Below are 230,686 nucleotides of genomic sequence, written 5' to 3'. Positions count from 1 at the left end.
CCAGCTGAATCACCTGAGCGGGTGCAGATGCCCCCTTGCGGGATTCACCGCCCGCAGCGGCAATCCATTTGGCAACACGCGCATCAAAATCAGCCTGCTGGCCAATGCGGTAAAACAATTTGTCTTTGTTCTGCAATTTTTCAAGGATTTCTTCATCAAGCAAATCAATGGCATACGCTTCATCGGCCTCATAGTCATCGACGGCGCCGTCCACACCTGCACGGTAGCCATGCCAAATTTCCATTTCACGGTCGCGTTCGCGGCAGAATAGGCTGTAGGTATAGCCATCTTCTTCGCTGTCAAAGGTTTCAATCACTGCAACCGCTTCAGGCTCTGCAAAGCCAGTCAGATAAAAGAAACTGCTGTCCGCTCGGAATTTGTAGTCGGCATCGCGGTTGCGCATTGCTTCTTTGCTCGTGGCAATAATCGCGATGCTGCGCAGCCCCATTTCACCTGCAAGAATATCGCGGCGTTCCTGAAAGTCAGCTTGAGTCAATTTCTTCATCTGAATACTTCTTATCACTCTTAAATAAATAGTTAAAGTTAATGCTGAAAGCGGGATGAAACGCCCAAAATCAGCTTGGACGGTGCGGTGTAAACATTTCTACAACATTATTTGCATCAGCCGATTTTTTGGCAGAAAACAGCTGCAAAAGCGGACTTTCAGCCACTTCAATTTTCTTGCGGCCCATCGACAGGCTGACTGGAATCAGGCGTACAAACTCGTACAGTTCCTGATAGCTTTCTTCGCCTTCGTCATCATCATCTGATTCATCAAATTCAACTGAAGCGACATCCTGCAGATGCTCAATCAATTCCTGCTCTTCTGCGCGCAAATGCCCTGAAGCCAAGCCAAAGCCTAACACCACGCCTGCGCACCAGTCCGCAAGGGCTTGAACCCGCTCAGACAAACTGTGTTCATCATCCGGCAGCAGCGGCAAATAGTCCAGCTCATCTTCAGATAGCGCATGCGCAATGTCTTCGGTTTCGTCGGCTAAAGCCGCAATCGCTTCATCGCTGATTTCAGTCACTTCAAGCGTCGCTAAAATCTGCTGCCACTCTTCGCGCGTCGGCACCTGCGTCACACAGACAATGCCTGTCAGCAAGCCGTGCAGTTCGCTGGGGCTGGAAATCTCTTCGATTTCACTAAAATTGCGGTTCCATTCTGACCAACCTGAAATATCGTCTTGCATTCGTTTATCCAATCTCTATACTTCTTATATATTACCTTTGTTTGCAATACTGTGCGACCACGATATGTTAGAAGAATTACAGCGTCTGCAAGCGCATCTGAACGTTTTAAAAACGAAACTTGCGCATTATGAAAGTGAAAACGCCTCGCTTGCAGAAGATAAAGATTCTGCAAATGAACAGCATCATGCGCAAATTGTGCATAAAAACGGCATCATTACGCACAAACAAGAAGAAATTGATACGCTGACAGAGCAGTTAACCGAATCCCGCTCTCAATTTCAGCACCTGAATAATGATGCAGCCTCTTTGGCTGACCGTTACAGCCGTTTGGAAAAAAGCTGCACCGATTTAAAAAACCGGTTTCAGGAAATTTTGGCAGAACGCAATGAATTGCGTGTAGTCAAAGAAAAAATGCAAAACGAACAGCGCCATGCCATGCAGGAAATTCAGTCCCTGCAGCAGGAACGTCAGCGCCTGCTACAGAAAAATGAACATGCCAAAGCCAAAGTGGAAGCCATCATTCAGCGCTTAGCGGTTTTAGGCACGGCCCAAGATCAGCATGCGCAGGAAATCCAGCAATTGGCCCACCCAACTGACGCAAACGAGGAAGCTTAAGCATGACTGAACAAATTGCTGTCGATTTAAAAGTCCTTGGCCATAACTTCCGCTTAGCGACCACAGCCAGTCAGCAGGCTGATTTAGAACGTGCAGCCCAGCTGCTCAACGATAAATATGATGAATTCCGTCGCAAAGCGCCGCGCATGGAACCCAGCAAGCTGATTATTATGGTGGCGCTGGAGCTGATGCAGGAAGTGCTGAGCATGAATAAAAGCCTGCAGGAATACGAACACTGTGAACGGCTGCTGCAGACTATTTTGGAAGAAGCTGAAGATCTCGCTGAATAAGCGGGATCTTTTGCATAAAGCGCAGCCAAATACAAAAGAAGTTTACGCATCTTATGCTGAAGATGATTTGCCTCTAGCGCTTTATTGGTTATACTTGCTCTAACTCTGGGGTGTTCGCCAGCGGGTCTATTCCCCTGCCGATACTAACACTTATGGATCGTGTTCTGTATATTTAGAGCGTATGCCCATCTCCGTATGGGAAACCCAGCAAGTATACGTCGCGTCCACCTTGAACTCATCGGGTTCAGGGTAACGACACATGCAGCGGCACCTCCGGAGCTATTTCAATTTCAAACCATTCAAATTTATCGAACGCCTTCCAGCAAATTTTCCTCTTTTAATTGCCTCGCCATCCTTCACTCAACACATATGACGCTTTTCCGTCCGGCCTGTTCATCTGAATGTACGCCTATAGTTTGAATGATATATCCGAACCGGCACTCTGTTCTATCGCTATAAGCTGCGTATCCCGCCACTTTAGCGCTTTGCTGCATAAAACCCCGTTGATCGGTAAAATTCCATAAATCAGATGTGCAATATTCAGGCCTATTGCCGGTTTATAAAATCACCCCCAATTAGTGATTCCTCTGCGCATTGCAATCCCTGCCAAACCTGCGAGCCCCTGTAAACGGAATGTAAAATCATGATTCATCCGCCTGCAACAGGCTCACTGCTATTTTCATATACCTAAATTCAATAAAATCAACGCGGCTAAAGCAGGCAGCGCTTGAATATAAAGAATCTTTCGGCTTGCCGTGACACTGCCATAAATTCCTGCGATTAAGACGCAGATCAGAAAGAAGTTTGCCAGCATGAATGAAAATGGCAGCGATACCAGCAGTGACCAAATCAGGCCTGCGGCTAGAAAACCATTATAAAGCCCCTGATTCTGCGCCAATACTTTCGTTAATGCCGCCTTTTCTGGCGTATTTCCGAATGCTTTTAAACCCGCTGGCTTCTGCCACAAAAACATCTCCAGAACCAGAAAATAGATGTGCAAAAGAGCAATAATCACAATCAATATCTGAGAAATCATATTTCTTTTCCTTCTGTTCCGTGCAGTTTATTTATTTCGTTCTGTTCATTTTAAAATAACCGATTCAGCAATTTAAAACGATTTAATTTTTTGACCATGACTGCAAGCCATCTTCTAATGAAATACGGACTTTTTCATCCTATAAACATGACTTAGCCAGTCACTGTGCTGAGCTGTGTTTTCTTCAGCCTGCGTAAAACAGCTTGATCCCAATGAAAGGCCGTCCAAAGCGCGTTCAAGCGGTTCCTCCTTAAATTGATCAAGCAAGCGGCTGAAGACTCTGTTTTTACAATTTTTCCAGCTGCCGAATATAGCGGTTTATTTGCTGATCCATTTCCGGCATGACTTTGCTTAGAAATTCACAATAATTGATGGCGTCTTGCGCTGAAAGCCCTCCCGATTTCACCAGCTGCATTTGCTGCTGCAGCAGCTCATCCACTTTTCGCGCATCTGGCTGCTGGCCTTGGCTGAGGCTGATGCTGATGCCTTCAAATTCTTTATATAACCTGTCGCGCTGCTGCAATGCCGATTGATCCGGCAGATAGGATTCCTGCTTTTTTACTTGCATTGGCTGCAGGGAATTTAGCGCTTCTGCTGCTGATATATTTTTTTCAATCGCCGCAGGCTGAGTGCGCTGTGAATTTTCCAACAATGCCGCTGGATCCGGCTTTAAAAACACAAGCCAAGCCGCCATCACCATAAACCCGACGGAAGCGGCCACAGCCAGTTGCACTCGAGAAAGCATACTTCACCTTTTTTATTTTTATTCATTTGCTGTATTCAATGCGCTCCGCGGAGCTGCGCATCTTAGAGAACAGGCTGGCCCAGCCTGTTCTCAGCTCACCCGCTCTTTTTATTGCGCAGGCCAGCCTGCAGGCGCATAACCGATGCGCACGCGCTGCGGATGATTGCCTACAGGGACGCTCAACACCTTATCGCCTGTGTCAAAATCAATCACCGTCACGGTGTCATTGGCGCTTTCAGAGATAATGCAGCTTTTGCCGTCCGGGCTGCGGGTCGCCCAGTAGGGCTTGCCGGCAGAGATCAGTTTGCCTGCTTTTAAAGTTTTCCGGTCCACAATTGTGGCGTAGTCATCCATGGTTCCCGCGACACATAATTTCTCTCCGTCACTGCTGATGGATAAGCCGTGATGCCGTGAATCATTGACCCATTTGCTGCGGTCAGAAGGAATTGTTGAACTGCCTGGCAGCTGCCCAATGCGGGTCACCTTGTCCTGATTTAAATCATACTCCACCAAGCCATTGAAAAATGAAACCTGCGCATAAATCTTGCTTTCATCTTTGCTGAATACAATTGGCCGCACCGCATTGGATAAGTCTTTGCGCCCAACGGCATCCAATGCCGGGCGGAAATCAATTTTTTTCAGCACATTAAAATTACCTGCATCGGCAATGGTGAGATAGCGCTTGCCCTTGGTAAAGTCCTGCCATGAGGCATCCATTGAGGTTTCCACATTGCCGATCGCCGAGTTCAAAATCTTGCTGCCGCCATCGAAATAAATGTTTTCATGCGGTTTGTCCCCTGTGGCAAAACGGCCCAATTCCTTGCCGCTATTGATGTCCAATACCTGCACAACATTGCCTGAAGAGGCCGAAACCGCCACTTGCTGTCCATTCGGAGACACCGCCATATGGTCAGCGCGGAAGCCTTCTACCGGCGTGCGCCAGTTAATCTTTCCAGTTGCAATATTAATCGAAACCACATCTGCAAAACTTGGGCGGGAAGCCACGACCGATTTACCGTCTGGCGTGGAATACATGTCATCCACCAGCTGATCGTGCCCTTCACCTGCAGTCGATTGAATATAGGTGTAGGCAATCAATTTCACTGGATTTAAGTGGATTTCCAGCAGCCGCTCTTTACGGTCCGGAATCATATTGATGACGCCAATCTTTCCAAAATCGCCGGAAGAGCGGATCACGGTCACCGTCCCGTCCCAGTTATTGCCGACAAAAAAGACCTGCTGGCTGTTGCTTGGCGCAGCAGCTATGGCCGCGCCAGAACCGGCTGCCGTCAAAATCAGCAGCTGCGCCACTTGATGCTTCATTTTTGCTTTCCATTTCATTTTTATTCTCCAGCAATCTGCTGATTTTTTTGATTTTTCTTTAATTATCGGCTGTTCAAAATGTTTTGATACCGCCGTCTGCAGCAAGCACTGCTCTTTGCTTCAATGCCTGGCGCACGAATAAATATACAAATGTATAAATATGAATGCACAATAAAATCCGATGAAATATTCACCAAAACCTGCAATTTAGATAAACGGAAGCATGCCGGCATCGAGATGAATATTTCAAATAGATGCCGCTCTGCACTTGCTGTTTAACATTGAAGGATTAAACTGTAAAAAATTCTGAAATATAAAGCCGCATGTTCTACGATTTAAACACGCTTAGAAAAGACCTGCGCCAACAGCGCCGTGCTGTAAGCAAATTTCAGCAAAGACAATCGGAACAGGCGGTATTAAATCGCATCATACGGCTGCCCGAATTTCAGCAGGCCAAAAAGATCGGCATTTATCTCCATGCCTTTGGTGAAATTCATACCCGTAAAATTATGCAGTACTGCTTTGCTCAAGGTAAATCTGTGTATTTGCCTATGATTTGCAATATGAACCAGCGCCTGTCATGGGTGCACATCTCTCAGCATCAGTATTTCAGCCAGCGCTTTTCACACCACCCCTTAGGCATGAAAGAACCCATGTCCTCACGCGGCCTGCATGTGTCCAAACTGGATCTGCTGATCATGCCTTTATTGGCTTGCGACGCACACGGCACGCGCATTGGTATGGGCGGCGGCTATTACGATAAAACCTTAGCTTCAGCGCCGCAGCATCCTTTCAGGCTGAGCCTTGCGCATCATTTTCAGCTGATCAGTGAAACTTTGCCCCGTGAATCTTGGGATCAGCCTTTGGACGCCTTGCTGACCCCGCAAGCCTTATTGCGATTTCCGCGTTAAATTGATCATTTTGACAGGTTAGACTGTTTTAAAATCAGATGTTTACTCATTTTTCATACAATTTATTCCGCCACGCCCTTGTAATTTTTAAAATACCCATCACTATAAAAAACATGGCAACACCGTTGTCACTCATTAGGAGTGCCCATGTCTGAAATTATTATGAATGAAGAAACCTTAGAGCCTCAGGTTCCAAGTGTATTGCCGCTTTTGGCGCTGCGCGATGTGGTGGTTTATCCTCACATGCAGATTGCGCTATTTGTGGGTCGTGAAAAATCGATCAATGCAGTGGACGTGGCTCGTAACAGTGACAATCTCGTATTTGTAGTTGCACAGAAAGATTCGCTTACAGAAGAAATTGATCACGACAATTTATATCAATACGGTACTGTCGCGAAGATTGTGCAAGTTGTGAATCACGAAAATGATGAAAACTGCATTAAAGTACTCATTGAGGGCTTGCACCGTTCAAAGCTGGTCAAAATCATCGACAATGATGAATACCTGTCTGCAGAACATAGCTTAAGCCCAATGACTGTTGCAGCCGATAGCGAGAAGCATGAATCACGCATTGAAGAATTGCGCACCATGTTCGCGCAATATGCGGAAGCGAAACTGCGCAATGCGCGTGAGCTGATTGCTGCGGCCAACAAAATTGATGATTTATTGCAATTGCTGTTTTTCGTTGCAACCCGTGTACCTTTGAATATTGATGTGAAGCAAAAATTCTTAGAACACGATGAATTCGAAGCGCATTTGCAGGAATTGATGACTTACCTGCTGCAGCAGTCTGAAGAGCAGCAGATTGAACAGACTCTGCATGATTCAGTTAAACGCCAAATGGAAAAAAACCAGCGCGAATACTTCCTCAATGAAAAGATGAAGGTCATTCAGCGCGAGCTTTCCGACATGAATGGCGGCGCTGAAGACGACGTTGCAGAAATTGAAAGACGCCTTGCAGAAGCCGATCTGCCTGAGCATGTGCGCAAAAAAGTCGAAGCTGAATTCCGCAAACTCAAAGCTATGCAGCCGGCGTCTAGTGAAGCGGCTGTGGTGCGCAATTATATCGAGGCCATCTTAGATACGCCTTGGAATAAAGCCAGCAAAGTCAGCATTAACTTAGCCAAGGCGCAAGAAATTTTAGATGCAGACCATTACGGCTTAGATGACGTAAAAGACCGTATTGTGGAATATCTTGCAGTGCAGTCACGGGTGAAAAAACTCAAAGGCCCGATCCTGTGCTTAGTCGGTCCTCCGGGTGTAGGTAAAACCTCACTGGGTGAATCGGTTGCGAAAGCGACAGGCCGTGAGTTTGTGCGCATGGCGCTGGGTGGCGTACGTGACGAAGCGGAAATCCGCGGTCACCGCCGCACCTATATTGGCGCGATGCCGGGTAAAATTGTGCAGTCTTTAACGAAAGTCGGCGTGAAAAACCCATTGTTCCTGCTCGACGAAATCGACAAGATGGCGCAAGACTACCGCGGCGATCCTGCTTCTGCCCTGCTGGAAGTCCTTGATCCGTCACAGAACAGCAAGTTTAACGATCACTATTTAGATCTTGATCTGGACTTGTCTGAAGTGATGTTCATCTGTACCGCCAACAGCATGAATATTCCGGAAGCGCTACTTGACCGCATGGAAGTGATTCGTCTGCCGGGTTATACCGAAGATGAAAAAATCAACATTGCAGAACGTTACCTTGTTCCGAAAGCAATCAAGAACAATGGCCTGCGCGCTAAAGAACTGACTGTTCATGAAGAAGCAATCCGTGACATCGTACAGCGTTATACACGTGAAGCCGGTGTGCGCAGCTTAGAGCGCGAAGTCTCTAAAATTGCCCGTAAGGTGGTGAAAGAAGCGGTCAGCAAAAAGGCGAAAAACCTGCAGGTTGATGTGACTTCGGCCAATCTTCCAGACTACCTAGGTCCGCATAAGTTTGACTTCGGCATGGCGGAAGATGAAGCGCAAGTCGGCCGCGTTAATGGCCTTGCTTGGACGTCTGTCGGCGGTGAATTGCTGACGATTGAAGTGGCAGCCGTGAAAGGCAAAGGTAAATTCATCACCACCGGTTCACTCGGTGACGTGATGAAAGAATCAATTACCGCTGCCATGACTGTGGTTCGCACCCGTGCGGATGAATTAGGCATTGAAGCTTCACGCTTTGAAGAAACTGATGTTCACGTGCATTTGCCGGAAGGCGCAACACCGAAAGATGGCCCATCTGCAGGTTTGGCGCTGACGACTGCCTTGGTTTCTGCCTTCACAGGCATTGCAATTCGTCCCGATATTGCGATGACAGGTGAAACCAGCTTAGGCGGCCGTGCAATGCGCATTGGCGGTTTGAAAGAGAAGCTTTTAGCAGCCCACCGCGGCGGCATCAAACTGGTGTTCATTCCTCAGGAAAACGTCCGTGACTTGGCTGAGATTCCAGACAATGTCAAAGAGGGCTTGGAAATTAAGCCGGTGAAAAGCATCGATGAGATTCTGCCATTGGCTTTAGTGGACATGCCGAAACCCTTGCCTAAGGCGCCGATTGTGAAGGCTTCTGGTGAAGTTAAAGCAGCCCGCCATTAAGCACTGATCAATGACACATACAAAAAGAGCGCTTCGGCGCTCTTTTTGCTTTTCAGCGCAGCAGCTTTAGAAGCGACACCATCGATTACAAAATTAAAATTCCACTCTGAAGCATTTCACGCATAATAAAACAGATCAATTAATGATCATATTTGCATTCAAATTTTAAAGGCCAATCAATATGTCAAATCCTGTTTGCTGGTTTGAAATTTATGTCAATGATATGAATAGAGCCAAAAAATTTTATGAAACCTTACTCTCGGTTGAATTAAGCCTGCTGGGAGATCCGAACAATTCCAATATGCTCATGTGGGCCTTCCCTTCCGATATGAGCCAATACGGCACAACCGGCACATTGGTGAAAATGGACGGTGTACCCGCGGGAGGCAACAGCACCGTGGTTTATTTCAGCAGTGAAGATTGCGCCATAGAACAGGCTCGAATTGAATCCGCCGGCGGAAAAATTCATCAAGAGAAAATGTCGATTGGCGAATATGGCCATATTGTCTTAGGGCTCGACACAGAGGGAAATCTGTTCGGCATTCACTCAATGAAATAAAGCCAGCTGATGCAGGATGATTGAGGGTATCGCTCTATCTTATATTCGTCATCGCCTGGCCTATGAAACGCGGCCTATCATGAGTTTTACCCGCTGGAAAAATGCTGTGCAGACTGCCTAATGCGAACCCTTTTATTGATTAAAATTTATACAGATATTCCCAAAAGGGCAATTTAGGCGTACAGTAAATCTTTCAGAGCCGTTTTTAAATTTATTGTTTTTTCTAGTCTTGGTGTGATGGCTATACAGCCCAAAACTTACTTTAAGCCATAGCATACAGCGTTTCAAACCACAATATATAAATTTAAAGCTTTGAAATATCCAGTTCTTTTAAACCCTTCACAATTGGAGAGCTGCTCTTGAAAAAAGGTGATTTACCTCCATATTAATAGTAGAGACATACTGCGCTGTATGTTCCATGTAGGCTCTAAGCTTAAAAATTTATGAGTCCTAAAATGGTCATCTGCATCTCCAGGCAGGTGATCTTTTATCGCAGTCCAAAGGCTTTCAGGACTGCGTTTTTTATGCAAAGGCATTCTAAAGCCAGCAAATATGCAAATAGATTCATTTTGGAGTTTGCCTAAAAATGCGGGCATCGGATATCACTTTAAAATAGTTTGCACTAAGCCGTTTACCACCTGCCCCATTTTCCCGACATCCACATTGTCTATCGTGTCTTTATCGGTATGATAGTTTTTATTGCGGTATATGCCCGTATCTGTAATGACGATTGCCGGCAAATCAAAAGCCCAGTAATTATTGTGGTCAGAGAAGTCCATTGCCTGAACAAAGGATGGCGCAATCAGCCTTTCACATTGCAGCTGATTTAAATTCTTCATTGCGCCGCAAAAACCGGCTGTGATCTCACGGGACTGCAAATTGCCAACGGCCGCAATATAATTGCCATGATCCGGATAAATCCATTTCAGGCCAATCGGATATTCCTGCACCAGATTTGGATCAAAATAGCCAATATTTTCCAAGATATAAATGCTTTTAACCGCTTGATTTTGCTTTTCAATCGATTTTGCATGCACATAGCTGCCCATGTCTTCCGTACCTGAAAACGGCGCTTCATTTAAGGTGTAAAACACAAAATCGACGGTATTTTTTAGGCTGCTTTTTTCCGCTGAGAGAATGCGCGCTGTTTCAATTACTCCAGCCACGCCAGATGCATTATCGTCCGCGCCGGGCTTATCTTCAAAAACATCATAGTGCGCGCCCACAATAATTTTTTCAGCGCTATTGCCTTTGAGTGTACACACCACATTGCGGTAGGCCTCATCGTTCACCTTATAGGTCTGATATTGGCATGGAATGCCGAAAAGCCGCATCTGCTCGCGGATCCATGAAGACACTCGGTTCAGCTCCCTCACATCTTTAAAATTCCGATAATCGCCGTCCCCCAGCAGCTGTTCCATATAAACCGTTAAATTCTGCGGTTCTGCATTTTTAATTGCCGCGGCATGCGCAGATGAAGCGGCCATAACCGCCATGAAACTGAAGAAACTCTGCCCAGCAAGCTGTATGATTTTATATTTCTTCATCGCAAACTTCCTTATTATTATTTCTCAAGTTGTGTGAACAGGTTCACGCTTTCTAGATATTAAAGCAATAATGGCTTCGCCAATTCAATTGCAAATTGTTTCTGATCTCAGCAAAGCGTTATTTCTCGTTATAATGGCGCTTTACATTCATTACAGCCTGCTATGAAAATCCGCATTATCACCATTGGCCAAAAGATGCCTGCATGGGTATTGACTGGCTTTGAAGATTATTTCAAACGCATTCAGCCTTTTGTTCAAACTCAAATTATTGAACTCCCGATGGCAAAACGCGGTAAAAATGATTCAGAAGCAGATATTTTGAAATACCGCCAGATTGAAGGCGACAGTATTTTAAATGCCATGAAGCATAATGAAATTCTGATAGCGCTGGAAGTAGGCGGCCGTGAATTCAGCACAGAAAAACTGGCTGAAACCATGAAAGGCTGGATGCTGGAAGGCAATGATATTGTATTAGCCATTGGCGGGCCCGATGGGCACTCAGAAGCGGTCCGCAAAGCGGCTGCTTGGCATTGGTCGCTATCCAAGTTGACGCTGCCGCATCCGATGGTCCGCGTGATGCTGATTGAACAGCTGTACCGCGCCATGAGCATTAACCACAACCACCCCTACCACCGCGCGGGCTAATGCCTTCCTTTAAACGTTGCATTTATGCAACGTTTTGTTGATTAATCCGATATTTATCGCATCTGAAAAATTTGTCAAAATACTTACAGAACAGTTAATTAGGCGTACAGCAAATGAATCTGCAAACCCTGCCCGGCTTATTTATTTCCCATGGCTCGCCCATGCTGGCAATTAATCCTGAGCAAGTCGGCCCCGCTTTGGAACGCCTGAGCTTAAATCTGCCTAAACCTGAAGCCATCATTGTGATGTCAGCGCATTGGGAAAGCAGCGCGCTGGAAGTCAACACTGGCGTGCGCCCGGAAACATGGCATGATTTCCGCGGTTTCCCGCCTGAATTATACGATATCCGCTATCCTGCGCCTGGCCATCCTGAATTGGCAGAAAATATTCTGCATATGCTCTCAGAAGCGGGTTTTTCCGCCCACGCCAACAGCACGCGCCCGCATGATCATGGCGTATGGATGCCGCTGCTGCATATGTATCCGCAGGCAGATATTCCTGTGGTCGAAATTGCCCTGCCAATCAGCATGTCAGCGCAAGATATTTACAAAATCGGCCAGACGCTTGCGCCTTTGCGCAGCAAACAAATTTTGATTATTGGATCCGGCAGCATTACCCATAACCTGCGTGAACTCTCATGGAACCGCCAGCCGGCTCCAGTCCCTGTGTGGGCGTCAGCATTCCGCAATTATGTGGTCAGCAAGCTGGCCCACAGTGATTATGATGCTGTATTGGACTGGCAGACGATCCCCTATGCCGAACGCAACCATCCGACGCTGGAACACTTTGCACCGCTGTTCTTTGCCATGGGCACAGGCCACCGTTTCAGCATCGTGCACAGCAGCTTCAGCATGGGGTCACTCGGCATGGACATTTACCGCTTCGATTAATATATAAAAACTATTTATAAGTTAACAAATAAATATTAATTGATACATTTTGATACCTAAAAGGGCCGAATGTATCCATTTTTTTTAAACTTGAATGCGATATGCTTGATCTTGTTTTCAAATCAATTACTTAATTCAGATAATACGTTGAGCAGACAATGAAATTGAAATATTTAGCCATCGCACTTTTCCCCCTTGCTTTAGCTGCGTGTCAATCCAGCGATATCCAAAAAGTAGGAGATTTAGCAGTGTCTGTTCTTCAGCAGCAAAATGCAGATCAAACTTTAGCGTCTTATCAATGGAGCACCGATACAGGCGCGCCGAAACCGCTTGTGCTTAATTTCGGTTCTGAAGGCCGCCTCAGCATTTCTACCAGCTGCAATACAATGGGCGGCTCTTGGAAAGTGGCAGGCAATCAAATTGTGACGGGTTCGATGATGTCTACGCAAATGGCTTGCCCTGATGCAGCCATGAAGCAGGAACGCTTGGCAGCCTCTATTTTCCAAAGCAGCAAAGTGCCGTTTGTCTTGAACCTGAATGATGCCGATCAGCCGACACTGACTGTAACGGCTGCAGATGGCAAACAGTATGTGTTTACCGGAAAGATGACGCCTGAAACGAAATATCAGACTCAAGGTGAAACTATTTTCTTAGAAATCAGCCCAGAGACTAAAAAATGCGTTGGCGTCGCGCCGCAAACCTGCCTGCAAGTGCGTGAAATCAAATATGCCGAAAATGGCGTAAAAACACAGGTTGATAAAGACTGGACTTTATTCTACAGCGGCATTGAAGGCTACACGCACAACCCAGCAGAACGCCAAGTTGTCCGCATCAAACGTTATGAAATTAAAAACCCAGCAGCGGATCAATCTAAATATGCTTATGTTCAAGACATGATCATTGAACGTGAAGCAGTCAAAGGTTCTTTGTAAATGCTTGTCAGATCTTAATCTGTGACTGAAAGCATAAAAAAACCGAGGCCATGACCTCGGTTTTTTATTCAGCTCACTGTGTTGATCCTGAATGACATCAACACAGCGCTGTGAATTAAATTAATATACGCCTTGAGCCAGCATGGCATCAGCAACTTTTACAAAGCCCGCAATGTTAGCTCCATTGACGTAGTTCACAGTGCCGTCAGCTTCTGTACCGTATTTCACGCAGTTGCGGTGAATTTCTTTCATGATGGCATGCAGGCGCTCGTCCACTTCTTCAAAAGTCCAGCCTAAACGGATGGCGTTTTGAGACATTTCAAGCCCAGAAGTCGCAACACCGCCCGCATTAGAGGCTTTGCCCGGCGCATAAAGAATCTTCGCTTCAACGAATTTTTCTACTGCATCCAATGTAGACGGCATATTCGCGCCTTCTGCCACGCAGATCGCGCCATTAGCAAGCAGCGCGGCAGCATCGTCTGCATCCAATTCATTTTGAGTTGCGCATGGCAGTGCAATATCACACTTGATAGACCACGGGCGTTTGCCTTCAAGGTATTCAAAACCGTGTTTAGACGCAAACTCAGAAATACGGCCGCGTTTGACGTTTTTCAGTTCCATCACTTCGACCAGAAGCGCATCTGTAAAACCGTCTTTAACGTATACCGTACCGGCAGAATCAGAAAGTGAAACAACTTTCGCGCCTAAGAACATTGCTTTTTCAGCAGCATATTGCGCAACGTTGCCAGAACCTGAAATGGTTACCACTTTATCTTTAAAGCTGTCGCCGCGGGTCTTGAGCATTTCCTCAGCGAAATACACAGTACCGTAGCCAGTCGCTTCAGGACGCGCAAGCGAACCGCCGAAAGTTAAGCCTTTGCCAGTGAATACACATGCCGTGTCATTGCTTAATTTCTTCATCATGCCGGCCATATAGCCAACTTCACGGCCGCCCACACCAATATCGCCCGCAGGGATGTCCGTGTTAGGGCCTAAGTGGCGGTATAGCTCAATCATCAGCGCTTGGCAGAAACGCATGATTTCGCCTTCAGACTTACCTTTAGGATCAAAGTCTGAACCGCCTTTACCGCCGCCCATAGGCAGTGTAGTCAAGGCATTTTTAAAAGTTTGTTCAAAGCCCAAAAATTTAAGAATTGAAAGGTTCACAGACGGGTGGAAACGCATGCCGCCCTTAAATGGGCCAATTGCTGAATTGTATTGAACACGAAAAGCGCGGTTCACTTGAGTTTGACCTTTGTCATCTACCCAAGACACACGGAATTGAATAGCGCGTTCAGGTTCAACAAGGCGTTCTAATAAACCATAGTCAGCATATTGCGGATTCTTTTCAATGAACGGCCAAAGGCTAGTCATAACTTCTTCAACAGCTTGAAGAAATTCGGGTTGATGTGAATCACGTGTTTTTACGTAGTCAAGAAAGTCGTTAAGGCTGTTGTATTTCAACGCTTAATCCTCAGCAGAAATGGATCAAAATCGATCAAAATTTTAATCAGTGATATATTTTGGCGCAAAATATTAAATATCTTTTGCATCATTTCAGCAATAGTTTTCTCAAAAAAACTTAATTTTCTTTATAGAACATAGATTTAATTTAATCTAATAGTCTTTTTTATTATAAATGCAATAACTTTTTAGAATAAATTAATGTAATATTTTGCTCGATAATAATGCATAAAAAGAACCATTTTCGTGCAATGCCTTGTACTGTAACGACTGTGTTTCGCTGTGTTGCCGCCCTCTTCCTGAAGGAGATCCCTCCGCTTAATCAGCCTTCAGCACAGACGCATTCAGCATACAAAACGCTCTTTTTTATCGTAAAATGCCCCAGGGCTTAATACCTTTAGGGCATTGCTTTTATGAAAGCATTTCATAAAGCATGCAAACAGCAGCAATCACACCTCAAAGAGAAACTGCGGCTTTTCTATTTGCACTCAAAGAACAGCCTCAAAAATCATTGTTAAAACATGCTAATATTGCACTCCAGCATTTTGTTTCACGCTGACTGCACAGCATTTCCGGTTATCCATGAATACACAAATCTCCCTCATCCAAAAAATTGATGCCCTGCTCCCGCAAACACAATGCGGACTTTGCGGGCATCGAGATGGCTGTTTGCCTTATGCAAAATCCATTGCTGAAGGTGAGGAAGCCAATAAATGCGTCCCTGGCGGCCAGCCTGTCGCTGATGCGCTTGCCGCGTTGCTGAACCGGGCGGCTTTGCCGGCAGAAGAAAGCATTTGGCCTGTACAGCAGGATGGCCATCCACAGCGCATGAAAGCAGTCATCCGTGAAGATGAATGCATTGGCTGCACCAAATGCATCAGCGCCTGCCCAGTGGATGCCATTATCGGCTCAGGCAAATTGATGCATACAGTACTGACTGACCTCTGCACTGGATGCGAACTGTGCATTCCGCCTTGCCCAGTCGACTGCATTGACTTGATTGAAGATGTGCAGCCGCTGCCGACAGAAAGCCTGCGCGCGCAGGAACAGCAGGATTTGCGCCAGCGCTACTATGCGCATATTCAGCGTGAAGAAAAACGCCGCATTAACCGCAAAGGCCCTGTCGTTCGCGCTGAAATTGATACGGCGCTCTTTGCCCGTTTTTCAACGCAGTCCGATAGCGTTCCCAACATCGAACTGACTGAAAAAACAGATAGAAAAAACTTAGTGCAGGATGCTAAAGCCACCATTGAATTGGCTAAAATCCGCACCCAGATTAAGAAACTGGAAAAACAGCTCAGTGTCCGTGAAGATGCCAGCAAACGGGCGCTTCTGGAAGATTTAAACCAGCAGCTGAATGCACTGCAAGGGGAATAATATGGCCGTCAAAAACATGACCAAGAAGCAGATTCAAACTTTTTTTGAACGGCTTCGCGCACAGCGCCCCAACCCTAAAACAGAACTCAATTATTCAAGCCCTTTTGAACTGCTGGTTGCCGTTACTTTGTCTGCGCAAGCGACAGATGTCAGCGTGAATAAGGCCACCGATAAACTCTTTCCGGTCGCCAACACGCCAGAAGCCATTTACGCGCTGGGTGTTGAAGGCTTGAAGGCATATATCAAAACCATTGGCTTATATAATTCCAAAGCGGAAAACGTCATCAAAGCCTGTAAAATGCTGATCGAAAAGCACAACAGTGTTGTTCCGGACAACCGCGCGGATTTGGAAGCGCTGCCCGGCGTTGGGCGCAAAACAGCCAATGTGGTATTGAATACTGCCTTTGGACAGCCAACTATGGCGGTAGATACGCATATTTTCCGCTTAGGGAATCGGACAGGCTTAGCTGTAGGGAAAAATGTGCTGGAAGTTGAACACCGCTTGGTGAAAGTCATCCCCAAAGAATTTATTGTCGATTCACATCACTGGCTGATTTTACACGGCCGCTACTGCTGCACTGCGCGTAAACCTAAATGCGGCGAATGCATTGTCTCCGATGTCTGCAACTGGCCAGACCGTTTCGAGTTTGGCGCAGCCCGCACAATCGCCGTCAAAAATATTGAGGCATGATTTTTTTAAATCGGCATGGCTAGATTTAATTCAAAATGCCTCAATTGGGCGTCCGCTGGGCTAAGGCAATGAAATGAACAACCGCTTAATGGCAATCCGCCCAGTGCAAGCACTATGCTTTTACTGAATAGACTCTGCCTGCTGCTGTTCTGTGCGCCTGCTATTTTTTCTTTTGCTGCTCTTGTTCTTTTTTCAATTTTGGGTGCAATTGATACTCAACAGGCTGATTGCGGCGCTCCAGTTTTTCCTGTTCCTGTGTCTTTTTGAGCAGCTTAAAGCTGTAATACAGCATGCCCAAAACCACTACTGCAGCTGCCGCCAATACCAAAATAACCGCAATATGCTCCACAGCCCAATCTCCAAAAAACAGCGCAATAAAAAAGAGCCCTAATATGACTTAGGACTCTTTGAAAGTCAAAACCCGTAAAAACGGATTATTTTGACTGGTCTAAAATAGCAAAAAGATCCGTTTGAACTTCATCAATTGGACGCAAACCGTTCAGTTTATCGTAAGTTGGCGCATTCTCGCCTGAAGCCGCTCGGCCTTGATAAAAGCCGACCAGCTGTTCAGTTTCAGTATGGTATGAACCTAAACGCTTACGAATCGTCGCTTCTAAATCATCTGGACGCTGAACAAGGTCTTCACCCGTTTCATCATCTTTACCTTCCACTTTTGGCGGATTGTAGACAACGTGATATACACGGCCAGACGCTGGATGCTGACGGCGGCCAGACAGGCGTTTTACGATTTCTTCATCCGGCACATCAATTTCAATCACGTGATCAATGCTGATACCTTCGTTTTCAAGCGCTTCCGCTTGAGGAATAGTACGCGGGAAGCCATCAAAAATGCAGCCGTTCACACAGTCAGGCTGTGCAATACGTTCTTTCACTAAACCAATGATCAGCTCATCAGATACAAGACCGCCATTGTCCATCACGCTTTTAGCCTGCAGACCAAGTTCAGTTCCTTCACGAATTGCAGCACGGAGCATATCACCGGTTGAAATTTGTGGGACATTGTAGCGCTTACAGATCAACTGAGCCTGTGTACCTTTACCTGCTCCAGGTGGTCCGAGTAATATAATGCGCATAAAAAAACATCCTCATTTAAACAATGTATTTGACGCCGTGATCATGTCAAAAAATTCGACATAGGTTCAGCATCTAATTATAAGAAAGCCACAAACAAATGTATGGTACCCGCAATAAAGCCAGTAACCCCACCCAAAACAATTAAAATCCATTCGTCTTCCTGAAATGCAGGACGTAACAGATTTTGAAATTCCCTCGGTGTCAGCTCGCGGATACGGTCTCTGAACATTTGAAAGATTTTCTGTGCACGGCTCGCATTAAACGCAGGGTCGCATACAGGCACCATCGTAATTTCAATTGAGCGATCAATCAAGTCTGTCTTGAGTTTTGCATACTCTCTTGGCCCTAAAGACAGCTGCAAAGACGTTCTGACCAAGGGAGTTTCCATAATTTCATTAATATGGCGCTTCACGATACGGCGAGTCTTGTCTTTTTTGCTGCCGTACATCATTTCAGTCATGATGGATTTTAAAGTAATCAGGTCTTCCGTCACCACACTGGCAAATACATCCGACACCTCTTCCTGACGCTTCATGAATGCGCCCTGGATATTATAAGCGCCAATCCGCGGAATGACGGGTTTAATCCATGGAAATTTACGATTCTTTGTTAATTCAAAGAATTGCGGATACTTTATGATATGCGGTTCAAGTGGATTAAACACCATCCAAATGGCAATCCAGTTGGTCAAAAAGCCCCACACCGATGCCCAGAACGGGACAGTCCAATGCCAAGGCACCACAAACCAAACGATCATTTGGAACACCCCGAAGAACATCCCGATCAGCGCGCTGATATGCCAAATAAAATTGATTTCTTTTTGCCCAACTTTAAGGAACATGCGCACCATTAAGCGGCGGTCGCCCTCCATCTGGCTCACCACCATTTCACGCATATCCACAAGTGACTCAACGTTCATGGTCAGTTCAGTCACAAGTTCTTTTAAAATACCCGGCATTTGCTTATTCGCCTGCGCATAAATGCGGCGCTTAATGGAATAAGGCAAGTTTTCCCAGAGTACCGCATTGCGGTCAATCATCACTTCATCAATCAGGTGTTCCAGTTCAAAGCCAACCTGTTCGCCAATAATGCGCGCCATATCCTCAGGATCCATGGCATCGAGAAATTCGCGCAGTGAGCCCAGCTTAGATAAAGTATTGTCGGTAATGATGCCGGAAATGCGGCCTGCCTTGCGCGGCACAATGCCCTGCCAGCCGACAGGCAGCGGGCCAAGATGAAATCCCCAAAAATTAATTGGATAGAACACCATTTTCAGCGCCATCCACACATGCGCCCAAGTCACAAAAGCCGTTACAGGAATAATGCTGAGTACAGCCCAAAAATCCGGCCGTTTCAAAAAGGCTAGCCATAACTCATTGACGTACTCAAGCATGCATAACTTCCATATTTAATTTTATTCAGAGGAACACAAATGTAAACAAAGTCGGATATTTTCTCTATAATCCTATACTTAGAGTATAGGAAAATTGTAGCTTCGGTTCAGTTTCCGCAACCGTATAACCGTTATTATCGGTAAGCTTTTCACCCGCGCCAATTCCTACACTGAAGGTGCTGATGCGTTCTTTGCTCAGCATAACATATGCCAAATCTACACCGCCGCCTAAACGGCTTTTAAATTCATCGCCCACATCTTTACTTTCAATATGGCCTGCATAGACGCCCAAATAGTAACCGTTCTTATCTTTCCCAGTGAAATGCACAGGATGGCGGAAACCGATTTGCCCGCCAAAGGTTTTATCCCCATTCAGAAATACACCCGCTTTAGCATAAGCGATGCCGTATGGATTCACCCATTCTGTATTCAGATGAATCAATTTCTGCGTAAATCCGGCCCCGACATTCAGCTTTGCCGCATCAGCGCCTGCTAAATTTGCTTCCGGCAGAAAGCCGCCGTCCTGCGCTGACGCTGCATTTGCAATAAATGCCAATACCAACAAAGAATATGCTTTGTTCATTATTTCACCATTATCCTTAATTTTCAGGCTTTTTAGTTGTAATAAGTCCTATTTTTATGCTTTCCGACTTTAGCAGAATAATATTGACTCTTATATACAGCACTGCATTTTTTTAGTGTCTGCAAAGTCAAAGTTTAAGCAAAACTTACACAGCAGTTCCGAATTGGCTTATCAAATTTTTAGAACTTGCGGTAGAATGGTCAGCCTTAATTTCCCCTTTGTGTATCTCAAGTCGATCGCGTATGAAGCAGCACTTTCCTTTAAAAAATGTACAGCAAGAAAAGCGCATTTTCCGCAATCGAATTTATTTCTCACTGGGCATTGTCATCTTTTTTTTATTACTGCTGGTTTCACGTTATTCTTATCTGCAAATTTTCAATTACGATAAGTTTGCCACCGATTCAGATAAAAACCGTGTCCGCCTGCAGCCGCTGCCGCCGGCGCGGGGCTATATTTACGACCGCAACGGTGTGCTGTTAGCCGACAATTATCCAGTTTTCTCCGCCACAATGAGCCGTGCCGATGTGGAAGACATTGATGATACTGTTCAGCGCCTGACTCCAATTGTCAATCTGACGCAAGAAGATATTGACCGCTTCAAAAGCCGCATTCAGACTTCCAAGAAAACTGAACGGGTCGCACTCAAGCTCAATTTGAATGAAACTGAAATTGCGCGTTTCAGTGAAGTGAAATTCCAGTTTCCCGGGGTCAACATAGAAACCCAAATGACCCGCTATTACCCGCATGGTGAATTGTTTGCCCATGTCATTGGCTATGTGGGGCGCATTAATGACAAAGAATTAAAAAGTATTAATAAAGACTTATATGCCGGCACCAACCTGATTGGAAAAATCGGGGTCGAAAAATATTATGAAGATTTGCTGCATGGCCTGCCGGGCAATGAATCTGTCGAGGCGGACGCGCACGGCAATGTGCTGCGCCACTTAGGCCGCAAAGACCCGATCCGCGGCAATGATCTGTATTTATCTTTAGACTATGGCCTGCAAGTGGTGGCGTCTGAGCAGCTGGCTGACCGCCGCGGCGCGATTGTCGCGATGGACCCGCGTACAGGCGAAATTCTGGCTTTGGTTTCCAGCCCGAGCTTTAACCCCAACCTGTTTGTGACGGGCATCAGCAGTAAAGACTATTCCGCTTTGCGGGATAATTTGGATCAGCCATTATATAACCGCGCTGTGCAAGGAACTTACCCGCCCGGCTCAACCATTAAGCCGATGTTTGGCTTAGGCGGCCTGCATTATAATCTGGTGGACTGGAACACGGCCATTTCCGATCCCGGCTATTTTTCGTTGCCGGGCGACTCACACCGTTTCCGTGACTGGCGGAAATCCGGGCATGGCTCTGTCAACCTGCATAAGGCGCAAGTGGTCTCTTGCGATACCTATTATTATATTTTGGCCTACCGAATGGGCATCGACCGCATGAATACGTGGATGCGCCAATTCGGTTTCGGTGAAAAAACCGGCGTCGACTTGCCAAGTGAAAGCACAGGTTTGTACCCAAGCCAAGAATGGAAGCTGCGGACCCGTAAAACCAAATGGCTGAAAGGTGAAACCATCTCCGTCAGTATTGGTCAAGGCGCATTTACCGCGACCCCGCTGCAATTGGCAATGGCAACAGCCATCACCTCAAATGAAGGCCAGCACGTCGTTCCGCATGTCTTGCGCGAAAGTAAAGGGACTAAACCTTATACCGTGCATAATGCGCCAGACGGCAAAATTATATTTAACGGCAAGCCTGAAGACTGGGTCAAAATGCGTGATGCGATGGTGGATGTGATTGAAACAGGTACCGGCCGACGCATCCGCACGCCCATGTATAAAATTGCCGGTAAAACCGGTACAGCTCAGGTCAAAAGTATTGCGCAAGGCAAACGCTATAACGAAGCGCTGCTGACCGAACGCCAGCTGGATCATGGCTTATTCGTTGGTTTTGCGCCAGCGGATAAACCTGAAATTGCTATCGCAGTCATTTGGGAAAACGGGAAGCACGGCGGCTCTGCTGCTCAGCTGGCCCGTCCAATTTTTGATTATTGGCTGCTGAAACACAATAAATCCCCAATCCGCCCATCTGCGGCTCAAGTCAGCGGCGGATTAATGACAGCCGGCATTAAGCCAAGTGAATTGCCAAGCGGTGAAAATCCGATTCAAAGCAATGCCAGCGGTCAAAATGCTGCCAGCAGTGCCGCACATAGCAATACGCCTGCTGCTGCGCAAAACCGCAATGCCCATTCTGTGACACCAGCCAGCCAGCCCGCTGATGATGACGAGTAAAATCAACAATGAAAAATCAATTGCGTATTATTGGCGGAGAATGGAAACGCCGCCAGCTTCCCTTTGCCAGCATTGAAGGCCTGCGCCCTACGCCAGACCGGGTCAGAGAAACCCTGTTCAATTGGCTGATGTGGGACATTCAGAATACAAACGTTTTAGATGTTTGCGCAGGTTCTGGCGCACTGAGCTTCGAGGCGCTGTCCAGAGGCGCGTCACAAGTGGTAATGATTGAACCTGACCGCACCCAGGCGAAGTTTTTAACCGATAATTTGCAGCTGCTGAAAATTACGTCACAGCACGCCAAATTGAAAATTGCTACTGCGCAGCAAGCGCTGCCAAGCCTTAAGGATCAGTTTGATCTGGTCTTTTTAGATCCGCCTTATAGCTTGGATTTATGGGAACAATTGGCTACCCTCGCTGACCCGCTGATTAAAGATCAAGGCTTGATTTATGTAGAAGCAGACCGGGATCTTTCACAGCTGAAGCTTCCCAGCAGCTGGAATAAAATCAAAGAAACCAAAGCTGGCACTGTCCGTGCAGGCTTATTCCAAAAATCAGCTGCGCTTTAAAACTGACCTTTTATCATTAAATGATCAAAAAAAGGACGCGAAAAACGCGTCCTTTTTAGTGTCAAATGCAGGCACAATTTAAGGTCTTGCAGCATATTTACCGCAATAGGCCTAGACCATTCCCGAAGGAATCTGCATAAACTTTCCGCCAGTGCCGATTTTCATGCTTTCAGTATGGAAAGCGCCCGTCACTTTGACGGTCATCACCCTGCCGGTTCTGATGGCGCCAGTCTGGATAGCCATCCCGGTCCCGGTCACTGTGATGATCACGGTCACCATGCGGCCCTGAGTGCGGTCTTCCATCTCGCGGATAATCATTGTCATATGGCGCAACGACACAGCCGGTCAATGCAACGGCAAGGACAGAAAGCAAAATCATTTTTTTCATCATTTCATCACCTCACGATCCCATCCAATTTCATTCTGGAATGTCTGCCTTAAATCAATTTTGAGATAGACAGTCCTCATTTTCTGGAATTGCTTGCTGATCTTCAGTATTGCGCACAGCCATGAAGATGAATCGCATTTAATGTAAGTTTCTTGTATCAAAAAATTCATCATTTGCAGCAAGCCAGCCCATAGGTTCTATGCCTCTTCAATCTGCATGAAATACTATATTGCTGCTTTATATAGTTAAAAGAATGATTTCACTGCACCGCATACATGCCTTTACACTAGCCCTGCATTTTCAATGAACTACATTATGACTTGGCTTTTATTTATTTTTGGCGCAGTGGCGGCAGGCTTTGTTCAGGGGCTGACAGGCTTTGCCTTTGCCTTGATCGCCATGTCTTTTTGGGTGTGGATTTTACCGCCGCAATTGGCTGCGCCCTTGGTGGTTTTTGCTTCTGTCTGGAGCCACATTATTTCACTGTTGAATGAACAGCAGCTTCACTTTTCTAAACAGCTGGTGCTGCCCTACATTATTGCAGGCCTCCTTGGCGTGCCGCTCGGCACATACTTGCTTGAAATCATTCAGCCTGAAGCCTTTAAATTGGTCCTAGGCCTGTTTTTGGTATTGTGGTGCCCGGTTATGCTGTTTAGCCCGCAAATCAAAAGCATTCAGCACGCTGGAAAAGCATCCGACAGCATCATTGGCTTTATTGGCGGAATATTGGGCGGTTTAGGCGGCTTTTGCGGCGCTTTGCCATCCGCCTGGGTGATGCTGAAAAACCTGCCTAAAGCGGAACAGCGCTATATTTTGCGTCATTTTAATTTTGCCATTCAGATATTTACCTTACTGAGCTATGCTGTGCAAGGCACAATTCACCGCATACATTTGCCCTATATCGGGGTCTTGCTGCTGACGGTCAGCATTCCGGCTATTCTTGGCGCAAAGCTGTTTTACAGGATTTCAGAACGGCAATTTAAGCATACTGTGCTCAGCCTGCTGTTTGCATCCGGCTGCTTTTTGCTGCTGACCAATATCATTTAATAAACGATTGCCCTTACAGCAGAAACATAAGCGCAGCGGGCTAAAAATACTGAAAAGCGCGGCAAACGGCTGATAAAACTGCTGTCATCGCACAAGCTGACCTCTTTCACGTAAACCTTCACACGGTTTAAGCAGCATTCGCTTGAACTTCGAAGAATGCCTGAAAGCGCTGCCATGTTCTGTGCTACCGCGGCTCCGCCATTTTATGAATCCAAAAAACGGTTCCGATCAAAATCCGGCGGCTCTTCGCTAAAACACAGCAGTCCAAAAGAAACGGATAATTTGCCCTCGGTCATAAGGAAAGTTCGAGAGATATTCATAGCCAATGCTGTGCCGAGAATTCAAGTTCAGCTTAACGCCATAGCCGAAGGAAATTCCAAAATCCTGCCAGCCTATATGCTCAGCATTCCCTAATAGCAACTTGTTTTGCGCGGCGCCCGTGTCATAAGCCGTATAATTATAAATTTCAAATACATCATTTTCAAAAAAAGCATGATGAAGCAGGCCATATTGCTGCTGCTCATTCGCCGTATTTAACGCTATTTTCCGCTGTTCCTGTTCAGTCAAGTTTTCTAAGCTTTCATCCATCACAATCATGCCGTCAAGCATCTGGCTGAAGGATACGCTTGCACAAAGGCTGAGTGCAAAACCCATCAGCAGGATACGCAAGATGCCCCAATAATTCACACTGCACAAATCAAGCATGCAAATTCATTCTTTAAAAAACCAAGTCAATTAAATCACTTATATAAAAAAGCCAAAGGCATGTCTATCTTGCAGCAAAGTATTTTGTCCAGAATGAACACAGCCCCTGTGTTCCTGCAAGATGCATTGCACTGATATGCATCTTTTGGCGCAGCCGTCACGCACCCTGACTGAATATAATTTATGCATTTAAAACACTTTGATACTAACAAGCCGCCTAAAAATTCATACAATACTGACCCTCAATGCATCTCTATATTTTAAATTATGAAATCGCTCGCCATATTTGCCACAGCTGTTGTCTTGGCAGGCTGCTCGATTATTGCTTCGCGCGACATAAAAAAAGCAGAAAAGCTGCTGAACAGCTTTCATTGCAGCAATATTGAAAGCAGCCAAATGGCTCACTCCCCGATCACCAGCTACCATGAACAGTTGCTGCACAGCGCAAAGCAAAAAGCGGAAAATTATATAGAAAGCTATAAAAATGGCGAAAAGCTTTTCGATATCCCCTTAAGCGCCGTTGTTGAACAGCAGTATGCTATTTACAAAGATGCATGCCAAAATCTCGGCGGCATCTCGCAAGCGCCCGAACAGGAAAACACGCCATAATGCCAAGGAAAATCCGATGCCTATGGACTGAATGGAAACTTTCAATCCATCAAAAAGCCGGCAACTTTGCCGGCTTTTTACTACTGTTTTAGGTCAGCCGCAATTGGATCACATCTCTATTGCTCAGCAGCTGAATAATAGCGGCCGTCTACGCTGAAGTCCTCAGGGAACTTAGGGCTGATTTGCGCATAAAACTGCATAATTTCAGCCATGTCTTTTTCATAATCCCCTGTAGGATAAACAATTTTACCCACACCGGTCTTTTTCTTTTCATAGTCCATATATGCCAAAGCAATAGGTACGCCCGCATTGCAGGCCACATGATAAAAACCTGTTTTCCACTTTTCCTGCTTTGAACGGGTGCCTTCAGGAGTCACCAGCATGACCAGCTCAGCATGATCCTTAAACAGATTAGTCATCACATCGACCATGCTCAAGCGCTGCTCACCCGCGGCTTTGGGACTGCGGTCAATGCCGATGCCGCCCATTGCGCGGACAAATGGCCCAAGCGGGAACTTCATATAACTGTCTTTAATCGTAATGCGGACATTCACCCCAAGCGCTTTCAATGCCAAGCGTGCATAAAGCGCATCCCAATTGCTGGTATGCGGCGCAGCAATCATGACACATTGCGCCAAATCCAGCGGCCAATGGTTATCAATTTCCCATCCCATCATATTCAGGCTTTTTTCTGCAAATTTTTCAAACACGCGCTGTACCGTATACACTTTGATCAGGCGCAAATTCTAACGGCAATAAATAATTAAACCAGCCCGCATTGATCAATTATCACCCAATTAATATATAAATGTATAAATAATTAAGCTTTCTGATTCCTGACTTGGGCATATAGAACAATACTATTTAAGTAATTTTAAGTTTAATTTAAGTAGCAGTTTACAATAAGCTCATTTTTTTATTCGGCCTATTGTTTAAATTTAGGCCCATGCATAACAAAACAAAGGAAAACTTGTGAAAAAACTCGTCTTTATCTTCGCCTTAAACAGTTTCGCATTGACCGCATGCTCTAAACCCGAAAATAAGCCGGTTCAGGAATCTGCTCAAACAGCGCCGCAAGAATCCGCGGCTCAAACGGCTGAAAGCACTGCGGCATCCCAAACGCTGGCGGCTGGCGACACGGCAGAGACCTCCCTTGATTGGGCGGGAGAATACAAAGGAGTCTTCCCTTGCGCGGACTGTGAAGGCATCAAAATGGAGCTGGAATTAAAGTCAGATAAAACCTATGAATTAACAGAGGAATACCTGGGCAAAGGGGCTGGAAAAGAGTTCAAAAGCAAAGGGACTTTCAGTTTTGATACAAAAAATCCATCCATCATCACTTTAGACAAGGCCGCTGAAAACCGTAAATTCTTCATTGGTGAAAACTTTGCAGAAGCCAGAGATATGGAAACAGGCGAAGCAATCGACAGCCAGCTCAACTATAAACTCACCAAAGAAGCAAACTAAGCGCTCAATATCAGGCCATCAAAGACATGCTGCACGGCGGGTTCATTCATCGCCGTCTGCATGAAAAACCCAAGGCAGACGCAAATATCTGGCCCTGCACCCCAGCTAAAAAATAAATATCTTTTCTCCTCATTTGAGGATATTCAAAGCCGCAAAACGCCCCATAAGATTAGCTTGCACAATAAAACATAAAATCGCTTTATAGCTCAAAACAACTTGGGGAACATCATGAAAAAGACTCTATTGGCAATCAGCTTGTCCTGTTTATTAGCAGCCTGCGGCAGCGATTCTTCAGATGACAGCAGCAATCCGCCTTCTTCCAGCCTAAAAACAGGTGTATTGACCGATGGCCCTGTCAGCAATGTCCGCTACGAAACCAGCAGCGGTGTTAAAGGCAGCACCAATGCGAAAGGTGAATTTCAATACAACTCTGGAGATTCTGTCACATTTTATCTGGGGGATATAAAACTCGGCAGCGCTGCTGCGCAAGCGCATATCACGCCCATTGAACTGTCCGCAAATGAAAGCGTTCGCACCAATCTGCTGATCCTACTGCAGTCTTTAGATTCAGATCATAACCACAGCAACGGCATCACGATCAGCGATGCTGTGATTGCTGTGCTGAAAGACAAAACCATTAACTTAAGCTTGCCGACAGCATCGTTTGTACAGGATGCAAGCCTGCTGCAAGTACTGCAGAATTCTGGATTAACCTTAGTTTCTGAAGACACCGCTAAAAGCAATTTTTTTAACAGCTTTATTCAAGACAGCACTGGCGCATGGCTGTATGAAGATAAAGCCAATAATATTAAAGTGGTGCTGTATATCGAAGGCAAAGCGCCAAATTCCAGCGATTTGAACGCCTTTAATTTCACATTCGGGCAAATTGGCGCTGCTGACGACTCCGGCCAATCAGGCATTGAACAAGGCCAATTAAGCTGGAACGCCGTTAACGGCAATTTAAGCCGAACACAGGACTTTGAAGTTGATACCAATGGCGAATGGGGATTCTCCAATCCTTCAGCAGCCGCCAGCTTACAGTACGGTCCAACAGCAGATACTTTAGTCTTTAAAGAAGGCGATCAAAGCTTTAGTTTTAAACGAGTGAACAATACATCAGGCAGCCTAGCCGGTTCTTGGCAGTCTGACAGTCAGCTTGCCACATTCTTTAGCGACGGCTCTTATATTCATATAGAAACTGCAGGAAACGACTGCAGCTCACCCGGCATTGAATCTGGCACTTATACAGCAGCCAATGGCAGTCTGAAGGCTGCAAGTGTTGCATATGATACGAATGGCTGTGCTGGACTGGTCGATTCCTCCTATAATCCGCCAAGTTTAGATACCTTCAGCTATGTGATTAATGGATCGACTGCCGCAATTCAGTATGAAAATGAAGATCCGCGGATTTTCACACGGTTTTAAGTGTAGTCTATTTTTTGTTTGATTCCAGCTTGCATTTGGGCCTTGGCTTGCCAAGGCCTTTTTTAATAAACATGCTCAAAATGAATGGTCATGCCCATCAATTTATGCAGCAATTCAGTCTGCGAGCAGCAATGCATTTTGGCATAAATATTCTTGACATAGGTTCTGACTGAATTCATGGTTAAACTACAGTTCTCTGCAATTTTTTCTAAATTCAAGCCATTTACAAACAGCTCGCATATTTCGCATTCCCTTGCAGAGAGCGCATAAACCTCCTTTAAAAAAGGCACTGCCAAGGCATAGCGCTGTTCCATATCAGAAATAGACAGCACGACATAATTCAACTCCTGATCGGCTAAATTTGCCAAACTGTTCATGCTGCTGAACGGTGTTGCAGTGACCATAAACTGCTGCCCTTCAGCATTTTCCAGCGCAAGCACGCCGCCAATGTCCCTGTTCTTGCGTTTATGATCAGCTTGAGCTGCCTGCACCAGCTGCTCAAACTTCTTTTGATAAAGCTTAGCCACGCAAATTTTATTGTGCTGATCAAATTCAAAAATCTTATTCTGTTCCATCAGCTGCTGTGCGCGGTTATTTGAATAATAAAACCGGCTGTATTCATCAATTAAAATAATGCCGACTTTAATCGTATCCAGCATCTTGTATAAATTGCGGTTTTCAATTCGGGCAAAACTGAGCTGCTTGTGAATCTGAAGCGCTCTGCGGATATGTACGCCAATCCGCTTTAAAAAATCCAATTCCTCTTGCTGAAAAACCGGCTCATTCGCCGAACGGTGTACGCCAAGAACAGCACTGCGGTATTCCCCTTGATCCAAAAGCACTCCTGCGATATAGCAGATGCCGGTGGCTTTCAGGCACTTTTCATAAAAACTGCCTTCATCCTGATCCGGCAGTTCAGCATAACGGGGGAAATTCTGATGGATGACGTCTCCAATACCCATTTGCTTCCAAAGCGGCATGTACTGCCGCATATCAATCAGCTTTCCGTGTTCATTTTGATAATCATCTATCCCCGCATGAGGAATATTCCAAGTATGCACAAAATTAGAATTGGGATTCAGCTGGTCAAGCGCTGTCAATATAGCTGTCTTGCTGTGGGTATATTCAACAATTTGACCGATGACTCCAGGCCAAAGCGAGGCATCCAATCCTGCATCATAGACTGATCCAATGATTGCATTTTCAACGTCTGAATTCATTAAATATCCCTTAAAATACTTAAGCCTTTCTAAATAATATAGTGATCTGAACCAAAGTCAAAATTGCAATCTTTATCAAATAATAATGATAAAAAAATCCCCGCAAATTGCGGGGATTTTTTCAGATCGGATGATCAGAATGAATTACATCATGCCGCCCATACCGCCCATGCCGCCCATATCAGGCATTGCTGGCTTGTCTTCCGGAATGTCAGTAATCATGCATTCAGTTGTCAACATTAAACCTGCTACAGATGCAGCATGCTCAAGTGCAGAACGCGTTACTTTTGCAGGGTCAAGAATACCCATTTCCAGCATGTCGCCGTACTCAGAAGTTGCAGCGTTATAACCAAAGTTACCTTCGCCATTTTTCACAGCGTTGATCACCACTGAAGGCTCATCACCTGCATTCGCAACGATTTGACGAAGCGGCGCTTCAATCGCGCGGCGAAGGATGTTGATACCTACGTTTTGATCGTCATTCGCACCATTTACGCCATCAAGCGCAGCTGCAGCGCGTACCAGTGCAACACCGCCACCAGCAACCACACCTTCTTCAACCGCAGCACGCGTTGCATGCAACGCATCGTCAACGCGGTCTTTCTTCTCTTTCATTTCAACTTCAGTCGCTGCGCCAATTTTGATCACAGCTACACCGCCGGCCAATTTAGCAACACGTTCTTGAAGTTTTTCTTTGTCGTATTCAGAAGATGATTCTTCAATTTGCGCGCGGATTTGAGTCACACGTTCAGCAATTTGAGCTGCATCACCCGCACCATCTACAATCACAGTGTTTTCTTTAGACACAGTAATTTTGTGTGCAGTACCTAAGTCTTGAAGAGAAGCTTGCTCTAAAGTCATGCCGACTTCTTCAGAAATCACAGTCGCGCCAGTCAAGATTGCGATATCTTGAAGCATTGCTTTACGACGGTCACCAAAACCTGGCGCTTTCACTGCACATACTTTGATAATGCCGCGCATGTTGTTAACAACAAGTGTAGCTAAAGCCTCACCTTCAACATCTTCTGCGATGATTAAAAGCGGCTTGCCTGTTTTAGCTACAGCTTCAAGCACAGTAATCAATTCACGGATGTTGCTGATTTTTTTATCAACTAGAAGAACAAATGGATTTTCAAGTTCTGCAGTTAAAGTATCTTGCTTGTTTGCGAAATATGGAGAGATGTAGCCACGGTCAAACTGCATACCTTCAACAACGTCCAAAGCATCTTCAAAGCCTGAACCTTCTTCAACGGTAATCACTCCTTCTTTACCTACGCGTTCCATTGCCTGAGCAATGAGTTTACCTACAGTTTCGTCAGAGTTTGCAGAGATTGAACCGACTTGTTCAATCGCTTTAGTATCAGAAGCAGGTTTTGCTGTTGCTTTAATTTCAGCAACCAATGCTTTAACAGCCAGGTCAATACCGCGCTTCAAGTCCATTGGGTTCATGCCCGCAGTTACAGACTTGATGCCTTCGTTTAGAATTGCTTGAGCCAATACAGTTGCAGTTGTTGTACCATCACCCGCGATGTCATTGGTTTTAGAAGATACTTCACGGACCAATTGAGCGCCCATGTTCTCAAATTTGTCTTTTAGAGAAATTTCTTTCGCAACCGTTACGCCATCTTTAGTGATGTGCGGCGCGCCGAAAGAACGGTCGATCACCACGTTGCGGCCTTTCGGGCCTAAAGTTACTTTTACAGCATCTGCAAGCACGTTTACGCCTGCAATCATTTTAGAACGAGCTGAATCACCGAATTTTACGTCTTTAGCTGACATGCTAAACTCCAAATATTCTTAAATTTTAATCAATTGTATTGCTTAAACAGCAAAAGAATGTTCTGAATTAACCTTCAAGAACCGCTAAAATATCAGATTCTTTCATTACAAGAAGTTCTTCACCTTCGACTTTCACTTTAGTGCCTGCATATGCACCAAACAGTACATTGTCGCCCACTTTTACGTCTAAAGCACGAACGCCGCTGTCTGTTACTTTGCCGTTGCCAACTGCAATGATTTCACCTTGAGCTGGCTGTTCAGCTGCAGAAGTACTCAAGATTAAACCACCTGCGGTTTTAGTTTCTTTTTCAACACGGCGGATAACAACGTTGTCATGTAAAGGACGAATCTTGCTCATTTCTAACTCCATAGACATTTGCATTAATGTCATTGATTACAATGTGAAGATGACTTCTTATTCCTGGGTCATCGACAAAATTTTGATATGACACTTTTGTGGGGATGGAAAAAAACGCTTCAAGGGCAAAATTAAAAAATATTTTTAAATTCGCTTTCTTTTTATTCAGATTCCATCCGCTTCAAGCTTCTCAGGCCAATCAGCGCCTGATCTGACTGGTTAAAAACAGCTGAGAGGCCTGATCAAAATAGTAGGGCGCAACATCACCCTGCTGATCAATCGCATTAAAGCTATTCGGCAAACCGCCATGCAGCCGGTAAGACGTTGCTGTTCCTGCATGAATATCCAATACTGGGTGCTGCGCGCCTAAATGATAAATTTGATTTAAATCATAGACTGCAAACTGATGCAAATGGCCGTGCAACAAACCATATAAACCGCTTTTACTCCATGTTTCCAAAGCCATGCGCCCCAGCAGCGGACAATCATGAATACCATGCAGATCATCTGGCGCAGTATAAAATGGCTGATGGGCTGCGATAATTTTCAGTTTATGTTCAGGCGCCTGACGCAGCTTAGCGTCAATCAATTGAATTTGTTCTAACGAAATATGCCCACGGGTATGGTAGCGGCGCCGGATACTGTTTACCCCCACAATATAAAAATGTTCCGTTTCCAGGGTCTCTTCCAGATTGCCAAAAAACAGCTGATAACGGGCAAAAGGACTGAATATGCGGTTCCATACATGATACAGCGGAATATCGTGATTGCCCGGCACCGCCAGATAAGGCAAATTCAAGCTGTCCAAAAATTGCTTACAGGCGAAAAACTGCCGATAGCGCGCACGCTGAGTTAAGTCACCGCTGATGACCACGGCTTCCGGCTTGTGCTCGCGGCAAAACTGCTGAAGGGCATCAATACAGCCTTGCCGTTCTGTGCCGAAATGCAAATCAGACAGATGCAGCAGCATGCGGCACCCTGATCTTTAATGCATTTTTTTTGACACTGATGTGAAGCGGCGGCTTCATTTCGACAAGTTCACCATCCAAGGCAACCGTCAGTTTTTTCCGTGCAGCATGAATCACCACATGATCGGCATCAAAACTGTAGACATCAGGCGCTTGCTCTAAACTGCCCTTCATTAACTGCCAGAGCATTTTAAACAGCGTCCATTTATCACTTTTCGCGACAACCACACCCGCTACCCGCCCTTGCGCCGCGCTTTCTGCAATTTTGAGATTTAAATCCGCCAACTGCAGCTGATTATTGCCAAAAAAGATCAGCGGTGTTTTGACTGGATATTTCACGCCATCCACCTCAATTTGCAGCTTTAACTCTTCACGGTCACGAATCAGCACATCCAAGCCGGATGTGTATGCATTAAGAGGAAAACGGCCAAGATAGCGGTTATACAATTCACGTTTTTGAATAAAGAGCGGATACAAGCCAAGACTGGCATTATTCAGATAAATTTGATCATTCATTAATGCCGTATGCACCAAGCGCTCTTCGCCTTCCCCAATCACTCTTGCCGCTTCTAAAAGATCCAGAGGAATGCCTAAAACCCGCGCCACATAATTAAAAGTGCCTAAAGGCAGGATTCCCATAGGCACTGCTGTTTTCATTAAGCAACCCGCGACCGCATTCAACGTTCCATCACCGCCAGCCGCCACTACAATTCCTAAACGTCCGCGCTCTTGATGCCGCTGCAGCACTTGCTGCATCAAAGCTGCAAAACTGGAAAACCGGCTCATTTCAAAGGATTGAATTTCATAGCCATAAGCGGTCAGCAGCCGAATAAGCTCTTCATAAATTTCATCTTTATTGACTGCATGAAAACCTGAGTTCCGATTATAAATAATCGACAGCGGCTGCGTTTGATTTGACATTTTTTATGCATTTTTAAAGCTGTTATTCTAATTTTGTCGAATTTATCAGCGGTTAACTGTTCCTTTATGTAAAATTCGAATTACCGCCATTTATTTAATCAATAATAATTCTCAAATAAAACCAAATATCAAATCATTGTTTTTTAACAAAATTAATATAATGAATAATCCTCATAAATTATATAAATGTATTAAAAATCACACCAAAAAATAAGCAAATTATTGTTTATAAAAGAAATTAAACCTAAATACCATAATATTCCAAAATAAATCCACCCCATCTTTAGTCTTATTTTTTTTATGAAATTATGCTTTAATAGCGCCACTTTTTTTCATATTTCATCTGCGCAATGTACCCCGTTGCCCAGATTAGACTTTGTACAGTTTGTACATATTTGAGATAGGCCTCACCATGACCCAAGTGAACGCACCAGAATTCGTTCGTCACCCTAAGCTTATTGCTTGGGTGGAAGAAATTGCAAAATTAACGAAACCAGCGAAAATTGAATGGTGTGACGGCAGCGAAGAAGAAAATCAACGTTATATCGACTTGATGATCGCTAACGGCACTATGCAAGCGCTTAACCAAGAAAAACATCCTGGTTCTTATCTTGCTAATTCTGATCCTTCTGACGTTGCTCGTGTGGAAGGCCGTACATACATTTGTTCAGAAAAGCAGGAAGATGCAGGCGCAACAAACAACTGGGAAGCTCCAGCTGAAATGCGCGCTCGCCTGAACGGTTTATTTGACGGTTCAATGAAAGGCCGTACTTTGTACGTTATTCCTTTCTCTATGGGTCCTTTAGGTTCTCATATTGCCCACATCGGTATTGAATTAACCGACTCTCCTTACGTTGCTGTAAGCATGCGCAAAATGGCTCGTATGGGCAAAGCTGTTTACGACGTTCTTGGTACTGACGGTGAATACGTTCCTTGCGTACACACTGTAGGCGCTCCGCTTGAAGAAGGTCAAAAAGACGTTGCATGGCCTTGCAACCCTGAAAAATACATCGTTCATTACCCAGAAACTCGTGAAATCTGGTCTTACGGTTCTGGTTACGGCGGTAATGCATTGTTGGGTAAAAAATGCCTAGCTTTACGTATTGCATCTTCTATGGGCCGTCAACAAGGCTGGTTAGCTGAACACATGCTGATCCTTGGCGTAACAAACCCACAAGGCGAAAAACACTACATCGCAGCTGCTTTCCCATCTGCATGCGGTAAAACTAACTTCGCTATGTTGATTCCACCAGCTGGCTACGAAGGCTGGAAAATCGAAACTGTTGGTGATGACATTGCTTGGATCAAACCAGGTGAAGACGGCCGTCTATATGCGATTAACCCAGAAGCTGGTTTCTTTGGTGTTGCACCTGGTACAAACACTAAAACTAACCCGAACTGTATGGCTACATTGACGAAAGATGTCATCTATACCAACGTTGCTGTAACAGACAACGGTGAAGTTTGGTGGGAAGGCCTGACTAAAGAAGCGCCTGCCAACCTGACCAACTGGAAAGGCCAGCCGCATGTTGCTGGTGAGAAAGCTGCGCATCCAAATGCCCGCTTCACTGTTGCTGCAGGCCAATGCCCTTCTATTGACGCTGACTGGGAAAATCCAGCAGGCGTGCCAATTTCTGCATTCATCTTCGGCGGCCGCCGTGCAGACACAGTGCCTCTAATTTCAGAAGCATTTGACTGGGTAGACGGTGTTTATAAAGCTGCAACCATGGGCTCTGAAACTACTGCCGCAGCTGTTGGCCAACAAGGTGTCGTTCGCCGTGACCCATTCGCAATGCTTCCATTTGCGGGTTACAACATGGCGGATTACTTCAGCCACTGGCTAGAGCTTGGTGAAGAAGTTGCTGAAAAAGCGAAAGCTGCAGGCAACAAACTTCCAGGCATCTACAACGTGAACTGGTTCCGCCGTGATGCTGAAGGCAACTTCGTATGGCCTGGTTTTGGTCAAAACATGCGTGTTCTTGAGTGGATCATTGACCGCTGTGAAGGCCGTGCGACTGCAGTTGATACTCCAATTGGCCGCGTTCCAACGTATGAACAATTGAACTGGACTGGTTCTGACTTCACGAAAGAACAATTTGATCTTGTCACTGCACAAGACAAAGACCAGTGGATCAAAGAGCTTGAAAGCCACACTGAGTTATTCAACAAACTTGGTGACCGTTTGCCAAAAGCGCTTAAAGCCCGTCAAGATGAGCTTTTAGAAGCTGTTAAAAAATCTGCTTAATTCTTTTTAGATTAAGTAAAAAAAGACCGCGCAAGCGGTCTTTTTTTAATCTACTTATAATTTTAAAACTTTATAACTCAACAAAAATTTATCAAGGGTAATTCATGCTAAAAAAACTCACACTCACAATTGGCCTGCTGGGCTTATCAAGCCTTGCCATGGCTCAAACAGAAGCCGCAGCAACTCAGCCAGCACTTCACGTTTGCGCAATCAAAGGCACACCCGATTCAACTCAATTTGAAATCAAAAAGCGCATCAAAGTCGCTAAAGGCACTTACGGCAGCGTGGTTGAACTCTATCCGCGTTTTGCAGAACGCGCACATCAAGTCGGCGGCAATGTGGTCATCAACTACAATGCCAGCCAACGTTTTGGTTTTTGGCCTTGGCGCTTTGTCCGCCCTGTGGTTTGGGGAACGGCTGTAAAATGGAAAACGCCTGTCGACTGCAAAGCACTGGGCGGCATAGAGATTTAATCTCCGCCATGCCAAATAAAAGCCGCAAGTTTAATTGCGGCTTTTTTGAAAGGAAATTGATTCCAGCTTATCAAAATCAAAGCATGGGTATGTGCAATTGCTGGGATTAAGCTGCATCTTCCTGTGCACGGCGCTGATGCAATGCCTGCAAATATTGATCAAGCTGCAGAGACTCATCCGCAGAGAATTCCAAATACAGTTTGGTTCGGCGTTTTAAAATATCTTCCGCGCTGACAGCCCACTCACATTCAACCAAATAATCCACTTCCTGTGCGTACAGCCCATGACCAAAATCCTGCCCCAGTTCATGCACAGATGCCGCCTGCTGAATAAATTTCCAGATCCGCGTCCCATATGCATGCACCCAGCGCATAGCAAGATCAACCGACACGCCGCTAACTTTATCTTGAATTTGGGCAGCCAAATCTTTAGCTGAACTGAAATTTTCCGCCCCGGGCAAAGCCGACGATGCTGTCCACATTTTTTTCATTTCAGGAAAAAATGCCTGCACATGCTCCATGGCTGATTCTGCAAGCTTCCGGTAGGTTGTCAATTTACCGCCGAACACAGACAGCAGCGGCGCTCCGTCACTTTCTGGACTCAAAGCAAGTGTATAGTCGCGCGTCACTGCCGAGGGATTATCTGATTCATCATCACACAATGGGCGAACGCCAGAAAAAGTGCTGATGATATCTTTACGGCTCAGCTGCGTTTTAAAGTGATCGTTGGATGCGTCCAGCAAATACGCTATTTCCTCATCGGTAATTTCAACACTGTTTGGATCGCCCAAATATTCTTTGTCTGTGGTGCCGATCAATGTGTACTTATTTAAATACGGAATCGCAAACACAATGCGCTGATCATCATTTTGCAGGATATACGCTTTTTGCCCGTCATACAGCTTCGGGACAATTAAATGGCTGCCTTGTATCAGGCGGATGCCATAAGGCGCATTCAGATGCAAATCCTGCTGAATAAATTCAGCCACCCATGGCCCAGCAGCATTTACCAGCACTTTGGCCTGTATTTGATAAGCGCCCTGTTCTTTTTCCAATTCAATTTGCCAAATATTCTGCTGCACCGCATTCAATTGCACTCTTTTCGCTCCAAGGCACCGCGTGCGGGTGACGGCTTTTGCGCCCAGTTCCCGCGCCTGCATCACATTCAGCACCACCAGCCGCGCATCATCCACAGCACAATCCGAATACTCAAAACCGCGGGTTATTTCAGCTTTCAAAGGGCTGTTGACAGCCTGAAAATCAACTAAATTCGACCCGGCCAAAGTTTCCCGCTTCCCCAAGTGGTCGTAGAAAAACAATCCTGTTCGAATAAGCCAAGCAGGCCTTAAGTGCGGCTGATGCGGCATGATAAAACGCATGGGATGAATAATATGCGGCGCTTTCTTCAGCAGCACCTCCCGCTCCGCCAGCGCTTCACGCACCAGCCGAAATTCTTTGTGCTCTAAATAGCGCAAACCGCCGTGAATCAGTTTGGAACTGGCTGAAGATGTGTGTGAGGCCCAATCATCTTTTTCGCATAAAAACACTGACAGCCCCCGTCCAGCGGCATCCGCCGCAATTCCCGCGCCATTGATGCCTCCGCCAATTACTGCAATATCATAGAGGATGTGATTATCATTCATATGCGCCTCCTTCAGCAGCAGTATTTTTATTCTTTGGCGCTCACGCAGCCATTCTTGTGATCAAGCTCCCAACATAACAAAAACTCACCGCAAACGGTACGAAATCTTTGCCTGCCAGCCTGTTTATTTAGGTGAAAATTATTTCAAATCATAACTGCGGCAGCCAAAACGTAAAGTACACTTTATATACAAATTGTTTATTTTGTTTACATTTCATTCAATTTTGAAGCATAAGATAAAGAAACAGAATAAAAAATGGATTTCATCATGACTGAAGAAATGGCAGTACAGCCTAATTTAGACACCAAAACACGGGTTAAATCCATTCTTGGCGGTTCTGCAGGCAACTTGGTGGAATGGTATGACTGGTATATCTACGCAGCATTCACCCTGTATTTTGCCCACGCTTTTTTCCCCAAAGGCAGTCAAACTGCACAATTGCTGCAAGCCGCAGCCATTTTTGCCGTCGGCTTCCTCATGCGGCCGATTGGCGCATGGATTATGGGGATTTATTCAGACAAAAAGGGACGAAAATCGGGCTTAACACTGTCTGTTACCCTCATGTGCATAGGCTCGCTTTTAATTGCGGTATCGCCCACGCATGACCAAATCGGGGTCTTTGCCCCAATTATCCTTGTGGTCGCACGGCTCATTCAAGGCCTCAGCGTCGGCGGCGAATACGGCGCCAGCGCCACCTATTTAAGTGAAATGGCTGACCGGAACCGGCGCGGATTTTTTTCCAGCTTCCAGTATGTCACCTTAATTGCAGGCCAGCTTACCGCACTGTGTGTCCTGCTGATTCTGCAATGGCTGCTGACCGAGGAACAGCTGCACGACTGGGGCTGGCGCATCCCCTTCTTTATTGGCGCCTGCTTAGCCATTGTGGTCTTCCGCATCCGGCGCGGACTCATGGAAACGCAATCCTTTAAAAATGCCAAAAATGAAAAAAATCTGCCCGAATCTGGCCTCTTCACCTTGTTTAAGCACTACCCGAAAGAAGCCTTTACCGTTCTTTTTTTAACCGCCGGCGGTACATTGGCCTTCTACACCTACACCACCTATCTGCAAAAATATCTGGTGAATACATCTGGGTTCAGCAAACCCGCCGCCACGCAAATTACCACACTGGCCTTATTTATCTTTATGTGCCTGCAGCCTGCCGCCGGCGCACTGTCCGACAAAATTGGCCGCAAGCCGATTATGATCGCTTTCGGCGTCTTAGGCGTCCTCTTTACCTATGTCTTATTTGATGCCCTGGCCAATACGCAAGACTACTGGACAGCCTTCTGGCTATGCTTAGCCGGCTTAATCATAGTCACTGGCTATACATCGATTAATGCCGTAGTAAAAGCGGAAATGTTTCCTGCGCATATCCGCGCACTTGGCGTTGCATTGCCCTATGCACTGGCGAATACCCTATTTGGCGGGACTGCAGAATTCTTCGCGCTGAGCTTTAAAGAAGCCGGACATGAATCATGGTTCTTTATTTACGTCACCATTATGATTTTCATTTCACTGCTGGTATACATCTTCATGAAAGACACCAAGCATCATTCGCAAATTAAAGAGCATTAATTTCAGCCTAATCCAAAAACCTCTCAGTTGAGAGGTTTTTCAGTTTTGCTTAACAGTTCACACAATAAAAACAGAACGACTGTTCAGTTACAACCCTATTATTAGACTAAAGTCTCATGATTTTATACGTGAAAAAGCGTATAAATTGCAAAATATAATTCCATCTCCCATTTTCATAAAATATATGTATTTAAGTTTTACACAGAACTTAAATGGATATGTTTTGCCTTCATTCTATGGAGAATGTTGTGTCAAACACTCCCACTCAAACTGCACCAGAGCAGTTTGACCGAAAAACTCGTGTCAAATCTATCCTTGGCGGCTCTGCCGGCAATCTAGTCGAATGGTATGACTGGTATGTCTATGCGGCATTTACCTTATACTTTGCACCGAAATTTTTCCCAGAAGGCGACAGCACTGTAAAATTGCTGCAAGCCGCTGCTGTATTTGCGCTCGGCTTCCTGATGCGTCCAATTGGCGCATGGATTATGGGAATTTACGCAGACCGGAAAGGCCGTAAAGCGGGCTTAACCGTTTCAGTGTCATTAATGTGCATCGGATCTCTGATGATTGCCTGCGCGCCCACCTACGATTCAGTGGGCATGCTTGCTCCCGCAATCCTGCTGTTTGCCCGCCTGATTCAGGGCTTGAGCGTCGGCGGAGAATATGGCTCCAGTGCAACCTATCTTACTGAAATGGCAGGAAAAAATCATCGCGGCTTCTTCTCCAGCTTCCAGTATGTCACTTTAATTTCAGGCCAATTGCTCGCGCTTTGCGTCTTGATTATTCTGCAGCGCACCTTATCTGAGCAGGCGCTTGGCGACTGGGGCTGGCGTATTCCTTTCTTCATTGGCGCCTTGCTGGCGATTGTCGTGTTCTGGATCCGCCGCGGCTTAGTCGAAACGCAGTCATCAAAAGAAGCGCAGGAACAGGCCAAAAACGGCGGTCCAAAATCTAGCGCTTTGGCTTTATTCACTAAATATCCCAAACAGGCATTTACAGTGATTATGCTGACTGCCGGCGGTACTTTAGCTTTCAACACATTCACAACTTATCTGCAAAAATACTTAGTGAATACGTCGGGCTTTGAAAAAACCACTGCAACAGAAATTACGACGGCAGCCATTTTCATCTTCATGTTAATCCAGCCTGCTGTTGGCGCACTATCCGATAAAGTTGGCCGCAAACCGATTATGATTGCCTTTGGCGTACTGGGCGTGCTGTTCACTGTGCCAATCTTTAATGCATTGGGCGGCACAACCGATGCAATGACTGCATTCTTCCTGTGCATGAGCGCAATGGTGATTGTGACTGGCTATACAGCGATTAATGCCGTAGTGAAAGCCGAACTGTTCCCTCCGCATATCCGCGCTTTGGGTGTTGCCCTGCCTTATGCAATCGCCAATACCGTTTTTGGCGGCACCGCGGAACTTGTTGCATTGAGCTTTAAAAATGCAGGTCATGAAAATTACTTCTTCTACTACATTACCTTCATGATTGGCCTGTCATTAATCACTTATATCTTTATGAAAGACACCAAAAAGCACAGCATGATTACGGATAATTAAGTTGATCCATTAAAAAAGACCCTCGAATTCTGATGATGCGAGGGTCTTTTTTTATGCTGTCAGCAGCTGACCATCAGTTGAAAAATCCAGCAAATTCTACATCGAGAAAACAGCGGGCTTATGGCATACTAAAAAGATAACAACATAGGCAGATGCACATGAAAATCATATATAAGACTTTAGCTTTAGGTTTGACGGCAATCACTTTAACTGCATGCCAGAGCGCTCCACGCGCGTATAACGGGCAGTCGGGCTATCAAATTGAAAGCAAAACTGCAGATTCCGCCACTTTGGCCTACACTTTGGCTGGCCGTCAAAACCAGCAGCTGGATGCAAATAAATTACAGCGCGCCTGCCAAAAAGTACTGGGAATCAATAAAACCTTTAAGCTTAGTATCTTGAGCATTAATGAAATTGCAAACCCAGCCGCAGCCCAAACAGAACAATTTGGCCGTCAAATTGGCAATAGCCGCGCCAGTTTTGGCTTATCCAACACGCCCGACCTGCGCAACTCCGATAATTTAGGCGCTCAGCAAGCTTTGGATGCCCGCCCGGCGACGTTGCGTGTGGTTCGCTACACCTGCTCTTAATCAGTCTGCTGCGCATCAACATGCTTAACATAGAGCAATGTTCGAAATAGGCAATTTTTTATGCAAAAAAATAAGACGCTCGAAGCGTCTTATTTTATTCACGTTCTATAATGTTTTATAAAAACTCACATTACGGAATTCTGGCGACTCATCTAAATCGGGCCAGGTTGTTGCGCTGCGCTCATCCAATTTTTCATATTGAGGATGGCTGAAATTCTTCACTCGGCTGTCTGCAACCCACACTTCCGGGGAAAATTTTAAAAACTCATCTAAGAAAAACCGGTTGCATTGGTCATACAGCACATCAGCAGCCAGCAGAATATCAACTTGCTCAGCTTTATACAGATCATCCAGATATTCCAGCTCCACGCCATTCAGTTCCGCATTGGCGCGGCAGGCATCCAAACTGACTTGGTCAATGTCGCAGCAAATCACCCGTTTGGCTCCTGCCATTTTCGCCGCAATAGCCACCACGCCTGAACCAGCGCCAAAATCCAGCACGACTTTATCTTTGACATGATGCGGCTCTGCCAGCAGCCACTGCGCCATCGCAAGGCCTGACGCCCAGCAGAAGATCCAATACGGCGTATCATTCCAGATGCGGCGAATGACCTCATCATCCAGTTTATCGGTTGGGAATACCGGCGGAATCAGCCACAAGGAAATCGGGGTTTCTGGCAATTGCTGTGCATGCAATTCACAGTGTGGAATCACATCATGCAAGGCTTTGATAAGATGTTCAGGCGCTTTAGGGAATTGAAAAGTACAGCTCATTGGAATTTTATTTTTCGAATATGCAGAATTTTAGTGTCATAAAAGCCTAAATTAAGATTGGAAGTTCCCCTCTCCTTTTTAAAGGAGAGGGTTAGGGAGAGGATTATTTATAAAAAAGCACCCTCATCCTAGCCTTCTCCCTGAGCCATATATGGCGCAAGAGAAGGAACATCCCAATGAAATTAACCCAAAGCTTTCTCAGCAGCTTCAACTGTTTGACGAATCAAAGTCGTAATAGTCATCGGGCCTACGCCGCCTGGAACTGGCGTATAGGCTGAAGCCACGTCTTCAATACCGACCAATTGAATATCGCCGACACCGCCGCCATCACGCGGATGGAAACCGGCATCAACCACTACTGCGCCTTGCTTGATCCAATCTTTTTGAATCAATTCCGCTTTACCGACCGCACCCACAATAATGTCTGCTTGTTTCACAAAGCTTGCTAAATCTTGCGTACGCGAGTGGCAAATGGTCACGGTTGCATTTGCTTCAAGCAGCATAGCCGCCATTGGCTTGCCCAAAATAGCTGAACGGCCAACAACTACCGCATGTTTGCCAGAAATTTCGATGTTGTTTTCTTTCAGAATGGTCATGATGCCTGCTGGAGTTGCAGAACCATAGGCAGCTTCACCCATTGCCATACGGCCAAAGCCAAGGCAAGTAACGCCATCGACATCTTTTGCTAAAGAAATCGCATCAAAACAAGCGCGCTCATCAATTTGAGCAGGGACTGGGTGCTGCAGCAAAATACCGTGTACGTCTGGATTGGCATTCAATTTTTCAATTTCAGCCAGCAATTGTTCAGTGGTGGTGTCTTTACCTAATTCAACTTTTAACGAATCCATACCAACACGGCGGCAAGCGTTGCCTTTCATACGAACATAAGTTGCAGATGCACCGTCATCTCCGACCAAAATAGTCGCAAGAATTGGGGTACGTCCTGATTTTGCTTTTAACGCTTCTACGCGAGTCAACAAATCAGCTTCAATTTGTTTTGCCAATGCACGACCATCTAAAACTAATGCCACGGCACATCTCCAAGTGTTGATATGAATCAATTTTGCACATAATACATGATTATTTTAAATATTTTCCGCTATATGCTGTTTTTATGCGCATACGAATGAATCCACTATTGTTTTTTTTTCAGAGCTTGATAATATACGCATCAACAAGACGTGGCGGGGTGGCAGAGTGGTCATGCAGCGGACTGCAACTCCGTGTACGCCGGTTCGATTCCGACCTCCGCCTCCAATCTTGTTAAAAATGCCCGAGTGGTGAAATCGGTAGACACAGGGGATTTAAAATCCCCCGCCCACAAAGCGTGCCAGTTCGAGTCTGGCCTCGGGCACCATTTTAATACTTCTTAAAATGGTGCAATAAAATTTCCAGCTTAGGCTGGTTTTTTTATGCCTAAAATTCCATGCGCCACAATTAAACCTAAAATAAAAAGAGCGCGCATGGCCCTCTTTATAAAAATAAAATTAATTTAAATCAAACCACTGGCAACAAATACTGCTGTAAATCCTGTTCCAGTTTTTGTTGAAAATGCGCCGGCTGAATGATTTTAATATAAGGAATCCAAAACCGAACCAGCGGTAAAAGCTGCATTTCATGCCGGATTTGGCAACGAATCAGTAAAGTGCCGGCGGTATCTTCTTGTTCAATACTCTGTTCTGGAAATAAATGCCGCTGCTTAAAATACAAGGCTACCTCCGGCCGGACTGACACCAGCACTTCTTGTTTATGCTTTCCAAACCAGATGCCTTCATCTTCCTCAAGCTGCATTAAAATTTCAGGGTCATGTGCAAACTGCATGGCCTCATGCTGTGTAACCTGATCAATTTTACTTAAACGATAAGCGCGAAGCTCCCCATCACATGAGGCAGCCAAATACCAATTTCCCTGATAGTGAATTAAGCGGTATGGCTGCACAAGCCTTAAGCTGGAATTGTAAATAAAACTGATATGCTTACGTTGATGGATGGCCTCTGCAAGCACCTGAAAATGGGCAGCAAATTGCCCTGCATTTTCAAAATAATAGCCCTTGGCAGAAAAAACTTGGCTGGCGCGTTCGTCCAGCAGTCCACGCAAAAAGGACATATCCAAAGATGGATAAAGCTCACTGATTCCAGAGAGCTGGGCAAAGTTTTGAATATCCTGCAGCTTAAAACGCCCCAGATACACGGGATCCAAAAAGTACTTTTTGCTGCTTTCATCTTGAAGCAGCGGCAAATAGGTATTGAGGCGATCAAAGTCCCGCTCTACCGTCCGCGTGCTGACCTGAAATTCATCTGCCAGTTCTGCCACTCCCAATTGATATCCAGTATTTAATTTAGTCAAAATATTCGCTAAACGCTCCGCAAGGCGTTCATGTGTTGAAGCTTTACGCTTCATATTGCCCTCGCTGCACAATCAATGCTGTGCCTTTTATTTATAGTTGAATACCTAAGCATTACATTCAATATAAGCAACTGAAAAATATTAAGTAAAAAAATAACTGTTCAGCTTTCAAGCGATGTCATGTTTTATTAAAAAAGCAGTCACTGTTTTTTTGATTTCTTCTTTAGGGCAGTTTTCTGATGCGCTAAACGTTCAATATAGCGCTCCAAATGAATTAAAGCTTTATACATTTTATGTAAATCATCACGCAAAATGTAATTATAAATAACCGCCTTATGCAAGCGCTTGAGCGCACGGAAGCCATGCGCAGGTGTATATGATGTCGATAAAATTTTCATGACAACCCTCTTTTCTGTTTTATTTTTCATTTAAAACCACGTAAATTTGTCAGGTTTAAATTTAGCTCCAAATGTACACCTCGTTTTTGACAGGTTGTGTCGAACAGTTGTCACTTTTTTAATCTTTGTTAAATTATTTTCATTTTTCAGTACATTATTTTTATTTTTTGGACAAATTTAGACAAAAGAAAAGCCGACATGATGTCGGCTCTGCTTTCTATATAATAGAAATATTACAAGATTGTTACCACAACTTTACCCACATGCTCTCCTGTATCCAGGCTGGCATGCGCATCTTGAATTTGGTCAAATTTGAAGGTTTTATAAATCATTGGCAGACATTCACCTTTTGCCCATAACGGTACAACATGCGCTTGCAAGCCTTGCGCAATTTCTGCTTTTTCTGCAGTACTGCGCGCGCGCATGGTCGAACCCGTGATCGTGAGGCGCTTCATCATAATTTGACCGAGCTTCACCTCTTTGGCTTTTGCGCCGCCTAAGAACGCGATATACACCAAGCGGCCATCACGGCGGAGCAAATTCAGATTCTTTTCTAAATACGGCGCGCCCACCATATCCAGCACCACATCGACACCGCCGTCACCGGTCGCCTCATTAATCACGTGTTCAAAGTCTTGTGTCTTGTAATTAATGGCCGTGGTTAGGTCTGAAATCGCCGCGGCTTTTTCATCCGAACCGACCGTTGCAAATGTTTTAAGACCCAATGATTTGCACAGCATCAGCGCTGTGGTGCCAATGCCGCTGGCGCCGCCATGCACCAAGACCGTCTCACCTGCTTTGGCATGCGCCATTTGGAATACATTCGCCCAGACTGTAAAGAAGGTTTCCGGAATAGCGGCCGCTTGTGCAAAACTGACATTTTCAGGAATGCTGATGGTTTGGCTTTCAGGCACCACACAATATTCTGCATAGCCGCCGCCATTGGTTAAACCGCAGACTTTATCGCCAGCTTTAAATAAAGTGACATCTTCACCGACAGCAACCACTTCACCCGCCACTTCCAAACCTGGCACCGGGGTTACCCCTTTGGGCATTGGATACAAACCCTGACGCTGCAAAATGTCTGGACGGTTAATGCCAAAGGCATGCACTTTGACCAAGACTTCATCTGCTTTTGCGGCAGGTACGGCTACCGTTTCATAAGCGAGTTTATCGACACCGCCCGGCTCTGTAATAATGACTTGCTGCATGGTTTCCTGTGACATCTTATTTCCTTTTCAATTCTTGACTATTCATCTATCCAGAGCCTATTTGAACATATAAACCGAGCAGAATGAATCACTCTGAACTTATGTATAATCCCCATACTATTCATTCAGATGATACAGCGCTAAAAATGACAATCATACAGCCTGCTCAGGCTCAAGATATCCCCGCTATGCTGCAAATTTGGCTGGATTCCTCCTTGCTGGCGCATGATTTTATTCCAGCAGACTATTGGCAAAGTCAGCTCACTCCCATGCAGCAGACCTATCTGCCCTTGGCTGAAAATTTTATTATTGAAGAGCATGCTGCAGTTCTCGGTTTTGCCTCTTTGCTACGGGATGACTCTTACCTCGCCGCGTTGTTCATTGCGCCGCATGCGCAAGGCCGCGGTTTAGGCACTCGGCTGCTGCACGCGCTGCAGCAGCAATGCGATGCCCTTTACTTAGACGTTTATTCGAAGAATCAATCTGCTGTGCACTTCTATCAATCTCACGGGTTTTGTATAACCGCCGAAAGCATGGATGAACACACAAGACATCTTGAATACCGCATGGCATGGTCAAAACACGCAACGACAAAAGATTAAACCCGGCTTTTAGTCGTTCTTCTGAATAAAGACTAGCGGTTTATGCCGCCTCAACTTTACGGCATAAGGAGACAGCAATGTCTGCAGTTACCGCATACAGCGAAGACAATTACAGTGAATTTGAATGGTTTGATGGTGTTGCCGTCATTCGTTTCTATGCGGACTGGTGCGCGCCTTGCGTACAGAATTTTCCTGTATTTGAGCAATGCGCGGCGCAAATATCAGCACAGCGTAAGAATGTTAAATTTGGCAAAGTGAATGTCGATCAATCACCCATTTTGACTTTGCGCTATAACGTCTACGGTTTGCCTTCAACTTTAATTTTTTATCGCGGGCAAGTGATAAAACGTATTGCTGGCGTGAAAACACTGACTGAGCTTCAGGCCATGGTTGAGCATGTGATCCAAGAACACGCAATTCGCTAATTCAAACTATTTTGCAGAGGGCTCTGGCGGTATTTGCACAAACTGCATCAGCAATTTACGCACCAATGGCAAGACAATCAGAATCAATGGAAAGGCCATCATCCACGACATGCTCCACGCATGCAGCCAAAGACCTAAAAAGCCATCGATCAGCCCCTTATTCAAGAGCATATTGAAGCATGAGATCGAGCCGCTCATGATGCCTGACAGAATCAGTGGCATCAGCCAAGTCATATGCTTGGGATGAAATTTTAGGAGATTATTCATGATTTTCATCCTGTTCTGATGCTGCCTGTTGAGCATTTTGTGTTTTAACGGTTTGTTTCAATGCCTTCATAAACTGCGAAAAATGCGGTATGAATTCTTTAAACAAAGGAATGTCTTTATTTTCCAGCAAAGTTTCACCAAACAGTTTCAGGCCAACAGCAAAGGCTTTGGTCTTCTCGTCATCCAATATATTGGCTTTGCTGAGATGCTCTAAGACTTTAAAAATGTCATCATGGTTATAAGCATTGAACTGCAAGACTTCTGTATAAGCAGATGGGTTGCCTTGCGCATCAGCCATGTGTTTTACCGTCACTTCATATTGATGCTGTTTCATTGAGTCACCTCCATACGGCTGATTTCGACTGCCGCCTGATCTATTTTTTCTGCAATGGCAAACACTTGTTCGGGTGTCAGCTCGCAGTGCTGAATTTTGATGCGCAATGCGGCTTTCAGGTTTTCCATCGCGCGTTTGATGTCGACGTATTGTTCGTTGTTATGAATTTGCTTGCGGGTATCAAAACGGCACAGAATTTTCTCTACCGTTGCATGTTCTGCTTCAAGGTGCTGCATGCCAATTTGAGTAATGCTGTACTGTTTGCGCTCATCTGTGTTGAGTTCTGCGTGTATGTATTGCTGTTCTTCTAAATAGTTTAAGGTTGGATAAATCGTACCGGTACTGGGGCTGTAACCGCCGCCAACGACTGCGCCGACATCTTTAATAATGTCGTAGCTGAACTTAGGCGCTTGTGAGATCAGATGCAGCACCAGCAGTTTCATATGCCCGGCTTCAAACAGGCGTTTGCGCGGAGCTGAAACTTGCTCTAAACCCGCAAGAAGTTCTGAATCAATGGCTTTAGACATAGTTAAGACACAACACACTGCAATTAAGACATATCTTAACTATATCTTTATATCATTAAAGATGCAATCCCGATTACAAAAATCACTCTCCTTTTAAAAATATTGAATGCCGAAAGCCGCTCAGCAATAAGCATGCATAGCGGCAAACTGGCATCCTTTATGACCAGGCGCAGATGGATGGGCATAAGAAAAAACGCTTCAAAACTGCGAAAACTGTCAGTTTTGTATATAATTCAGGCATGCATTTAAAGTGTATTGATAACAAAGCCAATAACTCAATAGAAAGAATAAAAACAATGACCGACCATCTTAGAAGCAAATTTGAAAATCTTGAGCTCAACGCAGGTCATGGAAAAGTCAGCGCGTTTATGTCGATGTCCCTAGGGCTCCTCAGCATATTTGCAGCACTCTGCTTTTTATTTCCCAGTGTTTTAACTACTCCAGAACTTCGGCCTTTATACAGCAGGCACTATGAGGTGTTTTATTACTGCCTGTTGGCCGGTATTTTCATTGGTGCGGGTTTTGGCGCCTACAGCGCCATTATTAAGCAAAACAGATATGGTTTTTATGGACTGTGTTTTTCTTTAATTGCGGTCATTTTAGGCTGCGGCTTAATTCAAGCGCCAGCCCTGCCTGCCTTGCCGTTTTATGCAGGTTTTGACTATTTTGTGATTACACTGATTATTTTGGGTGCGGTATTTATACCGCTTGAGGGTTTCTTTGCTAAGAATAAAGATCAAAAGCTGTTGCGTGTGGGCTGGGTGACCGACATGAAATATTTTATGTTCAGCCATGTGGGTATTCAGCTGTTTTCTTTTTTAACCGTGATGCCTATTCAATACTGGATTACGCATTTACCGCATAATCCGATTGTGCCTTATGTGCAGGCTCAGCCGATTTGGCTACAGTTTATAGAACTGCTGATTGTGGTGGATTTCACCACTTATTGGCTGCACCGCGCCATGCATGAAGTGAATTTTCTGTGGCGTTTTCATGCCATTCACCATTCTAGTGAACATATGGACTGGCTGGCATCTTCGCGTTTGCATCTTGTAGAAGTGATTATGACGCGCTTTATAGCTACTCTGCCTATTTTCCTTTTAGGCTTCCATACCTCTGCGGTGTTTGCGTATTTGGTGTTTATTTCCTTTCACGCGATTTTTATTCATTCGAATGTGCGTTTTCGCTTTCCGTATTTGCGCTGGCTGATTGCGACACCTGAGTTTCATCATTGGCATCATTCTTCGGAAAATCCTGCGATTGATAAAAATTATGCTGCTTTTATACCGCTTTACGATGTGGTGTTTAAGTCCGTGTATATGCCGAATCATTTGGCGAGTGTATACGGCACCGTGGGTTATAAAATCCCCAATAGTTTTGTAAAGCAGTTCACTTGGCCTTTTAAACGTTATGTAAATAAGCTGAAAAAGCGCTTTGGAAAAGATTCGGTTTAAGGGTTAAGTGCTACCTTAAACTGGTATTTTTCTGTTTAGGTAGCACTATCGCTAATTTAGAGCAGGTCTGACTTTGACATAATAAAGAATGCAGTCAAAATAGATTTGCTGATGGCTACCTTAAGAAAATAATGTTATTTGATCAATATCCTTATGGCGTTGCCTTCATAGTTGATGTTGAAATTTAAACTTTGGACGATAAACCTTTTATTTATAATATTTTAAAATTACATGAATAAAGATTACCCTCTTCCCTTATATTCTTTCACCATCCGATCACTTACATCCTCAGGATAACAAAGTGGAGCATAACCACCTGCGCGATTGTAGGCACTGCGCTTACCACAACGACTGCCATTACTTGCAGTATTGTAGGGACAAGGACAATTTCCAGGATAGCTCTCTATTGATTGCCGAATAATTTTTTGCTTAATTACTTCAGCACTTTGACTACTCTGCTTTGCATCAACACTAAACGTGAATGCACACAACCCCATTAAAAATAATAACTTTTTCATAAATAACCCTCTATTTAGGCATTTTATAGAGAAAGTATTTACATGAATCATCACGAAAAATTTAAATGTTTCATTTTTAAGCAATTAATTTCTAAACAATAAAAAAACCCGCCTTTCGGCGGGTCTTTTTTAAATCAATTCAATCTATTACAGACGAACCAACTCAACAATTTTCTCAGCGACTTCTTCAGCAGTGTCTACTGCATAAGTCACATCAGTGCCTTCAGCAGCATCGGTAATCACAACCACACCCGTTTCACGAACCAGCGCAACTTGCTCTGCAGAAAGACCAGCTTTCGCAATGGCAACCACACCTTGCTGAATCAGCAGGCTTTCAATCGCTTGCGCATTTTCAATCGCTTTAGCAGTCACAGTAACCGCAGCAGGTTTTTGACCTAAACGCGCAGCTCGCGCTTCAGCAGTCACAGGCTCGTTATGTGCAGTCCATTCCACCGCAGCTTCAACCATACCCGCGCCAACAGTCACGTTGTTCAAACGGTCAATGAAAATGAAAGAACCTGTGTAACGGCTGTCTTGATAACGGTCAAATACCACTGGCGCATCAAATTCGATGGTAACGTCAGCAATCGCATTAAGCTCAAGCTCTTCAACTTGCATTTTTTCCAATGTGTTTACATTGGTACGGTAGTTGATTTTTGCCACTTTGGCAGGAATCGTTTGCGTGCCAAACTTCACATTGTACAGTTTACCCACAACCAATGGCTGATCGGTCATCCATACCACAGATGCGCGAGCAGAACGCGAAATTAACGGCTGTTCGCCCGCTTTTACCAATACGTTGCCGCGTGAAATATCAATTTCATCATTTAGCGTAAGTGTTACTGCTTGACCTGCAACACCATGGTCTAAGTTGCCATCAAAAGTGACAATTTCTTTCACTGTTGAAGACTTGCCAGATGGCAATGCAGTAATGGTATCGCCAACTTTCACTTCACCGAGTGCAATCGTACCGCAGAAGCCGCGGAAGTCGAGGTTAGGACGGTTAACATACTGAACTGGGAAACGGAAACCATGCTTGCTGGTATCATGCGAAATTTCAACAGTTTCCAAAGTCTCCATTAAAGTTTGACCTTGGTACCACGGTGTATTTGGCGACTTGTTCACCACGTTATCACCGTTCAGCGCAGAAATTGGCGTGAAGATAATGTTGGCAGGCTTACGGTCGCCCAGCTGTTCAATGAACTGGTTGTATTCAGCTTGAATTTCATTGAAGCGCGCTTCAGAAAATTCCACCAAGTCCATTTTATTAATCGCAACCACAATGTTGCGGATGCCCAGCAGGCTGGCAATAAATGAGTGGCGGCGGGTTTGCGTCTGCACACCGTAACGCGCATCAATCAAGATGATGGCAAGATCCGCAGTCGACGCGCCTGTCGCCATGTTGCGGGTGTACTGCTCATGTCCCGGGGTGTCGGCAATAATGAACTTGCGTTTTTCCGTTGAGAAATAACGGTAAGCCACATCAATAGTAATGCCCTGCTCACGTTCAGCTTGCAGGCCATCGACCAGTAAAGCCAAGTCAGGCGCATCGCCCGTCGTACCGACTTTTTTAGAGTCGCGGGTTACCGCTTGCAATTGATCTTCATAAATCAATTTTGAATCGTAAAGCAAACGGCCAATTAAAGTCGATTTGCCGTCATCCACGTTACCGCAAGTGAGGAAACGCAATAGGTCTTTATTTTCGTGCTGTTTTAAATAAGCCAAGATGTCTTGGCTAATAAGTTCTGATTGATGAGACATTGCTCAAAGCTCCACATATTCTTTAGAAACCGGTTTCTTAAATCCCCCTGTATCCCCCTTTAAAAAAGGGGGAAATTCTCCTCTCTTTTATAAAGAGAGGCCGGGAGAGATTTCTAGAAGTAACCTTCCTGCTTTTTCTTTTCCATCGAACCTGCTTCGTCATGGTCAATCATGCGGCCTTGGCGTTCAGATGTGGTTGCTAAAAGCATCTCTTGGATAATTTCCGGCAGCGTTGTTGCAGTTGATTCAACTGCACCCGTCAATGGATAACAGCCCAAAGTACGGAAACGCACCGATTTCATTTGCGGCACTTCACCTTCGTTCAAACGCATGCGTTCATCATCTACCATGATGAGTGTACCGTTACGCTCAACCACTGGACGTTCTGCAGCCAAGTACAAAGGAACCAATTTAATATTTTCAAGGTAGATGTATTGCCAGATATCCAGCTCAGTCCAGTTCGACAATGGGAACACCCGAATGCTTTCGCCTTTGTTCACTTTGCCGTTGTACAGATTCCAAAGCTCAGGGCGCTGGTTTTTCGGGTCCCAGCGGTGTTTAGAGTCACGGAAAGAATACACACGCTCTTTGGCGCGTGATTTCTCTTCGTCACGGCGCGCGCCGCCGAAAGCAGCATCAAACTGATATTTATCAAGCGCTTGTTTTAAGCCTTGAGTTTTCATGATGTCAGTATATTTTGAACTGCCGTAATCAAATGGATTGACGCCAGCGTCTTTCCCTTCTTTGTTTTGATGCACAATCAAATCAAAGCCATGTTCTTTAGCCATGTTGTCACGGAAAGTGATCATGTCTTTAAACTTCCAGCCTGTATCGACATGCAGCAGCGGGAATGGAAGTTTGGCAGGATAAAACGCTTTCAATGCAAGATGAAGCATCACTGCAGAATCTTTACCAATAGAATAAAGCATGACTGGGTTTTCAAACTCAGCAGCAACTTCACGGATAATATGAATACTCTCAGCTTCTAGCTGTTTAAGATGAGTAAGTCTTTCCTCATTTAACGACATGGACAACACCAGCTTAGAAAAAACGTGTCCTTATGACACTTTTGAAAATTTATATTCATTATAGTGATTTAGTTATCTCAACTATTGCTTGTTTTATTATATTGATATGCAAATTCATCATATAGAAGTTTTCTGATAAAGCTTATTGAATTTGATTAATCAACAGCAGCTTAAAAATCAGCGCCAGCTATTATGCCCTGATTTACAGGAAAAAGTTCAAAAGCGTGAGCAATAATGTCATAGATAAATCCTCTAAGCCAAATCTTTTCATTCCGCCTTTTCCCGCCTAGAGTACAGGCAGTTCCCCCAGCAAACGACTCGCGATGCCTTATAGCCATTTTGACATTGATACTTTAAAAGCGCGTTTAGAACAAGCCAGGCTTGCAGGCTTTATCTATCTGCATAACCGCAATATGCTGACCCTGCAGGACGCATTGAATGAACACGGCGCTGCATTGAATAATTTTGCACAGCATGAATTGACTGCCGATCAAATTGGCCTGCAATTTGGACTTAGACTTTCGGATGGTCAATGGCAGTTTATGATCGGGCTGACCCACAGCAACCAAGACCGCAATTATGAAATTGGCGCTGGCAATTTAAAAGGCGATCAGCGGGCCTTCAATCTGCTGTATGCCTTTTATAATTACCCTAAAGGCTTTTATAGCGTTAGCATGCCCTTAGCCTCCAACGCGCAGCAGCTGGAAGACGCCATTGAACAGCAGCTGCTCAGCCTGCCTGCGCTCAGCTTTTTAAACAGCGCCGTAAAAACCAATCCGATGGGCCAGCAAGTGCAGTGGATGAAATCTTATCTCATTCAGGAAGCGCTGAATATGAAGGTCCGCATTCAAACCGCGCTGCTTTAAGATGCGCATCAAAAAATTGGCCTTCAATGGCAACATACGTCAGCCCCAGAATATGAATGCTTCGCTGCAGCAGTGCTCATACAAAGACATTTTATAAAGCTTCTTCGCCGCAGAAGTTTGAGTCTAAAAAATACGGCAAACAGCGTTTTTACTGAATATGCTCATCTAAAAATAGAGCCGTGATTTTTATGATTCAGACTGCCATTAAGCCTGTGTTTCCCTGCATCCAGCTTGGATAGAAAATAATAAATTAATAACCGAAGGCAATAGGCTTTAACACTCCTTAAAACCCATAAATAAATACGTGATTGTGTAAATAGACAGTTCGGTATATTTTAGGACTGAAATGTGGCTCTTCTTATTCTTTTTATTATACTTTAGTAAAATTAAATGATATGTTTAGCAAATGAAAATACTTAGCCAGTTACCAGAATTTTCATATAATTTATAAGCAAAATATAGAGATAAATAGAATGTGGGAATTGATTACGCACCCGTCTAATATTGTCTTCAGCATTAGCCTCTGCCTAATGTTTTTCTTTGGCCTGTTCGAAATGGTGCTGGTGCTGATCGGCGGCAGCTCGCATAGCGTGCTGGATCAATTTCTTCCTGGCGACACTGGCCATCAAACCGATTTAGCGATTGATGCTGATCAGTCTGTATTTTTGAAAGTTCTGGACTGGATGTATTGGGGGCGTGTTCCGCTATTTGTTTGGCTGATTATTTTCCTGACCGTTTACAGTCTGACGGGATTCATTATCCAGGGCCTCATGTTGCATTACATCTCCATGACTTTTAGCGCCTGGCTGATTGCCCCGGCCTGCTTATTTTTATGCATGCCGCTGGTGCGTATCAGCACGCAGCTGATTGCCAGAATATTGCCGCAAGATGAAACCACCGCCATTTACAGTGATGAACTTATTGGCCGTACTGCAGTGATTGTATTAGGCCATGCGAAATTGAATTCCCCCGCTCAAGCCAAAGTTTATGATCAGTTCGGCCAATTGCACTATGTCATGGTCGAACCGGAACAGGATGAAACGTTCAAACAGGGCCAGTCTGTTGTGTTAACGCAAAAAACTCAAATTGGTTTTCAGGCAAACCCAACGGCCTAAATTTTTGATAGTACATGCCATCGCGGCAGCCCAATGAATTAAAACATGATTTAAATACAATTTTTACTTTAAAGACAACTATAGAGAAACAACAACATGCTCGATTTTATTCCAAGCGGCATACTGCTTACAGCAGGCATAATCTTTGCCGCCTTTATCTTTATCGGTTTTATTCTTGCCCGGCTTTACCGCCGTTCCAGCAAGGAAATTTCCTTTGTGCGCACGGGTTTTGGCGGAGAAAAGGTGATTTTAGGCGGCGGCGCTATTGTCTTGCCTGTCCTTCACGAAATTATTCCTGTCAACATGAATACCTTGCGTCTGGAAGTGCGCCGCGCGGATGATCAAGCATTAATTACCCGCGACCGCATGCGTGTAGATGTGATGGCTGAATTCTATGTGCGTGTAAAGCCATTAGCCGAATCTATTGCAACAGCAGCGCAAACTCTGGGTCAAAAGACCATGTCGCCCAATGAATTGAAAAATTTAGTGGAAGGCAAATTTGTGGATTCCCTGCGTGCGGTGGCTGCCGAAATGGCGATGGAAGAACTGCATGAGAAACGGGTCGACTTTGTGCAAAAAGTGCAGCAGGTGGTCTCTGAAGACCTGCATAAAAACGGTTTGGAACTGGAAACTGTGTCTTTGACGGGGCTGGATCAGACAGGATTTAAGTACTTTAATCCGCAAAATGCCTTCGATGCGGAAGGCTTGACCAAGCTGACTGAAACCATTGAAGACCGACGCCGCAAGCGCAATGCGATTGAGCAGGATGCAGACCTTGCCATCAAAACGAAAAACTTAGAAGCTGAACAGGCGCGCCTGCAAATCTTACGTGAAGAAGAATATGCCAAATTGCAGCAGGAGCGTGAAATTGCAGTGCGCCGAGCAGAACAGCTGGCTGAGATTGCAACACAGGAAGCGGGTAAAAAGCGTGAAGCTGAAGAAGCCCGCATTGCGGCAGAGCGTGAAGTGGATTTAAAGCGCATTACCGCTGCGCGTGATGTAGAAAATCAAAACATTCAAAAATCACAAATTATTGAACAGGCGCAGGTCGAGCAGAAAAAAACCATTGAATTGGCCGAGCAGATTAGAGCCATTGCCATTGCTGAAAAATCCCGTGAAGAGTCGGAAGCCAAAGCGCAGGCTGACCGCGCCCGCGCAGAAGCGGTAAAAGCTGAAGAGGAAGTCATCACGGTCCGTGAAACACAGCGCGCGGAACGTCAAAAAGCCGTTGAATTAGTCGCAGCAAAACAGGCGGCAGAAAAGGATGCGATTGCCATTACGGTAGCGGCAGAAGCAGGCAAGCAAGCAGCAGCAGATGATGCTGAGGCTATCCGTATTGCCGCGGAAGCGTCTGCGGAACAGGCCCGCTTAAAAGCTAAAGGCGAAGCCGATGCGAAAATGCTTTTGGCGCAAGCCATGGAAAAACAGTACCAAGTTGATGCAGAAGGTACACGCGCTGTAAATGAAGCAAATAATGTGCTGTCATCTGAGCAAATTGAAATGCAGATCCGTTTGGCGATGCTGAAATACTTGCCGGAAATTATCCGTGAAAGCGTCAAGCCGATGGAGAATATTGACGACATTAAGATTCTGCAGGTGAATGGCCTGCATGGCAGCCACGGTTCTTCTTGCCAAGGCGATGCGCAGCATGACGGAAGCAATGTGGCTTTGTCCGATCAAGTCGTCAACAGCGCCCTGCGCTACCGCTCTCAAGCGCCGCTGATTGACAGCTTAATGAGCGAACTGGGCATTCAGGGCGGCGACATTAATGGGCTCACCCAGAGCTTAAAGCAAAAAACGGGCTGATTCAGGCCAGCGCGATTTTCCCTTTAAAACTGCGGCTGAATGGCCGCAGTTTTTTTATGGCGGTTGTGATGCGCCCCTATTCACAAACCTGAAAACAGCACCGGCTCTTGAAAAGCCGGCAAGACCGCATCAGCAACAAAGTGTCAACCAAATCACACTTTCATTCTTTCATTGCATCCCTCTATATTAACAACACCAAATACATCAAAAAAAGATCAAGAAATGCAATTCAAGCGTTCAAAAAAATCGCCAATGCGTGAGTTAAAGCCGCATAGACTGGCGCAAAAAAAACTAAGATTTCACCCTTTTTTATTTATGCAGCCGAAGCTGCTGAGCATATTGGCCTGCATGGGTTTAGCAATTGCAGGATCCTGCAATGCCGAAACTGTACAAATTGCGCAGCATCCCATTCAAGACCTAGTGAAACGCTATGCAGCGTCTGCGCCTGCGCGGCAAAAAACAGCTGGACTGCGGACTGCTCAGCAGAACATGCGCATCATGCATATTGATTTAGACTACGTTTATGATGCCGACCCCGCACAGCAAAAACGCAATCTTCGGGAACTTATCCGCCGCATTCAAACCATTCAGCCCAATACTGTTTTTTTGCAGGCCTTTGCCGATCCTGATGCCAATGGTTCAGCCAATGCCGTTTATTTTCAAAACAGGCACATCCCGCTGCGCGAAGATTTATTTCACCGCGTGCTGCTGGAGATCCGCCAGCATACGCAAGTCCAGGCTGTATATGGCTGGCTCCCATTAATCGCGTGGGAATTCCCTAAAAAGTACCAATTGCAATACGTGCAGAATAGCGGCGGAAAGAAAGGCTACATCCGCATTTCGCCTTTTGATGCAAAAAATCTGCAGTATACCGCTGAAATATTTCTAGACTTCATTCAGCAGAACTCTGTTGACGGCATTCTGTATCATGATGATATTACCCTCAGCGATTTTGAAGATGACAGCGCGCCGGCCCATGCCGCCTATCAAAAATGGGGCTTTAACAGCGCATCCTTAATTGAGCAGCCGGAACATCCGCATCAGTTAAAATTTTCCCGCTATAAAACCGCCTATTTAGACCAATTCGCCGCAGGCATCAGCGAAATATTGAAGCAGCGCCAGCCGAATCTGCGCTTTGCCCGCAATATGTATGCAGAAGCCGTACTGAATCCAGACAGTGAAAAATGGTTCAGCCAATCCAATGCCGGTACCTATCAGCACTATGACTATAATGCCATTATGGCGATGCCCTATATGGAAAAAGCTGAAGATCACCGCCAATTTTATTTAGACTTGATTCAGCGGGCAAAAAAATACGACCCGAATTTGAGCCGTACCATTTTTGAATTGCAGGCCACTGACTGGAATCATCAAAATCAAATATCTGATGAAGAGTTAATCGACACCATACAATTGCTGGCGCAGAATGGCGTTCAGCATATAGGCTATTATCCTGATGACTTTGTGCAAGGGCATCCGGATGCCAAGCAGCTGAAAGATGCATTTGCAAAAGCTGAATAACACAGCAGCCTGACGAATGCGGCATGCTTCCAACAGCGCTGCCGGATCATCAATTCTCTAGCGATTGATTTGATAATTTTCCAGCCGCCCTTCTTCTGAGTAATGCAGGGTCATGTTCTTGGACTGACGCATTTTCGCAATATCGCCCGCTTGGACATTAAAGCTTTGCGCCAGAGCATCATAATTCACATTGTCTGGCGCCTTGCGCCGGTCTTTGCCATGAAAACGCACCCAGTTATAACCGGCCCAGACAAATAGGCAGCCGATCAAAATGCCAATGCAGGCCATCAGCTTCAAGATAGAAATGCCAGTCAAAGGCTGTATCTGCTCAATGACCTGCGTATACGCCACCGCGCCTTCAAACCACCAGAACATGAGGGTTAATATAGGCATAAACAGCCACATCCAAAACATCCAGCCAACAGCCATTAAGCTATAGCCTGCAGTTTTGCGGCGTACATATTCAGGCTGGTCGATATATTCCGGCAGTTCCAGCAAAGCCTCATCTTTGATGATGTGGAATTCAGCTGTATTGGCTGGCTTCTGTACTGGACCATGAACATCGATATATTCCGGCAGTTCCAGCAATGACTCATTTTCGATAATGCGGAATTTAGCAGCATTGGCTGGCTTCTGCGCTAGATCATTAACTTGGCTCATTGTTTTCCTCCCCTCTAAAACCGCGGTCTGGGCTGACCCAGCGGGCGCGTTTCTGCGTTTTAAAAATGGTTTTCGGCAAGGCAAATACCGTTGTCAGCATGGCCAAGATCCAGAAGAACAGCGGATACCAAATCACCCAGAAATAATTGCGCAGCATGCGGTGCCTATCATAGGGCCGGTCAATCCAAAGGCTCACCAAAAATTGGATTAAACAGGTCAAACCCAAGATCACGCCATACCATTGCGGAATCAGCGATTGAATTGCCCATTCGCCTGGCAGCGAGAAAAACAGCCCATAGAAATACAGCAGAAAAATCCCAAACATGGTGTACGCCCACAGCACACTGATGATGGATTCAAAAGCAATTGGCCACATGCGCCTTAAATGCCATTTACAGATTTTCGGCAAATACGCAAACAGCACTTCAATACCGCCTTGCGCCCAGCGCAGGCGCTGCTTCCACAAGCCGTTAAACGTTTCAGGCATGTAGATATAGCACAGCGCTTGCGGCACATAGTGCAAGTCCCAATGATCAAACTGCAAGCGCCACGACACATCGATATCTTCTGTAATCATGTCATCACGCCAGTAGCCGATCCGGTCCAAGGCTGTTTTGCGGAAACCCGCTATAGCGCCTGATACCGTAAAAATACGGCCATACGTCCGCTGCGCGCGCTTTATTAAGCCAATGATTGAAGAAAATTCTCCGACTTGAATTTTGCCTAAAACGCTGGAACGGTTCACAATGCGCGGATTTCCAGTGATCGCGCCCACCCGCGGGAATCTGGTTAAATGGTGCATCATCCACAGCACAGAATGCGGATGCAACAGCGCATCACCATCGATGCAAACCAAATACTCAAATTGGCTGACCATTGCGCCAGCCCGCAGCGCATAAGCTTTGCCCTGATTTTCCGCCAGATGCACCACGCGCAGTTTAGGATACTGTTCCGCCAGCCGGTCTAAAATTTCACCCGTCCGGTCTCGGCTGCCGTCGTTTACCGCAATCACTTCAAAGTTCGGATACTGTGTCTGCATGGCAAAACGGATGGTTTCATGCACCTGTGCTTCTTCATTAAAGCACGGCACAATAATGCTGCAGCCGGCATTACTTGGCACGGGCAATTCCGGCTGTTTCCATTCACGCTTTAAATAAAACCAGATGCCGCCGGCAATCCAAACCCATGCCATAAACAGCGGGTATAAAAAGGCAAAGCCAAAGAACAAGTCATTAAAACTCAAATCTGTTATCCATTGTTCCATTACCTGGTTCCTCCTTGCTGATAAGGATCGCGGTAGGTCAGCGGACTGCCATTCATGCTTAAATTTTTATACAGATTTTGCTGTACTCTAGCTCCATCCTGAAGCAGGTAATTATTGACGCCGATCTTTTGAATGGAGGCGGCACGCAGCATCTGATAATTCTGCTGATAGCGCTCCCAGTCTTTGCTGCTCATTTTCGGGTTAATGTCTAAACTGACAATCAAACGCTGTTTTTGCTCTGCGCCTAAGCTATTCAGCGCTTTGACAAAGGCTTTAAACGTTTCCGGCTGCTGCACCGGATTCAAGCTGATATACAAAAAATCCGATGCTGTTAAGGCCTGCATAACTAAAGGCTTTAAGCCTGCAAAGCGGTTGCCTTTTAAACTCAGCTTTAGGGCAGTCTGATTATCATTGCTGATATTGGAATAGTAATGCGCGCTCGCTTTGCTTTGCTCTTTGATGGCAATGACCTGTTTCACTTGCTGTGTACAAGCTTCGGTCCACTGCGCTTGGCTAATGGCGCAGTCCAGCGCATTGCCTGGATCTAAAATCAGTCCTTCCAATGAACTGTTGTTCTTCATTAAGTCTGCCGTCAGATCAGCTAAATTAATGCCCTGCTGCAATTCCAGACTGACCGGCAGTTCAGCATAGACCCGGTTTGAAATGCGGGTTCTCGCTTGCCATACGGTACGGTTCAGCAAGTCCTGCTGCATCGGCAGCTTTGAATTTGGAAAAAACAGCGCATCAATTTTCCCGTCGCCGTCTTGATCAACTGCAGCCTGCAGCAGCAGTGTATTGCTTTTCAATGCATTGACTTGATCCAGCAGCTGACCAAGCTTTTGATCAAATTCCTCAGGAGTTTTGGACTGCAGTTCCGCCAAATTAAAGCTTAAAAAACTTTTGCGCTGCTTATACGGCGCGCGAGCTTCACTGATAAAATCATCCATATTCTGATGAATTTGTTCAGGACTCGGATTGTCCATAATCAGTATGCGCTGATAAGTCTGAATGGAATCCGCCAAACTGACCACATTGCCTAAGCTGAAAGACATCGGCAAGCCTGCTTGACGCGCCAATCCTTCAATTTCAGGGGTAACAGCGCCATAAGGCCAAAAAATTGCCAAACTGTTAATACCCAGTTGAAGATCAAGCTCTTGTTTGGATTTTTGCAAATCATTCACAATGCGCTTTTCAAACTCGGCTGTGTTTTCATAGCGGTTTGCAGCAGGCAGGTATTCCCGGGTGATTGCCGCCGGCTCCATATTTTTCTGCGGATTTGCCAAGATGCCGCGATGCAAATTATCTGAATGCGAGACAAACTCTGCCAAGCCGGACTGCTGCATTTCGCGCATTTGGTCCCAGTTCATTAAACTGCCTTCACCATACGCCTCATAAGCATCTTTGGTATTGCCGTTAATCCAGCTGGTTGGAATGGCGAATACGGCTGGATAGTTATAGGCTTTCAGCAAAGGAAAGACTTTGCTGTAACTGCTGAGCGCGCCATCATCAAAGGTCAGCATAATGGCTTTTTCAGGCAGTTTTTGCTGCTTCAGCCGCGCCTGCATTACGTCCTGCAGGCGGATTGGCTGCCAGCCCTCACGTTTGATCCAAGCAAAAAACTGTCCTAAGTTCTGCGTGCTGATGGCATACACATCACGGTCGCCGCTTTTAGCCACATCGTCACGTACATCGTGAAAAGTCAGCGTGACAAATTGATTTTGGCGCTGCTGTTCCTCACTTAAAGATAAAGGCGCATTGATCCGTACCGCGGCGGTCTTCGCTGCCTGCAGCGCAGTTGCGCTGAATGGCAGCAGCAACCCCAAGACCAAGCCTTGCTTCAAAAATAGCTGTCTAAACTGTCTTTTCATTAGAAGCGCCCCTCAAATCCAAGCGTGGCATAGGTTCTATTTTCATCATCGCCATCATACGGATGTGAACCCCAGCCTATGCCATAATTCAGTTTCCAGGTCCGGGACAGCTGCCAGTCATGCTGATAATAAATATTGTAAAGCGCTTTGCCGGAGTAGCCGTTTTGCCCAAATGCGCCTACTGTTGCTGCGAAATGCTGATTAAAATGGCGTTCATAATTGCGCCAAGTCATCCAGTCGTGTTCTAAAGTAATCTCTGCGCTGTAACTGTGCTCAGGATTGAAATACGGCACATCAACCTGATCATTTTGGCCGTAAAAGCCGCGGACGGTTGCCGCTGTAATATGATGCGGCGACTGCTGCAGCTGCTGCTTAAAGTAGGCTGAAAGCTCCTGACGGGTATTGCCATCATCGATATCTGTCAATTGGTAAGCCGCGCCGGCTTTGCGCGATTCATTCTGCTGCCAATTCATCCCGAACAGATACGACTGCCCTTCATGGCCTTGCGCCAAAGACTGCAGCGGAATATCCGCCTGGCTGTCATAGCCCAGCGCATAATCCCAATGATCACTCAGCCGCTGCGCCCAGTTCAGCTGCACGCCAAAGCGGTCGCCGTCCGTACTCTGTGACAGCAAAGCAGATGCGGCTTTACGGTCTGAAGACCATTCCAGCCCCGCACCGATGCGCTGATCTTTCAGTTTTCCCGTTTCATACTTTGCCCAGCGGTTGCTGTGATCTGCAAAAAGGCGGAAATTTTCATAGAACCAAGGACTATTAATGCGCGTCCAGTTCTCCTGTTCGCGGGAACCTTTTAAGCGGCCCAGCAGCGCGTCATTGTCTGAATCACTTTTTGAAAAAGCGCTTTGATGCTGGATCGTCGCCCGATTGCGGTCATCCAATTCCTTCTTGCTTTGCTGAACACCGGTATCTTCGCTTAAATTCTTGAACAGATATTGATTCATCGCCCGCCATGCCTGAACCTGATTCAGCGCCTGAAAGTTCTGCATGCGGTTAATTTGCGTCGCCTGACTGACTGGTTCAAGACTGTTCAACTGATCTAAAGTGCGCTGCGACTGCTCAGGCTTTTGGCGCCAGCGCTGAATCTGCGCCAAGTTGTTTTGATAGCCGATATTGCCCGCCGCTTTAGCGGTCAATTCATTAAAATACCGCTCAGCCTCGCCAAGTTCATTTCTGTAGGCATAGTTCAGGCCTTTCAGGGCAATAAATTCTGTCCGGTCATCATGCGGCGCTTTATCCACCCCTTTGGCATTACTGTACACAAAGGTTGGCAGCTGTTTATCCATTTCATCAATCAGCTGATTGGCTTCTTTAAATTTTTCCTGCTCAATCAAACTGTAATACAGCCCTGAATACACGTTATAGTCCGCATAATTTTTTTCTGCAAACAAACTCTTATACAGCTGCTCTGCCCGTTTTGGCTGACGGATTTTTAAATAGCTGTCTGCCAGCGCATGACGGACATAAGCGGGCATTTCCATCATATCCAGCCCAGTTTTGCTTGCTTGCGCAATCGCTTGCTTTGAGGCATTTCTGGCATTTAAGGCAAAAATGTATTCATAATAAAATTTGCGCTTACTGGCTTCATCCGCGGGCAAAGAGGGCTCATAAGCCTGCATATCCGCAATCACACTGTCCAAAGATGCGTAAGCCTCTACCCCTCGCTTCATATCAAATGCATTTTTCGATGCTTGAATGCCTTGCTGAATGCGCTGTGAAAATTCATTCATCTTTAAAAGATGCTGCAATGCTGGACGTGAAGCAATCATGCCGTTGGACTGGATATATTGTTCGGCTTTCACAAAATCACTGTTTTGCATTAATGCCAGCACATACTGTTCTTGAGTATCGGTATCCGTTTTTTTATCCAGCGCCAGCTGAGCGGCATGCAATGAATCGGCGGGCATCTCCAATAAACGGTAAGCATAGGCCAGCTGCGATAAATAATCGGCTTCAAAAAACTGCAAATCCATCTGGGCAAACTTCTCTCGCGCCCGTTGCTTTTGCCCTGACTCAGCCAGCAATACACCCTGCCAAATGGGCCATTGCTCAGATAAATCCGTCTGATAAAACTTTTCTGTCCACTGCAGCGCCTGATCATACTGCTTCAGATCACGCAGCCCTTTAATCACACTGACTTTGCCGTAGTCTGGGAATTCAGCCGGCACAATCTGCGTCAGATATGCGGCATCATTGGCTGAAAATTTTGCATTTGCGTAGCGCAGCGCCATATAGTCTGCGATTAGCTTCTGATTGTCTGGATACTGCTTCAATAATGCTTTTAACTGATTAAAGCCTTGATCGGTATTACCGGCATGGATTTCAGCAACACTTATTTCCCGCTGCTGATCAACAAGATCATCAGCCTGCCCTAATACTGGAAGACTTGTCAAAATCGATAAAAAGCAAAATTGGCCTAAATATGTCTTATTGATCATGATTATTCACATTAAGAAAGTTATATTTATAAGCAGCCACATAATGTGACCTGATTCACAGTATATAGAATAAAATTGGCTAAATTTTCGCCTGAATCATCATTTTTATGTAAGAAAGTGTTTAAAAAGTGATCAATAAAAAGAGCATCGCTATGTATTTGAAGTTTCTTATTTTTATTACAGGTACAAAAAAGCCCCTTTAAAGGGGCTTTTTCTTGCAGCTGATGAACACAGCCGAAGTCTCTTGCTTAAGCGATATTTTTATCTTTCAGCACTTGCAGCATGGTAGAGCCCAATTCTGCTGGGCTGCGCGTATATGCCATTCCCGCTTTTTCAAAAGCCGCAAATTTTTCTTCAGCCGTCCCTTTTCCGCCAGAAATAATGGCGCCCGCATGCCCCATGCGTTTGCCTTTCGGCGCAGTCACACCTGCAATATAGCCCACAACGGGTTTCGTCACATGCGCCTGAATATATTCCGCAGCTTCTTCTTCTGCCGTACCGCCAATTTCGCCAATCATGATAATGGCTTCAGTTTGCGGATCTTCCTGGAATAGCTTTAAGCAGTCAATTTGATTCATCCCCGGAATCGGGTCGCCGCCAATGCCGATACAGGTTGATTGGCCTAAACCGAGCTTCGTGGTTTGCGCCACCGCTTCATAGGTCAATGTGCCTGAACGCGAAATAATGCCGATTTTACCCGGCTGGTGAATATGGCCCGGCATAATGCCAATTTTACACTGTCCTGGCGTAATGATGCCCGGACAGTTTGGCCCGATTAAGCGTGCATTATTGCCATAGGTTTCTAAATAGCGCTTGGCTTTCAGCATATCCAGCGTCGGCACGCCTTCAGTAATCACGACAATCAATTCAATGCCTGAATCAATGGATTCAATAATGGAGTCCAAGACAAAGGGCGCAGGCACATAAATTGAGGTGGCATTTGCGCCGGTTTCTTTCACAGCTTCTTTCATGGTGTTAAATACAGGCAAATTCAGGTGGGTTTGACCGCCCTTGCCCGGCGTGACGCCGCCAACTACTTTTGTGCCGTAGGCAATCGACTGTTCCGAGTGGAATGTGCCGTTTTTACCGGTGAAGCCTTGTACCAATACTTTTGTGTCTTTATTTACTAATACGCTCATAATGGCTACTCCTTAAGCTTTTACTGCAGCAACAATTTTTTCTGCAGCATCAGCAAGGCCATTCGCAGAAATTAAAGTCAAACCTGATTCATCGAGTAATTTTGCGCCCAGTTCGGAGTTATTCCCCTCCAATCGAACCACGACAGGCACAGTTACATTTACTTCCTGAACCGCAGCAATAATTGCCTCAGCAATCATGTCACAGCGTACAATACCGCCAAAAATATTAATCAAAACACCTTTTACAGAGCTATCCGATAAAATAATTTTAAACGCTTCAATCACCCGCTCTTTGGTTGCGCCGCCGCCCACATCAAGGAAGTTGGCAGGCTGGCCGCCATACAGCTTAATGATATCCATGGTTGCCATGGCAAGGCCTGCGCCATTCACCATGCAGCCAATGTTGCCTTCCAATGCCACATAGTTCAGATCAAACTCAGACGCTTTCAATTCACGCTCGTTTTCTTGCGATTTATCACGCATGGCGGCAATTTCAGGCAGACGGTACAGCGCATTTGAATCAATGCCCACTTTGGCGTCTACGCAAAGAATTTCGCCATTTTCACGCACAGACAGCGGATTAATTTCAAACAGCGCAAAATCATTTTCAATAAACGCCTGATATGCCGCTGTCATGATTTTGACAAATTGATTGATCTGTTCATTTTTCAGATTTAAAGCAAAGCCGACTTCGCGCGCTTGGAATGGCAATAGCCCAACGAGTGGATCAACTTCGACTTTAATAATTTTTTCAGGGGTTTCTTCTGCAACTTTTTCAATTTCCACACCGCCTTCAGTTGACGCCATAAAGGTCACGCGGCGGCTGGAACGGTCGACCACTGCGCCCAAGTAAAGCTCCCGCTCTACAGGGTACACATCTTCAGCCACTAAAATGCTGTTCACAGGCTGGCCGTTTGAATCTGTTTGATAGGTCACCAAACGCGTACCAATAATGCTGTTGGCGTAATCTGCCGCTTCCTGAGCCGTTTTAACGACTTTTACACCGCCTGCTTTACCGCGGCCGCCTGCATGCACCTGCGCTTTTAATACTGCAAATTTTCCACCCAGCTGTTCAAATGCTTTTACGGCTTCTTCTGCATTGGTGGCCAAAATGCCTTCCTGTACCGGCATTCCATATTTTTTTAATAGCGCTTTCGCTTGATACTCATGTAGATTCATCGATTAACCTTTTTATTGCTGCTTATTTACTTTTTTGTTGCGCCAAGGATGTTCTCTGTCTCAGCAAACATATTGGATTTTTTTAAACTTTCTTATCTTATTTTTAGATGATTGTTCAAATAAAAACAACCATCAAATGCAAAAAGAGCGGCCTAAGCCGCTCTTTTCTTCATCTTATTTGCGCTTACGCTGAATCGCGTGAATCGCTCGTCCATCCACTGCAAGCGCAGCTTCATGAACCACTTCTGAATAAGTCGGGTGACCGAAAGTCATCAATTGCAAATCTTCAACAGATGATACAAATTCAAGCGCAATCATGCCTTGGTGTACAATATCCGAAGCGCCAGGGCCAATGATGTGCATACCCAATAAACGGTCAGTTTTCGCATCCGCAACAAACTTCACGAAACCAGCAGATTCGTTCGCAGCCAAAGCGCGGCCGTTTACCGCAAATGGGAACTGGCCAGTTTTAACTTCGTGGCCTTTTTCTTTCGCTTGCTCTTCTGTTAAACCAACCCACGCCGCTTCTGGGTGTGTGTAGATCACAGAGATGATTGTGTCGTAGTTTACTTGAGCTGCGTGACCGTGCATACGTTCAACAGCCATTACGCCTTCTTCCATTGCTTTATGTGCAAGCATTGGACCACGTACCAAGTCGCCAATTGCGTATACGCCTTCAACAGAAGTTGCACACCAATCGTTGACTTCAACCAAACCGCGCTCAGTCAATTTAATGCCAGAATCTTCTGCCAATAAACCTTCTGCATAAGCTTTACGGCCTACACAAACAATCAGCTTGTCAAAAACTTGAGTTTTATCTTCGCCAGCTTGGTTATATTGAACAGTCACTTCACGGCCATTCACTTCTGTGCCAGCAACTTTAGCGCCAACGCGAATGTCTAAGCCTTGTTTAGTCAAAAGCTTTTGGTAGTCTTTCGCTAAAGCTTTATCGGCCATTGGCAAGAATGCATCCATTGCTTCAAATACAACAACTTCAGAACCTAGACGGCGCCATACTGAACCCAGTTCAAGACCGATTACACCGGCACCAATCACACCTAAACGCTTAGGCACTTCTTGGAATTCCAATGCGCCGGTTGAATCAACAATTAAGTCTTCATCCACTTTAGCTACTGGAATGTTTACAGGTACAGAGCCTGTCGCAAGAATGACGAATTTAGGTTCTAAAACTTGAACTTCATTGCCTTCTAAAGGCGTGAATTCAACTTTTTTGCCCGCAAGCAATTTACCTGTGCCTTGCAGCCATTCAATGCCATTGCCTTTCAGCAGCTGCGCAACACCGCCAGTCAGGTTGTCGACAACTTTATCTTTACGAGCCAAAAGCTTTTGAAGATCAAGCTGAACATTTTCAACTGAAATGCCGTGAACATCCAAGCCATGAAGCGTATCTTCATAGTGATGCGATGAGTCAAGCAATGCTTTAGATGGAATGCAGCCCACGTTTAAGCAAGTGCCGCCTAAAGATGGCTTGCCTTTATGAACGCGTTTTTCGATGCAGGCTACTTTAAAGCCTAACTGTGCAGCGCGGATTGCAGCTTCATAACCGCCAGGACCGCCACCAATTACTACTAAATCAAACTGTTGAGACATGTGTATCTCCAAAAATGGGCTTAGAGGATCGCCCTAAGCCCATGGATTTATTCTGAAGTATTAAAGATCAAGGATGAGTCGAGCTGGCTCTTCTAACAATTCTTTGATTGTTACAAGGAAGCCTACAGCTTCTTTACCATCGATTAAACGGTGGTCATAAGAAAGCGCTAGATACATCATCGGCAAGATCTCTACTTGACCATTCACCGCCATAGGGCGCTCTTGGATTTTGTGCATGCCCAAAATCGCAGTTTGCGGCGTGTTCAAGATAGGTGTAGAAAGCAAAGAACCGAAAGTACCGCCATTGGTAATGGTGAAGGTACCGCCAGTCATGTCTTCAATGCCCAGCTTGCCGTCACGCGCTTTGCCAGCGTATGCACGGATACCGTTTTCTACTTCTGCATAGTTCATGCGGTCTGTATCGCGAAGAACAGGCACCACTAGACCGCGGTCAGAAGATACAGCAACACCGATGTCATAGAAACCGTGGTAAACGATGTCTTCGCCATCAATAGAAGCGTTTACAGCTGGATAGCGTTTAAGCGCTTCTGTCGCTGCTTTAACAAAGAATGACATGAAGCCAAGACGCGCGCCATGACGCTTTTCAAAAGCATCTTTGTATTGGTTACGCATTTCCATGATTGGTTTCATGTTCACTTCGTTGAACGTTGTCAACATTGCTGTTTCTTGAGTTGCAGCAAGAAGACGTTCAGCAACACGCTTACGAAGACGAGTCATTGGAACGCGTTTTTCAACACGTTCACCAACTGCAACGCTTAGAGGCGCAGCTGCTGGAGCAGCAGGTTTAGCTTGATGATTCGCAACATCTTCTTTCGTGATGCGGCCGCCGCGGCCAGTACCAGATACGTCAGAAGCAGCAATACCAGTTTCTGTCAACGCTTTGCGGACTGCAGGCGCTTGGTCAGAAACAGGCTGAGCACGTTCAACAACAGGCGCGTTGCCTGCTTGAGTCTGCGCAGCAGCTTGTTCTACTTTTGCTTCAGATTGAACTGCTTGAGTTTGAGCAGCGCCGGAAACAGCGCCTTCTTCAAACTGTGCAATCACTTCAGCAGAAAGCACTGTGTCGCCTTCATTTTTAATGATAGATGCAATTGTACCGTCAGCAGGAGCAACAACTTCTAAAACAACTTTATCTGTTTCAATATCGCAGATCACTTCATCACGTGATACCGCTTCACCAGGCTGTTTGTGCCAAGTTGCGATTGTGCCGTCAGCAACTGACTCTGGGAATACCGGTGCTTTAATTTCGGTTGCCATTACTAAGAATCTCCTGTTATTCAGCTACGATCGCTAAAGCGTCATTTACGAGCTGAGCTTGTTGTTTTGCATGCAAATATGGTGAACCGCAAGCCGGCGCTGCTGAAGCTTCACGGCCTGCATAACTGATGCGTACTTGTTTACCCGCTTTCATCACGTCGTCATACAGACGCGGCGCAATGAACAGCCAAGCACCTTGGTTTTTCGGCTCTTCTTGAGCCCAAACCACTTCAGTAACGTTTGGATAAGAAGCAAGCACTTCAGCAATACGCTTTTCTGGGTATGGATACAATTGTTCAATACGAACGATTGCTGTGTTGTTCAGTTCTTTTTCACGGCGTTTTTCAAGCAGATCGTAATAAACTTTACCGCCGCACAGCACAAGACGAGTTACGTCTGATTTGCTGATGCTGTCGATTTCGTCAATCACCGTCTGGAATGTGCCAGTTGCAAGCTCATCTAAAGTAGATGTTGCAAGTTTGTGACGAAGAAGAGACTTCGGCGATGTGATGATCATTGGCTTGCGGATTGGACGCAATGCTTGACGGCGCATCGCATGGAAAATCTGTGCCGGAGTCGTCGGAGTCATCACTTGCATGTTGTCTTCAGCGCAAAGCTGTAAGAAACGTTCTAAACGTGCAGATGAATGCTCTGGACCTTGACCTTCAAAACCGTGAGGAAGAAGCATCGTCAGACCGCATACGCGTTCCCACTTGGTCTCGCCAGACGCGATGAACTGGTCAATTACAACTTGCGCACAGTTTGCGAAGTCACCGAATTGTGCTTCCCAAATAACCAAGCTCTTCGGAAGCGTTGTTGCATAGCCGTATTCGAATGCAAGAACCGCCATTTCCGACAATAGAGAGTCATAAATTGCAGTGCGCGGCTGGTTTTCTTTCAAGTTACATAATGGAATGTAAGTTGAACCGTCTACTTGGTTATGCAGTTTTGCATGACGGTGTGAGAATGTACCACGGCCAACGTCTTCACCTGTTAAACGAACAAGGAAGCCTTCATCCAAAATAGTCGCGTATGCTAAAGTTTCAGCAGCGCCCCAGTTCAATGGCATTTCACCAGTCTGCATTTTCAGACGGTCATCAATCACTTTAGAGACTTGACGCTGCATCACGAAGCCTTCTGGAAGCTCGCGCATTTTAGTGCCAAGCTCTTTTAAGCGCTCGATTGGGAACGTTGTATCCCAGTTGTCTGTGTATTCATGACCCAAGTAAGGCGTCCAGTCCACAAACATTTTTGTGTTTGGTTCTAGCACCAATGCATTTGCAACGTGCTTGCCTGCTTCAAGGTCAGAACGGTACTGTTCAACCATTGCATCAGCAGAAGCGCGGTCTAATACACCTTGTTGAACCAATTGATCTGCATAAAGCGTACGAGTAGTCGCTTTTTTGTTGATCACTTGATACATCATTGGCTGAGTTGCAGCCGGTTCGTCCGCTTCGTTATGACCGCGGCGGCGGTAGCAGAACATATCAATCACAACATCTTTACGGAAGGTGTGACGGAAGTCATGCGCCAATTGCGATACAAACAATACAGATTCTGGATCATCGCCATTGACATGGAAGATTGGCGCCTGAATCATTTTCGCAATGTCAGTACAGTATTCTGTAGAACGCGCGTCACGCGGATCAGAAGTCGTGAAGCCCACTTGGTTGTTTACAACGATGTGAACTGTACCGCCAACTGTATAACCGCGGGTTTGCGACATTTGGAAGGTTTCTTGGTTTACGCCCTGGCCCGCAAATGCTGCATCGCCATGTACAATCACCGGCAATACATCATCGCCGCCAATGTCTTTGCGGCGTACTTGGCGTGCGCGTACAGAACCTTCAACAACCGGCCCTACGATTTCCAAGTGTGATGGGTTAAACGCCAATGCCAAGTGAACTTCGCCGCCTGGAGTCATCACGTTTGAAGAGAAGCCTTGATGGTACTTAACGTCGCCTGAACCTTTTTTATGCAGTGATTTGCCTTCAAATTCACCGAAAAGATCCGCCGGGTTTTTACCCATAATATTGACAAGAAGGTTCAAGCGGCCGCGGTGAGGCATGCCAATCACAACTTCTTTACAGCCTACAGAGCCTGCGCGCTGAATCAGCTCATTCACCATAGGAATGAATGACTCGCCGCCTTCCACGCCAAAGCGTTTTGCGCCAACGAATTTATTGCCGAGGTATTTTTCCAGGCCTTCAGCAGCTGTCAAGCGCTCTAAAACATGCTTTTTCTGTTCTGCATTATAGCCGAACTGACCGCGGGCGCCCTCAAGGCGCTGTTGAATCCAGCGTTTTTCTTTGGTATCTACAATGTGCATGTATTCTGCACCAATCGAAGCACAGTAAGTCGCTTCCATGGCTTGAACCATTTCACCCAGCGTGGCTTCAGTTTTGCCAATCGCCAAGTTGCCTGTATTGAAAGGCGTATCTAGATCAGACTGAGTCAAGCCATGTGCCGCAAGATCTAAATCCGGCACGATTTCACGTTTAGCTAAACCAAGCGGATCAAGTTTTGCTTTTTGGTGACCGCGGTTACGGTAAGCAGCAATGAGTTGTAATACGCCAATTTGACGGCGCTCATGCTCAGAACTTACTGCGCTTTGAACCACAGGCTGAACACGGCTTGAATTACGTCCTAATAATAGGAATTGCTCACGTACATTGCTGTGCGGCTGATCGCCTTTAGGGAATTTATCGAAGTATGCGCGCCAGTCAGCTTCTACTGAGTCTGGAGCTGTCAAATACTGCTCGTAAAGTTCTTCAATATACGCTGCACTGTCAGCGGAAAGTTCAGTGTCAAGACGCAGTGCGTCAGCAACTTCTTGCATTTGTGGACCCATTTCCTATTGCAAAAACATTTCAGGATGCTTTTTAAGCGAACCCATGATCATTAATGTCAAATTGGTAACATGACATTAGTCCCCATTCGGCTTAAGCCATGAGGCGCGTTATCACTACATCAGGAGTTCCCAATGTGATTAATGAACAATAACGCCCCTCAGCGGCATCATTACTCATTGTTATACCCGGCCAAAACCGGGCAATTTTTTGCAAATCGTCTTAGAAAAAATAATCTCTGCGCTTTACTTTTTCTAAATCGACTTCCTTACCTTTATATACTGTCTCGCGGCCGCTAAATGTTGAAAAAATGTACGTTTTTCTGCCCAATTTTCACATATAACAGTGCGATAAATGCTAACACGTTATGCTATTTCAATTGATTTTTTTGACACATACCTCCTATAAATTGGCGAAATACAATAGCGCTATTTTCTACTAAGATATGGTGCGTTATATAAATTGATCTTTCAATTTAGACAAAAGTCTATTTTGCAATTTTTTAACGCAAACCGCTTAATAAAAAAGAGCGTGAATATGCTTTCTACAGCCATTTACGCCCCTTACACGTTATATGATAACATTTTCATCACCCTTTAACAGCGCAAAACAGTTATTCCATCATATTTTAACCAGCCTATTTCACCCAAACCACGGCAATTCACTAAAACCACACCATTCTGGCGCTGATTTTAAAAAACCTGCTCCAGCCATAGCTTAAAACAATCACTTCCATAAGCAGCCCATACACTGCCGCTTAAACTGCTGAATGCCCCGCCACAGCATGCAAAAAAAAGCGCACCCGAAGATGCGCTTTATTGAATCAGCCAGATTAGCCAGCGTGATCAAACATCATATTACGGATGTGACCGATTGCCTTAGTCGGGTTCAAGCCTTTAGGACAAACAGATACACAGTTCATGATGCCTTTGCAGCGGAACAAAGAGAACGGGTCGTCAAGACGAGCCAAACGCTCTTGAGTTGCTGTATCACGAGAATCGATAATAAAGCGGTATGCATTCAGCAATGCAGACGGGCCCAAGAATTTATCAGGATTCCACCAGAATGATGGGCATGAAGTTGAACAGCATGCGCAAAGAATACATTCATACAAGCCATCCAAGTGTTCACGCTCTTCTGGAGACTGTAAACGCTCTTTTGCAGGCGCAGGCTGGTTGTTGATCAGGAATGGATGAATTTTGTCATACTGATCGTAGAACTGATTCATATCCACAACCAAATCTTTTACCACTGGCAGGCCAGGCAAAGGACGGATTGTAATTTCGTTTGGCAAATCGTTCAGGTTCCAAAGGCACGCCAAACCGTTTTTGCCATTGATGTTTACGCCATCCGAACCGCAAATGCCTTCACGGCAAGAACGGCGGAAAGTTAAAGATTCGTCCTGCACTTTCAACGCAAGAAGAGCGTCAAGCAGCATGCGGTGCTTGTCAGTCAACTCAAGTTTAAAAGTCTGCATGTACGGTGCTTTATCCTTATCAGGATCGTAGCGGTAGATATTAAATGTACGAGTACCTCTACTCATCTTACTTCTCCTAATTAGAATGTACGCGGTTTAGGTGGAATTGCATCGACAGACAGCGGCTTGTAGCGCACTGGCTTGTACTCAAGATGGTTATCCGCAGAGAACCATAATGTGTGCTTCATCCACTCGTCGTCACGGCGGCCATACGGATAGTCTGCATGATCAGGCGACAACTCAAAATCCACCACTGTATGCGCACCGCGGCACTCTTTACGAGCAGCTGCAGAAATTAACGTTGCTTTAGCAACTTCATACAAGTTAGCGACTTCTAAAGCTTCAATACGCGCAGTGTTGAATACTTTAGATTTGTCTTTCAAATGAATGTTGCGAACACGCGGTTCAATGGCAAGAATCTGTTTTACACCTTCTTCAAGCAATGCAGATGTACGGAATACACCAGCGTGGTCTTGAACGATGTCACGGATTGCATCAGCAACGTCTTGCGCATTTTCACCTGAAGTTGACTCATCTAAAAGAGCCATACGCTTAAAGGTATCTTCAAACACAGTCGTTGGAAGCGGCGCATACTCATCACCGTGATGCTTAGTCACGTAGTCGATGATGTGTTCACCAGCAGCTTTACCAAATACAACCAAGTCAAGCAGCGAGTTTGTACCTAAACGGTTTGCGCCATGTACAGACACGCAAGAACATTCACCAATTGCATAGAAGCCTTTCACAGGTTTTGTGAAGTTGCGGTCACCAGCATTGTGAGAATAAACACCCGTTTCTTTGTTGTAATTCGCTTCAAGCGCTACAGTTTCACGGCTTTCAGGCAGAACAACCTGACCATGAATATTCGTCGGAATACCGCCCATTTGGTAATGGATTGTCGGTACAACAGGAATCGGCTCTTTAGTGATATCCACGTTCGCGAATTTCTTGCCAATCTCAAATACAGACGGCAAACGCTTCATGATGGTTTCAGCACCCAAGTGCGTCATATCAAGCAAAATGTAGTCTTTCTTCGGACCGCAGCCGCGGCCTTCTTTAATCTCTTGGTCCATTGAACGCGATACGAAATCACGCGGCGCCAAGTCTTTTAAAGTTGGTGCATAGCGTTCCATGAACGGCTCGCCCGAATCGTTGCGAAGGATTGCACCCTCACCGCGGCAGCCTTCAGTCAGCAATACGCCTGCGCCCGCTACACCTGTTGGGTGGAACTGCCAGAATTCCATATCCTGCAATGGAATGCCCGCACGCGCAGCCATGCCAAGACCGTCACCAGTATTGATATAAGCATTGGTAGACGCACGGTAAACACGGCCAGCACCGCCTGTAGCAAACAATGTTGCTTTACCTTGGAATACAGCAACATTGCCTGTTTCCTGGTCAATAGCTGTAACACCCAGCACGTCACCTGCTTCGTTGCGAATTAAATCAAGCGCGATCCATTCTACGAAGAATTGTGTACCCATTTTCACGTTGCTTTGATAAAGCGTATGAAGCAGCGCATGACCTGTACGGTCAGCAGCAGCACAGGCACGCGGAACCGGCTTCTCACCATAGTTCGCTGCGTGGCCGCCGAATGGACGCTGGTAAATGGTGCCGTCTGCGTTACGGTCAAATGGCATACCCAAATGTTCTAGCTCATAAACCACTTGAGGCGCTTCACGAGTCATATACTCGATTGCGTCTTGGTCGCCCAACCAGTCAGAACCTTTAACGGTATCGTAGAAATGGTAGTGCCAGTTATCTTCTTGCATGTTGCCAAGAGATGCACCGATACCGCCCTGCGCCGCAACCGTATGAGAACGTGTTGGGAATACTTTAGTCAGTACCGCAACTTTCAAGCCTGCTTGAGCAAGCTGATATGAAGCACGCATACCTGAACCGCCACCGCCGACGATGACTGCATCGAAAGTTTGGTGTGGAATATTTGTGTAATCTTCTTTAGGGGTAATAGCGCCCATGATTGTTTCCTATCAATTCGCCCAAAAAATCTGGATTGCCCAGATTGCATATGCAAATACAGCAATAATCACTGCCGATGTCAGCACAAGGCGTAAACCTGAAGCTGAAGGACCCATTTGGCGAGTCGTCACATAATCTGTGAACACCTGCCACATGCCAATCCATGCGTGTGCAACAAGAGATAAGACTGCCAATAAAGATAAAATCTTCATTGGTAATGTCATCATAAAGCCGTACCACTGTTCAAAGTTGAATCCGCCGTTACACAGGATCCAGCCAAATACCACAACGGTATAAACAGCCAGCACAACAGCACTCAAACGCTGGATAAACCAATCGCGAGAACCTGAACCCGAAAAACCAGTAGCACTTTTCATTAGAGTACGATCCATACAAATGCTGCAACAATACCGATTGCAGACAAAATTAATGCGATAGTAGATGCTACTCGGCCACTTTGCAGCTCTTCAGCAATGCCTTGGTCAGCAAGTAAATGCTTAACACCTGCAATAAAGTGGAAAATTAAGCCAGCTACAAATACCCATACGACAAAACGCACAATGAAGCCGCCGAAGATTGCTTGAACTTGAGCAAAACCTTCTGGTGAAGACAAAGATTTGTCTAAAAGCCACAAAAGTACCGGTACGAGTAAAAATACGATGACACCAGAAAGACGGTGTAGAATTGATGCAATAGCCACAGGGGATTTTAAGTTTACTTCTAAAACTTGACCCATGGACAAATTGACAGGTCTGTTGCTTTTCACAGCGGGCATCCTGTAAGTAAAAACTCCATCCGGAGTTTGTTGGAATTAATTCGAAGGAAAGCTGGCATTGTTGAGCCAAAACATATAGTAAAGTCATGACCCAAACATTTAACGACACTGAATTATAAAACGTGAACTATTAAAATACAAACAATGACATTTGCTGAATGAACAAAAAAACCTTTAAATAAGAATCATTAACAACTACTTTACCCAATATAAGAAGTAAAAGCGCTTAAAGAAAATGACTATGTTATTGGTTTTAAAAAGTTAAATCTTAAAAATATTAATCGTTTCTGGCTTTAGAATGTTTTTTCAAAATTTAGACTAAAGATGAACACAGATAAGCCTCTGCCCTGCATTTATTTCTTCTTTTTATAATAGCTATAACCAATAAATCATTTATTAAATAAATAATTATTATTTATTTAAGATAATAAAGTTAAAATATCATGAACTGAAAGAAACACTTAGTCTGTGCATAACTCTTCCTTAACTCGCAATCTTTGCATAGATAAACACCAATTTCAGTATAAACAGGCGCACATTTGACGATTAAACACGCACTTCGCCTCAATTAATCAGTCATTTTTTAACCAAACAAACCAGCAAAACATTTACAGTTAGCGCTTTTTAATATGAATAAGAAAACAGCAATCCTAAAATTTAAAACGCTGTAAGTTACGAGATTTATAATATTTTAAGCATCAAAGTTGCTTGAATTTTTGAAAATTCTCAGAGTTTTTAGGAATTAAAAATTGCTTACAATTAAAGCAGCATCGGTATTTTCCTCTGCACCTTCCCTCCAATATGACTTATTATACCGTCCCGATGCTGTGATTTTATTCATGTTCTATCGGAATAATTTTTGACTAATCATCTGTATGAACGTCACTTTTATCCATAAGTATAATTGACAAAATTTCAGTTCTCTCTAATCTTAGAGCAAATTTTTGATCCGTCTGATTCGTGCATTAAAAGATTAGCACTGCGAGTCAGATAAACATTCACCAGGACAGGAGATCTATTGAATGTCTGAAGCAACTGGCAAGAAAGCCGTTTTACAGCTTGATGGCAAAGAAATTGAATTACCAATTTACAGCGGCACATTGGGCCCAGATGTAATCGACGTTAAAGATGTATTGGCCGCAGGTCACTTCACTTTTGATCCTGGTTTTATGGCTACTGCTGCGTGCGAGTCTAAAATCACTTTCATCGATGGCGGCAAGGGTGTTCTTTTACACCGCGGTTACCCAATCGACCAGCTTGCGACTAAAGCAGACTACTTAGAAACTTGTTACCTCCTATTGAACGGCGAACTTCCAAACGCTGAACAAAAAGAAGAGTTCGACGCTAAAGTTCGTAACCACACTATGGTTCACGACCAAGTTAGCCGTTTCTTCAACGGTTTCCGCCGTGATGCTCACCCTATGGCGATCATGGTTGGTGTTGTTGGCGCGCTTTCTGCGTTCTATCACAACAACTTGGACATCGAAAACGTTGACCACCGTGAAATTACAGCGATCCGCTTAATTGCTAAAGTGCCTACTTTGGCTGCATGGAGCTACAAGTACACAATCGGTCAACCGTTTGTTTACCCGCGTAACGACTTGAACTACGCTGAAAACTTCCTTCACATGATGTTCGCGACTCCTGCAGACCGCGATTACAAAGTTGATCCGATTCTTGCTAAAGCAATGGACCGCATCTTCACGCTTCATGCTGACCACGAACAAAACGCGTCTACTTCTACAGTACGTTTAGCTGGTTCTACTGGCGCTAACCCATATGCATGTATCGCTGCGGGTATCTCTGCGCTTTGGGGCCCTGCTCACGGCGGCGCGAACGAAGCTGTTCTTAAGATGCTTGATGAAATCGGCACTGTAGAAAACGTTGCTGGCTTCATGGAAAAAGTGAAGACTAAAGAAGTTAAACTGATGGGCTTCGGCCACCGTGTTTACAAAAACTTCGACCCGCGCGCTAAAGTTATGAAAGAAACTTGCGACGAAGTTCTTGCTGCACTTGGCATCAATGATCCACAGCTTGCGCTTGCGATGGAACTTGAACGTATCGCGCTTTCTGACGAATACTTCATCAAACGCAACCTTTACCCGAACGTAGACTTCTACTCAGGTATCATCCTTAAAGCGATTGGTATCCCAACAGAAATGTTTACGGTAATCTTTGCGCTTGCACGTACTGTTGGCTGGATCAGCCACTGGTTAGAAATGCACAGCGGCCCTTACAAAATCGGCCGCCCTCGTCAGCTTTACACTGGCGAAACTCAGCGCGATATCCAAGGCCGTTAATTCTTTAGAATTAACCGTGGATTTAAAAAACCGCCCTTTGTGGCGGTTTTTTTTATGCGGATTTAAAAGGTCTCAAATTAAAAAACCCAAGACAAATTCTTGGGTTTTTACGGCTGTGATTTTAAAAACGCCGGCGCTTAAAATTCTAAGTCATAATCTTTCAAATTCAGTGATTTTAAGCGCTGTTTTAATTGTGCCAGCGACCATGGCCACGCCGCAAAATTTTTGCCGTTTTGATCCAAATAGTAGCTCCTGCAGCCGCCTGCATTAAAAACAGTAGTCTTCAAATGCTGTTGCACCTGATGATTATGCTGTTCAATAACCTTTGGATTGATGCTGAATTTAGTGAACTGATACTCTTTCATCTGCAGCAAGCCGCTGACGATATATTCGACCTGCGCTTCAGCAATGCCGATAAAGGAGTCATACACCAAAATATTCGGGCCTAAAATTAAAAAGGCATTCGGCACTTGCTCAAGGCTGGCGCCCAGAAAGGCTTCCGGTGAACTGTTTTTCCAAAGTTCAGACAAATATTTCCCCTGTTCATTACGCACCCGCTTGCCAACCGGCGGATGCGACACCTCGAAGCCTGTGCCCCAAATAATCACATCAACCTCATGCCGTTCACCATTGGCGGCCACAACGGTATTGCCGTCGATTTCCACCAAACCGTATGGAATCAGGCTGACGTTTTGCTGCTGCAAAGCAGGATAGTAATTATTGGCAAACAGCAGCCGCTTGCAGCCAATAGAAAAATTTGGGGTGACATTTTGGCGCAGCTGCGGATCTTGCACTTGCAGTTTCAGCAGTTGCCGGCTGATAAAGTTAACCGGCTCCAGCGCTTTAGGATGGCGCAATCCGAAGTTGATGCCATTCAGAATCTGCGCGACACTCTTGCGCCATGCCTGCTGAACAGCCGGAAACCGAGCGATCCATTTTTTCATGCCATCCCCCAGCTGCATATCCGCTTTGGGCAGCACCCAAGGCGCTGTGCGCTGAAAAACGTGCAGCTGTTTGGCCAATGGCTGGATTTGCGGTATAAACTGGATCGCCGAAGCGCCTGTGCCAATCACCGCCACCCGCTTGCCCGTTAAATCATAATCATGATTCCAGCGCGCGGAATGAAACATTTCACCTTGAAAGCTTTCAATCCCTTTGAGTGCTGGCAATGACGGTTCGGTAATTGGGCCTGTGCCAAAAATTACCGTCTTTGCCCAAAACTCGCCTTGTGAGGTCTGCAGTGTCCAGCGCTTTTGATCTTCCTGCCAAACCGCATCCTGCAGTTCATGATTCAGCAGAATTTTATCCTGCAAATCAAACTGTTCTACCACATGTTCCAAGTAACTTAAAATTTCAGGCTGCTTGGCAAACAGATTGCTCCATTGATGGCTAGGCGCAAAAGAAAAGGAATACAGCGCGGATGGCACATCACAACCGCAGCCCGGATAAGTATTTTCACGCCACGTTCCGCCGACACGACCGGCTTTTTCCAGTACGATAAAATCCTCATAGCCGACTTGCATCAGCTTATGCGCAGTGGCAATGCCGGAAATGCCAGCGCCGACAACGATGGTGTCATATAGATGAATATGGGCAGACGGCTGCTGAATTTTGCTATTTTCCGCCTGCGCTAAAGTTTTGGTTTTTAGATTGCGCTTGGCCGCGGCCTTTCTTGGCGCTTTTTGCTGCGCAGTGCCGCCTTCTGATTCCTCTATTAAGTTTTCCGCATCCAATGCGGTTGGCATGTTCATGACGCAGCTCCCGCTTTTTTCATATATCGGTTAAATAAGGGATAGCCTGCCCCTAAAAGTTTGGCATACAGCTGCGGTGACAGACGCTTCATCCACCAAAACAGCTTGGCGTCCGGCTGCGGAATGGTATACAGCTTATTGGCATCCAGCTGATTCAAGGTTTTCTGCGCCACGGCATCGCTGGTAGTAAACGCATGATGCATCAGCAGTTTGTCCGCCAGCCCCGAATAGCTTTTCGGCAAACGGCCATTTTTCATGATATTGGTCGGCACCAGCGTCGGACACAGCACATTGACGCGGATGTTGGCGCTGCGCAGCTCTGCAGACAGGGTTTCTGATAAAGCCAGCACACTGGACTTGGTCACGTTATAAGCCGTCATTTCAGGGGCTGCTGTAAAACCCGCAGCTGAGGCGACATTAATAATGGCTCCGCCGCCATTTTGCTTCAGTTTCGGCACAAAATAGTGGCAACCATGTATCACGCCCCACAAATTGACATGCATGCACCACTGCCAGTCATCCAAAGTGACTTCATCAAACTTGCCGCCCAGCCCCACCCCTGCATTATTAATCACCAAAGTAACAGGATGGCCCAGCAGCTGTTCAGACTGTTCAGACAACGCCTGCACCTGCTCTTTCACACCCACATCACACTGCACGGCATAAGCAGACGCTGAAGTCAGAGACTGAATCAAATCGGCCGTTTCCTGTGCCGCCTCCAAATTAATATCCGCGCAGACAATATGGCCGCCGCGCCGCGCCACTTCCAATGCGAAACTGCGGCCAATACCGCTGCCTGCGCCAGTAATCACCGCATAAGCATTGCAGCTGGGCATGGCCTTTTTACTGAAGAATCCCATGATCTTTTCCTTTTTCTTTTTTGTCTTCTGCGCAATTCACGCTTTTAAAGCCGGTGTGAATTCTTTGATAAAATACGGCGTCAGCACGCCTGTTTCCGGGTGCAGCAGGCGCTCTTTGTAATACTCCAAAAATGCCGAAGTATCGTAATCATTCGGGTGGAAACCCGGACGCAGATAGTCAAAAATATGCTTCCAGCTGCTGCCGTAAACGCCGTCTTTCAAGCCAAAAATCAGCTGAAAACTGCGCGGCACATCTTTCCAATATGCGCCGCTGATCAGATTGGAAGGCTTGCGGTAAAACGGCACCACAAGTGAAGCCGCGGAAATCAGCACTAAAATGGTGGTCAGGGCTGCAAAGAATCCCGCCGCCCGCAGCGCATAGTTATTGGACAGGTTTTGAAAGACATCGTAGGCGATATCCTTATGCTCTGACTCTTCCAGCATGTGCCACAGCCAAATAGCGCGCTGCTTTTCATCCTGAGAATCGAAGAAGATCTGCTCATGGTTCATCATGTATTCCGCCAGCACGGCGGTAAAATGCTCAATCCCCGCCATCAGCGACAGTTTCATCGGCTGCGGCAGGCGGTTAAAGCCATAATCAAAGACATAGCCCGCCAAGGTTCGGAAAAGCTTCACCGGCAGATCAATCGCCATATAGGCATCATTCATTTCTTCATGCAGCTTAGAATGCAGCGCTTCCTGCCCGATCAATGAGGTTACCCGTTGCTTCAGCAAAGGATCTTTCACAAAATCGCGGTGATAGCGCGCCGTATCAATCACCAGATCTTCGCCAAAAGTCAGAAAAATCGACAGCGATGCAAAATAGGCGCTGGCCAGTTCTGCATTCATATAAAATTTAGGATCAATCTTCTCGGGCTCAAATTCGAACTTCATGTGCCGGATCGGGATAATGGCGGATTGCTTGGCGGCATTAAAAACCGGGCCAGCCAATACGCTGCTGAATGCTTTTTTGATTGGGCTGATTATTTGCATAGCGCTTACTCTTTTTTTGTATTCGCATTCAATTGCGAAAGCATCAAGTCTCAGCAATCAATACTGAGGGATATGATCAAAAATTAAGACATGCGCGCCATGAAGCCATTTGCAGAAATGATCTTTGCATTGGCAAATATTGCCGATTGAAAATATTGTCAGACAATAAGGCCTTGAAATTTTCATTCAATGCCATCTTTATATCAATTAGGGTCAGGGCCTTTTTTGCACTCCTGCCGATTCCGCTAATTCAGCTGTTCTACTGTTCCGGTATTCGCCTGATACACCCATTGATGGTCAAACAAGGCGTCATTCAGATGGTCAATGCGGAAGTTGCCAATAGCCGCCGCATAAAAGCCAGCCCCCTGCTGCTGCAGCTGCTCAATGCCTTCCATTAATTCAGGCGGCAAACCGCCCATGATAAAGTCCGAGATCACCAGCACATCGGCATGGCTGAAATTCGGCTGGCGCAGCATGTCTGCCGCATGCTGCATGGCGGGAACAATATCTGTGCCGCCATGAAAGGACTGGCTTAAAAAATGAATCACGTCATCCAGCGCATCATCCTGCTGCAAGTCCAATGCCGTTAAATTGGTCGAAAAGTTGATGATATGCATGGGCCGTTTAGATTTCATGGCCTGCATGGCCAAATACAGGCTGATGGCTTTGGCAATCAATTCAGGCTGTCCATGCATAGATCCGCTGGTATCCAGACACAGAATCATCGGGCCTTTTTCACCCCGCTTTTTAGGCGTCCGGCGCGGATCATCAATCACGCGCCCGCTTTGTTCGCCTTGCAAATGAAATCCCAAAAGGTTCGACTCTAAATATTTCAGATCAAATAAAATCTGCAAATCCGGATCTGACAGCAGCGCCAGCTCACTGGGCAAAGCCAAATTCAGATGCTGAGACAAATGGATGCCGGTAATTTCTTCAAAGGCGCACTGATCCGGCAGGGCTTGCTGCGCCTGCACAGGGTTCACCGTTAAAGGTTTGCGTTTATATTTGGAAGGCTCGGCGCTGCCCATCATTTGGCACAGCTTCTGCAGCGCTTTGTCCTGCGCTAAATAACTACTCCACATTTCAAACTGCTGTGCATCCTGTTCCGTCAGCTGCCCTTTAGAGTAATCAATAAAGATGCCGGTCTCTGCGCCAAAGGCATCCTTATGCTTCGCCATTTTCTGCAATGCGGCTAAAAAGTCCTTAATTTCATCTAAAAAGGCATCACGCTGCAGTGCCAGCTGTTCAAATTCCCATTGCGCAACGGCTTCGGTGAGTTTGCGCTGCCATTTTTCCTGCAGCAGCTGAAACTGCAAATGCAGCGCAGTTTTGGACTGCACTGCATTTTGCTGAAATTGCCATAAATCCCCCAAAACAGGAATGCCCAGCCCTTGCTGAAAACCCTGAAACTGCTGCTGCATCAGCTCCAATTCAATACCTGAAACCGCCGTTTTTTCCAGCCATGCCTCCAGCTGCTGCTGCACAGCCTGATAAGGGTGCTGCTGATCTAGGCTGGATTTAGCCTCATAAGCCCATGCATGCACTTTTTCATCTATTTTCTTGGCCGCTTTTTCATCGTCCAGCCAATGCTTTAATGTGGACTGGCGAAGTTCCTCATACAGCTGATCGGTGACTTCCGTCAGCGCATTGGCTGTCTGCTGGGCAGACTGCAGCTTTAATTTCGGCATAAGTGTTCCAACCGCTGGCAGTCCTGACGCTGCAAATCATAACGCTGCAGCGTCAGGGCCAGCTGCGCTTTCAGCTTGGCCGCATCGTCCTGCGCGGCAAAGTCTGAATCAAAATGCGCCGATGCCGTTTCAACCCTCTGCCGCAGCACGGCATAATCGTGGCTCAGCTTGCTTTGCAGCGCCTGCACCTCATGCAGCAGGTCATATTGAACCTGCGCTGACAGCTGGGTACGCGCACTGCCCTTCGGATATTTAATATAAGGCGTCACCGCTTCTTCTAAACCGTAATAGCCGCCTTTTAACGTGCATTGCCGCCCGCCATTGAAATTGCAGACGATGCCGCGAATTTCCTCACCGCTTTCATCCACGGCAAAGAAATCTTTTTTGCTGTCCATTTTATCCAGCTCTAAATACAGCACTTTATCCTGATAATGATGATCCAAGTTGGTCACAGATTTTAAATACTCACGGCCGCGGATCAAATAGCTCGCGTAAACCTCATCGGTATAATAAAAATGATTCAGAATCCGCTGTTCGGCATCTTCTTTTTGCGCAATGCTGCCGGCCAGATCCAGATCTGAATCCAAGCCGATTTCTAAAATGGCCTGCTCTATGGTCTGCGCAATAAAATCAATGTCATCTATCTGGCTCCACAAGCAGTGCTTTAAAATAAACAGATCCAAAAGATTCACTTCAGTGCGGTCATTGATAAAAGCGGAAGCTTTCAGCAAGTACGCTGCGCGCTGCCAGCGCCGGTCAGAGACATAAACGGCATGCTCTTCAAAGCTGTCAGTTAAAGATTGCTTGACCGCATCAAAGATTTTCAAAACTTCCGCCGGCAGCTGCACCTGATAGATGTGTTCGCGCCACTGCTGCAGTTCCTGCTTTTTAATGCGCAAGTCATCCGCCGCTTCTATTTTGGCTGCGCTGGGCTTGGCTTGCAGCAAAGCATGGAAGTTTTGCGCCTGCTGAATAGGCGGCACAACTAAACGCAGGATAAAGCGGTCATACAGCGCATCTAAACCTTGATTGGGTTCAGGAATTTCATTGGACGCGCTCATCAATACTTTTAACGGCACATGCTGAATCATGTCGCCATTTTTAAAAGTCTTTTCATTAACCAGTGTCAGCAGCGTATTTAAAATGGCCGGGCTGGCCTTCCAAATTTCATCTAAAAAAGCAAAATCGGCCTTAGGCAGATAATGTTCTGTTTTACGCAGATACTGATCATCCTTTAAAGCTTTAATCGATACCGGGCCAAAAATTTCTTCCGGCGTGCTGAAGCGGTTCATCAAGCATTCAAAATATTCGCCTACTTCAAAAGCAGAGGCTATGCGGCGGGAGATCAGGCTTTTGGCGGTACCCGGTGAACCGTACAAAAAGGTATTCATGCCTGCAATGCCTGCCAGCAGACTCAGCGCCATAATCTGCTCGCGCTCATACATCTGTTCACTGACTTGGGAAATGAGTGCATGCATTCGCGCTTTCATAAAAAACATCACTGAAAAAAGAGAATCCTATTGTAACGGCGCAATAGCGGTTTGCGAAATTTAACGATTTTAAAAATCAGCCCTAAAAATTTGCTATCTTTATCAGCAGTACTCAGCCACCGCCATTGCCCCATGTTCAATTTTCTGCCGCTCTTGATTCGACTTTTAAAGCTGGAACGCTTTAAATGCCGCGGGCTGACGTCAGGCGAAATTGCGCTGTGCCAAAGCGTTTTTGGCGGCCTGATTGACTACTCCAAAGTCAAAGTGATGAACCATCCGTATTTGCCGTGGCAGCCCAGGCATATTGTGATGGCGCCCTGCGGCAATATTCACGCCCGTTCGCCCTGCTTCAGCAATGACTATTCATTGGAAAGCCTTCCCTATCAAGGGCTTTTTATTCACGAAATGGCGCATATTTACCAGTATCAGCAAAACATCAATGTCCTGCTGCGCGGCGCATTGCTGCAAAGCGCTTTCTTTTTAAGTTTCGGCAAATACAATCCCTACGCATATCGGCTTCAGGCCGGTAAAAAGTACTTGGACTACAATATTGAACAGCAGGGAGATATCGCCCGTGATATCTTTTTTAAGCGCATTCGCAACATGATCTTGTTCCCCGAGGACAGGCGACCGCGCCCATAGCATTTTTTCTTCTATGCACTCCGATATTTCGGCCTTTATCCGCCTGAAATTTTCATCCTTGAGCGCTATTTTTTTAATAAATTTAACCCAGTAGATGCAGCAGCGCCGCGATTGGCATAGTTCCTGCTCATATTCGATTTAAAACCTTTGAATTGGCTCTAGCATCTAAGTCAATTTCAGCTAAAATAGCCTCAGGTCTGAAATGCTTTACAAAGCGCAAGAAGATTTTTATATCATCGCTTAAATGATGTTTTTTAAGCCTTTATGGCTGTATTTTTAGTATCAAAATGCACTCTGCTGAATAATACTCATAATAAAAATCAGTTTTTTTAGTGCATTCACCCCCTATAGGAATAGGATTTAGTTGGAATGAATAGTTTTAAAATTGCGCTTGCCCAATTCTCTCCACATACTGGCAACTTGACATCAAATGCCGAAAAAATGCTGGAGCAGGCAAATCAAGCGAAAAAACAAAATGCCGATATTATTGTTTTTCCTGAACTTTCTACTTTAGGTTACCCAGCAGAAGATCTTTTGCTGCGCCCAAGCCTCAGCAAACGCACTCAGCAGGCTTTTGACAAACTGGCAGAAATTAAAGACATCGTTTTAGTCTTCGGTTTTGTCAATCAAACAGCAGACGGCCAGCGCTATAACGCCGCTGCCGTCATGAAAGACGGTCAGGTTCTAGGCATCTACAACAAGCAGAACTTGCCGAATTACAGCGTATTTGATGAAAAACGCTATTTCACCGAAGGCCATCAGCATTTGGTCTTTGAATACCTCGGCCACAAATTTGGCGTGCTGATTTGTGAAGATGTCTGGGCGCTGCCAACGGTTCAGCAATTGGCGCAGCTGAATGTTGAAACGGCATTGGTGCTGAATGCATCACCTTATGAAGTCGGCAAACCGCAGCACCGCATTGAAACCATGTCGGCTTTGGCCAAACAAATGAATTTGAACTTGGTTTACTGCAACCAAGTCGGCGGTCAAGATGATTTAATTTTTGACGGCACCAGCTTCGTGATAAGCAAAGACGGTGAAATTGCACTGCAAGCGCCGAGCTTCAAAGAAGATTTGTATATCGCTGAATATGATGCGGGGCAAAAAGCGTTTATCAAAGGCGCCATTACCCCTGTCATGGGCACCATGGCTGAAATTTACCAAAGCCTGGTACTGGCAACCCGTGATTATGTGCAGCGTTCAGGCTTTTCAGGCGTGATTTTAGGCTTATCCGGCGGCATTGATTCGGCTTTGACCTTGGCGATTGCCGCCGACGCGATTGGCGCTGATAAAGTGCAGGCGGTGATGATGCCCTATACCTACACCGCGCAAATCAGTGTTGAAGATGCGGCGGAACAGGCGAAGAACATGGGCGTGACTTTTGGCATTGCCGAAATCAACCCGATTGTGTCCGGCTTTATGCAGACACTTTATCCATTCTTTGGCAATGCGCCCGCGGATGCAACCGAAGAAAACCTGCAGGCGCGTTCACGCGGCACTTTGCTGATGGCGCTGTCAAATAAATTTGGAAATTTGGTGCTGTCCACCGGCAATAAATCTGAATTGTCGGTCGGCTACTGCACCCTGTACGGCGACATGGTTGGCGGCTATGCGGTGCTGAAAGATGTATATAAAACCATCGTGTTTGAGCTGGCAAAATACCGCAACAGCATTTCAGAAACACCGGTGATTCCTGAGCGTGTGATTACCCGCCCGCCTTCTGCGGAACTTCGCCCAGATCAAACTGACCAAGACTCTTTGCCTGCTTATGATGTATTGGACGCCATTTTATATGCCTACATTGAAGAAGACATGAGCCAAGATGACATTATTGCCAAAGGCTTCGATGCAGAAGTGGTTGCCAAAGTCATCCGCTTAGTCGATTTCAATGAATACAAACGCCGTCAAGGCGCAATTGGCCCGCGCATCAGTTCACGCGCCTTCAGCCGTGAACGCCGCTACCCAATCGTCAATGGCTGGAAACCCGGTATTTAAGCCGCATTTATTAAAAAGCCCAAACTGAAATTTGGGCTTTTTTATGGCGGCTGCTTTTCATCTTTGCCTTTGGCAAGCCTGCCAGCAGCAGAGATATTTTAGCCGCCTTTTTTGCTGTATTATTCATTCACTGTAAGGACATGAATTCGCATACAGCGAAACATTAAAACATGATTTGAAGAATACTCTGCGGTACTTTTCTTCAGACAAAAAAAGAGACCAAGCTGAGAGCTTGGTCTTTTAAAATGGTGGCTATGACGAGACTTGAACTTGTGACCCCCGCATTATGAGTGCGGTGCTCTAACCAACTGAGCTACATAGCCTTAAACTGTGTGCGCATTATCTAAAGTTCAGCAGGCATCGTCAAGCTTTTTTCTGCAGAAATGCACAGACTTTAATCAAGCCCGCATCAAGCTGCTAAAAAATAAGCAGCAAAGTGATTATTTATGGCGATTTTCACATTTTTATTTAAAAATTACACAGTTATTCCAAAGGTGAAAACATTGAAAAAGACCATTTTATTAAGCTTAGTGCTGAGCCTTGGCGGCTGCCAGCTCGTTTCCCCTATTTTTGTCGATTACAATGGCGTACGCATGGATGTTGCCAAATGGATTAATAGCCAATCACTGCTCAGCATGCAGCAGAAACGCAGCCTTGCACAGCTGAGCAAAGCGCAGCAGCAGCTGCGTCATTACAGCGATCAGGATGGCCCGACACGCCTTGCAATTGCCAAGCAAAACCAAATTGCACTGCATTGCGCCCATTTGCACCTCAGTGAAAAGAAAATTTCCCAGCTGCAGCAGCAGCTCTTTGGCGATGAAAAGCAGCAAATATTAGCGTTTTATCAAGAAAATGCGCCGATGATAAAATTAGATGAAAAATCAATTCAATGTGAATAAGTCTGTTCGAAGCAGGCCAAAGCAAGTCTTTGGACTGCTTTTTATTTTCCTAGAGCCAGCTCAATAAAAAACATTCTTAAACTTTAGTTGAATAAAATATCAGCAATACATTTCAGCAACAAACTGTACACAGATAAGTCATTAATATTCTTTGAATTATTTGATAATCTTTAAAATATCCGTATGAATTTGCTAGGTTTTCTTTCATTTTGTTTCGCGCTATGATCAAGCTGAGGCTGTTTTTTTATATACAGTGAGCAGCATGTGCCTGCTCTAAAAATGCTGAAAAATAAGGAGAATTATTATGTCATTTCAAAATATTGTAGTCCCTGTAGACGGTTCCGAAACTTCTCTTGCCGCCGTGGCAAAAGCGATTGATTTTGCTAAAACATTTAACAGTAAAATTACCGTCGTTCAAGTCATGGTGCTTGATCCGTATATCGCAGCTGAATATATTTCTGCAACGCAAACCAATGACCTGATTGAACGTGCGCGCACATCGATTGTGGATAATTTAAGTACCGTCAAATCTAAATTAGCGGCGCAGGGCATTGATGTTGAAACAAAACTGCTTGAAGGGCAAACAGTGCATACTGAAATTGTTAAAGCAGCTCAAGATGCTCAAGCAGATCTGATTATTATTGGCTCTCATGGCCGTACAGGGCTGAAGAAATTCTTCCTCGGCAGTGTTGCGCAAAGCGTCTTGGGTTCATCTGACATTCCTGTCATGGTTGTCCGCAAATAATTCATTGCTATGTCTAAATACAGTCTTGCAGGCGCTGTCTTGCAAGACTCACCCTTTCCATTGATATTTTTTCAAATCAATTTTTCCGGCGATGACGGCTACACCTTCCGCCAATAATTTCTGCTGCTGCACATTAGCCCCATCATCATCCAGCTTGCCTAGGCTGATTTTCCCTTGGCTGCTGATCACCCGATGCCATGGCAAATCTGCGCCTGCATCAAGCTGCTTCAGCACGTAGCCGACCAAGCGCGCATGCTGAGGCAACCCCGCCAAACGCGCCACTTGACCATACGATGCCACCTGCCCCTGCGGAATCAAGTCAACCACAGCCAGGATCTGCTGCGCAAGTTCGTCACTGTGCTTTGCCATATAATGTTTTTGCGCCTAGAAATAAATAAGAGAGCCTTAAGGCTCTCTTATTGTTGCACCATCGCGGTAAAATTAGAACACCAGATGATTGTTATCCAGCAACTCCTGCAGGCCAATGTCGGTGTTCTTCAGTGTCAGCAATTCCACCTTATCATGCGCTTTAGCAGGCAGGCCGTCACGGTCAATGCTGATAACGGTATTGCCTTTCCCATCGCCAGCAACAGAAATAAACTGGCCAATATTGCTCTTATCGGCACCCTGCCCTTGCAGCAGCTGACTGACGTCAATCTTATCGCCTTGCGCTTTGCTGAAGTCCGCCCATGTATCATGGCCATTGCCGCCAGCAGCATCTGAGCTGTTCAGCACTTTGAAAATGACGGTATCTGCGCCCGTTTTGGCATTAAATACATCATTGCCAGCTGTACTGGTGATCACATCATTGCCTGTACTTGCAGTAAAATTCACACTGGCTTGGATGCTCAATGTAGCAGTAGACGCATCACCATTTGGCGCAGCCAGCTTGTAGGTAAATTCTTCTGAATGGCCCGAAAGCGCTTTTGCATCGGTGGCAGTATACGTATAGCTGCCATCCGCTTTCAGGTTCAGTTTGCCATATTGCCCTTCAATCTCAGTTCCCGTGCTCTTCACCGCGGTGTAGGTCAAACCGCCATCTTTCGAGATATACAGATCTGTGTATTTAGAGGCCAGCGTATCTGTGCCGTGGCCGTCATTGTCACTGAAGATATTGCCCTTGCTTTGCACAGCGGCAGATTTCACCGTAAAGTCATCCAGATCAATCACGCTGCGGCTGATGGTCGCGCTAACACTGCCAAAGATGCTGAAGCCCTTGTTTGTAATGGCCTCAACAGTATATTCGCCGGCTTTTAATCCGTTCAAATTCAAACTGTTTCCATTTGGCAGCAAGGTAATAATATCGATCAGCGTTGAGGCGCCAGTTGTTGCAATCAATTTATGCGCTTTGTCATAGATATTGACCACTGTTCCGCCCAAGAAGGATGCGAGCTGAACCGAGCCAAAGCTGATTTTCACATCTTCAATGGTGCCGTCAGCAACCGTCAGTTTGGTTGAGCCGGACTTCGTTCCGCCCGCGCCAATGGCCCAGCTATAGCTGATAGAGCCGGCTTTTGCGGCCGTGACTGTATTTGATGCATCAACGCCAATGAAGTCAGTATTGTCTGTTGCCGCGACTGTCGAAGCATCCTCTTTTGGATGGCTGTCATTCCAATTCAGCGCCAGATCGCTCTGCGTGCCAATCTGAATAATCAGTTCAGCCGCACTTTCTTTCCCGCTGGCGGGATCTTTGACGGTATAGCTGAACACTTCCGCTTTGCCAATTACTGCTACGTCTGCTTTTGGCGCATAGCTGTAAGAACCGTCCTTTTGGATGGTTAAGCTGCCGTAAGCGCCATCAATCACTGTGGCGCCATTTACCGCTTTGCCGTTTACACTGCTGATGACCGAACCAGCAGGAACGCTGTCTTTTCCATATACCGAATCAGTATCGCTGATGACGTTTCCAGTTGCTTCTGCAGTCCCGCTCACCTCTGGATTGACCGAAGTATCAAACACTTTCAGCGACAGATTTGCGCTGACTGAAGTGAATAGGCCAATCGCCGATCCGCCGACAAATTCAAACTTATAATTGCCCGGCTGAAGATTATTGGCGCGCACTGCAGCGCCTTCTCCAAATAGTCCCAAAATATCCAGCAATCCAGAATCCTTATTCGATGCAATCAGCTTCCAGCTGCCATCTGCATCCATTTGGAACAAACGCATTTCCGCTTTATCAAACAGATTCACCAATGAGCCTGTTTTTACACTGATCGTTGCTTCACCAATTTCCTGATCGCCTACATTGAAATAGCCGGCATGTGTTTTCGTGCCGATATTGACCGCATCAAATACATTGAAAAGCTTCGATGTGCGGGTTTCTTCAACGGGGTAGATGAAGTCCACATATGCCGTAACTAAATTATCTGCAGCATCCATTGCAATGCTTTGCGCAGTCAGTGCTTTCGGATCAGATTCGCCGCCCTTATCCCGCGCAGTCACCAAAATCTGCTGCGCATCTGTTAGCGCTGAAGGAAGCTGAATACTGAAGTGCCCTGCTGAATCCGCTTTATCCTGCGCCAAAATCGTTTTGCCGTCTGCAGAATAGACGGTGATTTCAGCAAAAGCCTCTGAATGGCCTGTAACATTTTGCCCTTGAGCATCCAAGGCGGCTTCAGGCGCTGCTGGCGCATACAAATCAGGGGCAATAGCAGGAGCAGCCAGAGATTCGCCGCCTGGGTCTTTTGCCGTGACTTTAACAGCTTCGCCATCCACCAAAGCAGGATTCAATGCAACGGTATAGCTGCCATTGGCATCGGCCTTACCGACAGCCAGGACGGTCGTGCCTTTGCTGCCGCCATAAACCGTAATTTCCGCATTGGGCTCTGTAGATCCTGTTACGGCTTTGCCATCCGCCGTCACTTGAGCTGCAGGCGCATCTGGCGCATAGAGATCAGGCGCAGATGCCATTTTCGGCAATGACTCGCCTCCAGGATCTTTTGCAGTCACTTTAACGCTTTCACCATCCACTTGCGCAGGATTCAGGCTGACTGTGTACCGGCCAGAAGCATCAACCGTGCCTTTGCCCAATACTGTTTTTCCATCAGTACTGTAAACAGTAATCAATGCTCCCGGCTGCGCCTGACCAAATACTGTTGCGCCATCATTCTGATTCACTTCTGCTGTCAGCAATCCCGGCACAGTGGTATCGGTTAAATCATCACTTGCATGGCCTTTATTGCCTGCCTGATCTGTTGCTGTGGCTGTGTAGGCGCCTTCAGCCGCCGGCGCTGGAACTGATGCCGTGAATGTGCCGTCCGGATTGACCGTGACTGGAATGTCTTTGCCATTCGGGTCTTTCAAGATCACTGCCGCACCCGGTTCTGTTTTGCCGCTCAGCGTTGCCGTGCCGTCTGGATGTGACTCAACATTGAATCCGTCAATTTTCGGCGCAACTGCATCTTTCAGCTCTTCCGCGGCTGTACCGCGGTTGCCTGCCTGATCTGTTACTGTGGCCGTGTAGATGCCTTCAGCTGCCGGCGCAGGAACTGATGCCGTGAATGTGCCGTCTGGATTGACCGTGACTGGAATGTCTTTGCCGTTCGGATCTTTCACGGTCACTGCCGCGCCCGGTTCTGTCTTGCCGCTCAGTGTTGCCGTGCCGTCTGCATTTGCTGTGACTGTCAAACCGTCAAGCTGAGCTTGAGTATCCACTGTCAGCGGTGTCGAGGCTTTATCACTCACATTGCCTGCGCGGTCTTTGGCTGCCGCTTCTACAGTATAGTCACCATCTGCAAGCGCCTTCGCGCTGTATGTCCAGCTGCCTTGAGCATCTACAATGCCTGCGCCTGTTTCAACAACATTGCCAGCCTTATCTTTCACTGTCACAGTGACCGTTGAACCCGCTTCTGTTTTTCCGCTGAAACTTGGAGCCGCATCTGCAGCTGTGCCAGCTTGATCAATTTCAATCTCCGGCTTCACCGTATCAATAATGAAATCTTTATACGACGGAGCGCTGACGAGGCCGCTGGCATCGGTAGAAACCGCTTCAAGCGTAAACAAGCCATCTGCCAAAGGTTTAGATGGCGTAAATGTCCATCGCCCTGTAGCTGCATCCAGTTTCGCCACCCCCGAATCAATCAGCTGATTTGAAGAATCATAAATATGGATTCTGACTTCAACACTTTTCGTGGATGTGCCAGAGAATGTTTGTGATGGATTATTCGTTGCTGGCGGCAATGGCGCAGCAGCCAGCATTGCGCGTGCAGCGAACATTGCAACTGGCGCGGCAAATGATGCTGCAAAGAAATCAAAGTCATCAATCCCAACTGTCGGCGGAATAATATCGCCGCTGGCATCTCCTTTCAGACCTTGATTGCCTGCTTCATCCTGATAGGAACCGGCATCAATGGCAAGTTTTACAAAGTTGATCACACCTGAAACCGCGGGCTGCACTTTTGCGGTCCACAGCGTATCTGATACTTTCACAAAATCAGTTAAAGTGCCGCCTGTAACGTTAACGTCTGCTGTATCAAAGTTGAATACTTTTTCACTGAAAGTGAATTTAACCAAGCCATTTTCATCTAAACCAATCGTTACTGCCGGCGCGGTGCTGTCGATGCTCGGCACGCTGACATTATTCGCGCTGCTGCCTTTGCCTGCATTGCCAGCAAGGTCGCTGTAGCTGCCGTCGGCAACCGTGACCGTCACTGGCGCCGAAGCGCCCGTGCTGCCGTTTGCCGTTACATGGCCTGTCCAGCTGCCGTCCGCCTGCTGGCTTAAGCCGCTGACGCTGCCGCCCGAAACTTGCACATCTGATGCGTCAAAGCCTGTTACCGCTTCGCTGAAGCTGATGCGGAGGCTGCCGTCCGCATCCAGCGTCATGGCCGAAACAGGCGCGGTGCTGTCAATGCTCGGGACAGTTTGCGATTGGGACGCCGCCTGGCCGGCATTGCCCGCATGGTCGGTATATGATCCTGCCGGAATCGTGACATCCACTTGCGCGGCGGCGCCCGTGCTGCCATCAGCAATCACCTGGCCTTTCCACGTGCCGTCCGGCTGCTGCGTCAGGCCGCTTAATGTGCCGCCCAACACTTGCAGATCCGATGCATTAAAGCCCGTTACCGGCTCGCTGAAGCTGATGGTGATTTCGCCATTGGGCGCAATGCTGATGCTTGCCGCCGGCGCGGTGCTGTCAATGCTCGGCACGCTGACATTATTCGCGCTGCTGCCTTTGCCCGCATTGCCGGCAAGGTCGCTGTAGCTGCCGTCGGCAACCGTGACCGTCACTGGAGCCGAAGCGCCCGTGCTGCCGTTTGCCGTTACATGGCCTGTCCAGCTGCCGTCCGCCTGCTGGCTTAAGCCGCTGACGCTGCCGCCCGAAACTTGCACATCTGATGCGTCAAAGCCTGTTACCGCTTCGCTGAAGCTGATGTGGAGGCTGCCGTCTGTATCCAGCGTCATGATCGAAACTGGCGCGGTGCTGTCGATGCTCGGGACCACTTGAACTGCTGTTGAGCCTTGGCCGGCATTGCCTGCAAGGTCAGTATAGCTGCTGGCTGCAACTTCAACGGCAATGCTTCCCGCTGCGCCAGTAGCGCCATTGGCAGCGACTTTGCCTGTCCAAGTTCCATCAGCCTGTTCTGTTAAGCTGATCAATGTGCCGCCCGCCACTTTCACATCCGATGCGTCAAAGCCTTTTACCGGTTCACTGAATGAAATGACAATATCGCCATCCGCGCTTAATTGAATAAATGATGACGGCGCTGTGACATCAATGCTTGGCACAGTTTGTGACTGTGCAGCGGCTTGACCTGGATTGCCCGCATGATCTGTATATGCACCTGCAGCAATACTAAGTTCAACTTTTCCAGGTGTGCCTGTTGGATCATTTGACACAGCATGGCCTTTCCAAGAGCCGTCTGACTGCTGTACTAAATCAAGCAATGTGCCGCCTGCGATTTTCAAATCGGATGGCTCAAAATCTTTGACGGGCTCACTGAATGTTACTGTCACATTGCCACGGGCATCGACTGCAATTGATGCGGATGGCGCTGCCGTATCTGCGCTTGGTACTGTTTGTGATTGAGATGCTGATTGACCTAAGTTGCCTGTATTATCTGCATATGAGCCTGCAGGAATACTGACATTCACTTGCGCTGCAGCGCCTGTGCTGCCGTCTGCAATCACCTGGCCTTTCCATGTGCCGTCCGCCTGCTGCGTCAGGCCGCTTAATGTGCCGCCTGCCACTTGCACATCCGATGCGTCAAAGCCTGTTACCGGCTCGCTGAAGCTGATGGTGATTTCGCCATTGGGCGCAATGCTGATGCTTGCCGCCGGCGCGGTGCTGTCTGCGCTAGGAATATTCTGAGATTGAGACGCGGCTTGACCTGGATTGCCTGCCAAGTCTTGATATGAACTTGCATCAATGCTGAGTTCGACTTTGCCTAATGCGCCAGTCGAGCCGTTTGCCACCGCATGGCCTTTCCAAGAGCCGTCTGCCTGCTGCACCAAATCAGCCAGTATGCCGCCCGCAACTTTGACATCCGATGCGTTAAAGCCTTTCACCGCCTCGCTGAAGCTAATTATCACTTCACCATTAGTCGCAATGCTGATGCTTGCTGCTGGCGCGGTGGCATCTACACTTGGAACAGTTGCATAAATAAATCCGCCTTTGCCGGCATTGCCTGCGAGGTCCTCATAGCTGCCGTCCGCAATAGAAACGACAACACTGCCAGGCAGGCCCGTATTTCCATGGGCTGCCACTTTACCTGTCCAGCTGCCGTCCAGCTGCTGGCTCAGGCCACTGACGGTACCGCCATCCACTTTGACATCAGAGGCATCAAAGCCTTTCACCGGCTCATTAAAGGTGATGATTAAATGACCATTTGCATCTAAAGCTAAAGTTGGCGCAGGGGCTGTCGTATCCAGGCTAGGCACAACTGCAGAACCTGATGCAGCTTGCCCTAAATTGCCGGCCAAATCTGCATATGCCCCAGCTGAAATAGATATCCCGACTTGAGCTGAAGCGCCTGTAGTGCCATTTGCGGCAACATGGCCTGTCCAGCTGCCGTCTGGCTGCTCAGTTAAATCCAGCAGGTTCCCGCCCGCAACTTTAAGATCTGAAGGTTCAAAACCTTTGACCGGCTCACTGAAAACTACCGTGACCGCGCCATCTGCACCTACTGAAATAGATGCAGATGGCGCTGTTGTGTCAAGACTTGGCACATCCACACTTGCAGAAACAGCACCTTTGCCTGCATTGCCGGCAAGGTCAGTATAGCTGCCATCTGCAATTTTCACAGTTACGCTGCCTGATGCGCCGGTATTGCCTTCTGCCGTCACGCGGCCTGTCCAGCTGCCGTCTGCCTGCTGAACCAAATGAGTTAATGTGCCGCCTTGTGCCGTGATACCTGATTGATCGAAGCCTTTGACAGTTTCACTGAATGAAATTGTCACGTCGCCATTTGGGCTAACCGTCAATACTGATGTGGGCGCTGCGGTATCGATTTGCGCTGATGCACTGACATCTGCTGTGACATTGCCTGCCTTATCTTTTGCATTGGCTGTGATCTGATAAGCGCCATCAGCCAGATTTGCGCTGACGGTATATTTCCATGTGCCGTCTGATGCAACTGCCGCTTTTCCTGTTTCAATGACAGTTCCAGCCGCATTCACCACTTTCACTGTCACTGCAGACGCCGGCTCATTGACCTTGCCTTTCACATCTGGAGTCACATCATTGCTTAAGCCAACATCTTGAATTTCAATAATTGGCGATTGAATATCCACAATAAATGCTTTGGCTGCCGGCTCACTTTGGTTGCCTGCCACATCTTTTGAAATGGCTTGAAGCATGTAATAGCCCTCTGCCAAATCATGCGATGGCGTATACGTCCACTTGCCAGTTGCTGTATCTAATTTTGCCAAGCCTGAATCCACCGTTTTGCCAGTGCCATCCTGCAAATAAATCATGACTTCAATACTCTTGGTTGATGAACCAGAGAAAGTCGGCTTGATTTGATTGGTCTGCGGCACAGTTGATGCAGTTGCGCTTGCAGCGCTCATCAGCAGGCGGGATGCCGCTGCGGCAAATAAATCATTGATATCTACCGTCGGAGGCACAGTATCAACTTTTAAATTTGCATCTGCTGCAAAAGCGCTATTGCCCGCCGCATCAGTGGCAGTGGCCGCCACAGTATAAGCACCATCTGCAAGCGATGCTTTGGGCGTATATGTCCAGTTGCCGTTTCCATCCACTGCTGCATTGCCGGATTCCACGGTATTGCCGCCAGCATCTTTAATTTCCACTTTGACCGCCGCGCCTTTTTCAGCAGCGCCTTGAATGGCAGGAGTATTATCATTGGTTGGTTTAAGCGGCTCAATCGAAACGGCCGGCTTCGTGGTATCTACCGTTAAGCCGCCGCCTGATGCTGTATCTGTATTTCCCGCCGGGTCAGTAGCAGTGGCCGCCACGGTATAAGCGCCGTCTGCAAGCGATGCTTTTGGCGTATATGTCCAGTTGCCGTTTCCATCCACTGCTGCATTGCCGGATTCCACGGTATTGCCTCCAGCATCTTTGATTTCCACTGTGACCGCTGCGCCTTTTTCAGCAGCGCCTTGAATGGCAGGAGTATCATCATTGGTGAGTTCAAGCGGATCAATTGAAACAGCCGGTTTCGTGGTATCTACCGTTAAGCCGCCGCCTGATGCCGCCGATTCATTGCCGGCAGGATCTTTCGCTTTTACTTCTACGTCATATTCGCCTTCAGGCAACGGATTCTTTGGCGTATACGTCCAGCTGCCGTTAGCGTCTACAGCACCTTTACCGCTGTCAATCACATTGCCGCTTTGATCTTTGATGACAACGTCAATTTCAGACTTCGGTTCACTGGTTTGCCCTGAAATCACCGGTTTACTGTTCTTGGTTTCCCCCAGATCATCAATACTGACCGCTGGAACTTTCGTATCCACAGTGAAATCCAAAACATCCGATTTTGGCCCTTCTGCGCCGTTCACTGTTTGCGTGACCGTAATTGAATGCGCGCCGTCCAGCAGTTCTTTTGGAACTTCAACACTCCATGTGCCGTCTGCCTTTGCTGTCGCCGAAGCAATCACTTGTCCAGCATCATAGACCTTAATTGCTGCACCTGGCTCTGCACCGCTGCCGGATACCACAGGGGTTTTGTCATTGGATACATCACCTGATGCGAGCTTGCCGATCTTTGGCGCAGCATTATCCGCAACTTCAAAAGCGGCGAGTTTTTTAGGCGCCGCCGCTGGCTGAGCATTGCCTGAGTCACCGGATGAACCGCTGCCGCCGCTGGCTGCCGCGCCAATCAGGCCGGCACCGCCTGCGCCCAGCGCCCAAGGCAAAATCACGCCCGTTAAGGAGTCTTTATACAGCAGCGGCTCAATTTCACTTAATGGCTGATATTGAATGACATCCGCAATTGCGCCTGTTCCATCGGTAAATTTTGCCCAATACAAACTTCCGTCTTCACCCTCAAAAACCAAGCTGTTGTCTGGATTTGCCATGTTGAAATAATTTTCAACAACAATGACTTGACCATTTTTTAAATTGATCATTGCGCTGTCGCCGCTGCGGGTAATCGAGGCAACATCTTCTTTGGGGATTTTAACAACAACAACTGAATTTTCAGATAGGCTCACAGTATTGGAATCAACCTGATTCAGCAGCGTGTGGCTTTCCTTCGCGATCACAGAAATTTGCGTCATAGCTAAACTCTCTATTTCTTTTAATAAGGTCTTATGAAGTTCTAATTTTTTTAACGATTTGTTTTATTTAATAAATTTATTTAAATACAAATCATTAGCAACATTTTTTTAATTGTGTGTTTTATATCACAGTTTTTTTATATTTCTAGCATTGCTTGAAAGCGGTCATTTTTTTACTTGCATCTTCATATTTTATTTTTCAAATTAGCAATAAATAACAAACACTTGTTTTTGCGATTCACTTCACGCTATTTTTTGTAACCATACGGGTTTTTTGCCTCCTTCCGCGCCTGCTGCATGGGCCAGCCCTATCTGCAGCACCAATTGAAGATAAAAAAGCGGAATCCCTCTTCAGGAATTCCGCCTGTACAGCATGCAGGATGCTTGCGAATCCGCCATTTGCCGCTCTAGAAGTTATCTGGATGTTCCAGCCTTTTCACTTCCTGCACCCGTTCAGGATTATGCACGGCCGCTACACCATCATCCGCTTTTTCATCAATTAAACTTTCCGGCTTATATACAGTAATATTTTCATTGCCAAACGCATCTTCCCCGACAATATACTGAAAGCCTTTGCGGTTCATTTTATGGCACATGCGCTGATACCAGCCTTTAAAGCCTTGTGTTTCTTCATTCGGATTGTGATAAAACGCATTCATCACCGCTGGCAGGCCTAAGCCGCAGACAATGCCTGACAGCAATACCGAAATAAAAGTATAGCCAATTAAAATACTGCTGTATTCGCTCAATTCAGGCACGTTGGCCACCGCTAAAATCAGCGCCAGCGAAATACCGCCGCGCACCCCGCCCCAGGACAAAATGGCTAAACTGCCGTTATAGCTTTTATGCCGGAAACTGGGGAAAAATGCGAATGACAGGTAATTGGCCGCAAAACGTGAAGCATGCAGGATAAAGAACGCCACAATGCCGCCTAAAATCAGGCTGACGCTGAGATCGAGAATGAACAGCTCCAAGCCAATCAAGGTAAATAAGAACGAATTGATAATGCCTTCTACCGTGTGCCAAAAATGATTTATTTCGCGGATTTCACGCGCTTCTAAAATTTCCTTCCAGCGGTTGCCGACAATCAGGCCGCCAATAACGCAGGCAATCGGCGCAGACGCATGCGCAAACAGCGCCACCAAATAAGAACCGCAGGCCAATAAAGCAGTGGTCAAAATCAATGATTCCATTTCATGCTTGCCGCGCAGCAGGCGCAGAATCGCTTGCCCAAATCCCCAGCCAATAATGACGGCCACGACAATTTCATACAGCAGCGTTTTCAGCACGCCGAAAACGGTGACATGCGCGCCCTGCAGCACATTCATCAGCGTCATGAACAAGGCAATACACATGGCGTCATTAAACAGGGATTCGCCTTCCAGTTTCACGATCAAATGATGCGGCGCGCGTACCGAACTCAGCACGCCTTTAATGCCAATCGGGTCAGTTGCGCCTAAAGCCGCACCCAGCAGCAGCAGCACCAGCAACTCTACAGGCTGGCCCACCAAGAACTGATAGCCGTACAAGGCCAAGCCAAAAAACGTTGCGCAAAGCACTAAAGCAATACTGGCTAAAATACTGATGGGTTTCCAATAGCTGCGTAAATCAGAAACTTTAAACTTCAGCGCAGACGAAGTCAGAATGAAACAAATGACACCATTAATCAAAAAGTCATAAAAATCAATATGCCGGACAGCTTCTTCAATATTATGGATATTAATGGTGATAAATTGATTGCCATTCAGCAGGCTGGCGCCCCACTGTAAAATAAACACGAAAATCGCAGAGACCAGCGGCACGCCGATGGCTTGCGGAAAGTCTAAAATCCGCTTATTAAAAATCGTCGTTGCAATGGAGAGTGCAAAAATTACTGTGAAGACCTGTAAGAAAAAAAAGTTTCCCATTCTGTATCCAATTCTGTGCTGCGCGCTATAGCGGGGAATTCACGCAATTATTCAAAAAATAAATGATTTCGAAAATATCATTTATATTTAAAATATTATACTGAAAGTATAAGCCTCCGCATGTATCAATTAAGTTTATTTCACAAATGCATGCATTGCGATAACATAGCGCTTCATGCAGAATTTTTATGCATCCGCTCTAACTTTATACTGTCTGTGCTTTTCTTATGCATCATACCATTAAGCTTATTTTCCGCATTTGCTTTGCCGCCGTTATTTTTATGGTGACAGCAGCCTTAATTTTGACCTGCCTGGCGAAAAGCCATGAAATTTTCCGGGCAGAACAAAATTTTGCGCAAGCGCAAAAAATACATGTGCAATCCACAGCCAAAGAACAGCTGGTGCTGCTGTCCAATAATCAAAAACCGGATCAGGCTGTATATATTGCGATTGCGCAAAATGGCTATATCGCCAAAACCAGCTGCGCGCACTATCCTGAAATCTGCATTGATGACTATAACCAGCAGCAAACCCGTCAAATTCATGATGCCGATTTGATTCATGCGGGAAATTTTTATTATATTCAAAAGGTAAATTACACTGACAGCCGAACCCAGCAGCGCCAGTCGCTCCACTACCCGGACTCGCAAATTCGGCAGTTTTATGCTGCTGATATTTCCAATCTGAAATATGTGGTTTTTGGCATAGGATTATTTGCCTTGGCCGCCCTGTATGTCAGCATCCGTATATTGCGCAATTTAAATAAATTCATTCATAAATGATCCATTTAGCGCAGCCCTTTGCCAAGGCTGCAAAAAAAAGAGGATATTTTTATCCTCTTTTGATCCGTTCATTTTCAAAAATCAGCTTGAAGCCTGAAAAGTATCGCAGCTGTCAATTTTTCCAGATTTAAGGCCTGTCTCAAACCATTGCATGCGCTGCTGGCTGCTGCCGTGGGTAAAACTGTCTGGCACAACTTGCCCCGTTGCGCTTTTCTGCAAATAGTCATCGCCAATTTTATGCGCAGCATCAATCGCTTCTTCGACATCACCTGGCTCTAGGAACTGTGTGCGCTCCTGGTTTTTATTGGCCCAGATGCCGGCAAAACAGTCTGCTTGCAGTTCTAAGCGCACAGACAGCTGATTGGCCTGAACCTTAGATGCTTGCGCCTGCGCTTTTTGCACCTGAGATGAAATGCCCAGCAAATTCTGCACATGATGCCCAACTTCATGAGCCACCACATAGGCCTGAGCAAAATCGCCGGCCTGATCCTGACGCTGAAGTTCAGTCTGATTCTGTTCGCCGCCAATGCCCATCTGCGTTCGCATATCTTTAAAGAATGCGGTATCAATATAGACTTTCTGATCCGTTGGGCAATAAAACGGGCCCATTGCCGACTGCGCTGTGCCGCAGCCCGAATTGACTGCGCCATTGAACATCACCAGTTTGGGCGCAGCATATTGCGCATTCAGCTGCGTTTTAAAAATTTCAGACCAGGTATCTTCCGTGTCCGCCAAAACCGTTCCGACAAAATCCATAGCTTCCTGCTGTTCCGGCGTCGGATTATCCAGCCCTTTGACTTCCGCTGAAGATGCCTGCTGGGTGGCCTGTTTCGTCGCTTGATATGCCTGCTGCGGATCTGCGCCAAAAAATTTCCACGCGACAAATGCAACCACTAAACCCAAAATACTGATGCCGCCGGCTTTGGCGCCGCCGCCGCGGCGGTCTTCAACATTGCTGCTTACCCTTCGGCCTTTCCAGCGCATAGTGATCTTCCTTATTTTTTAAATTCTGCTGTCAATGTGTTTCGTCAGATGAGGCTTTATTGGATTTTGGCCAAATTTTCTGAATTAAGGCAACAATCAGCAGGACAATCAAACCGGCTGCAAAGCCAATGACCAAGTTAATCAAGGTCGGCGTTAAAGCGCCGACAATACTTCCAACCGTAGGGATATGCTCTGCATAATCTACAGAACCTTCAATCAAATGATGCAGCTGCGGAACACCATGCGTAATAATGCCGCCGCCCACTAAAAACATAGCAATGGTGCCGACAATGGTCAGCAGCTTCATCAGCTTAGGTGCAAATGCAAGCAAACCGCGGCCAATGGCCTTTTTAGATTCAGAGGGTTGCTGTGTTAAATATAGCCCCAGATCATCAATTTTCACAATCATGGCCACAAAGCCATAGACACCTACAGTCATCACAATTGCAATCACCGACAAGACCATCACTTTGCTGGCAAATGCCGCGGTCGCCACAGTCCCCAATGAAATCACCACAATTTCAGCGGATAAAATAAAATCCGTCCGTATGGCGCCTTTGACTTTTTCTTTTTCAAATGTCACCAGATCGGTTTCAATTTGCTGCATTTCCTGACTGGCGACATCTTCGGTCTGGGCTTTTTTATGCTGCAGGCTGTGCAGCACTTTTTCTACGCCTTCATAGCACAGAAATAAGCCGCCAATCATCAATAATGGCGTAATCAGCCACGGCGCGACCACGCTGATCAGCAATGCGGCAGGCACTAAAATCAATTTATTGACAAATGAGCCTTTTGCTACCGCCCAAACAACAGGCAGCTCACGCTCAGATCGCACGCCGCTGACCTGCTGCGCATTCAAAGCCAAATCATCCCCTAAAACGCCCGCCGTTTTTTTGGCGGCCATTTTACTCATTACAGCAACATCATCCAGCACTGTCGCAATATCATCTAAAAGCAATAAAAGGCTGCTGGCCATTGTTATTTTTCCTGGTCATTTTTCTGCAATTCTAATGTGTTTTAAACTTTTATATTGTATTTACTTGATTAAATCATGGATATTTTTCATCTGAGATTTATTGTGACTGACATATTAAAAAATAATGCCGTACAATGTTGCCATTCTTTGAGAAACCTAAGCAGCGCTGGCTGCTATTATGGAATAAATAATGAGCAATCTAGATAATCGTCCAGTGATTTTGACTGGCGACCGTCCAACTGGACAACTTCACCTTGGTCACTTTGTCGGTTCTTTACGTTCACGCGTAGGTTTACAGGATTCTCACCATCAGCACCTTCTGCTGGCTGATGCTCAAGCGCTGACAGATAATGCGGATAACTTTGAAAAAGTCCGCCGCAATATTATTGAAGTCGCAACGGACTATTTGGCCGTTGGCATTGATCCTGAAAAAACAACAATTTGCGTTCAATCTTGTTTGCCGGCGTTAAACGAATTGACCATGCTGTATTTGAACTTTGTGACCGTGTCACGCTTGGAACGTAACCCAACGATTAAATCTGAAATTCAAATGCGCGGTTTTGAGCGCGACATTCCAGCAGGTTTTTTATGCTATCCGGTGGCGCAAGCAGCCGATATTACTGCATTTAAAGCGACTGTCGTGCCTGTCGGTGAAGATCAGATTCCAATGATTGAACAGACCAACGAAATCGTGCGCCGCCTGAACCGCCAAATTGGCCATGATATTCTGCCTGAATGCAAAGCGCTTTTATCCAACGTAGGCCGCCTGCCTGGCTTTGACGGCAAAGCAAAAATGTCTAAGTCATTGGGCAACACCATTGTGCTGGATGCATCTGACAAGGACATCAAAAAAGCGGTAAATGCGATGTATACCGATCCAAATCACTTGCGCATTGAAGATCCAGGCCAAGTTGAAGGCAATGTGGTCTTTACCTATTTAGATGCCTTTGACACCAATAAAGAAGAAGTTGAAGAACTGAAAGCGCACTACCGCCGCGGCGGATTGGGTGACGGCACGGTGAAAAAACGCCTTGAAGGCGTGCTGAAAGAATTGATTACGCCGATTCGTGAACGCCGCATGGAACTTGCCAAAGATCCGGATTACATCATGGATATCCTAAAAGCAGGCACAGACAAATGCCGCGACATCACACAGCAAACTTTAGATGAAGTGAAATCCGGTTTAGGTGTGTTCCACTTCTAAATCGCTGCTCACCCGCATTCACAGTTTGTGAATAAAAAGCCTTTCATAAAGAAAGGCTTTTTATTCAGATATGCTTAAGCAATGATTATAAAACATAGAGACATAAGTCACAAAAATTATCATTTATTCACATTGATTAACACATATTAACCTGAATGCTAATGAAATGACTCATCGTTCATCTTACAATGATCCCAAGTTTTAAGAAAACTTGAAGTCATACATTTCTCCTTTACCGGATCTGTGAAAGCAGATTCGTTGTTATACGCAATGAAAACCCCAATCATTGCGTATTTTTTTGCCTTAAATTCAGCGCTCCCGCTTACCGCAGCGATATCCAATACCTGGTTTCTATAAATAGATAAAAATCACCTAATAATAATCCCAGCTTAAGCCGGGATGATTGTTTTGCATCGTTGCCGCATATAAATTAGTAGCTGAACAGCCGCTTATCCAAAGGCAGTTCAATCCCCACTGAGGCGCCGGCATCGTTGCCTTGCCGATCCGAATCACTTACCCAGCCATTCAGCTTCAATGGCAAATCCGGACGCAGATAATGCGTCCAGGTTAAATCCAAGGCTTTGATTTCATCTGCTGCCGGAAAAGCCGCATTGATTTTCCGCACATCCGGCCGGCTGTCGACACCTGACATTTTGGCAAACAGCACACGGCCATTGACACGGTTCATCGGATCGATGCGGATGTTGCCGCCGACAGACACCATTTGACCGTCACCGCCCATAGCATGGCCGAGCGGATAACCGTGCTGATAATATCCGTCAGTATAAATATGATGATTATAAGAAATACCGCGCGCTTCGCCATTGGTGCGGGTGTCCGCCCACTCGGCGTACAGCTGATATGGCATGGCCTTTAAAGCTGATGAATAATCCACACCCGCTAAATACATTTTTTTGGACGGCAAACCGCCCGCCTCATCTTCACCAACATACTGTCCATACAAGCTTAGAGGCACTTGCAGCAAGGGCTGTAAATTCAAACGGCCATCAAAGCCCGCAATTTGGTTTGAAGCATTTTTCTCGCCGCGGCAGCCTTGATCGTTACATTCATTATCTTTGCCAATAAATGCATTCCAATAGGCTTTAGCACTGCCTGGCTGCCCCTCTCCATCTATTTGGAAAGTACGTGAAGCGCCTAATTCCAAGTATGGCAATGGTTGAGCCGTAATACGCAAACCAATCAAATTCGCATCAGGCACAGCTTTATAATCATCTAAGCGCCCAGCAAATGCTTGGTACTGCCAAGGCCCAACCCAAGACAGCCACTTCGTTTCAAATGCGCTCTGATTTGCACGCTGTACAGTCACGCCATACACTGGACGGCTGGCATCACCGCGGATTAAGCTGCCGTCATGGCCTGGCCCCCAATAGCTTGGAATTTGTCCAGCAATCAGCCATTGGTTCCATAATTTTCCAGCTAAATATGAGCCTTCTAAATTTACATCCTGATCATTGTCAATTTGCAGATCTTTTTCTGCATTGGCGCGCAATTTAACATCCCAGTTTTCAGCGCCTGCATTAAACTCGAAAGCGCCTTGATACTGAGCCTTTTGATGATCGCCAAAATTCTGCGGAATATTCTTTTGATCAGACTCGGCAAACAGCTCAGCCTTGATCATTGCATTGTCAGCATTCAGCTTATTTTGCACAGCCTGCATCACTCTCTGCTGCGCCGCAGTATTGACTTGCGCCTGAGATAAAGCACGTGCAATTTCATCACCGCTCATTGGCCATGTTGAAGTGCTGATTTGAATCACACCCTGCTGATTCAGCCAGTTTAAATCTGAACGGAGCGCTTCATCATTCAGAACAATGCCTTGCGCCCAAGCAGACGGAACGGCCATAGCAAGAGCCAATGCGGATAAGACTTTTATCTTCATGCGTTATATAAGATCACGATTATTCAATATAATTGTGTACTATTTTCATGATTTTTAAAGCATACATTGTGTTTTATTTTTTTTAATTACACAAAAAATACAAAATAACATCAAAAATACAATAACTTAAAAATAATTGATTTTTTAATTTTTTTAATAAAAGGTTAAATCAACTAAAAATATCACCACTAAAAGCAAAAAAAACCCGCACTTGGCGGGTTCTTTGAGGCTTAATGCTTATGCATTTTTATGGCGCATGTGCGGGAACAGAATTACATCACGGATACTCGGCGCATTTACAAACAGCATCACCAGACGGTCAATACCAATGCCTTCGCCTGCTGTAGGCGGCAAACCGTATTCCAGCGCTTCAATAAAGTCAGCATCAAAATGCATCGCTTCATCATCGCCTGCATCTTTTTCTGCAACTTGCGCCTGGAAACGTTCCGCTTGGTCGATTGGGTCATTTAATTCCGAGAAGCCATTGGCCAGCTCACGGCCGCCAATAAAGAATTCAAAACGGTCCGTAATGTGCGGATTGTCATCATTGCGGCGGGCCAATGGAGAAGTTTCCGCAGGATACTCCGTAATGAATGTCGGCTGGCGAAGCTGAGTTTCAACCGTTTCTTCAAATACGATTGTTTGCAATTTACCTAAGCCAAAACCTGGCTTGACTTGCTCTTTCAATTCTTCTTTGATGAATTTTGCAAGGAATTCGCGGTCAGCCACATTTTCTGGCGTAAATGTTGGGTTATGTTCAAGAATCGCATCAAACATAGAGATTTTCTTGTATGGGCCTTTGAAGCTATACACTTCTTCACCATACGGCACATCTGTAGAGCCTAGGATGTCGATTGCCAGCTTCTCAAGCATGCTTTCAGTCAAAGCCATCAAGTCTTTGTAGTCTGCATACGCTTGGTAGAATTCAATCATGGTGAATTCAGGGTTATGACGGGTCGAAACACCTTCATTACGGAAGTTGCGGTTAATTTCGAAAACACGCTCAAAACCGCCCACAACCAAACGCTTTAAATACAGTTCAGGTGCAATACGCAAGAATAATGGCATATCCAAAGCATTGTGATGCGTTTCAAATGGACGTGCTGACGCGCCGCCCGGAATCACATGCATCATTGGCGTTTCAACTTCCATGAAACGCTCATTTGTTAAATAGTTGCGGATACCAGACACGACTTTTGCGCGGATTTCAAAAGTTTTACGTGTTTCTTCGTTCACGATTAAGTCTAAATAACGCTTACGGTATTTTACTTCAGTATCGGTCAAGCCGTGGAATTTGTCTGGAAGCGGACGAAGTGATTTGGTTAGCAATTCAAAATGTTCAATATGAACATAAAGATCGCCTTTCCCTGAACGGCCGATATAGCCTTGAACAGCGATAATATCGCCAAGGTCTAAACTTTTTACAGTTTCTAAAACGTCAGGCGCAAGTTCTTTGCGCGGCACATACAGCTGAATGCGGCCGGTCATGTCTTGGATGACAATGAATGAACCGCGGTTCAGCATCACACGGCCAGCTACTGAAACATGAACCGGTTCACCGGCTTCAATTTCTTCTTTTGATTTTTCAGCGAATTGATCCTGCAAGTCCTGAGCATAGTGCTCACGCTTGAATGTATTCGGCCAAGGGCTAACGCCAGTTTCCTTTGCGCGGTCCTGAATTTGCTTTAATTTGGCATGACGCTGTGCAATTAAATCGTTTTCGGAAATGTGTTGTTCAGAAGTCGATTGAGCGTTATTTTGCGTCATCTCTGCCTCGAATAGATTAAATAAAATTGGAAGTCGCATAGCATAGCAGAAATACATCAAAATTCGAAGGCAATCCAATCATTTCAATTGCAATTCTGCGCTTGCATTGCAGCCAGATTTCTGCAAATTCATTCACCCCCAAATTCTTTAGCATTGCCTTGCAGCAGATTGATTTTTATTACCGGCAAAGCCAGCAGCCGTTTTGCATGCTGTTCAAAATTCAAGAGCGCTTGATTGAATTTATAATATAAAAAATAAAACTTTATCCTTGAATTGCCGCCGCCGCAAAATGCGCCTTAAGCCAGCTCTAAGCCCTTAGTAGATTAGACCAAAATCTAAATTATTTATTTGCTCTCCCGCACTACAATATTAAGCAAGTTTTGTTGAAAAGTAACTTATTTTCAACCTTCATTATTCATAGATAAAGCCAGTGTGAACAAAAAAAATGAATGCATGTGTATCAAAAATACTCTTTCTGCATGGCTTAGATTCATCACGTGAATCTACAAAATTCCATGCAATTGATGCAAAGCAGAAATTTTGCATTGATGTCGATTACCGCAACCTGAATTTTCAGACAGTTGCCGACTTTTATCATGAAATCATTGAGAAAATTAAGCCGGAAATTATTGTAGGCCATAGCTTAGGCGGCTATTGGGCGCTTAAAATGTCTGCAGCGCACCGCATTCCCTGCGTCATTGCCAACCCCAGCCTGACTCCCAACTTCAGAGAAGACTATCCCGCCATTTGCAATGATGATTTAGACAATGACATTCCGCAGCTGGCCTACTTAGAACTCGGAGATGAAATGCTGGATATGCATAATGTTCAGGAACAGCTGGAAGACTACATGCAAATTCAGGCAATTGAAGGCGGACACCACCGTCTGGAAAATCCTGAGAATATCAACATGCTGATTCAGCAAATTGAACAGTCATTCTTAAGTAAATAAAAAAAGCCCTGCTTCAGGCAGGGCTTTTTGATTCAGGCAGCAGTTTTAGGCTGCGTTTGATTCCGGTTTAGATTTTTCATCCAAAACAGACCAGATCTTCATGCCTAAATCTTGATGCAAATCGGGTAAATCCAGGAAAATACTCGCGCCAAGCACTTGATGATGGCATTTCTCAACCAGCTGCTTCACTGCGCGCAAAGTTCCGCCTGTCGCAAGCACATCATCAACCACAATAACTTTTTGGCTTTTGATATCTGCAGACATTTCCAAACGGTCTAAGCCGTATTCCAAACTGTAGCCTACACCGACCACTGGCGGCGGCAGTTTACCCGCTTTGCGAACCAAAATCAGGCCTTTTCCAGTGCGCTGCGCCAGCAGGCTCGCCAGCACAAAACCGCGCGCTTCAACAGCAACAAAGCTCTCCACTTCCGCCAACTGCTCAGCAGGAATGCTTTCGATTAAAGCATCTGTCAACTGTCCAATGTTATTCATGAATAACGGCGTAAGGTCATAGAAACAGATGCCTGGTTTTGGAAAATCTTGGACAGTACGAATGTTCGACCACAATACAGTAGACAAAGTGCTCATAGGAGAAATATAAAATAAGAAAGGAATGTGTGAATTTTAACGCTAAATTCGAACAATGAACAGCCAATTTTAATTTACAAGCGATTGGAAATTACATAAACCACTGATTTTATTATCATCATTTTTTAAATAAATATTAGCTATGCAATAGCCTGATCATAATTTAACAAATAGCCAATCAAAAGGCTTCACGACTTTAGTCTAGATAGTCTTCATTAAGACTGGCGTCTGCCGCATGCTGACTCTGATTGCAGTATTCAGCCTTTAAATTGTCAGACAAAAATTATGTAAATCGTGATTTTTCTGACATTTTTTGTCCCTGCTGGACATTCTGCTTTTTATTTCGCTGATTAAACTCTTATTCACTTTACTTTATGATCAGAACTGCGTAAAAATTTACGCCAAGAGTTTGCTGTTAAAGTCATATTATTAGAGTCTTGCAGTATCTGGAATTTTAGCTGATCCCCGGTTTAGATCAGTTTTTGGAGAATCAAATGAAAAAGTATCAATGCATCGTTTGCGGATGGATTTACGACGAAGCAGAAGGCTGGCCGCAAGACGGTATTGTCGCCGGCACAAAATGGGACGATATTCCAGATGACTGGACTTGTCCGGATTGCGGCGTTTCAAAAGCCGACTTTGAAATGGTTGAAATTTAATTCATAAAAATAAAAGACCATGCCGTTATGGTCTTTTTTTACGTCTTTAAAAATAGATTAATGCGCTTGGAGTAGAGTATGCACCCTATTGTGATTATTGGTTCAGGTATGGCGGGCTATGCAGCTGCACGTGAATTCCGCAAGCTGAACGCCGAACAAGAACTTATCATGATTTGTGGCGATGACGCAGCGAACTACGCAAAACCCACTTTATCCAATGCCTATACGGGCAAAAAAGCGCCGGAGCAAATTGCATTAGGCGATGCAGCAAAAATGGCTGCGCAGTTAAATATGCAAATCATCAACCACACCTGGGTGAAATCGGTTGATGCCGCCGCGCATCAGCTGCATCTTGAAAACACTGAGGGTTCAGCAGCGGTTCAAGACTATTCCAAATTAATTTTAGCGGTCGGCGCAAATCCAATCCGCCTGGCGATTGCAGGTGACGGCAGCGATGACATCCATGTCGTAAACAGCCTGAATGACTATAAAGACTTCCGCAGCCAAATCGATCAAAGTGCCGATAAGCGTGTGGTGATTTTAGGCGCAGGCTTGATTGGCTGTGAATTTGCCAATGATTTGCAAAATACAGGCCACAGCGTCACCGTCATTGACCTTGCGCTACAGCCGCTGGGCCGCCTATTGCCAGCGCATGTTGCAGAGGCATTTAAAGAGAATTTAGAAGAGACGGGCATTCACTTTGTACTGGGGACTACCGTCGAAAAAATTTCCAAAGCCAGCCATGGCCACTATTTAGTCACTTTAGCCAATGGACAGAGCCTGAAAGCGGATACCGTTCTTTCTGCAATTGGCCTGCAGCCGAATATTGACTTGGCGAAAGCGGCTGGCATCCATACCAGCCGAGGCATCTTGACCAATGCCGGCCTAGAAACCAACCTGCCTGATATCTATGCCATGGGCGACTGCGCCGAAGTCAATGGCACCCTGCTGCCTTATGTCATGCCGATCATGCAGCAGGCGCGCGCGCTGGCGAAGACGCTTAACGGCGAGCAGACCGCGGTGCATTACCCGGCTATGCCCGTCGCGGTGAAAACGCCTGCTGCGCCGCTGACGGTATTGCCTGCGCCTGTGGATGCCGACGTCACATGGGAAACAGAAGAAACTGAAGATGGCATGCTGGCAAAAGCGACTGACAGCACAGGCACATTGCGCGGCTTTGTGCTGCTGGGCGCTGCCGCTGGCAAACAGCGCCTTGCGTTAACTAAGCAGGTTCCGGACTTGATTCCTGCATCCATTTAAGCGTTTAATATAAGGACGTTTTTCACATAAAACGTCCTTGAATGGGGAGAATAATAATGAACAGCGCATTACAATTTAACAATTCTCCGTACACAGCATTTATGCATGAAACCAAAGTCGATTTAGGCAATGGCATTGAGCTGCACGTAGAAGCTGGGGGAAACCCAGAACATCCGCCAATCATGCTGGTCATGGGCTTAGGCGCTCAAATGCTGTATTGGCCCGATTTCTTTTGCAAATCCCTGATTGATCAAGGCTACCGGGTTATCCGCTTTGATAACCGCGATATTGGACTGTCTTCAAAAATCAGAAATAAAGGCCCGCGCCTGAATACCCTCAAACTGATGGGCCGATTTATGCTGGGGCTGGAAAATCAAGGCGCGCCATATAATTTGCATGATATGGCGGAAGATGTTTCGCTGCTGATTGACCGCATGGGTTTAGATAAAGTGAATATCATTGGCGCCTCAATGGGCGGAATGATTGCGCAAATCCTCTCGGCAAAATATCCTGAAAAAATCAATAAGCTGGGCTTAATGTTCACCAGCAACAATCAGCCGCTCTTGCCGCCGCCGTTTCCAAAGCAATTATTCAGCCTGATTGGCAAGCCTGAATCACATGACGAAGAAGGAATTGTCAATCACAGCCTGAAGGTTTTCAACATTATTGGATCGCCTGGCTATATCAATCAGCTGGAAGCCATCCAAACCGCCCGCAAGCTATATCAGCGAAGTTATTATCCAGCGGGTGTACTTCAACAGTTTTTAGCAATATTATGTACAGGTTCACTGCTGAATCTGGACAAACAAATACAGAAAGAAACCTTGGTTGTTCACGGGTCATGCGATCGCCTGCTCCCGCCCAGCCATGGCAAAGCTGTTGCGAAAGCAATTTCCGGCGCTAAATTTGAATTAATTGATGGAATGGGGCATGATATCCCTCCGCATTTTATTCCATATATTAGCGGTTTATTTGCTGATCACTTTAATTCATAAACATTAGGTCACTATGGCTGCATTACCATCTCTAAGACAGCTGTCATATCTCGTAACGCTGTCAGAAACGCTGCATTTTACTGAAGCTGCGCGCCGTTCATTTGTCACCCAGTCCACATTGTCTGGCGGCATTATGGAACTTGAGCGTTTGTTAGGCGGCGTACTTGTTGAACGCGACCGCCAAAATGTCCGTTTAACACCGCTTGGTGAGCAGGTTGTTGCCCGAGCACGTGTTCTCTTGGCCGATGCGCAGGACTTAATGCGCCTGAGCCGTGAAATGAGTGAGCCGCTCACAGGCGATTTGCATCTCGGCATTATTCCCACCATTGCGCCATTTATTCTTTCACAGCTGCTGGATGAAGTGCACAAGCAGCTGCCGAAAATTCAGCTGCATCTGCATGAAGCGCAGAGTGAGAAAATTGTTGAAAAATTGGAGCACGGCAACTTAGATATGGTTGTTTTGGCATTGCCATTTGATACACGCAGCCTGAAAGTTGCTGAAATTGCAAAAGAAAGCTTATATTTAGTTTATAACCGGGCTGACCAGAACGCGGCCAATGCCGTTTCTCTAGATGATTTAGATTTATCACGCTTGATGCTGCTGGAAGAAGGCCACTGCCTTCGTGACCACGCATTAAGCGCCTGCCCGGTTGGCGAGCGTAAAAATGACCACCGCTTAAAAGCCAGCTCACTGCCGACCTTAGTTGAAATGGTTTCTGCAGACCTAGGCTTTACCCTGCTGCCGGAAATTGCTCTGCATGCCAATATGCTTAAAGCCGATGCAAACATAGCTGTTAAACCCATTGAAGCAGGCCCTAGCCGGACATTGGCATTGATTACCCGCAAGAGCACGCCGCTGCAAAGCGAGTTCGACGTGTTACTGCAAATCATGCAAAAAATCATGCACAATCTGCATTAATGCAACTGTAATTCTTATATTAAAAGGAGCCTGCATGGCTCCTTTTTTTCACTTAAAAAAAGAAAAAGGGCAAGCCAATTCGGTTGCCCTTTTAAGGAAATAATACAAATGATTTCAAACTCGAAGATCAAATCATTTGTATCCTTGATAAATCTTCTTCCTAGCCAGATAAGTCAGAAGATGCGGCTATACTAGAGCGCCATCAGCTTTTGTCCTATCCCTATTTTTGGGTATTTTTTAACAATTCTTTGATTAAAAGCAAATATAATTCCTGTTAAATCATCGATTTTAATTTATTTTGTGATATATATCACACTTAAGAATAGCTATGTAAAAATGAATGCGCCGCTCCTCCCCCTCATTTCCTATACAGCCCGCCTTGCACCAGCGCATATAAAAAAAGAATGGTGAGCGATAGTTTTTATAGTCTGCATGCATATTGCCCTTGGCATGGTGATCCAATACATTCCTCTTCAGCAAAGTTTACACATTGCATCATCAATGCCGAAAATAAAGAAAAACACTCAATTATTAAAATAAATATTATTCAACAAATACTTAAATATAATAAATTAATTTAAATCCCTATTTCTAGGGATAGATATTTAAATCAATTTAATGCAAAGTTTCAAAAACTAAGCATAAACATATTCATAATTTTCTGATGTTAGAGTGACCCAATTCATGCATAACGAATTAATTCTGCCTGTGCCCGTACTGATTATTCATCAGGGCAGAATCACGCCGGCCTTGCAGCCGCACAGCATCGTCTTGCACATCATTTTGAAAGACTTAGGTTACCCTGAAGAACTGGTGTTATCTGCAAACTCCGAAGAACAAGCAAATCAAGTCACCGCTGAACATTTGCCCAATTTAATTTTTTTAAATATTCAAGATCACAGCAATTTGCGCGCCATTCACAACATCAAACAGCTTTATCCGTTCAGCTATCTCATTACAATTCATGAAAACATATTCAAGTCGGCTGAAATTCTTGAAGCCATTCAACTTGGCGCGGATGCCTATTTGCTGAGTGATGCGCCGGCAGAACAGCAATTTCAGCATCTTAAGTGCATCTTAAGCGGCGGCGCCATTTTGCATCCGCAGCTGGCTCAACTGCTGCAAAAGCAGTTCAGCTCAGCCAGCAATCTGCCAGCGCATCATGTATTCAGCCCTGCAGAAACGGAAATTTTAGGACACATCAGCCACTCAGAATCGCCAGAAGAAACAGCGTCCTCTTTAAAAGCTTCTGAATATCAAATATACAGCTTTATTAAAAATATATTCCGGAAAATCGCCCTGCAGCATAAACAAAAAAAGGGCTAAGCCCCTTTTTTGTTTATGCAATTACTTGATTAAATCCAGTAAAATACGCTGCGCATTATGCGGCTCTTCAGCATCCGCCGCCTGCACCCGCACCCATATTCCATCCGGCTGAAGCTGCCATGCCTGCTGATTATCTTTTAAGTAATTCACTAAACCTTGCTGATAAATTCGCTTCTTCAGCGCTGCATCTTCAATAGGAAAGCAGGCTTCTACACGGTTAAACAAATTTCGGTCCATCCAGTCAGCGCTAGAACAATAAATACGGGCATCGCCATTATTGCTGAAATAATAGACACGGGTATGTTCCAGGAAACGGCCGACAATCGAACGGACACGGATATTTTCAGACAGGCCAGGCAAACCTGGACGCAGGCAGCAAATGGAACGGATAATCAAGTCGATTTGAACGCCCGCCTGTGACGCTTCATAAAGCTTGTTGATCAGCTGAACTTCCGTCAGGGCATTCACTTTCACAATAATTTGTGCAGGCTTTCCTGCTTTGGCATTGGCAATTTCATCATCAATAAAGTTGATCAGCTGCGCATGCAGAGTAAATGGCGCATGTAGCAGCTTTTTCAGTTTCGCCATTTTGCCCATGCCGGTCAGTTCTTGGAAAATGCGGTGCACATCCTCACACAGCTCTTTATCTGTAGTCAGCAAGCCATAGTCAGTATAAATGCGGGCATTGCCGGCATGGTAATTGCCTGTGCCCAAATGCACATAGCGCACCAGCTTATTATTTTCACGGCGCACCACTAAAATCATTTTGGCATGCGTCTTGTAGCCCACAATGCCATAGACCACCACGGCGCCTGCTTCCTGCAGCACATTGGCAACCTCAATATTTGATTCTTCATCAAAACGGGCGCGCAATTCAATTACAGCGGTTACTTCTTTGCCGTTGCGCGCAGCTTCCGCCAGCACCTGCACGATTTCAGAGTCCGGGCCGCTGCGGTACAAGGTTTGCTTAATCGCTAAAACTTGCGGATCCCGCGCAGCTTCACGCAGCAAATTGATCACAGGCGCGAAAGATTCAAATGGATGATGCAGCAGAATATCCTGTTTCTGCATCGCGCTGAAAATATTCTCAGCTTTTTTCAGCACTTTGGGAATGACCGGCGTATGCGAGTCATAACGCAAATGCGGGCGCTTAAAGTTGGACAATAAGCGCGCCAAGTTCACAGGACCATCAACTTTATAAAGCTGCTCTTGTTCAAGATCAAACTCATCCAGCAGATAATCATAAATATGCTTAGGGCAATTATGCGTGACTTCCAAGCGTACGGCACGGCCAAAACGGCGTGAATTCAATTCGCCTTTTAATGCTTTCGCCAAGTCTTCGACATCTTCATTCAAGGCTAAATCGGCATTGCGTGTCACACGGAACTGATAACAGCCTGTTGCCGTCATGCCTGGGAACAAATCGGACACATGCTCATGAATAATCGCCGACAGCATCACGTGATGCTCTTTGCCGCCTGTCAGCTCATCCGGCAAGCGCACAACACGCGGCAAAGAGCGCGGCGCAGGCACAACAGCCAAGTCAATTTGCCGGCCAAAAGCATCTTTGCCCTCTAAGGTGATGATAAAGTTCAGGCTCTTATTCACCAAGCGCGGAAAAGGATGCGCAGGATCGAGGCTGATTGGTGTCAGTACGGGCGCAACTTGTTCCTGAAAATACTTTTTCACCCATGCCGACTGGGCTGGCGTGAGTTCGCCGCGGCGCAGGAAACAAATATCTTCTTCACGCAATTTAGGCAAAATTTCTTCATTCAAAATCCGGTACTGGCGCTCAATCGCCGCATGCGCCGTTGCTGAAATTTGATCTAAAACCTGCTTTGGCGTCAAACCATCCGGCGTATGGCTTTCATTGCCTAAATCCAGCTGCTCCATCATGCCTGCAACACGGATTTCAAAAAACTCATCTAAATTCCGTGAAAAAATCAGCAGGAAATTCATGCGCTCAAGCAGCGGATGCAAAGGGTCAACCGCCTGTTCCAAAACACGCAGATGGAAATCTAAAATCGAAAGCTCACGATTGATGTAGCGATCATTATAAGTATATTCAGTAGATGCCAAAGATGTGTCAGCTGCCGTATTCATGTCTAACCTATGATTTTTGAAAGTGCGGTGCATAACGCTAAGTATGCTTCAAATTTATGACAATTTCATAAAAAAAGCCTAGAAATCCAGGCTTTTTATTAAAACTTTTTACTTCGGCCGCTGCATTACGGAATATGGCTGTAGCGCATGTATTTTTGAATCATGCGCTTGCGGTATTTAAGCTTAGGATCGTTGCGGTGGTCTTGATAATATTTTGGATTCGGCAAAATGGCGGCCAAGAATGCAGCCTGCTCACGGCTTAAACTGCGCGAGCTTTTGCCAAAATAGTGCTGTGACGCAGCTTCCACGCCATAAATATTTTCGCCAAACTCCACTGAGTTTAGATATACCTCTAAAATGCGCTCTTTAGACCACATGCGCTCCATCATCCATGTCGCAACAGCTTCCTGGCCTTTACGGACAAATGACCGCTTATTATAGAGAAAAAGATTTTTGGCCAACTGCTGTGAAATGGTTGAGCCGCCCGCAACCACCCGCCCCTTGTCTTTATTGCGTTCAAGCGCAAACTGCATGCCGGCCCAGTCAAAACCATTGTGCTGCAGAAACTTGCCGTCTTCTGCCGCGACAACTGCATGTTTCACATAATCGCTGATTTGATCGTAGTCACGCCATTGGTGCTTGATCGGTTCTGACGGGTCTGACCAATAGTCCAGACGCATCATCATTGTGGTTTCAACGGGATGGGTACGCCACCACGCTAAACTGGCAAAAATCCATAACTGAACCAAAAGCACTAAACTGAAAAGTATGAGTAAAGTGCGGGCAAGAAAGGCTTTCATGTCAGTCTGATGCTCCTGAAAATTGCTTTTTTCATGTTAAGCTTGTTATTAAACGAATAATCATCCAAAAGAATAGCATGCCAGAACTTTCTCCTCCTCAAGTAAACCGTAAACTGGAAATTCACCTGTGGTGGTTCACCGCACTGATGATCGCTGTCAATGTCGGCCTATTTGCGTGGCAAGTGCTGCATGGCATGGATATCAGCAGCCCAAGCACCGCTGATGCTATCCGCTGGGGTGCTGATTATGCGCCTTTAAGTTTTTTAGCGGAACCCATTCGCCTCATCAGCAGCATGTTTTTTCACTTTGGCCTGATTCATCTGATGCTGAATATGTGGGCGCTGTATATTTTCGGCAGCATTGCTGAACAGATGCTCGGGCGCGTGTATTTTATCGGACTGTACTTTTTAGCCGGCATCAGCGGCTCTCTGCTGAGCGGCTACGTCTCTATTCAAGACAGCTATGAACTCATCCGCCTAGGCGTAGCCAACCGCGAATTATTACCAAGTGTCGGCGCCGGCGCTTCTGGCGCAGTGATGGGGATTGGCGCCGCACTCACGGTACTGTCTCTGTTCCCGGTCTTGCCGCAGCAGCGTTTCCTGCTGGATAAAAAGACCTTAGTCAGCGTCATGGCCATCAACTTAGCCATGGGCTTTATGATCAGCGGCATCAACAATGCCGCCCATATCGGCGGCATGCTGATGGGGGCATTTCTGGCAGGTACATGGTATTTGGGACAGAAAATTCAGCGCAGCGCTGCGGTGAATTGCTGCAGCCTCTTGATCGGCGCAGCGCTGTGCTGGATCATATATCAGCACTGCCTGTCTCTGGTGGTCTATATCAAACCGCTTTGGCAAGAGCTGGTGCTGATGATGAACAGCGCTATCCGCTAGGCCAAGCGCCGGTACTGCAAAACAGCTGAGATGAATTACTGATTCATCTCGCGCAGGCTCTGCAAAGGCGGAATCTCCGTCAGGTAACTCAGGCGGTAACGCCCAATCATCGCGCAAAGCAGTGTCATCAGCACAGGTAAAATCAGCCAGATTTCCCAATGCGGCTGTATCGCCAGTTCCATACGGTAGCTGGCAATAGCGCTGATCACTTCTGCAAACAGGCAGGAAACAACACCTGCAATCAAGCCCATAAAGCCAATTTCCAGACTCAGCATGCGTTTCAGCCTGTGCTTAGAACTGCCGAATGAACGCAGCAGCGCCACTTCGCGCTTGCGTTCATCCATCAGTAAATTCAGGCAGGCAACCAGTACTAAAATGCCGGACAGCGCAACCAAAACAGCCAATATCGTAATGATTTGCACCAGCAGGCTGACCACACGCTTCACCTCATCCAAAATTAAGGTCACATCAATAAATACGGTGCTGGAAAACTGCTGAATCAGCTGAATCAGCTGCGGTTTTTCGGCTTCAGGCACATAGAAGCTGCCCAGATAACTGCCAGCATTTTCATCCATGCTCTTCGGAGAAAAAATAAAGAAGAAATTGGGACTGAAGCTTTCCCACTCCACGCTGCGCAAGTTCACGACTTTGGCCTGCAGCAGGCCCTCAGGCAAACTGAAGGTCAGGCGGTCCCCAATTTTAATGCCCAGTTCTTCCGCGGTTTTGGCTTCAACCGAAACTTCATTTGCATGGCCGAATTTGGCTGCGCCGCTGACCGTTTTATTATCGGCAGGAAATTCAGAAGCTTGCGTTAAATTCAATTCACGGCGCAGGGAGTTATTGTTTTTCACCAGCTCATCGGCAAAAGGCTGATCATTTTTGGCGACCAGCCGTCCGCGGATGTTCGGATACAGCGGCGTGCCTTTCCAGCCATGCGCTTGCAGCTGCTGCTGAAAGGCCGGCATGTCCATGGGCGGCAAGCCGTAGACAAACTGGTTGGGCGTGCCTGTAGGCAATTGCTGCTGCCAGCGCTCCAGCAAGTCTGTGCGCAATACAGCCAATACCGTAATTAAGCTCAAACCCAGCGCCAGAGCTGTAATTTGAAATGCGGTTTGATACGGCGTGCGCACATAGGCAGAAATGCCGATCTTTAAGTTTCGGATGAACTTCAGCACAGCCCAAATGAAAGCATACAGTACTGTGCATAAAACCATAATGGCGCCAATCACCCATGCCGTCAGCATCAGATTCTCAGTCAGCACAGCGCTGAACAGCACCAAACTGGCAGTGCCTGCCAGCAGCATCCACAGCATCGACTGCACCGACTTTTCCTGCTGACGGATTACCCGTATCGGCGGTGTGTGCAGCAATTGCCACAGGCTAGGCATGACAAAGCCCAGCAGCACCGCAGCGCTGGTCAGCATCGCAATCGGCAAAGGCCCCAGCAGCAGATCCAGCGCGGAGAATGCAATATTCAATTGCGGAATCAACTGCAGCATCAGCTGCAGCAAGCCGTAGCCCAAGGCAATGCCGGCAGCGCTGCCCAAAATGACCGCCAGCCCAAACACCAATGCCAGCAATGACAAATAGGCCCAAAGAATCTGCTGTTTGGATGCGCCCATGCAGCGCATAAGCGCAATGCAGTCTTGATTCTGCTGTACATAGCGCTGGCTGGTTAAAGCAATGGCAATCCCGCACAGCAAAATGGTTAAGATATTCGCCAGCTGCAAAAAAGTATCCAAATTGGCAATCGGCTTCATCAAACGAGTATTGCTTTCACTGGCATTTCTCAGGCGCAGGCTGCTGTGTTCATCTGCAGATTGATTTTCAGCATTTGCAGCGTTCTGCTGATCGCCTTCCCCTTCTTTTTTGACGGGGCGGAGCTGCTTGAACCGCTGTTCAAATTGCTGCGTCTGCTTTGCATCGCCAGCCAGAAGCAGGCGGTATTCAATCCGGCTGCCCGTCTGCACGGCATTGGTTTTTGCCACATCTTGCCGTGAAATAATCACAGTCGGCGAAAACCCGCTGAAGCCCAGCTCCTGATTGGAATCATGGGCAATTTGAGCAGTCACCTTGAATGTGCCGTCTGCAATCTGCACCGCATCTCCTATTTTGAGATGAAGCAAATCCATTGCCCGCTGGCTCAGCCAGATTTCCCCCGGCTGAATGGCTTTCGCCGCAGGCCTGACACGCAGCTCGCCCCTTAAGGGAAAACCGGGGTCAATGGCTTTTACATTGACCATGACAAACTGATCTGCTGTATGCGCCATGGCGCCGAACATGGTGACTTCGGACTGCCGCAGCTGCTGCTGGGATGCTAAGTCCTTCCAAGACTGGTCAATCGGCTCATTGTCTGAAAGCACTAAATCTCCAGCCAGCATTTCTGCCGCCTGCAGCGCCACAGCCTGCTGCACCTGTTCATTGCTGAACTTCAAGGCTGTCGTGGCGCTGATTGCTAAAGTCAGCGCGATCAGCAGCAGATAGCCTCCTGTGCTTCTAAAACTTTGCGTCAATAAAGGACGAAATAAAGCATTCATTTCATCCTCCCTGCCTGTGCTCAATCAGCTGTCCATCCGCCAATTCATAATGCCGCTGACACTGGGCTGCCAGTTGCGGATCGTGCGTCACTAAAATTAAAGTCGTCCCCAATTCACGGTTCAGCTGGAACAGGAGCCGTTCAATTTCTTTAGCGGTCGCGCCATCCAGATTGCCTGTGGGTTCATCGGCAAAAATAATTGCCGGTTCGCTGACCAGCGCGCGGGCAATAGCGACCCGCTGCTGTTCGCCGCCAGACAATACTTTCGGAGTTTGCATGGCTTGGCGCGCCAGCCCCACTTTAGTGAGCAATGCATGCGCCTTTTTCTCGGCGGCCGCATAGTGAAAGTGTGGATGCAGGCGCAGCGGCAGCATGACATTTTCCAGCGCCGTCAAATGCGGCAGCAATTGAAAAGACTGAAAAACGAAGCCAATATGCTTCAAGCGCACGGCGGCGCGCTGTTCTTCATCTAACTGTTCGATGGCTTCTCCGCAGACCTTAAGATGTCCTGCACTGGCCTGATCCAGCGTGGCCAAAATGCCCAGCAGCGTTGACTTGCCTGAACCCGAACGGCCGGTAATCGCCACCTGTTCCCCGGCAAAAATTTCTAAATTGATCTGCTCAAAAATGCACAGTTCTTGAGAACCCAGCTGTATCTTTTGTGTCAATTGCTGTGCAGAAATTATCGCTTGTGGCAAGATGGATGGGTCAGTCGGAATTTGGCTCATATCTTTCCTATCTTCAGGGTTATATGCAGGATCTTATGCACAGTCTTATGCAAAATCGCTATCTTAAAAATCAGGTGCTACCGTATTTAGCTATCCTCGGCTTCAGCCTATTTCCCATGCTGGCCTGCGCCAAAACCATTCTAATTGTCGGCGACAGCTTAAGCGCCGGATATGGCATGCAGCCGCAGCAAGGCTGGGTGTACCTGCTGCAAAAACGCTTAGACCAACAGTATCCGAAAGCGCATAAAGTGGTCAATGCAAGTGTGAGCGGAGAAACCACCAGCGGCGCTTTGGCGCGGCTGCCCAAACTGCTGCAAATGCATGCGCCGCACGTGGTGGTGATTGAGCTGGGCGGCAATGACGGCCTGCGCGGGCAGCCGCCGCAGATGATTCAGAAAAACTTGGCGCAGCTGATTCAAAAAAGCCAGCAGGCCAAAGCTGAAGTGATTTTATTGGGCATGAAAATTCCGCCTAATTACGGAACAGCCTACAGCAAAGCTTTTGAGAACAGCTACAAAACCGTCAGCCAGCAATACAAAGTGAAGCTGCTGCCGTTCTTTTTAGCAGGTGTCGCAGGCAAAAAGGATTTGATTCAAAGTGATCAGATTCACCCCAATGCCAAAGCGCAGCCGATGCTGCTGAAGAATGCCTATCCCTATATCGTCGGCGCGCTCTAAAAACACACAAAAAAGGCGCTGATCAACAGCGCCTTTGAATGCATTGCATCATTTTGACTTTGACTTAGAAATCGTAGAAAGTTACTTCGCCGGTTTCCAATGAATACTCAGCGCCAACCACTTTCAGTTTGCCTTGGGCAATTAAGTTCTCCAGCACGGCAGAACCGTGACGCAGCTGATTAACGGATGCAAATACATTCGAACGCACCGCATGCATCGATAATTTACCTAAATCATCTTTCAATTCCGTTTGCAGCAGAATTTCAACCGACGGGCGCACACGGTTCACAATAGACATCAGGTTTGCTGATGGCGGTGCTTTAGGGTTCATCAATGCTTCAATCGTTGAGTGAATTGCGCCGCAATGCGTATGGCCTAAAACAATCACCACAGGACAGCTGAAACTTTCCGCTGCAAATTCCACACTGCCGACTTGCGAGGGCGCAACAATATTGCCAGCCACGCGAATCACAAATAAATCGCCCAAACCTTGGTCAAATACCATTTCGGCAGGAACACGCGAGTCTGAACAGCCCAATACAATGGCAAACGGTTCTTGGCTTTCCGCCATTTCTGCGCGCTGCTGATGCGTCAAAAGCTTAAGATGCTGCGTTTGACCATTTACAAAACGTTCATTCCCTTTTTTTAAACGATCTAAAGCTTCTTCTGCTGTTAGCATGGTCTTCCACCCTGATTTTAAGTTGGATTATTTTAATCCCCTGTCTGGTGAATGTCACTTGCAAAAACAGCTGAGAATCGGCTTTTCTTCACGCATATTTTCACAGGATCAATTTTGCAGCTGCGCTATGTTTTTTTCTGCATTCCGCTGCCCATCGCAGGATATTTTGGGAATAAATAGGAAGAAAATGCCAATCCGAAATATTTTGATCTAATTTTTTCGGTCATTTTCAAGACACAGTTCACATTTTATTCAAGCTCAATTAACTCCGTCAAAAAGCTGCGCGTGACAATCACAACATTTAAACTACAATTATCTTCATAAATAATTCAATTAAGCGAATGTGCTCATTCAGTTAATTTTTAAATAAATGAAAGAACAAATTCCTGCTGTTTTTTAGGGGTAACATCAGTCAATGAAGGGACTACATTCGACTTTCGGCCGGGTATTGAAATGTGCAAGCCTTTGCGGCCTGTTCATATTTTCTCAGCCCAGCTTTGCCGCCGGCAATCACCCAGCGGCAACCGCTCAGCCCGCAATTTTGCAAAACTATTTAGTGCAGGAACGCAAAGCCGCCGGCCTCAGCTCAAAAACAGTGCAGATCGGCAATATTACATGGAGCTATAATGAAGGCGGCTCCCGCGCCAACCCCTCCATTTTGCTGATTCATGGGCTGGCTGGAAACCGAGACAACTGGAGTCGCGTGGCGCACTATCTGACGCCCTATTATCATGTCATCATTCCCGATTTGCCCACCAATGGCGATACGAAAGTTCCTGAAAATTTTGACATCTCCATTCCAAACGTCACTGAGCAGCTGCGCCAGTTTGTTGAAAAAATTGATATAGAAGATCGCCTGAATGTTGCTGGACATTCACTGGGCGGTTCGATTGCGACGGTTTATGCTGCGCAGTATCCATTTGATACGCAAAGCTTATTTCTGCTGAACAGCGCCGGCATTTATAAGCATGCGCTGACGCCTTATACGCAGAATCCATCCTCCTTAAAGCAGCTGATTGTATCCAAGCCGGGTGATTTTGACGGCGTGATGCACCAGCTGATGCAAAATCCGCCTGCTGTGCCTTTTAAGCTCAAGCAAGCGCAAGAACAGCAGCTGATTGCCCAAGCGGAGCAAACTCAGAAAATGATTGATCAGGTGGTCACTTTAAACCGGATTTATACCCCAGACAGCTTTGCCCGCTTAACCAAGTCAGTCGAAGCGCCAACGCTGATTCTATGGGGCAGGCAGGATAAAATTATTAATGTTGAAGCGGCAAATGAATTAAAAACATTATTGAAACGCGCTGAAGCACCTGTCATCCTTAACAATGTGGGCCATGTACCCATTATTGAAGCGGAGCAGGCCGTTGCAGACCATTACTTGCCATTCCTTGCAAAAAGCCAGAAGTTTAAAAATCCACTGATGGATAAACTTATTCCTTTAAACTAATTCACCCGGTTTTAAATAGACTGGGGATTCAGGGACAGCATGCAGCAGAATCCAATGATTGAGCAATTGATCGAAGCTCATCTTAATTTTTTAGACCAGACCTTTGCTGAATCTGGCACTGTCCAATCTGAGTTTTTAAATTTTTATCACTGGTTCAGAAAGCAGCCCTTGCAGCAGCTGTGGTCTTTTGAACAAATCCACAGCCTGATTGAAAAGCAAATTTTAGACACGCCTGCCAGCGGTTTTCTGATAGAACAAATTGCAGAACACATTAAATTCGCGCTGATTCACCCGATCAATGAAACCACGCAGATTGCGGATGTTATTCCGGTACTGACCATTGATAAAATTGCGCAATATGTGGCCAGCAAAAGCGGCCACCGCCAGCGCCTGATTAAGACCATGGTCAACAGCCCGGCTTTTTCCGCCATGATCAGCCAGCTGATTCAGCACTCCATTCAGGATTACTTGGACAATTCGGCTATCGCAAAAAGCGTCCCGGGCGTGTCGCGTTTTATGAAAATGGGCAAGTCAGTTTTGGAAAATGTCACCGATACCAATTTAGATGATGCTGTCGGCAAATACCTGCAGAAGAATATTCTTAAACTCAGCCAAATGAGTGAAACTGTCCTCAATCAGCACTTTGACGATCATAAGCTGTACCATTTTCAGGCCAATTTGTGGCATAAAATTAAAGCCATGCCGGTATCTGTGCTGAAAAACTATATTGAAGTGCCAGATTTGCCGCAAACGGTTGGCATGGGTGCAGAGATTTGGGACTTTATCCGTCAAAGCGGATATCTAAAGCAGCAAGTGCATGACGGCGTCTATGCGTGGTATATCCGAAATGCAGAGCGTCCTTTTGATTTATTGCTGCGGGATTTAAACATTGATGAGGCGCTGATGGAGACAGAGCTGCAAGGCTTACTCAACCCTGTCATTCAGCAGATGATCCATTCCGAATATTTGCGTGAGCGCGCCCGCGTCTATTTAGCTCAGTTTTATTATTCTGAAGAAGCGCAAGCGATTTTAAAGCCTTAAATTCAATGTTAAAAAAGCCGCTTAACGCGGCTTTTTTTTATGTGGGGGATTAGAATTTGATGTTCATGCCTACGGTATATCTTCGGCCATCCAGCACAATATCGTATTCGCTATTGGTAATTTCTTTATTGGCAATATTATAAACACCCGCTGTCAGACTGAGTTTTTCACTTGCTTTAAAAACAGCGCCTGCATCAAAAGTGCCATACGCCGGCGTGCCGCTGCCCATCGAAGTACGGCTTAAATAATCGCTGGTTTTACCGCGATAGTTATAATCCATCCACGTATTCCATGTATCTGAAACATCATAATCCAGCCCCATGTTCAGCATATGCTTTGGCATTTTATTTAAAGCTTGCCCCTTAAACTCACCGCTTTTCTGCTCAGATTTTGTATAGGTATAGCTGGTGCTCGCGCGTAAGTTATAAAGCAAGTCATAGTCTAATGCGAATTCAACGCCTTTCATTTCGGCATCAGAAACGTTCATCATTTGGCTGACAAATCGGTATGGGTTGCCATTTGCTGAACATTTCCAGTCCTGAACAGGAGAACTATTGGTTGTCCCAGGGGTTTCACACAAGCGGTTTTCTACAATTTTGTCTTTAAAATCTGATTTAAAGACCATCAGACTGCTGGTTAAGCCCAGTTCAGGATCTGAAAAATTAAAGCCTAACTCATAGCTGGTGCTTTTTTCTGGAGACAAATCAGGATTGCCAATAATCACCCCACTGCCTTTGCCTGTGCGGCTGCCAAAACCTTCAGAAATTTGGCTAATGGCCGGCTGCTTATAGCCTGTGCTCACACCGCCTTTTAAAGTTAAAACGTCGGTTAAGTGATACACACCGTAAATTCGCGGAGTAACTTCTCCGCCAAAGTACTCATCTTTATTGAATCGGGCGCCCAGCGTTAAAGCAAAATCATCCGTGATGTTCCATTCATTTTCTGCATATAAAGCAAATAGCCAGCGGTCCAATGTGGTCAGGCCCGTTACGCTGGCTAAACCATTTGTCGTATCGGTAATTTTTTCTGTTTGATATTGACCGCCCAACGTTAAAGTATGATCGCCCAAGAAGAATGTCCCTTGCGTATTGAATACTTTCAACTCTTCCTGCTTTTGATCACTGACCGCGCCGCTATACACTTTCTTGGTTGTTTCATCCTGATAGTATGAATCAACCGTAAAATGATCGTAATTTGCTTTATGCGTTAAGGTATACAGCTCTTTTTCATTTTCATTGGTTGATGCTTGGCTTGCAATACCCACGCTTTTGCCTAAGGTTGTTGTGTACTGCTGGTTTGTAAAATCATAACGCAAGCCAATATCATGGTGCTCATTCACATTCCACACCAATTCCGTGCCTAACTTTCTGACTTTCTTTTCAGATTCGCTTGAACCCGACTTTTGCCCTTCCCCGCCAACATAATCACTTTCGTCATTGCCCTGGAAATTACCGTCCAAGCTTAAAGATAATTTATCTTTAATCAGTGGGCCTGCAGCATAAAAACCAACACCATAACTGTCATTGGCATAGTCATTATTCGATTTTGTATATTCAGGAGAAATGCTGCCATGCCAATTGCTGGATGAGGCTTTCTTCGTAATGATGTTAATGACACCGCCCATGGCATCCGAACCATACAGGGATGACATTGGGCCACGGACCACTTCTATGCGCTCAATCATGTCAATTGGCGGTAAATAGGCACCGATTTTACCGCCGTCTGTGCCATTGCCATTCACTGTTCTGCCCACACTGACAGGACGTCCATTGACCAGATACTTGGTATAACTTGCCCCCATACCGCGAATCGTGATTTCTTTATTATTCCCGCCGCCTTGCACTGATACGCCCGGCATGTTTTTCACTGCATCAATCACGTCGGTATATGATTTTTTTTGTAATTCTTCACCAGTAATAACCGAAATTGAAGCAGGCGCATCTGCAATATTCTGTTCAAAGCCGCCCGCAGTTGTCACCACAATGGTTTCTAATTTTGTCACATCGTCCTGCACCATTTGCCCTTCTGCATGAACGGCTGCACTCATTGCTGACATCACGGCAAAAGCCAAAGCGGATTGTAAAAACGGCTTATTCATATACGTATACCCACAAAAAATAATGGAGAAATAAAGTAAATTTGCGGGCAATATTAACAAAATAGAAACATAATGCAATTAATATTGATAATTATTATCATTTCTAATATTAATTTTGTGTAAAAAACAGCCTCAAACTTGAGGCTATTTTTATTTATTCAAACGGCTTATTTAAAATAAGCGCCTTCCGTATTGCTGTGATCCGTTTGATCTACAACACGCGCAAGTTCAGGTACATGCTGCTTCAGCGTAGTTTCTACACCCTGCTTTAAAGTCAGGTCAATGGATGAACAGCCTTGGCAGCCGCCGCCGAATTTAAGCACAGCGGTTAATCCGTGCTCGGCATCTTCAACCACTTCAACCAATGCGCAGTTGCCGCCATGCCCTGCAAGGCCCGGATTAATTTCAGACTGAAGCACATAAGTAATGCGCTCTTCTACTGATGCATCAGGGCCGACACGCGGCACTTTAGAGTTTGGCGCACGGAAAGTTAATTGCCCGCCAAAACGGTCTTTGTTGTAATCAATCACGGCATCCAGCAAATAAGGAATGGATGGCGCATCGACAAAGGCAGGGAAATCAGGATAATCCTGCTTATAATCTGTCGGCACAACTTCTTCAGGCGCACTGTAAGCCATGCAACATTCAGCACGAGGCGTACCCGGATTTTCCACAAATACACGCACACCAATACCCGGCGTGTTTTGTTTATCCAAAAGATCCTTCAAATACTCTTGAGCAGTTGGCGTGATCAATAGGTTTGGAATTTCTTCAGCAACTGCTGTGCTGTTGTTCTCAGTCGACATGACAATATTTCCTCAAGCTGAAGCGGCTATTTTAGCTTAAGATGCGGTTTATTACGAAAAAATCAACCAAAATTGTCGGAATTATATTGAAAGCTAACGCTTATCGGGCATTTAGTGGCATTATGATCAGCAAATATTGATCAATAGACCGCCAATTTATGCTGGATTTACATTTAAACCATACCGTCACTATAATTATTATTACGGTCATTGTTTCTTTTATGGCATTCCAAAATCAGAACCTCATGAACCGGCTGATTTTTTGGCCGCCAGCCATGCAGCGCGGGCAATACGACCGCTTTATCACGCACGGCTTTGTGCATGCGGACGGCGCGCATCTGCTGTTCAATATGATTACGCTGTTCTTTTTCGGCAGCATTATCGAGTCCTTTTACCGCCAGTATTTTTTTGATTTAGGCTTCGTGCTGTTTTATCTGGGCGGGCTGATCGCCGCAATTATTCCGAGCTATTTGCAGCATAAAAATGATGCGCGCTGGGCAAGCTTGGGCGCGTCTGGCGCAGTTTCTGCAGTACTGTTTGCCTACATTCTCTTTGAACCGTGGAAACTGATTTTCGTCTTCTTTATTCCAGTCCCCGCGATTATTTTTGCAGTGCTGTACGTGGCTTACAGCGTTTGGTCCGGCAAGCGCGGCAATTCCAATATCAACCACAGCGCGCATTTATGGGGCGCAGCCTATGGCGTGATTATGACCATTATTATTGAGCCTCGCCTGCTGCCGCACTTCCTGAACAAGTTAATGCAGATCCCTTTTTAAAACATTTCAATAATCAAGATCTGCCCTAAAAAAGAATTCCGCTGTATGCGGAATTCTTTTTTTATTTTGAAAATTTCGGTTTTGATCAGTTTCAATAGCTCTGATTATCCATCAATATTTTCAACAAGCTGGCCATTCGCAAAATGCCAGTTCCGCTGATAGGCGGACACAAATTTAGCGATGAAAATGGGCGCACGGTCTATGGCGGAGCGTTCTTTAAAATGGCCTTGAGCTTTTGCCCAGTCATAGCAGCTTTCATTCAATGGATACTCAATTAAAATACCGCTCAAATAATTTCTTTTTATCCAAAATTCAGCCTGACGGTAACTGGAAAACACAGCCGATGCCAAACCTGATTTTTGCCCATTAAAGACATAGACTTGATTAGATTTATTCATAAAGCCACCCTGCTCTTCTTGTTTTTCTGCTTAAATCATAAATGTGACTCAAGTCACATTTCAATTATTTTTTATTGAATATGTCAGATAATTGTAAGCAGGTGTAGTTTTAAACAAATTGCAGGCCATTCAGACATTCCGCTGCAAATTTCATCTGGATCTTCACCAAAATCCGCTTATCATAAAAAGTGACCAGAATAAAAAAGGAAATTTCATATGAAAAAAACAGCTTTAATGTTCGGCATGATTCTGTGCAGCCTATTATCAGCCTGCGCAGTTCATACACGGGAAGGCAGTATTGTTGTCGATCCAGACCGCGGCTATCACCCGCATGGCCATGGCTAGTTCTGCCCGCCCGGCCAAGCTAAAAAAGGACACTGCTGAACACAGCTCAACTATAAAAAAAGCCTTCAAGCTGAAGGCTTTTAAAGTATTGCATCCCACTAAAGTTCTGCGTATTTCACGATAAATCATCAAATTTTGGAACCTTATGCCACCTAGGAATTTAATTTGGCATAGATAATGTATACATCTGTATAGTAATGATTAGATCAGGTGAGATATTTTGCATGTCCAATTCTTTAGACGGTCTTCAATTTCCAAATCCATCTCAAAAGCAAAAACCCAGCACCTCTAAAGCAGGGCGGGAAATTATTGCAGAAGCCTTAGCCAGTGTAGATCACAGCGCTTCGCAAAAAGCTGCCGCTGAAAAAAACTGGCGCAAGCAGTATCCGCAATATTTTAAAGCGCTGGTGGAACACGGCATTCAAAACAGCCAAAAGCCGCTTGAAATTGCTGAAGCTGGTTTAAATAAAGCGCATCACACTTTTGAATTTTTCCGCAATGGCCAGAAGCATTTGCTGAAAGATGTTATGCAGCTGGAAGCCCAGCCTTTATATACCGTTAAACTCAAGGGTGAAAGTGAAGCAGCGCCCGATTGGTATGTGCCCTACCATGGTCAAAAGCTGCAAGGTGAAGCGCTGCTGGCGCAGATTCAGAAATGGCAGGATGAGGGCATTATTGAACCGAGCCATGCTGATGCTTTACGTGAAGCGGCGTCACATCCTGAATGGTTTGATTTATCTGACCGCACCATGGTCTTATTTGGCGCTGCGTCTGAAGCAGGCCCTTTAACCTGGCTGTCTAGATGGAAAGCCAATATTGTTGCGCTGGATTTGCCCAATAGCCGTGTCTGGAGCAAAATTTTAGACACCGTACAGCAAGGCAATGCCACTCTGTATGCGCCTTCAGCCGAGGCCATTCCGCAAAATACCGAGACAGCCATTTTAAAAGAAAAACTCGGCGCAAATTTATTGACGCAGATTCCTGAAATTGCACAATGGCTGGTGCAAAACGAGCATCAGCTGGATTTGGCCGCCATTGCCTATTTAGACGGTGAAAAGCACGTGCGCGTATCCATGGCGATGGATGCCATCATGCAGTATGTCAGCGCGCAGAAAGCCGACACCAGCCTGATGTATATGTGCACCCCGACTGATGTATATGCCGTGCCTGAAGAAGTGATCCATGCGTCTGCTGATAAATTCACGCAGCGTTCCAAAGCGCAGCAGCTGATCAGCACGGGCATTTCCGCCCTCTCGCGCCAGCACTTTTTCAAGCAGAACCTGCACAGTGTGATTCAGTCTGAGAATGGGCAAAAATATGGCATTGCTGACTGCCTCGTGGTTGAGCAGGGGCCAAACTATGCCCTGGCAAAACGCATTCAGCAATGGCGCGCGACATTGGCGCGTCAAAATGGCCAGCGCGTCAGCATCAATATTGCGCCATCGACCACCACGCATTCAGTCACTAAAAATCCGCTGCTGAAAGCGGCTTTTAATGGCGCTAGCCTGTTTGATGTGGAAGCCTTCAAGCCCGAAACCACCAATGCCATCATGGCGGCTTTGTGGATTCATGACCTGCGCAATCCACAGTCCGCAGCCAACCCGGAAGTGGAATTGCAGCATCCGCTGGAGCTGATGATGAAAGGCGCCAATCATGGCGGCTTATGGCGTGTGGCATATTTAGCGCGCACAGCCCTGCCTTTTGCCGCAGTATACGGCTTTGCTGCGGATAAATTGCCTTTAAATAAAGTCTTGGCAAAACTGAAAAAGTAAGGCTCCGCTGCCCTCTTCTATGTAGGGTTTAAAACATCTGCAGGGATCAGGGCACAGCCTTTGAATAGGCCAAAATTAAAGATAAAACTGCAACAAAATGCCCATTCAATGCAGCTGATATTAAGCGCCGCCTCTCACTATTTCCCATAAAAAAACGCTGCCGATGCAGCGTTTTTTTTATCAGTACTGAAGACCTAAAAGCAGGCTTTAGAATACTTTCAGCAAAATCCAGTACAACGCGCCGGATAAACAAATCGTAGCGGGCAATGTAAAGATCCACGCCGATAAAATCGTACGGACCATTTGCATATTTAAGCCAGACCGATTCGCCACCATGGTGCCGGCAACCGCACTGTTCAATACATGTGTGGTTGATACCGGCATACCTAAACCGTCAGCCGCTGCAATCGTCGACATTGCCACCAATTCAGCAGACATGCCTTGACCGTAAGTCATATGGTTCTTACCAATACGCTCACCCACGGTGACGACAATGCGCTTCCAGCCCACCATGGTACCCAGGCCTAAAGCCAGCGCCACCGCTACTTTTACCCAAGTCGGGATGTACTGCAGGAATGAATCCAAATTGCTGCGGTATTCTTTAACCGTTTTTTTCTGATGCGCATCCATCGCCGGAAGCTGATCCGCTTTATCTAAACGCTTAAATGCCGTTGTGCTCAAGTACATATCATTGCGGATGACAGAAATTTCCGCTTCAGGAATTTCATGCACATCGCCATATTTTGCAACACGTTCGCCCAAATGATCCGTCAAACTTGCCAAAGCCGGAACCACTTGCGCATTCACTTCTTTGGTTTGAATATATTTGGTAATCACTGCACGCGCTTTTTCATCAGGAATATCAGCATGCTGCGGATAAATAACCGCCGCGGTTTGAGCCGAAAGCTGCTCAAATGACTGAATATGCTTGCTGTCTAAATTCTTGTTTAAAGAATACGCCAGCGGCACGCAGCCAATCAGAATCAGCATGATTAAGCCCATGCCTTTTTGACCGTCATTTGAACCATGCGCAAAGCTCACACCTGTGCAGGTAAAAATCAAAATTGCACGGATTAATGGCGGCGGCGGCTTATTGCCTTCAGGCGGATGGAACAGCTCCAGCTGTTTGCGGAAGACTTTTTTCACCAAAAGAAACAGCAGCGCTGCAAATGCAAAGCCAATCAATGGAGAAAACAGCAGCGCCTTACCGACTTTAAGCACCTGCTCCATATCAACGCCGCTGGCGCCTGCACCAGCATGCAGCAGGTAATTCATAATGCCGACACCCAAGATCGAACCGATCAGAGTGTGCGAACTTGATGCTGGAATGCCTAAGAACCAAGTGCCTAAGTTCCACAGAATCGCTGCAATCAGCATGGCAAAAACCATGGCAAAACCGGCGCCTGAACCGACATTCATGATCAGTTCAACAGGAAGCAAAGCGATAATGCCGTAGGCGACCGCCCCGCTGGCCACCATGACACCCAGAAAATTACAAAAACCCGCCCACATCACTGCGACAGGCGCAGACAATGCATTGGTATAAATGACTGTTGCTACAGCATTGGCTGTATCGTGAAAACCATTCACAAACTCAAAACCGAGTGCAATAAATAACGCTGTTCCCAATAAGATCATTGAATAAAGACTTAATGCGGGAACGTGTGCCAAATCAGAAGTTAATTGAAAGCCGATATAAATCAGCGTCGAAATTATTACCGTCAAAAAAACCGGCATAAAAAATTTCGGTGTAGGCACATGAACATTCGTCGACTTAACGGCTGTCGAGGGTTGTGCTGAATCTACGGGAGTTTGATTAGAATTCATGCAAGCAGGAATGGAGGATTTAAGAATCCCCATATTGTTCAGTTTAATTGTGACAATTATATGACAAAGCGCTGTCATATAAAGCAGTTTCTCATACTTTATTGCATCTGATTCCGCACCCAAATACCGCTAAAGAATTTATGTTAATTATTATTTTTCAATAATTTAAAATCAAATACCAACATTAACAGCTTTACAGTTTGAAATATTTCAGCCCTGAAATTATTTTGAAATATTCCTGTCACAATTGCCATTGCCGCTTAACAAAACACTATGATGCGCGATCAATGCTGCAAAATCATGAACTGAGCCATCAGAACAGCAACATGCTTCAGCTGCTCTTCGACTGCCGAAAAAACATCCAATATCTTTTTTTTGACGGCCGCATAAACCATGAATATCAGTAATCATATTGACAATCTGTTAATATATTGCACGTTTTTAAAAACCGTCTGAGAGTTTTGAATGTCGACACTTGCCACCTTAAAAGAGCTTCTCGCCCAACGCATCCTGATTATTGATGGCGCGATGGGAACCATGATCCAGCGCCATAAACTCGAAGAAGCCGACTACCGTGGTGAGCGTTTTGCCGACTGGGCATCTGACCTCAAAGGCAATAACGACCTTTTGGTGCTGACTCAGCCGCAGATTATTCAAGGCATTCATGAAGCGTATTTGGATGCCGGCGCAGACATTATTGAAACCAACTCGTTCAATGGCACAAAAGTTTCCATGTCTGACTATCACATGGAAGATCTTGTCCATGAGATTAACTTTGAAGCGGCCCGCATTGCCAAAGCGGCCTGTGAAAAATACTCGACCCCTGACAAACCGCGTTTTGTGGCAGGTGTGCTTGGGCCAACTTCACGCACCTGCTCAATTTCTCCAAATGTAAACGACCCTGCTTTCCGCAACATTACGTTTGATGAACTGAAAGAAAACTATATTGAAGCTGCGCATGCTTTGATTGAAGGCGGTGCAGATATTCTGCTGATCGAAACCGTATTTGATACGCTGAACTGTAAAGCGGCGATCTTTGCGGTCAAAGAAGTGTTCCATCAAATCGGCCGCGAATTGCCATTGATGATTTCAGGCACCATTACCGATGCTTCTGGCCGTACACTCACCGGTCAAACGGCTGAAGCATTCTGGAATTCTGTGCGCCACGGCGATTTATTGTCGATTGGCTTTAACTGCGCTTTGGGTGCAGATGCCATGCGTCCGCATGTCAAAACCATTTCCGATGTGGCGGATACTTTTGTTTCAGCGCATCCAAATGCTGGCTTGCCGAATGCCTTTGGCGGCTACGATGAAACCCCTGAAGAAACTGCGGCATTTATCAAAGAATTTGCTGAAAGCGGCCTGATTAATATTACCGGCGGCTGCTGCGGTACCACCCCTGACCATATCCGCGCCATTTACAATGCCGTGAAAGACATCAAGCCACGTCAAGTGCCTGAAACCAAACCTGCTTGCCGTTTAAGCGGTTTAGAGCCGTTTAATATTACAGACGACTCTCTGTTTGTGAATGTCGGTGAACGCACCAACGTGACAGGTTCGAAAAAATTCCTGCGTTTAATCCGTGAAGAAAACTTTGCCGAAGCGCTGGATGTTGCCTTGCAGCAAGTGGTTGCAGGCGCACAGATCATCGACATCAACATGGATGAAGGGATGCTGGATTCGCAAGGCGCGATGGTGCATTTCCTCAACCTGGTTGCGTCTGAACCTGAAATTTCCAAAGTGCCGATCATGATTGACTCATCGAAATGGGAGATCATTGAAGCAGGCTTGAAATGCGTACAAGGCAAGCCGGTCGTAAACTCAATTTCCTTAAAAGAAGGTTATGACGAGTTTGTGCAGAAAGCACGTTTGTGCCGCCAGTACGGCGCTGCGATTATCGTCATGGCCTTTGATGAAAATGGTCAGGCGGATACCGCTGCGCGCAAAAAAGAAATCTGTAAGCGTTCTTATGATGTGTTGGTCAATGAAGTGGGCTTCCCTGCGGAAGACATCATTTTTGACCCGAACGTGTTTGCTGTGGCAACAGGGATTGAAGAACACAACAACTATGCGGTTGATTTTATTGAAGCCACAGGCTGGATCAAGCAGAACTTGCCGCATGCCATGATTTCAGGCGGTGTGTCGAACGTGTCGTTCTCGTTCCGCGGTAACGAGCCTGTCCGTGAAGCGATCCACTCTGTGTTCTTGTACCATGCGATTAAGCAAGGCATGACCATGGGGATTGTAAACGCAGGTCAAATGGCGATTTACGATGACATTGATCCTGAATTAAAAGCAGCGGTTGAAGATGTGATCTTGAACCAAAACCAAGGCGAAAGTCAGCATGATGCAACTGAAAAATTGCTTGAAGTGGCTGAAAAATACCGCGGTCAAGGTGCCGCGCAAAAGCAAGTTGAAAACTTGGAGTGGCGTGAGCTTCCTGTTGAAAAGCGTCTTGAGCATGCTTTGGTCAAAGGCATCACCACGTATATTGATGAAGATACCGAAGAAGCGCGTTTAAAATCAGTCCGTCCTTTGGATGTGATCGAAGGCCCGCTGATGGACGGCATGAACGTGGTCGGCGACTTGTTCGGTTCGGGTAAAATGTTCCTGCCGCAAGTGGTGAAATCTGCACGTGTGATGAAGCAAGCTGTGGCTTGGTTGAACCCATTCATTGAAGCTGAAAAAACCGGTGCGCAATCTAAGGGTAAAATCCTGATGGCAACGGTAAAAGGCGACGTACATGACATTGGTAAAAATATCGTCGGCGTAGTTCTGGGCTGTAACGGTTATGACATCGTTGACCTTGGCGTGATGGTGCCTGCGGAGAAAATTCTGCAAACAGCGATTGATGAGAAAGTTGACATTATTGGTCTATCTGGCCTGATCACACCGTCGCTTGACGAAATGGTGTTTGTTGCCAAAGAAATGCAGCGTAAAGGTTTCCATGTGCCGCTGATGATTGGCGGCGCCACCACATCGAAAGCGCATACTGCAGTGAAAATTGACCCGAAATATTCAAATGATGCGGTGATTTACGTTGCGGATGCATCCCGTGCGGTGGGTGTTGCAACTACACTCCTTTCTAAAGAAATGAAGCCGAAGTTTGTTGAAGAAACGCGTGCTGAATATGAAAAGGTGCGTGAGCGAATTGCCAATAAACAGCCGAAAGCGGCCAAGCTGACTTATGCTGAATCTGTTGAAAATGGCCTGAAAATTGACTTTGCAGCCAATAAGCCTGCCAAACCAAACTTTATCGGCACGCAGACCATCACCAATTATCCACTGGAAACGTTGGTGGAATATTTTGACTGGACACCATTCTTTATTTCTTGGAGTTTGGCGGGTAAATTCCCAGCAATCTTAACAGATGAAGTGGTCGGTGAAGCGGCAACTGACTTGTACAATCAAGCGCAAGAGATGCTGAAAGACATCATTGAGAATAAACGCTTCGATGCACGTGCAGTGTTTGGCATCTACCCGGCCAACCGTTCTGCTGCAGATTCTGTAGAGGTGTACGATGAAAATGGCGCTGCGGTGACGCATACCTTCCATCATATCCGTCAGCAGTCAGACAAAGTGACGGGCAAGCCAAACTTGTCTTTAGCGGATTTTGTTGCGACTAAAGATCAAGCTCAAGACTGGCTGGGCGGGTTCACCGTGTCGATCTTTGGCGCGGAAGAAATGGCGCATGAGTTTAAAGCCAAAGGCGATGATTATTCTGCCATTTTGGCGCAATCTTTAGGTGACCGTTTTGCCGAAGCGTTTGCCGAGCATTTGCATGAGCGCATCCGTAAAGAGTTTTGGGGCAACCAAGCGTCTGAGTCTTTAAGCAATGAAGATTTGATTAAAGAGAAGTATGTCGGTATCCGTCCTGCACCAGGCTACCCGGCTTGCCCAGAGCATTCTGAGAAAGCGACTTTGTTTAATTGGTTAGACTCAACAGCTAAAATTGGCACAGAATTAACCACCAGTTTTGCAATGTGGCCGCCTTCAAGTGTCAGCGGTTTCTACTATGCGAACCCTGAAAGCCAATACTTTAACGTGGGTAAAATCGCTCAAGATCAGCTTGAAGATTATGCGAAGCGTAAAGGCTGGACTTTGGATGAAGCGAAGCGTTGGTTAGCGCCGAATTTGGATGATTCAGTTTCTTAATTGAATTCGATCTAAATAAAAAGCCCTCTTAATGAGGGCTTTTTATTGTTTGACAAAATATTTTAAATTCGATAAGTTTAATCATATCTAGACGCTACAGACTTTTAAGAAGCTGAATATTGATGAATATTAATTTAGAGTAAGTCTAATTAATAAGGGTTTGGTAACCGATATCAATTGGGTGTTTTACATACGTAAACACAGTAGCGCCTCCAAAATAAGAACATGGTCTTATTCGGAGTAACCTTACATTCCATGTATCCGTAATTCGACAGCCAAAACGAAATACGGCATATAAAACTTTAAGGAGTTTTTATGCCTGTTCGTCAGACTGCGCTTAAAGAACAAACTTTATCTCAATATAAAAACCATTCTTACGAATTTTTATTACTTTCTTGGCTATTAAGTGATGGCTGGGATGCAAGCATGCCTAGTTTAGACATATATGCTAAAACGGATATCCAAATTTTAGATGGACGCACTCTTTATCGCATTCAAGTTAAAAGCTTAGATTCAGCCAATGACAATATTGTTGTCGAAAATAAATGGGATGATGCTGATATTGATTATGTCATTTATTTTTCTAGAAATGCAGAATGGGGTTACATTGTCCCAGCATTTAAAGAAAAACGTCGAAATTTAAAATCTCAAAATCACATACGTTTTCATCAACACCCCACAAACTTTCTAAAAGCATTTTCTAAATGCTAAATCCCTCCTAACCTCCCTTTAAAAAAGGGAGGAACAACGCAAACCCAGAACCATCATCAAATTCGCGTGAAGTCCCTCTTTTTCAAAGATGAGAAACTACGTTTCGCAAGAGGGAGATTCTTTCAAACAATATGAATAAATCTGCTCCACCACCACATCAATCTCTCCCATCACCTGCCCATTATCAAACCTCAGCACGTTCAACCCCAACTGTGTCAAAGCTTGATCTCTCGCCCGATCAGCCTCCAATCCTTCTACTGTATAATACCGCCCACCATCACATTCAATGACCAAATTTGCAGTGGGACTGTAAAAATCCACAATGAAATTTAACAAGGGTTTCTGCCGATAAAACTGTAAACCTAAAATTTGCTTGTTCCGAAGTTTAGACCACAACAGCTTTTCAGCATCCGTCATGTTATTTCGTTAATCACGAGAAGGTTGTTTCAAATTTTTATTATAAGGCTGCATTACAACTCACTTGGTTTTTATATCTCCTTTTAAGAATCTTGTCATAATAAATATCACTCAAAATAAAATTATTCTAATTGAATCTCCACCACATTCCAGTGATGCATCATCTCCCGCAATACAATAAAGTAAATCAAACTAGAAAGACCATTATCGGCCACTTTAGACACATAGTATTCCCTGCGCTCAACAAAGGTATTAAAAGCACTTTCAAGCTTCACACGGTCAAGCTGCTGCTGATCTGGAAAAAATAATGCTAGAACTCTTTGGAATAATACATCTGAAGTCATCGCAATCTTGGGTTGGGCATACTTCATCTGAGCGGATTCTAAAAGCTCTTCAATCACATAAATCATCGACTCAATCGCAAGCTCATCCAGCAGACCATGGCGCATACTGTTGGACTGTATATAGCTTAAACCTCGGTCCAGCTGAATATGCTGTCCATCCATTTCAAATGAAAGTTGGTCTACGCCCAAAGAGAATTTTAGTACACCATTAAGATCAGCCATCGTATCAATCCTCTAGAGCCAAAGCATGTATACACTCAATGCATTTTTAACGAACGATAATCATCAGGTCAAAATATAATCGCGTCATCTTCGTTTGATAAGATAGCGCGATTAAAACTGAAGGTCAGCAGTATTCAACTAGTTTGCTTGGGTCTTCGGTAAAAAGAAGGTTGCTAAACCAAGTAACGGCAATAACGAACATACGCCAAATACCCATTCAATGCCTTTGACGTCGGCCAAATATCCTAAACCTGCTGCGGCGATGCCACTCACACCAAACATTAAACCAAACATCAAACCTGCAATCATGCCAACTCGTCCCGGAACGGCTTCTTGCGCATAGACCACCATTGCGGCAAAGGCAGAAGACAGCACTAGACCTGTTATGACTGACAATACTGTAGTCCAAAACAGATTGGCAAAAGGCATCATTAAAGCAAACGGTGCCATGCCAACAAAAGACACCCAAATCACTGCTTTACGCCCAATTCGGTCTCCAATCGGCCCACCTGCAAATGTACCCAGAGCCACCGCAGCCAAAAAGGCAAAGAGATGTAACTGCGCACTTTGCAAACTGAGGTGAAACTTGTGCATTAAATAAAAAGTGAAATAGTTACTGATGCTGGCGATGTAAGTAAATTTGGCAAACATCAACACGCAAATGGTCGACAGCGCAATGACGAGTTGACGCCCATGCAGTTTGCTTTGCACTTGATGCGCTTTAGCAGCCAACTGTTTTTTACTGTGGCTGATGCTCCAACGGCTGACACCGAACAGCACCCAAATCGCCAGTAAGGCAAATACAATCAGCCATGCCACAGCATGCTGTCCAAACGGCACAATGATCAGCGCCGCCAATAAAGGCCCAATGGCTGTACCTGTATTGCCTCCCACCTGAAAAGTCGATTGTGCTGTGCCAAAGCGCCCGCCCGAAGCCATTCGCGCCACACGTGAGGCTTCAGGGTGAAAGGTCGAAGACCCCACACCAATCAATGCCGAGGCCATGAGCAGTACGATAAAATTCGGTGAAAATGCCAACAGTAAAATGCCACTAAAAGTCACCACCATACCGAGTGGCAGCAGATAAGGTTTCGGATGTTTGTCGGTATAGAGCCCAATCCAAGGTTGCAATAGCGATGCCGTAATTTGATAGACCAATGAAATCAACCCAACTTGCGCAAAGCTGAGCGAGAAATTGGTTTTCAGCATCGGATAAATGGCTGGTAGAACAGCTTGAATTAAGTCATTCAGTAGATGTGCGACCGCCACTGCCCCCACCACTTTTATGATCATGCCTTGCGGCTGCTCATTGACCGCAGCTTCGCCCATACCCTCTTTCATTTGAATTGAAGACGACATCCCTCGCAAACTCCATGTATTTTTCATCAGGCATTGATTGTAAAATGTCATTCATAAGATTATCTTCCAATAATCATTGTATAAGTGACAATTTTAAACCACACATGCCAAATTCTCTGATTCAAACCGAAATGTCCGAATTGGTGATTGGACTCTCTTCTGAGCATACCTATCGAGAGATTACCCCTGCGCATACCCATTCGCGAGCGCAGTTTCTATATGCTTCGACAGGGATGATTCAAGTGTTCACCCCGAATCATGTCTGGATCGTGCCGCCGATGTGTGCGCTATGGATTCCGACCCATGTCGAGCACAGTGTGATTTCATTGAGTCGAGTTAAACTCAATACGGCATTGGTTCAGGTCGATGCGGCTTCGCTGTTGGGGCAACATTGTTTTATTATTCGGGTCAGCAAGTTATTGCATGAACTGCTCATCCGGCTTAATGCGATTGAACACATTCCCCCCTCTGAACTGATCAGCTCTGATGAACTGTCTCGATCTTTACAGATTTTAATTTTTGATGAAATTCATAAAGCCAATCTGTTGCCAATTCAGATTCCGTGGCCGCAAGATCGACGCTTAATGAATATTTGCCAAGCGCTGTTAAGTGCGCCCGATCAGTTAAAAGATTTAAGCACTTGGGCAGATGAAATTGGCACCAGCTCCAGAACCTTGATGCGCATGTTTCAAAAGGAAACGGGGCTGTCTTATCGGGCATGGGTTCAGCAAATGCATATTGCCCATGCCTTAAGCAAAATTGCCAGCGGTGAATCTGTTGCGCAGATTGCAAGATCTCTCGGCTACAGCAATCCGAGCGCATTTAGCAGCATGTTTAAACGCCATTTGGGACAGACCCCGCAACAGTTTAAATATCAGGATGAATAGAACGGCACCCGCGCCTAAGCACTCAGGCGGTCGACAAATAAAATGCCGTTGAGATGGTCGATTTCATGCTGCACAATGCGTGCAGGAAAACCTTCAAAAGTACTTTCCATTACCTCACCAGTCAAAGTGTGATACAGCACCTTAATGCTTTGCGCACGCTGTACCTGACCACGCTCATTCGGTACGCTTAAACAGCCTTCTTCACCTAAGGTCGTTGCCTGCGAAAACTCTAAAATTTCAGGATTGACCATCACCACGGCGTCCATTTCAGGCGCATCGGGATAGCGTAAATTTGGCCGTGAAGCCACAACAATCACCCGCTTTGAAATATAGACTTGCGGCGCAGCAATGCCCACACCGCTGCGCTCCTGCATGGTCGCATGCATGGCCGAAGCCAGCTGCATGAGCCAGTCGCTATTAAATTCTGCATCTGCGACGCGGGCGGCTTTGAGTCTTAAAATATCTTCACCGCGCTGGGCGACCGGCAATACTGTGCTCATACATGATCTCTTGCGAATGAAAGGCGTAAACTAGACTGTACAGAAAAAAGTCTATGAATATTTTGCATGCTTTAATCATAGCTTAAGCTTGGTAGGATAAAACAGACCGCTTCTGCAAGATTCCTCATTCACTGATAAGTAAACTCCCTATGTTTGACTGGTCCTCGCTGGTGCAGCATTACGGCTATCTTGCTGTTTTAATCGGTTCTTTTTTTGAAGGCGAAACCGTGCTCATGCTTGGCGCGTATGCCGTGCATCAGCACATTTTGTCTTTTTGGCCGCTGGTTGGCATTGCGATGTTTGGCGGCTTTCTCGGGGATCAGTTTTATTATTTTATCGGCTATAGATATGGCTACAATTTTATCCGCAGCCGCCCCAAGCTGAATAAAAAATTTAAACGCGCCAGCCAAATGATTGTCCGCTTTCCAACCCTGTCTATTTTACTGATGCGCTTTTTATGGGGCCTCAGAACGATTATTCCCATGAGTTTCGGCATTCTGCGCTATCCTGCAATGCGCTATTTGGCCGTCAATCTACTGGCCAGCTTTATCTGGGCCTTTGTCGTGATCAGTGTTGGCATGCAAGTCAGCCATTGGCTGCATGTGTTTTGGCATATGCTCCTGCCGCATCAAAAGAAAATCATCATTATCGCCGCCGTCATCAGCTGCATTATTATCGCCCGCATCATCTACGGCAGAGTCGTTAAATTGCAGGATCATTCTGAATAATCGTACAGAGCAATAAACGAGTGCTCTTGTTTAAGGCTGGCTTCATCACGCTTTGGTACACCTTAGATTATTTAGGGGAATTGCAATGAATACAGCAGCGCTATTGCTCAGTGTCGTTTTTAGTTCAATTGGTTTTGGCTATTTTATTTACGGCAAAAAACAGCAGCGGACTATTCCTCTCATCTGCGGTTTGGCGCTGATGATCTACCCTTATTTTATTGACAGCGCCGCAGTCATGACAGCCATCGGCCTTTTGCTGATTCTCGCCCCAAGGTTTATCCGGCTTTAAAGGCCGCCCCATACAAAAAAATTTCCATTTAAATAATATAAATTTTACAGTTTGATAAAAAAAAGTTATTTACGATGCAATAAAGATTGATTATTCAACAATTTCTCAGTTCTTTAAAATTTCACTTTATTAACAGCCAACCGCACATGGTAAATCTGCATGGACGTTCAGCCACGCTTGACCAATGAAGACAAACGCACACTGGGGCTTTCCTCCTTAGGCGGCGCCTTGGAATTCTATGATTTTGTGATTTATGTTTTTTACGCCAAAATCATTTCTGAATTATTTTTCCCCAGCACACTCAGTCCATTTTGGGCCATGCTGAATACCTACGGCATTTTTGCAGCGGGGTATTTTTTCCGCCCGCTAGGCGGTGTGGTCATGGCGCATTTTGGCGACTTGATTGGCCGCAAGCGCTTATTCAGCCTGTCTATTTTACTGATGGCAATGCCGACCTTAATGATTGGGGTGATGCCGACCTTTGAAAGCATTGGCTATGCGGCCCCAATTCTTTTATTACTGATGCGCGTGGTGCAAGGCATTGCCATTGGCGGTGAAATTCCAGCAGCATGGACTTTTGTTTCAGAGCATGTGCCGGAAAAGAAAATCGGCATTGCCAATGGCTTGCTGACTGCTGGGCTGTCTTTAGGCATCCTGCTGGGCGCACTGATGTCGCTATTTATCTCACTTAAATTCAGTGAAACCGAAATTCATGGCTGGGCGTGGCGCATTCCCTTTATCGTTGGCGGCATTTTTGGCTTTGTGGCGCTGTATCTGCGCAGCTACCTAAAAGAAACCCCTGTGTTTAAAGCCATGCAAGCGAAAAAAACGCTGGCGAAAGAGCTGCCGGTAAAACAGGTTTTGGCAGAGCACAAAACTGCCGTGGCCATAGGCATGCTGTTTACCTGGTTCTTAACAGGCTGCGTGGTGGTGCTGATTTTAGCCATGCCGAACCTGCTGACTGGCGTTTTCGGCTTTGAACGCGCGGACGCGTTTAAAATGCAAAGCGCAGCCATTGTCATGCAGATGGCAGGCTGTATAGCTGCAGGCTTATTGGCGGACCGTTTCGGTGCAGGCAGAGTCATGCTGTTCGGCTCATTGTCTGTGGCGGCAATAGCTGGCGTGTTCTATCACAGCCTAGGCAATGTCGCGCCATCGACCGTATTTATGCTGTATATGCTGCTGGGCTTCAGTTCAGGCACTGTTGGCATGGTGTCTTACAGCATGGTGAAAATGTTTCCTGCGCAGATCCGTTTCACAGGCATCTCTTTTTCCTATAACCTGGCCTACGCGATTGCTGGCGGCATGACCTTACCTTTAGTTCAATGGCTCAGCGCCTACAGCAAAATTGGCGCCTTGTACTACATTTGGGCGGTATGCTTGGCGGCACTCTTAACGGCTCTGCTGTACCGGGCGCGTTTTGAAAAGCAGGCGGCCCGCCAAAGCAATGCTGCGGAAACAGAGTTCAGCTAAACACCATCACTGAAATTAAAAAACAAAAAAAGAGCGGCCGATCCGCTCTTTTTTCCGCTTAGGCCTGTATGGCGAAACATACATGTCCACCCAGCTTTCAGCACTCATATGTTCGGAGTTTAAGCCTTTAAATTCTTGCGCAGCTCATCTTCCACAATCTCAATTTCCAGCTGGCTGAAACGGCGGATTTCGCCTTCTGCATGCTTTTCCAGCATCCCGCCAATCAAAGGCACTTTCACTTTCACGGTCCATTCCAACTGAAAGTTAATTTGCGAATCATCGCCAGTGACGCTGCGCTGACAGTTGGCCTCTAAAGGCAAATTCGGATCTAAAGTCACCACCGAAGTCATTTGAGCTAAATTGCTGACATCGGTACGCTTTAAGCGGAATGCATCCTTTAAGAACTTTTTTGCGACATCTGGAAGATTCACTTCTAAATTATACGCGCGCTTTAGCGTATAAATATCGCCGGCTTTTTGCGATTCTAAAATTTCTAAATTTTCACCGGGAATTCGTCTGCACACAGCCTCGTGCAATGAAATATTTTCGGCCAAGCGTTTAAAATCATCCAATGAAACGCCCTGAATTGCAGCATTCACCGTAAATTGATGCGCCATTTTACTTTCCTATTCTTAGTTACTTTATTTGTTTTTATTGCTGATGCACAATACAGCTTGCGGCGTATTAAATCCTTTTATTTTTGGGCTGTCATTGACTCAAATGCAGTCAATTTTCGCAGCAATGCCACCCCCCAATATGCGGCCTGATATTCTTCTGCAGCCGGACTCAAAAAGATCTGTTGTCAAAAAAAATAGCATGCGCATCCTAACCCGCACAGCGCAGCCGCTCCGCTAAGATTGATACAGATGCTTTTCACCCGCTTTCTCATACAGTACCGACAGCCTATTTTCGGCATAATCAATCCATAAAAACTGCGTTTTATATTCAATGCGGATGCAGTATTCCTCTGCGCCGTCATCCAAGCCGGTTGCCGACCACACGGTGCCCTTCGGGAACTGCTGCAGCCAATCCGCCTGATAAAAATCACTGATGCAGTCAAAACTTAAATAAGCGCCGGGCTGCTGCAAAATATCAAACGCCAGCGCATCAAATTTTTTCTGCTGTTCGTGCTGAAAGTCGATGAGCATCTTTCATCCTCAACAAAATTTTTCAATTTTCCCTAGTATAGCGCTTATAACACACACCGCGGCGTTTGCATGACTGAACTTAAAACGGTGAATCCGGCGCGCGGCCCTATTTGAATGGCGCAGTCACTTTTATTGCATTGACAGTATTCTAACGATCGTTTAAAAATAAATTCAGCCTAAAGAATGATCAATAAAAAAGGAACTGCATGATGGAACTGCAAGAACACAGCAGCCAAGGCAAAGTCAGCCGGGAGATCCGCGGACAGCTGATGCTGATTGGGCTGGACCGTGCTGAAAAGCGCAATGCCTTTGACAGCCATATGATTCATGACTTATCGCTGGCGCTGACCGAATATGAAGATCATCCCGATTTACGCTGTGCGGTGATTTTTGCGCATGGTGAACACTTTACCGCGGGGCTGGATTTAGTGGAACTTCAGCCTAAGCTCACATCAGGTGTTTTCGATTTTCCGGACACTCAAATTAACCCCTGGGGCACCACTTCCCGCAAGCGCAGCAAACCTGTGATTGCTGCTGTGCAAGGCTACTGCTATACCGCAGGCATTGAACTGATGCTGAATGCAGATTTGGTGATTGCGCAAGACAACTGCCAATTTGCGCAAATGGAAGTGCAGCGCGGCATTTTGCCTTTCGGCGGCGCCACCGTACGCTTTGTACAGGCTGCCGGCTGGGCCAAAGCCATGCGCTATCTGCTGACCGGCGACAGTTTTAATGCGCACACCGCCTTAGACTTAAACCTGATTACCGAGATTACCGAGGCATCGCCGCTGGCCCGCGCGATTGAATTGGCGGAACACATTTGCCGCGCAGCGCCTTTAGCGGTTCAAGCGACACTGGCTTCGGCGCAGGAAGCCGCGCTGCATGGCCCCGAAACCGCGTTTGCGCAATTGCAGCAGCATTTGAACCCACTGCTGCACAGCCAGGATGTACAGGAAGGCGTGATGGCGATGCTGCAGCGCAGAGCGCCACAATTTAAAGGGCAGTAATTGAAGGCCGGCCGCTCAAAACTATTCATGCGGTCGAATTTTTATCATTGGCTGAATGGCTGAATGGCTGAATGGCTGAATGGCTGAATGGCTGAATGGCTGAATGGCTGAAGAATAGCGGGCCCATGCAGGCCTTACATAAAAATGTGAAAATATTTAAAAATAAAGAAGTAAAAAATGAGCGAAAGCACCTATATGGCGCCGTCAAAAGCGCAGGCTGAGATTCAATCCAGCACGATTGCATTTACCGCTGCAGACGGCTATCCGCTATCCGGCCTGCTGTATGCGCCGCCAGAACCGCATGCGAGCATTGTGGTCTCCAGCGCTACAGGCGTGCCGCAAGGCTTCTACCGCCGTTTTGCAGAATATGCCGCGCAGCAAGGCTTTCAAGTGCTGACTTTCGATTACCGCGGCATTGGCGCTTCATCGCCGCAAAGCCTGAAAGGCTTCCGCATGTCGTATTTAGACTGGGGACGCCATGACCTCAGCAGCGCCATTGATGTTTTAGCGAAAGACGGCTTGCCGATTTATATGATTGGGCATTCCTACGGCGGCCAGGCGCTGGGCCTCACCCGCAATCATCATTTGGTCAAGGCCATGCAATGCTATGGCACAGGCGCTGGCTGGCATGGCTATATGCCGCTGAAAGAGAAAATTAAAGTTCAGGTAATTTGGAATATCGTCTTTCCGCCGCTGGTCGCCCTAACCGGTTACCTGCCGTGGAGCAAGCTGAATATGGGCGCAGACTTGCCTGTAGATGTTTACCGCCAATGGCGAAAATGGTGCAAAAATCCGACCTATTTTTTTGCAGACCCCGAACAGCGCGCCCTGAAAACTCAGTATGCGCAAGTGAAAAGCCCTATTTTTGCTGTGGCGGCTTTAGACGATGATTGGGCGCTGCCTGCTTCACGCCATGCTTTTATGCAGCATTACCGCAATGCGCCTATGCAGTTTATTGATATGCAGGCACAAGATTACGGCATGCAAGCCATTGGCCATATGGGCTATTTCCGCAAAGGCGCAGAGAAAATCTGGGATCAGGCGCTGCATCAATTCAAAACCATGCACACTTTGGAAAGCGCAAAGCATGCGTCCGCGTAAGCTCAGCCGCGAACAGCTCCTGCTGCAGTCTGCATTGTGCTTTAAACAGCATGGCTATACAGGCGCCAGTGTCAGCATGCTGGCGCAGGCCTGCGGATTAAGCAAAGCAGCGTTTTACTATGATTTCAGCAGCAAAGACGCGCTGCTGTATGAAATTTTAGACACCACGCATCAGCAGCTGCGCAGCGGAATCTTTCTGCAGCTGCGCCAGACGCACAGCAATCTGACAGCCGCTTATAGGCAAATACACGCCAATGCAGAGTATTTTTTCAGTTTTGGCGGCATGGGCTGTTTGGCGGGCATTCTCAGTGCAGAACAGCCTAATTTGCCGGAGATGATTCAAAAAAAGCTGATCGAGGTTTTTCAGGACTGGGAGCAGGCCTTTTTTACCTTCTTCTGCCAATGCATACACGAAACGCAAGCGCAGATTTGGGCAAAGCTGTCTGTTGCCGATTATGAAGGCGCCATTTTAATGTCCCGCATTCGGCCTGAAGCAGGCTATTTAAGCTTGCTGCAGCAGCGGATCCTCAGCCAGCTGAACAGCTGCAATCGCGTACTCAGCTAAAGCGGCCCTGCGTCCGAATATCATGCTTATGCTCTTCGCCAAAGCGGTCAACATGCGCATAAAACACACCGTATTTCCCAACATAATATTCCAAAGACTGGTCGTAAAACGTCCAATAAATGGACCATTCATCCAAATCCATTTTACGGATTTGGGTTTTTGAACTGACAGGCATTTTGCGGAAAACCTCAGCCTGCACCTGCGCCGCATCGGCAATATCATGACATTCCCCTCCCTCCATAAACAGTGCCGCAATATCATCAAACAGCTGCTGCTCATAGGCGTCCACCACGGCCACGGCATCTCCGCCGCGTTCAGCAGCCGCGGTACCGGTCACGCTGGCGCGTTTTTCAGGCGCCTGATATTTACGCCACTTTTGACTCATTTTGTGTGTTTTATAAATTTTAAAGCCGATTACCCAAGCCACAGTAATCACAATCACGACGCATAGCATCAATAGCAGTTTGACCATAACTGAATCCCCGCAACAGTTTAATTTTATATTTTTATAAATTATAACACGGCGAACTTGAATGTTTTTTAAACAATTTCAATACATGACTGAAACCGTTTTAATACCTAAGCGTGCCTTCAGAGACAGATTTATGCTCAGCATTGCGGTCCAGCGCGCCTGCACTTTCTGAATATTTCCGACAGGCTCTTTCCAGCCGCCTTCAAAATCATTTTGAGACCGTCTGAACTTAAAACCGCCCAATGGATTCAAACGCAGCAATGTGATTTGAATCACTTTATGATTTAAGCCATTAAAACACTGAAACAAAACTGAGATAAAACTCCATCATTGCACAGCAGATGCTTCAGAAACGCATCATAAAGCAACATAATTCAACTTTCTAAAAGTGGATTTATCTTTTGAAATGTACCGACTTTTTCAATTCGATAAGAACAATTATGATACGCAAATCAAGGATTGAAGATATTCCCGAAATCATCCGGGTCATCCACGAAAGCGTCCGCTCCTGCATTCAAGACCATCAGCGCAATGAAAGTGAGATTCAAATATGGCTGGAAAAAACCAATCAGTCCAGCCTGCTGCTTGGAATGCTTTACAACGACAGCTGGGTATACCTTGAACAGGAGCAGATTGCCGGCTTTATTCTTGTGAATGATCATGGAAAAATTCTGCTGAATTACATTCGCCCTGAACTGCAGCAGCAAGGCATTGGCACAGCATTGCTGATGAATATGATTGACTGCCTGCGCGAAAAGAACATTGCTCAAATTACTCTGAACAGCACGCATACCGCGCTGCCCTTTTACAAAAAATGCGGCTTTCAGCACCATCAGCCGCCGCAAGATGAAACTGGCGCGGCGCTTACCCATTTGGTTAAATATTTGGCTTAACTGAATTAAGTCTACAGCACGCTCTGAGATTGATCTAGGCGGCTTTCAGCTGATCACGCCCCGCCTGTTTCGCTTCGTATAATTTTTCATCCGCTGCCTTCATTAAGGCATGAATATCCTTATAATGCTGCTCCCGGTCCATGCATGCCATACCCATGCTGACGGTCACGAAGTTTTTATGGTCACCGCGCTTGCAGTGTTCGAACTGCGCCAAACGGATCGCATTCATGACTTTATCCATCAGATCGACTGAAACCTGCAGCGGCACATTCTGCATCACAATGGCGAACTCTTCGCCGCCATAGCGGGCCAGAAAAGCCGAAGCCGGCAAAGTTTTCGCAATAACCTGCACCAGCTGCTTGAGAATTTCATCGCCTTTCAAATGCCCGTAATAATCATTGTAGTTTTTAAAATAATCCACATCCAGCATCGCGAACATTAAGGTGCCGTGCGGCAGGCGTTTGGCTTCAGAAAAGCGCTCCTGAATTTCATCATTCAGCGCGCGGCGGTTATAGGCGCCAGTCAGCGCATCCACTTTCACCTGATGTTCAAGTTTTGCATTCAGCTCATGCAGCTGTTCCGTCCGCGATTTCACCTTCTGATCCAGCAGCGCATTCAATTCCATCAAGTTGTTATTCAGCTGCTCTGTATGATAGGTCTGATAGGCATAGTTGCGTGACTGCTGAAACATAATCAGCAAGGCATACAGGCTGGTCGAGACAAAGGATAAATTCACCGAATCAACCCAATTCATCAGCAGCATGAAATCATTTAAGAAGGTCACGCATAGAAAAATGACCGCGCATAGATTCAGGACAGAATAGGATTCTTTTAACTTGAGGGTCTGATAAAAACCATAAATAAAATTGGCCAGCACAAATAGGCTGAACACTGAACAGTACAGCGCCAGGCGCTCAAAAACTTCAGGCTGCGCAACCAGCGTCACCCCAATATTCAGCCCCAGCAGCAGCATGGCGATTTGATAAATCAAACGGTGCAGATAGCGCGCATTCAGCAGGTGAATATAGCTGATGAAAAACACCACCGTAAAATACGTAAACAAGTATTCTAAGCGCGTGCCCCACAGCCAATTGATTTCCGTCACTGCCGTATAGGCATAGGGCGCAGAGAAAAAGTTGTGCAGCGCCAAAAACACAATAAAAATACCAAAGACAAAAATGCTTTTACTGTTGCGCTGTGTCGAACCGCGGAACACTGAAAATAGGATGGTAAACAGGCCTACCCCCAGTACAACCCCGCAGATGACGGAAACGCTCATCATCAGCTGCTGGAACTGGCGGTTGATGGTTTTCGATAAGCCTATCCGCATCGGGTTTTCTAAGCCGCCATGCAGGCTGGAAAAGTTTGAGGCTTGAATCGCCAAGGTGAAATATTCTTTTTCAGCAACAAAATAGGCAATTCTAGGGGCATTTTCGGAAATTTGGGTATCGGGCGAAGTTCCAACTTCGCCCAAGCGCATGAGAAAGTCACCATTCAGATAAACCCGGTATGCCCCGTATTGATTTGGAATTTTGATGGCAATGCGGCGCCCGGTGAATTCTTTCGGGATTTTGAAGTAGCCGACAAATGTGCCGTAATTTTCATTGCTGCCGGTCAATTCTTTAAATGACGCCGGCAAAAAGACAGGCTGTGCAGCCAATATGGCGCTGGATTCAGTTAAGAAATGCCGCGGATAAAACAGCCATTGCCCGGGCAGCTGGGTACTGCTGTTTTCGGTGAATTGCACATCATTAATGCTGTCTCGGTATTTTTCATAAAAAGATGCTGGTACAGGCTCATATTGGGCAAACACAGCAGTTTGCCCAAAAACAATGATACAGCTCAGTAGCAGTAATCCCTGAAAAATACGGATTGCATCATGCAAATAACGCAAGGCGTTTTGTTCCCTTTATCGACATAAAATTCAATGTAAAATGAAACTCGATGATTTCCAAATATTTTTTTTATTTTTTGATCAGCAGCATCCTTGCCGGTCAATTTTTGATGCAGATTAAAGATTAATCACGCGTTTTCACATCAAATAATTCGATTTCAAAAATCAAATTTGAGTTTGCTGGAATAATATTGCCCATTTTGCGTGAGCCGTAGCCCAAATGCGCAGGCACAATCAGTTTGCGCTTGCCGCCGACTTTCATGCCCATAATCCCTTGATCCCAGCCCTTAATGACACGGCCAGTGCCAATGACCGTTTCAAAATAATTGCCACGGTCAATCGATGAATCGAATTTGGTGCCGTCTTCCAGCCAGCCGGTGTAATGCGTTGTAATTAACGCGCCCTTAACGGCTTCTTTGCCTTCGCCGATTTTTAAATCAATAATTTCCAATTCGTTTGACATCTTCATACACCTCAAATAAAGCTTTACCGTGCTGCATTATAAACCGCTGCCGGCGAAAGTCTGCGGTTTTCTTCGCCCTTTGGCTAAAAGCCCCGCCTCGTTAAAAACTGAGTTCCATAATGCTGGCATCATCCAGCAAGTATTCGGTCAGCTTGCGGTGATTTTCTGCCGTGCCGATCAGCACCCAGCGCCCTGTGATTTTATGTTCTGTTTTATGCTGCGTATTGCGGATCACGTGCATATCAAAGGTTTTGAATAATTCTTCGTATTTATCCAGTGTTTCCTGACGGTATGGACAGACTATGCGGTATGTCCGCGCCTGATGCAGCTGCTCTATGCGCTCCTGCACGTAAATCAGCATCACCAGCACAATCATCACAATAAATGCGGCAAACAGGCTCAGCACAATATAGCCGGCGCCTACCGCCATGCCAAGGGCTGCTGTCATCCAAATCGTGGTCGCAGTGGTAATGCCTGAAATGCGGTTTTCGTCTTTAAAAATAACCCCAGCCCCCAGAAAGCCGAGGCCCGTTAAAATATTGGCGGCTAAGCGGTCAGGGTTTTCAACGCCGATTTTCAGCGACAATATCGTAAATAAGCATGAACTGAGGCTGACCATAATCATGGTGCGAAGGCCCGCTGATTTGCTGCGGTATTCCCGCTCTGCGCCTATCACCGCGCCTATCCCTAACGCAATCAGCAGATGGATGAGATCCAGATAATCTGCGTACATGCCGCTGCACCCTTATGATGATGTTCTGATCCAGATATACTCAGCTTTAGGGTAAAGATGCAAGCCTTGCCTGCATCTTTTTTAGGATCTCATTTTGTTCTCCTGCACAGCGGCAGCAGCTAAATTACTGCAGCTGCTCCCACTCAATGACGGCCTGAGCATTATCGCCAATCAGCGTCCATTCACCGTCCATCACATTCAGCTGCAGCTGCATGGTGCGTTCGCATAACGCCTGAATCGCTTCTGTCGTCGCCAGAGACAGTTTCCAAATTTCGAGATTCTTTAACGTTTTCAGCTTGCTGTTGCGCTTGTACCATTCATCGACAGCAGTGCCATAAGTCACAATCGCGACTTGGCTGCAGCGCGCGCAGGCTTTTTTCACTTTGTCTTCATCCGGGCTGCCGACTTCAATCCACTTCACCAGCTGACCCGTCAGGTCTTTTTCCCACAATGCCGGTTCATCAGTTTCAAATAAGTCCTTTGTGAATTCCAGCGCTTCATCCGCATAGCGCGCATACGCTAAAATGCGCACCATCAGGCGTTCAATGGTTTCAGATGGATGTAGCGCCATAGTCAGCTGGTAATCACCGTACTGATGCACGTCCATATTGGCAATGTTCAAATCTGCTTTATAAATTGTCGCTTTCAGCGCCATGATCAAGTCCTCGAATTTGGCGCTTAGCATATAAGATTTAACCGCACTTTGCAGAAAAGATTCGGCTATTTCGCCTCATCTGTACGGCAGTTCATCAGTAGGGTTTCAAATTCCAGCCATTGCCGTTCTTGCTGATAAATAATTTCCAAGCGGTTATCTACATTCTCTGGCGCAGACTGATAATTAAACTGTTCCGGATTAAAGTTAAAGCTTTTCCAGCCTTGGCTGGTCTGGAAAATGCCTTTGATGCGCAGCCAATCCTGCTGTTCACACAGCAAATCCAGCAAATCGTAAAAATCAAAGGTCCAGCGCTTCGGCATTTTCCAGCCCGCTACACTGTAGCCCTGCGCGCTTTCGACATAATGATACGGCAGCTGCTTAATTTCCGGCCGCGACTCATCATCGCGCATCTGCTTTTGCACCTGCAGCAAAGGCTGTATTTTCCGTGCAGCGCCAGCATAGGGCAAATCAATATCGGACAGCGCCAGCTCACCCATTGCGGTTTTCAGCCAAATCTGCTGATAGGGCTGATATTCGGCCTGCAATGCAGTTAAAGCCTGTTCATCAGCTTCAGTCATGCCATCTGCATGAGACACCGCGACAACTTTCGCGGCTTTCAGCTGATCTGCATACAGGTTTTGCTTGCTCCAGGCCAAATCATGCAGCCGAGATCCGTCCACGACAGTAACCAGCGCACGCATCTTCAAGTGCTGCTGCCAATGCGGTTCAGTCAGCTGTTCCAGCAGCTGTGCCGGATGCCCCAGCCCTGTCGGCTCAATGAATAAACGGTCTGGCTTCGCTTCTGACAGTAAGCGCGACAGCGCAATCTGCATCGGCATCTGACTGCTGCAGCACAGGCATCCGCCCAGCAGCTCCTTGACGGCATAGCCCTGATCCTGCGGCAGCAGCTGCTGATCAACGCCAATTTGGCCAAACTCATTCATCAGCACCGCCCATACTTCATGTTCCGGTTTTTGGCTCAGCAAATGCTTCAGCAGCGTGGTTTTACCTGCGCCTAAAAAGCCGGAAATAATATGAACGGGGATAGCCTGTGATGCTGTAACGAGTTTCAAAAGATCACCTGCAAAAGAATATGTAAGTGGGCACATTGTATAGCCGGATGCCGCTGCCCTTGCAAGCCCATTTGCTGGATTGATCTTTGCCGCATCTCTTGAGCGCCTGAGCCGTGATGGGTTGCTGTTTTTTAGACTGAAGAGCGGCATCAAAGCCAATAGGATAGAAATCTGAATGAAGATCGGAATGAAACATCAAAACCTGTCATGGATTGACTGAAATGACATATTGCTTTGCAGTTGGGCTCAATCTGCAATGAAGTGTTACATTTATTATGCGCTTTTTCAGCATGCTATTTTCTGCAAATCCCCTTCTGTGTAACTGCGCTGTAACGCTAAAAGCTTCTGATGCATATTATTGAAATATTTACATACATTTTAAGCGCTTATTTCAATTTTTATTTTACATAAATCAACAATTTTTTGAGTATTACAGCGTTTTTGTAACGCATAGAGCCGTCTTTTGCTGCAATTATTGCCTGCTGCGGTTTCGGCTCTTAGCATGGGCATCCGTTCAAATCGAGCGTGATGCTCAATATGAGCGGATGACTAAAATATACAATTAAGGATGCCATCATGAAATTAACGCAAATTTTACTTGCTACAACTTTCGCTGCAGTCACTGCAACTTCTTTTGCTGCTTCAAATGCTCAATCGTCACCGGTTCAAGAAGAACAAAAAGTTGTGGTCAGTACACAAGAACAGCCCGTTGCCGCTGAAGACGCTGCAGCAAGCTCGAGTGCAGCTCAACCTGCTTCTGAAGCAAATGCAGGCGCTGCGCCGGCACAGCCTGCGCAATAAAATCGCAAGGCCTTATCAATCAGCGGCTATATCTGAGCTGACCGCAGCTCAATATTGTTTTTTAATGTTTTAGCCTAAAAACAGCGCCGGAGCCCTTTTCTAAGCGCTTCGGTTTTTTACAGCAGATCAAGGCAATGATAGTTATTAATGATCGATGAATCATCAAAGCTTATTGAAAGAATTAAACTTAATAATTAATAATCAATATCTTAATAAAATAAATGCCGCCCTTCGGTATAATATTCTTCTATCCCATCTACTTAGGCATAGCTTGTCTCATCCCCCTAATTCACCGTTAATAAGCTCAATGCGTAAGAATTGGATGTTTGCACATGAGCAATAAAGCGAATTACACGGCTGAAGTCGCTATTTTGGGCGCTGGCCCAGTCGGCCTAACGATTGCGAACTATTTAAGTAAGCAAGGCGTTCAAGTGACCATCATTGAACAGCTGGACAGTTTAATTGATTACCCGCGTGCAATTGGTATTGATGATGAATCATTGCGCACCATTCAGTCTTTAGGCTTGGTGGATCAGGTTTTACCGCATACCACACCCAACCACGCCATGCGCTTTTTAACCCCTAAAGGCCGCTGCTTTGCAGACATTCAGCCTTTAACCCGCGAATTCGGCTTCTCACGCCGCAACGCGTTTATTCAACCGCAAGTCGACAATGTGCTGCTTGAAGGTCTAAAGCAATACGACAAAACTGAAGTGCTATTCTCACGCAATCTGACTGAGTTTCATCAGGATGCGTCGGGTGTCACCCTGAGCATTACCAATAAAGCGGGCGAAGCAGAAACAGTTAAAGCGCAGTACTTAATTGCCTGCGATGGCGGCAATTCTATTGTCCGCCGTACCCTAAACATTGCTTTTGACGGCGAAACAGCGCCAAACCAGTGGATCGTCATTGACATCGACAATGACCCATTGGCCACACCGCATATTTACTTATGCTGTGACCCTGTGCGTCCATACGTGTCTGCTGCTTTGCCTCACGGCATCCGCCGCTTTGAATTCATGGTGATGCCGGGTGAAACACAAGAAGAACTCAGCAAGCCGGAAAACATTGCAAAATTACTGTCTAAAGTGATGCCAACGACTGACGGCATTGATGTGATCCGTCAGCGTGTCTATACCCACAATGCGCGTATTGCAGACAAATTCCGTGTCGACCGTATTCTGCTTGCCGGTGATGCGGCCCACATCATGCCAGTATGGCAAGGCCAAGGCTACAACAGCGGCATGCGTGACGCTTTCAACTTGGCATGGAAAGTGGCTTTGGTGGTGCAAGGCAAAGCGGGCGCTGAATTGCTGGATTCTTACCAAGTCGAACGTAAAGACCATGCCAAAGCGATGATTGACCTGTCTGTGATGGCTGGCCATGTGCTCGCGCCGCCTAAAAAATGGCAAGGTTTTGTGCGTGACGGTATTGCCTATGCACTGAACTACATCAAGCCTATCAAGCAGTACCTGCTGGAAATGCGCTTCAAGCCAATGCCGAAATACCATGATGGCGCTTTAGTCACCAATGGCGCTAAAGATTCGCCAGTCGGCAAAATGTTTATTCAGCCGGAAGTAAAATTGGCCACAGGCGAAACTGTGCTTTTGGATGAAGTGATTGGCAATGACTTTGCATTGATTGCTTGGGGTGTAGACCCGCAGTGGGGCTTGTCGGATGCAACCATCAAACAATGGAAAAAGCTGGGTGTTAAATTCATTCAGGTGATTCCAGCGGTGCAGTTCAACAATGCCAACCGCAAGCAGCCTGAAGGCGTGATCACCATTGGCGACATTGGCACGGATATCCGTACATGGTTCGGAAAAACCTCCGAATCTGTTGTGGTGCTGCGCCCTGACCGTTTTGTGGCAGCGCTCGCCATTCCACAGACTTTAGACACTGTCAGCCAAAAACTGTTTGCTAAACTTCACGTTAAGTAATGCAGTCACACCATAAAAATTAAAATTTCTGAATACTCAGAGGCCTGACCACGCACTATGCGTGGTCTTTTTTATAGGGTCTGTTTTCCATCCCATAAAGACCGATGACTCATGATGAAACCGGTAATATTAATAAACAAATCGTACTTCGCTTTCTGATTTGGCAAGCGCTAAATTCATCATTACAGCTTTTGCAGCCAGTCAATATCCTGTACTGAATCGCGCTTTTTCACCCGCTGAATGAAAGGATCAAATTCGTCCAAATACGGCAGAATTTTAAATTGCACCGCATAGGCAATCCAATAGGCCAAATACAAATCCGCAGCGGTAAATTTTTCACCCGTCAAATAAGGATTGGCCTGCTTCATGCCTTGCTTTAAAAATGCGAAAACGGCGTCTTCATTACCCATGCTCAGCGCGGATCGGCATTTTTCGATTTGCGCTTCCGGCACCTGCAGATATTTGATATCCATATATTCGGTCATTGGCCCGTGACAAAAAAACAGCCACTTCAAATATTCGCCGCGCATAGGGTCATTCAACGCTGGCGCTAGGCCTTTTTCATGATATTTATCCGCTAGATAGGCATAGATCGCCGCGGTTTCACTGATGATAGCCGGCCCATCCACCAGACACGGCACTTTGCCCATTGGGTTAATTTTTAAATATTCGGCATCATGCATTTTGGCATAATCCACTTCAACCATTTCAATGTCATTTTCTATACCCAGCTCTTTAAATAAAGGCAGCAGCGTGTTTCCGCGGGATTGTTTATTGCTGTAGTATTTCATTGAAATATTGTTCCTCTGCCGTTTCTTTTTAGAGTATAAAATACAGAAAATTTAATCTGTATGAATTTATTATTTTGTCCAGTACAGCATCTTCAAATAAAAAAGCCAGTCTTTCGACTGGCCTCAGTTCATCAATTGCTTGTTAAAAAAAGCCCATATAAAACTGCTCTTTCAGCACTTTTAAAATCAGCTCAATCGCTTCATTTTTCTTGTCTTTACGGTAGCTGGCGTACAGCCCAATCATCGGCAGCGGCTCAATGGTGCTTTTCACCACAATTTTATCGCCCAGCAGCGGAATCACATAAGACGGCACCAAACTCCAGCCCACGCCCATGCCCACCAAATTCACATTCAGCAAAATATTGGTCGAATACTGCACCACATTGACATTTAATTTAGACTGCTTGAAAAATTCCTGAATAATGCGGAACAATTCTGGCGATGAATGCTCATCACTGACAATAAACTCCTGCTGATTGAAGCTCTTAATGCTGATATGGCGCAGCGCAGCCTCAGGACAGTCTTTGGGCATAATTAAAGCCAGCGGTTCAGTAAATACCTGCACAGACTCAATATCTGGAGCATCTTCCGCATAGCGGGTAAAGGCTATGTCAATTTCCCCTTTATGCAGTGATTTAAGCTGATCTGCATCCGTCAGACTATGAAAATGGATTTTCAATTCAGGAAACTGCGCACGGATATTCGGCATAATGTAAGGAAAGACTTTCATTTCCGCCACAGGCACAAAGCCGATGTTCAACTGTTCTTTGGTCAGATGCGCAACTTGACGCGCATCCAGTATGGCTTTTTCCGCATGCTCCAGACTCAGGCGCGCCTCTTTCAAAAAGGCTTTGCCCTCTTCCGTCAGTTCAACTTTACGGTTTGAACGCAACAGCAGCTGTACACCCACTTCCTGCTCTAAATCTTTAATCTGCTGGCTTAAAGATGGCTGCACGGTGCACATGCGCTGCGCGGCTTTGGTAAAATTCAGCTCTTCAGCAACAGCTACAAAGTAACGCAAATGTCGTAATTCCACACTGCACCTCTATCAAATGGATGTCTGAACAGGCTTCTTCAATGCCGCAGACGCCTTGTAAATAAACAGCGTTACGATCACGATGACCGCACAGCTTAAATAGGTAAATTGATAGTCAAAGTAGGCAATGAGCAAGCCCATAATGACGGAACCAATGGCCAGGCCAATATCAAATAAAGCAAAGAACGTTGAAATGGCATGCCCCATGCGCTGCTTAGACACGGACTGTATCGCCAGTGTTTGCATGCAGGGAAATAATGAGCCATAGCCCATGCCGATAAACACCGCGGACAGCCACAGCACCCATTGATTATCCATAAAACTGACGATGACCAAGCCAATGGCAAATGAAATAAAAGATGGATAAATAACCGAACTTGGCCCTTTTTGATCATACCATTTGCCCATCCATGGGCGCACCGCAATCATGGATACAGCAAACACAATAAAAAATAAGCTGGCGGCGCTTAATAAATGCCGGCTGTCAGCAAATGCTGTAATAAAGCTGGTGATGCTGGAATAAGCAAAAGCCACCAACAGTGCAATCAGGCTGATTGGCAGAACCTTCACTTCGACAATATCATGCCAGCTTAGCGTCGGTTTTGGCGCATCCGCGTCTTGAACTGCTTTCGGAGATTCCTGCACCTTTAAGGTTAAACAGACGATATATCCTATGCAGGTCACAATGCTCAGCAGCGCAAACAGCGCGGTGAAGCTGGCAAACTGTATGACGGTTAATGCAATGAGCGGCCCAAAGACCACGCCCAAATTGGTCGACATGACAAAATAGCCCATGCCCTCGCCTTTACGGTGTTCTGGAATAAAATCATTCACCACGGGCACATTGACTGTAGTCAAAATACTGAACCAAAAGCCATGCAAAAAACGCGCAAGCAGCAAAGACCCTAAACTGTCTATCAGCAAATAGCTGAATGCAAACAATACAAACAGCAGCCCAGCGCCGCGCAGCGCATTTTTTTTCCCCAGCCGTTCTACAATCAGTCCTGAAAAGGGGCGAATGGCAATAGAAGACACTAAAAACAGCGTCAATGCTAATCCGGCTTCTTTAATTGTGCCGCCTAAGTCCTGCATGATGTAAATCGGCAGCACCGTGAGCATGGCAAAATAATAAATAAACAGAAACAGGTTATTGCACAGGCACAGTATGAATGCACGGTTCCACAGCTGTTCAGCAGGCGTTGGAAATTCAGGCATCCAGCTCATGCGCTGCCGCCTGCCAGTGAAGGCGTAATAAGAATTGGCTGCAGCGCCAGATGCACCAGCTGCTGAATATAGCGCTCATCGGGCATCCAGTTGAAAAAGATAATTTGATAATGGATCGGGCCGTAAAGCATATCCAGCATCAATTCAAAAGGATAATCCGCCTTAATTTCTCCGCGCGCGATGGCCTGTGCAATCAGCTTGCGGGTCTGTTCACGGCGCGGCAGCAGGTATTGTTTAAAAAATTCCCCTGCAGCCTCACGGTGTTCCGCCATTACCACCAGCAGCGCCCGCCCAACATGCTGGTTCAATGCGCTGGACAGCTTAAGCAGCTGCTGATTTAAATTGAATTCCAAAGACTGGTTAAAATCCAAATCAAAAACAGACACGGTATTTTCTTTAAAAGCTTCAAACACCAAATCCGATTTATGCTTCCACCAGCGGTAAATCGTCGACTTACCGACGCCTGCCCGCGCGGCAATATCTTCGACTGTCAATTTGCTATAGTCACACTCCGCTAAGGCGTCATTCACGGCGCGCAAAATGCATTGCCTGCGCCTTGAGCTTTTTTCAGTTTCATTTGCTCCAGACAGTTCTAGCGCATTATTCACTGCATTCATGTGCAATCCATAGATAAATATAAAACGAAACGTATCGTTTCATATTACGCTGAATTGATGCGGTTCTCTATCCATTTCTTACCGTCCTGAATCAAACTTTAGTTGAATACCCGGAATTGAGGCTGTTAAAATTGCAGGCGCTGATCTTCAGGCCTCCGCCCAGAAAAATCACAAATACCGAATAAAAATAATCTTTAAAAAAACAATAAATTTCAGGAAATTTCCATGTCCAAATCGGCTTTGCCTGCAGGCTTATGCATTTTACTTTTAACCGCATGCAGCGAACCGCTTCCGCAAGACAAGCACCACTATGCAGGCACTTGGCAAAACGATGACAGCAGCACCATCTTCGAGATCAGCCCGTCAGGGCAATTGCATTACATCAAGCTTGAAATGCGCAGCAAAAAATCCATCACAGGCAAAATTCAATCCTTTCACCACAATATCATCCAAATTGGCTTTTGGCCTTTCAGTTCTGAATTCAAGGTATCTGCTGCCCCCCATCTCAGCAGCAGCGGGATCTGGAGCATGACGGTAGACGGAGAGTATTTGATCAACCGCCAGCCATAAAAAAAGCCGCCATTGGGCGGCTTTGATTGCATCAGCAGAAAATCAGCTGTGCGATGATTTTTTATAGATGCTGCATGACGGATGATGGTTTTCCTGCAGGCGCGCAATTTTACGCTGTTCAGCCGCTTCAAAACGGCAGCGCTTCCAGTCATTATTCAGATTCAGCTCTGGAATCGGTTTCGGTTTGCCGTTTTCATCCACAGCCACCATCGTGAAGTAACAGCTGTTGGTATGGCGCACGGTGCGCTTTTGAATATTCTGCGCTTCAACGCGGATGCCGATTTCCATCGACGTGCGGCCCACATGATTTACGCTGGCCAGAAAAGTCACCAGCTCGCCCACATGAATCGGTTCCTTAAAATTAACCTTATCTACAGATAATGTTACGACATAACTGCCTGAGTAACGGCTGGCGCATGCATACGCTACTTGGTCCAGCAGTTTTAAAATTGTTCCGCCATGCACATTGCCTGAAAAATTCGCCATATCTGGGGTCATCAGGACGGACATGTTTAATTCAGATTGGTCTTCTAATATCGGAGCAATTTGATCTAATGGGGACATCGCGTTTCTCTAGACTTTATGAAAGGACATTGATAAGTGTGATTATTATATCGGTTTTACACTCAATAAAATGTTCTATTCGGCAAAAAATTCATCACTATTATTTATAGTGATTTAGACATCATTCAAAAAAATATATAGTATTTAATTAAATGGTTGAGTATTAAGCATATTTATGAATATCTGCGCATTTCACTAAATCACCTCATTTTAAAGGCATGACAAAAAAATAAAGCGGCATCCATCATATCGGCCTCTATGTTCCTCATGGAGCACTGCATTAAATGACACACATGCTAAATTTTAGGCGGGAGAATTTTCAGCATTTCAAAGGCGACGTTGTTATAGCTTAATTTCTGCTGATTGGCCAACTCAGTTTCAATACAAAAAGAGCCATCAACCTGAACGGCTGTGACAATAAAAACCTGCTGTTCCATGGCCGCCAGAGTGACTTTCTGACCAATTTTCAATGTATGCATTTGGTTTTACTCATGCTTTTATTAATTGATTTCAGCTATAAAAAGCTCGCAAAAGTGTAGCGGGTTTACACACACAGGTAAACGGGAATCTCTGCATTAAAAATGCTAAATAGAAAATTTATATTATACTTAATGTTTTATGAATTAATTTTATTATTAATAAATTTCAAAAACTTAATATCAATTCAAAAAATACTGCCCTAAATGCCCTTCGTCCGTTCTAAAATCTATAACTATAAAGGCTAACAGATTCATAAAAGGCGGCATTCACCAGCCGATCATATGGAAAATGTTTAAATAGGCGTTGAAGTGCGGCCAAAAAAACTGACCGCTTCAACGTTTTTTAACGTCTATGCCTCAAAACAAAAATAGCTGCGCGTTCAATTATTGCTGCGCGCTGTACTGTACAGCGCCGCGTTCCAGCGGATGCTTGTGGTCTGCAAAAGTTTTAATAATGTCATTCAGCTTAAGCTCAGCGGCTGTAACTCCCGCCTGCATGGTCGCTTCACGGCCAGTGACATCAAAGATATGCGCTTTTTCACGGATATCCGGCTGAATCACAATATCAGCCCGCTTTAATTCTTCTTTAGCCAAGTAGTACTGCATGATATTGATGTTCTGGTTAAACAGCCCCCAGACATTGCTGGTTTCGGTATGAATCGGCTGCGCTAAAATATCCACGGCAATAATAATGTCTGCCCCCAAATCCCGCGCGACATCTACCGGAACGGGGCTGACTAAACCGCCATCCACATATTCCTGATGATTAATCACTGCAGGAATAAACATGCTAGGAATAGACACCGAAGCGCGCACCGCCTGTCCCGTATTGCCGGCATTAAACACCATTTTACGGCCTTGCTGCAGTTCGGTGGCCACCACATACATTGGGGTTTTCAGCAATTCCAACGGGGTGTTGTTCACCTGCTTGTTGACATATTCCTCAACTTTTTTGCCATCCAGCACGCCTTTTTTAGCCAAGCGGATTTCCCGCACATCATTGGGCTTCATATTCAGCGCAATTTCACGCATTTCTTCTGCATTTAGTCCCGAGGCGTACAACGTACCGACAATACTGCCCGCACTGGTGCCCACAATAAAATCCGGCTTAATGCCATTGGCTTCCAGGACCTGAATCGCGCCAATATGTGCGTAGCCCCGCGCGCCGCCGCTGCCTAAAACCAAGGCAACAATTGGCCTTTTTTCTTGCTGTTTCAGTTTTTTAAAGTCAATACGGTCCTTGCCCGCATAGGCTTCAACCATATTCAGGGCAGGCGCGGCGCTTTGCTGCGCTGCCGACAGGGCTTGTTCAGCAGGTTTCGCCGCAACGGTTTGAGAGGCTGCAAGCACGACGCAAGTCAACGCAGCAAAAGCAGATTTCATTTTCACTACAGAGATTCCAACATTCATTATTCGTTTTCTTTAGACTCCAACAGTCTAAAGAGATCAGATCATCACCATTGTTATGATTCGTTAAGCGGCGCCTGCACTTTCACATTTTCTGACTTCGCCATAGTCTGAAATTATAATCCAATCCGCTTTGCTTCGCAGTGTTTGCCGATGCACTCCAAATCACTGCTGTGCATATTTGGGAGCTATCTATTTGATCCTTTGCATCAGCACTTTACCCAAAAAAACAAATGGCAGACAGATGGTGAATATTCGCAGATCATGGCTTTGCAGCATTATGGGCAGCTTTACCGCTTAATCCCGCCGTATAAGCAGTCAGCCTGCCATTTAAGTTACATGGATATTCGCTGCTGCATAAAAAAATACCCAAGTTTCCTTGGGTATTTTTTTAAAGCTCGTTAAATTCCAAACAGTCTTCAATTATGCAAAGAATTTTAAAATAAATTGAATAACTGTCGCATTAATCAAGTCAACAAAAAATGCGCCGCAGAGCGGTACAATCAAGAATGCTTTGTGTGAAGGCCCATACATATTGGTAATGGCCTGCATATTGGCAACGGCTGTCGGCGTAGCGCCCATGCCAAAACCGCAATGCCCTGCAGCCAAGACCGCCGCATCATAGTTTTTACCCATAACACGGAAAGTGACAAAGGCGGCATACAGTCCCATCGTTAAGGTTTGCGCGCCCAAAATAACAACCAGCGGGCCAGCCAAGTCAGATAATTGCCACAGTTTTAAAGAAAGCAAAGCCATCGCTAAATACAGTGAAAGCGACGTATTTCCAAAAACATCAATCGCGCGGTCGAAAATTTGAATTTTAAAAATGCCTTCCAGCACATTGCGCAGAATAACGCCGCCGGCCAAAGCCCAGACAAATGTCGGCAATTCAAACATTGTTCCTTTGCTGTATCCGGTCATAAATTCAGCAAATGCCAAACAGCCTGCAAATAAGCCCAATGTCGTAATGGCATTATCCGCCGTAATTAAGCGGACACGGTGCGGATGCTCAAATGGAACATATTCTGCAGAATTTATATCGGCCAAAGGGGTGCTGTCACTTTTTTCGATCTGTTCATTGGTGCGCGGCGTAGCTAACTTATAACGGTTAATCAGCAATTTTGCTAAAGGGCCGCCAATAATGCCGCCAATAATCAAACCGAAGGTCGCACTCGCCATGCCAAGCGCCAATGCGCCTTGGATGCCGTGCTGGGTTTCTAAAATTTCACCCCAGGCGCCTGCTGTGCCATGTCCCCCAGTCAGCGTGATAGAGCCCGCAATCAAGCCGATTAATGGATCAATGCCCATGATTGTCGCCAGGCTAATGCCGACAAAATCCTGCACCACAATAAACGATGCGACAGCCACAAGGAAGATTACTAAGCCCAAGCCGCCTTCTCTCAATTTAGCGAAGTTGGCGCTTAAGCCAATAGAAGCAAAGAAGATCAGCATAAAACTGGTTTGCAGCTGACTGCTGGTGGTAATGCTGTATCCCCAGAGCTGATGCACAACCAGCGATAGAACAGCGGCGACTAAGCCGCCCGCAACGGGTTCAGGAATATTATAGCGTTTTAAAAAACCGATTTTATTAACGAGAAACCGCCCAAGCAATAGCACGATCACGGCAGCAATTAAGGTATAAAATGCGTTAAAAGTAAATTCCATAATAATAGTCCATGCAGGTAATGAACCAGAGCAATTAAAAATTTACTAAAATGAATAAAATCTGGCAAGACTTAACCCAATGCCGAAATTTTATTCCAAATATTTATGCTGTGGCTCATTTGATGCTTCTCATGTAAATGACTTGCAATACCATACTCCCCTAATGGCATATGTATTGCCCAAATATTCCGCCCACTCCTAATGATTTAGACTTTTAACGGATATCCTTGTCAAATCTTTTGATCAACCATCAATATGAATAAAAGTGCGACATTATGCATAGTTTTTGTGTAAAAACTTTATTTTTTTACAATAATTCATATCAGTAGCAGTTATAGCTTTTTTATATTTATTTTCTAAAAAAATGGGGTTTGATTTATAAGCGCTAAATTCAGCCTTCTCAAATGAAAAACAGGAGCTTTATGCTCCTGTTTTTTAGGCAATTTAAAAATCCAGATTAGAAACTGTATTTAGCCATTAAGCCAACACGGTCATCGTGGTATGAGTTGCCGCCAAATGCTTTACGCTTACCATTGATGTATTCCACACCCAGTTCAACTGGTTTTACTGGTGCGTAAATAATATTCAGCCAAGCCTGTTGAACTTCTTCGTTTGCATTGCTGTTTGACACATCTTTCGCATAAGCGCTGCCGTCATCAGCAAATAACGCGCCATACGCTAAAGTTGAACGCAATTTTTCGTTGAACTTATAGGTAGCGCCGACTTGCACAGCTGTAAATTTATTTTGTTCAACACTGCCATTCACTACAGAGTATGCAGAATTTGAACCGTATAAATAGTTGCTGTTGCCTTCCGCGTATGAAACATCGCCATTCAGCTTCAATTGATCCGTCACCGCATATGATGCGCCAGCTGCAACGCCCCAAGCTGTTTCAGTTTCATTGGCAGCGTCTGACTTGTAATTTTCAACCAGTGCGCGCGCAGATGCTGAACCCTTGCCCTCAGCAAAACCTTGAGTCAGTTTAGCGGTTAAGTTCGGAACGCGGTAAGACGTATCTGCCGCAACTGTACCTTTACTGTCACCTTCTTCAGCAGAAACAAACAATTGAGTTTGCGGCGCAAGTTTAAAATTATAGCGTACTTGCGGTAAACGCTGAGTGCCGCCGCCAATATTGGTGCTGAAGTCAATCATTTCAGGTGCATGGCTAGACAGGAAGTTCGACGTTGTTTGACCGAATAGCCAGTTGTTGTAAGTCAAGTACGCATGACGGATACGGAAACCTTCACCTTTAACGCTGTCAGGATCAGCAAAATCCGCTTCAATTTTACCGCCGACTTTATTGTCAGCGCCTACAGGAGCGCTGAAGTCTAAGCCAATACGTGTAGTTTTTGCTGTCGCGCGCAATTTGTCTTTTGTCGCGCCTGTAGAAGATGCTACGCCACCAAAGTCTCCATCAAAACCTTCAATGATGTAGTTGGCATCACCGCGTACAAAACCATAAACATTTACATCTGCACCAGCCTTAGATTTCAGCCCAGCAAGTGGTGAAACAGGCGCTGCCACAACAGCTACTGGAGCAGGACGCGTTTTGACCTGCTGAATATCAGCCTGCTGCTGTACTTGAACCTGCTGCTGCTGTTTGATCAATGCCTTCAGTTCTGCAACTTCAGCCCGCAACTGCGCAACTTCTTTTTGTTCAGCTGTGGCTGCTTGCGCAGAGTTCAGCATCAGTGCTGAAACGGCAATGGCTAAGCTGTATTGAGCTGCAGGTTTTTTAAGTTGAGCGAAATTCATATATTCTCCAGATGAATTCTAGTTTCACGCAATCATTTTCAATCCAGATGAAAATGTAATTTTTGTGACAATTTTTAAGTTTTTCCTAATTGCACATTTATACAGGAAAAATTAACCACTAGTTTGCTGATTTTACGCATTTGTAATTTATATAATGAATAAGCAATTTTGCTCAGTTTTTCACAGCAATAAATTTCAAAACGCCTAAACAGCACCATGTTCACCATTTTGCAATGGCTGCATTGTCTTGCAATAATTGGTCCTGTTGAACCGCTCCTTTTTATAAATCCATTTCATCTTCAGTATTTTTAAAATTGAGCTGATCTTCCTGACACCTCATGCTGATTATTTGAACGGACAACGCCGCGAATGACTATCTGTGCTTTAGTAGCATGCAGTTGACGCTCAGCAATACGTTATTGCACAAAAGCCGGATTTACCGAGCGGTTAATCTTCATGGAAGATATAAGTTCTTGAACACGGTCATAGAATTGCACAAGACATCCATGCCGCCACTCGCCGAATACGCCAATACTATACCTTAAGGGTAAATATTTATACCTTTAGGGTGTTAAAACTTTATCGTCTTTTTCACAATTCAGCAGCGAAGCTTGTTCTAAAACGCATATTAATGTTAAACATTTGAATGAAAATTTAAAAATTAAAGCAATCACAGGTAGGCATATGGACCAGCAGCTGCAGCAAGCCGTAGATCAAGTCATCACCTCGCGTCATTCTGTACGTGCGTTTTTGGACACGCCAGTTGACCGCAAAACACTCAAAGAGATCCTTCAGGTGGCCAGCCGCGCTCCGTCTGGAACCAATACCCAGCCGTGGCGGGTTTATGTCGTGCAGGGCCGGAAACGGGATGCCTTGACTGAAAAAGTCTGCACCGCGCAATCCGCCTTATTTTTGAACCCGGAATTGGCAAAAAACTATACAGAAACCTTTCCCTACTACCCTGAACAATGGCTTTCACCCTATATTGAGCGCCGCCGTGAAAATGGCTGGGGCTTATATGGCTTACTGAAAATTCAGAAAGGTGAAAAAGAAAAAATGGCGCAGCAGCAGCTGCGCAATTTCAAATTGTTTGATGCGCCCGTTGGGCTGTTCTTTACCGTACATAAATCTTTGGGCATTGGCGCAAAAATGGATATCGCCATGATGATTCAGAATGTCATGCTGGCAGCCAAAGCCCGCGGTTTAGATACTTGCCCACAAGCCGCCTGGAATCACTTCCACAGCATTGTGCTCAGTGAAGTTCATGCCTCCAGCGACGAAGAACTGGTATGCGGCATGGCTTTAGGCTATGCCGATCCTGATCATATCGTAAATACCTTTATTACACCGCGTGTCCCGGTGGAGGATTTTGCTGTATTTATTGAATGAAGGCTTGCTGACCGCATCGCAGCAAAAGGGGCCAAGCCCCTTTTTTATCTCGGACCTTTCAGCCGTTCATGGCAGGCATTCAGCAATCCCTCTGTTCCGCTTCAGGCCATTTTAAACGGCTCGTGCATTCTGAATGCTGCGAATTGCATACAGCGCCAGCGCTATGAACAGCAGCATCACCGCTGCCATATTCAATAATGGGCTCCAAAACAAGAAATTCAAAATCAGTCCGCCTAACAGGCCGCAGGCAAACTGCATGCTGCCCATGACTGCGCTGGCCGTTCCTGCACGCGCACCCTGCTCAGACATTGCCAAAGCCATTGCATTTGGGCCGGTAAAGCCGATGCCGGAAACCGTCAAAAACATGCCCAGCATGACTGAAACCATCGGCGCGTGCGGCAGCAGTCCGCCAGCGAACAAAATCATTACACCTGAAAGCTGAATATAGGCGCCCATTTTTAAACGCTGCATAACACTGATTTTTGCCGCCAGATGCTTATTGAATGTCGAAAACAGCATAATGCCAAAGGCGTTCGCACCAAAAGCGTAAGCAAATTGCTGCTGCGTCAGCCCATAGCCATCCATTAAAACCGGCGCAGATGAACTGATATAGCAGAACAGCAAACCGCCCGAGAAGCAGCCAATGATCATCGGCAGGCGGAAGCTGGCATCTTTAAAAATTGTCGCGTACAGCAGCAGCACTTGTTTAAAGCTTAACTTTAGACGCCTGGATGCAGGCAAAGACTCATGAAAGAAAAAGTGCACGCAGCATAGGCAGACAACACCCATCAAGCTTAATGCGGCAAACACTGCATGCCAGCTGAAAAATTTTAAAATCCACGAACCCAGTGTTGGCGCAATAATCGGCGCGATCCCCATCACAATCATCATGCTTGAAAATGCCTGCGCAGACGCCTGCATATCTAAACGGTCCCGGATGGCTGCCCGCGCAATCACGACCCCTACGCATCCGCCTAAAGCCTGCAAGATGCGGGCAGCAATCAGGCTCCATTCATTTTGCACCATCAGGCACAGCAAACTTGCCGCAATGTACAGACACAGTCCAAAATACAGCGGAATTTTACGGCCAATACGGTCACTGAGCGGGCCATAAATCAGCTGCCCCACGGCCAAGCCTAAAAAGTATGCAGGTAAGGTATTGGCAATCCTCTGCGTGCTGACGCCAAAATCATGCGCCATTTGCGGCAAAGCCGGCAAATACATATCAATCGACAGCGGGCCCAGCGAAGTCAGCAGCGCTAACAGCATGATCCATGCGCTGGAATACTGCGTTTTGCTTTGTTCTGTCTGCATAGAGATATTTTCGTTTCTAAATGATGAGAATGCAGACAAGTTTACACGTGTCATAGTATTATTTCGGCATATTCAAAGTGAAAAATCACACAATTCCAATATCAGCTGACCGCTCTGCTCCAGACAGCAAAGGATAGAAATTGAACTCTTGGCTCGCACGGCTAAAACAAGCAACGTACAACACCACATTCATGTACAACATCCGCATGATTATCGCGTTTGCGGGTACGGCTTTTGTCCCGTATTTCATCGGGCAGCAGCTGTACACGATCCCCCTCACCTTAGGGGTTGTGGCTGCAGGCTTAAGCGATATCGATGACCGCTTTTCTGTGCGGATCATGAATCTGATCTATACCTATATCGGGTTCTTTGTGACTGCGGTATCGGTCTATCTGCTGTTTCCCTATCCAATTCTATTTGCCATTGGCTTAATTGTGTCCTGCATTGGCTGGATTTTACTGGGGTCACTGGGGCGGCGCTATGCCACGATCTCCTACGGCTGTTTAGTCATCTCTGTATATTCCATGCTTGGCGTCAGCCTTTTTGACAACTGGTATACGCAGGCAAGCTTGCTGGTCATAGGCGCGGCTTGGTACGGCTTAATTTCCACCATCAGCTTCCTGCTGTTTCCTGTACGCCAAGTGCAGGACAAACTGGCGCAGTGCTATTCGTCTTTAGCCGACTTCTTATTTGCCAAATCGAATCTATTTGATGTAGACATGACACCGGCCAGCTATCAGCAAAGCATGATTGAGCTGTCTTTAGAAAATGGAAAATTAATCACCATTTTCAACGATATGAAAACCGCCTTGCTGACCCGTTTAAAAGGCGACCGCGGCCAGCGCGATACACGGCGCAGCCTGCAGTATTATTTTGTGGCGCAGGATATTCATGAACGCGCCGATTCTGCGCATATTGACTATCAAAAGCTGTCTAAGATTTTCGAACACAGCGATATCCTGTTCCGCTTTCAGCGCATTTTGTCTCTTCAGGCCAAAGCCTGCAAAGACTTAAGCAGCAGCATTCTGCAGCGCACCCCCTATAATCACAGCAAACGCTTTAAGCATGCTTTTCAAAATCTGAAATTATCCTTAGAAAAGCTCCGAGCCGAACAGCAGTATGATCAGGTTTGGGTGAATTCGCTGTTTTCACTTTATCAAAATTTAAAAGCCATCGATTCACAGCTGCGCAATGTGGAAACCGAACGCCATATGAATTTTGACAGAGCCAAGCACATCGAAAATCAGCTTAAAGATGATGACTTAAAAGGCTGGGATGACATGGTCATTCGGGTCAAACAGCATCTGACGCCTGAATCGGTCTTGTTCCGGCATGCCGTTCGAGTCTCTTTGGTGCTGTTCATTGGCTATATTTTTGTGCAGCTGACCGACATTCAATACGGCTACTGGATTCTGCTGACTGCTTTATTTGTCAGCCAGCCGAACTTTAACGCCACCAAGCGCCGACTATATTTGCGGATTATTGGAACCTTAATCGGCATTATTTTAGGCTACGCGATTTTGTATTTTATCCCTTCGATTGAAGGCCAGCTGCTGCTGCTGATTCTCAGCGGCGTGCTGTTCTTTGAATTGCGAAGCAAACAGTATGCGCAAGCCACAGCCTTCATCACAATCTTGGCGATGATCAACTTCAATTTAGACGGACTGGGCTTTGCTGCGGCCATGCCGCGCATGATCGACACCCTGATCGGCTGCGCTTTAGCCTGGTTTGGCGTCAGCTTTATTTTCCCGGACTGGAAATTCCGCCGCCTGCCGCGCACCATCAAGCGCTCTTTACAGGCGCAATGCGATTACTTGTCAGAAGTGGTTGAGCAATACAAGCATGGCCGCAACAATGGCCTGAATTACCGCGTGGTGCGCCGCGCCGCGCACAATACCGATGCCGACGTCGCTTCTTTAATTTCAACACTGGCGACCGAGCCGGATTTTGATCCTGCACAAAAAGCTCAAGCTTTTGAATTCCTCTGTTTGAATCACACCTTTATCAGCTATATTGCCGCCTTAGGCGCGCACCGTGAAAAAATTCAGGATCAGGAAGTCTTAAATCTGCTGGACAAAGCTTTGGATGATATCCAAGGTGCGCTTTTGCGTGATGAAGTGCCGGACTTAACCGCAACCAATATGCTGCAGGCTATCCGCCAGCGCTTATCGCAAAACAATGATGATGATCAGAAATCATTGATCATTTTGCAGCAGCTGTCATTAATGTTCAGTATTTTGGATCAAATCAGCCATTTGAAGCAGAATTTAAGCCATGACCATGACCCGCATGCAACCGAATTGGCTTCTTTATAATTTGGCTGAATTTGGAACAATATACTCACTGGATTGGTACAAATAATGCTAAACTTTTTACAGTTTGAAATTTGTTAGTTTAATCATGACCGCTAAAAACGTTTACGCTTATACCCTGCAGCCTGTGGCTTATGAAGTTTCTGAAGCTGAGCAGCGCAATGCCCAGCTGGTGCTGTCCCGCAGCAACTATAAAATCGGCACAAAAGCCTGGCTGATCATGGGCGCAATCATTGCCCTTTCACTGCTCGGAATTCTGTTAATCAAAAATTATTCAACAGTATTCTGCTGGGTTGCCATTGCCTGTGTCGTTATTTATTTTCTTGTCCGCAAATTCGGCATCGAATGGTATGTAAAGCGCAAGCTGAATGAAACGCCAGTTCAAGAAATTAAAGGCATCCGCTTAGGCGTGCAGCCGCACGGCATTTCCATGCAGCAGCAGGTGGGCATGCAAATGGGCAACATGACTGTGGGCTGGAAAGATATTTACGAATGGTACAATACGCCAGAGTTCATTCTGATCAACTTTAAAATTAAAGATCAGCAAGGCGCGTATATTCTGCCTAAGCGCTTAGACAGCAAGAATTTTCCTTTTGCGACGATCCGCAAGCACTTAACTGAAACGGTTGGCGAGCCGAAATCAGTTTAAGCGGCTGAACAGCTTTCCGCTGATCCGAAAAGCCTCCTGCATTGGAGGCTTTTTTCATGCGCAGCGGCCAAGCGAATCAATAATGAGAATGAGAATAAATATTATCTTTAAATACATATTCTCTTCTTAATCTAAGGTTATAATTCGCAGCAACTTGCCACTTGCCTAAACATTGATTGCCATGTTTAAAAAGACCCTCTTCCAAATTCACTGGTTCCTCGGAATCAGCGCCGGTTTAATCCTTTCTATTATGGGGGTGACGGGCGCAATCTATTCTTATGAACAGCCGATTCAAAAATGGCTGAATCAGGAAAGCTACACGGTAAAAGCCGAACAAAAAGAAAAACTGACGCCTGCGCAAATTTATCAGCATTTTCAGCAGACCGATCCTTCTATAAAAATCAACAGCATCACCATAGATCATGACCCTGCGGCCTCTTCTTCCGTCAATATCGTAAAAGAAGGCGCGCGCAAGGGCTATAACATGATGATTAACCCTTACTCAGCTGAAATATTGCCCGAAGTCAAAGGCCGTGAATTTTTCCAATTCATTCAGCAGCTGCACCGCAATTTAACTGTAGGTGAGTTTGGCAAGCAGCTGACAGGCGCATCCACCCTGATCTTAATTTATTTTATTTTGAGCGGGATTTATTTACGCTGGCCTAAAAAGCATTCATTCAAACAATGGCTGATGGTCAAGCCGCAATTAAGAGGCCGCAATTTCCTGTGGGACTTGCATGCCGTGATTGGCACATGGGTCGTCATTTTCTATCTGCTGCTGGCGTTTACAGGGCTGTACTGGTCGTATGGCTGGTGGCGGGACGGCATGTTTAAAGTGATGGGAGTAGAGCGTCCGCAGGCCGAAATGCAGGCTAAAAATGGGGCCGGCAAAGGCGGTGATGGGCCGCGTGAAGGCCAAGAGCAGCCGCGCGCTGGACAAAAACCAGCAGGGTCTGCAGAACAGGCTGAAGGTAAACAAGAAGGCCGCGGAGAGAAAAAAGGCTTAAAGCCTGAACAGATCAATCTTGCACTTGCCCAAACGTGGACAGGCTTCAATGCTCAAGTGGGCCGTGAATATTCAAGCATTACCTTCAATATTCCTAAAAAAGCCAATGGCGAACTGGAAATCCAGTTTACAGATGCAGTGCCGCAGCATGAGCGCGCACGCAATAAAGCCACCTATGATTATTCAGCAGCCAAGATTCAAAAATTAGAGCTGTACGAAGACAAAAAGCTCAACGAAAAAATCATGAGCAGCATGCTGCCTGTGCACCGCGGCAGCTTCTTTGGCCCGGTCTATCAGTTCGCAGCGATGCTGGCTTCTTTGATCATGCCGCTGTTCTTTGTGACTGGCTGGATGCTGTATCTGAAGCGCCGCAAGCAAAAACGCTTAGCCGTGCAGGCGCGCAGCAGCTTAGCGCCTATATCCGCAGATCCAAATGCCCAGCCTTGGCTCATCGTCTATGCCTCGCAAACAGGCTTAGCCGAACAACTGGCTTGGCGCACAGCCGTCAGCCTGCAGGAAGCGCGCCAGCCCGCCGCGGTCAAAGCAGTTCAACAGCTGACTATGGATGACCTTAATCAAGCCACGCAACTCCTGATGATTGCCAGCACCTACGGCACAGGCGAAGCGCCGGACTCAGCTTCTGCTTTTGAGAAAAAACTCATGTCGCAGCAGCAGGACCTCAGCCATCTGAAGTTTGCCGTGCTGGCCCTCGGATCCAAAGAATACCCTGACAGCTATTGCGCTTTTGGCCATAGAGCATTCACTTGGCTGTCTCAAAATGGCGCCAATGCACTCTTTGATGCCATTGAAGTGAATAATGGCGATGCAGCTGCCGTACAGCAATGGAATACAGCTTTAGCGGCAGTGACTAAGCTGGATCTGCAGGCCATGACGATCAATAAGACTTTTGATGTCTGGACACTTAAACAGCGCACGCTGTTGAACCCAGGCAGCCTGGGCTCCCCTGCCTTTAACTTGGAATTCACTCCAAAACATGAAGTGCATTGGCAAGCCGGCGATATTGCTGAAATCCAGCCTGGCAACAGTGCAGCGCGCATTGAGGCTTTCTTGGCTCAATACAGCATCAGCGCAAATGCACCGGTTGAATCCACCGCCAGAAGCATTGCAGAAATGCTCTGGAACCGTGATTTAACTGTAGAAGCCGAACCTTTTGCCACTCTGGATCATTTGCTGGAACAGCTTCCGGTTCTGCCTTCCCGCGAGTATTCCATTGCCAGCATTCCTGAACAGCAAGTCTTGCGTTTAGTGGTGCGTCAGCAATCCGATGCTCAAGGGCAGCTTGGCCTAGGTTCTGGCTGGCTGACCCAGCATGCTGCCGTCAACAGTGAAATTGCCATGCGCATCCGCACCAATGAATCCTTCCATCTGATTCATGATAACCGCCCGATTATCCTCATCGGCAACGGCACAGGCATTGCCGGCTTAATGAGCCTGCTCAGTTCACGCATCCGTTCAAGCTATACAGACAACTGGCTGATTTTCGGTGAACGCCAGCGCGAGCATGATTTCTTTTTCCAAAGCACCATCGAAGCTTGGCAAAGTACAGGCATGCTGCAGCGCCTAGACTTGGCTTTCTCACGCGATCAGGCTGAAAAAATCTATGTGCACCATAAACTGCGGGAACAGGCTGCTGAACTGCAAAAATGGATCGAAAATGGTGCAGTGATTTATGTGTGCGGCAGCATCAACGGCATGGCCAGCGATGTAGATTCGGCCTTGCGGGATATTCTAGGCGAAGCTGCGCTGGATCAGCTGAAACAGGATGGCCGCTACCGCCGCGATGTTTACTAAGCCGAATCATTGCGCTTTAAGCCAATAAAAAACCGAGCCTCAGCGCTCGGTTTTTTATTGGCATCAAATTGTTTAAACTGCTCAATCTACTCCAGCAAAATACTTGAGCTGTATGAAAAGAGTCCTGCTGTTTGCCTTTGGGTTTCTCTTAATCGTGGATGGCCTGTGGCTGCTGTCTTTGGACAAAATTCACTTAGGCATTGTCCTGCCCATTTTCATTGGCCTGATCTTTATGATGACGGCCATATTTTATGGCGCTATTCAGCGCTTTTTAGCTCAGCATCCAAAACTTCATTCTTTTTGGCGGGTCAGCTGGGCAAGTTTCTGGCTCTGGTTAATAAGTTTGGCTGGATTCTTTGCCTATCTGCAATACAGTTCACAGCAGTCCGCCAGCATTCCCAAAGTCCGCGCCATTATCGTATTGGGCAGCGGCATTGAAAATGGACAGCCTTCACCGACACTCAAAGCCCGCTTGGATGCAGCCGTTCCAGCGGCACAGCAAAACCCTCAGGCAGCCATCATTATGACAGGCGGTTACGGCAGGCATGAAAAAGTGTCTGAAGCCGCAGTCATGCGGCAATATATGCTGCAGGCACATCATTTGCCGGCGCAGCGGATTTATTTAGAAGATCAAAGCACCAGTACCGCATTAAATCTGGCGAACAGCAAAGCGGTTTTGGCTCAGCTGCATATTCGTGCCGATCAGCCGGTTGCTATCGTCAGCAGTGACTTTCATCTGCCTCGCGCAGCGGCTATTGCCAAACACGAAGGCTACAGCCATATTTACACAATCAGTGCGCCAACACCGCTGTATATCCGCTATAACTCTTGGCTGCGTGAATATTTCGCGTTTCTAAGCGGCTGGCTGCTGAATGAATATTAGTACACAGGCTAATGAAAACTTTTAATTGATTCGGATATTGCGCGGCAATGGAATATTCAGATCTTTAAAAAAATCAGGCTTTTGCACGTAGACCTGATATAAATAATTTTTTAAATCCAGCAGCAGTTTTTCAGGCGCCACCAAAATATTCTGCCCTTCCGGGGTTAGATCCATAGACACGGCTGTGTTTTGTTCACGCAAGAACGGAATCACTTTTTCAATGAAATCTTTCAGGCTGATTTCCTGCGTTTCGTAATTCGCCCAATTGTCTTTAATTAATAATTTTGCGAGGCTTTTATTTTTCCAGACAGCAAAGGCTTTTTGCCCTGTGGGTGTTGCGCATAATGCCCAGCCGTCCTGATACAATGCGATCAATCCAGCTTGCGCAACCATAGTTTCAATAAATTGTTTATAAATGTCTTGAGGATTGTAAGATGCTGTTTGAGTTTTAGCCGCTGCCTTGCGCTGATATGGATTTCTCATAGATCACATAGATGTATTAAAATTATTATAGACTGCAAATTCTATGAAAAAATAAACTATTAGGCAAGCTTTAGAAGAAATATATGGTGGGCGCTGACGGGATCGAACCGCCGACATTCTGCTTGTAAGGCAGACGCTCTACCAACTGAGCTAAGCGCCCTGAGGAATAAAAACAACGCTGTTGTTTTTATGATGCAAGACAAACGGAGTGCGTAGTCTTGGTATTTGAAACATCTTAAATCTCAGGAATTTAAGACATTTTAAGATAAATGGCGCAGCGGACGGGACTCGAACCCGCGACCCCCGGCGTGACAGGCCGGTATTCTAACCAACTGAACTACCGCTGCATCACGTTACTTCTAGGAAGTACACTCTATATCTTAAAAGATATGGTGGGCGCTGACGGGATCGAACCGCCGACATTCTGCTTGTAAGGCAGACGCTCTACCAACTGAGCTAAGCGCCCTTTAAGGGTTTGGTGCATTTATTCTTAAAATGGCGCAGCGGACGGGACTCGAACCCGCGACCCCCGGCGTGACAGGCCGGTATTCTAACCAACTGAACTACCGCTGCATCACAAAGAATATGGTGGGCGCTGACGGGATCGAACCGCCGACATTCTGCTTGTAAGGCAGACGCTCTACCAACTGAGCTAAGCGCCCTCAAAAGATCGATCATGTAAATGGCGCAGCGGACGGGACTCGAACCCGCGACCCCCGGCGTGACAGGCCGGTATTCTAACCAACTGAACTACCGCTGCATTTACACAATGTCGCTATTGTGGTTCAAACGAATATTAAGACTTAAAGTGGCGCAGCGGACGGGACTCGAACCCGCGACCCCCGGCGTGACAGGCCGGTATTCTAACCAACTGAACTACCGCTGCACTTTAATATCTTAACGCTGAAAAAGCTTGGTGGGCGCTGACGGGATCGAACCGCCGACATTCTGCTTGTAAGGCAGACGCTCTACCAACTGAGCTAAGCGCCCTTTCAAAACGTCTTCATCGTTTGATGAGGTGCATTATAGAGAATCTTGACCGAGTGTCAAACGCTTTTCTGCGAGTTTTCCACTTTTTAAGCCTGAGTGATTAAAAAATAGGTGATATGCTGTAAAAACCTGCATTTTTTGTATAATTTTTAAATGCATATCTAAATTCAGCTACTTTTTAACAGCCATTCTTCAATACAAATACTGCTTTTTACCGCCTAAATTTCTCATCAATTGACAGCTTGATTATTTTAGCTTCAATTTAAATCATCATATGCCAAATATGATAAGCCTCATCTCTCAGCCTTGTCTTCTTTAGCGCTCTTCTGATGCAAAAAAGAACTGAAAGGCCTCAGCAGCTGCGGCGCTGAGCATATTCTGTACATGCTGCTTTGATGCAGCATTCCCCCTTTATTCTGCAATATAAACCAAAGCCTGCTCTGGAATCAGCTCAAACACTTCTGCAATATCGCTGTTGCGCATGCGGATGCAGCCGTGTGACATTGGAATGCCCATCGGTTCAGAGTCCGGCGTACCGTGAATATAAATATAGCGCTGATAGGTATCGCAGCCGTCTCCGCAGTTAAACCCATCTTCCAAGCCGCTTAGCCAGAGTATACGTGATAATATCCAGTCACGTTCAGGATGCTGTGCCGCTAATTCCTGGCTGTAAATCTCCCCTGTCGGCTTGCGGGCAATAAATACTGTGTTTAAAGGCTGCTCAGCTCCAAACTTCTCAGCAATAGCATGCCAGCCGCGCGGCGTTTTGCCGCTGTTTTCTGCTTCCCCAATGCCATTTTTACCTGTAGAAATCACATAAAATTTATTCAGCTTATTTAAGCTTAAAGTCTGATGCTTTAAATCAATGATAATGTCAGCTTGATCCAGCGCGTATTGCGTCATTTGTCTTTCTCAGTCTTTTCACAATTCATATTGATGCTTAACTGCGGAGGCTCTGGGCGCAGCCACAGCCAGACGGCTACCAGCAGCATCGTCACATCCGTAAAAACCTTCACCGCAAAGGGTGCGCTGGTAAACAGCATAATCATGCCGCTGATCAGCATCATAATGCTGGCAATCCACTTGGCTTTGCGCGGTACTGTGCCATTTTCGCGCCATGCGCGCAGGGTCGGACCATATTTAGGATGGTTCAGAAGCCATTCATCCATCTGCGGCCAGCCCTTGGACGCCGCCCAAGCGGCCAAAATCAAAAACACTGTTGTTGGCATTCCCGGCAATATTGCGCCGATAAAACCCAGTATGACAAAAATCACCACAAGGCTTCGCCAAAACAACGTCTTCATACCACAGCCCAAATTTCAGAATTAAGGTAGTATAAAGTGTTTTTGCAATTTATCCGTTGTTATTCTGCACTTTCCTCAGGCGATACATGCACCTTATTTTTTTAAATACTGATCTGGATGAACGCTGGCTGCAATTGTCACAGCCGCTGGTCCGCCAACTGGCATTTTGCATCGGCAGCGCCAATATTCTTGGCTGCCTGCCTGCTGAACTGCCCATAACGCATTCATTTCAATTTCATGAAAATGCCGTCTGGGCAACGCATTTAGACAATTATTGGCTGCGCCTGCAGTATTTAGATCAGCATCCTTATGAGCTGATCCGCTTTCTGCAGCGATTAAAAAGCACCCGGCTGGGTTTGCGTTTCGAAATGTTTATTTGGTTTTGGCTGCTTGACCATCAATACCACCCCTATCAACTGCTGGGCCACAGCATTCAAAAAATTGCCGGCGCACGCACGCTGGGTGAACTGGATTTTGTATTATTCAACAGCGCAACACATGAAGTAGAACACTGGGAAGTAGCGCTGAAGTATTATTTAGCGGAGCGCGATTTTTCACTGCCCTTTTGGTACGGCCTGAACCGCACAGATACGCTCAGCCGGAAACTGCAGCATTTTACAGCAAAGCAGTTCCAATTTTCCGATGCTTTGGAACAGCCTATTCAGCGCCGCTACTGCATTTTAAAAGGCCAGTTATACCTGCCGGCAGCCAGCGCCGAGGCAGCCCTGCCCGCCTGGATTAATCCTGCGCGCAGAATCGGCTTATGGGGACACCAAATCCCGGAAAAATCTCAAGGCTTTTACCGCCTGCAGCGCCACGAATGGATTTGCTCCAATCCGTCCGCCAGCAGCCTAAGCCCAAAATGGTGGACGGATGGCCTATATAAGTCGGCACAGCATGAGCACTACTATATGTACCGTCAGCCCAGCTTACTGGCGAAGCATGTCTGATGCTGCTGTCAGATCAAGGTATTACATTTGCTTACCGAAGCACTATAAAAACTGTATACAGTTTAACCAGTGTATTTTTTAATCTAACTCTCACATCAGAATAATTTAATTATTCATAATTATGGAGATGATGATGAAAAAAATTCTTGCTGCTTCACTGATCGTGGCTTTTGCTTTAACGGGCTGCAACACATTCAAAGGTTTTGGTAAAGATGTATCGAAAGCGGGCGATGCAGTCACCAATACCGCGGAAAAAACCGAAAATAAAATGTAATTTATCCTATCCATCAAAAACCTTATCGGCTGATAAGGTTTTTTTACGTTTAATTTTTCCCTTATTTTGCTGATTCGCCTATTATATTGCGACATTTTAGACTTTAAGATTCAGCATGACTTCATCATCAGCGACCCTCGATCTCAGCCTAGAGCTTCTGCGTCAGCCTTCAGTAACTCCTGTCGATCACACCTGTCAAACCATTATGGCGGACCGCTTGGAAAAAGCAGGCTTCACTATTGAACATATGCGTTTTGATGACGTTGATAACTTGTGGGCGCGCCGCGGTGCGGAGTCTCCTGTTTTCTGTTTTGCCGGGCATACCGATGTGGTTCCGACGGGCAGTCTGGAAGACTGGAATTCAAACCCCTTTTTTCCTGAAATCCGCGACGGCAAGCTTTATGGCCGCGGCAGCGCAGATATGAAAACCGCGCTGGCAGCAATGGTGGTTGCTTCTGAACGCTTCACTGCAAAGCATCCAAATCATAAAGGCTCAATCGCTTTTTTAATTACGTCGGATGAAGAAGGCCCATCTATTAACGGCACTGTGAAAGTCGTAGAAACACTGGAAGCCCGCAATGAAAAAATGGACTGGTGCTTAGTCGGCGAACCATCAAGCACAAATACGCTGGGCGATATTGTTAAAAATGGCCGCCGCGGGTCTTTAAATGCCAAACTCACGGTAAAAGGCAAGCAAGGCCATGTAGCGTATCCGCATCTTGCGGTGAATCCGATTCATTCGGCGTCTAAAGCCCTTGCAGAATTGTGTGAAACTGTTTGGGACAACGGCAATGAGTACTTCCCGGCAACCTCTTTCCAAATTTCAAATATTCATTCAGGCACTGGCGCGACCAACGTGGTTCCGGGCACAATGACATCGCTGTTTAACTTCCGCTACTCGACCGAAGTTACTGCAGAAGAACTCAAATCCCGCACGCTGGAAATTTTAGACCGCCACAATGTTGATTATGATATCGAATGGACGCTGTCTGGCTTGCCGTTTTTGACCCCAGTCGGTGAGCTGGTGAATGCGGCGAAAACAGCGATCCTGAATGTTACAGGTGTTGAAACTGAGCTTTCCACCAGCGGCGGCACATCGGATGGGCGCTTTATTGCACCGACGGGCGCTCAAGTGCTGGAGCTGGGCGTTCTGAACGCCACCATTCATCAGATCAATGAACATGTGAATGTGAATGATTTAGAGCCTTTGGCTGAAATTTATGAGCAAATTTTAGAAGGCTTATTGGCTTAATTAAAACCATGCATAAAAAAAGGAACTCCGCGGAGTTCCTTTTTTTATGATTAATATTCTGCAAGCTTACAAGCCAATAGCTGACTGAATATGAGTCAAATTCGGTATGTGATAGATCTGGTCACCCATGCGCACATATTGGAAAATGGCCGGGTCAGTCATAACATGATCTTCATCCACAATTTCTGAAATACGCAAACGGACTGATTTCGGCATTTCATTGCACATCAGCGCAAAGCGCTGACTGACATCTTCACCTTCAATGACCAGCGCCACGCCATTTAGACGTTCAGGCTCATTCACCGCATAAACCGGCAAATTCAATTCATGCCATTGCACGCTTTGCACCTGAGTTTCACTGTCCAGTGCTGACAAGACAATATTTTGCGGCAGCAGCATCGGCTCTTTGCCATGGCAATCAATGATATATGCATCAATAAATCCGGTAGAAACCGTAATTAAATGCTGCAGCTCCTGCTGGCTAATCTCATTGGATACAGTAGTCTGACTCATTGATTACTCCTGTTTCTCTGCAATTAAACTTTCAATATTGGCCAGCAGTTCCGCTTCCTGGAATGGCTTGCCCATATAGTGCGTTACACCCAAGCTGAACGCGCGCTCACGGTGTTTTTCACCAGTACGCGAGGTAATCATGATAATCGGCAAGTCTTGGTGAATGTCATGATGGCGAACCAAGTTCGTCACTTCAAAACCATCCATGCGCGGCATTTCAATATCCAGCAGCATCAAGTCTGGTCTTACATTTTCCAGCTGTTCTATGGCGTCCACACCATCTTTCGCCGTCACAATGTCATAGCCTTGACGTTCCAGCAGGCGCGATGTCACCTTACGCACCGTTACCGAGTCATCCACAATCATGACTAAGCGGCGCGCATTGCCGTGGCGTGACAGATCACGCTGATCTTTACTGCGCTTAACGCGCTGTGTCGCCTGAATCTGACGCGCAATGCTCTGGCCGTCCAAAATTAAGCAAACTTGGCCATCACCCAGAATCGTGGCGCCTGCGATCACGCCAACATTAGAGAACTGCTGGCCAATTGGTTTAACCACAATTTGCGCACGCGAGCCAATCAGCTGATCAACCAGCAGCGCAATGGTTTGGCCGCTGTTGCCTTTAATCAGCAGCACCGGCAAGGAGTGCGCGATTTGGCCTAAACGCGGTGTAGGCAAATTAGAAACGAACTCGGATAAATAGCGCAATTTGTAATGCGTATTGTCAATTTTAAAGGTATCTGCCTTGCTGCTGAAATAGTCTTCCAGCGCTGACGGCGCAATACGCACAATACGGTCAATTTGCGCCAGAGAAATCGCAAACTGCTGATCACCGGCTTTCACCATCAAGGCATCACTGACCGCCACGGTGGTCGGCACACGGATAGTAAAGGACGTGCCTTTGCCCAATTCAGACTCGACCGTTACATGCCCGCCCAGCGCTTTAATTTCACTTTGCACAACATCCAGACCTACCCCGCGTCCGGAAATTTGCGTAACAGCCTGCGCGGTACTGAAGCCCGGATGGAAAATCAGCTGCAGAATTTCCTGCTTATCCAAGAGCTGATCTTCTTTGATCAAACCTTGGCTTAAGGCTTTGGCTTTAATCTTCCCTTCATCAATGCCTTTGCCGTCATCACTGAACGTGACCAGAACATCGGTGCCTTGACGGCTGATGTTTAAAACAATGTTGCCCACTTCCGGCTTGTTCAGCGCTATGCGGTCAGCCGTATCTTCCAAGCCATGGTCGATCGCGTTACGGAGCATGTGTTCAAATGGCGTCACCAGGCGCTCTAAAATCGTACGGTCCAGCTCACCTTCGGTATTCTGCACAATCAATTCTGCAGGACGGTTCAAGGTAGATGAAGTTTGACGCACAATACGCTGCAAACGCGGCAGCATGCGCGAGAACGGCACCAGACGGGTGCGCATCAGGCTTTCTTGAATTTCAGCCTGAATGCGTGATTGCTGAAGCAGCAAGCCTTCGGTATCGCGGATTTTTTCAGACAGCGTACTCTTAAAGTCAACCAAATCCGATGCAGATTCAGCCAGAGATTTAGACAGCTGGTTCAGCGATGAATACTGGTCCATTTCCAATGGGTCAAAATCGGCATAGCGCGAATTTTCAGAGCCATGCTTCGCAATAATCTGCGACTCCAGCTCGCCTTCCATTCGGCGCAGCTGGTCCGCCAAACGCTTGATGGCCAATTCCATCTCGTTCAGGGTATTGCCCAGCTGTCCCAAATCCATCTCAATACGCGAACGGTTGATTGAGTTTTCGCCCGCCAAGTCAATCATTTTCTCAACCAGATCAGCCGAAATTCGGATCATCTCGTTGCTGTTGTCTGACTTAAGCGTGTCTGACCACTCACCTTGCATCGATGGCGGCTCTGCGCCATCGCCTTGGATGAATTCAAAACCGCGCGACGCAGGGCTTTGCTCAGACCGAGTGAAGCTGTTTGGCAGCTGTGCTGTTACATTGACAAATTCAATTGAATCCAGACTGAATTTAATGCTGTCAAAATTGCTGTAGTCTTTCTCGAAGATCGCCTGCTTTAACCAGCTGACAGTCGTTTGCAGCAAATCATCATAAACATTAGAGCTGAAATGATGTACAGCAAATTGCTCAAAGGTTGTTTCCAGCTGGTAAGAAATCGCCGCAACAGGCTCATTCTCCACCATACGCGCGCCGCCTTTAATACTGTGGGCTGCACGCTGCAGTTGAAGCAAAATGCTGCGGTCACTGCGCTGTTCAAACCATTTTGCCAGCAGCTGTTCTGTATTTTCCAATACTTCTTCAGCTTCTTCCAAGAAGGTTTCCTCAACAACAGTCCGCAGCGCTTGATCTTCATCCGAGCTAACCCGCTCACCCGCTGCAGCTGCGCTTTGCTCAATCAAAGGCTGCGGCATTTCGACCGGTGCTGTTTCTTCTGCAGGCGCTGCGCTGCCTTCAGTTTCAACTGCAGCTGGAAACACCTGTTCTGGCTCTTCCGCAACAGCTTCCGCCGCATATGCTTGATCCGCCGCCTGGCCTTCCTCAGCGGCCTCTTCTTTAACAGCGGCAGCTTGCCCTGCAGACAGAGACTGAATGTTTTGAACAATATCAATCACCGCATGCGCAGGATAATCGATATTTTGATCACGGATCGTCTGGATACGGTCAGAAACATCATCCTGAACTAAGCGGATGATTTGAATCAGCGCTGGATTGATGGCAATTTGCTGGCGGATAATGCGTTCATAAACAAATTCCAGCTCATGTGCAATTAAGCCGATATGCGTGGCTGAAATCATATTTGCACCGCCTTTCAAGGTGTGCAAATAACGCATCAAGTTGTTCAGGGCGCCAATATTGCTTTGATCTTTTGCCCAAGTGCTTAAATCATCATCAATACCCGACAGCAGTTCATCCGCTTCTTCCAGGAAGATAGCCAGCAAGTCTTCATCAAAGTCTTTATTTGCCTCAGCAGATTGAAGCTGAGCGCGCTCCGCGGCAATCCGCTGACTTAACTGCGCATAGTCCACACCAGCCGGAACAGCTGCTTCTAACGGAGTCTGCGCTTCTTTTGGCTGTGCATGAACAGCAGCCTGCTCTACATCCTGCTGAACAAAAGCAGACAGCTCACTGAGCAATTTTTGCGCTTCAGCATTCAAAACCACACGCTGACCTGCAGCCAAGGTATCGAACAAATGAATAAACTCTTGATGCGCTTGCGCAAACAGTTCATACGCATAGTTGAGGTTCATCAGCTCTGGCTTCTCGACCAGCACATCATAGCCCTGCTTCAATTCTGCAGTGAATGCATGGATTCCTGCAGAAGCGCGGTTATCCGTGTGATCCAGCAGCAATTTCGCCTGTGAACTCAACACAGTCAGATATTCTGGAAATTCTGCTTTAGCGCGGCTGTCAAATTCAAACTCTGCATCCAGCAGCTGATCAATATTCAATTCGATCAGCTTAGACACTAGGCCTTGCGGGTTAATATCTGCACTGACGTCTTCAGCGGCAAAACCGTAATCATTCCATGCTGTGCTGAATGTTTCATAGATCGCATCCAGCTGGCTGCTGGAGCCTTGACGCATAGTCAGCAGATAGTCACGGACAAATTCAGCGTACTGAATCAGCAATGCGCTTTCTTTTGAGGTAGAGACTATGTCTTCCTGCAGCAAGGTTTTAAACAGGTTTTCAACTTTTGTGCTGGCTTCAAAAATCTGATCAATTTGCGCCATTGATGAGCTGCCGCGCAGGGTATGCAAGGCGCGGATCAGGCCATTATAATCCTGAGTTTGCTCATTTTCTGTTTTCAGGAACTGATCAATGGTATGCAAATGCTCTTCAGCTTCTTCAATAAAGATCGAAACTGTTTCTTCAATATAGTGGTCTTCACTTTCAGCAGCAGAGACTGCTCCTGCTTCCGCATTTTCAGCCGCATCAGCCAGTTCCAGGCCGGTCAACACGCTTGGAGCATTTAAAGTATCGGCCAGGCTTAATAATTCTTGCAGCGCCGGCTCGGGGCTGAGTCCCTGCTGCAGCTGCTGGCCCAATAAAACCAAAGGGCGCAAGTCAATATCCAGCTCTTCTACCGTTTTAAACCGCGGATACAACTTATACTGATAAACATTTAAAACTGTTTGAGCAAATTTCTGGATGACGGGCGTCAGCACAACTGTGCCTGAAAGGACACGGTTAAGCGTATCTTCCACAACCCATGCAGTTTCACCGGCAGATTTAGCGCCCACCATGCGTCCAGAACCTTTTAAAGTATGGAAATGGCGGCGAATCGTAGTCAGCGTTTCTGGATTGTTCGGTTCTTCTAGCCAACCAGTAAATAAAGAATTTAATTCAGCAAAGATTTCTTCTATTTCTTCAACAAAAATTTCTAAAATTTCTGCATCTTGATCTAGATAGCTGTCTTCCGGAAGCGTAGTCGTTTCTACTAAATTTTTTAATATTTCTTTCATAGCTAAGGCTTCTTACGTTTTTGCCACCAAGCAGGGTGCTCAAACTTAATTGTAACCATCACGCGTGACTCAACTTGTTTTCGCTGAGTTCATCTTGACGATGCTTTATCTGTGTTTCGTAATGCGCCTCACCCTTAAGCAAGGCGCATTTCCCCAAAGCCTTCTGACTTAGTCTGGAAGTTTAAAGTCAGATACAGATTCACGTAATGATTCGGCCATGTTCGCCAATTCAGATACCGAACGTGCAGTATCAAAGGTTGCAGTTGTGGTTTGAGATGTAATTTCCTGTACAACATTCATCGTTGTCGCAATATGGCCCGCAGAAGCAGACTGAAGTTTTGCAGCATCGGAAATGTTCGCAATCAGTTTTGCCAAGTTGCCAGATACGTTCTGAATTTCATCCAGTGCAACACCGGCATCCTTAGATAAGTTTGCACCGCGGACAACCTCAGAAGTGGTCTGCTCCATGGAAATAACCGCTTCGTTGGTATCGGTCTGAATGGTTTTTACCAAGCCTTCAATCTGTTTGGTTGCCGATGCTGAACGCTCAGCCAGACGCTGTACTTCATCCGCTACCACGGCGAAACCGCGGCCTGCTTCACCCGCCATAGACGCCTGAATCGCAGCGTTCAATGCCAAAATGTTCGTTTGGTCGGCAATATCGTTAATCAGGGCAACAATGTTACCAATCTCTTGCGAAGATTCACCCAAACGCTTAATACGTTTTGAAGTTTCCTGGATCTGTTCACGAATCGTGTCCATCCCCTCAATTGAGCGGTTTACAACTTGCGCGCCATTGGCAGCAATTTGTACTGAACGTTCTGCTACCACAGCAGACTCATCGGCGTTGGCAGATACCTGGTCAATAGACATTGCCATTTCGTTAATCGCCGCAGATGCTCCCGCAATCTCTTGCGCCTGATGTTCTGATGCTTCAGCCAGCTGGTTGGTGATGCCCTGCGTATTCGCCGTATACTGCGCAACTTCTTGAGAAGTTTCTGTAATACGCGATACAAGGTCACGCAACTGGTCAATTGCGAAGTTAATCGAGTCGGCGATAGCGCCCGTGAAGTCTTCAGATACCGTTGCATATGAACGCAAGTCACCGTCCGCCAAGTCCGCGATCTCATCCAGTAAACGCAAAATCGCATTCTGGTTACGGTCGTATTCTTCCTGTAAGCGGCTTACACGCTGTTTATCTGATTGGCCACGTAAAGCCAGCAGGCGGAATACACAAATTAAGAAGCCGACTAAGCACAGTAGCAGGAACAGTGCAGGAATCGCAATTTCCAGGTTAGAACCGCTTGACAGTTTATTTAAGCTTGTCAACAGTTCATCAGACTGAGCAAAAATAGAAGCAGAAGCCTGACGCACTTTTACAATTTGTGTTGAGTTTTTAAGAATGGTTGCTGCAGCGGATTTCAGTACATCATCATACTCTGCTTTAATGCCCGCTAAAGACTCACGCAAAGACTCATCCGAAATGCGCTCTACACCCAGTTCCGCGCTGCCGTTCAGCTGTGCATTCAAGTATGACCCGAATGTTTCGGTGTCGGCACTGAAGTCATCCGCAGATTCACGCGAACTTTCACTGCCCGTTAATACTGAACTGATTGAACGGAGAATACGTTCCGCAATGAATACTTGGTTTTTCGCAATCACTACCTGGTTGGACGGCATATTTTGACGCGCCATTTGGTCAACCATCAGGTTGTATTCAGCCTGAATACCAGGGATGGTTTCACCAATGGCAATGTTCGTGTCATACAATTTGTTAATGATTTTCTGTTGTGAAGAAATCAGCGTAATGCTGTCAGAAACTTTCTGCCACTGTGTTTCAACCGTTTTCAATGCTTGCGTTGCTGGATGCGTATCTTTCACCGTCTCTAAGTTGGCTGCGAAAGCGGCTTGAGATTCGGTCAGCTTTTTGATTGATTCCGGCGTGCCTGATGCCGTCGCTTCCGTCGCTTGACGCGAAATGGTTTGCGACAATAGGCGCAATTCACCCAGGCTTCGCGTCAACTCATTATTACGAGGAACACTGTAAAAAAGATACAGCAGCAAGAAAATTGCCACAAATAAACAGAAGGCTGCGCCCAAGATTAAAGGCTTAGACTTTTCACTATCACCAAATACGCGCGATAACTGCTCTGTTTGTGATTGAAACTTGGCTAATAAAGCATTACCGCTTTTACGGCCAGTGCTTTCGCCCGTATTTTTCTTCTTAAGTTTAAAGCCCATGCAGCCTCTCCCCGTTTTCGACCTAGATGTTTAGGTGCGACAATTAATTTATAAATTTTATTGATGCGTTCATATATTTAGGATTTTGCATCAAGCTGCTGAATAAGAAGACATGCCACTGCTGGTTATGCTGGTGAAAATATCCTTTGCAATATTCTGTTAAATTGCTGTCTAACTCAGTGCCCGCAGAAAAGTAACTTTTCTTATTGAAATGCTGAATCCCCAAAACCTGATCCACGACTAAACCGACATAATGGTCATTATGAGTGATGCACAGTACTTTTTGAGTCGGCGAGTAACTGCTCCGATGGCCCGAAATGTAGTGCGCTAAATCAGACACTGACAGTAAACGGCCCCGAATATTCGCCAACCCCTGCACCCAAGACTGCGTATTCGGCACTGGGGTGCATTTTGGCGGATAGATTACTTCAGATACTTCACCCAAAGGAGCAACAAAATATTGCCCCATCATCTCAAAAGCAATGCCTGACCATCGGTTTACTTCATTTTCGGTAGAAACGTAGTTTTTGTTGCCACGCTTTGCTATTCGAAGTAATTCGATAAATCCATTTGCTGCCATAGAGCTTTATCCTGCATTGAGGTGTTGCTTAATCACATCAATTAATTGTTTTTCATCAACAGGCTTAGTCAAATAGTCAGCTGCGCCTTGACGCTTGCCCCAAACGCGGTCAGTGGCCTGATCCTTGGTGCTGACAATGACAATAGGAATGTGCTTAGTGGTTGCGCCGCGTGCAATCTGACGAGTCGCCTGAAAGCCGTTCACACCTGGCATTACCACATCCATCAAAACTAAATCCGGCAATTCAGCTTGCGCCATGGTCACACCGTCCGCACCGTTTGAAGCCTCAATCACTTCAAAACCATGCTTCCCTAAAATCTCTTTGAAACGGAAAGTTTCTGTCGGTGAATCGTCCACGATTAAAATACGCGCCATTCCATTACCCCAAAAAATAAATCTTTATTAAACAGTTACGTGATTACGGATAGCATTCAGCAATTCATCTTTGCTGAATGGCTTGGTTAAATATTCGTCCGAACCTACGACACGCCCCTTCGCCTGGTCAAACAAGCCGTCTTTACTTGAAAGCATGACGACTGGAATATTTTGATAATTTTGTGAATTTTTGATGAGCGCGCAAGTTTGATAACCGTCCAGGCGCGGCATCATGATATCAACAAAAACAATATCTGGATTTGCTTCAGCAATTTTAGACAGCGCTTCGAAACCATCTACTGCTGTGACCACTTCACATCCTTCACGCTGAAGCAGTGTTTCTGCTGTACGACGGATGGTTTTTGAATCATCAATCACCATGACTTTTAGATTTTGGAATTTATCGTCCATTTAATGACCCTACCATTTTTAGATGTACAAACAAATTTTGTGAGCAGCTATATTTTTACAAGTTATTAACATTTTTAACATATATTTACTTGCTTTTTCAATGAGCATTTTCTGCTCGACCGCACATTAAACAATAATAACAACAACCGTTTCACACTTCCTAATGACCAACGATTTTTTTTTGTCTGGGAATGGTTTTTAATTCTATCTTTTAGGACTAATATAACATTTTTATTACTTTAAAATAAGTAATTTAGTCAACTTTAAACTGGGGAGTCCAATGCTGAGTCAGTTTAGAAAAAAACTTACTTTCATTGAAGATCAAAGCATGTCTAAAAAAATTATTTTTATTGCTTGTCTATTGTCAAAGATGGCCTTTGCCGCGGCTCCAGCTTCCCAGCAGCCTAAAAGCGCCTGGTACCGCTACTATGACAGCAAAGGTGTGGCCAATATCAGCACCAGCGTGACTCCCAACCATATCCGCTACGGCTACGAAGCGCTTGATCAGAATATGCAGGTGATTAAGCGCAATAAGCCTTATAATGCAGAAGCAGACATTAAGCAAGCGCCTCAGCGCGCAGCCCAGGCCCAGCAAATAGCGAATGACAGCAAGCTCAAACGGGCCTATGGAAACAGCAGCACAGCGCTGCTGAAGAAAAAAGACGCGCTGACCCAAATCAACAAGCAGCTGGTTTTTCAGCAGGAACAATTGAAACAGCTGCAAAATGACCGTATTGTATTCGTCCGTCAAGAGCGTGAACATTTCCGCAAAGGCGAAACTGTGCCTGCGCAGTTAAAAACGATGCTTACGAATAATCAAAAAAATATCGTAATAAAAAAAGAATACATTCAATCTTTACAAACAAGCTATCGAAATACAGCAGCGGAATACGACAGAATTATTTCACGTTTAAAAGCAATGGAATAGTTTTATTTATTCGATTGCAGCGGTTCACAGCTGAATAAAAAGGACGATCATGCGATCAGCACAGCACTTTACTTTTTTTAATGGGAACCGCACTACCCATTTTTTAAAATCCGGCGTTCTTTGCCTGAGCATAGCGCTCAGCGCATGCCAAAAAAATGAAACAGCGCAGCCCGCTGAAAGTGTAAAAACCATTGAACTCATTCAGCAGGATCTGGTTGCGGTACAGCATGGCGCATCCGTCAGCAGAACTGATTTTACCGGCACCGTCCGCGCAGTCAACCAAAGCAGCATTCAAGCGCAAGTCACCGCAACCGCAGCCGCTGTCAATGCGCAAATCGGACAGTCTGTCGTCAAGGGTCAGGTGCTTATCCGTTTAAACAATCAGGACAATGCGGCCCGCTTGGCGCAAGCCAAAGCCAATCTCGCTTCGGCTCAAGCGCAGGCCAATCAGGCCAAACTGATGATGCAGCGCAAACAGCGCTTATTGAATCAGGGATTTATTTCTAAAGTGGATTTTGAACAAAGCAAAGTCGACTATCAGGCGCAGCTGGAAAATGTCAATGCTCAGCAGTCAAATGTGGATATAGCCCGCAAAGCGGATCAGGATGGCACTATTTACAGCCCTATCAGCGGAGTCATCACTAAGCGTCAGGTTGAACCGGGGCAAACGGTTGCTGCAGGCGCAACCCTGTTTGAAATTGTCGATCCCAGCCATTTGGAAATACAAGCGCAGCTGCCGAGCGATATGCAGTCTGCATTAAAAATTGGACAGGCCATTGAATACAGCATTCAAGGCAACCCGAATAAGCTGACCGCAACATTATCCCGCATTTCGCCGATTGCAGATCAAGCCAGCCGCCAAATTGATTTTTTTGCAGAGCCATCTGAACGCATCAATTCGCGCAGTATCGGCGCTTTTGTTGAAGGCTCTATTTTAGGCTCAAATCAGGTTTCAGGACAGCTGATTCCGCTGGATACGGTGCATGACATTCAAGCCAAACCCTATGTTTGGGCAGTGCGCCAGCATAAAATCGCCCGCTTGAATGTCACCGTGTTAGAGCAGCGCTACAGCACTAATACCGCTGTGGTCAGCGGCCTTGAAAGCAGCGATTTAATCAGCCGCGTTAAATTTTCAGAAGATGATATTCACAAAGAAGTCAGCGTCAACAAAGAATAAATAAAAAAAGCAGGATAGCTGTTATGTGGTTTACCCGAATTAGCGTCAAGTACCCCGTTTTCACCATTATGATGATGTTCTGCCTGATGGTGCTTGGCTTGGCCTCTTGGCAGCGCATGGGCGTTGAAGAATTTCCAGATGTCGATTTCCCGTTCGTGGTGATTTATACCAATTATCCTGGCGCATCGCCTGAATCCGTTGAATCTGAAATTACCAAAAAAATGGAAGATCAGATCAATACCATTTCCGGCCTTAAACAGGTGATTTCACAGTCCAGTGAAGGCCTGTCAACCATTATTGCTGAATTCAACTTAGATGTGCCTTCATCCGTCGCTGCGCAGGATATCCGCGATAAAATTTCGCCTGTCAGCGCGCAGTTCCGCGATGAAATTGATGATCCGATTGTTGAGCGCTACGACCCAACAGCCAGCGCGGTGATGTCCATTGTATTTGAATCAAAAAATATGGACTTGCGTGATTTAAGCTCTTATTTGGAACAGCGCATTGTGCCCCAGCTAAGAACCGTTTCCGGTGTCGGCACAGTCAACCTGCTAGGCGATGCGCAGCGCCAGATCCGCATTCAAGTCGATCCGCAAAAGCTGCAAAGCTTTGGACTGGGCATTGATCAAGTCTTAAATACCCTCAAGGCGGAAAACATTGAAGTGCCGGGCGGCACGCTCAAGCAGCCAACGTCTGAATTGGTGGTTGAAATCAAGTCCCTCGTCATTCACCCTCAGGCTTTTGGCGATTTAGTGGTGGCGAATAAAAATGGCGCCCCTATTTTCCTCCGGCAAGTGGCCCGTATTGAAGACAGTCAGGCGGAGATGGAATCCAGCGCATTCCTCAACGGCAAAACCGCGGTAGCCATTGATATTTTGCGCAGCTCAGACTCCAATGTCATCGAAGTCACGGACAACACCCGCAAAACGCTGGAAGAAATTAAAGCCCAGCTGCCGAAAGGCACAACGGCTGAAATTGTCGTGGATTCCTCCAAAGGCATCCGCGGCAGCATTAAAGATGTTGCCCGCACTATTATCGAAGGCGCCGTTTTAGCCATTCTGATTGTGCTTTTGTTCTTGGGCTCTTTCCGCTCTACCGCCATTACCGGCATGACTTTGCCGATTGCCTTGCTGGGCACCCTCACCTTCATTTGGGCCTTCGGCTTTACGATTAACATGATGACCCTGCTGGCGCTCTCCCTCAGTATCGGCCTGTTGATTGATGATGCCATTGTGGTGCGTGAAAATATTGTCCGGCATGCAGACATGGGCAAAGACCATGTCACCGCCGCGCTGGACGGCACCAAAGAAATTGGCCTCGCAGTATTGGCCACGACACTGACCATTGTTGCAGTGTTTCTTCCCGTTGCCTTTATGGGCGGCATTATTGGGCGTTTTTTCTATCAGTTTGGCGTCACAGTCAGTACCGCAGTGCTGATTTCAATGTTTGTCAGCTTTACGCTTGACCCAATGCTGTCCGCACATTGGGCTGAAAAAAAGAATCCAGATAAAAAACCAGGCGCGATTAAACGCTTCCTGAATTGGATCTCCGACAAATTAGACAATTTGAGCCATCATTATGAAAAATTGCTGAAACTGGCTTTGCGCTTCCGCCTGATCACAGTTTTAATTGCCGTCGCCTCACTGTTTGGCGCGCTGGGACTTTCTAAGCTGATTGGGACAGAATTCGTCCCCGTACCGGACAAAAGCGAAATCCGCATCAAGTTTGAAACCCCCGTTGATGCAACGCTGGCGTACTCGCAAGCAAAGCTTAAACAGGTTGATTCAATTATCCGCCAGCATCCTGAAGTCCGCGCCACTTACGGCGCCATCAACAGCGTTTCTGACCGCGGCAAAAACCACATCAGCATCCGCGTGGCTGTCACCCCGCGCACGGAGCGCCAGCAAAGCTTAACCGATTTAAATAACGAATTCCGCAGCCGCCTGCAGTCCGTTGCCGGCATTACGGTCACGTCTGTCGCCTCGGCGGATGAAACGGTATCCGGCGGTCAAAAACCGGTCATGATTTCCATTAAAGGGCCTGACCTGAATGAGCTGCAGAAGATTTCCGACCGCTTTATGGCTCAAGTATCGCAGGTTAGAGGCATTGTCGATTTAGAAAGCTCACTGAAAGAGCCAAAATCGACCTTAGGCGTTCACATCAGCCGTGTCTTAGCCAGTGATTTGGGCCTTTCGGTCAATCAGATCGCCAATGTGGTGCGCCCACTGATTGCAGGTGACAACATCACCACATGGAAAGATGAAAAGGGTGAAACTTATGATGTCAACCTGCGCCTGAATGAAGACCGCCGCAGGCTGCCAAGCGATGTGCAAAACATGTACATCACCTCGCAGAAAACCGATGCAGCCGGCTTGCCAATTCTGGTGCCGCTTGCATCTGTCGCCAGTTTTGAAGAAACATTGGGGGCATCACAGATTAACCGCCGTGACCTTGCCCGTGAAGTATTGGTCGAAGCCAACACTGCAGGCCGTCCTGCCGGCGATATCGGTGCAGACATTAAAAAGATTGAGGACAGCTTTGACCTGCCGCCGGGCTATTATTTTGCAACCCAAGGCGCCAATAAAGACATGGCGGAATCAGCAGGCTACGCCATGACTGCCATCACCCTGTCCATTGTGTTTATTTACATTGTGCTCGGCTCGCAATTCAACAGCTTTATTCACCCTGCTGCCATTATGGCCTCACTGCCGCTGTCCTTAATTGGCGTGTTTCTTGCGCTGTTCCTGTTCAACTCCACCCTGAATTTATTTTCCATTATCGGCATTATTATGCTGATGGGCCTAGTGACGAAAAATGCGATTCTGCTGATCGATTTCATCAAAAAATCCATGGATAAAGGTAATTCAAGGTATGATTCAATCATTGCCGCAGGCAAGACCCGTTTGCGGCCTATCCTCATGACCACAAGCGCCATGGTGATGGGCATGGTGCCTTTAGCGCTGGGCTTGGGTGAAGGCGGTGAGCAAAGTGCGCCGATGGCGCATGCCGTGATTGGCGGGGTGATTACCTCTACCCTGCTGACGCTGGTGGTGGTTCCCGTGATTTTCACCTATTTGGATGATTTAAAGAATTTCATGATGCGTCAGGTCAAAAAATTCACCTCTTGATTTCCGCTTAGATGAATTCCTGCGATTAAATGCCAATGAGATGACATTGAGAAATGCTCATCTCATTTTTTATTGTATAATCTCTGCTTTAACGCTTAATTTTTTAGGACAGTTTCCATGCGCGCGAGTCGCTTTTTATTTGCAACGTTGAGAGAAACCCCGAACGATGCTGAAGTTATTTCACATCAGCTGATGCTTCGTGCAGGGATGATTCGTAAATTGGCTTCAGGTTTATACACTTGGCTGCCGATGGGCGTTCGCGTATTAAATAAAGTTGAAGCGATTGTCCGTGAAGAAATGGACCGTGCAGGCTCACTGCAAGTGCTGATGCCTGTAACGCAGCCAGCGTCTCTATGGGAAGAATCCGGCCGCTATGTCCAGTATGGCCCTGAACTTTTGCGTTTTAAAGACCGCCATGCCAACGATTTTGTACTTGGGCCGACGCATGAAGAAGTCATCACTGACCTTGCGCGCAATGAACTGAAAAGCTATAAGCAATTGCCAGCCAATTTCTATCAGGTGCAGACGAAATTCCGTGACGAAATCCGTCCGCGCTTTGGGGTAATGCGTTCACGCGAATTCATCATGAAAGATGCCTATTCGTTCCATGCCGATCAAGCATCACTGCAAGAAACCTATGACAATATGTACGAAGCATATTGCAAAATCTTCACGCGCCTTGGCCTCAACTTCCGCCCAGTGCAAGCCGACACAGGTTCGATTGGCGGTTCAGGCTCTCACGAATTCCACGTATTGGCTTCCAGCGGTGAAGATGACATTGCCTTCTCTACCGAATCAGATTATGCAGCCAACGTAGAAATGGCTGAAGCTGTTTTAACCGGTGAACGCGCGGCTCCTGCCAAAGCCTTAGAAATTGTAGACACGCCAAATCAAAAAACGATTGAAGATGTCTCCGCTTTCTTAAAAACAGATCCTGCTCAATCCGTTAAAGCGCTGCTTGTGCAAGGCGTGGCTGAAGAAGGCAAAACAGCGCCTATCGTTGCGCTGTTCCTGCGCGGCGACCATCAGCTGAATGAAATTAAAGCTGAAAAACACCCGTTGATTGCAGCGCCGCTTGCTTTTGCAACTGAAGCGCAATTGGCTGAACTTGGCCTAACTGCCGGCTTCTGCGGTCCGCAGGGCCTTGCTGAAAAAGGCATTACGGTGATTGCTGACCGCGCAGCATCTGTGCTTTCTGACTTTGTCGCTGGCGCGAATGAAGTTGATAAGCATGCTGTCGGCGTAAACTGGGAACGCGATGCCAAATTCACAGAAGTCTTTGACTTGCGCAATGTTGTTGAAGGCGATCCATCTCCAGATGGCAAAGGCACCTTGCAGATTAAACGCGGCATTGAAGTTGGCCATATTTTCCAGCTGGGCAAAAAATACTCTGAAGCTTTAGGCTGCAAAGTACTCGGTGAAGACGGCAAGCCAATGGTCGTGACTATGGGCTGTTACGGCATTGGCGTAACACGCGTTGTCGCGTCTGCCATCGAACAGAACTTTGATGAAAAAGGCATTATCTGGCCTGCAAACATTGCGCCGTTTGAAGTTGCCATTGTGCCGATGAATGCGCATAAATCACCAAAAACGCTGGAAGCAGCGGAAGCGCTGTATGCAGAACTGTCTGCTGCCGGCTATGACGTCTTGCTGGATGACCGCAATGAGCGCCCAGGGGTTAAATTCTCTGACCTTGAATTAACCGGCATTCCGCACCGTATCGTCATTGGTGAAAAAGGTTTAGATGCAGGAACGTTTGAATATAAAGGGCGCCGCGATGCGGAGTCTGTGAATCTGTCTAAAGAAGAATTATGGGCTAAAATTGCAAAATAAATTTTAGCTGATATTAAAAATCCCGCTTGATGCGGGATTTTTTATGACTGGCCAAACAGCGTCATCAGCAGAAACGTGAAGAGCCAAAACAATTGCGGTATGCAGGCGCAAGCGTTGTAATATTACCGGCAGCGGCATTGCCGTTTTGAACCATATTTGACATCAAATTCGTCAATGAATCCGTAATATTTAACGTAAACGCATCTTGCAAATACATCGACCAGCCTTTGCCAACAGCAGAGTCATACCCCGGATACTGAATGCTTGCCAGCGATGTTAAAGCAATGCCAAATTTATCTGAATTTACATCCAGTTGATGTACATTATTTAGATTATAAGGAAGCTGATAATTATTCAGCAATGTCGTTAATTTTGTACCATAGTTATCAGCAGTTTCAAGTGCACCCTTTGTTGGAACAGCCTGCCCTAAGCCTATCAGCGTTTGCTGCTTCATATAATTTTTAATGCCTGTTTTTAACAGCGGCATTAGTGTTCCAGCGACTTGAGCAGTTCCCAATACATTACATCTGCCTCCTGGGTCCCCAGCACATAACTGATTGATTGCCAATCCTTCAACGACTTCGTTGACAATGTCTCCCAAACCTAAGTTTAGAATCTTTACTTGGGTCAAACGGGTACCATTCGCAGTCACATTCGCTGATTTTGAAGCGGCTGCCGTATTTACCGTTAAATCTCTATATCGCACTGCAATAAGGCCTAAATTAACAATTTCTTCATCATTTACACCTAAATAACCATCAGCGGCATATTGCTGCTTATAATCATTAAAAGGCCATAATCCATAGTTTCCAACAAAATCTGTAGAGTACTTAGACTGATTATCCGTACTGCAGCCAGCAGTCCCCGCCTTACAGGTCACCGCAATATTCGTCTGGGCCAAAATATTCAGATTGGTTTTACCCGTTAAATAACCGCTGAAACTATTCATTGAGCCAATGCTCATTGGACCTTCAGCTTTTTCAGCACCGACACGGACCCCGACGATTTGCCGTGTAGATGCCTGGCTTCCGCCTTTAATTGCAAACTGATAAAACGGATTGGTTAATACAAAATCTTTTAAAGCGGCTTGATTCGATACCGCATTATTATTATCGGTTCCCGTTGGCTGGCCAGCGGCGCCAGTCAAAGTGATGCAGGTTCCAGAAGCATTTGTAACACAGCCGAAAGAAAGCTGTGAAATATCAATATCACAGCCTCCATTGCCATTATCACCGCCGCAGCCTAATTGCAATGATTTGATATTCGTATTCAGCGACAGTTCTGCATCAAATCCTAATTTAAAGAAATCAAGCCCTTGGCTGGAATCAGAAACTTTAGACAATGAAAATAAGGCCTGACCTGTCACATTTGAGAGCGCTGCATCATCTAAACTGGTCATTGCATAGGTCATCGTCGACAGACTGAATGTTGATGCAATGATGCTTCCTAAAATCGTTTTTTTCATTATCTTTCCCTGTCTATAATGATTATTTAATTTATCGGGGAGTTATTCCTAAAGTACTGCGCATATTTCCGCCAGGAATGACGATATCTGCAATTTTTTGAATGGTTCCTGAAGGCGCTAAAGCGATTTCGGCACGGAAAGCGCTGCCATACTGACCCGCCTGAATTTGTGCAGAGGTCAGTTTTTGAGAGGGATAGTTAAATTGGATTTGATTATCTAAGACAACTTGATCCGACTTCACATAAAGCCTAGCGTCCAGGCCTAAATTACCCTGCAATTTATTCAAGTTAACGCTGGACGCGACAACACTGCCGTCACTTTTAACATCTTCATTCATAACACTGATATAGCTGCCCAGTGCGGTTTGATTTGCGGCTGTGGCCGAATCTAAATCATTAAAAGCAAAATTGGCTTTAAACGATAAAAAGTTGGTATCGGGTGTGCTATTTGCGGCATCCATTCCCGGAATAATAAACAACTCGCCTTTGCCGTCTATTTTAAATGCGATAGATGAAAGCACATCATCCTTTTTAGAAAAGTTGTCCGCTGGAACTAAAGTCCCGCAATTCGTCACGGCGCTCACGCCAGCACAGTTATAAACAGAACCAGGAAGCTGTCCAATGGCAACCTCTGCTTTGGCCGCGAATAATAAATTATCCGCTTTTACATAGATGCCGTCATCTTCAAAACCAATCACGCCATCGGCTTTCATAAATGCATCGATATTGCGCAAACCTGCATAATAGTTCCGCTCTACACCATGTACACCTTTTGCGCCATCGACAATAATAATTGAGGTCGTGCTTGGCGCATTGGTCTTCTTATCAATTCCATAGCCTTCTGTACTAAAGACCAGGTTATATCCCAAACCCTGCTTTACAGTCGCATCGCCATAACTATAGGTTTTTGAAAATAAAGCGAGGTTTGCATTCAAATTAAAAATAGGGATGCCAAGCCCCCACGTTGCACTGCTTTGACCCAATTCAGCTTGAGAATTATCTGAGATAAACTTTGCTGTACGCGCAATCGCCTGAAAATCCATGCCGCGGACAGCAATAAATGCCACATCCCTTTCCTGAGACAGGCTGCTGTTCGTTTGCGGATCTAAGTAATAATTGAATATCGGCGAACTTGCGCCCAGCGTTTTTTGAATATTGTCATTGATAATGAAATTGAGCGTTTTTGCCTGTAAAGCATTAATATAAATATCGCCAAAATCAATATATGCATTATGCGTATTGCCTGCTTCATCACTGGCAGACGGCACTACGAGCGGAGACAGATTTGAGAACTCAATTGCATAACTGCCGCGCCCAGTATGGCCCAACTCAAACGTCGTCGGCGCTTGCGTACTGGATAATAATGAATTTTTAGCCCGCGTAAATTCCGCCGACATCCCTAAATGCAAACCGCCTTTATCTGTTTCATACCCCTGTGCCGTCGTAGCCTGCTCAATCATGCTGCTGCCGGCGCTATGATTGACGGTATTAAATGCCGCCAAGCCCGCCTGATTCGCATTAATTTGAATCCGCCCTTTTGTTAAGGCGCCGGAAGCGCCTAAGCGGATCACATTCTTTTGATTTTGCAGGTCCGAACCATAACGCAAATCAATATTCACCCCTGGATTGGTGGCATTCGCGCGCCCTGAAGCATAAGAGTTGTCCGCAACCCGCCCGAGATTCACGATATGGTCTGTTCCATCCGCTGCTTTCGTGGTCAGGACAATGCCTTCATCACGGTCAATATACAGATACCCGTCTGCGGAAATATTGAAGTTAAAATCATTTAAAGTCAGATACTTGCTATTTAGTCCATAACTAATATCGGCATTCTTGATCTCTAAATCCATATGCGCTAAAGCATTGCGGTTAAATAATCCATTCGAGGTGATTAAATTAAAAACCAAAGGAGACGAAGTCGAAATATTGAGCGAGCCTAAACTCTGCTGGGCAGTTTTACATGCCGCATTGCTGCAAATCAGCATTAAATTTGCAATTGTTGCCTGAAAAGGCGAAATGCTCGCATTTAAATGCACACCTGCACCGTTTGGCGTTGTACCGACATCCAAATTCAGCTTGCTGATGATATTTTGATTATTCTCTCCCTGGATGGTCACATTATGCAGACCCAGCTTCATGTTTCCATTGGCCGTTTGATCTACCCAGTTCGCTTGGTTAATGGTGACCTTGGAAACTTCTTGGGAAATTGAAATACCATCTTGCCCACGAACGGAGCTTAGGTTCTCATCCGACAGCTGTTCAAAAGCATTCGCATGCTGCGCCGCTAAAATACAGACTGTAAGAAGTTTTAATTTGGTTATTTTTCTCATCTCAACATCCTTGTTTTTATTTTTAATTAACAGCGGCTTGTAGAAGTTCCAGCGCAGTTATAACTAAAAATTTTCAAGTCTCCTGATAGATGCAAATTGCCATGCATATTCAGCCCCATGAATCCTGTCTCAGCGCCTTTATCAAAATCCGGTACACTTTGATTTGTGTTAAATGTTGTGTACGTCGCTGAGTTCTGATATGCCGTTGCGCCAGTCTCTACAGACAAGTTCGCAAAACCGAAGTTCCTTATTTTGAGCGGCTTGTCATCATAAAAGCTCAGCTGCATGGCAGTTTGAGCTTTATTGTCCTTATTTAGAATGGTTGATCCATCCAATGAAAACTTATCAATTTGAAGAGTGCCTTGAATTTGCTTAAATACCAGCCATTTCTTGTTTCCAGAACTGTCCACATGATTATTCGGCGCAATCGCCAGACGGCACATAATATTATTTACGCACGAATACCCATAATTGGCGGCTGTCGTTTTGCCAGTGGCATCTACAGTAGAAATGGTTTTTAAGCTCATATCATTGGCATATTTATGATTCAAAGACAAAGTCCAGCTCAAGTCAGCGCCGCCTTGACCGGCAATCGATTGCATATCTTCATTATTTAAATTGACTAATCCCGCCTGAGCGGCGCCTGAAGACATCAGCAACATAGAAGCCATTATTTTTTTTAGCATGCTTTAGCTCCTATAATCCTGTAGTTTTAATTTTAAGATGCTGAATTAATACGCCATCTATCGCCGCAGATCCTAAATTAACCGCTGCTGCCCCTGCCGCAGCACTTTTAAACATAATGCCTGTAGCCGTGCTGTCCCGGTTTGCAATTAAAGTATTTGCAGAGGCATCACGCGCTACCGTACCCATTGAAATACTGCTATGTGTTGCATTGGTGCCTTGATAGCTTATGCCATTCACTTGTGCGCCATTGGTCCCGCAAACAGCGACATTACAGGTGCTGCCTTTATATTGATTTGCCAGCGCATCTAAAGCTGACTGGTTACTGATTGCATATTTAGTGGGCGCACTGATGCTGCTGGCATATCCCAATTCAACAAAACCGCCGCTCACATTGTCTTTTACATAGGTGCCCGCACTATCTGCAACATAGCTAGTGACGTTATTGGTGGTATCGACTATCTTTTTATAAAAAGTGGACACACTGCTGAAATTCTGAACGCTGTAATAAGCGCCCGATTTAGATTTATAATATCCGCCAGAAGCATCTACAGCATACGTTGCTTCTGCATCTTTATAATGCGTATAAATTTTATTATAAATACTCGCAACATTCGGAATTGCGGTCACTTCTAAAATAATATTTTTCCCTTCCGATCCGACGATAAATGGCTGGTACATATTCCCTAAAACCAAGTTGATATTGGGGCTATATATATACAGGCCTTCCGTACTATTGAAGGTTGGCGCAGAAGAACCATTTAATGCAGGCGTAGAATAACTGCCGTCATCTATAGCAGCCGTGCTGATCCGTATCGCTTTTGCATTTAAATTGGTGTCTGTCGATTTTATGCTCTGGGGATTATCATTTGTGTTCAACCGCAGGATACTGGCCATACCCAGTGTCTGATTCTGCTGTGTCACGCTTGAGCTTTGCGTCTGAAACAGCCTGACTTGCGAACCGTTCAAGCTCAAGCCATTGGCGACAAATTGAAACCGCAAACGCTGATTTTTATCTAAATTCTGATCATTCGTTGCATCTGATGTCATTGGCACTGCCACAGGCGCGCCAGTAATAACATTTACCGCATTGCTTGAGCCCCATTTGCGGGAGAACGCATCCGCCCAGTAGCCTAATTTAATATTATTGTCGCTTTCATCCGCCGCTACGGTCGCCAGCGGCGCTTCTAATGCCAAATATCCGACATTTGCCGCCGCATTGGATGCTTGAAATTGCTGAACCTGACTTTCTGTTCCCGCCCTAAACAACCACGGGTTCGCTGATGTTCCCCAGGTAAACCCTTGATTGCTGTAACGCAGGTTTAACTGATCGTCGCTTTTTGACAAGGCTAAGCCATAAATAAAGACATCCGCCTTGGTCTGCTTTGCTGCAGCATCCGCAGCAGTGACTGTAGATGCTAAACCGCTATAATTTTCCCCTGTCGGAATAATCCGGATAAAGCCGGTATCATTTTTAGAGGCTGCCAATAAAGATGCAGCATCTGTCGCTGCGCCATAGGTCGAAGAGGATGAAATATCTTTAGCGCCCTGAAAAACCATTTTAAAATTTTCAGGTAAAAGTGCGATCCCCTCTCCCGTTGTATCGGAAAGAGATTGATCTGACAAAGTTTCAAGTGCATGAACTGATGCCGCGCTGCACAGCGCAATCATACTGGCAAGACAAGATCGAGCAAACCTTGTCTTCTTTATAATATAAGTCATCTCGACCTTCCTTTTTATCAGATGCTCCGCATCTTTATTTTTGCTTCATCCTATACTTGGCATTTATATTTTTGTGAAATCTTAATACAGCATTTACCCAAGTTATGCTTTTTTATTATGCTGAATAATTCATCAAATGCAAAAACAAACTATCTCAACCGAGACATTTCCGATGAATGATGCCTCGGCTTGAAAAAAATTGACGGTATTCTTTATCAATCCCCATGCTGCTGCTGGCTGAATGCTACGGTTTCACATTTTGGCTTCCAATCTATTAACTTTTAATAAAAAAACATTTAACAACAATAAGATAAAATCATCAAAACCCAGCATTTGGCTGTTCCAGCTTCGCCATTGCATTGCATCTTGCTGTTTAAAAAGCCTGCTTATATTCTCTTGGCTGTTTGATTCTGCAAGCCCTGCTGAGCACAGCCATCTTCATCCGCCGCTAAGATCGGCTGGGGCTGATAGTTACAGAATGAAGCCATGCTTTGATCCGCTGTCCGCATGCTGAATCAGCATCTCAGTGCAGTTTTTCACATAGCGCATTGCCATTTGAAATGCATCCACTAAATGCACAGAACATATCTCAGCTGACCGCCTGATCCATTTCTTTGCAATCCTTCCGCCTCTGCCGCCTGAGCAGATTTCATAAAATTGCTGCCTCTGAAAAATTTATTTCAGGACAGGAAAAGCATATAAAAAAAGGCAGATCAAATGACCTGCCTTTTTTTATATGCTTTGCCTGCGCATCTTATGCTTTCGGCAAAGTCACGCCCGTTTGGCCTTGATACTTGCCGCCGCGGTCTTTATAAGAGGTTTCACACACTTCATCAGATTCAAAGAACAGCATTTGCGCCACACCTTCGCCCGCGTAAATGCGCGCCGGCAAATTGGTCGTGTTTGAGAATTCCAATGTGACATGGCCTTCCCATTCAGGTTCAAGCGGTGTGACATTCACAATAATACCGCAGCGCGCATAGGTCGATTTGCCCAGGCAGACGGTCAGCACATTACGCGGAATGCGGAAATATTCGACTGTGCGCGCCAAAGCGAATGAGTTTGGCGGAATGATGCAGACATCGGACTCGATATCAATAAAGCTTTTATCATCAAAGTTTTTTGGATCCACAATTGCAGAATGCACATTGGTGAAAACTTTAAATTCACGCGCGCAGCGCACATCATAGCCGTAGCTGGATACGCCATATGAAATCAGTTTTTCACCATTTTCATCATAACGGACTTGATTCTCTGCATACGGTTCAATCATGCCGTGCTTTTCGCTCATTTCGCGAATCCAACGATCAGACTTAATAGCCATGTATCTCTATCCAAAAAGCGTTAATTCAATTATTGCGTGGTACTTTAACTGAAATCAGCGGCAATGAAAATAAGCCAGCGCCGCAGGCTGCGGATTTGGCGCTTCACTGCAGAATTTAAGCTGTATTAAAGCTTCAATATTGCAGAATAGCTGAGTGGAATTGAAAAGCTCATCAAAACCAATGAAGCCGTTTTTTGCAAATTGCATTGGTTCAGCCAGCTGATTTTATTGGAGGTTAAAATTGAGCCTATGAAAGTCCATAAAAAAGCAATCGGGATAATCAGCAATAAGAACACCGTCATATGCGCGGCATAGTAGCGCCCGTCGACCCAAGCGATAGCTGGAAAAACGGCAGAGGCAAACAGCAGCGCTTTAGGATTCAGCAAAGTTGCTGCAAACAGCTGAACAGGACCGATGGTCAGCTGATTATAGTCATCCGAGACATTGGCCGTTTTCCATAAGCGCACAGCTAAAAATAAGATATAAGCGGCACTGAATAATTTTAAAATAACCGGCAATAGCGGCAAATGCGTTGAAACTTTTCCAATTAAAAAGCCCCATAAGGTGATCGAGATTAAATAGCCGAAAGCTTCTGCCGGAATCAGACGGAAAGATTTGCGTACGCCCACCTGTATGCCTGATGAAGCCAGCAAGGTATTGGTTGGGCCAGGAGTCAATAAGATTGTGACGACTAAGCCAATGAAAAACCATGAAATCATACGAAAAACTCACCTTTGAGTGAGCGCAGATTAAATCAGTTCAATTCAGGACGCAAAAAAATAATTGTAAGCCGATATATAAAAATCAGTCACATTTAATTAAATGAATATATTTCAATTATTTATAATTTTATAGCAGCGTTAACCCTGCGGTCACACCTGCCTATTTTACATACAAAATCATACAAAAATCGTTAGACCCTTCACATAAAAACTGAAGAAAGCCCGAACAGGGCGCTTTTTCATTCACAGGCACTATCTATGGAGTTTTAACCTGCATGCCAATGATTTCTTATCAAAAAAGCCCAGCCAATGGCTGAGCTTGAGTCTTCCAAAGACCGCGTATTAGAAAATACGGCTCTGATCTTTTTCTTGTTTCGGCAGTTTTTCGGCAATGCGGGCGGCAATCGCCATATAGCTTTCAGCAGCACTGTCTTCCGCAATGACTGAAGGCTTGCCTGCATCGGCATTTTCACGGATCTGCACATTCAGCGGCAATCGGCCCAATAACGGAATATGGTACTGTTCAGCTAATTTATCGCCACCGCCTGTACCAAAAATCTGCTCTTCAAATCCGCAATTTGAGCAGATATGAGTCGACATATTTTCCACCACGCCCATGACAGGAATCTGCACGCGGTTAAACAGCTCAATGCCTTTGGTGGCATCCATCAGCGCCACATTTTGCGGCGTTGTCACAATCACCGCGCCCGTTACTGGAATGCGCTGCGCCAGCGTCAGCTGAATATCGCCTGTACCCGGCGGCATATCAATCATCAGCACATCTAAATCAGGCCATAGAGTTTGATTGAACAGCTGCATCAGCGCGCCAGTCGCTTTCGGGCCGCGCCATGCCACTGGGGTATTGTGATCGCCCGTTAAATGGCCGATGGACAGCACAGCAAGTCCATAAGCATCCAGCGGCACAAAGTGCTCTGCTTCGATCATTGGCGTTCTGCCGGCATTTCCCAGCATGGTCGGAATGCTTGGGCCATAGATATCGGCATCTAACACCCCCACTTTTAAACCCAGTTTTTGCAGCGCCAAAGCCAGATTGACGGTCGTTGTCGATTTGCCGACGCCGCCTTTGCCTGATGACACTAAAATCACATTTTGAATGCGCGGATGCTTTGGCACATCGCGCTGCTGCGGCGCTGCTTTTTGAATAGGCGGATTGTTTGGATCAGCTTCTGCAGGCTGTTCAGGCGCTGAAGCCGAAGCATCGACGACTGGCGGCAGATTGTTTTTGGGCGCTGTATTTTCTGCTTTTGGCTGGCTGGAACAGCTTTCGCCTTCTGCATGGTTATGCCCGCAGCCGCCTGAGCTATGCCCGGTTTTTTGCTGAATCACATGCATGTTTAATTCAGTAATCCCGCATTTTTCCAAAGCATCGGCTAAATCATCATGAATTTTTTGCAGGTCATCCGCTTCAGAGGGCAAGGTATTAATCGTGATTTGCAAGACCTGCCCCTGCACATTGATTTGGGTAATCCGGTCTTTTAATGCATGCGCTGAATTGGGCAGCAGATAGCTTTGCAGCACGTGCTGAATTTCATCTTCTTTAACTTCCTGCGAGGGTGAAAAGACCGATTTAAGCGAAGAAAGCCAAGACATAAAGTTACTCCAAAAAAGCGAAAATACAGCAGATTACTGATAGTTTAACGGCAAATAGAGTCTAGGTTAAGCACCGGATTTAAGAAGATGCAGGATAAAGCTAAAAATCCAAGTAATATGCTTGGTTTTATTCCTCTTTCAGATACATTTCAACAATACAGTTCGAATGTTTTTTTGATATAAATTTCAGCATTGGCCGCTAGACGCTTTTATTTGCCGCAGGCCTGGCCTTACTGTCAATAGATTAACGCATGCGCACAGCATTAAACGTATAAAAAACTGTGATAGTCCAGCAACGTCCAGAAAATATGGACTGAATCTGCCGGCTGAATTGATGTGTGGAAATGTATTTTATGTATTATTGGGGGAATTAAAATGAAAAAATTAGTCTTTATGCTTTGGTTTGCCGCCGCAGGCTTAAGCCATGCCGGCATGAATGTAGAGACGTTTCTCACGGCAGAGCGCCAGTCAATTACGCTGGGGGATACTGTGGAAGACATGCAGATGCGGATGAAAGCATCTCCCATCACGGTAAATTCATACGTACTGCCGCAGAAAGATCAAAAAGAAGACTTGGCAATTGATTACACCTATGAAATTGAAAACATGCGCTATGTCATTACTGTGGTAAATGGAAAAATCAGCCAGATTCAAACTGAAAACCTGAATAAATAAGTCGAAAATGATATGGCCATGCAAAGGCCGCATTTGCACAACACCTGAATCCTTTATCAAAAAAAACCCATTGCTTAGGCAATGGGTTTTTTTTGATTCAAGAACAGCCTTCTTCAAGCCTGCACTTACAGCATTATAAAATTATGCCTGATCGCCTTTTTTAAACTTGCCTAAAGTCTCTGTGGTTTTCTTTTTCAGCTCATCAAACTTTTCTGTGGCGTGAACTTTTAACTCATCTAGCTTGACAGAGGCTTCCTGCTTTAATTCTGCAGCCTTCAGCTTAGCCTCATCCAGCTTTTGACCCGCTTCTTCTTTCAGATGGTCAAATTTTTCCTGTGCAGATGCTTTAGCCGCTTCAGCTTTAGCTTTCAAATCATCAGCCTTTTCCTGCAACGCGGCTTTATCTTCGGCATGCAATGCCTTTGCTTCATGCTTTAAATCGTCAAGCTTGGCTTCGGCATGCAGTTTAGCTTCTTTAGCCGTATGCTTTAAATCATCCAGCGCTTTTTCACCCTGCAGCTTGGCTTCCTGCGCCGAATGCTTTACTTTTTCGTCCAGCTCAGCGGCTTTATTTTTCAGTTCATCCAGCTGTGAATTACTCATCTTTATACCCTCTTAATTATATGAATTGTCTAACAATAGATATAACATCTCATCGGATTAAATAAAGCCGCAGCATCATTTCGATACACTTTATAACAAACTGAAATAAACCTCACCACAGCCGAACCCAAGCTATAAAACAGGAGTTTACTTCTTCACCGTACTGATAAAACTGATCACCGCAAACAGCCAAATAAACAGAATAAAACTGCGTGCGCGTGTGAAGTGCTCTACGTCTGAACCATGCACAATATTATGGCGGGTCGCAGTCACCGTTGAACTATTGTCCATTTTCAAAGCCTGCAGTTCTAAAAAGTAGGGATTAATATCGCTGGCGATTTTCACCTTATGCCATAAACTTTTCACTTCATGGCCTTTCAGCCCCGGCACAATTTTATAGACATCAATATATTTGCTTTGATTCAGCTGCAAATAGCCACGCTCTGCCAATGCTTCCGTCAAAATACCTTCAATCTGCCCATACAGCACCGTCACGCAGCCTGCGTAACATTCTTGTGCATACATCTTGAAGCACTGCTCAATGACTTGACGGTGCAGCGGCAGGTTGCCGCCAATCTGCAAAGCGTCAACAGCGGACAGCATTTCATGCTGAAAATAGTCTTGTTCTATAAGCGCCGGCAAAGCAAAATTAGCCATTCCGCTTTCTTTTTCAGATGCTAATTTCCAAAAATACAGCAGATTTAACGCGTCATTGGCAATAGGCGCATCGCTTTCAAATTCAATCTGATCGGCCAATACATCAAAATAGGTATCCTGCGCAGCAAGCTGCCTTAATTCAGCGACCAGTTGAGCGTGAGATGCAGAACCCATCGTTTGCAAATATTGCGCTGCTATTTTTAAGATTTGATTGCCGAGTTTCTGTTGACTGCCTGAATTTTGCGGAATGCGCGTCACGGGCTGGTCGAAATCAAAATCATCATCGATCATGGGCTTGTACTCTTAAAAATGGCTGAATCTGTGCATTATCGCTGTTCTTGTGCAGACGATACAGATAAATCACACTCTGCCCGCATATTTTCTTCCAGCATCTTGGGCATGCTGATGCAGAAAGATTAATGCCAGGTATCGTACACGCTAAAAAGAAGGTTTTCGGTTTCGCTTAAGGCCCAATAGCTGTGCTTAAAATGCGGGTATTTTTCAGCAGCGGCAGCGGCGGGAATGCGCACAAAAGGCATATAGCAGGCGCTGACAGCCTGCTTTAAATATTCAGTCGAGCCCAGCACATAGTAAGAATCGTGATTGATATAGTCATGATGGCTTAAATACTCCGGACTCGGCTGCACAAAATGCAGCGTCTTATGCCAGCCGCGCCAGCGTTTCTTTATTGTCGGCTTCACACACTCTACCGCGTCATCGCGCTGGCTCGAACTGCGCGCAGCTTTTTGCAGAATGACCGCTCGAAGGCCATTATCAATGGCATAGACCAGCACCACATTGCCTTTCATCGGTGAATGCCGGCGGTAAAAAATAAATGCCGGATGATTTAGCTGAGCAAATTGCTGCTGATCTAGATCATAGGCATAGTCCAGCTGCTGCTTAAATTCTTGCCGCTGCGTGAATGTGCCAAAGATCAATACAGCCACAATAAAAAACACCACGCACAGACACAGCATGCCCGCCAGCGCAATGACGCCTGTCAGGCCATAGCGCAATATTTGCAATGCATCCCGCAAATAGCCATCCCCTTTCCTGCGCATTCTTACAGTCCCAGTGGTTTTGGATGATTTAAAGAATGATGAGTTCAGTGTATGGATTTTTTTTCAGAGGCATCAAGTGTAACTGTGCGCAGTTTTTGCAAAGATTTTAATCTTTTGTATACAGATGACGTACACTGCGCATAACCGGGGCAGCGCCGTCATTGAAGGCAAGCGCGCAAATTCTGCAGCTGAACATGGATTAGAATGAGCAAAGGCTATCGCCTATCGGCAAACGGATGCCATGACAAATTGACCTGAACGCCGCCATTCAAACAGCCTGCTGTTTTTAACTCTTTTGAAAAGAATTCACTGATTCCCTTGTGCATCCGCTCCTTATCTAAGGTAAAATCGTTGACCTTATATAAAATACGAATGAGAGAGTCATATCCGTGCGTAATATTTTAGTCACTAACGCCCTGCCATACGCCAATGGCCCCATCCATATGGGACACTTACTCGGTTATATCCAAGCAGATATTTGGGTTCGTGCCATGCGTGCAATGGGACACGATGTGACTTATGTATGTGCGGATGATGCTCACGGCACAGCCATCATGCTGCGTGCCGAAGCCAATGGCATTTCTCCAGAACAGCAAATTGCCAATGTGCAAAAAGAACACATCCGCGACTTTGACGGTTTCGGCGTGCATTTCGATCATTATGATTCAACCAATAGTGACGAAAACAAAGCGCGTTCAGAAGAAATCTATATTAAAAACCGCGAAGCCGGCAATATTGCCATCCGTCCTGTCAACCAGCTGTTTGACCCTGAAAAAGGCATGTTCTTATCAGACCGTTTCATTAAAGGCACGTGCCCGAAATGTAAGTCGGAAGATCAATATGGCGACGCGTGCGAAGTCTGCGGTACCACTTATAACGCGACTGAGCTGTTAAACCCGAAATCGACGTTGAGCGGCGCAACGCCTGTTGAGAAATCGTCAGATCACTACTTCTTTAAACTGCCGAATTTTTCAGAATATTTGCAAAAATGGACCCGTGACCAAGGCCGCCTGCCGGTTTCGATTGCCAATAAACTGGATGAATGGTTTGAAGCGGGCTTATCGGACTGGGATATTTCACGTGATGCGCCGTATTTCGGCTTTGAAATTCCAGATGCGCCCAACAAGTATTTCTATGTTTGGGTCGACGCGCCGATTGGATACATGTCGAGTTTTGAAAACTACATCAAGACTAAGCGTCCTGATTTAAGTTTTGACGACTTTTGGAAAAAAGACTCTGACAAAGAAGTCTATCACTTCATCGGTAAAGACATCGTTTACTTCCACGCGCTGTTCTGGCCTGCAATGCTTGAAGGTGCAAACTACCGTACGCCATCAGGTTTATTCGTCAATGGTTTCTTGACTGTAAACGGTCAGAAGATGTCGAAGTCTCGCGGTACATTCATTAAAGCTGAAACGTATTTAGAGCACTTAAACCCTGAGTACTTACGCTACTACTTCGCGTCTAAACTGTCGGATAAAGTTGAAGACTCTGATTTGAACTTGGATGATTTCGTTCAGAAAGTAAACTCTGATCTAGTCGGTAAAGTAGTGAATATTGCCAGCCGCTGTGCAAAATTCATCAACACCAAGTTTGATAATAAATTGTCTGCAACTTGTGCAGAGCCTGAATTGGTACAAAGCTTTATTGATGCAGGCGCGTCAATTGCGAAAGCCTATGAAGCACGTGAGTTCTCTGCCGCGATTCGTGAAATCATGGCGCTTGCAGATAAAGCCAACCAATATATCGATGAGAAAAAACCGTGGGCTTTAGCCAAAGTTGAAGGCGAAGAACAGCAAGTACACGATGTATGTTCGGTCGGGATTAACCTGTTCCGTCAATTGGCTGTATACTTAGCGCCTGTACTTCCGACTTTAGCAGCTCAAGTGCAAGCGTTCTTAAAACTAGACCGCTTTGACTTTGCTTCTGCTCAAACAGCACTGGTCGATCATGAAATTGCATTGTTCCAACCTTTAATGCAACGTGTAGACCCGAAAGCTGTTGCGGCAATGGTCGATGCTTCTAAAGACTCTTTAGCGGCTGTAGCTGAACCTGTAAAAGTGGAAAAGAAGAAAGAAAGGAAAGCCGAGAAAAAGCCAGAGCCAAAAGTAGGCGAAGCTGAAATTATTAGCATTGAAGACTTTATGAAAGTTGACCTGCGTGTAGCGGAAGTTTTAGAAGCTGCAACGGTTGAAGGTTCTGACAAACTGCTTCAATTGACTTTAAATGTCGGTGAAGCTGAACCGCGTAATGTATTCAGCGGTATTCGTGAGTATTACCAACCTGAAGACCTTAAGGGTAAATTGGTAGTGATGGTAGCAAACCTTGCACCGCGTAAAATGCGTTTTGGTATTTCAAACGGTATGGTTTTAGCTGCTGGCAATGGCGAAGGTGTCTGGGTGATTTCACCTGAATCTGGCGCTAAAGCGGGCGATAAGGTTTCTTAAGGTTTAATAATTCTTAAAAAAGCCTCTACATTGTAGGGGCTTTTTTATTGTTTTATTTCCCCCCCTACTATGGGCAAGGGTGAATCTATTACTTAAAATATTTGAGAAAATCTCCTCTCCTGAAAGGCAAGGTCTTTTTAGACATTAAAAATTAAATTTGCTATCTTTAGTAATATTAATAATCAATACAGAAGCATGAATAAAGAAGAAATCAAGAAAAAGCATCACTTTGTTAGTCAATTTTACTTAAAAGCTTGGAGTACAAACTCAAGTAAAATCTATGCACTGAAAAAAACTACAAATGAGAAACCCTTTTTAGTCAAAACTAACGAAACTGCATTATCAAATTATTTTTATGAAAGTTGTTTATTAACAGACATGTCTCTTAATTTTTTGCATAATTTTGCGAAATCAACAAATAGCTTAGACACACCTGTATATAAACTTATCATTACAACCATTCAAGATATTTACAATTTAGTAAATACAACTCAAGAACTTTCTAATCAATTAAAAAAACCTATATTAATTTCAGACTTAGCTAAAGAAAATTCTATTTTTCAAACTAATGCCTTAGAGAACTATTATTGTGTTCTAGAAGAAAAGTTTGCAGTCATTATTAAAAAAATTATTTATGGTGAAAGCTACAGCCTCACAATTGATGATTATGATATTCTTTTATTCTTCGTAACATCACAATTCATGCGTACTCAAAAGCGACGTACGGAAGCTCAGCAAATTACTGAACAATTCTTACCTAATTTATCTCATAAAGAGTCAAAAACACTGCTCTTATATCTAAGCTTACTGTTAGATCAAAAACTTCATTCAGCTTTAGTAAATTCTCTATATGTAATACACATAGTAGAAAATAAGACTTCATTAAACCTACTTACCTCGGACAATCCAGTTGTAAATACAAAATTCCACTCCTCCAATAATAGTGAAGTCGAATATATTGTCTCCATTTCACCTAAATTTTATCTACATGTTAAAGAAAATATGTATTCGAAGACTGTTACCAATAGTCTAATTGAAAGCTTCAAAATCAATTCCAGCATAACTGCTATCAATAAAACTATTTTGCTAGAATCAACAGAAAATATTAGTCAAATTGCATGGGTAAACCATTTAATTAAGAAAGAAAGTCACCGTTTTATTTATGCACTTGAAGCTAATGACTTACACTAAAAATGCGTTTTTATCATCAATATGATAAAAATAATTATCCCTTTAAAACTTATAAGAATCCCATGAAAACTTTACAAAATCTATTCGTAGCACTAGCGCTAAGCACAACAGCCATCACCACCCAAGCTGCCGAATCCACCATCCCCCAACAAAAACAAGTCTCAGGCTATTACCAATATCAAGCTGGTGATGTACAAATTACAGCCCTGCTCGATGGCACTAACTTCATGTCACCTAAACTCTTTCAAAATACCCCAGAAAAAGAAGTACATGAAATTTTAAAGAAATACGCTGCCGACCAAGCCAAAGGCGTACAAACCTCAGTCGATGCCTTCCTCGTGAATACAGGTCATTCGCTGGTTTTAGTGGATAGCGGCGCTGCGAGCTGTTTTGGCGCACATTTGGGTTCAGTGTTAAGCAACTTAAAAGCATCAAGCTATCAACCAGAACAAGTCGATACCATCTTACTGACGCATCTGCACCCAGACCATGTGTGCGGTATTAGCCAGAATGGTGTGACAAACTTTCCCAATGCGACGGTTTATGTCTCGAACGATGAAGCAAACTATTGGCTAAACCCGAAACAAGTCGATAAGCTCCCGAAAGAAAAACAAGCCGGTTACTTAGGAACTGTTGAAAAAATTAAACAAGCCATCGCCCCCTATCAAGCCAAACAACGCTTCAAAACGTATCAATTGGGCGATCAAGTTCAAGGCTTTAAAGTCATTAATACAGCGGGGCATACACCCGGACATTTTAGCTATGAATTGAAAACCAAAGACGAAACGGTGGTCTTTATTGGTGACATTGTGCACTCTCATACTGTGCAATTCGACAAGCCAGAAACCGCAATCGATTATGATATCGACCCGAAAAAAGCAGTGCAAACACGCTTAAAGCAATTTGCTGAATATGCAAAAGGCGGGCAAACCATTGCAGCACCACACTTGCCATTCCCTGCTATTGGACATATCTATTCTGCAGATGGGAAAAGCTATCAATGGATTCCTGTGCATTTTAAGGATTAATTGATAACAAACGTCCTCCTTTTAGAAGGAGGGAACACTGTTCCGCAAAGGTAAAGCAGGGCAGAATTTCCCTCTAAAAGACAGTCAAGCAAATAAACCAAGTCAAAAGCACAGCCACAAAAAAGCCCCTATCACTAGAGGCTTTTGCTATATGTACAACTTAGGACAGCACAAACTCCCAAATCACATAGCCAATTCCAAAGCCAAGCAACGAATATGACGTGATAATAAAATAAACAAAGCTCGCTTTATTTTTCTTTTTCCAGAAACTCATACCGCCACCTAAATATGCCAATTTGCATCATGTTAGCGTGTATTAAACAAAAAGTGAAACATTTCCAAGTCATTAATTTATAAAATATTTTAAACACAAACTCATATTTTTCATCACAATAAAGTCAATATACAGATTGGCACTATTTTTCTAATACAGATAGCCAAAATGATTTAGGAATCTCTAAAAATGCTAAAAGCGAGCCGTCTGTTTTATTACTTTGGTCATGTCAAACCTAAGTAAAACTTCTTTCTATGTGTTGATTCAGTTAGGTAACTGAAATCACTTCATCCCAAAAATCAGCTTCAGCCCCAGCGCCGTCATTACCGCGCCTGCAGTCCGGTCAAAAACCGCTTTAAACTTCAAATACACGCGGCGCGGCTTTTCGGCAGACAGCGCAACAGCCACCAGCGAGCACCAGCCTGCATCAATAAAGAAACACAAAACAGGCAGCACAAAATAAAAATAGAAGGGAATCTCTTTCGGCAGCAAGGCTGTAAAAATACTGGCTAAAATAATCGCAATTTTCGGATTTGACAGCTGCGTAATTAAACCGGTCATAAAGGCGCGGCGCAAGGTCATTTGTGCAGCCACATCCTCATCTGCATTAATCGGTTCTTTGGCATGCTTAATAATTTTGTAGGCCATCCAAAGCAGATATAGCCCGCCGCAGATTTTTAATGCCAAATACGCCGATGGCACAGCCAATAAAAAGGCCTGCAAGCCTAATACCGCCAGCAAACCAAAGACGGCTGCGCCAGTACCTGTACCTAAAGCTGTAAATAAGCCATGCTTGCGTGAAATCGCAATTGAATTTTTAGCCACATAAATAGAAGTAGGCCCGGGGCTCATTGCACCTAACATCAAAGCAAATGCAATCGAACCCAAAATCCAAAATGATTCCACGGCAACACCTATAAAATAAATTCCGTGGCAATTTTACAAGCATCACCGCTGAATATCTCCCTATTTTTCACAGGACTTTGACAAAATCACCGAATAATTCACTGTTATTTTATTGATTGACCCATAAATCTATTGCATGATCGGGCTTAAGCAATAAAAGATCTAACAATTATGAAATTAGCGGAAGCGCTGCTGCTGCGCAGCGACATGCAAACCAAACTGGCCTCACTGCAGCAGCGTATTAACAGCAATATTTTAGTGCAGGAAGGCGATACGCCCAGCGAAGATCCAAATCAGCTGATTCAAGAAGCATTGGCCGTGAACCGTGAACTGCATGATTTAATTCAGCGCATACACGCCACCAATGCGCAAGCCACAGCCAGCAACGGTAAAAAACTATTAGAATTAATTATTGAGCGTGATGCGTTAACCAGCCAGCACCGAATTTTACAGCAGGCTATTGACAATTCACGGCGTGAAAATGGACGCTACAGCTCCAGTGAAATCCGCTGGATTAAAACCATTTCTGTTGCTGATATTCAAAAGCAGACAGATGACATCAGCAAGCAGCTGCGTCAAAATAATTTAGAGATTCAAGCATCAAACTGGCAAGTCGATTTAATTTAAAATTTGGATAGCCATCCATCACAGTTCGGGCATATTGGGCGAGTGCAAGGCCTTTTCCGCGTTTGTAAGGCTTTAATTCAACAAACGCTTGCAAGAAGTAAAGCGTCTGCTTCAAATTTTTCACTTCTCTGACGCAGCACCACGCATCTTTTACTTCTTACATTGCACCATGCACTACCATGCGCTGACAATATGCCCACCCTTTACAGCACAGCGCCAGGTTTACTGCTGATGCTGTTGAGCCAATACAGCAGAGTCTTTCGGGATGCGGTAGTCCTGATCATGCGCAGGCACGCCGCCAATAATCATCGTCCGCACTTCGGTACGGGGCTTATTCAGATCATCCTTTGCATCACAGCCTGCCATACCCAGCAGCAGACAGGTCATTATGGCTGCAGATAAAATTTTCATCTTATCTCCTCCATGCTTATTGTTATAGCCTTCAGCATAGCATTACTGGATAAAATTACACCACATTTATACACTCTCAAACCGAATAAATTTTCTAAATAAAAACTGCGATTTCAATATATTAAAACGCAATACCAATCACGTTTACAAAATATCACAATCTGCAATATTTACATCGGACACTTTTGTCCGTTAAATTATTGCTAAAACTGATTATTGATAAGAAAACCGCATGTCTCTACGCCAAGAACGCGCTGCGCAAAACCGCGAAGAATTGCTTTCCGCAGCCATCAATATTTTCCGTACTCACGGCATTAATGCGCCGCTGCAGCTGATTATTGATGAGGCGCAGGTAGGGCGGGCAACGTTTTACCGCAACTTTTCAGACCGGCGTGAACTGGTGCTGGCGCTGATGGAACAGGCGCTGGACCGTTTAGAAAATCGGGCGCGCAATCACGCTCAATATGAAGACGGCTTTATCCGCTTGATTCAAGACCATATTCATAATATTCCCTACCTCACGGCATTAATGGAATATTGGCGGGTGATTGAGCGCAATGATCCAGCCATGGTGCTGATTTACCAGCGCCGGGATCAAATCTTACAGCCGCTGATTGATACGGCGATTGCCAATGGCGTTTGCCGCACAGATTTTAGTCCACGCGACTATTCCATGGTCACCTCAATTTTGAGGGCTGCTTTACAGGGCTATACAGATTCTGATCAGGAGATCTTAGCGGCCCGCGCCGTAGATCTACTGCTTAACGGCATCCGCCCATAGCAAGGCAGCAGCATGGCTCAACCTCCCCGCCTGCTGGAACCGGCTCCGGACTGGACAGCAGAAGAAAAGCCGACTTTGCCAGGTTCACCTGCGGCCATTGCGCACCCGGCTTATAAGCGTATTTTATACTTTGTGATTGGCTTAGTTGTTGCCATTTCAGGCAGCCTCAGCAATGGCTTCATCACCGCGAATTTGCCCTTGATTCAAGGGGAATATGGCTTAACCCCGTCAGAAGCCGCATGGATTCCAGCGGCCTATGTCATGGCGAATGTCAGTTCAAACTTGATTCTATTTAAAGCGCGGCAACAATACGGACTGAGGCTGTTTTCCGAAATCGGTCTTGTGGTTTTTATTGCAGTGATGGTGCTGCATCTGTATGTGCATACCTTTGAAATGGCGGTATTTGTGCGCATGGTCAGCGGCCTAGTGGCTGCGCCGCTCAGTTCTTTGGGCATGTATTACATTATGCAGGCTTTCAGCCGCGCCAATTTTGGGCGCGGTTTATATTTGGCTTTGGGTTTCCAGCAATTGGGCATTCCACTGGCGTGGATCATGTCGCCTTATCTGGTTGATGTGAATGACTGGGCGCTGCTGTATACCTTTGAACTGGGGCTCGCGCTGTGCTGTCTGGCCATGGTGGTTTCCTTAAAACTGCCGCGGAGCTTACGGATAGAAGTCTTCGAATTTCAAGATATTTTCACTTTCATTCTGCTGGCTGCCGGCTTTGCCTTTTTATGCATTGTATTGACCCAAGGCCCTATTCAATGGTGGCTGAATGCCGACTGGCTGGCTTATCTGCTGATTGGCGCGCTGATTTTAATTACCGTGGGGCTGACTTATGAACACTACCGGGTCAACCCGCTGATCATTACCCGATGGCTGGGCGCATCATCGACTGTGCGTTTTATTTTGGGCGCTTTTGCCATCCGTTTTGTGATGTCCGAACAAAGCTATGCCGCCGTGAGCTTTTTAAAAACCATGGGCATGGGGCCGGATCAGTTTGTAAACTTTTATCTGGTGATCTTTTTCGGCATCCTCAGCGGCACTATTTTCAGCGCCCTGACCTTTTCTAAGGACAAAGCCGTTTGGCATTTGCTGGGCGCAGTGGCCTTGATTTTTATTGCCTGCGCGCTGGATCATCACCTGACCAGCGACGTGCGTCCTGAGAATTTTTTCCGCAGCCAGTTTATTGTCGGCTTTGCCAGCGGCATGTTTATTGGCCCGCTGCTGCTGACTGGCATTATCAATGCACTGCAGCGCGGCCCCAACCATATGGTCACCTTCATTGTGCTGTTCTCCGCCAGTCAAACTTTTGGCGGATTAATGGGGTCTTCTTTTTTTTCAACATATCAGCAAATGCGCACGCAGCATTATCAAGCGGAAATTAGCGCAGATCTGCCCAGCACCAGCCCGCAAGTGGCTCAGCGCCTGCAAATCTATACGCAAAGCAATCAACGCTACACGCTAGACCCAGCTCTGGAGCAAAATCAGGCGCTGCGCACTTTAAATCAAGCCGTCACCAAAGAAGCGCAAGTCCGCGCCTATAACGATGTGATTTTCCTCAATCAGCTCGTTGCCGTGCTGCTGCTGTTTTGGGGCCTGTTTATCATCAGCATCAACCGTTACCGCAGCTATAAGCAAAGCCTGCGGCCAGATTCCAGCTGAGGATCCAGCCTGAAATACCCAAGATTCAGGAACAGATCTCCCAATGAATAGATAGCGTTAAATCCCAATTAAATTTAGAGAAGCCCATGTCAGAACATGAAAAGCCAGCAGAAAATACAGCGGCTCCGCAGCCGTCCAGCAAGCTGATTCCCACCGATAAGCGGGTTTTAGTGATGATGTTCTTTGTCCTGCTGGCGGGCATCAGTTTAATTTTATGGGCCTGGAAAATCGGCCCTTTTCATTCGGCCGTGGAATCCACTGAAAACAGCTATGTCAAAGGCAAAACCACGATTTTGTCTTCACAGATTAATGGCTATGTGAAAGATGTGCTGGTCACTGATTTTGAATGGGTAAAAAAAGGCCAGCCCTTGATGCATATCGATACCACCACCTACGATCAGAAAGTCACACAGGCTGAATCTGGCGTCGAGCAGGCGCAAAACAGCTTGGCGAATCAGAGCCAAACCATTCAGCAGCGCAAAGCCGATATTGCAGCGGCTGAAGCCAAAGCCGATCAGGCACGGGCAGCCTATAGCCTGTCTGTGACCCAGCTGCAGCGCTATGCGCAATTGGGGGACAGCGGCGCAGCCTCTAAAACTGAACAGGATCAGGCGCGCGCTGATATGAAAAACAACTTGGCCCTCGTGCATCAGGCTGAAGCGAATATTCAAGTGGCGATCGAAGCCTTAAAAACTGCGGAAGTGGCGCAAACCGGCTTAAAAGCGCAGGTGACGAATGCCCAAGCGCAGCGTGATCAGGCCGTGACCACCAAGGACTACAGCTTGATTGCCGCGCCGATGGACGGTCAGCTGGGTGAAGTGAGTCCGCGCGTTGGGCAGTATGTGTCTGCAGGCACACAGCTGATGTATCTGATTCCGCAGCAGCGCTGGGTCACTGCCAATTTTAAGGAAACTCAGATTGCCAATATGCAAATTGGCCAAAATGCATGGTTTACGGTGGATGCCATGAGTCATCAAAAATTCAGCGGCAAAGTCGAGCAGATTTCTCCCGCCGCCGGTTCGGAATTCAGCGTACTGAAAGCCGACAATACCACTGGCAACTTTACTAAAGTGGTGCAGCGCATTGCTGTGCGCATTGCCATTGACCCGAATCAACAAGGCATGGAGCGCCTGCGTCCCGGCATGTCAGTGGTAGCGTCAGTCGACACCGGCTCAGCTCATTAAGCTGCAGATAGCGCTCATCAACAGGAATCCGCTACACTACAGCGGATTCTGTTTGCCTGAATGCACATGTCTATGTTTGACGCCCTTGCCCAAGCCATTCCTTATAACACCGTACATCTGCACGGCGTGACGCTGGCCATCAAGCGGCTGGATTCAGTGCATCCGCAAATTTCAGGCAATAAATTCTTTAAGCTGAAATACAACTTTGCAGCGGCCCAGCAACAAGGCCTCAAACAGGTGCTGACCTTTGGCGGCGCCTATTCCAATCATATCGCCGCTACGGCTTATGCAGCCCATCTTTTCGGCATGCAAAGCATTGGCATTATCCGCGGCGAAGAGCTGGCGCTTAAAGCGCTGAATCCGACCATGCAAACCGCGCAAGGCTTTGGCATGCAGCTGCAGTTTGTCAGCCGTGAAATGTATCGGCAAAAACAGTCAGCAGATTTTATCCAGCAGCTGCAAGCCGAATTTCCAAACAGCTATATTATTCCTGAAGGCGGCACCAATCCCCTTGCTATTCAAGGATGTACAGAAATTTTAAGCCCTGCCGATTTAGAAAATTTTGACCTGATTTGCTGCGCCGCAGGCACTGGCGGAACCATTGCAGGCTTAATTGAAGCCAGCGTTGCGCATCAGCACGTGCTCGGATTTTCGGCGCTGAAAGGTGATTTTTTGACGCAAGACGTGAAGCAATGGACCGCTCGGCGCAACTGGCGCATCACCGATGAATTCTGTCAGGGCGGCTATGCCAAAACCACGCTAGAACTCATGCAGTTTATTCAAGAGTTTGAAGCTGCATACAGCATCCCGCTGGAGCAGGTTTATACCGGCAAAATGCTGTTCGGCATTCAGCAGATGATCCTGCGCGGTGAAATCAAACCCGAACAGCGGATTCTGGTCCTGCATACCGGCGGTCTGCAAGGGAAAATACAGCGCTGATTCTTACAGCCGGAAGCCCAAAGCTTTCCCTGAAAATTCGTTCAAAACAGAGTATAATCCGCCTCTTTTCATTCTCCCGCAGGCTGGCTCATGTCCAAAAATCTGTACGATGTTGTTGTAATAGGTGCAGGCGCATCAGGCTTGATGCTGGCATATAAAGCGGCGCAGCGCGGACGCAAAGTGCTGGTGGTTGAAAAAGCCAACAAAGTCGGCAAGAAAATTCTGATGTCCGGCGGCGGCAAGTGCAACTTCACCAACCTGTATGTCGAGCCTGAAAATTTTATTTCCCATAATCCGCATTTTGTCATTTCTGCCCTCTCGCGCTATACCAACTGGGACTTCATTGGCATGGTCTGTGACTATGGCATTGCCTACGAAGAGCGCAAGCATGGACAGCTGTTTACCCTAAATGGTGCAAAAGAGATTCTGTCGATGCTGTTGGCAGAATGTGACAAAACAGGTTTGGTCGATATTAAAACCAGCTGTGAAGTCAAGGCTGTAAATACCGTTGAAGGCCAAGGTTTTCAAGTCGCCACATCACTGGGCTATTTTGAAGCTGAGTCTGTGGTGATTGCATCGGGCGGTTTGTCTATTCCAACCCTGGGCGGTTCTGCTATCGGCTATGACATTGCCAAACAATTTGGACACCATATTTACCCAACCCGTGCCGGTCTGGTTCCCTTTACCTTCTCCGACAGCTTTAAAGACATCACCACCCGCCTCAGCGGCAATGCGGTAGAAGCGACCTTATCCAACAATTTGAACAGCTTTACCGAAGCTTTGCTGTTTACGCACCGCGGACTCAGCGGGCCAAGCTCGCTGCAGCTGTCCAACTATTGGGATGTCGGTCAAAGCTTTAAGATTGATTTTCTGCCGAGTGTAGATTTAGAAGCGTTCTTTAAAAGCAAAAAGCAAAGCCAGCCCAAAGTTTTGCTGCGCACCTTGCTGACTGAGCACATGCCAAAAAGCGTCGTGACTGAACTGCAAAACCTGATTTGGCCTGACAGCGCAGATACCGCGATTGGCAATATCAGTGATGAAAAACTGGAAAAAATTGCACAGCGCCTAGCGGGCTTTGAAGTAAAGCCTTCTGGAACTGAAGGCTACCGTACCGCTGAAGTCACCCTAGGCGGTGTCGATACCGCCGAAGTTTCATCAAAAACCATGGAAAGCAAAAAGCAGAAAGGCCTATTCTTCATTGGCGAAATACTGGATGTTACCGGCCATTTGGGCGGATTCAATTTTCAATGGGCTTGGGCGTCTGCCCATGCAGCATCTGAATACGTCTAAGTTTGTTTTGTATGCCACAGCAAGAGAATATTCAAAGTAGCAATCATTAAAAAGTACGGCAAAGCTGGATAAAAAAAGCGGTTGATTCAATATCAGCCGCTTTTTTATTCCTGTTTCATTGGGATTGAAGCGCTTGAAATTCCGCGCATCAACACCTTATACCGCGAACCGCAATATTGCGATATCAGGTGATTATTCCAAATAATCAGTCTTAAACAATGAGATGCCTTTCGATGCCGCTAAACGGCCCATCGCCTGTTCCATTTTTGCCAGCGCTGCTGCCTGATGTCCTGTGCGGACAGATAATTGATGATTTAAAGTTGCAATAAATTTATTCAGCATTTTGATTCCCCTTATAAGCCATTCATTGACTAAGCCTGAGCTGATTACAGCACAGCTTTATTTCCATATTATTAAAACTAAATTGCTCTATTTCATTTATATTTTTATGAAATAAACTTAGTTTTGCATATATCAAAAAATACCAAATAAAGTTTAAATTTCAAACACTTTTTTTCTGATCTGGCGCGTCATTTTGCAGCTGCTGTTTATTGCGCTCTATTTCAGTGCGCTTTTTGGCAGCAAAAATATATTTATACGCGCTGGCTAAAAAGCCAATCGTAATTCCCGCAATCACAATTGGGGCAAGCACTTTATTCGGCGCCTTTTTTTGCATTTTACACCTCTCTAAAAGAATGAATCGGCCATGGATAGAGTGGCCGATTCATTATGCATTGAACAGGTTATTCGGGGTCATTTTTTGGAGGCGCATGTGTATCAACCCCCTCTTCTTTTTCACCTTTGGAGCCAAATGGATTGTTGACAGGCTGCTGCGCGGGATCGACATCTAATTGATCCGGCGTTGCCGTTTCTTTTTCCACTACCCCCGGCGCTTCCTGATGCTGCACGGTATAGCCGTCATCAAGCGGATCAGGCTGAGCCGCTGCGGATGAAGCTGAAGTTCCGAATCCGCAAGCGCGCGCCTGTTCTTTTACAGGATTAGGCTGACAGCCTTCCTTTTTGGCTTTATCAATCAAATCGGTCAGCACACGTTCCGCTGGCGCACGCCCGCCTAGACCAAAGGCCAAGGCAAAAGCGACCGCGACTGCGCCCAGCGTTAAGCCAAAAGCCAAGTTCACTATGGAATCTGCAATGCCCATAGCACGCAGGCCCATGGCGACCACTAAGCCCATAATCAGCACTCGAACCAAATTGCCCAGCCAGCGTGAACTGTTGTATTCGCCGCGCTGCACCACATTGGCCACAATATTGGCCAGCCAAAACCCGATCACCAAAATCACTGCGCCCAGCAAAATATTGGCGCCAAACTGGATGAACATGGCAATCAATGTGCTGATTTGCTCAAAGCCCAAACGGTTGGCCGCTTCGGAGACCGCAAACAGCATGGTAAAAAAGACAATCAAATAGCCAACCACATCGGACAGTTTGGTTGTGCCTAAAAAGCGCTGTACATCTACTTTTTCAGGAATGCGGTCTACGCCAGTTCCAGCCACCACCTCCGTGACCAGCTTGGCGACAAAGCGCGAAACCACATATGCCAAAATTAAAATTAAGCCGGCAGCGATAATATTTGGAATGGCAAACATGATTTCATGCAGCATGGCGGTGGCCGGCTGTGAAATAGCCTCAATGCCTAAGGCTTCAAAAGCCACAATCAGCGCGGTAATCATCACCACGGCAAAAACGAATGAGCCCAGCAAATGCGGTAAATTCGAATTTTTAAACAGGCCTAGTTTTTCCGCCTGTGACTGCAGATTGAGGCTGCTGACCAGGCCTTCAATAATCCCCCGGACAATTTTCGCCAAAATATAGCCGACAAAAACAATCACGCCTGCAATGAAGATATTCGGCAAGTACAGCACCGCTTCATTAACCATATTCTGCACAGGATACAGCAGCCCGTTCAGCCCTAAGATGGACAGTACAATCGGCAGGAACAGCAGCAGAATCAGCCAATAGGCAATTTCACTGATATTTTCACTGATGGGGCTGACACCCGCTTCAGAACTGAGTTTTTCATCCAGCTGGGTTTTGCTCAGCAATTTTTGCGAGCCGACTCTGACTAAATTGGCAATGATCCAGCCGATAAAGCCTACAGCTGCAGCAGCCAGCAGCTGCGGAATAAACAGCAGGAATTGCTGGATCATACTGCTGAACGGCCCGCTGACACTGGTTAAATTCAGTACATTCAAGGCGCCGATGACCGCAATAATCAATATGATCCAAAAGACAATGCGCGAAACAATGTTTTCAATATTGGAACGGTGACCCGTGGCGCTGGAAAGCTTTTGATTGGTGCCCAGCTTTTCCAACACTTTTTTAATGCCGCCGGCAACCAGCAAAGCCACAATCCAGCCGATAAAAAGAATTGCAACGGCACTTAAGATAGGATGAAATTGATCCCAGTAATACATGGCATCAAACCGTCCTGAACCTCCAGGATAATCATTCATTTATACGCCCTCATTGTTATTGCTTGATCTATTTTTCTTTACACAAGTATTAATGTGACACAGCGCATAGCAATGCCTGCTCAAATACTTAGAACTTTCCAATCCACCTTAGGATTTGAGTGTTTTTTATTCAACCTTGAACTGCAGAACTACAACAAAAGAGCACAATCACTTGCAAAAAAGCTCTAGCGTCTAAGCCAGAGCTTGCGGTTGATAGATCATTGTTTGAAAATTTGAATCAGTGATCAGAAGCGGTGGCAGTATTGCTGTTCGTTGCGGCCGCTTTATCCCCTGCGGTGCCTGAAGCGGTATTATTCGGCGCCGCTGACTGCATTTCTGGGTTCGGATGCCCTGGAGGCGCATCACTTGCATTCGGCTTGATATCTGCTGACATGTAGATAATCAGCGCAACAAAGAAAATGCCGACTAAGACCAAAATATACACAGGTATGCGTTTCTTCTGAGTGGTTTCTTCCGAACTCGAAGTATGGGGCGGTTTATTAAAATCATGTGTCATAATTCCCCTCACTTTTATTATCTATTGCTGTTTTTTTATACTATCAAACCCTTATCTCATGAAGTGTGAAGAAGCATTGCTGGTTGGTGTAAAGTTGTAAAAAGAATTATACAAGCCAAAAACAGCCGCGCATTTAAAACAGCTGCTTTGGCCGCTGAAGCTGATCAGTGACCGCCGCCATTTCATGCTCATCTTTCAGCTGAACGCCAGACAGTCCAAGCTCTGCCGATTTTTTCATTAAAGCGGTTAAGCGCTGCAGCGCAACCTGAATCGAAAGTCCGGCTGGCCGCACATTGGAAATGCAGTTGCGCATAGCATCGCGGCAGCCTGCGTGCGCCTGCCACGTGTAATAAATTCCCATGCTGTCAGGTGAGCTTAAACCGGGGCGCTCCCCAATCAGTACGACCAGCATTTTGGCCTGCAAAATCTGCGCAGCTTCATCTCCCAGCGCCACACGGCTGCCAGTTGCCAAAATCAGCGGAGCGACCCGCCAGCCCTGAGCAATGCACGCCTTATATAACTGCTGGATAAAGTACGGCGCATTGTCTTCAATTGCTCGGGCAGACAAGCCATCTCCTGCGACAATCACTACATCATAAGCTTCGTTGTGCTGCCGGACATAATCCTTAAGCTGCTGCCTGGAGGATTCCGACAGCTCCCGCCCCCAATCAGGACGTTGCAAATACTGGGCCTTATCCACTGCACAGCTTTCAATCCGCAGCACCTCATGCTGCAGTACCGCCAGCTGCGCTTGAATTGCATCTAAATCCAGCACTTTCAGCACCGCATCTTTGGCTTGGGCATGCGCCAGCTGAAATGCTAAAGCAGGCCGTGTCGGCAAACTGCCGCCTGCCCGCCCCAAGGCAATGCGCGCATCGGTAAACTGCTTCAGCTGCTCCCATTCATTCTTTTTCGCTTGGGTTTTAAACTGCACATCCTGATGTAATTTCATTGATTAAATCTCCGCTAAGACATCAGCAGTCTGAAAAATCTGTCCGGCACTTGCGCAGGCCACTGCAGCTGATGAGAATGCTGCTTTAAAATGCCCTGCTGTTCCAGCCATGCGCCAAATTCAGGGGCAGGCTGCAGACCCAAGAGCTGACGGATATACAGCGCGTCGTGAAATGAAGTGGTCTGATAATTCAGCATCACATCGTCTGAACCGGGAATGCCCATCATAAAATTCAGCCCAGCATTGGCCAGCAGCGTCAGCAGCACATCCATATCGTCCTGATCAGCATCGGCATGGTTGGTATAGCAAATATCACAGCCCATCGGCACGCCCAGCAGCTTGCCGCAAAAGTGGTCTTCCAGCCCTGCACGGATAATCTGCTTGCCGTTATATAAATATTCAGGCCCAATAAAACCCACCACGGTATTGACCAAAAATGGATTAAATTTTCGCGCTACAGCATAAGCGCGCGTTTCCATAGTCTGCTGATCCACACCATGATGCGCATTGCTCGACAGCGCGCTGCCTTGCCCCGTTTCAAAATACATCACATTCTGCCCCACTGTTCCGCGCTTCAGGCTTAAGGCGGCCTCATAGCCTTCCTGCAGCATAGCGAGGCTGATGCCGAAAGCGCTATTGGCATCCTGCGAACCCGCAACCGACTGGAACATCAAATCAATCGGCACATTTTTTTCCGCCAGCTGAATGCCGGAACTGATATGCGTCAGCACGCAGGACTGCGTTGGAATCTCATATTCATGGATAATATAATCCAGCAGTTTCAACAGCTCCGTTAAATTCTGCAGATTGTCGGTGGCGGGGTTAATGCCAATCACCGCATCGCCATTGCCGTACATCAGGCCGTCTAAAATACTGGCGGAAATGCCCAGCACATCATCGGTTGGATGATTGGGCTGCAGGCGCGTCGACAAGTGCCCTTCCAGGCCTATCGTATTGCGGAATTGCGTGACTACGCGGCATTTCTTCGCCACCAAAATCAAATCCTGATTGCGCATGATTTTACTGACTGCAGCGGCCATTTCAGGCGTCAGCCCGGCCTGCAGCGCCTGCAATTTTTCAGTGCTGGCATCGTCACTCAGCAGCCAGTTGCGAAAATCCCCTACAGTAAAATGCGCAATAGGATAAAAGGCGGCCGCATCATGCTCATCCATAATCAGCCGGGTCACTTCATCACGCTCGTAATCAATCAGCGCTTCATTCAGGAATTGTTTTAAAGGCACATCGGCCAGACACATTTGCGCCGCTACACGCTCTGTGGCGTCCCGCGCCGCGATGCCTGCCAGCTGATCCCCTGTCCGCACAGGCGTGGCTTTGGCCATCAAGGTTTTTAAATCCTGAAAAATATAATGATGATTCGCCACATTGATTTGATACAGCATCTTTTTATCCTTGTTCTGTTATTGCGCTTATTTTTGCCTTATTTCAGCTCTTGCTCTGCATGCTGAATATTGGCAAATTCCTCCTCTGGTGTGCCAGCCACCAAATGATGCCGGCTGTACAGCAGGAAATACAGAATAAAGGCGGCATAAATGGCGGCAGC

Annotated in this window: 200 protein-coding genes, 11 tRNA genes, 1 other RNA gene and 1 pseudogene (2 of these 213 running past the window's edge); 86 read left to right on the top strand and 127 right to left on the bottom strand. The window is 46.0% G+C overall.

Annotated features, from left to right (window positions below; genetic code table 11):
• Positions 1-505, bottom strand: the beginning of a protein-coding gene (gene pepP / locus JZ784_RS07900; RefSeq protein WP_346314462.1) for a Xaa-Pro aminopeptidase. Its footprint begins 818 nt before the window's first position; the window shows 505 of its 1,323 coding nt (coding positions 1-505); it begins with the start codon at positions 503-505; its stop codon lies off the left edge, out of view.
• A 70-nt stretch (positions 506-575) separates the two neighbouring features.
• A complete protein-coding gene (locus JZ784_RS07895) occupies positions 576-1,193 on the bottom strand; it encodes a UPF0149 family protein (protein ID WP_346314461.1) in 618 nt (205 codons plus the stop codon).
• 64 nt (positions 1,194-1,257) lie between these two features.
• On the opposite strand from JZ784_RS07895, the gene JZ784_RS07890 reads away from it, so the two are divergent.
• The 3 genes from JZ784_RS07890 (at position 1,258) to ssrS (ending at position 2,383) form a co-directional block, all read left to right on the top strand.
• Positions 1,258-1,809: a hypothetical protein gene (locus tag JZ784_RS07890; protein ID WP_005008388.1), complete on the top strand. Its 552-nt coding sequence runs from the start codon at positions 1,258-1,260 to the stop codon at positions 1,807-1,809.
• A gap of 2 nt (positions 1,810-1,811) precedes the next feature.
• Positions 1,812-2,099 (top strand): cell division protein ZapA, encoded by a 288-nt coding sequence (locus JZ784_RS07885; RefSeq protein ID WP_005008385.1) that lies wholly within the window; start codon positions 1,812-1,814, stop codon positions 2,097-2,099.
• 99 nt (positions 2,100-2,198) lie between these two features.
• Positions 2,199-2,383, top strand: a non-coding RNA gene (gene ssrS / locus JZ784_RS07880) — 6S RNA.
• A 395-nt stretch (positions 2,384-2,778) separates the two neighbouring features.
• On the opposite strand, the gene JZ784_RS07875 is transcribed toward ssrS, so the two are convergent.
• The 3 genes from JZ784_RS07875 to JZ784_RS07865 form a co-directional block, all read right to left on the bottom strand.
• Positions 2,779-3,135 (bottom strand): DUF1304 domain-containing protein, encoded by a 357-nt coding sequence (locus JZ784_RS07875; protein ID WP_346314460.1) that lies wholly within the window; start codon positions 3,133-3,135, stop codon positions 2,779-2,781.
• 286 nt (positions 3,136-3,421) lie between these two features.
• Positions 3,422-3,880 carry a hypothetical protein gene (locus JZ784_RS07870; RefSeq protein WP_346314459.1) on the bottom strand — a complete coding sequence of 153 codons (459 nt, stop codon included), beginning with the start codon at positions 3,878-3,880 and terminating at the stop codon, positions 3,422-3,424.
• Between the two features lie 108 nt (positions 3,881-3,988).
• Entirely contained in the window at positions 3,989-5,203 is a 1,215-nt protein-coding gene (locus tag JZ784_RS07865) for a YncE family protein (protein ID WP_346314681.1), read from the bottom strand.
• Positions 5,204-5,526: 323 nt separating this feature from the next.
• Here JZ784_RS07865 and JZ784_RS07860 point away from each other — a divergent pair, with 323 nt between their 5' ends.
• The 3 genes from JZ784_RS07860 to JZ784_RS07850 all read left to right on the top strand — a co-directional run bounded on the left by JZ784_RS07860 (position 5,527) and on the right by JZ784_RS07850 (position 9,247).
• Positions 5,527-6,114 (top strand): 5-formyltetrahydrofolate cyclo-ligase, encoded by a 588-nt coding sequence (locus JZ784_RS07860; protein ID WP_346314458.1) that lies wholly within the window; start codon positions 5,527-5,529, stop codon positions 6,112-6,114.
• A 147-nt stretch (positions 6,115-6,261) separates the two neighbouring features.
• Positions 6,262-8,688 (top strand): endopeptidase La, encoded by a 2,427-nt coding sequence (lon, locus tag JZ784_RS07855; RefSeq protein ID WP_346314457.1) that lies wholly within the window; start codon positions 6,262-6,264, stop codon positions 8,686-8,688.
• A 181-nt stretch (positions 8,689-8,869) separates the two neighbouring features.
• On the top strand, positions 8,870-9,247 hold the full coding sequence (locus tag JZ784_RS07850) for a VOC family protein (protein WP_219189881.1): 378 nt from the start codon (positions 8,870-8,872) through the stop codon (positions 9,245-9,247).
• A gap of 602 nt (positions 9,248-9,849) precedes the next feature.
• On the opposite strand, the gene JZ784_RS07845 is transcribed toward JZ784_RS07850, so the two are convergent.
• Positions 9,850-10,794 (bottom strand): M28 family peptidase, encoded by a 945-nt coding sequence (locus JZ784_RS07845; RefSeq protein WP_346314456.1) that lies wholly within the window; start codon positions 10,792-10,794, stop codon positions 9,850-9,852.
• 162 nt (positions 10,795-10,956) lie between these two features.
• Here JZ784_RS07845 and rlmH point away from each other — a divergent pair, with 162 nt between their 5' ends.
• From rlmH to JZ784_RS07830, 3 genes are all read left to right on the top strand, one after another.
• Positions 10,957-11,439 (top strand): 23S rRNA (pseudouridine(1915)-N(3))-methyltransferase RlmH, encoded by a 483-nt coding sequence (gene rlmH / locus JZ784_RS07840; protein ID WP_005008370.1) that lies wholly within the window; start codon positions 10,957-10,959, stop codon positions 11,437-11,439.
• A 113-nt stretch (positions 11,440-11,552) separates the two neighbouring features.
• Positions 11,553-12,329 (top strand): class III extradiol ring-cleavage dioxygenase, encoded by a 777-nt coding sequence (locus JZ784_RS07835; RefSeq protein ID WP_005008369.1) that lies wholly within the window; start codon positions 11,553-11,555, stop codon positions 12,327-12,329.
• A 158-nt stretch (positions 12,330-12,487) separates the two neighbouring features.
• Positions 12,488-13,261: an META and DUF4377 domain-containing protein gene (locus tag JZ784_RS07830; RefSeq protein ID WP_005008367.1), complete on the top strand. Its 774-nt coding sequence runs from the start codon at positions 12,488-12,490 to the stop codon at positions 13,259-13,261.
• A 120-nt stretch (positions 13,262-13,381) separates the two neighbouring features.
• Here the strand turns inward: JZ784_RS07830 and gdhA are convergent.
• Positions 13,382-14,756: pseudogene (gene gdhA, locus JZ784_RS07825) on the bottom strand (NADP-specific glutamate dehydrogenase).
• A 551-nt stretch (positions 14,757-15,307) separates the two neighbouring features.
• Here gdhA and JZ784_RS07820 point away from each other — a divergent pair.
• Complete coding sequence (locus tag JZ784_RS07820; protein ID WP_346314455.1) at positions 15,308-16,102, top strand: RnfABCDGE type electron transport complex subunit B; 795 nt, start codon at positions 15,308-15,310, stop codon at positions 16,100-16,102.
• Between the two features lies 1 nt (position 16,103).
• Positions 16,104-16,793: an endonuclease III gene (gene nth / locus JZ784_RS07815; protein ID WP_346314454.1), complete on the top strand. Its 690-nt coding sequence runs from the start codon at positions 16,104-16,106 to the stop codon at positions 16,791-16,793.
• 160 nt (positions 16,794-16,953) lie between these two features.
• On the opposite strand, the gene JZ784_RS07810 is transcribed toward nth, so the two are convergent.
• From JZ784_RS07810 to JZ784_RS07795, 4 genes are all read right to left on the bottom strand, one after another.
• The gene (locus JZ784_RS07810; RefSeq protein WP_130147759.1) at positions 16,954-17,142 is read right to left on the bottom strand and encodes a hypothetical protein; all 189 of its coding nucleotides are present in this window, start codon (positions 17,140-17,142) and stop codon (positions 16,954-16,956) included.
• Positions 17,143-17,227: 85 nt separating this feature from the next.
• Complete coding sequence (gene adk / locus JZ784_RS07805; protein ID WP_005008357.1) at positions 17,228-17,887, bottom strand: adenylate kinase; 660 nt, start codon at positions 17,885-17,887, stop codon at positions 17,228-17,230.
• 77 nt (positions 17,888-17,964) lie between these two features.
• The gene (locus tag JZ784_RS07800) at positions 17,965-19,281 is read right to left on the bottom strand and encodes a hypothetical protein (RefSeq protein WP_005008355.1); all 1,317 of its coding nucleotides are present in this window, start codon (positions 19,279-19,281) and stop codon (positions 17,965-17,967) included.
• Between the two features lie 64 nt (positions 19,282-19,345).
• A complete protein-coding gene (locus JZ784_RS07795) occupies positions 19,346-19,864 on the bottom strand; it encodes a hypothetical protein (protein WP_005008354.1) in 519 nt (172 codons plus the stop codon).
• Positions 19,865-20,106: 242 nt separating this feature from the next.
• On the opposite strand from JZ784_RS07795, the gene mrdA reads away from it, so the two are divergent.
• Together mrdA and rsmD are read left to right on the top strand one after the other, a co-directional pair.
• Positions 20,107-22,155 carry a penicillin-binding protein 2 gene (gene mrdA, locus JZ784_RS07790; protein ID WP_346314453.1) on the top strand — a complete coding sequence of 683 codons (2,049 nt, stop codon included), beginning with the start codon at positions 20,107-20,109 and terminating at the stop codon, positions 22,153-22,155.
• A gap of 8 nt (positions 22,156-22,163) precedes the next feature.
• Positions 22,164-22,724, top strand: coding sequence for a 16S rRNA (guanine(966)-N(2))-methyltransferase RsmD (rsmD, locus tag JZ784_RS07785; protein WP_346314452.1), 561 nt, complete (start codon positions 22,164-22,166; stop codon positions 22,722-22,724).
• A gap of 169 nt (positions 22,725-22,893) precedes the next feature.
• Here rsmD and JZ784_RS07780 read toward each other — a convergent pair whose 3' ends face one another.
• Complete coding sequence (locus JZ784_RS07780; protein ID WP_346314451.1) at positions 22,894-23,115, bottom strand: hypothetical protein; 222 nt, start codon at positions 23,113-23,115, stop codon at positions 22,894-22,896.
• Between the two features lie 312 nt (positions 23,116-23,427).
• Between JZ784_RS07780 and JZ784_RS07775 the strand changes: the two genes are divergently transcribed.
• On the top strand, positions 23,428-24,159 hold the full coding sequence (locus JZ784_RS07775) for a sulfite exporter TauE/SafE family protein (protein WP_346314450.1): 732 nt from the start codon (positions 23,428-23,430) through the stop codon (positions 24,157-24,159).
• A 249-nt stretch (positions 24,160-24,408) separates the two neighbouring features.
• On the opposite strand, the gene JZ784_RS07770 is transcribed toward JZ784_RS07775, so the two are convergent.
• Complete coding sequence (locus JZ784_RS07770) at positions 24,409-24,864, bottom strand: hypothetical protein (protein ID WP_346314449.1); 456 nt, start codon at positions 24,862-24,864, stop codon at positions 24,409-24,411.
• 267 nt (positions 24,865-25,131) lie between these two features.
• On the opposite strand from JZ784_RS07770, the gene JZ784_RS07765 reads away from it, so the two are divergent.
• Positions 25,132-25,473, top strand: a complete 342-nt coding sequence (locus tag JZ784_RS07765) for a hypothetical protein (protein ID WP_346314448.1) — start codon at positions 25,132-25,134, stop codon at positions 25,471-25,473.
• A gap of 116 nt (positions 25,474-25,589) precedes the next feature.
• Here the strand turns inward: JZ784_RS07765 and JZ784_RS07760 are convergent, their stop codons facing one another.
• Complete coding sequence (locus tag JZ784_RS07760) at positions 25,590-26,150, bottom strand: 1-acyl-sn-glycerol-3-phosphate acyltransferase (RefSeq protein WP_051065821.1); 561 nt, start codon at positions 26,148-26,150, stop codon at positions 25,590-25,592.
• Between the two features lie 295 nt (positions 26,151-26,445).
• Here JZ784_RS07760 and JZ784_RS07755 point away from each other — a divergent pair, with 295 nt between their 5' ends.
• A complete protein-coding gene (locus JZ784_RS07755) occupies positions 26,446-26,940 on the top strand; it encodes a copper resistance protein NlpE (RefSeq protein ID WP_346314447.1) in 495 nt (164 codons plus the stop codon).
• Between the two features lie 228 nt (positions 26,941-27,168).
• The gene (locus tag JZ784_RS07750) at positions 27,169-28,365 is read left to right on the top strand and encodes a hypothetical protein (protein WP_346314446.1); all 1,197 of its coding nucleotides are present in this window, start codon (positions 27,169-27,171) and stop codon (positions 28,363-28,365) included.
• Between the two features lie 62 nt (positions 28,366-28,427).
• Here the strand turns inward: JZ784_RS07750 and JZ784_RS07745 are convergent, their stop codons facing one another.
• The 5 genes from JZ784_RS07745 to JZ784_RS07725 all read right to left on the bottom strand — a co-directional run bounded on the left by JZ784_RS07745 (position 28,428) and on the right by JZ784_RS07725 (position 33,611).
• Positions 28,428-29,585: a helix-turn-helix transcriptional regulator gene (locus tag JZ784_RS07745; protein ID WP_346314445.1), complete on the bottom strand. Its 1,158-nt coding sequence runs from the start codon at positions 29,583-29,585 to the stop codon at positions 28,428-28,430.
• Between the two features lie 144 nt (positions 29,586-29,729).
• Positions 29,730-31,364, bottom strand: coding sequence for a chaperonin GroEL (gene groL, locus JZ784_RS07740; RefSeq protein ID WP_005008330.1), 1,635 nt, complete (start codon positions 31,362-31,364; stop codon positions 29,730-29,732).
• A 67-nt stretch (positions 31,365-31,431) separates the two neighbouring features.
• Positions 31,432-31,722, bottom strand: a complete 291-nt coding sequence (locus JZ784_RS07735) for a co-chaperone GroES (RefSeq protein ID WP_130144112.1) — start codon at positions 31,720-31,722, stop codon at positions 31,432-31,434.
• A gap of 199 nt (positions 31,723-31,921) precedes the next feature.
• The gene (locus JZ784_RS07730) at positions 31,922-32,692 is read right to left on the bottom strand and encodes a metallophosphoesterase family protein (RefSeq protein WP_346314444.1); all 771 of its coding nucleotides are present in this window, start codon (positions 32,690-32,692) and stop codon (positions 31,922-31,924) included.
• Positions 32,673-33,611, bottom strand: coding sequence for a diacylglycerol kinase family protein (locus JZ784_RS07725; protein WP_346314443.1), 939 nt, complete (start codon positions 33,609-33,611; stop codon positions 32,673-32,675). The genes JZ784_RS07730 and JZ784_RS07725 overlap by 20 nt, the downstream gene beginning before the upstream one ends.
• A 412-nt stretch (positions 33,612-34,023) precedes the next feature.
• Here JZ784_RS07725 and JZ784_RS07720 point away from each other — a divergent pair, with 412 nt between their 5' ends.
• Together JZ784_RS07720 and JZ784_RS07715 are read left to right on the top strand one after the other, a co-directional pair.
• Complete coding sequence (locus tag JZ784_RS07720; protein ID WP_346314442.1) at positions 34,024-35,856, top strand: phosphoenolpyruvate carboxykinase (GTP); 1,833 nt, start codon at positions 34,024-34,026, stop codon at positions 35,854-35,856.
• Positions 35,857-35,960: 104 nt separating this feature from the next.
• Positions 35,961-36,329, top strand: a complete 369-nt coding sequence (locus JZ784_RS07715; RefSeq protein ID WP_130144116.1) for a hypothetical protein — start codon at positions 35,961-35,963, stop codon at positions 36,327-36,329.
• A gap of 106 nt (positions 36,330-36,435) precedes the next feature.
• Here JZ784_RS07715 and glpD read toward each other — a convergent pair whose 3' ends face one another.
• Complete coding sequence (glpD, locus tag JZ784_RS07710; protein WP_346314441.1) at positions 36,436-37,971, bottom strand: glycerol-3-phosphate dehydrogenase; 1,536 nt, start codon at positions 37,969-37,971, stop codon at positions 36,436-36,438.
• 255 nt (positions 37,972-38,226) lie between these two features.
• Here glpD and JZ784_RS07705 point away from each other — a divergent pair, with 255 nt between their 5' ends.
• The 3 genes from JZ784_RS07705 (at position 38,227) to JZ784_RS07695 (ending at position 41,704) form a co-directional block, all read left to right on the top strand.
• Entirely contained in the window at positions 38,227-39,546 is a 1,320-nt protein-coding gene (locus tag JZ784_RS07705) for an MFS transporter (protein WP_346314440.1), read from the top strand.
• Between the two features lie 236 nt (positions 39,547-39,782).
• Positions 39,783-41,114 carry an MFS transporter gene (locus tag JZ784_RS07700; RefSeq protein ID WP_130144119.1) on the top strand — a complete coding sequence of 444 codons (1,332 nt, stop codon included), beginning with the start codon at positions 39,783-39,785 and terminating at the stop codon, positions 41,112-41,114.
• A gap of 152 nt (positions 41,115-41,266) precedes the next feature.
• On the top strand, positions 41,267-41,704 hold the full coding sequence (locus JZ784_RS07695) for a hypothetical protein (protein ID WP_346314439.1): 438 nt from the start codon (positions 41,267-41,269) through the stop codon (positions 41,702-41,704).
• Between the two features lie 105 nt (positions 41,705-41,809).
• Here the strand turns inward: JZ784_RS07695 and JZ784_RS07690 are convergent, their stop codons facing one another.
• Both JZ784_RS07690 and folD read right to left on the bottom strand, forming a co-directional pair.
• Positions 41,810-42,478 carry a 50S ribosomal protein L11 methyltransferase gene (locus JZ784_RS07690; protein ID WP_346314438.1) on the bottom strand — a complete coding sequence of 223 codons (669 nt, stop codon included), beginning with the start codon at positions 42,476-42,478 and terminating at the stop codon, positions 41,810-41,812.
• A 182-nt stretch (positions 42,479-42,660) separates the two neighbouring features.
• A complete protein-coding gene (gene folD, locus JZ784_RS07685) occupies positions 42,661-43,509 on the bottom strand; it encodes a bifunctional methylenetetrahydrofolate dehydrogenase/methenyltetrahydrofolate cyclohydrolase FolD (protein ID WP_346314437.1) in 849 nt (282 codons plus the stop codon).
• A 152-nt stretch (positions 43,510-43,661) separates the two neighbouring features.
• Here folD and JZ784_RS07680 point away from each other — a divergent pair.
• Together JZ784_RS07680 and JZ784_RS07675 are read left to right on the top strand one after the other, a co-directional pair.
• A tRNA-Cys gene (locus JZ784_RS07680) sits at positions 43,662-43,735 on the top strand.
• A 14-nt stretch (positions 43,736-43,749) separates the two neighbouring features.
• A tRNA-Leu gene (locus JZ784_RS07675) sits at positions 43,750-43,835 on the top strand.
• Positions 43,836-43,975: 140 nt separating this feature from the next.
• Here JZ784_RS07675 and JZ784_RS07670 read toward each other — a convergent pair.
• The 3 genes from JZ784_RS07670 to JZ784_RS07660 form a co-directional block, all read right to left on the bottom strand.
• Entirely contained in the window at positions 43,976-44,878 is a 903-nt protein-coding gene (locus JZ784_RS07670) for a WYL domain-containing protein (protein ID WP_346314436.1), read from the bottom strand.
• Between the two features lie 146 nt (positions 44,879-45,024).
• Entirely contained in the window at positions 45,025-45,222 is a 198-nt protein-coding gene (locus JZ784_RS07665; RefSeq protein ID WP_005008301.1) for a hypothetical protein, read from the bottom strand.
• A gap of 233 nt (positions 45,223-45,455) precedes the next feature.
• Positions 45,456-46,448 (bottom strand): NAD(P)H-quinone oxidoreductase, encoded by a 993-nt coding sequence (locus JZ784_RS07660; RefSeq protein ID WP_346314435.1) that lies wholly within the window; start codon positions 46,446-46,448, stop codon positions 45,456-45,458.
• A 131-nt stretch (positions 46,449-46,579) separates the two neighbouring features.
• Between JZ784_RS07660 and JZ784_RS07655 the strand changes: the two genes are divergently transcribed.
• The gene (locus tag JZ784_RS07655) at positions 46,580-47,035 is read left to right on the top strand and encodes an N-acetyltransferase (RefSeq protein ID WP_346314434.1); all 456 of its coding nucleotides are present in this window, start codon (positions 46,580-46,582) and stop codon (positions 47,033-47,035) included.
• Positions 47,036-47,112: 77 nt separating this feature from the next.
• Entirely contained in the window at positions 47,113-47,460 is a 348-nt protein-coding gene (locus tag JZ784_RS07650) for a thioredoxin family protein (RefSeq protein WP_346314433.1), read from the top strand.
• A 6-nt stretch (positions 47,461-47,466) separates the two neighbouring features.
• Here the strand turns inward: JZ784_RS07650 and JZ784_RS07645 are convergent, their stop codons facing one another.
• Genes JZ784_RS07645 through JZ784_RS07635 form a run of 3 tightly spaced genes read right to left on the bottom strand, consistent with a single transcriptional unit; the run spans position 47,467 to position 48,588 of the window.
• Positions 47,467-47,727 (bottom strand): DUF2798 domain-containing protein, encoded by a 261-nt coding sequence (locus JZ784_RS07645; protein WP_346314432.1) that lies wholly within the window; start codon positions 47,725-47,727, stop codon positions 47,467-47,469.
• Positions 47,720-48,061: a DUF3861 domain-containing protein gene (locus tag JZ784_RS07640; protein ID WP_346314431.1), complete on the bottom strand. Its 342-nt coding sequence runs from the start codon at positions 48,059-48,061 to the stop codon at positions 47,720-47,722. The genes JZ784_RS07645 and JZ784_RS07640 overlap by 8 nt, the downstream gene beginning before the upstream one ends.
• Positions 48,058-48,588, bottom strand: a complete 531-nt coding sequence (locus JZ784_RS07635; protein WP_346314430.1) for a PadR family transcriptional regulator — start codon at positions 48,586-48,588, stop codon at positions 48,058-48,060. The genes JZ784_RS07640 and JZ784_RS07635 overlap by 4 nt, the downstream gene beginning before the upstream one ends.
• A 296-nt stretch (positions 48,589-48,884) precedes the next feature.
• Here JZ784_RS07635 and JZ784_RS07630 point away from each other — a divergent pair, with 296 nt between their 5' ends.
• On the top strand, positions 48,885-50,042 hold the full coding sequence (locus tag JZ784_RS07630; protein ID WP_346314429.1) for a sterol desaturase family protein: 1,158 nt from the start codon (positions 48,885-48,887) through the stop codon (positions 50,040-50,042).
• A 242-nt stretch (positions 50,043-50,284) separates the two neighbouring features.
• Here the strand turns inward: JZ784_RS07630 and JZ784_RS07625 are convergent, their stop codons facing one another.
• From JZ784_RS07625 to cysD, 3 genes are all read right to left on the bottom strand, one after another.
• Positions 50,285-50,560 carry a hypothetical protein gene (locus JZ784_RS07625; protein ID WP_346314428.1) on the bottom strand — a complete coding sequence of 92 codons (276 nt, stop codon included), beginning with the start codon at positions 50,558-50,560 and terminating at the stop codon, positions 50,285-50,287.
• Positions 50,561-50,707: 147 nt separating this feature from the next.
• Entirely contained in the window at positions 50,708-52,321 is a 1,614-nt protein-coding gene (gene cysN, locus JZ784_RS07620) for a sulfate adenylyltransferase subunit CysN (protein ID WP_346314427.1), read from the bottom strand.
• 113 nt (positions 52,322-52,434) lie between these two features.
• On the bottom strand, positions 52,435-53,349 hold the full coding sequence (cysD, locus tag JZ784_RS07615; RefSeq protein WP_005008282.1) for a sulfate adenylyltransferase subunit CysD: 915 nt from the start codon (positions 53,347-53,349) through the stop codon (positions 52,435-52,437).
• A gap of 323 nt (positions 53,350-53,672) precedes the next feature.
• On the opposite strand from cysD, the gene JZ784_RS07610 reads away from it, so the two are divergent.
• The 4 genes from JZ784_RS07610 (at position 53,673) to pgaB (JZ784_RS07595) (ending at position 58,657) form a co-directional block, all read left to right on the top strand.
• Positions 53,673-54,215, top strand: coding sequence for a hypothetical protein (locus JZ784_RS07610; RefSeq protein WP_346314426.1), 543 nt, complete (start codon positions 53,673-53,675; stop codon positions 54,213-54,215).
• A gap of 473 nt (positions 54,216-54,688) precedes the next feature.
• Positions 54,689-55,330, top strand: coding sequence for a YqiJ family protein (locus JZ784_RS07605; protein WP_346314425.1), 642 nt, complete (start codon positions 54,689-54,691; stop codon positions 55,328-55,330).
• Between the two features lie 96 nt (positions 55,331-55,426).
• Entirely contained in the window at positions 55,427-57,136 is a 1,710-nt protein-coding gene (locus JZ784_RS07600; RefSeq protein WP_005008279.1) for a flotillin family protein, read from the top strand.
• Positions 57,137-57,484: 348 nt separating this feature from the next.
• On the top strand, positions 57,485-58,657 hold the full coding sequence (pgaB, locus tag JZ784_RS07595) for a poly-beta-1,6-N-acetyl-D-glucosamine N-deacetylase PgaB (RefSeq protein WP_346314424.1): 1,173 nt from the start codon (positions 57,485-57,487) through the stop codon (positions 58,655-58,657).
• A 57-nt stretch (positions 58,658-58,714) separates the two neighbouring features.
• Here the strand turns inward: pgaB (JZ784_RS07595) and pgaD are convergent, their stop codons facing one another.
• From pgaD to sdhC, 13 genes are all read right to left on the bottom strand, one after another.
• Positions 58,715-59,317: a poly-beta-1,6-N-acetyl-D-glucosamine biosynthesis protein PgaD gene (gene pgaD / locus JZ784_RS07590; protein WP_346314423.1), complete on the bottom strand. Its 603-nt coding sequence runs from the start codon at positions 59,315-59,317 to the stop codon at positions 58,715-58,717.
• Positions 59,304-60,581: a poly-beta-1,6-N-acetyl-D-glucosamine synthase gene (pgaC, locus tag JZ784_RS07585; RefSeq protein WP_005008270.1), complete on the bottom strand. Its 1,278-nt coding sequence runs from the start codon at positions 60,579-60,581 to the stop codon at positions 59,304-59,306. The genes pgaD and pgaC overlap by 14 nt, the downstream gene beginning before the upstream one ends.
• On the bottom strand, positions 60,581-62,449 hold the full coding sequence (gene pgaB / locus JZ784_RS07580; protein WP_346314422.1) for a poly-beta-1,6-N-acetyl-D-glucosamine N-deacetylase PgaB: 1,869 nt from the start codon (positions 62,447-62,449) through the stop codon (positions 60,581-60,583). Before pgaB (JZ784_RS07580) ends, pgaC begins: the two co-directional genes overlap by 1 nt.
• Positions 62,449-64,905 carry a poly-beta-1,6 N-acetyl-D-glucosamine export porin PgaA gene (gene pgaA / locus JZ784_RS07575; RefSeq protein ID WP_346314421.1) on the bottom strand — a complete coding sequence of 819 codons (2,457 nt, stop codon included), beginning with the start codon at positions 64,903-64,905 and terminating at the stop codon, positions 62,449-62,451. Before pgaA ends, pgaB (JZ784_RS07580) begins: the two co-directional genes overlap by 1 nt.
• 248 nt (positions 64,906-65,153) lie before the next feature.
• Positions 65,154-66,044, bottom strand: coding sequence for a succinate--CoA ligase subunit alpha (gene sucD, locus JZ784_RS07570; protein WP_130144141.1), 891 nt, complete (start codon positions 66,042-66,044; stop codon positions 65,154-65,156).
• Between the two features lie 12 nt (positions 66,045-66,056).
• Positions 66,057-67,223 (bottom strand): ADP-forming succinate--CoA ligase subunit beta, encoded by a 1,167-nt coding sequence (sucC, locus tag JZ784_RS07565; protein ID WP_005008264.1) that lies wholly within the window; start codon positions 67,221-67,223, stop codon positions 66,057-66,059.
• A 174-nt stretch (positions 67,224-67,397) separates the two neighbouring features.
• Positions 67,398-68,834: a dihydrolipoyl dehydrogenase gene (gene lpdA / locus JZ784_RS07560; RefSeq protein WP_346314420.1), complete on the bottom strand. Its 1,437-nt coding sequence runs from the start codon at positions 68,832-68,834 to the stop codon at positions 67,398-67,400.
• A 60-nt stretch (positions 68,835-68,894) separates the two neighbouring features.
• Positions 68,895-70,112: a 2-oxoglutarate dehydrogenase complex dihydrolipoyllysine-residue succinyltransferase gene (gene odhB, locus JZ784_RS07555; RefSeq protein ID WP_005008262.1), complete on the bottom strand. Its 1,218-nt coding sequence runs from the start codon at positions 70,110-70,112 to the stop codon at positions 68,895-68,897.
• A gap of 16 nt (positions 70,113-70,128) precedes the next feature.
• On the bottom strand, positions 70,129-72,951 hold the full coding sequence (locus tag JZ784_RS07550) for a 2-oxoglutarate dehydrogenase E1 component (protein ID WP_005008259.1): 2,823 nt from the start codon (positions 72,949-72,951) through the stop codon (positions 70,129-70,131).
• Positions 72,952-73,793: 842 nt separating this feature from the next.
• Positions 73,794-74,504 carry a succinate dehydrogenase iron-sulfur subunit gene (locus JZ784_RS07545; protein ID WP_005008258.1) on the bottom strand — a complete coding sequence of 237 codons (711 nt, stop codon included), beginning with the start codon at positions 74,502-74,504 and terminating at the stop codon, positions 73,794-73,796.
• Between the two features lie 14 nt (positions 74,505-74,518).
• On the bottom strand, positions 74,519-76,417 hold the full coding sequence (gene sdhA, locus JZ784_RS07540) for a succinate dehydrogenase flavoprotein subunit (RefSeq protein WP_346314419.1): 1,899 nt from the start codon (positions 76,415-76,417) through the stop codon (positions 74,519-74,521).
• Between the two features lie 12 nt (positions 76,418-76,429).
• On the bottom strand, positions 76,430-76,795 hold the full coding sequence (gene sdhD, locus JZ784_RS07535; RefSeq protein ID WP_004651296.1) for a succinate dehydrogenase, hydrophobic membrane anchor protein: 366 nt from the start codon (positions 76,793-76,795) through the stop codon (positions 76,430-76,432).
• Positions 76,795-77,193, bottom strand: a complete 399-nt coding sequence (gene sdhC / locus JZ784_RS07530) for a succinate dehydrogenase, cytochrome b556 subunit (RefSeq protein WP_035361753.1) — start codon at positions 77,191-77,193, stop codon at positions 76,795-76,797. Before sdhC ends, sdhD begins: the two co-directional genes overlap by 1 nt.
• A gap of 1,022 nt (positions 77,194-78,215) precedes the next feature.
• On the opposite strand from sdhC, the gene gltA reads away from it, so the two are divergent.
• Positions 78,216-79,493 carry a citrate synthase gene (gltA, locus tag JZ784_RS07525; RefSeq protein WP_005008253.1) on the top strand — a complete coding sequence of 426 codons (1,278 nt, stop codon included), beginning with the start codon at positions 78,216-78,218 and terminating at the stop codon, positions 79,491-79,493.
• Between the two features lie 137 nt (positions 79,494-79,630).
• On the opposite strand, the gene JZ784_RS07520 is transcribed toward gltA, so the two are convergent.
• The 5 genes from JZ784_RS07520 to JZ784_RS07500 form a co-directional block, all read right to left on the bottom strand.
• Positions 79,631-81,244, bottom strand: a complete 1,614-nt coding sequence (locus tag JZ784_RS07520) for an NAD(P)/FAD-dependent oxidoreductase (RefSeq protein WP_346314418.1) — start codon at positions 81,242-81,244, stop codon at positions 79,631-79,633.
• Positions 81,241-82,107 (bottom strand): SDR family NAD(P)-dependent oxidoreductase, encoded by an 867-nt coding sequence (locus JZ784_RS07515; protein WP_346314680.1) that lies wholly within the window; start codon positions 82,105-82,107, stop codon positions 81,241-81,243. The genes JZ784_RS07520 and JZ784_RS07515 overlap by 4 nt, the downstream gene beginning before the upstream one ends.
• A 33-nt stretch (positions 82,108-82,140) precedes the next feature.
• Positions 82,141-83,097: a metal-dependent hydrolase gene (locus JZ784_RS07510; protein WP_005008248.1), complete on the bottom strand. Its 957-nt coding sequence runs from the start codon at positions 83,095-83,097 to the stop codon at positions 82,141-82,143.
• Positions 83,098-83,342: 245 nt separating this feature from the next.
• Positions 83,343-84,785: a VWA domain-containing protein gene (locus JZ784_RS07505; protein ID WP_346314417.1), complete on the bottom strand. Its 1,443-nt coding sequence runs from the start codon at positions 84,783-84,785 to the stop codon at positions 83,343-83,345.
• The gene (locus JZ784_RS07500) at positions 84,773-86,263 is read right to left on the bottom strand and encodes an AAA family ATPase (RefSeq protein ID WP_346314416.1); all 1,491 of its coding nucleotides are present in this window, start codon (positions 86,261-86,263) and stop codon (positions 84,773-84,775) included. The genes JZ784_RS07505 and JZ784_RS07500 overlap by 13 nt, the downstream gene beginning before the upstream one ends.
• Before the next feature lie 144 nt (positions 86,264-86,407).
• Here JZ784_RS07500 and JZ784_RS07495 point away from each other — a divergent pair, with 144 nt between their 5' ends.
• Together JZ784_RS07495 and JZ784_RS07490 are read left to right on the top strand one after the other, a co-directional pair.
• Positions 86,408-86,917, top strand: coding sequence for a hypothetical protein (locus JZ784_RS07495; RefSeq protein WP_346314415.1), 510 nt, complete (start codon positions 86,408-86,410; stop codon positions 86,915-86,917).
• Positions 86,918-87,286: 369 nt separating this feature from the next.
• Entirely contained in the window at positions 87,287-88,912 is a 1,626-nt protein-coding gene (locus tag JZ784_RS07490; protein WP_219189929.1) for an NAD+ synthase, read from the top strand.
• Between the two features lie 246 nt (positions 88,913-89,158).
• Here the strand turns inward: JZ784_RS07490 and JZ784_RS07485 are convergent.
• Positions 89,159-89,235, bottom strand: a tRNA-Met gene (locus JZ784_RS07485).
• Between the two features lie 180 nt (positions 89,236-89,415).
• Here JZ784_RS07485 and JZ784_RS07480 point away from each other — a divergent pair.
• A complete protein-coding gene (locus tag JZ784_RS07480; RefSeq protein WP_346314414.1) occupies positions 89,416-89,811 on the top strand; it encodes a hypothetical protein in 396 nt (131 codons plus the stop codon).
• A gap of 304 nt (positions 89,812-90,115) precedes the next feature.
• Positions 90,116-90,556 (top strand): universal stress protein, encoded by a 441-nt coding sequence (locus JZ784_RS07475; protein WP_346314413.1) that lies wholly within the window; start codon positions 90,116-90,118, stop codon positions 90,554-90,556.
• Between the two features lie 48 nt (positions 90,557-90,604).
• Here JZ784_RS07475 and JZ784_RS07470 read toward each other — a convergent pair whose 3' ends face one another.
• The 3 genes from JZ784_RS07470 to JZ784_RS07460 all read right to left on the bottom strand — a co-directional run bounded on the left by JZ784_RS07470 (position 90,605) and on the right by JZ784_RS07460 (position 102,141).
• Positions 90,605-90,925, bottom strand: coding sequence for an MGMT family protein (locus JZ784_RS07470; RefSeq protein WP_346314412.1), 321 nt, complete (start codon positions 90,923-90,925; stop codon positions 90,605-90,607).
• 72 nt (positions 90,926-90,997) lie between these two features.
• Positions 90,998-100,234 carry a BapA/Bap/LapF family large adhesin gene (locus JZ784_RS07465; RefSeq protein ID WP_346314411.1) on the bottom strand — a complete coding sequence of 3,079 codons (9,237 nt, stop codon included), beginning with the start codon at positions 100,232-100,234 and terminating at the stop codon, positions 90,998-91,000.
• 407 nt (positions 100,235-100,641) lie between these two features.
• Complete coding sequence (locus JZ784_RS07460; RefSeq protein ID WP_346314410.1) at positions 100,642-102,141, bottom strand: cation:proton antiporter; 1,500 nt, start codon at positions 102,139-102,141, stop codon at positions 100,642-100,644.
• 227 nt (positions 102,142-102,368) lie between these two features.
• On the opposite strand from JZ784_RS07460, the gene JZ784_RS07455 reads away from it, so the two are divergent.
• Positions 102,369-102,923 carry a hypothetical protein gene (locus JZ784_RS07455; RefSeq protein ID WP_346314409.1) on the top strand — a complete coding sequence of 185 codons (555 nt, stop codon included), beginning with the start codon at positions 102,369-102,371 and terminating at the stop codon, positions 102,921-102,923.
• 81 nt (positions 102,924-103,004) lie between these two features.
• Here JZ784_RS07455 and JZ784_RS07450 read toward each other — a convergent pair whose 3' ends face one another.
• Both JZ784_RS07450 and JZ784_RS07445 read right to left on the bottom strand, forming a co-directional pair.
• Positions 103,005-103,907 carry a neutral zinc metallopeptidase gene (locus JZ784_RS07450; RefSeq protein ID WP_346314408.1) on the bottom strand — a complete coding sequence of 301 codons (903 nt, stop codon included), beginning with the start codon at positions 103,905-103,907 and terminating at the stop codon, positions 103,005-103,007.
• Positions 103,908-103,938: 31 nt separating this feature from the next.
• Positions 103,939-104,883, bottom strand: a complete 945-nt coding sequence (locus JZ784_RS07445; protein WP_346314407.1) for a DUF808 domain-containing protein — start codon at positions 104,881-104,883, stop codon at positions 103,939-103,941.
• A 190-nt stretch (positions 104,884-105,073) separates the two neighbouring features.
• On the opposite strand from JZ784_RS07445, the gene trpS reads away from it, so the two are divergent.
• Positions 105,074-106,087 carry a tryptophan--tRNA ligase gene (trpS, locus tag JZ784_RS07440; RefSeq protein ID WP_130144155.1) on the top strand — a complete coding sequence of 338 codons (1,014 nt, stop codon included), beginning with the start codon at positions 105,074-105,076 and terminating at the stop codon, positions 106,085-106,087.
• Between the two features lie 430 nt (positions 106,088-106,517).
• Here trpS and JZ784_RS07435 read toward each other — a convergent pair whose 3' ends face one another.
• Together JZ784_RS07435 and lysS are read right to left on the bottom strand one after the other, a co-directional pair.
• Positions 106,518-107,951: a capsule assembly Wzi family protein gene (locus JZ784_RS07435; protein WP_346314406.1), complete on the bottom strand. Its 1,434-nt coding sequence runs from the start codon at positions 107,949-107,951 to the stop codon at positions 106,518-106,520.
• Positions 107,952-108,224: 273 nt separating this feature from the next.
• Positions 108,225-109,754, bottom strand: coding sequence for a lysine--tRNA ligase (lysS, locus tag JZ784_RS07430; protein WP_346314405.1), 1,530 nt, complete (start codon positions 109,752-109,754; stop codon positions 108,225-108,227).
• Positions 109,755-110,199: 445 nt separating this feature from the next.
• Between lysS and JZ784_RS07425 the strand changes: the two genes are divergently transcribed.
• Positions 110,200-110,706, top strand: a complete 507-nt coding sequence (locus JZ784_RS07425; protein WP_005008212.1) for a YqiA/YcfP family alpha/beta fold hydrolase — start codon at positions 110,200-110,202, stop codon at positions 110,704-110,706.
• Between the two features lie 45 nt (positions 110,707-110,751).
• Here the strand turns inward: JZ784_RS07425 and JZ784_RS07420 are convergent, their stop codons facing one another.
• Positions 110,752-111,294, bottom strand: coding sequence for an adenine phosphoribosyltransferase (locus tag JZ784_RS07420; protein ID WP_346314404.1), 543 nt, complete (start codon positions 111,292-111,294; stop codon positions 110,752-110,754).
• 494 nt (positions 111,295-111,788) lie between these two features.
• On the opposite strand from JZ784_RS07420, the gene rubA reads away from it, so the two are divergent.
• The 5 genes from rubA to JZ784_RS07395 all read left to right on the top strand — a co-directional run bounded on the left by rubA (position 111,789) and on the right by JZ784_RS07395 (position 116,453).
• On the top strand, positions 111,789-111,953 hold the full coding sequence (rubA, locus tag JZ784_RS07415; RefSeq protein ID WP_005008208.1) for a rubredoxin RubA: 165 nt from the start codon (positions 111,789-111,791) through the stop codon (positions 111,951-111,953).
• Positions 111,954-112,031: 78 nt separating this feature from the next.
• On the top strand, positions 112,032-113,213 hold the full coding sequence (locus tag JZ784_RS07410) for an FAD-dependent oxidoreductase (protein ID WP_346314403.1): 1,182 nt from the start codon (positions 112,032-112,034) through the stop codon (positions 113,211-113,213).
• 56 nt (positions 113,214-113,269) lie between these two features.
• Positions 113,270-114,208 carry an esterase EstB gene (gene estB, locus JZ784_RS07405; RefSeq protein ID WP_005008206.1) on the top strand — a complete coding sequence of 313 codons (939 nt, stop codon included), beginning with the start codon at positions 113,270-113,272 and terminating at the stop codon, positions 114,206-114,208.
• 13 nt (positions 114,209-114,221) lie between these two features.
• Positions 114,222-115,127 carry a LysR family transcriptional regulator OxyR gene (gene oxyR, locus JZ784_RS07400; RefSeq protein ID WP_005008203.1) on the top strand — a complete coding sequence of 302 codons (906 nt, stop codon included), beginning with the start codon at positions 114,222-114,224 and terminating at the stop codon, positions 115,125-115,127.
• Between the two features lie 684 nt (positions 115,128-115,811).
• Positions 115,812-116,453: a DNA-binding response regulator gene (locus JZ784_RS07395; protein ID WP_346314402.1), complete on the top strand. Its 642-nt coding sequence runs from the start codon at positions 115,812-115,814 to the stop codon at positions 116,451-116,453.
• Positions 116,454-116,474: 21 nt separating this feature from the next.
• Here the strand turns inward: JZ784_RS07395 and ppk1 are convergent, their stop codons facing one another.
• On the bottom strand, positions 116,475-118,556 hold the full coding sequence (gene ppk1, locus JZ784_RS07390; protein ID WP_346314401.1) for a polyphosphate kinase 1: 2,082 nt from the start codon (positions 118,554-118,556) through the stop codon (positions 116,475-116,477).
• Between the two features lie 125 nt (positions 118,557-118,681).
• Entirely contained in the window at positions 118,682-119,356 is a 675-nt protein-coding gene (gene mtgA / locus JZ784_RS07385; protein WP_346314400.1) for a monofunctional biosynthetic peptidoglycan transglycosylase, read from the bottom strand.
• A gap of 77 nt (positions 119,357-119,433) precedes the next feature.
• On the opposite strand from mtgA, the gene JZ784_RS07380 reads away from it, so the two are divergent.
• Positions 119,434-120,249: a rhomboid family intramembrane serine protease gene (locus tag JZ784_RS07380; RefSeq protein WP_346314399.1), complete on the top strand. Its 816-nt coding sequence runs from the start codon at positions 119,434-119,436 to the stop codon at positions 120,247-120,249.
• A 35-nt stretch (positions 120,250-120,284) separates the two neighbouring features.
• Here JZ784_RS07380 and JZ784_RS07375 read toward each other — a convergent pair whose 3' ends face one another.
• Positions 120,285-122,786, bottom strand: a complete 2,502-nt coding sequence (locus JZ784_RS07375) for an FtsX-like permease family protein (RefSeq protein ID WP_346314398.1) — start codon at positions 122,784-122,786, stop codon at positions 120,285-120,287.
• 1 nt (position 122,787) lies between these two features.
• Positions 122,788-123,513 carry an ABC transporter ATP-binding protein gene (locus JZ784_RS07370; protein WP_346314397.1) on the bottom strand — a complete coding sequence of 242 codons (726 nt, stop codon included), beginning with the start codon at positions 123,511-123,513 and terminating at the stop codon, positions 122,788-122,790.
• A gap of 47 nt (positions 123,514-123,560) precedes the next feature.
• On the opposite strand from JZ784_RS07370, the gene JZ784_RS07365 reads away from it, so the two are divergent.
• Positions 123,561-124,190, top strand: a complete 630-nt coding sequence (locus JZ784_RS07365; RefSeq protein ID WP_346314396.1) for an arylesterase — start codon at positions 123,561-123,563, stop codon at positions 124,188-124,190.
• 64 nt (positions 124,191-124,254) lie between these two features.
• On the opposite strand, the gene JZ784_RS07360 is transcribed toward JZ784_RS07365, so the two are convergent.
• Positions 124,255-124,869, bottom strand: coding sequence for a carbonic anhydrase (locus JZ784_RS07360; RefSeq protein ID WP_005008184.1), 615 nt, complete (start codon positions 124,867-124,869; stop codon positions 124,255-124,257).
• 415 nt (positions 124,870-125,284) lie between these two features.
• Between JZ784_RS07360 and JZ784_RS07355 the strand changes: the two genes are divergently transcribed.
• A complete protein-coding gene (locus JZ784_RS07355) occupies positions 125,285-126,319 on the top strand; it encodes an alpha/beta hydrolase (protein ID WP_131276003.1) in 1,035 nt (344 codons plus the stop codon).
• 39 nt (positions 126,320-126,358) lie between these two features.
• Complete coding sequence (locus JZ784_RS07350) at positions 126,359-127,360, top strand: hypothetical protein (RefSeq protein WP_346314395.1); 1,002 nt, start codon at positions 126,359-126,361, stop codon at positions 127,358-127,360.
• Between the two features lie 49 nt (positions 127,361-127,409).
• On the opposite strand, the gene JZ784_RS07345 is transcribed toward JZ784_RS07350, so the two are convergent.
• Complete coding sequence (locus tag JZ784_RS07345; protein WP_346314394.1) at positions 127,410-129,458, bottom strand: TonB-dependent receptor; 2,049 nt, start codon at positions 129,456-129,458, stop codon at positions 127,410-127,412.
• A 167-nt stretch (positions 129,459-129,625) separates the two neighbouring features.
• Positions 129,626-130,264 (bottom strand): Fe-S biogenesis protein NfuA, encoded by a 639-nt coding sequence (gene nfuA, locus JZ784_RS07340; RefSeq protein ID WP_005008176.1) that lies wholly within the window; start codon positions 130,262-130,264, stop codon positions 129,626-129,628.
• Between the two features lie 158 nt (positions 130,265-130,422).
• On the opposite strand from nfuA, the gene JZ784_RS07335 reads away from it, so the two are divergent.
• Positions 130,423-131,040, top strand: a complete 618-nt coding sequence (locus JZ784_RS07335; protein WP_130144171.1) for a rhomboid family intramembrane serine protease — start codon at positions 130,423-130,425, stop codon at positions 131,038-131,040.
• 104 nt (positions 131,041-131,144) lie between these two features.
• Here JZ784_RS07335 and JZ784_RS07330 read toward each other — a convergent pair whose 3' ends face one another.
• Complete coding sequence (locus tag JZ784_RS07330; protein ID WP_005008173.1) at positions 131,145-131,438, bottom strand: hypothetical protein; 294 nt, start codon at positions 131,436-131,438, stop codon at positions 131,145-131,147.
• A 234-nt stretch (positions 131,439-131,672) separates the two neighbouring features.
• Here JZ784_RS07330 and JZ784_RS07325 point away from each other — a divergent pair, with 234 nt between their 5' ends.
• Both JZ784_RS07325 and JZ784_RS07320 read left to right on the top strand, forming a co-directional pair.
• A complete protein-coding gene (locus JZ784_RS07325) occupies positions 131,673-131,783 on the top strand; it encodes a hypothetical protein (RefSeq protein ID WP_346314679.1) in 111 nt (36 codons plus the stop codon).
• Positions 131,784-132,007: 224 nt separating this feature from the next.
• On the top strand, positions 132,008-133,555 hold the full coding sequence (locus JZ784_RS07320; RefSeq protein WP_346314393.1) for a hypothetical protein: 1,548 nt from the start codon (positions 132,008-132,010) through the stop codon (positions 133,553-133,555).
• A gap of 207 nt (positions 133,556-133,762) precedes the next feature.
• On the opposite strand, the gene JZ784_RS07315 is transcribed toward JZ784_RS07320, so the two are convergent.
• The gene (locus tag JZ784_RS07315) at positions 133,763-135,382 is read right to left on the bottom strand and encodes an inorganic phosphate transporter (RefSeq protein ID WP_026253294.1); all 1,620 of its coding nucleotides are present in this window, start codon (positions 135,380-135,382) and stop codon (positions 133,763-133,765) included.
• 222 nt (positions 135,383-135,604) lie between these two features.
• Positions 135,605-135,793 (bottom strand): hypothetical protein, encoded by a 189-nt coding sequence (locus JZ784_RS07310; RefSeq protein ID WP_346314392.1) that lies wholly within the window; start codon positions 135,791-135,793, stop codon positions 135,605-135,607.
• Between the two features lie 54 nt (positions 135,794-135,847).
• Here JZ784_RS07310 and metH point away from each other — a divergent pair, with 54 nt between their 5' ends.
• Together metH and JZ784_RS07300 are read left to right on the top strand one after the other, a co-directional pair.
• Positions 135,848-139,537 (top strand): methionine synthase, encoded by a 3,690-nt coding sequence (gene metH, locus JZ784_RS07305; RefSeq protein ID WP_346314391.1) that lies wholly within the window; start codon positions 135,848-135,850, stop codon positions 139,535-139,537.
• Positions 139,538-139,852: 315 nt separating this feature from the next.
• Positions 139,853-140,248 (top strand): hypothetical protein, encoded by a 396-nt coding sequence (locus JZ784_RS07300; protein WP_346314390.1) that lies wholly within the window; start codon positions 139,853-139,855, stop codon positions 140,246-140,248.
• A gap of 96 nt (positions 140,249-140,344) precedes the next feature.
• Here JZ784_RS07300 and JZ784_RS07295 read toward each other — a convergent pair whose 3' ends face one another.
• The 3 genes from JZ784_RS07295 to JZ784_RS07285 form a co-directional block, all read right to left on the bottom strand.
• A complete protein-coding gene (locus JZ784_RS07295; RefSeq protein ID WP_346314389.1) occupies positions 140,345-140,665 on the bottom strand; it encodes an endonuclease domain-containing protein in 321 nt (106 codons plus the stop codon).
• A gap of 122 nt (positions 140,666-140,787) precedes the next feature.
• The gene (locus tag JZ784_RS07290; protein ID WP_346314388.1) at positions 140,788-141,231 is read right to left on the bottom strand and encodes a hypothetical protein; all 444 of its coding nucleotides are present in this window, start codon (positions 141,229-141,231) and stop codon (positions 140,788-140,790) included.
• A 138-nt stretch (positions 141,232-141,369) separates the two neighbouring features.
• Positions 141,370-142,590 (bottom strand): MFS transporter, encoded by a 1,221-nt coding sequence (locus JZ784_RS07285; RefSeq protein WP_346314387.1) that lies wholly within the window; start codon positions 142,588-142,590, stop codon positions 141,370-141,372.
• 104 nt (positions 142,591-142,694) lie between these two features.
• Here JZ784_RS07285 and JZ784_RS07280 point away from each other — a divergent pair, with 104 nt between their 5' ends.
• Positions 142,695-143,477: a helix-turn-helix transcriptional regulator gene (locus JZ784_RS07280; protein WP_346314386.1), complete on the top strand. Its 783-nt coding sequence runs from the start codon at positions 142,695-142,697 to the stop codon at positions 143,475-143,477.
• 14 nt (positions 143,478-143,491) lie between these two features.
• Here the strand turns inward: JZ784_RS07280 and def are convergent, their stop codons facing one another.
• A complete protein-coding gene (def, locus tag JZ784_RS07275) occupies positions 143,492-143,977 on the bottom strand; it encodes a peptide deformylase (RefSeq protein WP_346314385.1) in 486 nt (161 codons plus the stop codon).
• 149 nt (positions 143,978-144,126) lie between these two features.
• On the opposite strand from def, the gene JZ784_RS07270 reads away from it, so the two are divergent.
• The 3 genes from JZ784_RS07270 to JZ784_RS07260 all read left to right on the top strand — a co-directional run bounded on the left by JZ784_RS07270 (position 144,127) and on the right by JZ784_RS07260 (position 146,467).
• Positions 144,127-144,705, top strand: a complete 579-nt coding sequence (locus tag JZ784_RS07270) for a DedA family protein (RefSeq protein WP_005008135.1) — start codon at positions 144,127-144,129, stop codon at positions 144,703-144,705.
• Positions 144,706-144,790: 85 nt separating this feature from the next.
• The gene (locus JZ784_RS07265) at positions 144,791-144,994 is read left to right on the top strand and encodes an amino acid transport protein (protein WP_346314384.1); all 204 of its coding nucleotides are present in this window, start codon (positions 144,791-144,793) and stop codon (positions 144,992-144,994) included.
• Positions 144,995-145,153: 159 nt separating this feature from the next.
• Positions 145,154-146,467, top strand: a complete 1,314-nt coding sequence (locus JZ784_RS07260; RefSeq protein ID WP_346314383.1) for an MFS transporter — start codon at positions 145,154-145,156, stop codon at positions 146,465-146,467.
• Between the two features lie 119 nt (positions 146,468-146,586).
• Here the strand turns inward: JZ784_RS07260 and JZ784_RS07255 are convergent, their stop codons facing one another.
• Entirely contained in the window at positions 146,587-147,084 is a 498-nt protein-coding gene (locus JZ784_RS07255) for a DUF2505 family protein (RefSeq protein WP_005008129.1), read from the bottom strand.
• A gap of 234 nt (positions 147,085-147,318) precedes the next feature.
• Complete coding sequence (locus JZ784_RS07250; RefSeq protein ID WP_005008127.1) at positions 147,319-147,615, bottom strand: hypothetical protein; 297 nt, start codon at positions 147,613-147,615, stop codon at positions 147,319-147,321.
• Between the two features lie 209 nt (positions 147,616-147,824).
• Here JZ784_RS07250 and JZ784_RS07245 point away from each other — a divergent pair, with 209 nt between their 5' ends.
• From JZ784_RS07245 to JZ784_RS07235, 3 genes are all read left to right on the top strand, one after another.
• A complete protein-coding gene (locus tag JZ784_RS07245; protein ID WP_346314678.1) occupies positions 147,825-148,622 on the top strand; it encodes a crotonase/enoyl-CoA hydratase family protein in 798 nt (265 codons plus the stop codon).
• 177 nt (positions 148,623-148,799) lie between these two features.
• Positions 148,800-149,723, top strand: a complete 924-nt coding sequence (locus JZ784_RS07240; RefSeq protein WP_346314382.1) for an alpha/beta fold hydrolase — start codon at positions 148,800-148,802, stop codon at positions 149,721-149,723.
• Positions 149,710-150,288, top strand: coding sequence for a TetR/AcrR family transcriptional regulator (locus JZ784_RS07235; RefSeq protein WP_346314381.1), 579 nt, complete (start codon positions 149,710-149,712; stop codon positions 150,286-150,288). The genes JZ784_RS07240 and JZ784_RS07235 overlap by 14 nt, the downstream gene beginning before the upstream one ends.
• Here JZ784_RS07235 and JZ784_RS07230 read toward each other — a convergent pair.
• Together JZ784_RS07230 and JZ784_RS07225 are read right to left on the bottom strand one after the other, a co-directional pair.
• Positions 150,281-150,760: a hypothetical protein gene (locus JZ784_RS07230; RefSeq protein WP_346314380.1), complete on the bottom strand. Its 480-nt coding sequence runs from the start codon at positions 150,758-150,760 to the stop codon at positions 150,281-150,283. The genes JZ784_RS07235 and JZ784_RS07230 overlap by 8 nt on opposite strands.
• A 78-nt stretch (positions 150,761-150,838) precedes the next feature.
• Entirely contained in the window at positions 150,839-151,069 is a 231-nt protein-coding gene (locus JZ784_RS07225; protein WP_346314379.1) for a hypothetical protein, read from the bottom strand.
• Positions 151,070-151,200: 131 nt separating this feature from the next.
• Here JZ784_RS07225 and JZ784_RS07220 point away from each other — a divergent pair, with 131 nt between their 5' ends.
• Entirely contained in the window at positions 151,201-151,653 is a 453-nt protein-coding gene (locus tag JZ784_RS07220) for a GNAT family N-acetyltransferase (RefSeq protein WP_346314378.1), read from the top strand.
• Positions 151,654-151,687: 34 nt separating this feature from the next.
• On the opposite strand, the gene JZ784_RS07215 is transcribed toward JZ784_RS07220, so the two are convergent.
• The 5 genes from JZ784_RS07215 to JZ784_RS07195 form a co-directional block, all read right to left on the bottom strand.
• A complete protein-coding gene (locus JZ784_RS07215; RefSeq protein ID WP_346314377.1) occupies positions 151,688-153,466 on the bottom strand; it encodes a diguanylate cyclase in 1,779 nt (592 codons plus the stop codon).
• 205 nt (positions 153,467-153,671) lie between these two features.
• Complete coding sequence (locus tag JZ784_RS07210; protein ID WP_005008114.1) at positions 153,672-154,010, bottom strand: FKBP-type peptidyl-prolyl cis-trans isomerase; 339 nt, start codon at positions 154,008-154,010, stop codon at positions 153,672-153,674.
• A 100-nt stretch (positions 154,011-154,110) separates the two neighbouring features.
• On the bottom strand, positions 154,111-154,743 hold the full coding sequence (locus JZ784_RS07205) for an MgtC/SapB family protein (protein ID WP_005008113.1): 633 nt from the start codon (positions 154,741-154,743) through the stop codon (positions 154,111-154,113).
• Between the two features lie 124 nt (positions 154,744-154,867).
• Positions 154,868-155,398 carry a YaeQ family protein gene (locus JZ784_RS07200; protein WP_346314376.1) on the bottom strand — a complete coding sequence of 177 codons (531 nt, stop codon included), beginning with the start codon at positions 155,396-155,398 and terminating at the stop codon, positions 154,868-154,870.
• 65 nt (positions 155,399-155,463) lie between these two features.
• Positions 155,464-156,471 (bottom strand): GTP-binding protein, encoded by a 1,008-nt coding sequence (locus JZ784_RS07195; protein ID WP_346314375.1) that lies wholly within the window; start codon positions 156,469-156,471, stop codon positions 155,464-155,466.
• A 576-nt stretch (positions 156,472-157,047) separates the two neighbouring features.
• Between JZ784_RS07195 and JZ784_RS07190 the strand changes: the two genes are divergently transcribed.
• Both JZ784_RS07190 and JZ784_RS07185 read left to right on the top strand, forming a co-directional pair.
• Positions 157,048-157,272, top strand: coding sequence for a hypothetical protein (locus JZ784_RS07190; protein WP_130144192.1), 225 nt, complete (start codon positions 157,048-157,050; stop codon positions 157,270-157,272).
• 332 nt (positions 157,273-157,604) lie between these two features.
• Entirely contained in the window at positions 157,605-159,212 is a 1,608-nt protein-coding gene (locus JZ784_RS07185; RefSeq protein WP_346314374.1) for a bifunctional 3-(3-hydroxy-phenyl)propionate/3-hydroxycinnamic acid hydroxylase, read from the top strand.
• A gap of 182 nt (positions 159,213-159,394) precedes the next feature.
• Here JZ784_RS07185 and JZ784_RS07180 read toward each other — a convergent pair whose 3' ends face one another.
• The 4 genes from JZ784_RS07180 to JZ784_RS07165 all read right to left on the bottom strand — a co-directional run bounded on the left by JZ784_RS07180 (position 159,395) and on the right by JZ784_RS07165 (position 162,880).
• Positions 159,395-160,003 carry a glutathione S-transferase family protein gene (locus JZ784_RS07180; protein WP_346314373.1) on the bottom strand — a complete coding sequence of 203 codons (609 nt, stop codon included), beginning with the start codon at positions 160,001-160,003 and terminating at the stop codon, positions 159,395-159,397.
• A 142-nt stretch (positions 160,004-160,145) separates the two neighbouring features.
• Positions 160,146-161,039 (bottom strand): LysR substrate-binding domain-containing protein, encoded by an 894-nt coding sequence (locus tag JZ784_RS07175; RefSeq protein WP_346314372.1) that lies wholly within the window; start codon positions 161,037-161,039, stop codon positions 160,146-160,148.
• Positions 161,040-161,051: 12 nt separating this feature from the next.
• A complete protein-coding gene (locus JZ784_RS07170) occupies positions 161,052-162,263 on the bottom strand; it encodes an MFS transporter (RefSeq protein ID WP_346314371.1) in 1,212 nt (403 codons plus the stop codon).
• The gene (locus tag JZ784_RS07165; protein WP_346314370.1) at positions 162,260-162,880 is read right to left on the bottom strand and encodes a TetR/AcrR family transcriptional regulator; all 621 of its coding nucleotides are present in this window, start codon (positions 162,878-162,880) and stop codon (positions 162,260-162,262) included. Before JZ784_RS07165 ends, JZ784_RS07170 begins: the two co-directional genes overlap by 4 nt.
• A gap of 225 nt (positions 162,881-163,105) precedes the next feature.
• Here JZ784_RS07165 and JZ784_RS07160 point away from each other — a divergent pair, with 225 nt between their 5' ends.
• The gene (locus JZ784_RS07160) at positions 163,106-163,450 is read left to right on the top strand and encodes a hypothetical protein (RefSeq protein WP_346314369.1); all 345 of its coding nucleotides are present in this window, start codon (positions 163,106-163,108) and stop codon (positions 163,448-163,450) included.
• Positions 163,451-163,492: 42 nt separating this feature from the next.
• Here JZ784_RS07160 and JZ784_RS07155 read toward each other — a convergent pair whose 3' ends face one another.
• The 5 genes from JZ784_RS07155 to JZ784_RS07135 form a co-directional block, all read right to left on the bottom strand.
• Positions 163,493-164,014 (bottom strand): acyl-CoA thioesterase, encoded by a 522-nt coding sequence (locus JZ784_RS07155; protein WP_005008097.1) that lies wholly within the window; start codon positions 164,012-164,014, stop codon positions 163,493-163,495.
• A 296-nt stretch (positions 164,015-164,310) separates the two neighbouring features.
• The gene (locus JZ784_RS07150; RefSeq protein WP_346314368.1) at positions 164,311-164,493 is read right to left on the bottom strand and encodes a hypothetical protein; all 183 of its coding nucleotides are present in this window, start codon (positions 164,491-164,493) and stop codon (positions 164,311-164,313) included.
• Positions 164,494-164,877: 384 nt separating this feature from the next.
• Entirely contained in the window at positions 164,878-165,903 is a 1,026-nt protein-coding gene (locus JZ784_RS07145) for a patatin-like phospholipase family protein (RefSeq protein WP_346314367.1), read from the bottom strand.
• Between the two features lie 420 nt (positions 165,904-166,323).
• On the bottom strand, positions 166,324-167,565 hold the full coding sequence (gene gltS / locus JZ784_RS07140) for a sodium/glutamate symporter (RefSeq protein ID WP_346314366.1): 1,242 nt from the start codon (positions 167,563-167,565) through the stop codon (positions 166,324-166,326).
• A 457-nt stretch (positions 167,566-168,022) separates the two neighbouring features.
• Positions 168,023-169,321, bottom strand: coding sequence for a DcaP family trimeric outer membrane transporter (locus tag JZ784_RS07135; RefSeq protein ID WP_346314365.1), 1,299 nt, complete (start codon positions 169,319-169,321; stop codon positions 168,023-168,025).
• A 684-nt stretch (positions 169,322-170,005) separates the two neighbouring features.
• Here JZ784_RS07135 and JZ784_RS07130 point away from each other — a divergent pair.
• Positions 170,006-170,710 (top strand): nitroreductase, encoded by a 705-nt coding sequence (locus tag JZ784_RS07130; RefSeq protein WP_346314364.1) that lies wholly within the window; start codon positions 170,006-170,008, stop codon positions 170,708-170,710.
• A 111-nt stretch (positions 170,711-170,821) separates the two neighbouring features.
• Here the strand turns inward: JZ784_RS07130 and JZ784_RS07125 are convergent, their stop codons facing one another.
• The gene (locus JZ784_RS07125) at positions 170,822-172,024 is read right to left on the bottom strand and encodes a multidrug effflux MFS transporter (RefSeq protein WP_346314363.1); all 1,203 of its coding nucleotides are present in this window, start codon (positions 172,022-172,024) and stop codon (positions 170,822-170,824) included.
• Positions 172,025-172,164: 140 nt separating this feature from the next.
• On the opposite strand from JZ784_RS07125, the gene yccS reads away from it, so the two are divergent.
• From yccS to JZ784_RS07105, 4 genes are all read left to right on the top strand, one after another.
• A complete protein-coding gene (gene yccS / locus JZ784_RS07120) occupies positions 172,165-174,339 on the top strand; it encodes a YccS family putative transporter (RefSeq protein WP_346314362.1) in 2,175 nt (724 codons plus the stop codon).
• Between the two features lie 85 nt (positions 174,340-174,424).
• Entirely contained in the window at positions 174,425-174,985 is a 561-nt protein-coding gene (locus JZ784_RS07115) for a YcxB family protein (RefSeq protein WP_346314361.1), read from the top strand.
• A gap of 181 nt (positions 174,986-175,166) precedes the next feature.
• A complete protein-coding gene (locus JZ784_RS07110; protein ID WP_346314360.1) occupies positions 175,167-177,803 on the top strand; it encodes a PepSY domain-containing protein in 2,637 nt (878 codons plus the stop codon).
• 112 nt (positions 177,804-177,915) lie between these two features.
• Positions 177,916-178,686, top strand: a complete 771-nt coding sequence (locus JZ784_RS07105; RefSeq protein WP_346314359.1) for a YdcF family protein — start codon at positions 177,916-177,918, stop codon at positions 178,684-178,686.
• Between the two features lie 21 nt (positions 178,687-178,707).
• Here JZ784_RS07105 and JZ784_RS07100 read toward each other — a convergent pair whose 3' ends face one another.
• The 11 genes from JZ784_RS07100 to JZ784_RS07050 form a co-directional block, all read right to left on the bottom strand.
• Positions 178,708-179,169 carry a DUF2750 domain-containing protein gene (locus JZ784_RS07100; RefSeq protein ID WP_005008074.1) on the bottom strand — a complete coding sequence of 154 codons (462 nt, stop codon included), beginning with the start codon at positions 179,167-179,169 and terminating at the stop codon, positions 178,708-178,710.
• An 84-nt stretch (positions 179,170-179,253) separates the two neighbouring features.
• Positions 179,254-179,329, bottom strand: a tRNA-Val gene (locus tag JZ784_RS07095).
• A gap of 110 nt (positions 179,330-179,439) precedes the next feature.
• A tRNA-Asp gene (locus tag JZ784_RS07090) sits at positions 179,440-179,516 on the bottom strand.
• A gap of 43 nt (positions 179,517-179,559) precedes the next feature.
• Positions 179,560-179,635 (bottom strand) — tRNA-Val (locus JZ784_RS07085).
• 30 nt (positions 179,636-179,665) lie between these two features.
• Positions 179,666-179,742, bottom strand: a tRNA-Asp gene (locus JZ784_RS07080).
• Positions 179,743-179,755: 13 nt separating this feature from the next.
• Positions 179,756-179,831 (bottom strand) — tRNA-Val (locus JZ784_RS07075).
• A 21-nt stretch (positions 179,832-179,852) separates the two neighbouring features.
• Positions 179,853-179,929: transfer RNA gene (locus tag JZ784_RS07070), tRNA-Asp, on the bottom strand.
• Positions 179,930-179,978: 49 nt separating this feature from the next.
• Positions 179,979-180,055, bottom strand: a tRNA-Asp gene (locus JZ784_RS07065).
• A 28-nt stretch (positions 180,056-180,083) separates the two neighbouring features.
• Positions 180,084-180,159, bottom strand: a tRNA-Val gene (locus tag JZ784_RS07060).
• Between the two features lie 411 nt (positions 180,160-180,570).
• Positions 180,571-181,062 carry a cell wall-recycling L,D-carboxypeptidase ElsL gene (elsL, locus tag JZ784_RS07055; protein ID WP_346314358.1) on the bottom strand — a complete coding sequence of 164 codons (492 nt, stop codon included), beginning with the start codon at positions 181,060-181,062 and terminating at the stop codon, positions 180,571-180,573.
• On the bottom strand, positions 181,059-181,463 hold the full coding sequence (locus tag JZ784_RS07050) for a YbaN family protein (RefSeq protein WP_005008071.1): 405 nt from the start codon (positions 181,461-181,463) through the stop codon (positions 181,059-181,061). Before JZ784_RS07050 ends, elsL begins: the two co-directional genes overlap by 4 nt.
• A gap of 86 nt (positions 181,464-181,549) precedes the next feature.
• On the opposite strand from JZ784_RS07050, the gene JZ784_RS07045 reads away from it, so the two are divergent.
• From JZ784_RS07045 to dapE, 3 genes are all read left to right on the top strand, one after another.
• Positions 181,550-182,413 (top strand): DUF1853 family protein, encoded by an 864-nt coding sequence (locus JZ784_RS07045; protein WP_346314357.1) that lies wholly within the window; start codon positions 181,550-181,552, stop codon positions 182,411-182,413.
• A gap of 130 nt (positions 182,414-182,543) precedes the next feature.
• On the top strand, positions 182,544-182,687 hold the full coding sequence (locus JZ784_RS07040) for an entericidin A/B family lipoprotein (RefSeq protein WP_099048129.1): 144 nt from the start codon (positions 182,544-182,546) through the stop codon (positions 182,685-182,687).
• 115 nt (positions 182,688-182,802) lie between these two features.
• Positions 182,803-183,939, top strand: a complete 1,137-nt coding sequence (gene dapE, locus JZ784_RS07035; protein ID WP_346314356.1) for a succinyl-diaminopimelate desuccinylase — start codon at positions 182,803-182,805, stop codon at positions 183,937-183,939.
• A gap of 66 nt (positions 183,940-184,005) precedes the next feature.
• On the opposite strand, the gene JZ784_RS07030 is transcribed toward dapE, so the two are convergent.
• The 6 genes from JZ784_RS07030 to pilG form a co-directional block, all read right to left on the bottom strand.
• Positions 184,006-184,452: a hypothetical protein gene (locus JZ784_RS07030; protein ID WP_346314355.1), complete on the bottom strand. Its 447-nt coding sequence runs from the start codon at positions 184,450-184,452 to the stop codon at positions 184,006-184,008.
• A gap of 3 nt (positions 184,453-184,455) precedes the next feature.
• On the bottom strand, positions 184,456-188,913 hold the full coding sequence (locus JZ784_RS07025; RefSeq protein WP_346314354.1) for an Hpt domain-containing protein: 4,458 nt from the start codon (positions 188,911-188,913) through the stop codon (positions 184,456-184,458).
• Between the two features lie 168 nt (positions 188,914-189,081).
• A complete protein-coding gene (locus JZ784_RS07020) occupies positions 189,082-191,154 on the bottom strand; it encodes a methyl-accepting chemotaxis protein (RefSeq protein ID WP_346314353.1) in 2,073 nt (690 codons plus the stop codon).
• Between the two features lie 43 nt (positions 191,155-191,197).
• Positions 191,198-191,734: a chemotaxis protein CheW gene (locus tag JZ784_RS07015; RefSeq protein ID WP_219189985.1), complete on the bottom strand. Its 537-nt coding sequence runs from the start codon at positions 191,732-191,734 to the stop codon at positions 191,198-191,200.
• A 6-nt stretch (positions 191,735-191,740) separates the two neighbouring features.
• Complete coding sequence (locus JZ784_RS07010) at positions 191,741-192,109, bottom strand: response regulator (protein ID WP_005008058.1); 369 nt, start codon at positions 192,107-192,109, stop codon at positions 191,741-191,743.
• A gap of 27 nt (positions 192,110-192,136) precedes the next feature.
• Positions 192,137-192,520: a twitching motility response regulator PilG gene (gene pilG, locus JZ784_RS07005; protein ID WP_005008057.1), complete on the bottom strand. Its 384-nt coding sequence runs from the start codon at positions 192,518-192,520 to the stop codon at positions 192,137-192,139.
• A 280-nt stretch (positions 192,521-192,800) separates the two neighbouring features.
• Between pilG and JZ784_RS07000 the strand changes: the two genes are divergently transcribed.
• The 4 genes from JZ784_RS07000 (at position 192,801) to JZ784_RS06985 (ending at position 199,586) form a co-directional block, all read left to right on the top strand.
• Positions 192,801-193,448 carry a hypothetical protein gene (locus JZ784_RS07000; protein WP_005008056.1) on the top strand — a complete coding sequence of 216 codons (648 nt, stop codon included), beginning with the start codon at positions 192,801-192,803 and terminating at the stop codon, positions 193,446-193,448.
• Between the two features lie 49 nt (positions 193,449-193,497).
• Positions 193,498-194,625 carry an efflux RND transporter periplasmic adaptor subunit gene (locus tag JZ784_RS06995; protein ID WP_346314352.1) on the top strand — a complete coding sequence of 376 codons (1,128 nt, stop codon included), beginning with the start codon at positions 193,498-193,500 and terminating at the stop codon, positions 194,623-194,625.
• Positions 194,626-194,648: 23 nt separating this feature from the next.
• Positions 194,649-197,753, top strand: coding sequence for an efflux RND transporter permease subunit (locus JZ784_RS06990; protein ID WP_346314351.1), 3,105 nt, complete (start codon positions 194,649-194,651; stop codon positions 197,751-197,753).
• Between the two features lie 117 nt (positions 197,754-197,870).
• Positions 197,871-199,586: a proline--tRNA ligase gene (locus JZ784_RS06985; RefSeq protein WP_346314350.1), complete on the top strand. Its 1,716-nt coding sequence runs from the start codon at positions 197,871-197,873 to the stop codon at positions 199,584-199,586.
• 64 nt (positions 199,587-199,650) lie between these two features.
• On the opposite strand, the gene JZ784_RS06980 is transcribed toward JZ784_RS06985, so the two are convergent.
• The 7 genes from JZ784_RS06980 to apbC form a co-directional block, all read right to left on the bottom strand.
• On the bottom strand, positions 199,651-201,051 hold the full coding sequence (locus tag JZ784_RS06980; protein WP_005008047.1) for a hypothetical protein: 1,401 nt from the start codon (positions 201,049-201,051) through the stop codon (positions 199,651-199,653).
• A gap of 31 nt (positions 201,052-201,082) precedes the next feature.
• The gene (locus JZ784_RS06975; RefSeq protein ID WP_346314349.1) at positions 201,083-203,380 is read right to left on the bottom strand and encodes a DUF6160 family protein; all 2,298 of its coding nucleotides are present in this window, start codon (positions 203,378-203,380) and stop codon (positions 201,083-201,085) included.
• A gap of 26 nt (positions 203,381-203,406) precedes the next feature.
• Positions 203,407-204,066 (bottom strand): hypothetical protein, encoded by a 660-nt coding sequence (locus tag JZ784_RS06970; protein WP_346314348.1) that lies wholly within the window; start codon positions 204,064-204,066, stop codon positions 203,407-203,409.
• Between the two features lie 10 nt (positions 204,067-204,076).
• Complete coding sequence (locus tag JZ784_RS06965; RefSeq protein ID WP_346314347.1) at positions 204,077-205,786, bottom strand: hypothetical protein; 1,710 nt, start codon at positions 205,784-205,786, stop codon at positions 204,077-204,079.
• Between the two features lie 754 nt (positions 205,787-206,540).
• Complete coding sequence (gene dcd / locus JZ784_RS06960) at positions 206,541-207,110, bottom strand: dCTP deaminase (RefSeq protein WP_005008040.1); 570 nt, start codon at positions 207,108-207,110, stop codon at positions 206,541-206,543.
• 125 nt (positions 207,111-207,235) lie between these two features.
• Positions 207,236-207,829 (bottom strand): LysE family transporter, encoded by a 594-nt coding sequence (locus JZ784_RS06955; protein ID WP_346314346.1) that lies wholly within the window; start codon positions 207,827-207,829, stop codon positions 207,236-207,238.
• Positions 207,830-208,174: 345 nt separating this feature from the next.
• Positions 208,175-209,443 (bottom strand): iron-sulfur cluster carrier protein ApbC, encoded by a 1,269-nt coding sequence (gene apbC / locus JZ784_RS06950; RefSeq protein ID WP_346314345.1) that lies wholly within the window; start codon positions 209,441-209,443, stop codon positions 208,175-208,177.
• Between the two features lie 375 nt (positions 209,444-209,818).
• Between apbC and JZ784_RS06945 the strand changes: the two genes are divergently transcribed.
• A complete protein-coding gene (locus JZ784_RS06945; RefSeq protein WP_346314344.1) occupies positions 209,819-210,118 on the top strand; it encodes a hypothetical protein in 300 nt (99 codons plus the stop codon).
• Positions 210,119-210,259: 141 nt separating this feature from the next.
• Here JZ784_RS06945 and JZ784_RS06940 read toward each other — a convergent pair whose 3' ends face one another.
• The 3 genes from JZ784_RS06940 to JZ784_RS06930 all read right to left on the bottom strand — a co-directional run bounded on the left by JZ784_RS06940 (position 210,260) and on the right by JZ784_RS06930 (position 212,439).
• The gene (locus JZ784_RS06940; RefSeq protein ID WP_346314343.1) at positions 210,260-210,721 is read right to left on the bottom strand and encodes a hypothetical protein; all 462 of its coding nucleotides are present in this window, start codon (positions 210,719-210,721) and stop codon (positions 210,260-210,262) included.
• Between the two features lie 147 nt (positions 210,722-210,868).
• Positions 210,869-211,669 (bottom strand): hypothetical protein, encoded by an 801-nt coding sequence (locus JZ784_RS06935; RefSeq protein WP_346314342.1) that lies wholly within the window; start codon positions 211,667-211,669, stop codon positions 210,869-210,871.
• A gap of 125 nt (positions 211,670-211,794) precedes the next feature.
• Entirely contained in the window at positions 211,795-212,439 is a 645-nt protein-coding gene (locus JZ784_RS06930) for a hypothetical protein (RefSeq protein WP_346314341.1), read from the bottom strand.
• Positions 212,440-212,828: 389 nt separating this feature from the next.
• Here JZ784_RS06930 and metG point away from each other — a divergent pair, with 389 nt between their 5' ends.
• From metG to JZ784_RS06915, 3 genes are all read left to right on the top strand, one after another.
• A complete protein-coding gene (gene metG / locus JZ784_RS06925) occupies positions 212,829-214,886 on the top strand; it encodes a methionine--tRNA ligase (RefSeq protein ID WP_346314340.1) in 2,058 nt (685 codons plus the stop codon).
• A 195-nt stretch (positions 214,887-215,081) separates the two neighbouring features.
• The gene (locus tag JZ784_RS06920) at positions 215,082-216,077 is read left to right on the top strand and encodes a DUF4238 domain-containing protein (RefSeq protein WP_346314339.1); all 996 of its coding nucleotides are present in this window, start codon (positions 215,082-215,084) and stop codon (positions 216,075-216,077) included.
• Between the two features lie 62 nt (positions 216,078-216,139).
• Positions 216,140-217,105, top strand: a complete 966-nt coding sequence (locus tag JZ784_RS06915; protein WP_346314338.1) for an MBL fold metallo-hydrolase — start codon at positions 216,140-216,142, stop codon at positions 217,103-217,105.
• A 556-nt stretch (positions 217,106-217,661) separates the two neighbouring features.
• Here the strand turns inward: JZ784_RS06915 and JZ784_RS06910 are convergent.
• Entirely contained in the window at positions 217,662-218,285 is a 624-nt protein-coding gene (locus JZ784_RS06910; RefSeq protein WP_219189999.1) for a LysE family translocator, read from the bottom strand.
• A gap of 171 nt (positions 218,286-218,456) precedes the next feature.
• Between JZ784_RS06910 and JZ784_RS06905 the strand changes: the two genes are divergently transcribed.
• Positions 218,457-218,912: a DIP1984 family protein gene (locus tag JZ784_RS06905; protein WP_346314337.1), complete on the top strand. Its 456-nt coding sequence runs from the start codon at positions 218,457-218,459 to the stop codon at positions 218,910-218,912.
• Between the two features lie 222 nt (positions 218,913-219,134).
• Here JZ784_RS06905 and JZ784_RS06900 read toward each other — a convergent pair whose 3' ends face one another.
• Complete coding sequence (locus JZ784_RS06900; protein ID WP_005008017.1) at positions 219,135-219,323, bottom strand: NF038215 family lipoprotein; 189 nt, start codon at positions 219,321-219,323, stop codon at positions 219,135-219,137.
• A gap of 232 nt (positions 219,324-219,555) precedes the next feature.
• Between JZ784_RS06900 and JZ784_RS06895 the strand changes: the two genes are divergently transcribed.
• From JZ784_RS06895 to JZ784_RS06875, 5 genes are all read left to right on the top strand, one after another.
• Complete coding sequence (locus JZ784_RS06895; protein ID WP_346314336.1) at positions 219,556-220,104, top strand: TetR/AcrR family transcriptional regulator; 549 nt, start codon at positions 219,556-219,558, stop codon at positions 220,102-220,104.
• 12 nt (positions 220,105-220,116) lie between these two features.
• Positions 220,117-221,769: an MFS transporter gene (locus tag JZ784_RS06890; protein ID WP_346314335.1), complete on the top strand. Its 1,653-nt coding sequence runs from the start codon at positions 220,117-220,119 to the stop codon at positions 221,767-221,769.
• 86 nt (positions 221,770-221,855) lie between these two features.
• Positions 221,856-222,953 carry an HlyD family secretion protein gene (locus JZ784_RS06885; RefSeq protein ID WP_346314334.1) on the top strand — a complete coding sequence of 366 codons (1,098 nt, stop codon included), beginning with the start codon at positions 221,856-221,858 and terminating at the stop codon, positions 222,951-222,953.
• Positions 222,954-223,025: 72 nt separating this feature from the next.
• Positions 223,026-223,892, top strand: coding sequence for a pyridoxal-phosphate dependent enzyme (locus JZ784_RS06880; protein ID WP_346314677.1), 867 nt, complete (start codon positions 223,026-223,028; stop codon positions 223,890-223,892).
• A 90-nt stretch (positions 223,893-223,982) separates the two neighbouring features.
• The gene (locus JZ784_RS06875) at positions 223,983-225,182 is read left to right on the top strand and encodes an NAD(P)/FAD-dependent oxidoreductase (protein ID WP_005008006.1); all 1,200 of its coding nucleotides are present in this window, start codon (positions 223,983-223,985) and stop codon (positions 225,180-225,182) included.
• Positions 225,183-225,374: 192 nt separating this feature from the next.
• On the opposite strand, the gene JZ784_RS06870 is transcribed toward JZ784_RS06875, so the two are convergent.
• The 7 genes from JZ784_RS06870 to eat all read right to left on the bottom strand — a co-directional run.
• A complete protein-coding gene (locus tag JZ784_RS06870) occupies positions 225,375-225,524 on the bottom strand; it encodes a hypothetical protein (protein ID WP_005008004.1) in 150 nt (49 codons plus the stop codon).
• 160 nt (positions 225,525-225,684) lie between these two features.
• Entirely contained in the window at positions 225,685-225,858 is a 174-nt protein-coding gene (locus tag JZ784_RS06865) for a hypothetical protein (RefSeq protein WP_346314333.1), read from the bottom strand.
• Between the two features lie 67 nt (positions 225,859-225,925).
• On the bottom strand, positions 225,926-227,656 hold the full coding sequence (locus JZ784_RS06860; protein ID WP_346314332.1) for a mechanosensitive ion channel: 1,731 nt from the start codon (positions 227,654-227,656) through the stop codon (positions 225,926-225,928).
• A gap of 238 nt (positions 227,657-227,894) precedes the next feature.
• On the bottom strand, positions 227,895-228,173 hold the full coding sequence (locus JZ784_RS06855) for a hypothetical protein (RefSeq protein ID WP_346314331.1): 279 nt from the start codon (positions 228,171-228,173) through the stop codon (positions 227,895-227,897).
• A gap of 133 nt (positions 228,174-228,306) precedes the next feature.
• A complete protein-coding gene (eutC, locus tag JZ784_RS06850; protein WP_346314330.1) occupies positions 228,307-229,125 on the bottom strand; it encodes an ethanolamine ammonia-lyase subunit EutC in 819 nt (272 codons plus the stop codon).
• A 14-nt stretch (positions 229,126-229,139) separates the two neighbouring features.
• Positions 229,140-230,525, bottom strand: coding sequence for an ethanolamine ammonia-lyase subunit EutB (locus JZ784_RS06845; protein ID WP_346314329.1), 1,386 nt, complete (start codon positions 230,523-230,525; stop codon positions 229,140-229,142).
• 38 nt (positions 230,526-230,563) lie between these two features.
• On the bottom strand, positions 230,564-230,686 hold the 3' end of the coding sequence (gene eat / locus JZ784_RS06840; RefSeq protein ID WP_346314328.1) for an ethanolamine permease. The gene runs 1,317 nt beyond the window's last position; 123 of the gene's 1,440 nt are visible here — the last part of the coding sequence; its start codon lies off the right edge, out of view; it ends in the stop codon at positions 230,564-230,566.

This window comes from Acinetobacter sp. CWB-B33 (assembly GCF_039655955.1).
Classification (GTDB): domain Bacteria; phylum Pseudomonadota; class Gammaproteobacteria; order Pseudomonadales; family Moraxellaceae; genus Acinetobacter; species Acinetobacter bouvetii.
The sequence above is the reverse complement of the archived record's forward strand: the minus strand, read 5'-3'. Positions and strand labels throughout refer to the sequence as shown.

What these genes read in the sequence shown, in the direction of transcription:
- JZ784_RS07475 (WP_346314413.1), top strand. Translation starts at nt 90,116, where the DNA reads ATGTCATTTCAAAATATTGTAGTCCCTGTAGACGGTTCCGAAACTTCT.
- JZ784_RS07450 (WP_346314408.1), bottom strand. Translation starts at nt 103,907, where the DNA reads ATGCGCTGGAAAGGCCGAAGGGTAAGCAGCAATGTTGAAGACCGCCGC.
- JZ784_RS07520 (WP_346314418.1), bottom strand. Translation starts at nt 81,244, where the DNA reads ATGAACATGCCAACCGCATTGGATGCGGAAAACTTAATAGAGGAATCA.
- JZ784_RS07135 (WP_346314365.1), bottom strand. Translation starts at nt 169,321, where the DNA reads ATGAATTTCGCTCAACTTAAAAAACCTGCAGCTCAATACAGCTTAGCC.
- JZ784_RS07465 (WP_346314411.1), bottom strand. Translation starts at nt 100,234, where the DNA reads ATGACGCAAATTTCTGTGATCGCGAAGGAAAGCCACACGCTGCTGAAT.
- JZ784_RS06980 (WP_005008047.1), bottom strand. Translation starts at nt 201,051, where the DNA reads ATGAAAAAAACGATTTTAGGAAGCATCATTGCATCAACATTCAGTCTG.
- nth (WP_346314454.1), top strand. Translation starts at nt 16,104, where the DNA reads ATGGCCGTCAAAAACATGACCAAGAAGCAGATTCAAACTTTTTTTGAA.
- gltA (WP_005008253.1), top strand. Translation starts at nt 78,216, where the DNA reads ATGTCTGAAGCAACTGGCAAGAAAGCCGTTTTACAGCTTGATGGCAAA.
- JZ784_RS07605 (WP_346314425.1), top strand. Translation starts at nt 54,689, where the DNA reads ATGTGGGAATTGATTACGCACCCGTCTAATATTGTCTTCAGCATTAGC.
- JZ784_RS07370 (WP_346314397.1), bottom strand. Translation starts at nt 123,513, where the DNA reads ATGAGCCAAATTCCGACTGACCCATCCATCTTGCCACAAGCGATAATT.
- JZ784_RS06970 (WP_346314348.1), bottom strand. Translation starts at nt 204,066, where the DNA reads ATGCTAAAAAAAATAATGGCTTCTATGTTGCTGATGTCTTCAGGCGCC.
- JZ784_RS06855 (WP_346314331.1), bottom strand. Translation starts at nt 228,173, where the DNA reads ATGACACATGATTTTAATAAACCGCCCCATACTTCGAGTTCGGAAGAA.
- JZ784_RS07770 (WP_346314449.1), bottom strand. Translation starts at nt 24,864, where the DNA reads ATGCTTGATTTGTGCAGTGTGAATTATTGGGGCATCTTGCGTATCCTG.
- JZ784_RS07630 (WP_346314429.1), top strand. Translation starts at nt 48,885, where the DNA reads ATGACCGACCATCTTAGAAGCAAATTTGAAAATCTTGAGCTCAACGCA.
- JZ784_RS06870 (WP_005008004.1), bottom strand. Translation starts at nt 225,524, where the DNA reads ATGCTGAATAAATTTATTGCAACTTTAAATCATCAATTATCTGTCCGC.
- lpdA (WP_346314420.1), bottom strand. Translation starts at nt 68,834, where the DNA reads ATGTCTCAACAGTTTGATTTAGTAGTAATTGGTGGCGGTCCTGGCGGT.
- JZ784_RS07420 (WP_346314404.1), bottom strand. Translation starts at nt 111,294, where the DNA reads ATGAGCACTTTGTCTACTGTATTGTGGTCGAACATTCGTACTGTCCAA.
- JZ784_RS07160 (WP_346314369.1), top strand. Translation starts at nt 163,106, where the DNA reads ATGTCCAAATCGGCTTTGCCTGCAGGCTTATGCATTTTACTTTTAACC.
- JZ784_RS07625 (WP_346314428.1), bottom strand. Translation starts at nt 50,560, where the DNA reads ATGAAAAAGTTATTATTTTTAATGGGGTTGTGTGCATTCACGTTTAGT.
- JZ784_RS07700 (WP_130144119.1), top strand. Translation starts at nt 39,783, where the DNA reads ATGGAGAATGTTGTGTCAAACACTCCCACTCAAACTGCACCAGAGCAG.
- JZ784_RS06880 (WP_346314677.1), top strand. Translation starts at nt 223,026, where the DNA reads ATGTTTGACGCCCTTGCCCAAGCCATTCCTTATAACACCGTACATCTG.
- JZ784_RS07010 (WP_005008058.1), bottom strand. Translation starts at nt 192,109, where the DNA reads ATGGCGCGTATTTTAATCGTGGACGATTCACCGACAGAAACTTTCCGT.
- JZ784_RS07750 (WP_346314446.1), top strand. Translation starts at nt 27,169, where the DNA reads ATGAAAAAGACTCTATTGGCAATCAGCTTGTCCTGTTTATTAGCAGCC.
- mrdA (WP_346314453.1), top strand. Translation starts at nt 20,107, where the DNA reads ATGAAGCAGCACTTTCCTTTAAAAAATGTACAGCAAGAAAAGCGCATT.
- JZ784_RS07690 (WP_346314438.1), bottom strand. Translation starts at nt 42,478, where the DNA reads ATGAGCTGTACTTTTCAATTCCCTAAAGCGCCTGAACATCTTATCAAA.
- JZ784_RS07265 (WP_346314384.1), top strand. Translation starts at nt 144,791, where the DNA reads ATGAATACAGCAGCGCTATTGCTCAGTGTCGTTTTTAGTTCAATTGGT.
- JZ784_RS07000 (WP_005008056.1), top strand. Translation starts at nt 192,801, where the DNA reads ATGCTGAGTCAGTTTAGAAAAAAACTTACTTTCATTGAAGATCAAAGC.
- JZ784_RS06845 (WP_346314329.1), bottom strand. Translation starts at nt 230,525, where the DNA reads ATGCTGTATCAAATCAATGTGGCGAATCATCATTATATTTTTCAGGAT.
- JZ784_RS07725 (WP_346314443.1), bottom strand. Translation starts at nt 33,611, where the DNA reads ATGTCAAATCAAACGCAGCCGCTGTCGATTATTTATAATCGGAACTCA.
- JZ784_RS07845 (WP_346314456.1), bottom strand. Translation starts at nt 10,794, where the DNA reads ATGAAGAAATATAAAATCATACAGCTTGCTGGGCAGAGTTTCTTCAGT.
- JZ784_RS07635 (WP_346314430.1), bottom strand. Translation starts at nt 48,588, where the DNA reads ATGTCTAAAGCCATTGATTCAGAACTTCTTGCGGGTTTAGAGCAAGTT.
- JZ784_RS07045 (WP_346314357.1), top strand. Translation starts at nt 181,550, where the DNA reads ATGCACCTTATTTTTTTAAATACTGATCTGGATGAACGCTGGCTGCAA.
- JZ784_RS07150 (WP_346314368.1), bottom strand. Translation starts at nt 164,493, where the DNA reads ATGCATACATTGAAAATTGGTCAGAAAGTCACTCTGGCGGCCATGGAA.
- JZ784_RS07145 (WP_346314367.1), bottom strand. Translation starts at nt 165,903, where the DNA reads ATGAATGTTGGAATCTCTGTAGTGAAAATGAAATCTGCTTTTGCTGCG.
- JZ784_RS07220 (WP_346314378.1), top strand. Translation starts at nt 151,201, where the DNA reads ATGATACGCAAATCAAGGATTGAAGATATTCCCGAAATCATCCGGGTC.
- def (WP_346314385.1), bottom strand. Translation starts at nt 143,977, where the DNA reads ATGAGCACAGTATTGCCGGTCGCCCAGCGCGGTGAAGATATTTTAAGA.
- JZ784_RS07030 (WP_346314355.1), bottom strand. Translation starts at nt 184,452, where the DNA reads ATGAGTCAGACTACTGTATCCAATGAGATTAGCCAGCAGGAGCTGCAG.
- JZ784_RS07490 (WP_219189929.1), top strand. Translation starts at nt 87,287, where the DNA reads ATGAATAGTTTTAAAATTGCGCTTGCCCAATTCTCTCCACATACTGGC.
- JZ784_RS07230 (WP_346314380.1), bottom strand. Translation starts at nt 150,760, where the DNA reads ATGGTCAAACTGCTATTGATGCTATGCGTCGTGATTGTGATTACTGTG.
- JZ784_RS07245 (WP_346314678.1), top strand. Translation starts at nt 147,825, where the DNA reads ATGGAACTGCAAGAACACAGCAGCCAAGGCAAAGTCAGCCGGGAGATC.
- JZ784_RS06890 (WP_346314335.1), top strand. Translation starts at nt 220,117, where the DNA reads ATGGCTCAACCTCCCCGCCTGCTGGAACCGGCTCCGGACTGGACAGCA.
- estB (WP_005008206.1), top strand. Translation starts at nt 113,270, where the DNA reads ATGAACAGCGCATTACAATTTAACAATTCTCCGTACACAGCATTTATG.
- glpD (WP_346314441.1), bottom strand. Translation starts at nt 37,971, where the DNA reads ATGAATGATAATCACATCCTCTATGATATTGCAGTAATTGGCGGAGGC.
- JZ784_RS06895 (WP_346314336.1), top strand. Translation starts at nt 219,556, where the DNA reads ATGTCTCTACGCCAAGAACGCGCTGCGCAAAACCGCGAAGAATTGCTT.
- JZ784_RS07110 (WP_346314360.1), top strand. Translation starts at nt 175,167, where the DNA reads ATGTTTAAAAAGACCCTCTTCCAAATTCACTGGTTCCTCGGAATCAGC.
- JZ784_RS07310 (WP_346314392.1), bottom strand. Translation starts at nt 135,793, where the DNA reads ATGATTACTGATATTCATGGTTTATGCGGCCGTCAAAAAAAAGATATT.
- JZ784_RS07115 (WP_346314361.1), top strand. Translation starts at nt 174,425, where the DNA reads ATGACCGCTAAAAACGTTTACGCTTATACCCTGCAGCCTGTGGCTTAT.
- pgaD (WP_346314423.1), bottom strand. Translation starts at nt 59,317, where the DNA reads ATGAGCCAAGTTAATGATCTAGCGCAGAAGCCAGCCAATGCTGCTAAA.
- JZ784_RS07600 (WP_005008279.1), top strand. Translation starts at nt 55,427, where the DNA reads ATGCTCGATTTTATTCCAAGCGGCATACTGCTTACAGCAGGCATAATC.
- rlmH (WP_005008370.1), top strand. Translation starts at nt 10,957, where the DNA reads ATGAAAATCCGCATTATCACCATTGGCCAAAAGATGCCTGCATGGGTA.
- nfuA (WP_005008176.1), bottom strand. Translation starts at nt 130,264, where the DNA reads ATGTCGACTGAGAACAACAGCACAGCAGTTGCTGAAGAAATTCCAAAC.
- dcd (WP_005008040.1), bottom strand. Translation starts at nt 207,110, where the DNA reads ATGGCTATTAAGTCTGATCGTTGGATTCGCGAAATGAGCGAAAAGCAC.
- JZ784_RS06905 (WP_346314337.1), top strand. Translation starts at nt 218,457, where the DNA reads ATGAAATTAGCGGAAGCGCTGCTGCTGCGCAGCGACATGCAAACCAAA.
- JZ784_RS07780 (WP_346314451.1), bottom strand. Translation starts at nt 23,115, where the DNA reads ATGATGAAAAAAATGATTTTGCTTTCTGTCCTTGCCGTTGCATTGACC.
- JZ784_RS07765 (WP_346314448.1), top strand. Translation starts at nt 25,132, where the DNA reads ATGAAATCGCTCGCCATATTTGCCACAGCTGTTGTCTTGGCAGGCTGC.
- JZ784_RS07500 (WP_346314416.1), bottom strand. Translation starts at nt 86,263, where the DNA reads ATGCATGCACTCATTTCCCAAGTCAGTGAACAGATGTATGAGCGCGAG.
- JZ784_RS06985 (WP_346314350.1), top strand. Translation starts at nt 197,871, where the DNA reads ATGCGCGCGAGTCGCTTTTTATTTGCAACGTTGAGAGAAACCCCGAAC.
- JZ784_RS07300 (WP_346314390.1), top strand. Translation starts at nt 139,853, where the DNA reads ATGCCTGTTCGTCAGACTGCGCTTAAAGAACAAACTTTATCTCAATAT.
- JZ784_RS06995 (WP_346314352.1), top strand. Translation starts at nt 193,498, where the DNA reads ATGCGATCAGCACAGCACTTTACTTTTTTTAATGGGAACCGCACTACC.
- JZ784_RS07645 (WP_346314432.1), bottom strand. Translation starts at nt 47,727, where the DNA reads ATGAATAATCTCCTAAAATTTCATCCCAAGCATATGACTTGGCTGATG.
- JZ784_RS07155 (WP_005008097.1), bottom strand. Translation starts at nt 164,014, where the DNA reads ATGTCCCCATTAGATCAAATTGCTCCGATATTAGAAGACCAATCTGAA.
- JZ784_RS07330 (WP_005008173.1), bottom strand. Translation starts at nt 131,438, where the DNA reads ATGAATAAATCTAATCAAGTCTATGTCTTTAATGGGCAAAAATCAGGT.
- JZ784_RS07240 (WP_346314382.1), top strand. Translation starts at nt 148,800, where the DNA reads ATGAGCGAAAGCACCTATATGGCGCCGTCAAAAGCGCAGGCTGAGATT.
- ppk1 (WP_346314401.1), bottom strand. Translation starts at nt 118,556, where the DNA reads ATGAATACGGCAGCTGACACATCTTTGGCATCTACTGAATATACTTAT.
- JZ784_RS07260 (WP_346314383.1), top strand. Translation starts at nt 145,154, where the DNA reads ATGGACGTTCAGCCACGCTTGACCAATGAAGACAAACGCACACTGGGG.
- JZ784_RS07190 (WP_130144192.1), top strand. Translation starts at nt 157,048, where the DNA reads ATGAAATTAACGCAAATTTTACTTGCTACAACTTTCGCTGCAGTCACT.
- rsmD (WP_346314452.1), top strand. Translation starts at nt 22,164, where the DNA reads ATGAAAAATCAATTGCGTATTATTGGCGGAGAATGGAAACGCCGCCAG.
- JZ784_RS07495 (WP_346314415.1), top strand. Translation starts at nt 86,408, where the DNA reads ATGTTCAATTTTCTGCCGCTCTTGATTCGACTTTTAAAGCTGGAACGC.
- JZ784_RS07025 (WP_346314354.1), bottom strand. Translation starts at nt 188,913, where the DNA reads ATGAAAGAAATATTAAAAAATTTAGTAGAAACGACTACGCTTCCGGAA.
- JZ784_RS07640 (WP_346314431.1), bottom strand. Translation starts at nt 48,061, where the DNA reads ATGAAACAGCATCAATATGAAGTGACGGTAAAACACATGGCTGATGCG.
- JZ784_RS07870 (WP_346314459.1), bottom strand. Translation starts at nt 3,880, where the DNA reads ATGCTTTCTCGAGTGCAACTGGCTGTGGCCGCTTCCGTCGGGTTTATG.
- sucC (WP_005008264.1), bottom strand. Translation starts at nt 67,223, where the DNA reads ATGAATCTACATGAGTATCAAGCGAAAGCGCTATTAAAAAAATATGGA.
- JZ784_RS07745 (WP_346314445.1), bottom strand. Translation starts at nt 29,585, where the DNA reads ATGAATTCAGACGTTGAAAATGCAATCATTGGATCAGTCTATGATGCA.
- JZ784_RS06930 (WP_346314341.1), bottom strand. Translation starts at nt 212,439, where the DNA reads ATGCGCAGGAAAGGGGATGGCTATTTGCGGGATGCATTGCAAATATTG.
- JZ784_RS07800 (WP_005008355.1), bottom strand. Translation starts at nt 19,281, where the DNA reads ATGCTTGAGTACGTCAATGAGTTATGGCTAGCCTTTTTGAAACGGCCG.
- JZ784_RS06965 (WP_346314347.1), bottom strand. Translation starts at nt 205,786, where the DNA reads ATGACTTATATTATAAAGAAGACAAGGTTTGCTCGATCTTGTCTTGCC.
- JZ784_RS07255 (WP_005008129.1), bottom strand. Translation starts at nt 147,084, where the DNA reads ATGGCGCATCAATTTACGGTGAATGCTGCAATTCAGGGCGTTTCATTG.
- JZ784_RS07205 (WP_005008113.1), bottom strand. Translation starts at nt 154,743, where the DNA reads ATGTACGCAGATTATCTGGATCTCATCCATCTGCTGATTGCGTTAGGG.
- JZ784_RS07345 (WP_346314394.1), bottom strand. Translation starts at nt 129,458, where the DNA reads ATGAATAAGCCGTTTTTACAATCCGCTTTGGCTTTTGCCGTGATGTCA.
- metH (WP_346314391.1), top strand. Translation starts at nt 135,848, where the DNA reads ATGTCGACACTTGCCACCTTAAAAGAGCTTCTCGCCCAACGCATCCTG.
- JZ784_RS06955 (WP_346314346.1), bottom strand. Translation starts at nt 207,829, where the DNA reads ATGATTTCATGGTTTTTCATTGGCTTAGTCGTCACAATCTTATTGACT.
- JZ784_RS07170 (WP_346314371.1), bottom strand. Translation starts at nt 162,263, where the DNA reads ATGAGCTGGATGCCTGAATTTCCAACGCCTGCTGAACAGCTGTGGAAC.
- JZ784_RS07350 (WP_346314395.1), top strand. Translation starts at nt 126,359, where the DNA reads ATGCAGCAGAATCCAATGATTGAGCAATTGATCGAAGCTCATCTTAAT.
- JZ784_RS07130 (WP_346314364.1), top strand. Translation starts at nt 170,006, where the DNA reads ATGGACCAGCAGCTGCAGCAAGCCGTAGATCAAGTCATCACCTCGCGT.
- JZ784_RS07860 (WP_346314458.1), top strand. Translation starts at nt 5,527, where the DNA reads ATGTTCTACGATTTAAACACGCTTAGAAAAGACCTGCGCCAACAGCGC.
- JZ784_RS07510 (WP_005008248.1), bottom strand. Translation starts at nt 83,097, where the DNA reads ATGCAAATAATCAGCCCAATCAAAAAAGCATTCAGCAGCGTATTGGCT.
- JZ784_RS07650 (WP_346314433.1), top strand. Translation starts at nt 47,113, where the DNA reads ATGTCTGCAGTTACCGCATACAGCGAAGACAATTACAGTGAATTTGAA.
- pgaA (WP_346314421.1), bottom strand. Translation starts at nt 64,905, where the DNA reads ATGATCAATAAGACATATTTAGGCCAATTTTGCTTTTTATCGATTTTG.
- eutC (WP_346314330.1), bottom strand. Translation starts at nt 229,125, where the DNA reads ATGAAATTACATCAGGATGTGCAGTTTAAAACCCAAGCGAAAAAGAAT.
- JZ784_RS07445 (WP_346314407.1), bottom strand. Translation starts at nt 104,883, where the DNA reads ATGGCCAGCAGCCTTTTATTGCTTTTAGATGATATTGCGACAGTGCTG.
- JZ784_RS07435 (WP_346314406.1), bottom strand. Translation starts at nt 107,951, where the DNA reads ATGGCCGTTCCGTCTGCTTGGGCGCAAGGCATTGTTCTGAATGATGAA.
- JZ784_RS07395 (WP_346314402.1), top strand. Translation starts at nt 115,812, where the DNA reads ATGCATAACGAATTAATTCTGCCTGTGCCCGTACTGATTATTCATCAG.
- trpS (WP_130144155.1), top strand. Translation starts at nt 105,074, where the DNA reads ATGAGCAATCTAGATAATCGTCCAGTGATTTTGACTGGCGACCGTCCA.
- JZ784_RS07850 (WP_219189881.1), top strand. Translation starts at nt 8,870, where the DNA reads ATGTCAAATCCTGTTTGCTGGTTTGAAATTTATGTCAATGATATGAAT.
- cysN (WP_346314427.1), bottom strand. Translation starts at nt 52,321, where the DNA reads ATGTCTCATCAATCAGAACTTATTAGCCAAGACATCTTGGCTTATTTA.
- lysS (WP_346314405.1), bottom strand. Translation starts at nt 109,754, where the DNA reads ATGACGCAAAATAACGCTCAATCGACTTCTGAACAACACATTTCCGAA.
- JZ784_RS07830 (WP_005008367.1), top strand. Translation starts at nt 12,488, where the DNA reads ATGAAATTGAAATATTTAGCCATCGCACTTTTCCCCCTTGCTTTAGCT.
- JZ784_RS07200 (WP_346314376.1), bottom strand. Translation starts at nt 155,398, where the DNA reads ATGGCGCTGAAAGCGACAATTTATAAAGCAGATTTGAACATTGCCAAT.
- JZ784_RS07235 (WP_346314381.1), top strand. Translation starts at nt 149,710, where the DNA reads ATGCGTCCGCGTAAGCTCAGCCGCGAACAGCTCCTGCTGCAGTCTGCA.
- JZ784_RS07425 (WP_005008212.1), top strand. Translation starts at nt 110,200, where the DNA reads ATGAATGCATGTGTATCAAAAATACTCTTTCTGCATGGCTTAGATTCA.
- JZ784_RS07865 (WP_346314681.1), bottom strand. Translation starts at nt 5,203, where the DNA reads ATGAAGCATCAAGTGGCGCAGCTGCTGATTTTGACGGCAGCCGGTTCT.
- JZ784_RS07820 (WP_346314455.1), top strand. Translation starts at nt 15,308, where the DNA reads ATGAATACACAAATCTCCCTCATCCAAAAAATTGATGCCCTGCTCCCG.
- JZ784_RS07730 (WP_346314444.1), bottom strand. Translation starts at nt 32,692, where the DNA reads ATGCTGCTGCATCTGTCTGATTTGCATTTCGGCACAGAACGGCAAGGC.
- JZ784_RS07185 (WP_346314374.1), top strand. Translation starts at nt 157,605, where the DNA reads ATGAGCAATAAAGCGAATTACACGGCTGAAGTCGCTATTTTGGGCGCT.
- JZ784_RS07040 (WP_099048129.1), top strand. Translation starts at nt 182,544, where the DNA reads ATGATGAAAAAAATTCTTGCTGCTTCACTGATCGTGGCTTTTGCTTTA.
- JZ784_RS07320 (WP_346314393.1), top strand. Translation starts at nt 132,008, where the DNA reads ATGTCCAATTCTTTAGACGGTCTTCAATTTCCAAATCCATCTCAAAAG.
- sdhC (WP_035361753.1), bottom strand. Translation starts at nt 77,193, where the DNA reads ATGCCCGCTGTGAAAAGCAACAGACCTGTCAATTTGTCCATGGGTCAA.
- JZ784_RS07250 (WP_005008127.1), bottom strand. Translation starts at nt 147,615, where the DNA reads ATGCTCATCGACTTTCAGCACGAACAGCAGAAAAAATTTGATGCGCTG.
- sdhD (WP_004651296.1), bottom strand. Translation starts at nt 76,795, where the DNA reads ATGAAAAGTGCTACTGGTTTTTCGGGTTCAGGTTCTCGCGATTGGTTT.
- JZ784_RS07505 (WP_346314417.1), bottom strand. Translation starts at nt 84,785, where the DNA reads ATGCCGAAATTAAAGCTGCAGTCTGCCCAGCAGACAGCCAATGCGCTG.
- JZ784_RS07015 (WP_219189985.1), bottom strand. Translation starts at nt 191,734, where the DNA reads ATGGCAGCAAATGGATTTATCGAATTACTTCGAATAGCAAAGCGTGGC.
- JZ784_RS07655 (WP_346314434.1), top strand. Translation starts at nt 46,580, where the DNA reads ATGACAATCATACAGCCTGCTCAGGCTCAAGATATCCCCGCTATGCTG.
- JZ784_RS07470 (WP_346314412.1), bottom strand. Translation starts at nt 90,925, where the DNA reads ATGGCAAAGCACAGTGACGAACTTGCGCAGCAGATCCTGGCTGTGGTT.
- JZ784_RS06945 (WP_346314344.1), top strand. Translation starts at nt 209,819, where the DNA reads ATGAAAAAATTAGTCTTTATGCTTTGGTTTGCCGCCGCAGGCTTAAGC.
- JZ784_RS07280 (WP_346314386.1), top strand. Translation starts at nt 142,695, where the DNA reads ATGCCAAATTCTCTGATTCAAACCGAAATGTCCGAATTGGTGATTGGA.
- JZ784_RS07455 (WP_346314409.1), top strand. Translation starts at nt 102,369, where the DNA reads ATGCATCATACCATTAAGCTTATTTTCCGCATTTGCTTTGCCGCCGTT.
- rubA (WP_005008208.1), top strand. Translation starts at nt 111,789, where the DNA reads ATGAAAAAGTATCAATGCATCGTTTGCGGATGGATTTACGACGAAGCA.
- JZ784_RS07105 (WP_346314359.1), top strand. Translation starts at nt 177,916, where the DNA reads ATGAAAAGAGTCCTGCTGTTTGCCTTTGGGTTTCTCTTAATCGTGGAT.
- JZ784_RS07180 (WP_346314373.1), bottom strand. Translation starts at nt 160,003, where the DNA reads ATGAAATACTACAGCAATAAACAATCCCGCGGAAACACGCTGCTGCCT.
- JZ784_RS07795 (WP_005008354.1), bottom strand. Translation starts at nt 19,864, where the DNA reads ATGAACAAAGCATATTCTTTGTTGGTATTGGCATTTATTGCAAATGCA.
- JZ784_RS07875 (WP_346314460.1), bottom strand. Translation starts at nt 3,135, where the DNA reads ATGATTTCTCAGATATTGATTGTGATTATTGCTCTTTTGCACATCTAT.
- sdhA (WP_346314419.1), bottom strand. Translation starts at nt 76,417, where the DNA reads ATGGGCGCTATTACCCCTAAAGAAGATTACACAAATATTCCACACCAA.
- JZ784_RS06885 (WP_346314334.1), top strand. Translation starts at nt 221,856, where the DNA reads ATGTCAGAACATGAAAAGCCAGCAGAAAATACAGCGGCTCCGCAGCCG.
- elsL (WP_346314358.1), bottom strand. Translation starts at nt 181,062, where the DNA reads ATGACGCAATACGCGCTGGATCAAGCTGACATTATCATTGATTTAAAG.
- JZ784_RS07715 (WP_130144116.1), top strand. Translation starts at nt 35,961, where the DNA reads ATGCTAAAAAAACTCACACTCACAATTGGCCTGCTGGGCTTATCAAGC.
- JZ784_RS07760 (WP_051065821.1), bottom strand. Translation starts at nt 26,150, where the DNA reads ATGATGGGATGGGAAATTGATAACCATTGGCCGCTGGATTTGGCGCAA.
- JZ784_RS07735 (WP_130144112.1), bottom strand. Translation starts at nt 31,722, where the DNA reads ATGAGCAAGATTCGTCCTTTACATGACAACGTTGTTATCCGCCGTGTT.
- JZ784_RS07290 (WP_346314388.1), bottom strand. Translation starts at nt 141,231, where the DNA reads ATGGCTGATCTTAATGGTGTACTAAAATTCTCTTTGGGCGTAGACCAA.
- JZ784_RS07610 (WP_346314426.1), top strand. Translation starts at nt 53,673, where the DNA reads ATGCCTTATAGCCATTTTGACATTGATACTTTAAAAGCGCGTTTAGAA.
- cysD (WP_005008282.1), bottom strand. Translation starts at nt 53,349, where the DNA reads ATGTCGTTAAATGAGGAAAGACTTACTCATCTTAAACAGCTAGAAGCT.
- JZ784_RS07050 (WP_005008071.1), bottom strand. Translation starts at nt 181,463, where the DNA reads ATGAAGACGTTGTTTTGGCGAAGCCTTGTGGTGATTTTTGTCATACTG.
- JZ784_RS06920 (WP_346314339.1), top strand. Translation starts at nt 215,082, where the DNA reads ATGAATAAAGAAGAAATCAAGAAAAAGCATCACTTTGTTAGTCAATTT.
- JZ784_RS06990 (WP_346314351.1), top strand. Translation starts at nt 194,649, where the DNA reads ATGTGGTTTACCCGAATTAGCGTCAAGTACCCCGTTTTCACCATTATG.
- groL (WP_005008330.1), bottom strand. Translation starts at nt 31,364, where the DNA reads ATGTCAGCTAAAGACGTAAAATTCGGTGATTCAGCTCGTTCTAAAATG.
- JZ784_RS06875 (WP_005008006.1), top strand. Translation starts at nt 223,983, where the DNA reads ATGTCCAAAAATCTGTACGATGTTGTTGTAATAGGTGCAGGCGCATCA.
- pgaB (WP_346314424.1), top strand. Translation starts at nt 57,485, where the DNA reads ATGGGTTTAGCAATTGCAGGATCCTGCAATGCCGAAACTGTACAAATT.
- gltS (WP_346314366.1), bottom strand. Translation starts at nt 167,565, where the DNA reads ATGGAATTTACTTTTAACGCATTTTATACCTTAATTGCTGCCGTGATC.
- JZ784_RS07355 (WP_131276003.1), top strand. Translation starts at nt 125,285, where the DNA reads ATGAAGGGACTACATTCGACTTTCGGCCGGGTATTGAAATGTGCAAGC.
- JZ784_RS07380 (WP_346314399.1), top strand. Translation starts at nt 119,434, where the DNA reads ATGCCAGAACTTTCTCCTCCTCAAGTAAACCGTAAACTGGAAATTCAC.
- JZ784_RS07545 (WP_005008258.1), bottom strand. Translation starts at nt 74,504, where the DNA reads ATGAGTAGAGGTACTCGTACATTTAATATCTACCGCTACGATCCTGAT.
- JZ784_RS07695 (WP_346314439.1), top strand. Translation starts at nt 41,267, where the DNA reads ATGCACATGAAAATCATATATAAGACTTTAGCTTTAGGTTTGACGGCA.
- JZ784_RS07885 (WP_005008385.1), top strand. Translation starts at nt 1,812, where the DNA reads ATGACTGAACAAATTGCTGTCGATTTAAAAGTCCTTGGCCATAACTTC.
- JZ784_RS07270 (WP_005008135.1), top strand. Translation starts at nt 144,127, where the DNA reads ATGTTTGACTGGTCCTCGCTGGTGCAGCATTACGGCTATCTTGCTGTT.
- JZ784_RS06975 (WP_346314349.1), bottom strand. Translation starts at nt 203,380, where the DNA reads ATGAGAAAAATAACCAAATTAAAACTTCTTACAGTCTGTATTTTAGCG.
- odhB (WP_005008262.1), bottom strand. Translation starts at nt 70,112, where the DNA reads ATGGCAACCGAAATTAAAGCACCGGTATTCCCAGAGTCAGTTGCTGAC.
- JZ784_RS07285 (WP_346314387.1), bottom strand. Translation starts at nt 142,590, where the DNA reads ATGTCGTCTTCAATTCAAATGAAAGAGGGTATGGGCGAAGCTGCGGTC.
- JZ784_RS07660 (WP_346314435.1), bottom strand. Translation starts at nt 46,448, where the DNA reads ATGTCACAGGAAACCATGCAGCAAGTCATTATTACAGAGCCGGGCGGT.
- sucD (WP_130144141.1), bottom strand. Translation starts at nt 66,044, where the DNA reads ATGAGCGTATTAGTAAATAAAGACACAAAAGTATTGGTACAAGGCTTC.
- pgaB (WP_346314422.1), bottom strand. Translation starts at nt 62,449, where the DNA reads ATGAAAAGACAGTTTAGACAGCTATTTTTGAAGCAAGGCTTGGTCTTG.
- JZ784_RS07365 (WP_346314396.1), top strand. Translation starts at nt 123,561, where the DNA reads ATGCAAAATCGCTATCTTAAAAATCAGGTGCTACCGTATTTAGCTATC.
- JZ784_RS07315 (WP_026253294.1), bottom strand. Translation starts at nt 135,382, where the DNA reads ATGAATTCTAATCAAACTCCCGTAGATTCAGCACAACCCTCGACAGCC.
- JZ784_RS07890 (WP_005008388.1), top strand. Translation starts at nt 1,258, where the DNA reads ATGTTAGAAGAATTACAGCGTCTGCAAGCGCATCTGAACGTTTTAAAA.
- JZ784_RS07020 (WP_346314353.1), bottom strand. Translation starts at nt 191,154, where the DNA reads ATGGGCTTTAAACTTAAGAAGAAAAATACGGGCGAAAGCACTGGCCGT.
- JZ784_RS07410 (WP_346314403.1), top strand. Translation starts at nt 112,032, where the DNA reads ATGCACCCTATTGTGATTATTGGTTCAGGTATGGCGGGCTATGCAGCT.
- dapE (WP_346314356.1), top strand. Translation starts at nt 182,803, where the DNA reads ATGACTTCATCATCAGCGACCCTCGATCTCAGCCTAGAGCTTCTGCGT.
- JZ784_RS07100 (WP_005008074.1), bottom strand. Translation starts at nt 179,169, where the DNA reads ATGAGAAATCCATATCAGCGCAAGGCAGCGGCTAAAACTCAAACAGCA.
- pilG (WP_005008057.1), bottom strand. Translation starts at nt 192,520, where the DNA reads ATGGACGATAAATTCCAAAATCTAAAAGTCATGGTGATTGATGATTCA.
- JZ784_RS07360 (WP_005008184.1), bottom strand. Translation starts at nt 124,869, where the DNA reads ATGCTAACAGCAGAAGAAGCTTTAGATCGTTTAAAAAAAGGGAATGAA.
- JZ784_RS07550 (WP_005008259.1), bottom strand. Translation starts at nt 72,951, where the DNA reads ATGCAAGAAGTTGCTGACGCACTGCGTCTTGACACTGAACTTTCCGCT.
- mtgA (WP_346314400.1), bottom strand. Translation starts at nt 119,356, where the DNA reads ATGAAAGCCTTTCTTGCCCGCACTTTACTCATACTTTTCAGTTTAGTG.
- JZ784_RS07325 (WP_346314679.1), top strand. Translation starts at nt 131,673, where the DNA reads ATGTTCGGCATGATTCTGTGCAGCCTATTATCAGCCTGCGCAGTTCAT.
- lon (WP_346314457.1), top strand. Translation starts at nt 6,262, where the DNA reads ATGTCTGAAATTATTATGAATGAAGAAACCTTAGAGCCTCAGGTTCCA.
- JZ784_RS06860 (WP_346314332.1), bottom strand. Translation starts at nt 227,656, where the DNA reads ATGAATGATTATCCTGGAGGTTCAGGACGGTTTGATGCCATGTATTAC.
- JZ784_RS06915 (WP_346314338.1), top strand. Translation starts at nt 216,140, where the DNA reads ATGAAAACTTTACAAAATCTATTCGTAGCACTAGCGCTAAGCACAACA.
- JZ784_RS07705 (WP_346314440.1), top strand. Translation starts at nt 38,227, where the DNA reads ATGGATTTCATCATGACTGAAGAAATGGCAGTACAGCCTAATTTAGAC.
- JZ784_RS07775 (WP_346314450.1), top strand. Translation starts at nt 23,428, where the DNA reads ATGACTTGGCTTTTATTTATTTTTGGCGCAGTGGCGGCAGGCTTTGTT.
- JZ784_RS07165 (WP_346314370.1), bottom strand. Translation starts at nt 162,880, where the DNA reads ATGAATGCAGTGAATAATGCGCTAGAACTGTCTGGAGCAAATGAAACT.
- JZ784_RS07295 (WP_346314389.1), bottom strand. Translation starts at nt 140,665, where the DNA reads ATGACGGATGCTGAAAAGCTGTTGTGGTCTAAACTTCGGAACAAGCAA.
- pgaC (WP_005008270.1), bottom strand. Translation starts at nt 60,581, where the DNA reads ATGGAACAATGGATAACAGATTTGAGTTTTAATGACTTGTTCTTTGGC.
- JZ784_RS06940 (WP_346314343.1), bottom strand. Translation starts at nt 210,721, where the DNA reads ATGAGTAATTCACAGCTGGATGAACTGAAAAATAAAGCCGCTGAGCTG.
- JZ784_RS07335 (WP_130144171.1), top strand. Translation starts at nt 130,423, where the DNA reads ATGCTGGATTTACATTTAAACCATACCGTCACTATAATTATTATTACG.
- JZ784_RS07835 (WP_005008369.1), top strand. Translation starts at nt 11,553, where the DNA reads ATGAATCTGCAAACCCTGCCCGGCTTATTTATTTCCCATGGCTCGCCC.
- JZ784_RS07895 (WP_346314461.1), bottom strand. Translation starts at nt 1,193, where the DNA reads ATGCAAGACGATATTTCAGGTTGGTCAGAATGGAACCGCAATTTTAGT.
- adk (WP_005008357.1), bottom strand. Translation starts at nt 17,887, where the DNA reads ATGCGCATTATATTACTCGGACCACCTGGAGCAGGTAAAGGTACACAG.
- JZ784_RS07665 (WP_005008301.1), bottom strand. Translation starts at nt 45,222, where the DNA reads ATGAAAATTTTATCGACATCATATACACCTGCGCATGGCTTCCGTGCG.
- JZ784_RS07210 (WP_005008114.1), bottom strand. Translation starts at nt 154,010, where the DNA reads ATGTCAAACGAATTGGAAATTATTGATTTAAAAATCGGCGAAGGCAAA.
- apbC (WP_346314345.1), bottom strand. Translation starts at nt 209,443, where the DNA reads ATGTCTTGGCTTTCTTCGCTTAAATCGGTCTTTTCACCCTCGCAGGAA.
- JZ784_RS07460 (WP_346314410.1), bottom strand. Translation starts at nt 102,141, where the DNA reads ATGGGAAACTTTTTTTTCTTACAGGTCTTCACAGTAATTTTTGCACTC.
- JZ784_RS06900 (WP_005008017.1), bottom strand. Translation starts at nt 219,323, where the DNA reads ATGAAAATTTTATCTGCAGCCATAATGACCTGTCTGCTGCTGGGTATG.
- oxyR (WP_005008203.1), top strand. Translation starts at nt 114,222, where the DNA reads ATGGCTGCATTACCATCTCTAAGACAGCTGTCATATCTCGTAACGCTG.
- JZ784_RS07375 (WP_346314398.1), bottom strand. Translation starts at nt 122,786, where the DNA reads ATGAATGCTTTATTTCGTCCTTTATTGACGCAAAGTTTTAGAAGCACA.
- JZ784_RS07720 (WP_346314442.1), top strand. Translation starts at nt 34,024, where the DNA reads ATGACCCAAGTGAACGCACCAGAATTCGTTCGTCACCCTAAGCTTATT.
- JZ784_RS07670 (WP_346314436.1), bottom strand. Translation starts at nt 44,878, where the DNA reads ATGAAGCGTAAAGCTTCAACACATGAACGCCTTGCGGAGCGTTTAGCG.
- JZ784_RS07125 (WP_346314363.1), bottom strand. Translation starts at nt 172,024, where the DNA reads ATGCAGACAGAACAAAGCAAAACGCAGTATTCCAGCGCATGGATCATG.
- JZ784_RS06865 (WP_346314333.1), bottom strand. Translation starts at nt 225,858, where the DNA reads ATGCAAAAAAAGGCGCCGAATAAAGTGCTTGCCCCAATTGTGATTGCG.
- JZ784_RS06935 (WP_346314342.1), bottom strand. Translation starts at nt 211,669, where the DNA reads ATGATCGATGATGATTTTGATTTCGACCAGCCCGTGACGCGCATTCCG.